The organism is Demequina rhizosphaerae (assembly GCF_000971255.1).
GTDB lineage: Bacteria > Actinomycetota > Actinomycetes > Actinomycetales > Demequinaceae > Demequina > Demequina rhizosphaerae.
The window spans coordinates 221314-444597 of the sequence record NZ_BBMC01000002.1; the positions used below are offsets into that span (position 1 = coordinate 221314).

The following is a 223284-nucleotide window of genomic DNA, read 5'->3' on the forward strand; positions in this document are numbered from 1 at the left end:
GAGCGAACGGGCGGTGGTGATCTCGCCCTGGAGCCCGAACATCACGGTGAGGTTGGACGCCGTCACGAGCACGGCGCCCGCGATGCCGACCGCCGGGATCCAGCGCGGCACCGCGCGCAGGCGCCACAGCACCGACGCGAGCACCACGGTGTGGACGCCGACCACGAGGCCCGCGCCCACGAGGAACGTGCCCGAGTAGAGCTCGCGCAGCGCGAGGCCCGCGGCGCCGGCCGCCTCCCCCGCGTCGCGCAGCGCGACCAGGGCGACCACGGCGGTCGCGCCGATGAGGATGACGCCCGCCTCGAGCCCGCGCAGCGCCACGTAGGACAGCGCGCCCACCCGGGCGTGCCGTCGCAGCAACGGGAACAGGAAGAGCCCCGTGCCGAGCGCGGCGACGGCGAGCGCGACGTCGAGCAGCGCGCCGACGAGCTGCGGCGTGCCCGAGCCGGTGCCGGCGAGCCACGCGTCGTCCGTGACCATCGGGCCGTAGAGGACGACGGCGCCGACGGACGTGACGTGGGTGACGAGGTACAGGGCGCCGGCGAGGGCGGCGAGGCGGCGATCGGTGTGCATGGGACTCCCCTTCGAAGCTGCGGTGAACGCGAGGTGTACGGCGTACACCTTCGACGCGTTCACAGTAAGGTGTATGACGTACACCGTCAAGAGGTCACGACGAGGAGATCCCATGCCCGAGCCCGAGCACCCCGGCGGCCGGCGGCCGCGCCTCACCCGCGAGCGCGTGCTCGACGAGGCGGTGGCGCTCGCCGACGAGGCCGGGCTCGACGGGCTGAGCATGCGCACGCTCGCGGACCGGCTGGGCGTCGTGCCGATGGCGCTGTACAAGCACGTCCGCGACAAGGAGGCGCTGCTCGACGGCATGGTCGAGACGGTGCTGGCCGAGGTCCCTCCCCCGCCGGAGGAGCCCGGCGCCGCGTGGAAGGCCGCCGCCCGCGCCCGCGTGCTCGACACGCGCCGCGCCCTGCAGCGCCACCCGTGGGCGTGGCGCGCGCTCGAGACCCGACCCGCCCCCACGCCGGCCATGCTCGACCACATGGAGGCGATGCTGCGGATCCTGCGCAGCGGCGGCGTCTCTCCGCAGCTCACGCACCACGCGATGCACGCGCTCGGCAGCCGCATCTGGGGCTTCACGCAGGAGGTCGGCGCGTCGGGGCCGCCTCCCACGGACCCCGACGAGATCGCCGCCGCGATGGCGGCGATGGCGGCGCGGTGGCCCGCGGTGCTCGAGTCCGCGATGAGCGCGGGCCACGACCCCGACACGACGGTGGGCGCCGGATGCGACGACGACTTCGAGTTCGCGTTCGCGCTCGACCTCATCCTCGACGGCACGGAGCGGCTCGATGAGCGCGGCTGGACCCCCTGGGGAGGCGTCTCCGCAGGTGCGGGGGGCTAGGCTGGCCCCTGTGACCACCGATCCGCGGTTCGCACGGAGCGCCGACTCGCTCGCCGACGCGATCCTCGCGCTCGCCGCCGAGCGCCCGATCGAGCGGGTGACCGTGACCGAGGTGGCGCGCCTCGCCGGCGTGACCCGCGCGACCTTCTACAACCACGCGACCTCCCCCGCCGCGCTGCTGGCCCAGGTGCTCGAGCGCGAGCTCGACGCGATCCGCGGCGACTTCCTCGGCCGGGTCGAGGACGGAGCCGCGGACGTCGAGCAGATCTGGCGCGCCTCGGAGCTCACGCTCGTCGACCACGTGCTCGCGCACCAGGCGGTGTACCGCCAGGGCCTCACCGCGGCCGACGACCCGCGCGGATCCGTGCTCGCCACGCTGCTCGCCAACCACGTCGAGGTCAGCCTCGGCGCCCTCGCCCGCACCCACGGCACGCCGGAGAGCGGCCCCGAGGCGACCCGCGTCGCCATGGCCGCGGCCTTCGTCGGCCAGGGCACCGCGGGCGCGCTGCGCGCGTGGCTCAACACGCCCGCCCCCCACGACCCCGCCGAGGCGGTCGACGCGCTGCTGTCGCTCATCCCGCCGCTGTGGTTCGCGGTCGCGCGCGCCTGAGCACCGCACTCGCCCTACCGCACCCCGTGCAGGAATCCCCCGGGACCTCCGGGTGTTCTCGCTCCCACCGGCACCCGCGATGATGGGACCGGTCACCCCCGTCGAAGGAAGCGCATGACGTCTGCACTGTTCTCACCCCTGCCCCTCCGCGCCGTCGAGGCGCGCAACCGCCTGTGGGTGAGCCCGCTGTGCCAGTACTCGTGCGAGGCGCGGGACGGCATGCCCGACGACTGGCACCTCGTCCACCTCGGCTCTTTCGCCCGCGGCGGCGCGGGCCTCGTCATGACCGAGGCGACCGCCGTGTCGCCCGAGGGCCGCATCTCCCCGTGGGACACCGGCATCTGGGACGACGCGCAGCGCGACGCGTGGGCGCGCATCGTCCGCTTCATCCACGGCCAGGGCGCGCTCGCCGCCGTCCAGCTCGCGCACGCGGGCCGCAAGGCCTCGAGCTACCGCGAGTGGAGCGGCGAGGGCACGGTCCCGGCGAGCGAGGGCGGCTGGACCACGGTGGCCCCGTCCGCGATCGCCTTCGGCGCGTACGAGGCGCCGGTCGCCCTCGACGAGGACGGCATCGCCGCGGTCGTCGACGCGTTCGGCGACGCCGCGCGCCGCTCGCTCGAGGCCGGCTTCGACGTGCTCGAGGTGCACGCCGCGCACGGCTACCTCCTCCACCAGTTCCTGTCGCCGCTGTCCAACACGCGCGAGGACCGCTGGGGCGGCCCCCTCGTCGGCCGGGCGCGCCTGCTGCTGCACGTGGTGCGCCGCGTGCGCGAGGTCGCCGGCCCCGACGTGCCCGTCTTCGTGCGCGTGTCCGCGACCGACTGGCGCGAGCCCGAGGGCTGGACGCTCGACGACACCGTCACCGTCTCCCGGTGGCTGCGCGAGGCGGGCGCGGACCTCGTCGACACCTCCACCGGCGGCCTCGTGCCGGACGCCCGCATCCCCGTGGCGCCCGGCTACCAGGTGCCGCACGCGACCGCGATCCGCGAGCGCTCCGGCATCGCCGCCACCGCGGTGGGCCAGATCGTCGACGCGCGCCAGGCCGAGGCGATCGTCGCATCGGGCCAGGCGGACGCGGTGTTCGTGGGCCGCGAGTTCATGCGCGACCCGCACCTGCCGCTGCGCGCCGCGCACGAGCTGGGCGCGGAGATCGACTACTGGCCGGCGCAGTACCGCCGCGCGGCGTTCAGGAGCCGCCCCGCGCTCGCCGCCGCGGAGTCCTGAGCCGCTACGCGCCGTCGACCGCGCGCGTGGACCCGCGCACGATCAGCTGCGTAGGGATCGGCGTGTCCGACGTGTCGGCGGCGTGCTCCTCGAGCGCGACGAGCACCTTCTGCATGACGAGCCGCCCGAGCGCCTCGAAGTCCTGGCGCACCGTGGTGAGCGGCGGGTAGAGGTAGCCGGCCTCGGGGATGTCGTCGAAGCCCACGACGCTCACGTGCTCGGGCACCCGGAGCCCACGCCCGCGCAGCGCCGACAGCAGGCCGATCGACATCTGGTCGTTCGCGACGAAGATCGCCTGCCCGGGCTCGACGTCGAGCTCGACGCCCAGCCGGTAGCCGCTCGCGGCCGTCCAGTCGCCCACGACGGGCTCGACGACCTCGAGGCGGCGGGCCGCGAGCTCGTCGCGCCAGCCGCGCTCGCGCTCGGCGGCGTCCGGCGCGTCGACCGGACCCGCGATGTGGAGGATCCTCGTGTGGCCCAGCTCCGCGAGGTGCCGCACGGCGGTGCGGGCGCCGCGGTACTGGTCGATCGAGACGATGCGCGGGTCGCGGTGGGGCGTCGAGGCGGCCGCGACCACGGGGATGCCGAGGTCGAGGCCGCGCACGACCTCGAGCGCGGCCATCTGCGCGACGACCACGACGATCGCGTCGACGCGCTGGCGCAGCAGCCCCTCGATGCCCGCGCGCACCACGGCCGCGTCGTTCTCCGGCGCGCTGACCGCGTCGACGCTGTACCGCGCCTCGCGCGCGGCGAGGTTGACGTGCATCGCGATCGCCGCGGGGCCGTGGTCGGTCACCGACGGCGTCAGCAGGCCGATGGTGCGCGTGCGCCGGGTGACGAGGGCGCGCGCGGCCGGCGACGGGCTGTAGTGCAGCTGCGCGATCGCCTTCTCCACGCGCTCCTTGGTCGCGGGGCGCACGTTCGGCATGCCGTTGAGCACGCGCGACACCGTCTGGTGGGACACGCCCGCGAGCCGCGCGACGTCGAAGATGTTCGCGGCTTTCGCGCCCTTGTCCTCCGGCATGCCTACTCGCCGTCCTCGTCGGGCTGCGCGACGAGCGCGAGCAGGGCGTCCGCGGACAGGGCCCCGGCGGGCGCGGTGCGAACGATGCGGCCGTCGCGGACCACGGCGACGCGGTCGCCCACCCGCAGCACCTCCTCGAGCTCGGCGGAGATGAAGATCACCGACATGCCGTTGTCCGCGAGCTCGCCCACGAGGTTCTGGATCTCGACCTTCGCGCCGACGTCGATGCCGCGCGTGGGCTCGTCGAGCACGAGCACCCGGGGCGACAGCGCCAGCAGCCGCGCGAGCAGCACCTTCTGCTGGTTGCCTCCGGAGAGCGTTCCGGCGGGCCGGTCGAGGTCGGCGGGGCGGATGTCGAGCGCCTCGACCCAGCTCGCGGCCAGCTCGCGGCGGCGGGCGACGGGCAGTTGCCGCAGCACGCCGCGCTCGGCCTGGAGCGCGAGCGTGATGTTGTCGAGCACGCTGAGCTCCGCGACGATGCCGTCGCGGCGGCGGTCCTCGGACGAGTAGACGACGCCGAGGGACATCGCGCGGCGCGGCGAGTCGAGGTGGACCCCGGCGCCCTCGATACGGATGATGCCCGCGTGCGGCCGGTTCACGCCGGTGAGGGCGCGCGCGAGCGAGGTGCGCCCGGAGCCGAGCAGGCCCGCGACGCCGAGCACCTCGCCCTCGCCGAGGTCCACGTCGGCGTCGGCGATGCCGTGCGCGGCCGTCACCCCGCGCGCCTCGAGCACGACGGCCGCCTCGGGCGCCGCATCGTCCGTGTGCTCGCGCTCCTTGAGGTCGGCCATGTCGCGGCCGAGCATCTTCTGGACGAGGTCGATGCGGAGCAGCTCGGTGGTGAGGTACTCCCCCACGAACGCGCCGTCGCGCAGCACGGTGACGCGGTCGCAGATCTCGTAGACCTGGTCGAGGAAGTGGGACACGAAGAGGATCGCGACGCCGCGCGACCTGAGGTCGCGGATGACGCGGAACAGCTCGGCGACCTCGTCGAGGTCGAGGCTCGACGTCGGCTCGTCGAGGACGAGGATCCGCACGTCGGTGGAGATCGCGCGGGCGATCGCGACGAGCTGCTGGACCGCGACGGAGTGCTGGCCGAGCATCGACGCGGGGTCGATGTCGAGGCCCAGGTCGAGCAGGATCTCCCGCGCCCGGGCCTGCATGAGGCGCACGCTGATGACGCCGGCGCGGCGGGGCTCGCGCCCGAGGCAGATGTTCTCCGCCACCGACAGGTTGGGCAGCACCTCGATCTCCTGGTACACGGTGCTGATGCCGACGGCCTGGGCCTCGTGCGGGCTCGCGAAGGCGACGTGGTCGCCCTCGAGCCGCAGCTCTCCCGCGTCGAGCGGCAGCGCGCCCGTGATGGCCTTGATCAGGGTCGACTTGCCGGCGCCGTTCTCCCCCATGAGCGAGTGCACCTCGCCGGGGAACAGCCGGAAGTCGACGCGGTCCAGCGCGGCATCGGCACCGAAGCGCACCGTCGCGCCGGTGAGCTCCAGCAACGGCCGCACCTCGTCCACCGCCCCATTATCAGGGCAGGGACGAGGTGCAACGGTCGACGCGGCTGGCAGACCGCTAACGTCGACCCTCCGACCGGGCCACGATGGCCCTCTGCACCACGATGAAGAGCAGCAGCAGCGCGCCCACGATGATCTGCATCCAGGACTGCTCCGCGCCCATGAACGAGATGATCGTCTTGATCGTGCCGTACACGAACACGCCGATCATCGAGCCGATCACGTAGCCGCGCCCGCCCGTGAGGATCGTGCCGCCGATGACGACCGCGGCGATCGCATCGAGCTCCGTGCCGATGCCGTTGCGCGGGTAGCCGGCGCCCGAGTACGCGGTGAGCACGAGCCCCGCGAGGCCGCCGCAGAGGCCGCTGATGACGTACACGCCCACCTTCGCGCGCGCCACCTTGAGGCCCATGAGGCGCGCGGACTGCTCGCTGCCGCCGATCGCGTAGACCGTGCGCCCGAAGCGGGTGAGGTGCAGCACGAACGCGGCGATCGCGACCGTGCCGAGCGCGATGAGACCGGTCGGGGTGATGTACCAGTCGCCGAGGCGGATGCGCGTCGACTGGAGCCACAGCAGCGAGCTCTCCTCCACCTTGATCGAGGACAGGCTGACCACGTACGCGAGCCCGCGCCCGAGGAACAGGCCCGCGAGCGACGCGATGAACGGCTGCACGTCGAAGTACTGGACGAGGATGCCGATCATGAGGCCGATCGCGGCGCCGCCGAGGAGCATCGCGGGCACCGCGACGACGGCGGGCACGCCGTCCGCGAGCAGCTTCGCGCCGAGGATGCCCGAGAACGCCATGACCGAGCCGACCGAGAGGTCGATGCCGCCCGTGAGGATCACGAACGTCATGCCGACCGCGAGGACGAGCAGGTAGGCGTTGTCGAGCAGCAGCGCGGAGATGTTGCGCGGCGTGATGAAGTCGCCGCGCAGGAAGATCTCCGCCCCGACGAACAGCAGCAGCAGGATGCCCACGGCCGCGAACGTCGGCATCATGCCGCCGTGACGGCTGAGGAACGTCTGGAGGAACGAGGGACCGGAGGCACGCTCCTGGATCCGGGTCGCCATCGCGGTCATCGCGTCACCTCGGCCTTCTGCTTGTCCTCGACCGGCGGCTCGACCGCCGCCGCCTTGGGCTGCCTCGACCGGGACATCCTCCCGATCGCGTTCCTGATCCGCGGCGACTGCACCACCACCACGACCACCACGACGATCGCGAAGAACACCGGGCTCTGCGCGGACGGGACGCCGAGGAAGAGGATGGTCGAGTCGAGCGTCTGGATGATGAGCACGCCGATGACCGTGCCCGCGATCGAGAACTTGCCGCCGTTGAGCGACGTGCCACCCAGCACGACCGCGAGGATCGCGTAGAGCTCGATGAACACGCCGGCGGCGTTCGCGTCGGCGGCGCGGATGTTCGACGCGTAGAGGATGCCCGCGAGGCCCGCGAGCGTGCCGCTGACGATGTACGCGCCCCAGATGATGCCGCGCGAGCGCACGCCCGCGAGGCGGCTCGCCTCGGGGTTGATGCCGACCGCCTCGGTGAGCACGCCCAGCGCGGTGCGGCGCTCGACGAGCCCGATCACGGTGATCGCGGCGACCGAGATGAAGAACGCGAACGGCAGCACGAACAGGTACCCGGTGGCGATGAACGAGAACGGCTCCGAGTTGACCGTGGTGATGAACCCGCCGGTGATGAGCAGCGCGACGCCTCGCCCGGCGAGCATGAGCACGAGCGTCGCGATGATCGGTTGTATCCCGAGCACCGACACCAGGAAGCCGTTCCACACGCCCAGCACGAGCGAGACGAGCAGCGCCGCGACCACCGCGATCAGCACCACGCCGAGGTTGCCCGCGTCGCCGGAGTTGTCGATGATCGTGAGCGCGACGGCGCCCGAGACGGCCATGATCGCGCCGACCGAGAGGTCGATGCCGCGCGTCGCGATGACGATCGTCATGCCGAGCGCGACGAGCATGAGCGGCGCGCTGTCGCGCAGGATCGTGATGATCGCGCCGAAGAGCTCGCCGTCGCGCACCCTGAACTTGATGAAGTTGGGGCGGGCGATCGAGTTGACCGCGATGAGCGTCAGCAGCGCCACGACCGGCCAGAACAGCCGGTGCCTCCAGATGGACCTCATGCCGCGCTCCCTTCGCCGGCGTTGGCGATGTAGTCGATGAGCCCGTCGAGATCGACCTGGGTGGAGTCGAGCTCGCCGATCTTCCTGCGGTCGCGCATCACCGCGACGCGCTGCGCCAATCGAAGCACCTCCTCCAGCTCGGAGGAGATGAAGATGACGGAGAGTCCCTGAGACGACAGCTCGGAGACCTTCTTCTGGATGTCGGCCTTGGCGCCGACGTCGATGCCGCGCGTGGGCTCGTCGAGGATCAGCAGCTGGGGCGCGGTGGCGAGCCAGCGGGCGAGCAGCACCTTCTGCTGGTTGCCGCCGGACAGGTTGCCGACGAGCGCCTGAGGGTTGGCCGGGCGGACGCCCAGCGCCTCGATGTACTCCGCGACGACGGCGTCCTGGTCCTTCTTGGGGACCTTGCGCACCCAGCCCTGCCGCGCCTGCATGCCGAGCACGATGTTCTCCGCGACGGTGAGGTCCGCGACCACGCCCTCCGCGCGCCGGTTCTCCGACGAGAAGGAGATCCGCTGGTCGATCGCATGGCGCGGCGAGTGCACCTTCGCATGCGCGCCCTGGACCTCGACCTGACCCGCGTCGGGGCGGTCCGCGCCGTACAGCAGGCGCACCAGCTCGGTGCGGCCGGACCCGAGCAGCCCGGCGATGCCGACGACCTCGCCCTCGTAGACCTCGAGGTCCGCGGGCTCGAGGACGCCGCGCTTGCCGAGGCCCTCGGCCCGCACGACCGGGGTGCCCGAGCGGTCGATCGCGCGGTGCGAGGACTTCTCCAGCGTGGCGAGGTCCTCGAGCTCGCGACCGATCATCTTGGTCACCAGCGCGTCGCGCGGCAGCTCCTCGATGAGGTGCTCGCCCACGAGCGTGCCGTTGCGCAGCACCGTGATGCGGTCCGAGATCTCGTAGACCTGGTCGAGGAAGTGGGACACGAAGAGGATCGCGACGCCCTTGGACCGCAGGTCGCGGATCACCTCGAAGAGCTGCTCGACCTCGCCGCGGTCCAGGCTGGACGTCGGCTCGTCGAGGATGAGCACCTTGGCCTCGAGGACCATCGCCCGGATGATCGCGACCAGCTGCTGGATCGCGATGGAGTGGCTCGACAGCATCGAGCGCGGGTCGATGGCGAGGCCGAGGCTCTCCATGTGCCGCGCCGCCTCCTTCTGGGTGGCGCGCCAGTCGATCCCGCCGCCGCGGCGGGGCTCGTGGCCGAGCATGACGTTCTCGCCGACCGTGAGGTTGGCGCAGAGGTTGACCTCCTGGTACACCGTCGAGATGCCGGCCTCCTGGGCGTCGGCCGCGGTGTGGAAGGTGCGCCGCTCCCCGGCCACCGCGATGGTGCCGGAGTCGATCGCGTAGACGCCCGTGAGCGCCTTGATGAGGGTGGACTTGCCGGCGCCGTTCTCCCCCATGAGGGAGTGGACCTCGCCGGGCCGGAGGGTGAAGTCGACGTTGTCGAGGGCGAGCACGCCGGGGAAGCGGATGGTGATTCCGCGCATCTCGACGATCGGGGGGACCTCGGTGTCCGCAGGCATGGTGGGCAGCTTTCTGGCTCGGGTTGTCGCGGGGGCCCGTCCGGGGAGCCGGCTGGCGCCGGCCCCCCGAACGGTGTCCCTGCCCTGCAAGGTCGTGATCGCTGGGATCAGTACTTGCGGTCCGGCAGCGCCTCCTCGGCCGCCGCCTGGTCGAACGCGAGGTCCTCGACGTACTGCACGGCCTCCACGTCCTCGCCGTTGACCACGCCGGTCACGGCCGCGGCGACGAGGTCGCCGAGCAGCGGGTTGCACTCGACGATGTAGTTGATCTTGCCGTCGACGAGGGCCTGCATGCCGTCGTGGACCGCGTCGATCGAGATGATCTTGATGTCCTCGCCCGGCACCGCGCCGGCCGCCTCGATCGCCTCGATGGCGCCGAGCGCCATGTCGTCGTTGTGCGCGTAGACGAGGTCGATGCCGTCGACGCCGTAGTTCTGGATGAAGCCCTCCATCACGGACTTGCCGCCGTCACGCGTGAAGTCGCCGGTCTGCGAGTCGATCTTGGTGATCATCGTGCCCTCGATCGCCGAGTCGAAGCCCGTCGCGCGGTCGTTGGCGGGCGCGGAGCCCGTGGTGCCCTCGAGCACGACCATGTTGGTCTCGGTGTCGCCGAACTCCGCCGCGGCCCACTCGCCCGCGGTGACGCCCTCCTGCTCGAAGTCGAGGCCGATCCAGGCCGCGTAGAGGTCCTCCGACGCGGAGACCGTGCGGTCCTCGAGGATCACGGGGATCCCGGCGTCCGACGCCTCCTGGAGGACGTCGTCCCAGCCGTCCTCGACGATCGGCGCGATCACGATCGCGTCGACGCCCTGGTTGATGAACGAGCGCACCGCCGCGATCTGCGCGGCCGTGTCGTTGTCCGCGGCGTTGAAGACGAGCTCGAAGCCGTTCTCCGAGGAGAACGCGGTCTTCATGGACTCGGTGTTCGCGGAGCGCCAGCCGGACTCCGAGCCGGTCTGCGCGAAGCCGACCGTGATGACGTCGCCGCCACCGCCGCCGTCCGCTGCGTCGCTCGACCCGGCATCCGAGTCGGACGAGCACGCGGTGAGCGCCATGGCTGCGGCGCCCGCGATCGCGATGGTGGAAAGAAAACGCTTCTTCATTCTCAGAACCTCCCTGTTCTGGTCCGGCGTCCTTGCCGGTTCTCGAGCGCGTTGCCCCCGGAGCCCCGCGAAGGACCCCGTGCTTTGGATATTAGCGCTCACAATGTGAACCCTCACAAGTGCGCAACGGTCACGTTTCTGTAACAGCGGCACGCTGATGGTCGCGCTCTCAGGCCGGGACGCGCCCCGCCGGATGTGAATGCTCACTCTGCCGGGGTGAACGCGACGGGCCCGCGCATCGTCGCCTGGAGGGACGATGCGCGGGCCCGGTGGAGGCGAGCGGCTCAGCCGCGCGCGGGCGCCCGCCGCAGCACGAGCCAGCCGACGGCCGCGAACGCGAGGCTCACGGGCAGCGTCCACGCCATCACCACCGCGAGCGGGTTCGCGGTGAAGAAGTCCACCGTGGCACCCCAGCCCGCGTCGAGCAGCCACCACACGAGCGCGACGACCGCGAGCGCGAGGGCGCCGAAGTACAGGTAGAGGCCGTTGGCCCGCCACCGCACGAACAGCGCGCCGACGAGGCAGCCCATCGTGGTGAAGAGCAGGTAGAGCGCGACGTAGTGGAACGCGACCACCGCGAACGGCTCGTCGTAGAGGTACGCGGGTGCGTAGAAGGAGCCGTTCATGCCCCAGCCGTCGGTGGCGCGCTCGAGCAGCGCGAGCAGCCCGAGCCCGACGCCGTAGACCACGGCCATCATCGCGAAGAACGCGACGGTGCCGAGGTAGTAGTCGCGCCGCGTCGAGGAGAAGCCGAGCGCGAAGCGGAAGCCCGCGTTCATCGCCTGGATCGCGATGATCATCATGTAGATGACCAGCCAGCTCACTCCCCCGGCGTAGCGGAACGCGTCCTCCTCGATCCCCGGCCCGGCGTAGTGGCTGATGATCGCCCAGATCGACCACGTGAGCGCGTGGATCGAGACGAGCACGATCCACGGCAGGATCACGGACGGCCACGGGTTCGCGACGTGCAGGCGCACGACGTTCCACACGCGGCGCCCGGCGGGCACGAGGGCCTCGGGACGGACGGGGGCGGCGACGGCGGCCATCACGCCACCTCCTCACGGTGGGATGCGCCGCCGGTGCGGCGCACGATGAGCTGCTGGAGCGAGACCGGCGTCACCTCGAGGCCGGACGATGCGGCGCGCGCCTTGTCGTCGGCGCCGAGGCCGGCGACGGTCGCCGACGCGATCCCGCCGATGTGCTCGCGGGCGAGCACGTCGCGACCCGCGACGAAGGCCTCGACGTCGGCGGCGCGGCCGACCAGCGTCGAGGCGGAGCCGCGCAGCTCCTCGGTGTCCGCGTCGATCTCGATGCGACCCTCGTGGATGACGAGGACGTGGTCGAGGAGGTCGGCGGCCTCGTCGATGAGGTGGGTCGACAGGAGGATGGTGCGCGGGTGCGCGGCGTAGTCCTCGAGCAGCCGGTCGTAGAAGATGTGGCGCGCGACCGCGTCGAGGCCCGCGTAGGGCTCGTCGAGGAGCGTGAGCTCCGCGCGGGACGCGATCCCGACGATCGCGCCGATCGCCGAGCGCTGCCCGCGCGACATCTTCTTCACCATGCGGTTCACCGGCACCCCGAAGTCCTCGACGAGGCGCTCGGCGAGCGCCGCGTCGAAGTGCGGGAAGAAGTGCGGGGCCATCGCGAGCACGTGGCGGCCGCGGTACGCGTCCGGGTAGCTCTGCGACTCCTTGATGAAGCACACGCGGGTGAGCGCGCGGGCGTTCTCGACCGGGTCCTCGCCGAGCACGCGGACCGTCCCGGCGCTCGCGAAGTCCTGGCCCGTGACGAGGTTCATCAGCGTGGTCTTGCCCGCGCCGTTGCGGCCGAGCAGGCCGCAGACGGACCCCTCCTCGACCGCGAAGCTGACGTCGTCGACGGCGTGCACGTCGCCGAACCGGCGGCTGAGGCCCTGGGCCTCGATGATGGCTGTCACTCCCCCGCCTCCTTCCTGATCATGTCCGCGAGCTGCGCGGGCGTGAGCCCGAGCGTCGCGGCCCTCGCGACGAGCGGTCGGACGTGCTCGTCGCGGAACGTCTCGCGGCGCGCGGCGAGCAGCCGCGCCCGCGCCCCCTCGGATACGAACATCCCGATCCCCCGCCTCTTGTAGAGGGTGCCGTCGTCGACCAGGCGGTTGACGCCCTTGAGGGCGGTCGCCGGGTTGATCCGGTGGAAGGCCGCGAGCTCGTTGATCGACGGCACCTGCGACTCCTCCGGCAGCGAGCCGTCGAGGATCCGCGCCTCGAGCTGCTCCGCGATCTGCTGGAAGATCGGCCGGCCGTCGTCCACGCGCCCTCCCGGTTGTCTGGTTAGTTACTTCACTAACTAACCAATCATGCACGCGGTGCGCTGTCAAGCCCTCGGTCGGCGCCCGTCGGTAAGGTGAAGGCCATGACCGACACCCCCCTGGTCTGGATCGACTGCGAGATGACCGGACTCGACGTGGGCGCGGACGCGCTCGTCGAGGTCGCCTGCCTCGTGACGGACTCCGACCTCAACATCCTCGGCGACGGCGTGTCCGTCGTGATCAAGCCGTCCGACGAGGCGCTCGCCGGCATGAGCGACTTCGTGCGCAACATGCACGTCGAGTCGGGCCTGCTGCCCGAGCTCGAGCACGGCACCACGATGGAGGACGCGCAGGAGCAGGTGCTCGCGTACATCCGCGCGCACGTGCCGGTGGCGGGCAAGTCGCCCCTCGCCGGCAACACCGTCGGCATGGACCGGATGTTCCTCGACCGCGACATGCCGCAGGTGATCGAGCACCTCCACTACCGCGTCGTCGACGTCAGCTCGCTCAAGGAGCTCGTGCGCCGCTGGTACCCGCGCGTGTTCTTCCAGGCCCCGGCGAAGACCGGCGGCCACCGCGCGCTCGGCGACATCCGCGACTCCATCACCGAGCTCCGGTACTACCGCGAGACCATCCTCGTGCCGCTCCCCGGGCCCGACTCGGACGACGCGAAGGCCGCCGCGCAGCGCGTGACGCCGGACGCGTCAACCGCCGCTCCGTAGACCCGGTATACTCTTCCGTGGCCCTCTTCGCGAGGGCCGATGGTGGCTATAGCTCAGCTGGTAGAGCACCGCGTTGTGGTCGCGGGGGCCGCGGGTTCAAGTCCCGTTAGCCACCCCATCACGAAGCCCCCGGCGTCCTGGACGCCGGGGGCTTCGACGTTCCCGCGCGGTCTATCCTTGCGGGGGCGCCGCCGAGCGGCGCAATCTGAGGAGGTCCCATGTTCGCAGCCCTGACCGGCGCCGGCCTGTCCGCCGCCGCGGGACTCAACGCGTTCATCCCGCTCGTCATGGTCGGGCTGTTCGCGCGCTTCACCGACTTCATCGTGCTGCCGGACCAGCTCGACTGGCTCCAGTCGTGGCCCGCGATCATCATCGGCCTCCTGCTGCTCGCCGCCGAGCTCGTCCTCGACAAGATCCCCGGCGTCGACCACATCAACGACCTCCTCCAGTCGCTCGTGCGCCCGCTCGTCGGCGGCGTCATCTTCGCGGCCACCGCCGCGGCCCAGGTGATCGACCAGAGCAACTTCTGGCAGGAGAACCCGCTCGTCGCGGGCATCGTCGGCGCGATCATCTCCGCCGGCGTCCACACCGCGAAGTCCGCGTCGCGCCCGTCGGTCAACGCCGCGACGGCCGGCACCGGCGCGCCGGTCGCGTCGTTCGCGGAGGACGCGACCGCGGTCGCGCTCAGCCTCATCGCGATCTTCGTGCCGATCCTCGTCGTGGTCGTCCTCATCGCGATGGGCGCGGTCTTCTACCGGGTCGTCACCACCGGCCGCCGCCGCCGGCGCCGCCGCGCACTGCTCGAGGCCGAGGAGCGCGCCGAACGCGAGGAACGCGCGGCCGCCGGCATCAAGACGCCGTGGTGGCGCGGCCGCTGGCGCTGACCCCTCCCCCGCCGCCGCATCGTCCCGCCGGACGATGCGCGCGCTCAGGCCGCTGGCGCCTCGCCGAAGTCCGCGAGGAAGTCCGCGACGAAGTCGTTCGCCGGGCTCCCGGTGACCTCCTCGGGCGTGCCGAGCTGCTCGAGCACCCCGCCGCGTGACAGCACCGCGATGCGGTCCGCGAGCAGCACCGCCTCGCGCATGTCGTGCGTCACCATGACGACCGTGAGGTCCAGCTCGCGCTGCAGCGCCTGGAACTCCCGCTGGAGGCGGCGGCGGCCCTGCGGGTCGACCGCGCCGAACGGCTCGTCCATGAGCATCACCGGCGGCCGCGCCGCGAGCGCGCGGGCCACGCCGACGCGCTGACGCTCGCCACCCGACAGCTCGTGCGGGTAGCGCGGGCCGTACGTGTCCGCCTGGAGCCCCACGAGGTCGAGGAGCTCGGCCACCCGCGCGGCGGTGCGGGCCTTGTCCCACTTGAGCAGCGCCGGCACGGTCGCAACGTTCTGCGCGACGGTGCGGTGCGGGAACAGCCCGACGTGCTGGATGACGTAGCCGATGCCGCGGCGCAGCTCGACGGGGTCCTGGCCCATCACGTCCGTGCCGCCCACGAGGATGCGGCCGGAGCTGGGCTCGACGAGCCGGTTGATCATGCGCAGCGTCGTCGACTTGCCGCAGCCCGAGGGGCCCACGAGGGCGAGCACCTCCCCGGCGCGCGCCTCGAGGTCGAGGGAGTCGACCGCGACGGTGCCGTCGGGGTAGACCTTGCGCACGGCCTCGAGCACGATCCCGCTGGTGTCCATCGGTCCACCGTAGCGCGGGCCCCGCCCGGGTCCAGGGACGACGTGTACCGTCGAGGGGTGGACAATCCCTGGCTGTCGCTCGACTACCTGCGTCGCAGCGGCGACGAGGTCTGGGAGCAGTTCGTCATCCACACCACGCTCACGCTCGAGGCGATCCTCATCGCGGCGGCGATCGCGCTGCCCCTGGCGGTGCTCGTGCGCCGCTCCCCGCGGCTGTCCGGCCCCATCCTCGGCGTCACCGGCGTGCTCTACACGGTGCCGTCGTTCGCGCTGTTCGCGCTCCTCGCGCCGTTCACGGGGATCGGCCGCACCACGGTCCTCATCGGCCTCGTCGCGTACGCGCTGCTCGTGCTCGTGCGCAACACGGTCGTGGGGCTGCAGGGCGTCGACCCGGACATCGTCGACGCGGCACGCGGGCTGGGCTACACGCGCATGCGCATGCTCCTCACCGTCGAGCTGCCCAACGCGCTGCCCAGCATCATCGCGGGCCTGCGGATCGCCACGGTGTCCACGGTCGCCCTCGTGACGGTGGGCGTCGTCGTCGGCTACGGCGGGCTCGGCCAGCTGATGTTCCGCGGCATGCAGTCCAACTACCGCGCGCAGATCGCGACCAGCTCGCTGCTGTGCCTCGCGCTCGCGCTCGCGCTCGACCTCGCGCTCGTGCTGCTGGGGTGGTGGGCGATGCCGTGGACGCGGGGCACCCGGCGGCGGTCGCGCCGGGCGCGCGGCGCGGCCCGCACCGCGGAGGCCGCCGCATGAGCACCGTCGGCGACGCGTGGACCTACCTCACCACCCCGGAGAGCTGGGTGGGGGCCAACGGGATCTTCGGCACCAACTTCGACGGGTCGCTGCGCTTCCAGCAGGACTCGATCATCGCGCTGACGATCGAGCACATCTACATGTCGTTCGCGGCTGTCGGGATCGCCGCGGCGCTCGCGCTGCCGCTCGGGCTGTGGCTGGGGCACGTGCGGCGCGGCGGCGGCGTCACCACGGTGGTCTCCAACGTGTCGCGCGCGATGCCCACGCTCGCGCTGCTCACGCTGTTCGCGGCGTCCGCGATCGGCTTCGGGAACCGCGCCGTCATCATCGCGGCGGCGATCTTCGCGTTCCCGCCCATCCTCACCAACACGTTCACCGGGATGTCGGGCGTCGACGCCGACGTCCGCGAGGCGGCCTTCGGCCAGGGCATGACGCGGCTGCAGGTCGCGCTCAAGGTGGAGCTGCCGCTCGCGCTGCCGCTCATCGCGGCGGGGCTGCGCACCTCGGCCACGCAGACGGTCGCCACCGTGCCGCTCGCCGCGCTCGTCGCGGGCGGCGGCCTCGGCGTCATCATCAACTCCGGGCTCGCCACCCAGCGCTACGGCCAGGTGCTCGCCGGCGGCATCCTCGTGGCCGCGGTGTGCCTCGGCATCGACTGGCTGCTGGGCCGCGCGCAGCGCTCCGTCACCCCCGCCCCGCTGCGCCGCGTCGCGGTCGCCGCGGCCTGACCCGCGCATCGTCCACCCATCCGCCCGCGCGCATGCGCCGAACGGTGAATACCCTGGAAACCGGGCCGCGCGGGAACAACGCGTCCGGATGGAAGGTTGCGGCCTAGGACTGCCCTACCCGAGGAGTGACATGCGAACGAGAAACCCACTGATCGTCGCGGCCGCCGCCGGCACGCTGCTGCTGGCCGGATGCGCGTCGGGCGGCTCGGAGACCGAGTCGTCGGGCTCCGCGTCCGAGGGCGGCGCCATGGCGCAGGAGTGCCAGCCCGTCCCGGGCGACGCGCTCACCGTGCTCGCCGACGACCTCATGCTGCAGAACGCCGACAACGTCATCCCCGCCGTCAACGCCGACGCCGCGACCCCCGAGCTGCTCGCGGGCCTCGACGCGGTCTCCGCGGTGCTCACCACGGACGACCTCATCCAGCTCAACAAGGCGGTCGACATCGACCGCCAGACGTCCCAGGAGGCGGCGACGCAGTACGTCGCCGACAACGGCATCGAGGCGCCCGAGCAGGGGTCCGGCAGCATCGTGATCGGCGCCGCGAACTTCTCGGAGAACATCACCGTGGCCGAGATCTACTCCGCCGTGCTGGCCTCCGCGGGCTTCGACACCGAGGTGCGCACCATCGGCAGCCGCGAGACCTACCTGCCGGCGCTCGAGAAGGGCGACATCCAGGTGGTGCCGGAGTACGCGGCGACCGTGACGGAGTTCCTCAACCTCGACCAGAACGGCGCGGACGCCGAGGCGGTCGCCTCGGGCGACGTCGACGCGACCGTGTCGGCGCTCGAGCCGCTCGCCGAGACGGCGGGCCTCGTGTTCGGCGAGCCCTCGGCGGCGCAGGACCAGAACGCGTTCGCGGTGACGCAGGACTTCGCCGACCAGTACGGCGTCACGTCGCTCACCGAGCTCGCGGAGACCTGCGGCACGATCTCGCTCGGCGGTCCGCCGGAGTGCCCGGAGCGGCCGTTCTGCCAGATCGGCCTCGAGGAGGAGTACGGGCTCGAGGTCTCGCAGTTCGACTCGCTCGACGCGGGCGGCCCGCTCACCAAGAACGCCCTGCGTCAGGGCCAGGTCATGGTCGGCCTCGTGTTCAGCTCGGACGGCGAGCTGGGCTGAGCCCGCCCCCACCCACGACGAAGGCCCGGCCCCCTCGGGGGACCGGGCCTTCGTCTGAGGGTCGTCAGGCCGCGGCGCGCAGCTGGTGCACGGCGGGTCGCACGAAGTACTCGGCCGCCTGGCGGCGCGTGGCGTCCGCGGGCGACATGCCCGCGTCGACCCAGCGGATCCAGTCGACGATGCGCTCGGCGGAGCCGCGCAGGTCGAAGGCGTGCTGCCAGCCGAGCATCTCCGACGCCTTGGAGCCGTCGAGCCAGAGGAGCTTGTCCTCCGGGAAGGCGCAGGCCTCGCATGCGGGGCTGATGAGCGACGGCTCGCCCCACGCGCGGGCCAGCTCGAACACCATCTCGCCGGCGGTGAAGCCGGAGCTCGGCGGCGCGAAGTTGAGCGCGTCGACGGTGCGCTCCTCGGCCGCGATCAGGCGGGTGCCGGCGAGGACGAAGCCCGCCACCACGTCGAGGACGTGCTGGAACGGGCGGACCGCGAGCGGGTCACGGACGGCGAACACGCGCTCGTCCTCGAAGGCGCGGATGCAGTTCGGCACGAGCCGGTCGGCGTCGTCGCCGCCGCCGATCACGTTGCCGAGCCGCACCGACGTGGCGCGGTACGGGGCGCCGTCGAGGCGCGTGAGGTCGGTGAACTCGCGGAACAGGATCTCCGCGATGGTCTTGGAGGCCGAGTACGGGCTGCAGCCACCCAGCGGGCTGTCCTCGGTGAGCTTGCTGTCGCCCGGCTTCATCGGCACGTAGCACTTGTCCGACGTCACGTGGACGAGCGCCGGGATCATGCCGAGGCGGGCGGCCTCGAGCACGTTGAGCGAGCCGCGCAGGTTCACGTCGAACGTGAGGTGCGGGTCCTCGAAGCCGCGACACAGGAGCGCCTGCGCCGCCAGGTGGTAGACGAGGTCCGGGCGGTGCTCGTCGATGACCGAGAAGAGCTTCTCGCGGTCACGCACGTCCGCCTCGTACTGCCGGGTGCAGACGTCTCCCAGCCACTCGGCGCGAGCGGCCGAGGAGGGATCGTCGTTGATCGAGTATCCGATCACGTTGGCGCCGAGATGCTCGAGCACCGTAGTGAGCCACGCGCCGATGAAGCCGCTGTGGCCCGTGACCAGCACGGTCTTGCCGGCGAAATCCGGCATGCCCTCAGCCCGCTCAGCCATGTCCATCACGTTCCCCCCGTATTGTGATCCCCCCTGGACGGTTCGCGACGTCGTTCCCCCAGCCCCTCGGCAGGGGAGGACGATGTCCTCACCCGGTGGGTTCGAGGGGCTCCGCCCGACCGATCGGTCCGGCTTTGTCCCTTTTGCCCACGTTCTTACTTTTAGCGCACGGATGGGCGATTCGCCAGTGCTGATTGCGGCGGTTTGTGCGATTCGCACGGTTCTTGCGCGGCGATTCGGAGCGTGGAACCGGGCGTTAGCGGCGGGTTCGCCGCACGAACGGTGCGCGACACGGACGTTGTGAGAGATGCGGAATTCCCGGTCCGCGCGGGCCGGGTCGGCGGGGCGGACGGCGGCGTCGGCGGCCTCGGCGGCGGCGTCGGCGGCCTCGGCGGCGGCGTCGGCGGTCCCGTCAGCCGGCGGGGCGCTCCCCCTCGACCGGCACCATGGGCCGGTTCTCATAGAAGGTCTGCAGCACCACGGTCGTGCGCGTGGTGACGTTGACGGCCTGCCTGATGTCGCGGATCAACGCCTCGAGATCGGGCGGCGTGCCGACGCGCACGAAGAGCATGTAGCTGGCGTCGCCGGCGATCGAGTGGCACGCCTCGACCGCGTCGAGGTGCTCGACGAGGCGGGGGACGTCGTCGACCTGCGCGGGGTCGAGCGGGGTGATCTCGATGAACGCGGAGAGCGGCCTGCCCACCGCCTCCGGGCTGACGAGCGCCATGTACCCGGCGATGACGCCGCTCGCCTCGAGCCGGCGCAGGCGGGCCTGGACGGCGGACGTCGACAGCCCCACCTGCGAGGCGAGCTGCGCGAGAGTGGCGCGGGCATCGCGCGACACCTCCGCCACGAGACGCGCGTCGACCGGATCCTGCATGACAGGGACGCTACCGCATGCGTGCCGCGATCCGTGCGGACGTCGCCGCCCGGAACCGGCAGAATCCTTGACCCGCGCATCGTCCGGTGAAAGACTTCCTGTTCTACGCATCGTGCGCAGGAAATGTTCCACTCAGCGTCGAGGGAGGTCCCCATGTCCCTGTCCGCCGGCACCGCGCAGCCCGTCATCGGCGAGCCCGAGGTCGTCGAGGACGTGCGCCACGTGGAGACGAGCGCCGCCTGGCTCCGGCTGAAGGAGGCCGCGACGGCCCTGCAGACGCTGCAGATCAAGAACGGCTCCGTGCCGGAGGCCTCCGACCACGCCGCCGCGCGGGCGCACGTCGACGCGATCGTGAGCTCCATCCGCGCGCTCGCGCCGCTGTTCCCGCACGACTCCGCGTACCTCGAGGCGCTCCCCCGCGACTTCGCCCGCTGGGTCGACGGGGGCTTCGGCGTGCCCGACTTCCTCGACTCCCTGGTCGCGTTCCAGCCGCAGCGTCATCGCGTCGACGGCACGCGCCACCTGGTGGTGTTCCCGATGTACACGCAGAACGGCTCGTCGAGCCGTCACGTCGAGGCGCTCCTGGCGGAGGCGATCTGGCCCGAATTCGTCGCCGCGCTCGAGGCCGCGGACTACGGCAACGCGCTGTTCGTCTCGCTGCGCCTCATCGACTTCACGCCCGGCTACGACACGAACTCGGCGGTGCTGTTCCCCGAGACGGTCGCGATGCGCGAGATCCCGCAGTTCACCTGGGGCGCGATCTTCCAGGACCGCGAGGCCGCGCGCTACCGTCGCGTCGTGGCGGCCGCCGCCGACATCACCAAGCTGGAGCTGCCCGCCGACGCCGCCGAGATGCTCGAGGACCAGGGGCTGGCCGAGCGCACCTTCGTCATGTGGGACCTCATCCACGACCGGACCCACATGCGCGGCGACCTGCCGTTCGACCCGTTCATGATCAAGCAGCGGATGCCGTTCTTCCTCTACACGCTCGAGGAGCTGCGGTGCGACCTCACGGCCTTCCGCGAGTCCGTCGGGATCCAGCGGCGGCTCGACGCCCGCACCGCCGCGGGCGAGGAGCTGTCCGAGGTCGAGCTGGTCACCCGCAGGCACGCGCGGCTCGTCCAGTACGCGGTGCTGTTCGACCGCATCTTCCGGTTCCCGATCACCGGCTCGCGGGTGCGCAACTACGACGGCCTCGGCGGGCAGCTGCTGTTCGCGTGGCTGCACCGCAAGCACGTCCTGGAGTGGCGGGACGTCGAGCTGAGCGTCGACTGGGACCGGGTCGCCGATGCGGTGATCGAGCTGAGCGACGCGATCAACGAGCTCTACTGGGAGTCGATCGACCGGCCGAAGACGGCGCACTGGCTGAAGGCGTACGCGCTCGTCTCGAGCGTCGTCACCCCCAACCCGGCATCGGTGTGGGCCGAGGGCCTGCCGCGCGAGGTGCTGGCGGGCCCCCCGAAGGGGTACACGGACCTCGTCATGGACGACGAGTTCCCGCTGTCGATGTTCTTCGAGGCGCTCGACAAGAAGATGAGGGGCGTCATCGAGTCGACGGCCGGCATCCGGTCGACGGCCGCGTGACCGCGGGAGGCGTCGCGGGGCGGACGGTGCTGGTCGCGGGGGCGACCAGCGCCGTCGGCCACGCCGCGGTGCGCGCGCTCACGGCCGCGGGCGCACGGGTGATCGCGGCGGGACGTTCCGCCGAGCGGCTGGGCCCGCTGGCCGCGCTCGGGGCCCGGACCGAGGTGGTCGACCTCGCCGACGAGGCTGCCGTCGAGTCGCTCGCCCGGCGGCTTCATGCCGACGGGGTCGCGGTCGACGGCGTGCTGCACCTGGTCGGCGGATGGCGCGGCGGGGGCGGGCTGGCGGGGCAGACCGAGGCGGACCACCGGTTCCTCGAGACGTCGTTCACGGCGCTGCGGCTCGTGTCGCGGGCGTTCTTCGACGACCTCGCCCGCTCCCCCGCGGGACGGCTCGCGATCGTCTCGTCGACGGCGGTGGAGCGGCCGCTCGCGGGCGGGGCGAGCTACGCGGCGGTCAAGGCGGCGAGCGAGGCCTGGGTCCGGGCGGTGGCGCACGGCTTCGAGAAGCACGCCCGCGACGCGGGCTCGGCGCCGAGGGCGGCGGCGGTCGTGTTCCGCGTGAAGACCCTCGCGGGGCTCGAGGAGGCCGTGGCGGACGCGTTCACCGGGCTGTGGGACGTGGGGGCCGAGGTCGACGGCTCGATCGTCGAGATCCGCGCCGACCAGGGGTGAGACGGCCCGGGAGGCGGTCCGTGGACCGCGCTCGATGCCCCCGATCGGCCCCGGAGAACGCGAAAGGCCCGGTCCTCATGGACCGGGCCTTCGCACTCCGTACGCCCCCAGGGACTCGAACCCTGAACCCGCTGATTAAGAGTCAGCTGCTCTGCCAATTGAGCTAGAGGCGCATCGCGCGCTATCGCGGCGCGAGAGACAACAATACAGGACTCTCCACGCAATGTGAAATCGGCACCCAGGGGCGACCGGGTGTCCGAGGCCCCCGTTACCGTGGACCCATGAGCGACACCCGTCTGAGCGTGGGCGACACCGCCCCGGAGTTCACCGCCCCCACCGACACCGGCACCTTCCGCCTCGCCGACCTGCGCGGCAAGAAGGTGATCCTCTACTTCTACCCCGCCGCGATGACGCCCGGCTGCACCACGGAGGCGTGCGACTTCCGCGACTCGCTCGACGCGCTGAACGCCGCCGGCTACGAGGTCGTCGGCGTCTCCAAGGACTCCCCGGCCAAGCTCGCCACGTTCCGCGAGAAGGAGGGCCTCACCTTCACGCTCGTGTCGGACGAGGACCTCGCGATCCAGAACCTGTACGCCGCGTGGGGCATCAAGAAGCTCTACGGCAAGGAGGTCGAGGGATCGATCCGCTCGACCGTCGTGGTGGACGAGGACGGCAAGGTCGCGCTCGCGCAGTACAACGTCAAGGCGACGGGCCACGTCGCGAAGCTGCGCCGCGATCTCAAGCTGGACTGACCGCGTCCCGCAGGCCACCCCACCCGGCCTGCCCCTGCGCGCACCCCGCACGACGCCATCACGGGGAGCCGTGCGACGGTTTCCGGAGGTTCGCGGCTCCCCAGGGGAACCGGGCGACGTCCGGCGCCCGTATCCTTGACCGCGCGCGCGAGTGGCGGAATTGGCAGACGCGCTGGATTTAGGTTCCAGTGCCTTCGGGCGTGGGGGTTCAAGTCCCCCCTCGCGCACCTCGACCCCGCATCGGCCCGGCCGGTGCGGGGTCTTCCGCATCCGCGCTGGTCGCCGCCACAATGGCGCCGTGACCCACGACCTCCTCACGCTCGCCGCGGCGGGCTTCGTCGCGGGTCTCGCGGTCGCGATGCCGCTGGGCGCGGTGGGGCTGCTCATCCTGCGCGAGTCGATGGTGCAGGGCCTGCGCTCGGGCCTCGCCGCGGCCGCCGGCGTCGCCTCCGTCGACCTCGTGTACTGCGCGGTGGCGGTGGGCGTGGGCGCGTACTTCGTGGACGCCCTCCAGCCGTGGATGACGACCATCGGGGTCGTCTCCGGCGTCGTCATCATCGGCGTGGGCGCGGTGCTGCTGCGCGGCGCGCTGCGTCCGGTGGTCGTGGACGCGGGCGAGCCCGTGACGGGCAGGCCGTGGCGCATCTACGCGCGCTTCGTCGGGCTCACCGCCCTCAACCCCGCCACCGTCGTCTACTTCCTCGCGCTCGCCGCGGTCGTCACCACCGTCACGACCGCCGCCTACGGACCCGCGGTCTTCGTGGTCGCGGCAGGTCTCGCGTCGCTGCTGTGGCAGGCGGGCCTGGCGATCGTCGGTGCCGTGATCGGCGCGCGGGTGTCGCCGCGCATCGTGCGGGCGCTCGGCATCGTCGCCGCGGGCGCGGTCATCGCGCTCGGCATCGCGGCGATCGTGGCTGCCGTCTCGACCTGACCCGGGTCCGACCGGCACACCGCGACGGCGCCGCGACCGCGCCGGCGTACGGATCCGGCCTCGCGCGCATCGTCCCTGCTCGCTCGGGCCCATCCGGGCCCGATACGCCGGCTGCGGCGGGAGACCGCCCACCCCCGGACACGACGAAGGCCCGGCCCTCCCGAGGGAGAACCGGGCCCGCGTGCGTGAAGGCTTAGTGCTGCGAGGCCTCGTGCTCGGCGATCTTCGTGCGGACCTCGTCCATGTCGAGGCCCTCGACCGCGTCGACGAGCTGCTGCAGGGCCGGGCCGGGCAGCGCGCCGGCCTGGTTGAAGACCATGATGCCGTCGCGGAAGGCCATCAGGGTCGGGATCGCGGTGACGCCGTACTTGATGCCGAGCTCCTGCTGAGCCTCGGTGTCGACCTTGGCGTGCACGATCTCCGGCTTGGCCTCCGACGACTGCTCGAAGATGGGCGCGAAGCGCTTGCAGGGGCCGCACCAGTCCGCCCAGAAGTCGACGAGGACGATGCCGTCCTTGCTCACGGTCTCATCGAAGGTCTCGGTGGTCAGGTCGATCGTTGCCATGGGTTCCTCTCTTCGGCGTATACCCCGGGGGGTATCCTACCATTCCCCTCAGTGCGGTGTTTCGATATCCAGGTTGTCACGTCTCGGCGCGGTTGTGGGACCACGCGCGGCCAGGAGGTAGAAAAGACTCATGACCGACATGGCCGAGCTACCCGACGAGCCGACCGGATGGCTCTCCGACCGAGAGCTGCACCACGTCCGTGCACAGCTCCCGATGCTGTACGTGAACGTGATCCCCGTCCGGATTAATCCCATGGGAGAGATCACCGAGGTAGGACTGCTGTTGCGTGCCTACGACGGCGTGATCTCCCGCGCCATCGTGGCGGGCCGCGTGCTCTACCACGAGCGCCTCCGCGACGCGATCGTGCGCAACCTCGAGAAGGACCTGGGACTCGGCGCGATGCCGCAGGTGCCCGTGTCGCCGGTGCCCGTCGCGGTCGCCGAGTACTTCCCCACCAAGGGCGTCACGCCGTTCCACGACTCGCGCCAGCACGCGACCGCGCTCGTCTACGTGGTCCCCGTCGAGGGCCACTGCGAGCCGCAGCAGGACGCGCTCGACCTCACGTGGCTGTCGCCCGAGGAGGCGGCGAGCGACGACGTCGCTGGCGAGATGGCCGGCGGCCAGCACGTGCTGCTGCGCCAGGCGCTCGCGCACTGCGGCGCGCTCAGCTGAGGGCCTCCCCCAGCTCCTCCCACCACGCGAGCCGGGTCGCGCGCCCGTCGTAGGACGCGCGGCCCTGGTTGCGGCCGCTGGGGCTGGGCAGCACGAACACCCGCGCGCCCGCGAAGGTCCAGTCCTGCGCGCCCAGGCCCGGGCGCGGGAGCCCTAGCCACCGCGCGGCCTGCGTGCCCGCCTCCTTCGAGGTGAAGGCGATCCAGGCGGGACGATGCGCGTCCACCCTCGCGGCGAGCGCGGGCAAGTCGTACGGCAGGCCGCGATCGTGGCTCTGCGCCATGGTCTTCACCAGGTCGGTGAGGCCGATCCCGAACTCGGTGACCCGCGCATCGTCCTGCGCTGTGAGCGCCACGGGGACGATGCGCGCCCGGGTCAGGTACTCCCAGAACCGGTTGCCGGGGCCGGCGTAGTAGTGGCCGCGCGCCGCCGACGCGAGGCCGGGCGCGGTGCCGCAGAACACGGCCCGCAGGCCGGGCGCCAGGTGGTCGGGCAGCACGGGAGTACCCGATGTCCCGGGGGAGGCGGCGGACCGCTGAGTGGAGTGCTCAGCGTCCCGGCCGCCCGCGGCGGGCATGTCAGGCCCCGAGCACCGCCGCCACGTGCGGCGCGAGCTCGCGGAACGCGCGGCCGCGGTGCGAGATCTCGTTCTTGCGGGCGGGGTCCAGCTCCGCGTTGGTGACGGACTCGCCCTCGGCGACGAAGATCGGGTCGTAGCCGAAGCCCGCCTCGCCCGCGGGCTCGCGCGTGAGGCGGCCGGGCATGCGCCCGATCACCACGAGCTCGCCGCCGTCCGGGGTGACGAGCGCGGCGGCGCACACGAAGGCCGCGCCGCGGTGCTCGTCGGGGATGTCGGCCATCTGCGCAAGCAGGAGCTCGAGGTTCTCGCGGTCCGCGCCGTGACGGCCGGACCACAGCGCCGAGAAGATGCCGGGCGCGCCGCCCATGACGTCGACGGCGATGCCGGAGTCGTCGGCGATCGCGGGCAGGCCGGTCGCCCTCGCGAGCGCGTGGGCCTTGATGAGCGCGTTCTGCTCGAACGTCACCCCGTCCTCGACGGGCGACGGCGCGCCGAGCTCGCCGGCGGAGGCCACGTCCTCGCGCGCCAGGCCGGGGACCGCCGGGGCGAGGATGCCCCAGATCTCCCCGACCTTGTGCGCGTTGTGGGTCGCGATCGCGAGGCGTGCCACGGTCAGTCCTGCGCCGGCTCGAGCGCGAGCGCCTGCAGCACCGCGAGGTCCGCGTTGCCCTGGGTCGCGAGCGCGAGCAGCGCGTCGAGCTCGTCCTTGGAGAACGGCGCGCCCTCGGCGGTGCCCTGCACCTCGACGAAGCCGCCCTCGCCCGTCATCACGACGTTCATGTCGGTCTCCGCGCGCACGTCCTCGACGTACGGCAGGTCGAGCATCGGGGTGCCGTCGATGATGCCGACGGACACGGCGGAGACGGAGCCCGTGAGCGGTCGCGCGCCGGGCTTGATCGCGCCGTGCTTGCGGCCCCACTCGATGGCGTCCGCGAGCGCCACGTACGCGCCGGTGATCGCGGCGGTGCGGGTGCCGCCGTCGGCGTCGAGCACGTCGCAGTCGAGCACGATGGTGTTCTCGCCGAGCGCCTTGACGTCGATGATCGCGCGCAGCGAGCGGCCGATGAGGCGGCTGATCTCGTGCGTGCGGCCGCCGATCTTGCCGCGGACGGACTCGCGGTCGTTGCGCGTGTTGGTGGCGCGCGGGAGCATCGCGTACTCGGCGGTGACCCAGCCCTCGCCGGAGCCCTTCTTCCAGCGCGGCACGCCCTCGGTGAAGGACGCCGAGCACAGCACGCGCGTCCCGCCGAACGTGACGAGGCACGAGCCCTCGGCGTTGCGCTGGAAGCCCCGCTCGAAGGAGATGGGGCGGAGCTGGTCGGGGGTGCGGCCGTCGGCGCGAGTCACAGTCATGGGGACGAGCCTATCCGCGCACGCCGGGCGTCTCTCCACGCGGGCGAGGCACTCCCCCACCGGCGCGCGGGCGTGTCGGCGGCGAGTCGCGTCCGCGCAACCCGGAACGCGGGGCCACGGACGGGCCTGCGTGGAGAGGTCCCCGGGGAGCCGCTAAAGGACCACGGTGCGGCCCGGGACCGCGAGCGAGACCGGTGCCCCGTACGCGACCGCCGCGAGCTCGAGCGTGGGCGCAGGGTCCACCCACGACGCCACGTGCGTCACCACGAGCTCGCCCACCCCGGCGTCGCGCGCGAGCGTGCCCGCCTGCGTGCCGTTCATGTGCACGCCCTCGGGGTTGACGCGCGAGTGCGCCCAGCCGGCCTCCGCCAGCAGCACGTCGCAGTCGCGCGCGAGCGCGAGCACCTCGTCGCAGCGGTCGGTGTCGCCCGTGAAGACGAGCACCGCCTCGTCGTTCGCCGCGGACGGGCCGGCCACGCGGACCGCGTTCGCCGGGACGGGATGCCAGGCGCGCGCGAAGGTGAGCGTGAACGGGCCGACCTCGACCGCATCGTCCGCCTCGACGGGCATGAACGCGAAGGGCTCGAGGTCCGTGCGGTCGCCGCCGCCGGCGATCTCGAGGATGCGGTCATCGAGGCCGGCCGGGCCGTACAGCGGCAGCGGCGGCAGCCCCGCGTCCTTGGCGGGGCCGTAGCGGCGCAGGACCGACAGCGCGGCGAGGTCGGCGCAGTGGTCGGGGTGGCCGTGGGAGACGACGACGGCGTCGACGCGCGCGGGGTCGCAATGGCGCTGGAGCGGGCCGATCGCGCCCGAGCCGAGGTCGAGGACGATGCGCCACGTGCGGCCGTCGGCGTCCTCCGCCTCGACGAGGTAGCAGGAGGCGGGCGACTCGGGCCCGGCGGTGGAGCCGGCCGAGCCGACGACGGTGAGCCTCATGAGGCCGCTCCTACGGTGGGAAGGGGTTCGACCTGCGTCACAACGGGGCCGAGGAAGCGCTGCGCGAGGGCCTCGAAGCGGTCGCGCGGGCCGGTGGCGTAGAACCGGTGGGTGGGCGGCGCGGACGCCGAGGTCTCGAGCCCGTTGGCGGCGAGCACGCGGTACACGTCGAGCGCGGTCTCGGACGCCGAGTCCACGAGGGTGACGTCGGGGCCCATGACGTAGCCGATCGCGCCTGCGAGCAGCGGGTAGTGCGTGCAGCCGAGGATGAGCGTGTCGACGCCGGCCTCCTGGAGGGGCTCGAGGTACTCGTGGGCGACGCGCAGGACCTCGGGGCCGGAGGTCTCCCCCGCCTCGACGAGCTCGACGAAGCGCGGGCACGCCTGGCTGGTCACCTGGATGTCCGGCGCGGCGGCAAGGGCGTCCTCGTACGCGCCGGACGTCACGGTCGCGCGCGTGCCGATGACGCCCACGTGGCGCGTGCGCGACAGCGAGGCGGCGCGGCGGGCGGCCGGGATGATGACCTCGACGACCGGGACGCCGCGCTCCTTGGAGAAGCGCTCGCGCGCGTCGCGCAGGACCGCGGCGGAGGCGGTGTTGCACGCGATGACCAGGGTCTTGACCCCGTCCGCGACGAGCGCGTCCATGATGTCGAGCGCGTGGCGCCGGACGTCCGCGATGGGCAGCGGCCCGTAGGGGCCGTGGGCGGTGTCGCCCACGTAGTGCACGGACTCGTGCGGCATGGTGTCCATGATCGCGCGGGCGACGGTGAGGCCGCCCACGCCCGAGTCGAACACGCCGATCGGCGCGTCGTTCATCGACTTCCTCCTAGCGTGAGCGACACCAGGGACTCCTGGAGCCACGTGAGCGCGTCGTAGACCATGCCGAGCCACAGCCGCTCGGGGTCGATCCCCACCTCGGCGGGCGACGCCTGCTCGAGCGCCGCACTCGCGCGCGCGATCTCCTCGTGGAGCGTCTCGGCGTCCTCGTCGCGCTCGAGGCCGAGCCGGGATGCGAGGACGAGGCGGACGTCGGTGAGGGCGGCCGCGGTGGCCATGACGTCCTCGGCGGGCACCACCCACTCGCCGCCGTCGGCGCTCAACTCGTCCCAGATGCGGCGCAGCCGCGCGAGCTTGGACGCGCGCAGGTCGTCCTGGGTGAGGCGGCGGAACTCCTCGGCGACCTCGCGGTCCTCGGGCGCGGCGTTGGGCAGCAGGCGCAGCAGCGCCGGGTCGTCGGGCTCCGCCGGGGAGTCCGCGAGCGCGTCCAGGAAGGCGAGCGCCTCGGCGAGGTCCTCGCGATGCGGCAGACCCGAATGGCGCTCGGCGCCGAAGTCCTCGCCGCCGAGCAGCAGGCCGACGTCCGCGACGATGCGGGCGATCACGAGCCGCTCGTCCTCGTCGAGGGCGGCGACGGCGGCGCCGTCCCGCTCCGCGAATCCCCTCACCTGGCGCTCCGCTCGAGCGTGGCCCAGAGCCCGTAGGAGTGCATCGCCTGCACGTGCACCTCCATCTGCTCGCGGCTGCCCGCGCTCAGGATCGAGCGGCCGTTCTCGTGGACCTCGCGCATCCGCGCCTCGGCCTCGTGGCGGGGCAGGTGGAAGTACTCCTGGAACACCCGCGTGACGTAGCTCATGAGGTTGACGGGATCGTTCCACACGATCGTCACCCAGGGATCACGCGCACGCGTGCCCACGCCCGCCTGCGCGTCGAGCTGCTCCCGGGTCCCCATGGCTCAAGGGTAAGGCCGGGACCGGCCGGAACGGCGTTACTCGCCGTCGTCGTCCGAGCCGAACGCGGCGTCGAGGATCTCCTTGCACGCCGGGCACACCGGGAAGCGGTTCGGGTCGCGCCCGGGGACCCACACCTTGCCGCACAGCGCGATGACGGGCTCGCCCGACATCGCCGACTCGAGGATCTTCTCCTTCTTGACGTAGTGCGCGAAGCGCTCGGCGTCGCCGGGCTCCACCAGCTCCTTGGTGTCGGTCCGCTCGATCGTCGCGGTGCCGCCCTGGGGCTGCGTCATCGGCTCAAGGGTCTCGCTCATGCGGACCATGGTACGCGCGCCGCCCGCGCCCGGACATGCCCCCGGGGACGATGCGGCGGGTGGCTCAGGCGACGGCGGCGAGCAGGCGTCCCGACCGGCGGTCGTAGAGCGCGCCCGCGAGGCGCAGCGCGCCGATGTAGCCGCCGATGCCGGACACGAGGCCCGCCGCGCACGCGAGCCACCCCCATGCCGGCGCGAGAGTGAGCGAGAGCACGAACGGGATCACCACGAACGGCACGAGCCCCATCGCGACGAGCGAGGAGGCCAGCTGCGCGGCGAGGCCCGCGCCCACCGCCCCGACCTCGGCACCGAACGGGCTGGCGCCCGGCGCGGGCGCGCGGTACGGGAGCAGCACCGCGCTCACCGCCGCGACGGCGAGGCTGAGGCCGAGCACGCCGACGCACGCACCGAGCAGCCCCGGCGCGTCCTGCCAGCGGCCCGTCCACAGCACGGTGCCGGCGGCGGCGGCGAGCACCACCGGCAGCGCCCACCCGGCGGCCGCCGCGAGGCGCCCGCCCATGACCTCGCGGCCGAGCCGCCCGGACACCACGTCGAGCCACAGCCCCGTCGAGTCGAAGGCGACGTCGTTGTGCCGCCCCCACCCGATGGTCGCGGCGAGCATGAGCGGCACCACGTAGGCCCAGCGGCGGTCGAGGTCGAACACCGGCATGACGAGCGCGAAGAAGAAGGCCGGCAGCAGCAGCACGCCCGCGAGCGAGGCCAGGTAGCGCGGGTCCGACGTCCACGCCCGCGCGAGCCTCGCGTGGACCGCGGCCGAGGCCGGGTCGCGCGGCGTCGCGAGCGTGCGGGTCGGGTCGAGCACGCGGTCGTGGTGACGCCGGGCCCCGCCGCCGCGCCCGAGCGGGGCGACCAGGCTGCGCGCGACGTTCTGCTGCCACACGGCGAGCAGCGCGAGCGCCCAGCCCGCCTGGACCGCGAGCCGCCAGGCGGCGCCGAGCCAGTCGCCGTCGGCCGCCGCGCGCGGCGCCGCGGCCCCGGCCCCAAGCGGCGAGTCCGCGAGGCGGCTCAGCAGGATCTCGACGTCCTCGCCCACCACGGCCGTGAGCCCGTCGCGGAAGAGCACGAGCGCGACCGGCGCGATCGCGGCGAGCCCCACGACCATCGCGGTCGCGGTCGCGAGCTTGGCGCGGCGCGAGGACAGCAGGCGGGCGGCCCAGGCCGCGCTCACGCGCGCGCCCATCACCATCGACGCGAGCATGAGCGCGAGGCCCACGAGCGCGACGAGCAGCACGCCGGCGCCCTCGCCGCGCCACGACAGCCCGAGGATCGCGAGCAGCAGCGCGAAGAAGAGCGCGGGCAGCGTGAGGAAGGCCGCGACGACGAGGCCCGGCATGATCGTGCGGGCGGGGATCCCGAGCGAGCGGAAGCGCGCCGGCTCGAGGGTGTCGTCGAGGCCGGACACCACGAGCGGCACCGTCGCCCAGCCCAGCGAGAGGACCGCGGTGAGCGCGACCAGCGCATCGGCCCGCAGGCCGGCGTCCTGGCCCGCGAGCGCCGCCTGCGCGATGAGCACGGTGGGCAGCATCGCGAGCGCCCACAGCAGCCCGAGCCCCAGCACGACGGCGCGCCACCAGTCGCGCCGCAGCAGGTGGCGCGTGGTGCGCAGGCGGATGCCTACGACTGTCGCAACCACGTGAGCTCCCGCTGGTCGCGGACGTCCCCGACGAGCGCGACGAAGCGCTCCTCGAGGTCCCCTCCCCCGCGCACGTCGCCCAGCGGGCCGGCGTCGAGCACGCGGCCGGCGCCGACGACGGCGACGTGGTCGCACAGCCGCTCGACGAGCGCCATGACGTGCGAGGACATCACCACGGTGCCGCCGGACTCGACGAAGGCCGCGAGGATGCGCCGGATCGCGCCCGCGGAGACCGGGTCGACGGCCTCGAAGGGCTCGTCGAGCACGAGCACGCGGGGCGCGTGGACGAGCGCGCACGCGAGCCCGACCTTCTTGGTCATGCCCGCCGAGTAGTCCATGACGAGCACCGAGCCGGCGTCCTCGAGGTCGAGCGCGGCCAGCAGGTCGTCGCGGCGGGCGCGCACGGTGTCGCGGTCGAGACCGCGCAGGCGGCCGGCGTACGAGATGAGCTCGGCGCCCGTGAGCCGGTCGAACGTGTGGAGCCCGTCGGGCAGCACGCCGAGCAGCGGCTTGGCCGCCTCGGGCGCGGACCACAGGTCGACGCCCAGCACCGCGACCGAGCCCGCGTCGGGCTCGAGCAGCCCGGTCGCCATCGACAGGGTGGTGGTCTTGCCGGCGCCGTTGGGCCCCACGACGCCGTAGAAGGACCCCGCCGGGATGTCGAGGTCGACGCGGTCGACCGCCAGCGTGGAGCCGAAGCGCTTGGTGAGCCCTCGCAGGGCCAGCGCGGGGACGGTGGTCACCCCGTCAGCGTATCGCCGTGCTTCCAGGCGCGTTGCCTGAGCGGTGACGCGGCGGCGGCGGCAGGGGCGGGAATGCCGGCCGATGCAATATAGTTAACGCTACAACCAAAGTGGCCACGAACGACGCGAGGAGAGCGCATGAGCCCGTCACAGCAGGACCGGATCGCGGCGGACACCCGGATGGGACCCGTCGAGCTGCGGGTCGACGACCTGGGCACGATGCTCGCGTACTACCGGGACGTCCTCGCGCTCGAGCAGATCCGCGTCGACGGCGACCGGCACGTGCTGGGCCGCGGCGGCGTCGCGACCGTGGTCCTCACCCCCACCCGCGGCCTGCCGCGCTTCGACCGCCGCGGCGCGGGCCTGTTCCACACCGCTGTGCTGTTCGACTCGCGCGAGGGCCTCGCCGCCGCGGTGCTGCGCGTCGCCCAGGCCGCGCCCGGCTCGTACACCGGCGCCGCCGACCACCTCGTGAGCGAGGCGTTCTACTTCGACGACCCCGAGGGCAACGGCGTCGAGCTCTACTTCGACCGCCCGCGCACCGCGTGGGCGCGCGACGCCGCCGGGCGCCCCCTCATGGGCACCGAGCACCTCGACGTCAACGGCTTCCTCCGCACGCACCTCACCGAGGAGGAGGCGAAGGCGCCGGCCGTCGCCGCGAGCGTGGGCCACGTCCACCTCCAGGTGGGCGACATCCCTACCGCCAAGGACTTCTACGTGGGCACGCTCGGCTTCGACGAGGTGCTCGACATGGGCTCGGCGCTCTTCGTGTCGGCCGGCGGGTACCACCACCACGTCGGGCTCAACACGTGGAACTCGCGCGGTGCGGGCCCGCGCGCCGCCTCGCTCGGGCTCGGGACCATGGACATCGTGCTGCCGACGGCGGACGACCTGGGCGCGCTCCGCGAGCGCCTCGCCCACCGCGGCACGCCGGTCGAGGACGACGGCCGGACGGTCGCCGTGCGGGACCCGTGGGGCTCCGAGATCCGCATGACCGTCGGCGGCTGACACGCGCCGCAGACATCGTCATCCCTGCTTGACCGTCGATCGGGCGCGCCCCCGTGACACCTAACCTACGGTCGCGTAGGGTGGCGGCATCGACGGCACGGTCGCCCGTGCTCGACTCGGCTGAGAAGTCCCCGCACGAGCCCTGGAGACCCATGACAGACGCGCCGCGCCTGCCCGCATCGTTCCCCCTCAACCGCATGACCTCGTCGTTCGCCGAGCTGTCCGCGACCATCCGCGACACCGGGCTCATGCGCCGCGCATACGGCTTCTACGCCGGCTTCGGGGCCGCGCTCGCGCTCGCGCTCGGCGGCCTCGTCACGGGCTTCGTGCTGCTCGGCGACTCGTGGTTCCAGCTGCTCATCGCGGCCGGCCTCGGCATCGTGCTCACGCAGGTCGCGTTCCTCGGGCACGAGGCGTCGCACCGGACCGTGCTCGCGTCCGGCCCCGCGAACGACCGCCTCGGCCGGTTCCTCTCCACGCTCGTGGTGGGCATCAGCCACCAGTGGTGGATGACCAAGCACACGCGCCACCACGGCAACCCCAACCGCGTCGGCAAGGACCCCGACATCGAGCGCGACACCATCTCCTTCCTCGAGGACGATGCGGCGCGCGCCCGCGGTCCGCTGCGCTGGATCACGCGGCGCCAGGGCTGGCTGTTCTTCCCGCTGCTCACGCTCGAGGGGCTCAACCTCCACTACCGCTCGATCGCGTCGCTCATCACGGGCGGCACGCGCCGCCAGCGGTGGACGGAGCTGCCCGCGATCGCGCTGCACTTCGGGCTCTACCTCGTGCCGGTCTTCCTGGTCCTGCCGCTCGGCATGGCGTTCGCGTTCGTGGGCGTGCAGATGGCGGTGTTCGGCGTGTACATGGGCGCCTCGTTCGCGCCCAACCACAAGGGCATGGCGATCGTCGGCCGCGACGAGCGCCTGGACTTCCTGTCGAAGCAGGTCCTCACCAGCCGCAACATCCGCGGCGGGTGGGCGATGTCGATCCTCATGGGCGGGCTCAACTTCCAGATCGAGCACCACCTGTTCCCGTCGATGGCGCGGCCGCACCTGGGCCGCGCGCGGGAGATCGTGCGCGAGCACTGCGCGACGCTCGGGATCCCCTACACGGAGACCACGCTGCTCGAGTCCTACGGGATCGTGATCGCGTACCTCAACCGCGTGGGGCTCGCGGCGCGCGACCCGTTCGACTGCCCCGAGCGCGTCGCGATGGGGCGCTGACCGGGAGCGGTCAGCGGCTGGACGCGGAGGCGAAGTCGGCCTCCGCGTTGGCGACCACGGGCTCGGGCTCCTCGACGAGGGCCTCGGCGCCCGCCGCATCGGCCCGGGAGAACCTGCCGGCGACGTAGGCGTACGCGAAGCCGATGACGATCGCGCCGCCCACGAGGTTGCCCAGGCCCACGAAGGTCATGTTGGTGGCGAAGTCGCCCCACGTCACGTCGCCGCCGCTCAGCAGGCCGATCGCGAACGTGGTCATGTTCGCCACGACGTGCTCGAAGCCGGAGGCGATGAAGGCGAGCACGCCCCAGAAGATGATGACGGCCTTGGCGACCTCGTTCTTGAGGCGCGCGGCGGCCCAGATCGCGACGCAGACGAGGACGTTGCACATGACGCCGCGCCAGAACAGCTCGGCGGGCGTGTGCGCGATCTTGCCGGCGAGCGTGTCGACGGCGAACTCCCCCGCCGGCCCGTGCCCGAGGATGCCGGTCTGGATGATCACCCAGGCGAACGCGAAGGCGCCGAGCATGTTGGCGAAGAAGATCCCCAGCAGCACCCCGCCGGCGCGGAGCCACGAGATGGTGCGCCGCACGGCGCCGAGCGGGAGGATCATCATCGCGCTCGTCGCGAGCTCCGAGCCCGCGAAGACGACGATGGTGAGCGCCGCGGCGAAGACGCTGCCCGCGACGAGCTTCTCGAACGGGTTGCCGTCGACGTGCAGCGGGCCCGCGGCCGACCACATGAGGACGTCTCCGATGCCGATCCACATGCCGGCGAGCATCGCGGACACCACGAGCCGCAGCGGGGTGCGCGACAGCGTCGCCTTGGCGTGCGCGGCCTTCGCGTGGACGTCGACGGTTTCGGGGAGAGTCAGCACGCGTCCACGGTAAGCGCGGCATCGGCGTCGGAGCAGGTACGGAGGTCCCGGCGCGCGCCTATCCGGCGGTGAGCACCAGCATGCCGGTGTAGGCGATCCACGCCGTCAGCAGCACGCCGCCCTCGAGGCGGCTGATGCGGCCGTGGTCGCCGGGGCGGTACGCCATGAGCAGCAGCGCGCCGGTCATCGCGAGCATGACCGGCAGGTCGCGGGTGACGGCCTCCTGGTCGACCGCCATGGGCGCGATGAGGGCCGCGAGGCCGACGACGGCGAGCGTGTTGAAGATGTTCGAGCCGATGACGTTGCCGAGCACGAGCTCGGTCTCCCGCCGTCGGGCGGCCGCGACCGCGGCGGCGAGCTCGGGTGCCGAGGTTCCGATCGCGACGATGGTGAGGCCGATGACGAGGTCGGACCAGCCGAGGCGCTCCGCGATCCCGACGGCGCCCCACACGAGCACGCGCGACGCGGCGAGGAGCAGGACGATGCCGCCGATGGTCCACCCCCACGCGGCGCGGCGCGTCATGCCGGCGCGCTCCTCGCGTGCCTCCCGCTCCTCGACCTCGATGGCGAGCTCCTCCTCCGGCTCGCCCGGGCGGCGGCGCGCGGCGCCGATCGACCACGCGAGCTGCGCCCCCAGCACGAGCAGGAGCACCACGGCGTCGAGGCGCGAGATGCTCCCGTCGAGCATCGTCAGCCCCAGCACGAGCGAGACGCCGAGGAGCATCGGCAGCTCGCGGCTGAGGACGCCGCGATGCACGATCACCGGGATGATGAGCGCCGTCGTGCCGAGGATGAGCCCGATGTTGGCGATGTTCGAGCCCATGGCGTTGCCGAGCGCGATCTCGGGGTTGCCGCCGGCCGCGGCGAAGGCCGAGACGGCGAGCTCGGGGGCGGAGGTGCCGAAGCCGACGACGAGCATGCCGACGAGCAGCGGCGCCATGCCGAGGTGGATCGCGACCGCGGAGGCGCCGGCGACGAAGCGGTCCGCGCTCCAGGCGAGTGCGGCGAGACCCAGGAGGGTCGCGAGGATCGCCGCCGTCATGGTCCGAGCCTAGTGAGGGCCGGCGGCCCCGATGCCGGCGCCGCGCGTCAGAGCCATCCCTTGCGGACCGCGGCGACCCCCAGCTGGAGCCGCGTCTCCACGTCGGCGCGGTCCATGAGCTCGCGCACGCGCCGCTGGACGGTCCGCAGCGACACCCCGGTCCGGCTCGCGATCGAGCCGTCGGTGAGCCCCAGCTCGAGCAGCGCGAGGACCTCGCGTTCGTGGAGTGCAACTTCCTCGTGCGCAACCCGACGGTGGCCGACGTGCCGACGCCGCAGACGAAGTACAAGGGCGTGACGCTGGACCAGGTCCTCGCGACCTTCGCCGGCTGACGCATCACCTCACGGAGGGGGTCGGGGCTCACGCCCCGGCCCCCTTCGGCGTTCGTCACCCCGTCGCGCAAGGCACCCCTCAAACCTGCTGTCACCCCTGCTAAAGTGCCCACATGCACCCGAGAGCAGCGCGGCGCGCAGCGGTTGCCGTGGCGGTCCTCGCGCTCGCCGGGTGCGCCGTCGCCGACCAGGGGGCCGCGACTCCGCACCTCCCGGACGGCGTGACCGCCTCCGAGTCCGCGGTGATCGAGGGGCCGCTCGTGTCGGAGGAGTCCTGGGGGCACCAGTGCTTCTCGGTCGCGACGGAGGATGGACCGGCAGCGCTCATCGCGGGCCACCTCGCATCGTCATGGCCCAACGGCAACCATCTGATGGGCCCCGCTCCCGACGGGCCCATCGCGATCGCTCGCGACGAGCACGTCGAGCTCGCCGGGGAGTGGGTCTCGGGCGAGGACTACGACGAGATGCGCGGCCGCTGCCCCGACAAGGACGAGTACTTCGCGATCGCCAGGGTCGTCTCGATCGACGGCGAGCCGGTCGAGGACGGGTAGCCCGGGCGCGCGAAAGCCCCCGGCGCCGCGAGGGCGTCGAGGGCTTTCGCCAACCGTGGAGATGCCGGGAATCGAACCCGGGTCCGCATGTCCAAACCGAAGTCTTCTCCGGGCGCAGCCTGAAGAAGGTTTTCTCGGCCCCTCACCCACCATCAGGCAGGTGGTGAGCGGGCCCAGTCATCTAAGAGTCCCGCAGCCCCCGGTGACGAAGGGCTGAAGCAAGTTCCCTAGTCGACGCCAGGATCCGGGTCGGGAACACCCCCGGGCTGACGGACTTCATGGCGCTCGCTTAGGCAGCGAGGGCGAAGTCGGTGCGCTTGGAATCGGCACCTATTGGTTTGCAGGGGTCGTTAACGAGATAACCCTGCGTTCTCGGCCCGCTTCCCTTCGGAAGTAAACACACGTCGAAACCGATCATCCCCTGTGCAGTTATGACACCAGTCTACCGGGACGACCGACACCGCCCAAGACCCGGGCGGCGGGCACCCTAGAGCTCCAGCCGCACCGCGGTCTCGAGCGCGACCTCGATGGACGCATGCCAGCCGTCCTTGAGCGCGGCGTTCTTCTCCGAGTACAGGCTCGCGCCCGCGACCAGGTTCGACGAGCACGCGCAGATCATGCCCGCCCGCAGGCCCCGCAGCCGTGCGACCACGTACATCGCGGAGCTCTCCATCTCCACGTTGAGGATCCCCATCCGCGACAGCTCGGCGATCCACTCCGGACCCTCGGCGTAGAACGCGTCGTCGGTCGCGTTGATCCCGGAGAACAGACCGCGACCGGTGCCCTCCACCAGCTCCTCGGCCACCTCGCGGAGCGACGATGCGATGGTGAGGTCGGGCACCGCGGGGAAGCCCGGGTGCACATACGCGGCCGTCGTGCCGTCGTTGCGCAGCGATCCCTCCGACACGAGCAGGTCGCCGGGCTCGATCCCGGGCTGCAGCGCCGCGCTCGAGCCCACCCGGATGAAGGACGTGACGCCCACCCGCGCGAGCTCCTCGACCGCGATGGCGGTCGACGGGCAGCCCATGCCGGTGGAGGTCGCGGTGATGAGCCGGCCCTTGTAGTACCCGGTCATGGTGCGGTGCTCGCGGCGGTGGGCGACCTCGGTGACGTCGGTGAGGTGCTCGGCGATCATGGGCACGCGGAACGGGTCGCCCGGCAGGAGGGCGACGGTGCCGACCTCCCCCGGCGCGAGGCCCACGTGGTACTGGCGGGCATCGATCCCCGCGGTGGACTTGTCGACGATGGTGGGCTCGGACATGAGCGGTCTCCGGCGCAGGACCCGAGGAGCGGGGCCCGCCCCTAGCGGAGGGCCTGCGTGCGGCCGATGCTAGCCCGCGGGTGTTTCGGGGGCGTTGCCCGCGCGCACCGAGGGGAAGCCGGCGACGATGCGCCAGATCCAGGTCGCCGCATCGTCCGCCCGCGGGCGGTCGGCCATGGTGAGCCACTCCCCGATGACGCCGAGCACGAGTCCCGTGATGCCGGCGGCGACCACGTCGACCGGGACGGAGCGCGGCACGATCGGCTCGGCCGCCGGCGCGAGGTCGCGGATCGCGTCGCGCGCGTTGGCCCGCAGCCGGGACAGCACCGCGCCGTAGCCGGGCTCGGTGAAGACGCGCGCGTAGAGGTCGGCGTTCTGCTCGATGTGGCGGAGGAAGACCACGAGGGCCTCCGGCGGCTCGTCGGAGCCGAACTCGATGGACTCGAGGCTCGCGCCGGCCTCCTCCGCGAAGAGGTCGAGCGCATCCGCGAGCAGCGTCTCCTTGTCGGAGTAGTGCTGGTAGAACGTGCTCCGGTTGACGCCGGCACGCGCCGCGATGTCGCTCACCGACACCTCGTCGACGCCGCGCTCGCGCGCGAGCGCGAAGAGCGCCTCCTGCAGGCGTCTCCGGGTCTTGACGATGCGTGCGTCCACGCGGCGATTGTGGCACCTCGGCACCCGGTTCACCAAGCGATAACCAACATCTGTCGTACAACTCGCCGAATTGTCCTACACTGGCCGAAGGCCCAGCCGTCCGTCCCGGAGCACCCGCCCGCGCGACCGTCGGCCGGCCCCGGCATCGTCGCCAGTCCCCCTCCTGGACCCCATGAGAAAGGCTCCCCTGTGGCCCACCTCCTCTACCGCATCGGCCGCGCGTCGGCCATGCGGCCGATCGTCGCGATCATCGCGTGGCTCCTCGCCCTCGGTGTCGCCGGCGGCGGCTTCGTCGCGTTCGGCGGAACCCTGACCGACAGCTTCTCCATCCCCGGGCTCGAGACCGAGAAGGTCACCGACCAGCTCAAGGAGGAGATCCCCGAGCTCGCGGGCGGCTCCGCCCGCGCGGTCTTCCAGACCGAGGACGGCTCGGAGTTCACCGCCGAGCAGATCCAGGGCGTCAAGGACGCGCTGGCCGCCGCCGAGGAGGTCGGCTCCGTCACCGGCTTCGTCGACCCGTTCGACACCCAGCAGCAGCTCGAGGAGCAGACGGCGCAGCTCGAGGCCGCGCCGCAGCAGATCGAGGACGGTCGCGCGCAGATCGCTGCCGGCCAGGAGCAGCTCGACGCGGGTCAGGCGCAGCTCGACGCCGCCCGCGAGCAGCTCGAGGCGAACCAGGCGCAGCTCGACGCCGCCATCGAGGCGGCCAAGCAGGACGCCACGTACCTGCTCGCGCAGCAGGAGTTCATCGACCAGCAGGCGCAGCTCGACGCGGCGTCGGCCCAGCTGGACGAGCAGCAGCAGCAGATCGACGCGCAGCAGACCCAGCTCGACGAGGGCCTCGTGGAGCTCGAGGAGCAGGCCGCGCAGCTCGAGCTCGGCGCGCAGCTCGCGGACGCGACGTCGGACATCCGCAGCGTCTCCGAGGACGGCACCACCGCGCTCGGCATCATCCAGTTCGACGCGAGCGTCTACGAGGTCGTGCAGGAGGACAAGGACGAGGTCATCGCGCTCGTGAGCGCGGCCGTCCCCGCCGGCGTCACCGTGAACTTCTCCGCCGACATCGCCACGAGCGTCGAGGGCGTCCTGGGCGTCGGCGAGGTCGTCGGCGTGCTGCTCGCGTTCGTCGTCCTCATGGTGATGATGCGCGCGATCTGGCCGGCCCTCATGCCGATCATCACCTCGGTGCTCGGCGTCGGCGTCGGCGTCGCCACCGCGCTGGCGTTCTCGGGCGTGGTCGAGATGTCCTCGGTCACCCCGATCCTCGGCGTCATGCTCGCGCTCGCCGTGGGCATCGACTACTCGCTGTTCATCGTCAACCGCCACCGCGAGCAGTACAAGCGCGGCATGCAGCTGCACGAGTCGATCGGCCTCGCCAACGGCACGTCCGGCAACGCGGTCGTCTTCGCCGGCTCGACCGTCATCGTGGCGCTGCTCGCGCTCAACATCACGGGCATCCCGTTCCTCGGCATCATGGGCACCGTCGGCGCGTTCTGCGTCGGCATCGCGGTGCTCGTGGCGGTGACCCTCACCCCGGCCGTCCTCGGCCTCATCGGCCACCGCGTGCTCGGGAAGAAGGCACGCGCCACGATCGGCGCGCCCGAGCACGCCGAGGCCCCGGTCGAGCCGATGCGCACCGGCCGCGCGCTGCTGCGCCTCACCGCCGCCGTGGTCGGCCTGCTCATCCTCGCGATCCCCGCGATGTCGATGCGCCTGGGCCTGCCGGACGGCACCCAGGAGCCCACCGACTCGACCCAGTACATCGCGTACAAGACTGTCGACGAGAAGTTCGGCGAGGGCGTCAACGGCACGCTCCTCGTCACCGCGGACCTGCCCGAGGCGGTCGTGGACGAGGACCTCCTCGCTGCCCAGGTCGACATCGCCAACGAGCTCATGGCCAACGACGACGTCTCCGCGGTCGCGCCGGCGGGCTCGTCGGAGGACAACGGCTTCCTCGCCTTCCAGGTGATCCCGAACGAGGGCCCGTCGAGCGAGTCGACCGTCGCGCTGGTCGAGGACCTGCGCGCGCTGTCCCCGCTCGAGGACGGCACCGTCATCGGCGTCGCGGGCGAGGCCAGCGGCAACATCGACGTCTCGCGGAAGCTCGACGAGGCGCTGCCGCTCTACCTCGCGATCGTGGTGGGTCTGTCGATCATCATCCTGATCGTGGTGTTCCGCTCGCTGCTGGTGCCGCTCATCGCGACGCTCGGCTTCGTCCTGTCGCTGTTCGCGGCGTTCGGCGCCGTCACCGCGGTGTTCCAGTGGGGCTGGCTCGGCTCGCTCTTCGGCGTCCACGACCCGGGCCCGGTGCTGAGCTTCCTGCCCATCCTCTTCACGGGCATCCTGTTCGGCCTCGCGATGGACTACCAGCTGTTCCTCACGACCGGCATGCGGGAGGCGTACGTGCACGGCATGGACGCCCGCCGCTCGGTGGTCTCGGGCCTTCGTCACGGCCGCGCGGTCGTGACGGCCGCCGCGATCATCATGATCTCGGTCTTCGGCGGCTTCGTGTTCTCGCACATCGCGATGATCCGCCCGATGGGCTTCGGCCTCGCGATGGGAGTCCTCTTCGACGCCTTCGTGGTCCGCATGGTCATCGTGCCGGCGATCATGCACCTGGTCGGCGAGAAGGCCTGGTGGCTGCCCGGATGGCTCGACCGGATCCTCCCGAACGTCGACGTCGAGGGCGCGGCGCTCGAGCGCGAGCACCCCGTGCCTCACGCCGAGGAGACCGCGGGCTCCGTGGACGACGCGGACGACGCGGAGGCCGCCAGGGCCTGACGCCCGCCGCACGATCGAGGCCCGCATCCCCTCCGGGGGGTGCGGGCCTCGCTCGTTCCAGGGATTGCCGATGACGCTGGTGCGGCATGTAGACGGATGACCCGCGCTTGACGGCCACATCCGTCACGCCGGCTCACCTGCGTCACATCCGTCATCGGGAGTCTCGGCGACGGGTCACCAGCCTCCGCCGCCACCGCCTCCTCCGCCGCCGCCGGAGAAGCCGCCCCCGCCGCCGAAGCCCGAGCCGCCGGACGAGCCCGGGGTCGGGGCGCTCATGGCCGCGCCCGCGAGGGACGCGAACTCGTCCATGCGGTGGCCGAATCCGGCGGCGTGCATCCAGAACATGCCGTAGGCGGCGCCGCGGTACCAGGTCGGCTCCGCGAGCCGCACGCCCTGGGCCGCGAGCTCCTCGAACTTCCTGGCCCACTGCTCCGTCACCCCGAACGCGATCGCGTACGGGAGATAGCGGCTGAAGATGTCCTGCCCCTCCTCGAAGCGCAGCTGGTTCGCCTCCGCCTTGTCGAGGTAGAGCTCGAAGCCGCGGGTCTGCGCGAGGACGCGGGAGCCCTCCGCGGTGCGCGCGGGCGCGACCGCGGTGGTGGCGAGCACCACCAGCCCGAGCACCACGATCGCGAGCGGGATCAGCGCCACCGACGTGCCGAGCATCACGGCGGCGAGGGTCGCGAAGCCGCCGCCGACCAGCAGCGCGATGCCGCCGCCGGCCCACGCACCACGGGCGTGGGAGGGGTTGCCGCGGAACCAGCCGTGGTTCGTGACGTTGCGGTAGAGCTGCTTCTGCACGGCCGCCATGTCGGCGTGGAAGGTGGTCTTGAGCTCGCTCAGCGTGACGCTGTCGCGGCCCTCGAAGACCGCGTCGAAGAGCATCTGCTCGTACGGGTAGAAGCCCGCGTCGGCCTCGCGCTGCTTGACGAAGCGGTAGTCCTTCTCCCCCGCCTCCTCGACCACGAGGTAGCCGCGCACCGCGAGGTCGACGATCGTCGCGGTGACGTCGCGGGTGTCCGCCTTCTCGTCGATGAGCGTCCCGAGCTGTCCTGGCCGCAGGCCGTCCGGCGGCGCGAAGGCCACCGCCACGGGCGCGCGCTTGTCGCGGCGCCGCACCGCGGCCTCCTCCCCCGAGGACGGGCCGACGCCGGGCGTGAAGTCCGCGTACTCGACGTCGGCCCCCGCACCGCGGATGCGCCGCACGAGGAGCGCGAGCCCGCCGAGCAGGAGCGCGAGGAAGGCGCCCACGGTCCAACCGTTGAGGCGGAACGCGTGCGCGAGGTCGTTGCTCTCGGTGACGATGATCTCGGAGCTCGTGGCACCCGGCGGGTAGAGGACGTCCACGGTGAACGGCTCGCCGGGCTCGAGGGACGACTGGGTGAAGACGGCCTCGGCGCCGTCGACCGTCGCCCGGTCGCACGCGGCGTCGGCGCCGGACGGTCCCGCGAAGCACTGCGCCTCGACGACGTCGGCGGGGCCGGTGACGGTCACGGTCGCGTCGCGCACCGGGGTCTCCCACGCGTCGCCGATCGCGTTCCAGTAGAACTCGACGCCCGTGATGCCGCTGTCCGTCTCCCCGGGCAGCGTCTCGTTCATCACGTGGTGGACCGTGTACTCGAGCACGTAGGTCTGCACGCCGTCGACGTCGCCGATGCTCTCGTCGCCCACGCGGACCACGAGCCAGTCGTCGCCCTCGTCGAGGTACACGTTCGCCGGGGCGCCGCTCGGCGACGAGGCGCTCACGTCGGTGATGTCATAGACGCGGTCGAAGGAGTCGTCGTAGCCCTGGCGGATCGGCAGCGTCCAGTACGGCCCGTGGCCGGGGTCGTTCCCGAAGTTGAAGTCGATCTCGACGCTCACGCGCGCCGAGCCGTCCTCCTGGAGGTCGTACGTCGCGTCCCAGCGCTCGACGCTGCGGCCGTCGTCGGACGCCGCGGCATGCGCGGCCGCGGGCGTGAGCGCCGCTACCAGGGTGATCAGCAGGGACAGGACGATGCGGACCATGGCCCCATCATGCCCGCTCGCCGGGGTCCGGGGTGCGCCCCGCGCCCGCGCGACGCGCGCATCGTCCCCGCGTCAGCGGTTGATGTTGCGCTGGACGCCCAGCGACCGCTCGGCCTCGCGCCGGTCCTGCTTCTCGCGCAGCGCCTGCCGCTTGTCGTGCTGCTTCTTGCCTCGCGCGACGCCGATCTCGAGCTTCGCGCGGCCGTCGAGGAAGTACAGGCGCAGGGGCACGATCGTGTAGCCCTTCTCGCGCGTGCGCTGCAGGAGGTCGTCGATCTCGTGCCCGTGCAGCAGGAGCTTGCGCTTGCGGCGCGGAGCGTGGTTGGTCCACGTGCCCTGCGAGTACTCGGGGATGTGGATGTTCTCCGCCCAGGCCTCGCCGCCGTCGATGTAGATGTAGCCGTCGCCGATGACCGCGCGGCCCTGGCGCAGCGACTTCACCTCGGTACCGGTGAGCACGATGCCGGCCTCGAGCACGTCGTCGATGAAGAAGTCGTGACGCGCGGCGCGGTTGGTCGCGACCACCTTGATGCCCTTCTCGGCCATCGCTCACCTCCTCGCGCGTGTCCGGCCCTGCGCCCGGTCCCGGGCGCGACGCACCAGTCTAGCGGCCCCGTCTACCCCACCAGGGTCATGGGGTCGACGGTGTTGCCGTTGACGTAGACCTCGAAGTGGAGGTGGCAGGCCGCGGACGTGCCGGTGTTGCCCGCGTAGCCGACGAGCTGGCCCTTGGTGACGTACTGGCCGGAGCCGACCGCGAAGCTCGTGAGGTGGTTGTAGCTGCTCATGAGCGACTTGCCGCCCACGTAGCCGTGGTCGATGAGCACCGAGTTGCCCAGGCCGAGGCGGTAGGTCGCCCACTGCACGCGTCCCTCGCGGGCGGCGTAGATGGGCGTGCCGCAGTAGGCGCGCATGTCCGTGCCGGCGTGGAGGCGCCAGTAGTGGAGGATCGGGTGGAAGCGCATGCCGTAGCTCGAGGTGATGTAGTGGCTGGGCGCGGGCCACCCGAGGGCGCCCTTGACCAGCCCGCTCGAGGATCCCGAGCTCGAGCCGCTCGAGCCGGAGCTCGACCCGGAGCCGCCGTTGTTCTTGGCGGCCTCCTCGGCGGCCTTGCGCGCCGCCTCCGCGGCGGCCTTGCGCTTGGCCTCCTCCTCGGCGAGCTTCTTCTTGACGAGGCTCTTGATCTCGTCGCGGACGGCCTCCTGCTTCGCCGCGATCTGGCGCTGCCGCTTGAGCTCCTCCTTCTTCTGCGCCTCGAGCTCGGCCTTGATGGCCTTCTGCTTCTTCACGAGGGCGTCGAGGGCGGCCTTCTTCTCCGCGGCCTTGGCGCGCAGCTTCTTGGTCTTGACGACGAGCGCGTCGGCCTCGGCCTTGAGCTCCACGATGTACTCGCGGACGGCCTCCTGGCGCGCGCCCCGGTTGCGGTTGACCGCCGCGATCTCCTCGACGTCGGCCAGCGCGTTCGTCTGCACGCGGGACGCGTTGTGCTCCTCGGCGAACTTGTCGACGAACTCCTGGGAGGTGCTCGCGCCGAAGACCAGGCTGAGCGCCTCGTCGTCGCCGACCCCCTGGTACTGCGCGCGGGCGAGCGCGGCCACGATGTCCTCGAGCTCGTCGATGCGTGCCTCGTCCGCGAGGATCTGCTCGGTGATGGCCGCGTCCTGCGCCTCGGCGGCGGCGAGCTTGTCGGCCACGAGCTTCTGCTGGACGATCGCCTGCGCGACTGCCTCCTTGGCCTCGTCGAGCGCGGCCTGCGCGGCCGGCAGCTTGGCCTCGGTCTCGCGCAGGCGACGCGCCGCCTTGACGATCGCGGCGCTCGTGTCCTCGAGGGCGGCCTCGAGGTCGTCGAGCTGCTCCTCGTAGGTGTCCTGCTTGTCCTTGGCCCGCTCGATGTCGTCGTCGTAGCTCGACGCCGTCTGGAACCCGCCGACCGCATCGGCGCCCGACACGAGGGTGCCGGTGACGAGCGCGACGAGGAACACCGCGGCGGCGGCGATGAGCGACGGGTGGAGGCGGGCCATCATGCGCGCGTGTACCTCCCGAGCGTCACGACGGAGGCGATCGCGGCGAGGCCGACGGCGATGACGAGCAGCCACGGCGCGACGGACCAGACGTCCTGCGTGCCGATGTACTGGACCCACGTCACGGAGCTGCGCAGCCAGTCGTCGATCATGTAGCGCACGCCGAAGAACAGGCCCGCGACGGCCAGCAGCGCGCCGCCGGTCGCGGCGACCGCGCCCTCGAGCATGAACGGCATCTGGATGAGCGAGCGCGACGAGCCCACCATGCGCATGATCTGCGTCTCGCGGCGACGGCTGAGCGCGCTCAGCCTGATGGTCGTGGTGATGAGCAGCATCGCGGCGAGCAGCATGACGGCCGCGAGGGCCGCCGCCACCACGGTCGCGGCGTTGAGGAAGCGGAACAGCTCGGAGAAGATCTCGCGCTGGTCGCGCACGACGTCGACGCCGGGCAGGCCCTCGGTCGCGTCGGCGACCACCTGGTACTGCTCGGGATCCGCGAGCTTGACGCGGAAGCTGGGCTGCATCTGGTCCGCGGTGAGCGAGGACCAGATGCCGTCCTCGTCGTTGGCGACGAACTTGTCGTAGGCCTGCTCGCGGGACTCGTAGTAGACCTCCTGGACGAGGTCCTTGAGCGCCCCGTCCTCGAGCACGGCCCGGATCGCGTCCTCCTGGGCCACGGTGACGGCGCCCTCGGCGCACTGCTCGTTGCGGGAGCTCTCGGGGCACAGGAAGATCGAGATCTCGACCTTGCCGTACCAGTCGTCCTTGAGCTGGTCGATCTGCATCTGCGTGAGCGCGGCGGCGCCCACGAACATGAGCGACACGAACGTCACCAGCACGACGGACAGCGCCATCGTGCTGTTGCGCCGGAGGCCGTTGACGACCTCCCCGAGGATGAACCGGAGCCTCACACGCGCTCCAGCCCGTAGACGCCGCGGTCCTGGTCGCGGACCAGCTGGCCGCCGCGCAGCTCGATGACGCGCTTGCGCATCTGGTCGACGATCTCGTCGTCGTGCGTGGCCATGAGCACGGTGGTGCCGGTGCGGTTGATGCGGTCGAGCAGGCGCATGATGCCCACCGAGGTGCCGGGGTCGAGGTTTCCGGTCGGCTCGTCGCACAGCAGGATCGGCGGGTGGTTGACGAACGCGCGCGCGATCGCGACGCGCTGCTGCTCGCCGCCCGACAGCTCGTGCGGGAAGCGCTTCTCCTTGCCCGACAGCCCGACGAGCTCGAGCATCTCGGGCACGGTCGACTGGATGTGGTGGCGGCTCTTGCCGATCACCTGGAGCGCGAACGCGACGTTCTGGTAGACGGTCTTGTTCGGCAGCAGGCGGAAGTCCTGGAACACCGCGCCGATCTCGCGGCGCAGGTGCGGCACGCGCCACGCGGAGAGCTTGTTGAGGTGGCGGCCCGCCACGTACACGTCGCCCCCGGTGGGGCGCTCCTCGCGCAGGATGAGCTTGAGGAACGTCGACTTGCCGGAGCCGGACGAGCCCACGAGGAACACGAAGTCGCCGCGCTCGATCTCCACGGAGACGGAGTCGAGCGCGGGACGGGCGCCCCGCTTGTAGACCTTGGTGGCGTTGTCGAGTCGAATCATGAGTTGCGCGGGCGCGAGGGGTAGGACCCGCACCACGTCAGCATCGTAGGAACGCGCTCCCAGGCCTCCCGGGAGGCGCGCCGCTCCGGGCGTGTCCTGTACGTCACACGCCAAAGATACGCAAAGCGCCAACTATCCCGCGCACCGTCCCGCGCCCAGCCACGTCTACCCCTCCACGCAGGTGAGGCGCTCCCCCACACGCACACCCCGATGTGAACGGGAACATGCCTGGAAAGGTGGCCGATGCGGCGCGCCCGCGTGGAGAGGTCCCCGGGGTCACTCCTCGTTCTGGGAGGAGCGGCGCCAGCGGATGCCGGCGTCGATGAAGCCGTCGAGGTCGCCGTCGAAGACGATCTGCGGGTTGCCGACCTCGTAGCCGGTGCGCAGGTCCTTGACGAGCTGCTGGCCGTAGAGGAAGTACGAGCGCATCTGGTCGCCCCAGCTCGCCTTGATGTCGCCGGCCAGCTCCTTCTTCTGGGCGGCCTCCTCCTCCTTCTTGAGGAGCAGCAGGCGCGACTGGAGGACGCGCATGGCGGCGGCGCGGTTCTGGATCTGCGACTTCTCGTCCTGCATCGACACGACGATGCCGGTCGGGAGGTGGGTGAGGCGCACCGCGGAGTCGGTGGTGTTGACCGACTGGCCGCCGGGGCCGGACGAGCGGAACACGTCGACCTTGATCTCGGACTCGGGGACCTCGATGTGGTCGGTCGACTCGATCTGCGGGATCACCTCGACCGCGGCGAACGACGTCTGGCGCTTGTCGGCCGAGCCGAACGGGCTGATGCGCGCGAGGCGGTGCGTGCCGGCCTCGACGGACAGCGTGCCGAACGCGTACGGCGCGTTGAGCTCGAAGGTCGCGGACTTGATGCCGGCGCCCTCCGCGTACGAGGTGTCGAGCACCTTGGTCTGGTAGCCGTGGCGCTCGGCCCAGCGCAGGTACATGCGCAGCAGCATCTCGGCGAAGTCGGTGGCGTCGTCGCCGCCCGCGCCCGAGCGGATGGTGACGACCGCGTTGCGCTCGTCCCACTCCCCCGTCATGAGGGTGCGGATCTCGAGCGCGGCGAGGTCCTTCTTGATGCCCTCGAGGTCGGCCTCGGCCTCGGCGAGGGTGTCCCCGTCCTCGCCCTCGGTGCCGAGCTCGACGAGCACCTCGAGGTCGTCGATGCGCGAGCCCATGCGCGCGACGCGCTCGAGCTCGGCGTTCGCCTGGCTCAGCTGGCTGGTGACGGCCTGCGCGTTCTCCTGGTCGTCCCAGAGGTCGGGCGCGGCCGCCTGCTCCTCGAGCTCGGCGATGCGCGCCTTGAGCTTGGTCGGGTCGGTCACCGCCTCGATCTGGGAGAAGGTCGAGCGGAGCTCCTGGATCTCGGTCGCGAAGTCGGTGGCCACGAGCGTCAAGTCTAGTGGCGCGCGTGCGGGACCTCGCCCGCTGGCGTCTCAGCCGCCGGTGACGGACTCGACGGCGTCCTTGACGTCGTCGATCTTCTGCTTCGCGTCGTCGACCTTCTCCTTGGCGTCCTCGACGCCCTGCTGGATCTCGTCGGCGCGCTCCTCGGCCTGCTCCTTGAGGTCGTTCGCCTTCTCGATCGCGTCGTTGACGCCCGCGGTGGCGTCCTCGATCGCCTCGCGGGGGTCCGCGTCGCCGCAGCCCGACAGCAGGGCCGCGAGCGCGGCGGCGGTGACGGCGGTGCGGACGATGCGCGGGTTCATGGCGACCATCATGGCAAAGCCGCGCGGGTGGTCCGGCCAGGCGGCGCATCGTACCCCGCCGCGCCGACTTCGGGGATTCCGGGTGGAAAGCCGCTCCATTCCGCCCGGAATCCTCGAAGTTGCGCACTTGGCGGCGGGCAGGCGGCGGGCGGGCGGCGGACAGGGGGCGGCGGGAAAGGGGCGGGCAAGGGGCGGGTAGGCAGCGGGCAGGCGGCGGGGCCGTGGGGGCCCGGGAGACGGCACAGGGCCCCGGCACCAGATCGGTGCCGGGGCCCTGAGGGAGGGACTTCCGGGGCGATCAGCCCCAGGAGCCAGCTTGGGTCAGGCCTTCTTCGCAGCGGCCTTCTTCGCGGGGGCCTTCTTGGCGTCCGCGACGATGGCCTCGGCCTTGCGGTTCGCCTTCACCTCGTCCCAGGTGATGCCGTAGTACGCGGCCTCCATCATCACCTTCATGTCCTCGAGGATGGGAAGGCGCGGGTTGGCGGGGGCGCACTGGTCCGCGTAGGCGTTCATCGCGAGGGTGTCGAGCGAGGCCATGAACTCCGCCTCGTCCACACCGAGCTCCTTGAACGAGCGCTCGACGCCGCACGCCGTGCGCAAATCCTCGACGGCCTTCGCGTAGGACTCGACGCCCTCCTCGGGGGTCGAGGCCGGGAGACCGAGGTGCTTCGCGATCTCCTGGTAGCGCTCCGGCGCGACGTAGGACTCGGCCTTGGGCCACGAGGCCGGCTTGGTCGGGACCTTGCCGTTGTAGCGGATCACGTGGGGCAGGTACACCGAGTTGGTGCGGCCGTGCGCGATGTGGAAGGTGGAGCCGGTCACGTGCGACATGGCGTGCACCAGGCCCAGGAAGGCGTTGGCGAAGGCCATGCCCGCGATGGTCGCGGCGTTGTGCATCTTCTCGCGGGCCTTGACCGCCTGGCCGCCCTCCTGCACCGACTGGGGCAGGTACTCGAAGACCATCTTGATGGCCTGCAGGCAGAGGCCGTCGGTGTAGTCGTTCGCGTAGACCGAGACGAAGGCCTCGGTGGCGTGGGTCAGGGCGTCGAGACCGGAGTCCGCGGCGACGCGCGACGGGAGGTTCGCGGTGAGGACCGGGTCCACGATCGCGACGGTCGGCGTGAGCGCGTAGTCGGCGAGCGGGTACTTGCGGCCGCTCTCCGGGTCGGAGATCACGGCGAACGGCGTCACCTCGGAGCCGGTGCCCGACGTGGTCGGGATGCAGACCAGCTTGGCGAGCTCGCCCAGCTTCGGGAACTGGAAGGCGCGCTTGCGGACGTCGAAGAACTTCTCCTTGAGGTCCGCGAAGTCGATCTGCGGGTGCTCGTAGAGCAGCCACATGACCTTCGCGGCGTCCATCGGCGAGCCGCCGCCGACCGCGATGATCGTGTCGGGCTTGAAGGCGCGGAGGGTCTCGGCGCCCTTGCGGACGGTCGCGACGCTCGGCTCGGGCTCGACGTTGTCGATGATCTGCACGGAGACCGGGTTCTCGCGACGGTTGAGGACGTCGAGGACCTTGTCGACGATGCCGATGCGGGTCATGGTCGCGTCGGTGACGATGGTGACGCGGTTGACGCCGTTCATGTCGTGCAGGTACTGGATCGCGTTCGGCTCGAAGTAGGTCTTCGCCGGCACCTTGAACCACTGCATGTTGTTGTTCCTCCGGCCGATGCGCTTGACGTTGATCAGGTTCACCGCGGTGACGTTGTTCGACACCGAGTTGTGGCCGTAGGAGCCGCAGCCGAGGGTGAGCGAGGGCATGAAGGCGTTGTAGATGTCGCCGATGCCGCCGTGGCTCGAGGGCGAGTTCACGATGACGCGGATCGCCTTGACGCGCTTGCCGAAGTCCTTGATGAGGGCGTCGTCGGTCGCGTGGATCGCGGCCGAGTGGCCGAGGCCGTGGAACTCGACCATGCGCTCGGCGTAGTCGAGGCCCTGCTCGGTGGAGTCGGCCTTGAGGACGGCGAGGACCGGGCACAGCTTCTCGCGGGTGAGCGGCTCGCTCTCGCCGACGGTCGAGACCTCGGCGAGGATGATCGAGGTCTCCTCCGGGACGGAGAAGCCGGCCTGCTCGGCGATCCACTGCGGCGACTTGCCCACCACGTTGGGGTTGAGCTTCGCACCGGCGCAGTTCTGGCCCGACGCGGTGACGCCGAAGATGAACTCCTCGAGCATCTCCTTCTCGGCCGGGGTGACCTTGTAGGCGTGGAGGCGGTCGAAGAGCGACAGCGCCTTGTCGTAGATCTCGGCGTCGAGGATGACGGCCTGCTCCGAGGCGCACACCATGCCGTTGTCGAAGGCCTTCGAGATGACGAGGTCGTTGATCGAGCGCTCGAGCACGGCCGACTTGTGCACGTAGGCGGGGACGTTGCCCGCGCCGACGCCGAGGGCCGGCTTGCCGCAGCTGTACGCCGCCTTCACCATGGCGTTGCCGCCGGTGGCGAGGATGAGCGCGACGCCGTCGTGGTTCATCAGCAGGTTGGTGGCCTCGAGCGACGGGGTCTCGACCCACTGGATGCAGTTCTCGGGGGCGCCGGCAGCGATGGCCGCGTCGCGCACGATCTTGGCGGCGGCGACGGACGACTTCTGCGCGCTCGGGTGGAACGCGAAGATGATCGGGTTGCGGGTCTTGAGCGCGATGAGCGACTTGAAGATCGCGGTCGAGGTCGGGTTGGTCACGGGGGTCACGCCGGCGACGACGCCGACGGGCTCCGCGATCTCGGTGATGCCCTTGATCGGGTCCTCGTGGATGATGCCGACGGTCTTCATCGGCGCCATCGAGTGGGTGACGTGCTCGCAAGCGAAGATGTTCTTGACGGCCTTGTCCTCGAACACGCCGCGGCCGGTCTCCTGGACCGCGAGGACGGCGAGCTCGCCGTGCTGGTTCAGGGCGGCCACGGAGGCCTTCTTCACCAGGAGGTTGACGTCGTCCTGCGTGAACACGGCGTAGGCGTCGAGCGCCTCCTGCGCGTTCGCGACGAGCTGGTCGATAGAGGCGGCCACGTCGGTGGCCTGCGCCTTCTCCGGGACGATGGTGGTCATCTTGATCTGGCTCCTATGACTTGGGTGCCGGCCCCCTCCGGGCCTCGATCCCCATGACCATCACGGTAGGCGTCGCGGTCCCGGATCTCGCGGGGCAGAGGTCCCGGGGACTATGGGCCCACTACCAGGCATTTTATACCCTGCGGGGTATGGCGACCAGGGGTTTTCGGCCGCTTCGCGGGGGACGATGCGGCGGTTCCGACGCCCGGGAAATGCCACCGGGAACGCTTGCCGGGCGCCCGCAGGCGCGCTCCGCGCGGGCTCGCGACACGCGTGGACGACACGCCGATGCCGCACCCCGCGCGCCGTGCCCGAAAGTCCGGGACCATAGGCCCCGGCGGGACCCCCGTCGCCCGGTGCCAGACTGTGGGCATACGCCAGGGGGTATCCGTCGCCACCGAGGAGGCAGCCATGACCGCGCAGAACGCCGACGCATCGTCCACCGCCGCATCGTCCGCTCCCGCGCCCCCCGCGCGCAGCCTTGCCCACCTGCCGGTGGGCGTCTTCGCCATCGTCATGGGCATCGGCGGCACCGCCGTCGCGTGGTTCCGCGCGGGCGAGGCCTTCGATTTCGCGCTGCCGGTCGACGACGCGCTCGCGTGGATCGGGCTCGCCGTGCTCGCGGCCGCGATCGTGGCGTACGGCGCGAAGGTCGTGCGCCACCCGAAGGCCGCGCTCGCGGAGTGGGGGCACCCGGTCAAGGCGGCGTTCGTCGCGACGATCGCGGTGTCGATGATGGTGCTCGCGATCGCGTTCCTGCCGATCTCCGAGGCGGTGTCGGCCGCGCTGTGGTGGCCGGGCGCGGTGCTGCAGTTCGTCATCACGGTGCTGGTGATGCGCACGTGGATCGCGGACGCGCGCGTCCAGTCCGTGCACGTCCACCCGGCGTGGTTCATCCCGGTCGTGGGCAACCTCGTGGCGCCGCTCGCCGGGGTCGCGCACGCGCCCGCGGAGATCACCTGGTACTTCTACGGCGTCGGCGCGGTGTTCTGGCTGGGCCTGCTGCCCGTGGTCCTCAACCGCCTCTTCGTCGAGGGCGTGATGCCGTGGCGCCTCGCCCCCACCCTGGCGATCCTGGTCGCGCCGCCGGCGGTGGCGTCGCTGTCGTGGGTGCGCCTGGGCGGCTCGTGGGACGACCCGCTGGCGATGATGCTGCTCGGCGTCGTGATCTTCCAGCTCGCGCTGCTCGCGGCGCAGTCGGCCTACCTGCGCAAGGTGCCCTTCGCGGTGAGCGCGTGGGCCTACACGTTCCCCCTCGCCGCGTCCGCGTCGGCGCTGCTCGCGGCGTACGAGAGCGGCGCGACGGACTTCGCGGCCTGGGTGGGCGTCGCGGCGCTCGCGGCGGCGACGCTGCTCGTGCTCGGGCTGGGGTGGCGCACCGCGGTCGCGGTCGCGCGCGGCGAGCTGCTGGCAGCCGAGGGCTGAGACGCGAAGCGCCCGCGACGCGGACGTCGCGGGCGCTGTCCGTCGGCTGCAGCGGCGGGAGCCGCCGCGAGCGCGCGGCGCGGTGGGTCAGCCGGTGACGACGTCGCCCGTCCAGGCGCCGATGCCGCCCTCGAGGCCCACGGTGTGCTCGACGCCGGCGCCGGTCATGAGGTCGATCGCGGTGCGCGAGCGGTTGCCCGAGCGGCAGTAGACGGCGTAGTCGGCCTCGGGGTCGAGCGCCGCGACCTGCGACTCGAAGTCGGCGCCCGAGACGTCGATGTTGACGGCGCCCGGCAGGTGGCCCTCGGCGTACTCGGCGGGGGTGCGGACGTCGACGATGGTGACGCCGTCCTCCGCGGCGGCGACCGCGAAGGAGGCGGCGGACACGTGCGAGCCGTCGAAGGCCACGGTCTCGGCGACCTCGGCGGCGGGGGCGTCCTCGCCAGTCGAGCAGGCGGAGATCGCGGGGACGAGGGCGAGAAGGGCGCCGGCGAAGGCGCCGCGGACGATGCGTCGGTTCATGGCGGACACTATACCCCAGGGGGTATCCCTGATCGAAGTACGGAGGCGCCCGGACGCCACGACGCCCGGCGCGCGCCCGAGGAGAGACGTCTCGGGGGCGCGCCGGGCGTGGCGGGTCAGATGACGCGGATGAGCTTCTTGTTGACGAACTCGTCCGCCGCGAGCAGGCCCATCTCGCGCGAGGTGCCGGAGCGCTTCACGCCGCCGAAGGGCAGCTCGGGGCTGTCCGCGAGCACGCAGTTGACGTAGACCATGCCGGCCTCGATGGCGTCGGCGACGCGCTCGGCCTGGTCCGGGTCGGTCGTGTAGACGTACGAGCCGAGGCCGTACGCGGTGTCATTGGCCAGCGCGATCGCCTCCTCCTCGCTCGTCACCTTGTAGACGGCGGCCGCGGGGCCGAAGAGCTCCTCGCGGTACACGTCCATGTCGGAGGTGACGCCGGTGAGCACCGTCGGGTAGTAGAAGGCGCCGTCGCGCTTGCCCCCCACGTGCAGGTGCGCGCCCTGCTCGACGGCCTTGTCGACCTGCGCCTCGAGGCGCTCCGCCGCGGCGAGCGAGGACAGCGGGCCCAGGACGGTGTCCTCGGCGAACGGGTCGCCCACGGTGCACGCGGTCATCGCGGTGGTGAACTTCTCGAGGAACTCGTCGTACAGCGAGTCGATGACGATGAAGCGCTTGGGGGCGTTGCAGGACTGGCCCGTGTTGTCCATGCGGGCCTCGACCGCGCCCTCGACCACGGCGTCCATGTCGTCCGTCGACAGCACGATGAACGGGTCCGAGCCACCGAGCTCGAGCGCCACCTTCTTGAGGTGGAAGCCGGCGAGCGAGGCGACGGCGGAGCCGGCTCGCTCGGAGCCGGTGACGGAGACGCCCGCGATGCGGCGGTCCGCGATCATGTCCGCGGCCTGCTCGTTCGACGCGTACGCGTTGACGTAGACGCCCTCGGGGAAGCCGGCGTCGCGGTAGATCTGCTCGATCGCGGCGGCCGACTCGGGGCACTGCGGCGCGTGCTTGAGGACGATGGTGTTGCCCACCACGATGTTCGGCGCGGCGAAGCGTGCCACCTGGTAGTAGGGGAAGTTCCACGGCATGATGCCGAGCAGCGCGCCCAGCGGGCTGCGGCGGATCACCGCGGTGCCCTCGCCGAGGATGTCGATCGGGGTGTCGCCCGTGACCTTCTCCGCGTTGTCCGCGTAGAACTCGGTGATGTCGGCGGCGAAGTCGACCTCGCCCAGGGCCGCCTCGAGCGGCTTGCCCATCTCGCGGACGATGATCGCGGCGAGCTCGTCGCGGCGCTCGCGGTGCAGCTCGGCGACGCGGCGGACGAGCGCGGCACGCTCCTCGACCGTCGAGGACCGCGACCACCCCCGGTAGGCGCCGTCGGCCAGGGCGAGGGCGTCCTGGACCTCGGCGTCGGTCATGGTCGGGTAGTCCGCCAGGCGCTCGCCCGTGGCCGGATTCACTACTGCGTAGCCGCTCATGTCTCTCCTTCGGTGGGGTGGGTGGGAACGCCGCGCTCAGTCGTGCGGGATCAGCGTGTACTTGGTCGACAGGTACTCGTGGATGCCCTCGGCACCGCCCTCGCGGCCGATGCCGGACTGCTTGACGCCGCCGAACGGCGCCGCAGCGTTGGAGACCACGCCGGCGTTGAGCCCCATCATCCCGGTGTCGAGCCGGTCGATGAGGCGGTGGCCGCGGGCGAGGTCACGGGTGTAGGCGTACGAGACGAGCCCGTACTCGGTCGAGTTCGCGAGGGCGATGGCCTCGTCCTCGGTCTCGAAGGTGGCGATCGCGAGCACGGGGCCGAAGATCTCCGTGCGGAGGATCTCGGAGCCGGGCGCGACGCCGGTGACGACCGTGGGCTCGACGAACGTTCCCGGGCCGTCGACGGCCCTGCCGCCGGTGGCGACGGAGGCGCCCCGCGCCACCGCATCGTCCACGAGCGAGAGCGAGGTCTCGACGGCACGGTCGTCGATGAGCGGGCCGATCGCCACGCCGTCCTCGGTGCCGCGGCCCACCTTCATGGCCGCGACGCGGTCGGTGACGCGGCGCGCGAACTCGTCGGCGACGGACGCGTGGACGATGAAGCGGTTGGCCGCGGTGCAGGCCTGGCCGATGTTGCGGAACTTCGCCATGAGCGCGCCCTCGACGGCCTTGTCCAGGTCCGCGTCCTCGAACACGAGGAAGGGCGCGTTGCCGCCGAGCTCCATCGACACCCGCAGCACGCCGTCGGCGGCCTGCTTCATGAGCGCGCGGCCCACCTCGGTCGAGCCGGTGAAGGACAGCTTGCGCAGGCGCGGGTCCGCGAGGATCGGGGCGGTGACGCCGCGCGACGAGGTGGTCGTGATGACGTTGACCACGCCGGCAGGCACGCCCGCCTCCTCGAGCACGCTCGCGAGCAGCAGCGTGGTGAGCGGGGTGAGGGCCGCGGGCTTGACGACGACCGTGCAGCCGGCCGCGAGCGCGGGCGCGATCTTGCGGGTCGCCATGGCGAGCGGGAAGTTCCACGGGGTGATGAGGTAGCTCGGCCCCACGGGGCGCTGCGAGACCACCATGCGGCCCGTGCCCTCGGGGTTGTCGCCGTAGCGGCCGGTGATGCGCACGGCCTCCTCGGAGAACCAGCGCAGGAACTCGTTGCCGTACGCGACCTCGCCGCGCGCCTCCGCGAGCGGCTTGCCCATCTCGAGCGTCATGAGCAGCGCGAAGTCCTCGGTGCGCTCGCGCACCAGGTCGAACGCGCGGCGGAGGATGTCGGAGCGCTTGCGCGGCGCCGTCGCGGCCCACGCGTCCTGCGCGGCGACGGCCGCGTCCAGGGCGCGCTGCGCATCGTCCGGCGTCGCGTCGGCGATGCTCGCGAGCACGTCGCCCGTCGACGGGTCGTGGACGTCGAAGGTGGCGCCGGACGATGCGGCGGTCCACTCTCCCCCGATGTACAGGGCGGACGGGACGGAGTCGAGCAGCGCGCGCTCGGCGGCGGCGGTCATGCGGCCACCTCCGCGGCGAGCGCGGCCGCGACGACGTCGAGGCCCTCGTGCAGGAGGTCGTCGCCAATGCTGAGCGGCGGCAGGAAGCGGAGCACGTTGCCGTACGTGCCGCACGTGAGGACGACGACGCCCTCGGCGATGCAGCGCTTGGCGACCGCGCCGGCGAGCGCGGGCGCGGGCGCCTTCGTCGCGGGGTCGACGAGCTCGATCGCGACCATCGCGCCCAGGCCGCGGACGTCGCCCACGCGCGGGTCCTCGGACTGGAGTGCGCGCAGGCGGCCCAGGAGGATCTCACCGAGCTCGGCGGCGCGCTCGACGAGGCCGTCGTTCTCGAACACGTCGATGCTCGCGAGCGCCGCGGCGCAGGCGATCGGGTTGCCGCCATACGTGCCGCCGAGGCCGCCCACGTGCGCGGCGTCCATGATCTCGGCGCGGCCCGTGACGGCCGCGAGCGGGAGGCCGCCCGCGATGCCCTTGGCCGTGGTGACCATGTCCGGGACGATGCCGAAGTGCTCGGACGCGAACATCGCGCCGGTGCGGGCGAAGCCGGACTGCACCTCGTCCGCGATGAGCACGACGCCGTGGGCGGTGCACCACTCAGCGATCGCCGGCAGGAAGCCCTCGGCGGGGACGATGAAGCCGCCCTCGCCCTGGATCGGCTCGATGATGACGGCCGCGAGGTTGTCCGCGCCCACCTGCTTCTCGATGACCGAGAGCGCCTTGGCGGCGGCCTCGGCGCCGGTGAGGCCGTCGCGGAACGGGTACGACATCGGCGCGCGGTAGACCTCGGAGGCGAAGGGCCCGAAGCCGCTCTTGTACGGCATCGACTTCGCGGTGAGCGCCATCGTGAGGTTGGTGCGGCCGTGGTACGCGTGGTCGAACGCCACGACGGCCTGGCGGCCGGTCGCCTTGCGCGCGATCTTCACGGCGTTCTCGACGGCCTCGGCGCCCGAGTTGAACAGCGCCGACTTCTTGAGGTGGTCGCCCGGCGTGAGGCGGTTGAGAGCCTCCGCGACGGCCACGTAGCCCTCGTAGGGCGACACCATGAAGCACGTGTGGGTGAACGATGCGGCCTGGCGCTGGACGGCCTCGACCACCTTGGGGTGCGCGTTGCCCACGCTGGTGACGGCGATGCCGGAGCCGAGGTCGATGAGCGAGTTGCCGTCGGCGTCCACGACGACGCCGCCGCCCGCGGCGACCGCGGCGATCGGCGCGGTGTGGCCCACGCCGGCAGCCACGGCGGCGGCCTTGCGCTCGAGCAGCTCCTGCGAGCGCGGTCCGGGGATCGCGGTGACGAGGCGACGCTCCTGGGCCAGGCTGGGCCCTCCGGTGGGGGCGGCGGCGCCTGCCGCCGCGGGCACGCCGTCGGCGGCGGTGTCGAGGGTGGTCATGGGCCGACGCTAGGCCCGGCCGCGGCGGCCCGGCACTCGCCGTCGCGTACAACCTCTTGCGGAGCACTGTCCACGGTGGCAGGCTCCCGTCATGGCCTCTCCCACCATCCGGGCGCTGCTCGCACGCCCCGAGCTGAAGCTCCGGCTCGCGACCCCCGAGGACGCCGTCGCGCCCGGCGCGCTCGACGCCACCGTGCGGTGGGTGCACAGCTCCGACCTCGCCGATCCCACGCCCTTCCTCGCGGGCGGCATGGTGCTGCTCACCACGGGCACGCAGTTCCGCGACGCGGGCGACGACCCGAAGCCGTACGCGGCGTACGTGCGCCGGCTCGCGCGCTCGGGGATGCTCGGGCTCGGCTTCGGCACCGAGGTGGCGCGCGAGGGCGTGCCCGAGCCGCTGCTCGAGGCCTGCCTCGCGGCGCACCTGCCGCTGTGGGAGGTGCCGTACGACACCCCGTTCATCGCGCTCGCCCGGGCCAACGCGGAGGCGCTCGCCGCGGTCGCGTACGAGCGCCGCACGTGGGCGCTCGAGGCGCAGCGCGCGGTCGCGGTCGCGGCGCTGCGGCCCGACGGGCTGCGGCCCATGCTCGCGGAGCTGTCGCGCCGGCTGGGGACGTGGGTGGGGCTGGTCGACGCCGCCTCGCTGCTGCACGAGCACCCCGGCGGCGGCATCGACGCCGCGACCGTCGCGGCGCTCCAGCGGCACGCCGGCGACCTGCTCGTGCGCGGCGTGCAGGCGACCGCCGGCGTGACGGTCGACGACCGCGCCTTCCATCTCCAGACGCTCGGCCAGCGCGGGCGGCTGCGCGCCGTGCTGGCGATCGAGGCCGAGGAGCTCGACGAGCAGCATCGCGCGGTCGTGACCACGGTGGTCGCGATGGCCGCGCTCGCGCTCGAGCAGCGCCAGGACCTCGAGCAGGCGCGCGACGCGCTCGCCGCCGGCGTGCTCGCGGCGCTCGTGCGCGGGGACGTGGCCTTCGCCGGGGACGTCGCGCGGGCGTCGGGCGCGCCGCTGCCCTCCTCCCCCGTCGTCGTGGCGGTGGCGGACGAGCGGCTGGCCGCGGTCGGGGGCGTCGGCCGCTGGCTCGACACGCGCGGCGTGCCGCTGCTGCGCGCGCAGCAGGGCGGCGACCTCGCCATGGTGCTCGAGGAGGCGGACGCGCCGCTGATCGACGAGCTCGTGCTGCGCCACGGCGGCGCCGCCGGCGTCTCCGAGCCCGTCGCGCTCGACTCCGTCGCGGGCGGGCTCGCTCAGGCGCGCACCGCACGCGAGCGGCGCACGGCCCCGGTCACGCGCTTCGCGGACCTGCCCGGCGCCGGGGTGCTGTCGCTGCTCGACGCCCCCGAGGCGCGGACCGTGGCGCGGGCGGCGCTCGAGCCGCTCGCGCGGCACGACGCCGAGCACGGCACCGAACTCGTCGCGACCGTGGCGGCGTGGTTCGTCGCGGACTGCGCGCACGATGCGGCGGCGCGGGCGCTGGGCGTGCACCGGCACACGGTGCGGGCGCGGCTCGCGGCCGCGCAGGAGCTGCTGGGCCAGGACCTCGCCACCGTGGCGGGGCGCGCCCAGGTGTGGGCGGCGCTGCGCGCGGCGGGGCTGCTCGCCTGAGGCGCCCGCCACACATCGTCCCGTCCGACGCCGGCCGCGTCCTGCGAGGTGCTCAGCGCTCGAAGACGACCGGATCGGGCGCTGAGCACCTCGCAGCGTGCACGGGGCGCCACCGACGGGGCGCTCACGCGATGAGGGCGTCGACCTCGCTCAGCGCCTGGTCGATCACCGCGAGGCCGCGGCGCAGCTCCTCCTCGGTGATGACGAGCGGGGGCGCGACGTGCGTGCGGTTGAAGTGCACGAAGGGCCACACGCCGGAGTCCTTGCAGGCCTTCGCGAACACGCCCATGGGGGCGGCGTCCGGGCCCGACGCGTTGAACGGCACGAGCGGCTCGCGCGTCTCCTTGTCGCGCACGAGCTCGATCGCCCAGAACAGGCCGGTGCCGCGCACCTCGCCCACGCACGGGTGGGACTCGACCCAGCCCTCGAGGATCGGGCGCACCACGCGCTCGCCGAGATCCTTGACCCGCTCGAGGATCCCGTCGCGGCGGAACACCTCGAACGTCGCGACGCCCGGGGCGCACGCGAGCGGGTGGCCCGAGTACGTGAGCCCGCCGGGGAAGGCACGCTCGTCGAAGGCCGCCGCGATCTGCCGCGAGATGACGACCCCGCCCAGCGGCACGTAGCCCGAGTTGACGCCCTTGGCGAAGGTGACGAGGTCCGGCGTGACGCCGTGCGCCTGGAACGCGAACCACTCGCCGGTGCGGCCGAAGCCCACCATGACCTCGTCCGCGATGTAGAGGATGCCGTGGCGGTCGCACAGCTCGCGCACGCCGGCGAGGTAGCCCGGGGGCGGCACGAGCACGCCGTTGGTGCCCACGACGGTCTCGATGACGATCGCGCCGATGGTCGAGGCGCCCTCGAGCACGATGGTCTGCTCGAGGTGCTCGAGCGCGCGGCGGGTCTCCTCCGCCTCGGTCTCGGCGTGGAAGGCCGAGCGATAGAGGTAGGGCCCGAAGAAGTGGACCACGGAGCCGTCGGCGGGCTCGTTGGGCCAGCGGCGCGGGTCGCCCGTGAGCGAGATCGCGGTGCTGGTGTTGCCGTGGTAGCTGCGGTACATCGCGAGCACCTTGCGCTTGCCCGTGACGAGCCGCGCGAGGCGCACCGCGTTCTCGATCGCGTCCGCGCCGCCGTTGGTGAAGAACACGTGGGAGAAGCTCTCCCCCGCGACGTCGGTGATGAGGCGCGCGAGCTCGCCGCGCACGTCGTTGGCGAAGGACGGCTGGATCGTGGCGAGGCTGCGGGCCTGCTTCTCGATGGCCTCGACCAGGTCCGGGTGCTGGTGGCCGAGGTTGAGGTTCACCAGCTGCGAGCCGAAGTCGAGGTAGCGGTTGCCCGCGTAGTCCCAGAACTCGGAGCCCGCGCCGCCGGCGACCGGCAGCGGGTCGATGAGCCCCTGCGCGCTCCACGAGTGGAAGACGTGCGCGCGGTCGTCGGCGCGCACGCGCGCCTCGGCGCCGGTCATCGCGTCGTTGTCGATGGTCATGGCTCTCCTCTCGGTGCTGCTGCTCAGTGGTTGCTCGGGAAGCCGAGGTCGATCTGCGACTCGCTGGCGTCGGGCCAGCGGGTGGTGACCACCTTGGACCGCGTGTAGAAGTGGATGGACTCGGGGCCGTAGATGTGCGAGTCGCCGAACAGCGAGCTCTTCCAGCCGCCGAACGAGTACGCGCCGATCGGCACCGGCAGCGGCACGTTGACGCCCACCATGCCGACCTCGATGTCCATCTCGAACGCGCGGGCGGTGCCGCCGTCGCGGGTGAAGATCGCGGTGCCGTTGGCGAACGCGTTGGCGTTGACCAGCGCGACCGCATCGTCGTACGAGGACGCCCGCACCACGGACAGCACGGGGCCGAAGATCTCGTCCTCGTACACCTTCATACCAGGCTTGACGTGGTCGACGAGGCTCGTGCCGACGAAGAACCCGTCGCCCTCGAACTCCTGCGTGGTGCCGTCGACCACGACGGTCGCGCCCTCGGCCTCGGCGCCGGTGACGTACGAGGCGACCCGGTCGCGGTGCTCGCGCGTGATGAGCGGGCCCATCTCCGAGGCGGGATCCGTGCCGTCGCCGATGGTGAGCGTCGCCATGCGCTCGGCGACCTTGGCGACGAGCGCGTCGGCGGTCTCCTCGCCCACCGGCACGAGGACGGAGATCGCCATGCAGCGCTCGCCCGCGGAGCCGTACGCAGCCGAGACGGCGGCGTCGGCCGCGGCGTCGAGGTCCGCGTCGGGCATGACGATCATGTGGTTCTTCGCGCCGCCGAGCGCCTGGACGCGCTTGCCGTTCGCGGTGCCGCGCTCGTAGATGGCGCGGGCCACCGGGGTCGAGCCGACGAAGGACACGGCGCGCACGTCGGGCGAGTCGAGGATGGTGTCGACCGCGACCTTGTCGCCGTGGACCACGTTGAGGACGCCCGCGGGCAGGCCGGCCTCCTCGAACAGGGACGCGAGGAACAGCGAGGCGGACGGGTCCTTCTCGCTGGGCTTGAGCACCACGGTGTTGCCGCACGCGATCGCGGACGCGGCCATCCACAGCGGCACCATCACCGGGAAGTTGAACGGGGTGATGCAGCCGACGACGCCCACCGGCTGCTTGGTCGAGTGCACGTCGACGCCGCGCGCGACCTGCTCGGAGTGCTCGCCCTTGAGGTGGTGGACCAGGCCGGCGGCGAACTCGACGTTCTCGATGCCGCGGCTGATCTCGCCCTTCGCGTCCGACAGCACCTTGCCGTGCTCGCGCGTGATGATCGCGGCGAGCTCGTCCTGGCGCTCGACCAGCAGGTGGCGCAGGCGGAAGAACACGTCCGCGCGCCTCACCAGGCCGGTCGCGCGCCAGCCCGGCAGGGCGGCCTTCGCGGCGGCGATCGCGCCCTCGGTCTCGGTGGCCGAGGCGTAGGCGACCTCGCCCACGACCTCGCCCGTGGCGGGGTTCCAGACCTGGCCGGTGCGCTCTCCCGCGCCGGCCTCGGCGCCGGCGACGTGGTGACGGATCAGGCTCACGGCTCTCCTCTCGACACGCGTCGGACACTCTGCCCGACGCGGGGGTGGTGCGATGAGGTTCAGATTCACACATACGATGTGCCGATGGACCCCTCCGAACGTCGCGATCTGGCCGCCAGCCCGACACATCGTCCGGCCGGCGCCGCGCTCGCCGCGCTGCCCACCGTGGCGGAGCTCCTCGAGGAGCCCGCGTTCCGCGCGGGCCTGCCCGAGGTCGTCGTCGGCGGGCCGGCGCTCGAGGCGCCCGTGCGCTGGGTCCACACCTCGGAGCGCGCCGACATCGCGCGCATGCTCGAGGGCAGCGAGCTGCTGCTCTCCATGGGCACGGCCTGGCCCGGGGACGATGCGGCGCTCACCCTCTTCGTCGAGAGCCTCGCTGAGGCGGGGATCGCCGCGCTCGCCCTCGAGCTCGGCACGCGCTACGCGGCCCCGCCGCCCGCGGTGGTCGACGCGGCCCGCCGCCACGGGCTCGCGCTCGTCCTGCTCCACCGCGAGACGCGCTTCGTGGCCCTCACCGAGGCCGGCCACCACCGCATCATCGCGGGCCAGATGGCCGCGCTGCGCGCGCGCGACGAGGTGCGCGAGGTGTTCACGTCGCTCGCGCTGCGCGGCGCGCCCGCCGACCACGTGGTGCGCGAGCTCGCGCGGGCGCTCGGCGCGCCGGTGGTGCTCGAGAGCCTCGCGCACGAGGCGCTCATCGCGGAGATCCCGACCGGCGCGGAGCTGGCGGTGCTCGGCGACTGGGAGCGGCGCTCGCGCGCGGCGCACCGCGAGCCGCGCGACGACGAGGGCTGGCTCGTGGTCCCCGTGGACGCGCGCGGCAAGCGCTGGGGCTCGCTGGTCGCGCTGCCCGGGCCCGCGCACCCCGCGGGGCGCGCGAACGTGCTCGGCCAGGGCGCGATCGCGCTCGCGCTCGGCCGCCTGTCGGACGGCGGCCGCGACGAGTGGGCGACGCTCGCGCGGCGCCACGTGCTCGACCCGCTGCTCGCGGGACGGTTCGCGACCCGCGAGGCGATGGCCGCGCGGCTCGAGGCCGCCGGCGTGCCCGTGGCGGACCGGCTGCTCTACGGGATCGCGCTGCGCGGCGGCGAGCCGTCGCCGACGGAGATCGAGGCCTGGGCGCTCGGGATCGGCGGACGCGCGCGGGCGCTCGCCACGACCGGCCGGACCGGCGGCCCGCTCACCGTCGTGCTGCTGTCGATGCCCGCGCATCGTCCCCTCGACGACGCCGCCACCGCCGCGCTCCAGCGCGCGCTGCGCGACTCCGCGCGCGTGGCCGTCACGGTCGGCCACGAGGCGCACGAGGTCGACGCCGCCACGCTGTCGCTGCACGAGGCGATCGACAACGCGGGCGAGGCCGCCGCGGGCACCGTGCTGTGGGTCGACCGCCGCCCGCTCGCGCGGCTGCTCAGCGGCCTGCGCGACGACCACCGCCTGCTCGACCACGGCGAGCGCGTGCTCTCCCCCATCGTCGAGCACGACCAGCGCACCGGCGGCGACCTCCAGCGCGTGCTGCGGGCGGCTCTCGGCCATCCGGGCAACCGCACCGCGGCGGCGCGCGCGGCGCACCTGTCGCGGTCGGTGTTCTACCAGCGGCTCGAGCTCATCGAGGGGCTGCTGGGCGTGGACCTCGAGGACGGCGAGACGCAGACCGCGCTGCACATCGCGCTGCTGTCGCGGCCCGGCGCGCGGGACTGACGCGCCGCGGGACTACCCCGCGACGTAGACCTTCCGGATCGTCTCCGTGACGGTCCAGCGGGTGCTCATGCCCTCGGTCAGCCACACGAGCGAGCCGGGGCCGATCTCCGCGGTCGGCAGCGCCGGGTCGAGGTACTCGACGGTCGCGCGGCCCGACAGCACGACGAACACCTCGTCGGCCTCGATGTCCGTCGCGACGCCGGGGGTCATCTCCCACACGCCGACCTCGACCTCGCCGACCTCGGCGAGCGCCGCCGCGCCGGCGACCGGGGCGCCGTCCTCGACCATGTCGGCCGGCACGGCCTCGGTCTCGAGCGGGAGCGTGTGCAGGTCGACGGGGAGCCCGGGCTGGAGGTTCATGAGTCGAACCCTAGGCCCAGACGGTCGAGCGTGCGCAGCAGCAGGTTCCGGCGCCCCTCGCGGTGGTCGGCGCGGTCGAGCGACCAGCGCGTCGCGTTGATGCCGAGGCTCGCGAGCGGCTCGGGCGGGAACGGCAGCGGACGCTCGCGCACCATCCGCAGCCGCGTGCGCTCCGTCTCCTCGCCGGACAGCAGGTCGAGCATGACGTTGGCGCCGAAGCGCGTCGCGCCGACCCCGAGCCCCGTGAAGCCGAGCGAGTAGGCGACGTCGCCGTCGCGTGCGGCGCCGAAGAACGCGCAGAAGCGGGTGCTCGTGTCGATCGCGCCGGCCCAGCGGTGGGTGACGGTCGTGCCCTCGAGCTGCGGGAAGGTGGTGAGCAGGTGGCTCGCCAGCTTCTCGTAGGACTCGCGACGGTCCTGGTACGCGCCCTTGACCTTGCCGCCCGCGTGGTAGATCGCGTCGTAGCCGCCGAACAGCAGGCGGTCGTCCGCGGTGAGCCGGTAGTAGTGGAACTGGTTGCCCAGGTCCGCGACGCCCTGGCGGCCCTCCCAGCCGAGGTCCGCGAGCTCGGTGGCGGTGAGCGGCTCGGTCATGAGCGAGTAGTCGTAGACCGGGACGGTCATGAGGCGGTTGCGCTTGAGCAGCGACGGGAACACGTTGGTCGCGAGCGCGACCTTGCCGCCACGGACCACGCCGTCGCGCGTGCGCACCACCGGCCCGTCCTCGAGCGCGACCACCGCGGACTGCTCGAAGATCTGGACGCCCAGCTCCTCGGCGACGCGGGCGAGCTCGCGCGCGAGCTTGGCGGGGTGGACGAGCGCGGTGTCGTCGGGGCTGAGCTGGCCCGCGAGGTACGTCGGCGAGTTGACCAGCGCGCGGGTCGCGTCGGCGTCGAGGAAGCCGTCCTCGCCCTCGAGCCACTCCACCTGGTGCGGCTCGACCGCGACCGCGAGCGCGCCCGTGCGCTGGAAGTCGACGTCCATGCCGTAGCGCGCGACGGTGGCCTCGATCTCGTCGAGGTTCTCCATCCCCAGCCGGTCGAGCTCGTCGATCTCCTCGGGCCAGCGCGACGCGCCGTTCTCGCGGCCGTGCGTGAGGCTCGCCTCGCAGAAGCCGCCGTTGCGGCCCGAGGCCGCCCACCCGATCCGGCGTCCCTCGAGCAGGATCACCGAGCGCTCGGGGTCGCGCTCCTTGGCCATCACCGCGGTCCACAGCCCGCTGTAGCCGCCGCCGACGATCACCAGGTCCGCCCGGTGGCTGCCCGTGAGCGCCGGGCGCTCGGGGCCGGGCGCATCGTCCGTCCAGAAGGGGCTGAGGGAGGAGCCCTCGAGCATGGCGGCGATGGACGATGCGGCGGCGGGCTGTCGCTCGAAGACCGTGGTGGCCACGGGTATCACTCCTGACGGTGGTGTGCTTGAGCGGCATCGAACCCCAGGTGCGGCGGGGTGCGCAAGGGCCTTGGTCCCGGTCGCGGCGCGTTCGGACAGGGCGGCCGTCGGCGCGAAGGCGCGCGACGCATCGTCCGGCCGCCGTCATGGAGTTGGCACGCGGCCTGGGCTATCGTCGGTGGTGCACTCCCCGGGTGTGCGACCGCCAGCGCCAGGCCGGCGGCCGGTCGCCAACCTCACCTCATGAAGATGCCCGTCGCCAGGCCGGTCGGGTGGAGGAGTCATGCCCGTCACTCTCGACCGCGCCCGGATCGCCCAGCTGATCGAGGAGCAGACCGCGCTGCTGAACGAGCGCACCACCAAGTCCAAGGCCATGTACGGCCACGCCTCGGAGCACCTCTCCGGCGGCGTCGCGTCCAGCTACCAGGGCCGCGACCCGTGGCCCATCTACATCGAGTCGGGCGCGGGCGACCGCATCACGGACGTCGACGGCAACGAGTACTACGACTTCCACAACGGCTTCGGCTCGATGGTCCAGGGGCACGCGCACCCCGCGATCGGCGAGGCGCTAGCGAAGCGCTACCCGCTCGGCACGCACTTCGCCGCGGCCACCGAGGACGTCATCGACGTCGCCGACGAGCTCGCCCGCCGGTGGGGCCTGCCCAAGTGGCGCTTCACCAACTCGGGCTCCGAGTCGACCATGGACGCGATCCGCATCGCGCGTGCCTACACCGGCCGCGACACGGTGATGAAGATCTTCGGCTCGTACCACGGCCACCACGACACGGTCATGGTGTCGATCGGCGTCGAGTACGACAAGATCGGCGACCGCGAGAACTACGCGTCGCTGGCCTACGGCGCGGGCATCCCGCAGGCGACCGTCGACATGACCGTCGCGGTGCCGTTCAACGACGCGGGGGCCATGGAGCGCCGCATCGAGCGTCTCGCGGAGGAGGGCCGCCTCCCCGCGTGCGTGATCATGGAGGCCGCCATGATGAACCTCGGCGTCGTGCTGCCGGAGCCCGGCTACCTGGAGGCCGTGCGCGAGATCACCGCGAAGCACGGCATCGTGCTGATCTTCGACGAGGTCAAGACCGGCCTCGCGATCGCCCCGGGCGGCGCGACGGAGAAGTTCGGCGTGACGCCGGACCTGGTGACGCTGGCGAAGGTGCTGGGCGGCGGCCTGCCGTCGGGCGCGATCGGCGGCTCCGAGGAGGTCATGTCGGTCGTCGAGAGCGGCAAGGTCTACCAGGTTGGCACCTACAACGGGAACCCGCTGTCGATGGCCGCCGCGAAGGCGTCGCTGCTCGAGGTGCTCACGCCCGAGTCCTACGTGCGGCTCGGCGAGCTCAACGACCGCATCGTCGCCGGCTGCCAGGCCGTCATCGAGAAGTACGACCTGCCCGGCTACGCCGTGGGCATCGGCTCGAAGGGCTGCGTGACGTTCTCGACCGAGAAGATCACGGACTACGAGGGCTTCAAGAACGCGCAGGACGCCGAGCTGTGCGACCTCGCGTGGCTGTGGAACATGAACCACGGCATCTTCATGACGCCGGGCCGCGAGGAGGAGTGGACGCTCTCCGTCGTCCACTCCGACGCCGCGATCGACGCGTACGTCGACACGTTCGACAAGCTCGCGGCGGCGCTGACCGCGTAGCCGCTGCGCTGTGACGACGAAGGCCGGGGCCCCGCGGGGACCCGGCCTTCGTCGCCTTACATCACATTGATGCCGCGCATCGCAAACTGCTCCTTGACGCGCTCGACGAGCGCGGCGTCCGGCGGCTGCGTGTCCTCGAGCAGGTACGGCTCCCCGGACAGCTCCCACTTCTCGCGGCCGAGCTGGTGGAACGGCAGCACCTCGAGGCGCTCCACGCCGTCCAGGGTGGCGACGAAGTCGGCGATCGCGTCGACGTTGTCCACGCCGTCGGTGAGCCCCGGGACCAGCACGAAGCGGATCCACATCTTCTTGCCCAGGCCGGACAGCCGGCGCGCGAAGTCGAGCGTGGGCTGCAGCGGACGGCCGGTGACGCGCTTGTACACGTCCGGCAGCCCCGCCTTGATGTCGAGGAGCACGAGGTCGACGTAGTTGAGGTCGTCGTCGGTGAGGCGCGCCCCCAGCAGCCCCGCGGTGTCGAGCGCCGTCGAGATGTCGAGGTCCTTGCAGCGGCGGAAGATGTTCATCACGAACTTCGCCTGCAGCAGCGGCTCGCCGCCGGAGATGGTGAGCCCTCCCCCCGTGACCTTCATGATCCGCGCGTAGCGGGTGACGCGCTCCATCACCTCGTCGACGGTGTGGCGGACGCCGTCGCGCATGCGCCACGTGTCGGGGTTCTGGCAGTACTGGCAGCGCATCCCGCAGCCCGACAGGAACAGGGTCATGCGCGTGCCGGGGCCGTCCGCGCCGGTGACGAGGTCCCACGAGTGGACCGAGCCCGTCTGGAAGTCGCGGATCTCCTCGGACGCGGCCATCTCCCGGTCGGCCACCTCCATGGGCGGCGACGCGAGCAGCGGGACGGGTACGGGATTGTCAGGCATGACGGGGACCTCCTGCCTCCGATACTAGAAGCGGCGCCCCGCCCCGGTGACCGGGACGGGGCGCCGCTGGTGTCTGTCTGCGGAGACGGGCTACAGCCCGGCGTGGAACGTGCGGGAGAGCACGTCGAGCTGCTGCTCGCGGGTCAGACGGACGAAGTTCACGGCGTAGCCGGACACGCGGATGGTGAGCTGCGGGTACTTCTCCGGGTTCTCCATCGCGTCCTCGAGGACGTCGCGGTTGAGGACGTTGATGTTGACGTGGAAGCCCTGCGACACGTTGTACGCGTCGAGGATGCCCACGAGGTTCTTCACCTGGTCCTCACGGGTGCGACCGAGGCCCGAGGGCACGATCGACGTGGTCAGCGAGATGCCGTCCTGCGCCTCCGCGTAGGGCAGCTTCGCGACGGAGAGGGCCGAGGCCATCACGCCGTGCACGTCGCGGCCGTTCATCGGGTTGGCGCCCGGCGCGAAGGGCTCGCCCGAGCGGCGGCCGTCCGGGGTGTTGCCGGTGTGCTTGCCGTAGACGACGTTCGAGGTGATCGTCAGGACCGACTGGGTGTGCACCGCGTTGCGGTACGTCGGCTGCTGGCGGACCTTCTCCATGAATCGGCCCACGAGGTCCACGGCGATGTCGTCGACGCGGTCGTCGTCGTTGCCGTAGCAGGGGAACTCGCCCTCGACCTCGTAGTCGACCGCAAGGCCGGACTCGTCGCGCACGGGGCGGACCGTGGCGTACTTGATGGCCGACAGCGAGTCCGCCGCGACCGACAGGCCGGCGATGCCGCAGGCCAGGGTGCGGAGGATGGTGCGGTCGTGCAGCGCCATCTCGATGCGCTCGTAGGCGTACTTGTCGTGCATGTAGTGGATGCAGTTGAGCGCGTCCACGTAGGTCTCGGCGAGCCAGTCGAGCAGCTTGTCGTAGGCCTCCATGACCGAGTCGAAGTCGAGGACCTCGTCGGTGAGCGGGGCGGACACCGGCGCGACCTGCTTGCCGGAGATCTCGTCGCGGCCGCCGTTGATCGCGTACAGCAGCGACTTGGCGAGGTTGACGCGGGCGCCGAAGAACTGCATCTGCTTGCCGACCTCCATGGCGGAGACGCAGCAGGCGATCGCGGAGTCGTCACCGCACACGGGGCGGATGAGCTCGTCCGACTCGTACTGGATGGCCGAGGTGTCGATCGAGACCTTCGCGCAGAAGTCCTTGAAGCCCTGCGGGAGCTTGTCGGACCAGAACACCGTCAGGTTCGGCTCGGGGGCCGGGCCGAGGTTGTACAGCGTCTGCAGGTAGCGGAACGAGGTGCGGGTCACCAGCGGGCGACCGTCCTGGCCGATGCCGCCGATGGTCTCGGTGACCCACGTCGGGTCGCCGGAGAACAGGGCGTCGTACTCGGGGGTGCGGAGGAAGCGGACGATGCGCAGCTTGATGACGAAGTCGTCGATGATCTCCTGCGCGGTCTCCTCGGTGAGGGTGCCCTCGGCGATGTCGCGCTCGATGAAGACGTCGATGAAGGTCGAGGTGCGGCCCAGCGACATGGCGGCGCCGTTCTGCTCCTTGACCGCGGCCAGGTAGCCGAAGTACAGCCACTGGACGGCCTCGCGAGCGTTGGCGGCGGGCTTCGAGATGTCGAAGCCGTACGAGGCCGCCATCTGCTTGAGCTCCTTGAGCGCCTTGATCTGCTCGGAGTTCTCCTCGCGGTCGCGGATGATGTCCTCGGTCGAGCGCTCCATGTCGAGCTCCATGCGCTCGAGCTTCTTGCCCTCGATCAGGGCGTCGACGCCGTACAGCGCGACGCGACGGTAGTCGCCGATGATGCGGCCGCGGCCGTAGGCGTCGGGCAGGCCGGTGACGATGTGCGAGGAGCGGGCCGCGCGGACGTTCGGCGGGTACGCGTCGAAGACGCCGTCGTTGTGGGTCTTGCGGTACTTGGAGAAGATCTCCTCGAGCTCGGGCTTGACCGGGTAGCCGTAGGTCTCGAGCTCCTTGACCACCATGCGCCAGCCGCCGAACGGCATGATCGCGCGCTTGAGCGGGGCGTCGGTCTGGAGGCCGACGATGATCTCGTTGTCCTCGTCGATGTAGCCCGGGCCGTGCGCCGTGATCAGCGCGGGGGTCTCCCAGTCGACGTCGTAGACGCCCTTCTCGCGCTCCTCGGGGAACATCGCCGAGAGCTTGTCCCAGACGCCCGTGGTGCGCGCGGTGGGGCCGGCGAGGAACGAGTCGTCACCCTCGTACGGGGTGTAGTTGGCCTGGATGAAGTCGCGGACGTTGACCGCGTCGCACCAGTCGCCGGTGGTGAAGCCACGCCACGCGTGGGCGCGGGGGTCGCCCGCGTCGTCCTGGATCGTGGTGTTGTCGACGGCTTCAGTGGTCATGGCCTAGTACTCCCTCTCCCTGTTGGAAGGCCCTTGTGGGGCCGATGCGTGGGGCTCGCTCCTGCCGGGATGGCGGTGTGTGGCGCCTCGTGGTTCACGTTACGGGCGGGGGCATTAGTTCGCATGGGACCAAGTTCCCGCGGACCTTCTACCCCGCTACGGGGCCGCGCGTGCGGATGATGTCGCGCTCAGATCCACGGTACCCGGCAACCACGTCGCGCCGAAGAGGACGGGCGTCCGCAGCGCCAGCGTCACCTCCGCGGTGGTGCCGTCGGGGGACGATGCGGCGACCAGCGCCGCGCCGGCGAGGCCCTCGCGTCGGGCCGACTCGGCGAGCTGCGCGCGGGCCTCGGCCTCGACTGCGACCGGGTCGAGGCGGACGACGCCACCGCGGTAGTAGGCGTCGAGGTCGATCGCGTCGGCGGCCGCGAGCGCGACCTCGTCCGCCGCGTGCGCGAGGCGGGACCGCTGGAGCTGCACGTGCGTGACGGCGGCGACGGTGACGATCGCGGCGAGCAGCACCGCCGCGAGCCCGATGGTGAGGACGGTGACCGAGCCCTCGTCCCCCGCCGGCCGCCTCACGGCGCGTACCCGTCGACCGGGCTCGACGCGGTCGACTCGAGAGTGACGCGAGCGGGCAGCGCCGCTCGCAGGAGCGCGGGCACGCCCGGCAGGGGCACGTCGACCGCGACGCTCGCCGTCACCGTCGTGCCCGCGGCGAGGCAGGCGCCCTCGCAGCCGAGCTCGACGCGTGCGCCCGACGCGAGCCCGAAGTCCTCCACCGCGATCGCGACCGCGGCGTCGGCGGTCGCGCGGGCGGACGTCAGCGCCGCCTCCGCGTCGGCGCCGGCGTCGAGCGCGTCGAGCCCCGCGACGACGGCGCCGCGGGCGGCCGAGTACGCCGCGGCCTCGGCCGCGTAGGCGCCCGCCTGCACCCGCGACACGGCGACGACGAGGTAGACGATCGGCAGCAGCAGCACGAGGGTGAGCGCCACGAGCTCGACCGTCGCGGCGCCGCGGTCCGCGGAGAGGTCACGACGCATCGGCACCCTCCAGCAGCGCGCGCCCGCTCGCCTCGATCTCCCCGGTCGCCCACAGCATCGCCGGCGCGGCGCCGCTCAGCGTGACGCGCACCGCCGCCCGCCCGCCGACGTCCTCGCGCGCGACCGCCACCTCCGCGCCCAGTCCGAGCGCCGCCTCGGCGCAGCCGGCCGCCCGGGCCGCTCCCGCATCGTCCCCCTGGCGCGCGACCGCGGCCACGCGCGCGCCCTCGGCGGCGCACGCGGTGAGCGTGCTGCGGACGTGCGCCGCGAGCGCGAGCTGGAGCACACCGAGCGCCACCGCGACGACGAGCACCCCGACGAGCACGAGCTCGACGACCGCGGAGCCCTCGTCAGCCGCCCGTGACGGAGTCAAGGGCGGTGAGGAACATGTCGCCGAGCGCGGGCCCGGCGAGCGCCCAGATCGTGGCGACGAGCCCGGCCGTCATCAAGGTGATGAGCACCCAGCCCGGCACGTCGCCGCGGTCGTCCCGCAGCCCTTCCTTCCATCCCTCCATGGGATCCCCCTTCTCCTAGATCCCGAGCCGCAAGGCGACCAGCCCGGGATACAGAGCGAACAGCACGGTGACCGGCAGGATGAGCAGCACCACCGGCACGAGCATCGCGATCTCGCGCTTGCCACCCTCCTCGAGCAGCGCCTGGCGCGAGCGGTCGCGGACGTCGGTCGCCTGCGCGTGGAGCACCTCCGCGAGGGGCGTGCCGCGCTCGAGCGCCGTGACGATGGCGTCGCAGAACGCGGTGACCCCGCCGTCGCCCACCCGCGCGGCCAGGCGGTCGAGCGAGGCGCCCACGCTGCGTCCCGCCCGGATCTCCGCGAGCGCGGTGCGCAGCTCGTCGCCGAGGGGTCCGGGCGACAGCGCCGCGACCCGGTCGAGCGCTGCCGGCACGGACTCGCCCGCGACCACCGCGAGGGCGAGCATCTCGGCGGCCGCGGGCAGCTCCGCCCGGACCCGGGCGGCACGGGCGGCGGCCCGGCGAGCGAGCAGCGCGTCGGGCGCGAGCGCCCCCAGGACCGCGGCGCACGCGGCGATCACCAGCGCGACCCCGGGGCCGGTGCCCCGCGCCGTGCCGAGCAGCAGCCCGAGCGCCAGGCCGCCGGCGAGCCCGGCCGCCCCGGCCGCGAGCGAGTGGGCCCGGTGGCGCGCGACCGTCGTGGCGGAGCCCGCGCGGGCGAGGCGGCGCTCGAGCTCGTCGGTGGGCGCGCCCCAGCGGGCGGCGAGCCGTACGACGTCGTCCGCGACGGGAGCGACGATGCGCGCGAGCGGCGACCGGGCCGGGGGCGCGGCCCCGGAGCCGCGCAAGCGCGGCGCCAGCCGGCGCTCGAGCGAGAACCGGCGCGCGTGCGCCCACGACCACACGAGGCCGAGCCCCGCGGCGAGGCAGACGCACAGCACGGCGGTCATCGCAGCACCCTCTCCTCGCTCGGCAGCCGCCCGAGCGTCTGCATGAGCCGGTACGCGCCGAGGCACGCGGCGGCGCCGCCGAGCAGCACGGCGACGCCCGCGGCGGTGTCGAAGGCCGCGAGCCCGCCGGGACGCGTCGCGAGCAGCGCGAGCAGCAGCCACGGCGCCGCGACGGCGAGGCGGGCCGCGTTGACGGTCCAGGACTGGCGGGCCTCGAGCTCGCCCCGGACCCGCGCATCGTCCCGCAGGAAGCGCGCGAGCGAGCGCAGCACCGCGCCGACCTCGGTGCCGCCCACATCGCGGGCGAGGCGCACGGCCTCGACGATGCGGTCGGCGACCGGGTCGGCGAGGCGCCGCTTCAGCGCGTCGAGCGAGGGCCCGAAGGCGCCCGACGCGCGGTAGTCCTCGGCGAAGGACGCGAACGCGGGGCGCAGCGGCGCGGGGCCGCGGTCGCCGAGCGCCGCGAGCGCCTCCGGCAGCGCGAGTCCCGCGCGGATGCCGGAGGCGAGCGTGTCCACCGCCTCGGGCCACGCCTCGCGCAGGAGCGTCCTGCGGCGGCGCGCCCGTGCGGTGACGGTCGCGACGGGGGCGTACGCGGCCGCGCACGCCACGATCCCCGCGACCGCGAGAGAGCCCGTGAGGGACCACGCGAGCACGAGCGAGACGAGCCCCAGACCGGCCGCGGACGCCCCGAACACGCCCGCCGTCACGCCGTGGACACCCGCCTGGACCAGCCGGTCCTCGAAGGCCGCGACGCGCGAGCGCCGGGCCTGAGCGCGCGGCGGGGTCTCCCACCACGCGAGCCACACGAGCAGCAGACCCGTCCCCAGCACCAGACCGAGCACGGCGTCCACGTCAGGCCGCCAGGATCTCGGCGAGCGGCACGCCGCGGCCCGCGAAGCGCTCGGCGTGCGGAGGGAAGCCCGTGCCGCGGACGAGCACGCCGTCGCGGGTCGCGAAGATCTCGGACAGCTCGAAGACGCCGGACTCGACGCGGCCGGAGACGCCCACGATCTCCCGCACGCGCCGCGCCCCGTCGGCCTCGAGCCCGACGTGCACGACGAGGTCGACCGCGGACGCGACCGCCGGCACGACGAAGCGGTCGGACACGTTGTCGCCCGCGAGCAGCGGCAGCGTGCACATCTTCGCGAGCGCGTCGCGGGCCGAGTTCGCGTGGATCGTGCACAGCCCGGGCAGGCCTGCGTTGAGCGCGATGAGGAGGTCGAGCGCCTCGGCCTCGCGCACCTCCCCCACGACGATGCGGTCGGGCCGCATGCGCAGCGCCTCCTTGACGAGGCGGCGCAGCGTGATCTCGCCGGTGCCCTCGAGGGACGGCTGGCGGCACTGCAGGGCGACCACGTCCCGCAGCGGCAGGGCGAGCTCGAAGACCTCCTCGCACGTGATCACGCGCTCGCGCGCCGGGATCGCGCCCGCGAGCGCGCCGAGGGTGGTGGTCTTGCCGGCCTGCGTCCCGCCCGACACGAGGACCGTGAGCCCCGCGCGCACCGCGGCGGCGAGGAAGCGGGCGGCGGCCGGCGTGAGCGTGCCGAGCGCGACAAGGTCGTCGACGTCGTGCGCGCGGGCGATGTACTTGCGGATGTTGACCGCCCAGTGGCGCCGCGTCACGTCCGGGATCGCGACGTGGAGGCGCTCCCCGCCCGGCAGCGCGGCGTCGACGAACGGCGAGCTCAGGTCGAGCCGGCGGCCGGCGACCGCGAGCATCCGCTCGACCAGCCGTCGCACGTCGTCCGCGGTCAGGAGGATGCTGGTGAGCTCGCTCGTCCCGCCGCGCGCGACGTAGACCTCGTGGGGCGCGTTGACCCAGATCTCCTCGACTGTCGGGTCGTCGAGCAGCGGCTGCAGCGGACCGAGGCCGGCGACCGCGTCCGTGACCGCCCGCACGAGCGCGTCGCGGTCCGGCACCGGCGCACGACCGTCGAGCAGCTCGCGCTCGTCCCACGCGTCGATGGCGGCGCCCACGAGCGACTCGACCGCGCGCGCATCCCGCGCCGGGTCCACGCCCGTGTCGCGGATGCGGGCGCGCACGTCGTCCTCGATGTGCGCGCGCACGTCGCCCCCCATGGCTCCCCCCATGGCGGCGACGCTAGCGTGAAACGGACAAAAAGGACAAGGGCCTGTGGACAAGAAAAGCGCTGGCAGGACCGCGGATGGACGATGCGCCGGGGGCCGACGTGCCTACCCTGGTCTCATGTGCGGCCGCTACGCCAACTTCCTCACCGAGCAGGAGCTCGTCGACGCCTTCGAGATCGCCGTGATCGCGGACGACGCGCGCCTCGCCCCGCGCTACAACATCGGCCCGATGCAGGACACGTCGATCGTGGTGGCGCGCAAGGAGGAGGGCCGCTCGCTCGAGCTCGCGAAGTGGGGCCTCGTGCCGTCGTGGGCGAAGGACCCCGCGATCGGCTCGCGCATGTTCAACGCGCGCTCCGAGACCGTCGCGGAGAAGCCGTCCTTCCGCTCCGCCTTCGCCAAGCGGCGCTGCCTAGTCCCGGCCTCGGGCTACTTCGAGTGGACCACCGTCGACGGCGTGAAGACCCCCTACTTCATCCACACCGAGGACGGCTCGCCGCTCGCCTTCGCGGGCCTGTTCGAGTTCTGGCGCGAGAAGGCGCTCGGGGACGATGCGCCGTGGCTGGCGACGTGCTCGATCGTCACCACCGCGTCGCGCGGGGACATGCAGGAGATCCACGACCGCCAGCCGGTCATGCTCCTCAAGGACGAGGCCGACACGTGGCTCGACCACGAGTCGAGCAAGGACGACCTGTTCGCCGCGATCGCGTCGCCCGAGCCGGCGCTCGTGTGGCACGAGGTGGACCGGGCGGTCGGCAACATCCGCAACCAGGGCGAGGAGCTCGTCGCTCCCCTCTAGCACCGCTGTGCGGGGTCCCATCGGCGCGACCTTAGAATTGGGCGTCAGCAGAGCGACCAGGGAGCGCAGTGATCAGGATCGGGATCGTCGAGGACGACGCCGCGTACCGCGACACGCTCATGCAGCACCTCGCCCGCTACGCGGAGGAGCACGCGCTCGAGCTCGACGTCCGCGACTTCCCGGACGGCAAGGCCGCCGTCCAGGACTACCGCCCGCAGTACGACATCCTGTTCCTCGACGTCGAGATGCCGGGCATGGACGGCTTCGAGGCCGCGCACCGGATCCGCGAGGTCGACTCCGACGTCATCATCATCTTCGTCACCAACATGGGCCAGTTCGCCATCCGCGGCTACGAGGTCGACGCGCTCAGCTACCTGCTCAAGCCCGTGCCGTACTTCGCCTTCGCCCAGGAGCTCACGCGCTCGCTCGCGCGCCTGCGCAAGCGCGAGACGCGCAGCGTGGTCATCACCGTCAACAACGCCGTGGTGCGGCTCGACCCCGCGGACATCGTCTACGTCGAGTCCGTCAAGCACCGCATCACGGTGCACGGCCTCGACCGCGAGTACACGTTCTCGGGCACCCTCAAGGCGCTCGAGGACGAGCTCGCGGACCAGGGCTTCTTCCGCTCCAACAACTGCTACCTCGTCAACCTCCGTCACGTGCGCAAGGTGGAGCAGGGCGTGAGCGTCATGGTCGGCGGCGATGCCCTCCAGGTGAGCCGCCCCCGCAAGAAGGCCTTCCTCGAGGCGCTCGCCGCGCACATGGACGGTCAGCGCGCGTGATCGAGGACGCCCTCCAGGACATCCCCCGTGCGGTGACCGCGATCGCGGAATGGGGCGCGTGCGTCCTCTACATCTCGCTCGTGCCGCGGCGCATCTCGGGCCTCGCGCTCGGCGTCACCCTCGCCGCGGGCCTCGTCGTCATCATGGGCGTCCAGGAACTCGCGGGCACGCTGCCGCTGGGCCTGTGGTCGCTCGGCATGGTCCTCGCGGCCGTCTCGATGTGGGGGCTCATCCGCGCGTGCGCCGAGGTCGACGGCAAGAGCGCGGCGGACCTGCTCGCCCGCGCGTTCGTGCTCGCGGAGCTGGTCGCGTCCCTCGCGTGGCAGCTCGACCAGCACTTCTTCGGCGGGTACACGTGGACGCTCGCGCGCTTCGCGCTCATCGCCGCGGTCCCCGCGGCCGTGTTCACGGCTGTGTGGTTCGCGGAGCGCCGCAACTTCCCGCCCGGGCTGCGCATCGCGGTCGACGGGCGCATCCTCGCGTCGACCCTGTCGATCGCGGTCGTGACCTTCCTGCTCTCCAACCTCAGCTTCGTCAGCGCGGACACGCCCTTCAGCGGTCGCGACGGACGCGAGATCTTCTACATCCGCACGCTCGTCGACCTCGCCGGCTTCATCGCGCTGTACGCGATGCGCAGCCAGCGCCTCCAGCTCCAGCGCGCGGTCGAGGTGCAGTCGATGAACTCGCTCCTGCACCACCAGCACCAGCAGTACCTGCGCTCGCGCCACGAGCGCGAGGCCGTCAACGCCCGGTACCACGACATGAAGCACTACATCGCGGCGATCCGCGACGAGTCCGACTCGTCGGTCCGCTCCGGGATGGTCGACCAGCTGGAGGCGTCGCTGCGCGGCTACGGCGCGACCGCGGTCGACACCGGCAACGGCGTGGTCGACACCGTGCTCGCCAGCAAGACCGCCGAGGCGGAGCTGCAGGGCATCACGGTGACGAGCGTGGTCGACGGCTCCGTGGTGGACTTCATGGAGGTCATGGACATCGTCACGGTGTTCGGCAACGCGCTCGACAACGCGATCGAGGCGACCGCGCGCGTGCCCGACCCCGACCGCCGGCTCGTGCGCGTCGCCGTCTACAGCCAGGGTCACTTCGCGATCCTGCGCTTCGAGAACTGGTTCGGCCGCGACCTGGTGCTGTACGACGGCCTCCCGGCGACCACCAAGGACGACGCCCAGCACCACGGCTACGGCCTCAAGAACATCCGCCAGGCGGCCGAGCGGTACGACGGCTCGATGACCGTCGAGACGACGGACGGCTGGTTCGTGCTCCGCATGCTCGTGCCGATCCCCAACTGAGGCGCGCCGCCGCGCGCCCACCGGCGCATCGTCCCCGCCCGGGTCAGGCCAGCTCGGGCGCGTTGTCCGCCATGGCGAGCGCGGACGCGATCGCCATGTGCATGTCGAGGTACTGGTACGTGCCCAGCCGACCGCCGAAGAGCACGCCCGCCTCGCGCTCGGCGAGGGCCCGGTACGCGTCGAGGCGCTCCCGGTCGGCGGGGGTGTTGATCGGGTAGTACGGCTCGTCGCCGGGCCCCGCGAAGCGCGAGCGCTCGTGCGCGAGCACGGTCCGGTCGGCCGGGTAGTCGCGCTCGGGATGGAAGTGCCGGAACTCGATGGTGCGCGTGTACGGGGTGTCCGCGTCGGCGTAGTTCATCACCGGGCAGCCCTGGTGGTCGCCCTCGTGGCGCACCTCCCAGTCGAAGTCGATGGTGCGCCAGCCGAGCGCTCCCTCGGCGTCCCCGAAGTAGCGGTCGAGCGGACCCGTGTAGACGACGGGCACGCGGCCCGCGGTCGACGCCTTCGACACGTCGGAGGCCGGGTCGAGGTAGTCCACCCCGAGCCGCACCTCGATGTTCGGGTGGTCCACCATGCGCTCGAACCACGCCGTGTAGCCGTCGACGGGCAGCCCCTCGAAGCGGTCGTTGAAGTAGCGGTTGTCGTACGTGTAGCGCACGGGCAGGCGGCTGATGATCGACGCGGGCAGGTCGCGCGGGTCGGTCTGCCACTGCTTGGCCGTGTAGTCGCGGATGAACGCCTCGTACAGCGGCCGGCCGATGAGCCGCACGCCCTTCTCGTCGAGGTTCGCCGGCTCGCGCTCCCCCAGCTCGGCCGCCTGCTCGGCGATGAGCGCGCGCGCCTCGGCGGGGCTCATCGCGGCGCGGAAGAACTGGTTGATCGTGCCCAGGTTGATGGGCATGGGGAACACCTCGCCGCGGTGCGTGGTGTAGACGCGGTGCACGTACGGCGTGAAGGCCGTGAAGCGGTTGACGTACTCCCAGACCCGCTCGTTCGACGTGTGGAAGAGGTGAGCGCCGTAGCGGTGCACCTCGATCCCGGTCGCGGGGTCCGGCGCCGAGTACGCGTTGCCGCCGATGTGGTCGCGACGGTCCACCACGAGCACGCGGCGCCCGCGCGCGGCCATGCGCTCCGCGACGGTGAGGCCGAACAGGCCGGCGCCGACGATGACGAGGTCGGTCATACGGGAATCGTAGGCCGGGCGAGGAGACCCCCGCGGCGCCTCAGTTGAGCGCGAGCGCCCACGAGGCGCCCCGGTACGCGGCCACGGTCGCCTTCCTGCCGGGCCTGCCGGGCAGGTGGACGATGCGGCCGAGCGCGCCGCGCTTGAGCCGGCGGTAGACGTCGGGGTCGTCGTAGCGCAGCTCGCGCCACAGCTCGACCTTGCGCGCGAAGTCCTCGTCCCTGCCCGACCGCAGCAGCATCGTCGAGGAGATCACGCACACCACCTGGAGGTGGTGGAGCAGGTACCGGTACAGCGCCGGCGGCACCTCGTAGGGGCTCACCTCGACGTCCATGAGCAGCCGGTTGACCTTGAGCTGCTGGTCGATGCGGCGGATCATCACCGCCTCGTTGACCGACTGGTCGGGACGGCCGATGTAGTACCGGTAGAGGTCCACGTCGAGGTAGTACATCGACTCGACGTGCAGCAGCGGCTGGTAGACGTACAGGTTGTCGACGTAGAAGGTGTGCTCCGGCAGGCGCAGCCCCGACTCGCGCAGCAGCTCGGTGCGGTACACGAGCGAGTGCATCATGAGGTACTGGCCGGTGCGGAAGCGGCCGACCTCGTCCCACCCGAACGTGCGGCCCTGCGGCAGCACGTTGCGGTACCGGACGGCCCGCTTGTAGCGCCGCCCGACCTTCTCGTAGACGAAGTTGCTCAGCACCAGGTCGATCGGGTCGCCGTCGGCGAGGAAGCCGCGCAGCGTGTCGAGCAGCGCCCGGAGGGCGTCGGCGTCGACCCAGTCGTCCGCGTCCACCACCTTGAGGTAGCGGCCGCGGGCGACGTCGATCCCCACGTTGATGGTCGAGCCGTGCCCGCCGTTGGCCTTGTGGATCGCGCGCACGACGCCGGGGTGGTCCGCCTCGTAGCGGTCCGCGAGGGCGGCGGTGCCGTCGGTCGAGCCGTCGTCCACGATGAGGATCTCGACGTCGCTGGCGCCCACGAGGAGCGAGTCGACGCAGCGCTCGAGCCAGCCCTCAGCGTTGTAGGCGGGCACGACCACCGTCAGGGTGGGGTGCATCGCGGCTCCTTATCCGTCCCGGCTGTCGTCGCGCGCCGGCTCGGCGCCCGCGCGCTCGGAGACCGTCGCTGCCACCGGCGCGGTGCCGGGCTCGCCGTCAGAGGAGGACACGATACCCGAATTGTCCTCAGATGCCGTAATTGCCTCGTCCTCGGGGACGCGCTTGAAGATGATCTTGAAGATCGGGAAGAACACCCAGAACGAGATCGCCGAGTTGATGATCATCGTGAGGACGTCGGCCATGGTCTCGCCGGTGGAGCCCCAGCCGAGGGTGTCGATGAAGAAGTCGTACACGGGGGCCTTGTAGAAGCCCTGCGCGGCGGCGGCGATGAACGTGATCGCGACGTACGCGATGAAGTACCACATGGCGGCGCGCCACGCCGAGGTGTTCGACTTGAAGGTGACGTTGCGCTGCAGGAAGAAGTTGATGATCTGCGCGATCGCCAGCGTGATCTGCACCGAGAGGAAGTAGGCGAGGCCGCCGCCGCCCTCGGGCAGCGCGCCGGCCGCGTAGTCGAACATGTAGTACTGCGAGCCGTCCACGTTCGACCCGACCGGCAGCACCTGGAAGTCGACGTTGATGAGGTTGGTCGTGTCGAGCCACGCGCGCAGCAGCGGCATGAGCGCGAGCTGGAGCGCGGTCACCGCGTTCGAGAACACGAAGAACATGAGGAACTGGGCGGTGCCGGGGCGGCGCTCCTCGAAGCGGCGCCACATGCGGACGATCGGTGCGAACATCGTTGGTCTCTCCAGGTGCAGGGGGGTCAGGCGCTGACGCGCTCGGGGGTGGCGGCGGAGGCGGCGGCGAGCTGGGCCTCGAGCTCGCGGCTCGCGCGCCTGTTGCGCCCGAAGCCCGAGATCAGGCCGCCGAGGCCGCGCAGGTGCCTGCCGTTGACGAGGGTGACGATCGAGCCGACCATCTCCTGGCTCACGGCGCCGTTGGTCATCTTGCCGATCGCGCGGAACGGCATGTTGTAGAGGAAGTACAGGTTGAGGTCGGGCTTGCCCTTGCGCTCGGCGCGGGCGATGAGCGACCGGAGCACGGACGCCGCGAGGCGCGCGAGCGGGCTGGGCGCCTGGTGCATGGCGAGCAGCGGGTCGTTGGGCCCGAGCGCGCGGCGCTCGGTCGTGACCGCGGGGATCGGGTGGCCGAGCAGCTGCGCGAACTCCGCGTCGGACACCTGGGCGACCTGGCCCGAGTAGTACGCCGGCAGCTCCGCGACGCCGTCCATCGTGGCGGTCTCCCCCGCCACCTCCACGGTGCCCTCGCCGCGGATGTCCTCGACGGAGGCGCCGACCCCGACCCAGTACCGGCCGGCCTCGACGGCCCACGCGCCGCGGCTCGCGCTGTAGTGGCGGAACGTGTACTCGTCGAACGGCACGGTGACCGTGACGCTGGCGCCCGGCTCGAGCGCGACCTTGCGGAAACCCTTGAGCTCGCGCACGGGGCGGTGCACGCCGGTCGACGAGCGGCCCACGTAGACCTGCGCGACCTCGGCGCCGGCGACGGCGCCCGTGTTCGTCACCGTGAACGTGATGCCGGCGTCGTCCACCGCGACGTCCGAGTACTCGAACGTCGTGTAGCTGAGGCCGTAGCCGAACGGGAAGAGCGAGGGCGCGTGCGCGGTGAGGTAGTAGCGATAGCCGACGTACAGGCCCTCGCGGTACTCGGCCGTCTCGGCGCGGCCCGGGTAGTACGCGTGGCTGGGGTTGTCCTCGAGGTGGAGCGGGTACGTCTCGGCGAGGCGGCCCGACGGGTTCACCTCGCCCGTGAGGACGGCGACCGTCGCCTCGGCGCCCGCCTGGCCGCCGAGGTAGCCGTGCAGGACCGCGCGGGCGTCGTCGATCCAGGGCATCTCCACCACGGATCCGGCGGACAGCACCACGACGATGCGGTCGGTCGCCTGACGGAGGCGGTTGAGCAGCACCACCTGGTTGTGCGGCAGCTCGAGGTGGGTGCGGTCGTTGCCCTCGGACTCGCTCGTCTCGTCGAGGCCCAGGTACAGCAGCACCACGTCGGCGTCGCGCGCCGCCGCGACGGCCTCGGTCGCGAGCGCCTCGTCCTCGCCGCCGGTGCGGCGGAAGCCCTGCGCGTAGGTCACGAGGTCGAGCGACGATGCGGTGATCGCCTCGACCGCGGACGAGAGGCGCGTCGGGTTGACGAGCGACGAGCCGGCGCCCTGGTAGCGGGGCGTCTCCGCGAAGTCGCCGATGACGGCGATGCGGGTGCCCGAGGCGAGCGGGAGGAGGTCGTCGTCGTTCTTGAGCAGCACGTGGCTCGCCTCGGCGACCCGGCGCGCGAGCGCGTGGTGCGCCTCGACGTCGACGGCGCGGGCGAGCGAGGGGTCGATCCGCTCGACGAGCACTCGGATCTCCGCGACGCGGACGTCGAGCTGCTCCTCGGTGAGGTCCCCGGCGGCGACCGCGTCGAGCAGCTGGCGCGCCGAGTCGAGGCCGGGCGACGGCATCTCGAGGGTGCCGCCCGCCTTGACCGCCTGGACGGCGTCGTTCGAGCCGCCCCAGTCGGAGACGACGGCCCCGTCGAAGCCCCACTCGTCGCGCAGGATGTCCTGCAGGAGGTGGGTGCTCTCGTGGGCGTACTCGCCGTTGACCTTGTTGTACGAGGACATGATGGCCTTCGGCGCGGCCTCGCGCACCACCATCTCGAACGCGGTGAGGTAGATCTCGCGGAGCGTGCGCTCGTCGACCACGGAGTCGCTCGCCATGCGGCGGTGCTCCTGGCTGTTGGCGGCGAAGTGCTTGGGGCACGCGGACACGCCCTGCGACTGGATGCCGCGCACGTAGGCGCCGGCGAGCTTGCCCGACAGGTACGGGTCCTCGGAGAAGTACTCGAAGTTGCGGCCGCACAGCGGCGAGCGCTTGATGTTGAGGCCGGGGCCGAGCACGACGTCGACGTCGAGGGCGGCCGCCTCCGCGCCGAGGGCCTCGCCCACCTGCATCGCGAGGTCGAGGTCCCACGAGTTGGCCACGGTCGCCGCGGTCGGGAAGCACGTCGCCTTGGCGGACGCGTTGATCCCGAGGTGGTCGCCCGAGCCCAGCTGCTTGCGGATGCCGTGCGGGCCGTCCGACAGGTTGAGGGCGCGGATGCCGGCACGCTCGATGGCGCGGGTCTCCCAGACGCTGGCGCCGCTGAGCAGCGCGGCCTTCTCGAGGAGGCTGAGCTCGTCGGTCATCGTGTCGCTTCCTTTCTGGTCCGCTCGCGGCTGCCGTACCCCGGCGACGTTGTCCGGGGGCCGAGCGATGTCGGGAGCGTTCGTGGGCCGGATATCTGCGCTGTCGCCGTTGACGACGGTCCGGGCTCCACGGAGAGTTCGGTGAGTCAATTAAGCCCGAGCGGCAAGGGCCCCGGTGACCGCGATGCACAACCTGCTCAACCGGTCGCACGTTCTGTCGCCGCCCGTGCCGCCTGCCTGGCAGATGCCCGATTCGTACCGGTACGCGGGGTGCGCTCCTACGCGCGCCGACGGGGCGGCGGGCCTGCGCGTGGCAGGTCCGCCGCCCCGTCGTGGAGCGTCGCCGGATCAGGCGTTGACGAGCACGTCCGAGTCGACCTTCTCGGACGTCGAGGCACGGTGACGGCGCACGCGGCGCACCACCATGAACACGCCGCCCAGGACCAGGAGGCCCACCGCGACCGTCGAGACGATCTGGATGTAGACCCACGTGGGCGGGGTGTAGGCCACCGTCGCGCCCGGCGCGAGGCCGTCCATCGCGTTGGAGTTCGCGACCGTGTACAGGATGTTGTGGGTCGCGTTGCGGATGTCGGTCACGGCCTTGGCGGACGTCGTGTCGCCGAAGGACTTCGACGGCTGGAACGTCAGCGTGAGGTCGGTGCCCGCCGAGATCCCCTGGTTGGGGTTCATGTACGGGTACAGGTTGAAGTCCGAGATCACGAAGCCCTCGAAGCCCCACTCGGTGCGCAGCACGTCGGTGAGGAGCGCCTCCGAGCCGCCGGCCCAGGTGGAGCCGATGCGGTTGAAGGAGCTCATCACGCCGCCGAGGCCGATGGTGGCCTGCGCCGTGGTGCCCTCGTCGTCGGCGATGTAGGTCACGTCCATCGAGACGTCCTTGACGGCCATCTCGAAGGGCTTGAGGTAGACCTCGCGGATCGCCTGCTCGGTCGCCCAGGTGGCCACGCCGTTGTTGACGCGGTTGGTCTCCTGCTCGTTGAGCGCGAAGTGCTTGACCGTGACGTACACGCCCTTGGTCGCGACACCGTTGGCCACCGAGGTCGCCATCGCGCCGGACAGGAGCGGGTCCTCCGAGTAGTACTCGAAGTTGCGGCCCGCGAACGGCGAGCGGTGCATGTTCATCGCCGGCGCGTACCAGCCGTTGATGCCCTTCTGCAGCGCCTCGTTGCCGAGCATCGTGCCCATGGCGTTGCCGAGCTCGACGTCCCACGTCTGGGCGATGAGCACCTCGGACGGGTAGGCGACGCCGTTGATCGACGAGTTGATGAAGGACGAGAAGCCGGCCGGGCCGTCGGGCTCGAGCGTCTGGGGCTTGCCGATCGAGCCGATGGGCGCGGTCTGGTACGCGCCGTTGAGCAGCACGTCGGTCATCTCGCCCACGGTCAGCGAGTCGAGCAGCTCGTCCCACTGCGGGTCGTCCTTGGCGAGGCCTCGCAGGTCGATGAGCGCGAGGTCCGAGTCGGCGCCGGTCGTGGGCTTGTCGCCCTCGAAGCCGGCGGCCGCGGCGTCGTAGTCCCACGCCTCGAAGCCCTCGACGATCGCGTCGGAGGCGACCATCTGCTCGGCGGTGGGGGCCGTCGGGAAGGTGCCAGCGAAGTCCGCACGCGAGAAGACCGGGATCTTGCCGGCCTCGCCCGTGGTGGTGAAGTTCGCGGAGACGTCGTCGAACTGGTTGGTCACCGCGGCCGCGTCGGACGCACGGTGGTCGTCGCCGGCGTAGACCACGTCGGAGTCCACCGTGTAGACGAAGGGTTCGGTGCCCTCGGCCACGGTGTGCGAGTCGGTCTGCACGGTGATCTCGTAGTCGCCGGCCTCGAGCACGTACGCGGCGTTCTCGAGGTAGTCGTAGGACGCCATGTCCTCGACCGCGAGCTCGATGGTGACGGACTCCGAGGCACCCGGCTCGATCACGCCGGTCTTGGCGAAGCCGCCCAGAACCACCTCGGACTTCTCGATGCCGCCCGCGGTGTAGGGGGCGGAGTAGTACAGCTCCACCACGTCGCGGCCCGCGACGTCGCCGGTGTTGGTGACGTCGACCGTCACCGCGATGGTGCCGTCGACGGCGCCCGCCTCGGTGCCGGCGACCTCCCACGCGAAGTCGGTGTAGCTGAGGCCGTAGCCGAACGGGTACACCACCGCGTCGTCGTAGTCGATGAAGCCCTCGGCGGCCGCGGTCTCGTAGTACCGGTAGCCGAAGTAGATGCCCTCGGCGTGGTTGACGAACGGCGCGTCGGACGTGACGGTCGCGTTCGAGGTCGCGGACTCGGTCGCGGAGACCGGGTAGGACGCCTCGATGTTGTCGTAGACGAAGCTGCCGAAGTTGTTCCAGGTCGGGTCGGCGGTGAAGTCCGCGGCCCACGTGTCGACCGTGCGGCCCGACGGGTTGACGTCACCGGCGAGGATCGAGCCGAGGGCGTTGAAGCCGGTCGCGCCGGGCGAGCCGGCGAGGAGGATCGCGTCGATCTCGGGGTCGTCCTGCAGGGAGCCGAGCTCCATCGTGGTGGAGGCGTTGACCACGACCACGACCTTGTCGAAGCTGTCCTTGGCGAGGGCGATCGTCGCCTTCTCGTCCTGGTTGAGCTCGAGCTGGTGCTCGCCCTCCTGGGCGCGCGGGTCCACGTTCTCGGGGTTCGCGATGTCGAGCATGTCCTGCGCGAGGTCGCCGCCCTCGCCGCCCGGACGGCCGATCACGACGATCGCGGCGTCGTCGTAGTCGCCGAAGGTCGCCGACTGGGCCTCGTAGCCGTCGATCTGCATCTCGCCGATCGTGTAGGTCGAGGACATCGGCAGGTCCATCTCGATGTGGCCGCGCTTGTTCTCCTCGGCGTAAGCCGAGATCGCGTCGTAGACCGGCGCGTTGATCGAGAAGCCGGCGTTCTCGAGGCCCGCGCGCACGTCGACCGCGGAGTTGGTGTCGACCGAGCCGGAGCCCGAGCCGCCGAACACCGGGTCGGCGGCCGCGCGGCCCAGGAGGGTCACGGCCGAGCCCGAGCCCAGCGGCAGCGCGCCGTCCTCGTTCTTCGCCAGGACGATGCCGCCCGCGGCGATGTCCTCGACGAGGTCCTTGGCGGCGGCGTCGACCTCGTCCATGTCGGCGAAGTCGGACTCGTAGTACGAGGTGTCCCAATCCGCGGACTCGTCGGAGTTCGTGAACGTGTAGGTGCCCGAGCCGAGCTGCGATGCGACCCAGCCGCCCGCGATGACGAGCGCCATGTTCGCGACGATGGTCAGCGCGGTCACGAGCGCGAGCACGGGTAGCCAGATGGACAGGTACTTCTTGTTGGACATCCGCTTCCTTGCGGGTGCGGCGTCCTTGCGCGGACGGGCGTTCACTGCGTGTCTCCTTCAGAAATGTGGATCGGTCGGACGTCGGACGCGTTCTCCGTCGTCCGTGCCAGCACGTGCGAGCGGCGCTTCGCGCCGTCGCTCGCCACCACCGCTGGCGTGGGGCGTCGAGCCTGCGCGGGGACGATGCGCCCGCCCGGTCGCGAGATCGGACCGGGCGGGCGCCCCGCCGGAGGCGGGACGTCTCGCGAGGCTCTCTGCCGAGTTACTCGGTGACCTCGGTGATGGTGCCGTCCTGGTCGATCTGCCAGGTCTGGCCGGTGGCGGCCGAGTCCGCCTCGATGACGAACTTGTCGCCGTCGACGTTCACGGTGCCGGTCACGCGCGACGCGGCGTCGGTCGCGACGAACGGCATCACCATGAGGCCGTACTTGACGGTCGGCGCGTCGACGTCGCTGGCCAGCATGACCTGGGCCCACTCGTCGTCGGCGAGCGCGTCGAGGACGGCCTGGCGCGCGGTCTCGAGGTCGGTCGCGACGTCGACGGTCGACTGCTCCTCGGCGGCGACCTCGGACGAGGACCCCGTGTCGCTCGAGCACGCGGTCAGACCGAAGGTGCCGGTGGCGGCGATGAGGAATGCGAGGCCGGTGGCCTTCACCTTCTTGTTCAGCATGTCTGTTCCTTACTCATGTGTCTGTCGAGCCGCGGCGTTCTCCCGCGGTCGGGTCGCCCACCGTACCCGGATCGAGCGGGTGCTCTGCCGGACCTTCGGGGGCCGGGATGTGGCCGACGGCGTGCCGCCGGCCACATCCCTGGGGTGGTGCTGCTTAGGAGATGACTCCCGAGTAGTTGAGGCCGAAGCCGTAGTCGTACGCGTTGCCGTTGGCGTCGGTGTAGGGCGTCATGTCCTTCGCGACGTCCTCGAACTGCGCCTCGACGGTGTCCATGTCGGCCGGGAACTGGATCGGCAGACGGCCCGAGGGCTCGTACTGACCCATCGCGACGTCGAACAGCGCCTGGTCCGAGGTGCCGAAGCTGACGAGGATCGCGTCCGAGTCCGCCTCGAACTCGGCCGGGATGGTCGGGTTGATCGCCTTGAGGGCGGTGATCACCGGGATGTCCTTGCCGCTCTTCTCGACGGCCTTGACCGCACGCTCGAAGGCGTCGAGGTCGGCCTCGTTCGTGATGAACGCGGTGTTGCCGAAGTAGGAGCGGTTCTCCACGGTGCCGTCCTCGAGGATGTTGCCACCGATCGAGGTCTTGCGGACGTTGTCGCCGTCCGCGACGTACTCGCGGTACTGCAGCGACAGCGGGGTCCACGTCCGGGTGCCGTCCTCCGCGACCGTGAGGCCCGCGTTGGTGAAGGTGCCACCCGAGTTCGGGCTGTCCATGCCGACGATGACGAGGTCGACGTCGGAGAGGTCCGGAGCGGTGTACTTGACGACCTGGCCCTCGTCGTCGAGCTCGACCTCGTCGGTGACGACGGCGCCGAAGAGCTCGGCGGCGACGTCGAGGTCCATGGTCGGGCCCTGCGAGTACGCCGCCGGGCCGAACGCGCTGGCGATGCCGATGTCGTACGACTGCGGGATGTAGACGGTCTTGTCCGACCAGTCCGTGCCCTCGGCGACGACGCCGTCGTTCTTCAGCATGACGACCGAGGCGAGCTGCGCCTCGTAGCCGGCCGTGACCTTGTCGTCCGAGGCGAGGACCGCCGAGGACGCCTCGGGGTCGAGGAACGAGTCCTCGTAGAGGCCGGTCTGGAACATCATGTTGAGGATGCGGGTGCCCGACAGCTGGAAGCGGGTCTCCGCGTCCATGTCGAGCTCGCCGGCCTCGAACATCTCCTGCCAGAGCTCGGCGCCCTCGAGGATGAAGGTCGCGTCGTTGACGCCGCCGAACATGTCGTGGCCGGTGCCGAGCACCTCGACGTAGCGCTCGGCGGGGGTCAGGTCCTCCGCGCCCCACGCCATGCCGAAGAAGACACCCTCGTCGTTGGCGCCGCTCATGACGCCCCAGTCGGTGACGACGACGCCCTCGTACGAGAGGTCGGCGCGCAGGATCTCCATGCGGCCCGTGTCGTACGCGGTGCCGGTGCGGTCCTCGAACAGCGGGTCGCCGTTCTCGTCGAGCGCGATCGAGTACGCGGTCATGACGGCCGCCGAGTCGAGCGCCGCGGAGAACACGGAGACGTGCTCCTCGAGGTTGTCACCCGGGTACACGCCGTACTTGCCGGACTCGGTGTGCGCCTCGCGGCCGCCCTCGCCCGGACCGTCGCCGGCCCAGTGCTTGATCATCGCGTTGACGGACTCGGAGCCCCACGCGGCCTCGCCGTCGGAGCCCTGGAAGCCGTCGACGTACGCCGCCGTCAGCTCGCCCGACTGCGCGGAGTCCTCGCCGAAGGTGCCGCCGACGCGGCTCCAGCGGGGCTCGGTCGCGAGGTCGACCTGCGGGCTGAGCGCGGTGGTGATGCCCAGCGCGCGGTACTCGGCCGAGGCCATCTCGCCGAAGTTCTTGGTGTGCTCGGCGTCGAAGGTGGCCGCGAGGCCCAGGTTCGACGGCCAGCGCGAGATGTCCGCGCCGTCCGCGTTGTAGCCGCCGGAGCCGGCGGTCGAGCGCGGGTCCGAGGCGAAGTTGACGGGGACGTACGGGGTGTCCTCGGTGGCGAGCGACTCGGCGAACGCCTGCATCTCGTTGACCCACGGCACGGTGGTGGCCGCGTCCGAGCCGGCGGCGTTGAGCACCGCGCGGAGGTTCGAGTCGGACAGGTACTCCTTCTGCGCGTCGGTGAGGCCGTCCGCGGGGGAGCGCTCGTGCGAGCTGAAGAGCATGAGGCCGGCGATCTGCTCGATCGACATCTGCGAGGCGAGGTCCTGCGCGCGCTCGGTCGAGTCGACGCGCCAGTCCTCCCACGTGTCGAGCTCGCCGTTGCCGTTCATGTCCTTGAACGCGACCGTAGCGCCGTCGACCGTCTCCTCGAGCAGCGTCACGCCGCTCTCGGCGCCGTAGCTGAGGTCGGGGGCGTCGCCCGGGTTGTCCACGACGACGAAGGTCGTCGTGCCGTCGGTCACCTCGCTGGTCGCGTACGCGGACGCGTCACCGGACACGTCCGGGCTGGCGTCGTTGGTGGTGGAGCCGGTGCATCCGGCCAGCGTGGCGGCAAGGCCCACACCCGCGAAGGCGAGCGCTCCCCTGCCACGGAGCGACCGCATCGCGGTCCCTCCCACCGTCTTCGTTGACTTCATCGCTGTCTCCTCATCAGTGTGCTGATCGCGCGCATCGATGCCGGCCCCGAGGAACTTCGTTGTTCGAACTTCGTCGTCTTCGGGGGTCGCCGGGCACGTGCGTGCTGAACGAGAGTCAATCAGCGGGCGTCGGGGCCCCTGGCCGGTCCGCACAACCTGTCGCCCCAGGCGCACAACCTGCGCCCCCGAGGGGGCGTCGTGACCGTTCCGTTATCGATTCACGACGTCGTCGGACCAGGCGTGACGCCTGGTCTCAGCCGCGGCGGACGCGGACGTCGCCCGCCATCACCACGCGCTCGTCGCCCGAGACGGTGCGCACCACGAGCGCGCCCGCCTCCGTGAGCGCGACGGCGCGGCCCGCGACGGGCGGGCCCCCGGGCACGTCGACGGCGACGTCCCAGCCCAGCGTCGCGGTGACCTGCTCGACGGCCGCGCGCGGGTGGTCGCCGCCCGCGTCCCACAGCGCCACGGCGCCGGCGAGCTCGGCCGCGAGCGCCCGCAGCAGCGTCACGCGGTCGAGCGAGGTCGCGCCCAGCGACGCGAGCGAGGCCGCGTGCGGCACCGGCAGCTCGGCCGACGCCTGCGAGACGTTGATGCCGATGCCGGCGACGATCGCGTCCTGCCCCGGCACGGTCTCGCACAGGACGCCGACGGCCTTGCGCCACCGTCCCCAGCCGGGGATCTCGCGCGCGCCGGCCTCGACCACCACGTCGTTGGGCCACTTGAGCCACGCGCCGACGCCCACGCGGCGCAGCGCGCGCACGGTCGCCAGGCCCACGACGAGCGGCGCCCAGCCGTAGTCCTCGCGCGCGACGTGCTGCGGACGGAGCAGGAACGATGCGGTGAGCGCGGCCCCCTGCGGCGTCACCCAGGCGCGGCCCGCGCGGCCGCGGCCCGCGGTCTGGTGGTCCGCGACGATCGCCGACAGGTGAGGCCACGCGTCCGGCTCGGCCCCCGCCACGGACAGCAGGCGGGTGTTGGTCGAGGGCGACGACGGCACCACGACCAGACGCGACAGGGTGCCGGGCACGAGGTCCGCGAGCGCGGCCTCGGTGAGCGGGCGGCGCGATCGGGCGACGTCGTCGGCTCCTGGCGTGGTCACCGGGCTAGGCTATCGGGCAGTCATGACCCCAAGGAGAACCGTGTCACCCATGAGGCCGACGAAGTCCACCGCGTCCGCGCTGGACGACCTGCGCAAGAAGGTCGACGCCGCCGTCACCGCCCCCGAGGCGACCGCGCAGGAGAAGCAGCACGCGCGCGGCAAGAAGACCGCCCGCGAGCGCATCGACCAGCTGCTGGACGAGGGGTCCTTCACCGAGCTCGACCGCCTCGCGCGGCACCGCTCCCGCAACTTCGGCCTCGACCGCAACCGCCCCTACGGCGACGGCGTGGTCACCGGCTACGGCACCATCGACGGCCGCCAGGTCGCCGTCTACTCCCAGGACTTCACGGTCTTCGGCGGGTCGCTCGGCGAGGTGCACGGCCAGAAGATCGCCAAGATCCAGGACTTCGCGCTGCGCACGGGCGTGCCGCTCATCGGCATCTCCGACGGCGGCGGCGCGCGCATCCAGGAGGGCGTCGCGGCGCTCACCCAGTTCGCGGAGATCTTCCGCCGCAACGTCGCGGCCTCGGGCGTGATCCCGCAGATCTCGATCATCCTCGGCCCGTCCGCGGGCGGCGCGGTCTACTCCCCCGCCCTCACCGACTTCATCGTGATGGCCGACGGCACCTCGCAGATGTTCATCACCGGCCCGGACGTCATCAAGTCCGTCACCGGCGAGAACGTCACGTTCGAGGAGCTCGGCGGCGGCCAGGCGCACAACGTGAAGTCCGGCGTCGCGCACTACCTCGCGCAGGACGAGGACGACGCGATCGAGTACGTCCAGCACCTGCTCCAGTTCCTGCCGCAGAACAACCTCACGGACACGCCCGCGTGGGAGGCGGAGGCGGACCTCGAGGTCACGGACGAGGACCTCGCGCTCGACACGCTGGTCCCCGACAGCGACAACCAGCCGTACGACATGACGACCCTCATCGAGGCGATCGTCGACGAGGGCGAGTTCCTCGAGGTGCAGCCGCTGTTCGCGCCCAACGTCGTGGTCGGCTTCGGCCACGTCGAGGGCCACTCGGTCGGCATCGTCGCGAACCAGCCCATGCAGATGGCCGGCACGCTCGACATCAACGCGTCGGAGAAGGCCGCCCGCTTCGTGCGCACGTGCGACTCCTTCAACATCCCGATCATCACGCTCGTCGACGTGCCCGGCTTCCTGCCGGGCGTGAGCCAGGAGCACCAGGGCATCATCCGCCGCGGCGCCAAGCTCATCTACGCGTACGCCGAGGCGACCGTCCCGCTCGTCACCGTGATCACGCGCAAGGCCTACGGCGGCGCGTACATCGTCATGGCCTCCAAGCAGCTCGGCGCGGACGTCAACCTCGCGTGGCCCACGGCGCAGATCGCGGTCATGGGCGCCGGCGGCGCCGTCAACATCCTCCACCGCCGCACGCTCGCCGACGTCGAGTCGAAGGGCGGCGACGTCGAGGCCGAGCGCCAGGCGCTCGTCGAGGACTACGAGGACCGCATCGTCAACCCGTACGACGCGGCCGACCGCGGCTACGTCGACGCGGTGATCGAGCCGTCCGAGACCCGTGCCGAGATCGTCAAGGCGCTGCGGGCGCTGCGCACCAAGCGCGCCGCCCTGCCGCCCAAGAAGCACGGGAACATCCCGCTGTGACCGAGGACGCGCTCGGCGCGGCGGCCGGCCTCAAGGTGGTGCGCGGCACCCCCGACGAGGCCGAGCTCGCCGCGCTCGTCGCCGCGGCGGCCGCGATGGCCTCCGCGGCGGGGGACGATGCGGAGGAGCCCGGCAGCCCGCGCTCGGCCTGGATGGACCGGTCGCGCACGCTGCGCGGCTACCGCGGCCCGCTCCCCCTCGCGCGCGGCGACGCGGCCTGGCGCCACTCGCTGCGATGAGGCGTCTCCTCCCGCTCGCCCTCGCGGGCCTCGCGGCTCCGCAGGCCTACGCCCGCGCATCGTCCCTGCACGACCGCCACCCGGCCGATTCCGACGCGTTCCGACCGGCCGATGCGGCGCTCGTGCTCGGCGCGCGCGTGTGGCCGGACGGCCGCCCGTCGCGCTTCCTGCGCCAGCGCGTCGAGGCGGGCGCGGCGCTCTACCACCGCGGGCTCGTGCCGCTGCTCGTGCTCACCGGCGCCGCGCACAACCGCGAGGGCCTCGACGAGACCGAGGCGATGGAGCGCACCGCCCTCGAGCTCGGGGTGCCGGCCGATGCGCTGGTCCGCGACGGCTCGGGCCACGACACCCGCGCGTCGGCCCGCAACGCGCGCGACCGGCTGGGGCTCGGCAGCGTCGTCGTGTGCACCCAGGAGTTCCATGTGCCGCGCGCGATGTGGCTGTGCCGCAGCGTCGGGCTCGACACCCAGGGCGCCTACCCGCCGGTGCTCGCCCGCCAGCACACCGCGATCGGGTACGTGCGCGAGCTGCCCGCCACGTGGAAGGCCGCGCTCGAGATCGCGCGGGACGCGATCGCGCCGCACGACGCCCCGCGCTGACGTCCACCCCTCGCGCGCGCGGCCGGCGCGCGCGACCATGGAGCCATGAGCTCGCAGTGGTCGATCGCGTCGGAGGACTCGTTCCTGTCGATCGCGAGCCGCGGCTCGACCTTCTCGATCCTGTCCGTGGGCAGCGTCGCGTCGATCGGCTCGATCGGGTCCGCGTTCTCCGCGTTCAGCATCGCCAGCACCGCGTCGATCGGCTCTGCGATGTCCTTCGCGTCGCGCGGGTCCGTCATGGCGTCGCGCGCGGCGGGCGACGTCATGGGCCGGCACCGGCCGGGGCCGCCCGGGCGGTGGGTGCTCGCTCAGGCGGCGCTCATCGGCGGGCTCGCCGCGCTGGCGGTCGCCGGCGCGCGCCGGACCCGCACCCGCGCATAACAGGCAATTAGGCAAGGCTCGCCTCACCGAATTACCATCGTTGCGTGCTGCTCGACTCCCTCTCCACCGGCGCCGTGGTCCGTGTGCGCGCCATCAGCGCCGAGGCGCCCATCGCGCTGCGCCTGCGGGAGATGGGCCTGAGGCCGGGCACCCGCATCCGCATCGCCGGCCGCGCCGCCTCGGGCGCTCGCGTCGTGGCGATCTCCGGCGCCCGCATCGCGGTCGACCGCCAGACCTCGGGGCTCATCGAGGTCGAGCCCGCATGACCGCCACCACCCGCACCGCCTCGGTCCTGCTCGTCGGCAACCCGAACGTGGGCAAGTCGACGCTGTTCAACCACCTCACGGGCGCGCGCCAGCGCGTGGTCAACGCGCCGGGCACCACGATCGGCCTCGCCGAGGGCACGTGGCGCGCCGGCGACGTCGACGTCACGCTCATCGACCTGCCCGGGACGTACTCCCTCATCGCGCGTTCGCCCGACGAGCAGGTGGCCGCCGACGCGGTCGCCGACACGGAGCACGACCTCGCGGTGGTCGTGCTCGACGCGACCGCGCTCAGCCGCTCGCTCTACGTCCTGGGCCAGGTGGCCCGCGCGGGCCGTCCCGTGGTCGCCGCGCTCACGATGACCGACCTCGCCGAGGCACGCGGGCTGCGTCCCGACCACGACGCGCTCGCGCAGTCGCTCGGCGTGCCCGTCGTCGAGGTCAACGGCCGCACCGGCGCAGCCGCGGCGATGCTCGCCGGCACCGTCGAGGAGGCGCTTCTCACCCGCCCGCGGGTGTCCGGCATCGTGCCGCGCCCGCCGGACCGCGAGCTCGGCGACGAGCTCGCGCACGCGCAGCAGATCTTCGACTGGATCGAGGCCGTCACCGACGCGGCCCTGTCGCCCGAGGAGCCGCGCGAGACGTTCTCCGACCGCATCGACCGGGTGCTGCTCAACCCGTGGGCGGGAGTGCCGGTCTTCCTCGCCGTCATCTGGGCGGTGTTCCAGCTCACGACCGCCGTGGCCGCGCCGCTCATGGACGGCGCGGCGGCCCTCGTCGACGGCCCGGTCACGGGCGCCGCGACGTGGGTCCTCGAGGCCGTGCACGCGCCGGCGTGGCTCGAGTCCTTCGCGATCGGCGGGATCATCGCCGGCGTGGGCGCGGTCGTGTCCTTCATCCCGCTCATGGCGATCATGTTCGCGTCGGTGACGATCCTCGAGTCCAGCGGCTACCTCGCGCGCGTCGCCGTGGTCGCCGACCGCGCGATGCGCGCGGTCGGCCTCGACGGGCGCGCGATGCTCCCGCTGATCGTGGGCTTCGGCTGCAACGTGCCCGCGCTGTCCGCGACCGCGGTCCTGCCCCACGCGCGGCAGAGGCTGCTCACCGGGCTCATGGTGCCGCTCACCACCTGCACCGCGCGCCTCACCGTGTACCTGCTCCTCGCGCAGACGTTCTTCCCGGGCAACGCCGGCACGGTGGTGTTCGGGATGTACCTCGTGTCGATCGCGCTCGTCGTGCTCTTCGGGCTCGCCGCCCGGCGCACCGCGCTGCGCGACGTGCGGCCCGAGCCGCTCATCATCGCGCTGCCCGACTACCAGTGGCCCCACCTGCGCACGCTGGGCCTGGGCGTGTGGACCCGCGTCGTGTCGTTCGTCCGCAAGGCCGGCTCCGTCATCATGGTCGCCGTCGCCGTGCTGTGGGTGCTCCAGGCCATCCCGGTGCGCGGCGGCCACGACCTCGCCGACGTCCCCGTGCAGGACTCGGTGTACGGCGCCACCGCGACGGCGATCGCGCCCGCGCTGGCGCCGATGGGCCTCGACGACTGGCACATCGCGGCGTCCCTGGTCTCGGGCGTCGCGGCCAAGGAGGTCACGGTGGGCGCGCTCGCGCAGTCGTACGCGCTCGAGGACCCGGGCTCGGGCTCGACCGAGACCCTCGGCGCCCAGGTGCGCGCCACGGTCGAGGAGACCTCGGGCGGCGCGGCGGGGGCCGCGGGCCTCGCGTTCATGATCTTCGTGCTGGCCTACCTGCCGTGCCTCGCGACGCTCGCGGAGCAGCGCCGGCTCTACGGGTGGCGATGGACCGCGGGGGCCGCCGGCGCGCAGCTCGTCATGGCGTACGTGCTCGCGACCGCGGTGTTCCAGGTGGGGAGGCTGCTGTGACCGGCGTCTTCGGCGCGGTGATGGAGCGTCTCGCGGCGGGCGACAGCCCGCGCGCGGCGGCCCGCGCGCTGGGCATCCCGCTCGACCTCGCCGAGACCGTCGCCGCCGAGGGCGAGCGCTTCGGCCTCGTCATCCGCGCGGGTGCGGCCTGCGGCACGTGCGTGCCCGGCGACTCCCCGGCGTGCGCCGGCTGCCCGATCGCGCGCTGAGGGGGCTCAGACCTCGGCGCGCGCCGTGTCGAGCCCCGCGAGCATGGCGTCGAGCAGCTCCCGGGCCTGCCTGAGCTGCGCGTCGTCGAGCGCCTCGAGCTGGCGGCGCCGCTGCGCCCGCGCGTCTCCCACCACCTCGCCCGCGAGCTCGCGGCCCGTGGCGGTGAGGGTGAGCCGACGGATGCGGCGGTCGACCGGATCCTCGTGGCGCTCGAACAGACCGCGCTGCACCATGCGCTGCACGATGCCGGTCGCGACGGACGGATGCACGCCCACCGCGTCCGCGAGGTCCGTGGTGGTGCAGCCGTCCTCGGCGTACAGGATCACCAGCGCGCGGAACTGATGGAGCGTGAGGCCCAGGCTGGCCACCGTCTCCGCCGTGCGCGGCACCGATCTCCGGAGGAAGACGACCATCGCGTCGGTCGCCGCCTCCAACAGCTCTTCGCGCTCGCCCATCATGTCCCCCCATCCGGCAAATGTTCACGCAATCCTCACTATAGCCACGTTATTCAGGCGATTTGCCGCGCCCGTCCGCGCGTGGCGGGCGCTCGGCGACCCCGCATCGGCGCCCGTGCGCGCTCCCCGCTAGGCTCGCCGCATGCCGGTCCCCCTCGTCCTCGCCTCGCAGTCGCCCGCCCGCCTCTCGACGCTCCGCTCGGCGGGCGTCGAGCCGCGCGTCATCGTGAGCGAGGTCGACGAGGACGCCGCCCTCGAGGCGGCCCGCATCGAGCACGAGGCGGCAGGCTGGGGTCCGCTCGAGCCGGACGATGCGGTGCTCGTCCTCGCGCGCGCCAAGGCCGTGACGGTGGCCGGGCTCCACGAGACCGAGGCCATCGTGCTGGGCTGCGACTCGATGCTCGAGCTGGACGGCCAGATCCTGGGCAAGCCGGCCGATGCCGCGGACGCGGTCGTCCGCTGGCGCGCGATGCGCGGCCGCACCGGTGTCCTCCACACCGGCCACTGGCTGGTGGACGACCGCGAGGCCGGCACGGGCGGGACGCTCGGCGCGACCTCCTCGACGGTCGTGCGCTTCGCGCACCTCAGCGACGCCGAGATCGACGCGTACGTCGCCACCGGCGAGCCGCTGCGCGTCGCCGGCGCGTTCACCGTGGACGGCCTCGGCGGCCCGTACGTCGAGGCGATCGAGGGCGACTACCACGGCGTCGTCGGCGTGAGCCTGCCGCTGCTGCGCGGCCTGCTCGGCGAGCTCGACGTCGCCTTCCACGAGCTCCGGGGCTGAGCCGCATCCGGCGAACCCCCTGACATGCGCCCGCATCGGGGCTAACGTCGAGGGATGGGCGCGGGGGTGGGCCCGGGCCGGACCCGGGTGCGCGCAGGGGAGGCGTGGCGCCGGCTGACGGCGGCACGCTGGCGGGTCGCGCGCGACACGCTCGACGGCAACCGCGCCGCGGCCGGCGTGATGCTCGCGCTCAACGTGCTCCTGGGACTGCTGCCCGCGGTGTTCATCATCGCGATGTCCGTGCTGGTCGGGCGCGTGCCGGCGGCGATCGAGACGGGGCTCGGGACGGCCGCGTGGGATGCGCTCGGCGCCGCCTTCGCGGTCGCAGGCGCCGCCCTGCTGACGATGCAGGCGCTCTCCCCGGTCGAGCAGGCGCTGTTCTCCGTGGTGAGGCAGAGCGTCGACGCGACGATGCGCGATCGCCTGATGGAGCGGACGCTCGCCGCGTCGGGCATGGCGGCCATGGAGGACCAGCGCGTGCTCGACGCGCTCGCGCGGGCGACGTCCGACCTCGACAAGGAGGACGAGGGCCCGGGCGCCGGAGCGGCCGCGTCGATCGCGGTGGTGCGCAACTGGACCGCGCTGCTGTCGATGGCGACGCTCGCCGGCGTGGCAGCCGGCTGGTGGGCGGGCGCGGGCGTGGCCCTCGTCGCCGGCGCGCTGCGCTGGCGGCAGCGACGCCAGATGCGGGTCGCGGAGGCCGCGTTCACGGCCGCCGCGCGCGACCTGCGCAGCTGGGAGTACTTCCGGGACCTCTCCACGGGGGCGGCGGTCGCCAAGGAGACGCGCGTGTTCGGGCTCACCTCGTGGCTGGCCGACCGCACGAGCGCGTTCTACGCCGCCTACACGGTCCCCCTGCAGCGCATCTACGAGGACACGCAGCGGCGCGAGGCGTTCGCGGCGCTGGCCTCCGGCATCGCGATCCTCGGCACGGTCGCGGCCGTCGTCGGCGCGCAGGCCGCCGCGGGCGCGCTCAGCCTGACCGCGTTCGCGCTGTTCCTCCAGGCCACCGCGGCCGCCATCCCGCTCGGCGACTTCTGGGGCCGCCCGGACATCGGCTCCCAGTCGGGCCTGCGGCACCACCGGGCGATCACCGATCTCGACGACGCCCTCGCCGCGCACCGGGCACCCGCCGCAACGGAGCCCACGACGGCGCTCGCGCCCGACGCGCCCTCGCGCTCGCTCGACCTGGTGGGCCTCCGCTTCCGCTACCCGGGGTCCGCGGAGCTGGTCCTCGACGGCCTCGACCTCACCCTGCAGGCCGGACGGACCACGGCGATCGTCGGCGTCAACGGGGCGGGCAAGACCACCCTCGTCAAGCTCCTCGGACGACTCTACGAGCCCACGGCCGGCCGCATCGAGGTCGACGGGGTCGACGTCTCGACCGTGGACGTCGCGGCGTGGCGCCGGCACCTGTCCGTCGTGTTCCAGGACTTCCTGCGCTACGAGCTGACCATGCGCGAGAACATCGCTGCCGGCTTCCCGGAGGCGCCGGTGGACGATGCGGTGGTCGCGCAGGTGGCGCACGAGGCGGGCGTCCTCGACGCCCTGCGGGAGCGCGGGCTCGGCCTCGACACGCCGCTCGCGCGCTCCTACACCGGCGGGACCGACCTCTCGGGCGGGCAGTGGCAGCGGATCGCGATCGCCCGGTCGCTGTACGCGCTGCACCACGGCGCCCGGGTGCTCATCCTCGACGAGCCGACGTCCGCCCTCGACGTGAGGGCCGAGGCCCGGTTCTTCGACCGGTTCGTCGACCTCACGCGCGGCGCGACCACCGTGCTGATCTCCCATCGCTTCTCCTCGGTGCGGCGCGCCGACGACATCGTCGTGCTGGACCGCGGGCGCGTCCGGGAGCGCGGCTCGCACGGGACGCTCGTGGCGGCCGGCGGGGAGTACGCCCGGCTCTTCGGCCTGCAGGCCGCGCGCTTCCGCGCCGGGCTCGACGCCGAGGGCGCGCCACGGCCGACGGAGGGGGACCGATGAGGGAGCTCGTGACCGGCATTGCGCGGCTCGCGGCCGTCGCGTACCGCGCGCGCCCCGGGCGGCTCGTGCTGGTCATCACCCTCGCCATCGTCCGCGCGATCTCGGGACCGGGCGCCGCGATCGCCGCGGGTGCGGCGACCGACGCCGCCGTCGCGGGCGACGGGACGCGCGCCGCCTGGGCGGGGGCCCTGCTCGTCGCCTCCGGGGTCACCTATGCGGTGCTCGGCCAGATCAACTTCCTCATGGGGCTCGACCTGTCGCGGAGCGTCTTCGAGCGGCTGCAGCACGGCGTCATCGAGGTGACGAACGGCTCGGACGGGATCGCGCACCACGAGCGCCCCGACTACGCGGATCGGCTGCGCGTGCTCACCACCGACCTGGAGTTCTTCCAGTACTTCGCCATGGAGCACGTGTTCTCCTCGGTGCGGGTCGTCGTCGGCGGCGCCGTGGCGCTCGCCGCGCTGACGGCCGTGTCGCCGTGGCTGCTGCTGCTTCCCCTCGCAGGGGCGCTGCCCGTGTGGGCGGGCCGGCGTGCCGAGAGCGTCATGGGGCGCGCCCGCGAGCGGGCCGCGCAGGACGCCAGGCGCGCCACCCACCTGCTCGGCCTCGCCACGGCCCCCGGACCGGCGAAGGAGATCCGCCTCACCCGGATGGGGGCGCGGATCCGCGAGCTCCACGCGAGCTCGTACCGCCGCGCGAGCTCCACCGTGGTGCGCGGCGAGCTCGCCTCGGGCACGCTGCAGGGCCTGGCGCTGCTGCTCTTCGGCGCCGCGTTCATCGGCTCGGCCCTGTTCGTGGTGCGCAGCGCGGTCGCGGGCGACGCGAGCGTCGGCGACGTGGTCCTAGTCATCACCCTGGCCTCGCAGATCGTGGCGCAGCTCGCGGAGGCGCAGTTCCTCGCGAACTCGCTGCAGCGGATCGCCGCCTTCATGGAGCGGCTCGAGTGGGCGCGCTCGCTCGTCGCCTCCCGTCCGATCGAAGCACCGCTGGCGGCGCCGGAGTCGCTCGCCGACGGCATCAGGTTCACCGACGTGCGGTTCGCCTACCCCGGGACGGACGCGCCGGTGCTCGACGGCGTCGACCTCCACCTGCCCGCCGGCGGCGTGGTCGCGATCGTCGGCGAGAACGGCGCGGGCAAGAGCACGCTCGTCAAGCTCCTGTGCCGTTTCTACGAGCCCACGCACGGCGCGGTGCGGGTCGACGGGACGGATCTCGCGCGCATCCCGGTCCCCGAGTGGCGCTCGCGGCTCACCGCCGGGTTCCAGGACTTCTGCCGCCTCGAGACGACCGCACGCCACACGGTGGGGCTCGGGGATCTCGACCGCCGCGACGACGACGACGCCGTGCTCGCGGCGCTCGAGCGCGCCGAGTCGACGGTGATCCTCGATCGCCTGCCCGACGGCCTCGACACCCACGTGGGCAAGTCCTACACCGAGGGCACCGAGCTGTCGGGAGGCCAGTGGCAGAAGCTCGCGCTCGGGCGGGCGATGATGCGCGACGCCCCGCTCGTCATGCTGCTCGACGAGCCCACCTCCGCCCTCGACGCCGAGGCCGAGCACCGGCTCTTCGAGCGCTACGCGGCCTCGGCCTCACGGGTGGCCGCGCGCACGGGCGCCATCACCGTGCTCGTGTCCCATCGCTTCTCCACCGTGCGGATGGCGGACCTCATCCTCGTCGTCGACGGGGGACGGATCCGCGAGGCCGGCTCGCACGAGGAGCTCATGCGCGTGCCCGGCGGGCTCTACGCCGAGCTGTTCGCGCTGCAGGCCTCCCAGTACTCCTGAGAGCGCGCACCCACCCGCCCGTTTGTAGAGGCGACACAACCTACGACCCCGTAGCCGCGCATCGTCCCGCGTTTCCTTGTCGACACCCCACAAACGGCGGGGGGCGCGCTTAGAGCCGCGCACAGACTTAGGTCCCGGGACCCCGACGCGCCGGGGGGTGCCCGGAACCCCGCGCTACGGTTTCGGGGTGACTGCCTTCTCCTCCGTGCTCATCGCGAACCGTGGCGAGATCGCCGTCCGCATCATCCGCGCCTGCGCGGACGCGGGCCTGCGATCCGTGGCGGTGTACGCGGACCCGGACCGCGACGCCCCGCACGTGTCCCTCGCCGACGAGGCGTACGCGCTCGGCGGCGCCACCGCTCGCGAGACGTACCTCGACATCGCGAAGATCGTCGACGCCGCGCGCCGCTCGGGCGCCGAGGCGGTCCACCCCGGCTACGGCTTCCTGGCCGAGAACTCCGACTTCGCCCGCGCGGTCATCGACGCGGGCCTCACGTGGATCGGCCCCTCCCCCGAGGCGATCGACGGCCTGGGCGACAAGGTGAGCGCGCGCCACATCGCGCAGCGCGCCGGCGCCCCGCTCGTGCCGGGCACCCCGGACCCGGTCGAGACGGCCGACGAGGTCGTCGCGTTCGCGCGGGAGCACGGCCTCCCCGTCGCGATCAAGGCCGCCTTCGGCGGCGGCGGCCGCGGCCTCAAGGTCGCCCGCACGCTCGAGGAGATCCCCGAGCTGTTCGACTCCGCCACCCGCGAGGCCGTCGCGGCCTTCGGGCGCGGCGAGTGCTTCGTCGAACGCTTCCTCGACAAGCCGCGCCACGTCGAGACCCAGTGCATCGCCGACGCGTTCGGCAACGTCCGCGTGGTCTCCACGCGCGACTGCTCGCTCCAGCGCCGCCACCAGAAGCTCGTCGAGGAGGCCCCCGCGCCGTACCTCACGGACGAGCAGAACGCGCGCCTCGTCGAGGCCTCCGAGGCGATCCTCAAGGAGGCCGGCTACCAGGGCGCGGGCACGTGCGAGTTCCTCGTGGGCTCGGACGGCACCATCAGCTTCCTCGAGGTCAACACGCGCCTCCAGGTCGAGCACCCCGTGACCGAGGAGGTCACGGGCGTCGACCTCGTCCTCGAGCAGTTCCGCATCGCGGCGGGCGGCTCGATCGAGCACCTCCACCCGGAGACCCGCGGCCACTCGATCGAGTTCCGCATCAACGGCGAGGACCCGGCGCAGAACTTCATGCCGGCGCCGGGTCGCCTCACCACGCTGCGCTTCCCGTCCGGGCCCGGCGTCCGCGTCGACGCGGGCGTCGCCGAGGGCGACACCGTGTCCGGCAACTTCGACTCGATGATCGCCAAGGTCATCGTCACCGGCGCGACCCGCGACCAGGCGATCGCGCGTGCCCGGCGCGCGCTCGCCGAGATGACCGTCGAGGGCATCCCGACCGTCCTGCCGTTCCACCGCGCGGTGCTCGACGCCCCCGAGTTCACCGCGATCGACGGCTTCTCCGTCTACACGACGTGGATCGAGTCCGAGTTCGCCGACACCATCGCCGGCTTCGCGCCGTCCTCGCCCGCGGCGGACGATGCGGAGGCGGCGACCACCGAGCGCGTCATCGTCGAGGTCGGCGGCAAGCGCCTCGAGGTGGTCCTGCCCGCGTCGCTCGCCCAGGCGGGCCGCGCGAACGCCCGCAAGGCCGGGCGGCGGCCGATGCGCCGGTCCGGCAACGGCGCCGCGCGCGCCGGAGGCAGCGGCACCACGCTCGCCTCGCCCATGCAGGGCACGATCGTCAAGGTCGCCGTCGAGGAGGGCGCGGCCGTCGCCGAGGGCGACCTCGTCGTCGTGCTCGAGGCGATGAAGATGGAGCAGCCCCTCACCGCGCACCGCGCGGGCGTCGTGCGCTCGCTCGCCGCGGGCGTGGGCGTGGGCGTCTCCGCGGGCACCGTCATCTGCGACATCGTCGACGTCGAGGTCACGGCCGAGGGCTGACCCGCCCCACCCCGGCGCCTTTCGACCCGCCCGCCGGACCCGCGCATCGTCCACCTGCCAGGGACTTCGCTGCGCCCGACGCGAATTACGCAACAGGCACGTTCTCTATATTTGACACGGCTCGCGGGGTGCCAATACGCTCACGTCAGCACGGGTAAGGCCTGCCTTACCGTCCCCGACCGGAAGGCTCCGCCATGCTCGCGAACTACCTCATCGGCCTGCGTGAGGGCCTCGAGGCCGCGCTCGTCGTGAGCATCCTCGTCGCGTACCTCGTCCGCACCGAGCGGCGCGGGCTGCTGCGCCAGGTGTGGTTCGGCGTCGGCATCGCCGCGGGCATCTCGATCGGCGTCGGCGCGATCCTCACGCTCGGCCCCCAGGGCCTGAGCTTCGAGGCGCAGGAGGCGATAGGCGGAGGCCTCTCGATCGTCGCCGTGGGCCTCATCACCTGGATGATCTTCTGGATGGGCAAGACCGCCCGCCACCTCAAGGGCCACCTCGAGAACGCGCTCGAGAACGCGATCGCCGTCGGCAAGGGCGCCGTCGTCGCGATGGCGCTGCTCGCCGTGGGCCGCGAGGGCCTCGAGACCGCGCTGTTCCTGTGGGCCGGCATCACGTCGGCCGGCTCGACCTGGGTGCCGATCGTCGGCGCATCGCTCGGCATCGCCACCGCGATCGGCCTCGGCTTCCTCATGTACAAGGGCGCCGTCAGGGTCAACCTCCGCGTGTTCTTCCAGTGGACCGGCGTGTTCCTCATCCTCGTCGCGGGCGGCGTGCTCGCGTACGGCGTCCACGACCTCCAGGAGGCGGGCATCCTGCCGGGCCTCCACACCCTCGCGTTCGACATCTCGGGCGCCGTGCCGGCCGGCTCGATCCACGGCACGCTCCTCAAGGGCATCTTCAACATCTCGCCGCAGACGACGGTCCTCGAGGCCGTCGCGTGGGTCGCCTACGTGGTGCCCGTCATGTGGCTCTTCGTGCGCATGGCGTTCCGCTCCGGACCGCCGCGCCCCCAGCCCGCGCCGGCCGCCTCGCGCGACCTCGCCGCCGCCGGCGCCTGACACCCGTCCCACTCCCCGATCACCACGACAGGTAAGGAAACCCATGCCTCGCCCTGCCCTCGCACGCCCGCTCGCCGCGTCCGGCGCCGTCCTCGCGGCCCTCGCGCTGAGCGCGTGCGTCCCCAACGCGTCCGCCGACGACGAGACCATCGCCGTCGACTCGACCGCCGACGCGTGCGACGTCGCGACCACGGAGGCGCCGTCCGGCACCGTCGTGTTCGACGTGACCAACTCCGGCGACGACGTCACCGAGTTCTACCTGCTGGCCTCGGACGGCCTGCGCATCATCTCCGAGATCGAGAACGTGGGCCCGGGCATCACCCGCCAGCTCGTCGTGCAGGTCCCCGCGGGCGACTACATCACCGCGTGCAAGCCCGGCATGACCGGCGACGGCATCCAGGCCGCCTTCACCGTCACCGACTCGGGCGACGACGTGTTCTCCGGCGACAACGCCGAGCGCCTCGCCGCCGCCGGCGAGCAGTACCTCCTCTACGTCCGCGACCAGATCCAGACCCTCGAGGACAAGACCGCCGCGTTCCTCGCCGCCTACACCGCGGGCGACGACGACGAGGCCCGTGCCCTCTACGCCGACGCGCGCGTCCACTGGGAGCGCATCGAGCCCGTCGCCGAGTCCTTCGGCGACCTCGACCCGATGATGGACGCCCGCGAGGCGGACCTCGCCGAGGGCGAGGAGTGGACCGGCTGGCACCGCATCGAGAAGAACCTGTGGCCGCCGGCCGAGGGCTACGACCTCACCGACGCCGAGAAGCAGGAGCTCGCCGACAAGCTCGCCGCCGACACCGCCGAGCTCGCCTCGCGCGTCGCCGCCGAGGACTTCACCATCGACGCCTTCCAGGTCGGCAACGGCGCGAAGGAGCTGCTCGACGAGGTCGCCGCCGGCAAGATCACCGGCGAGGAGGAGATCTGGTCGCACACCGACCTGTGGGACTTCCAGGCCAACGTCGACGGCGCCGCGGTCGCGTTCGGCGTCCTCCGCGACGTCACGCTCGAGTCCGACCCCGACCTGGTCGAGGAGCTCGACTCGCGCTTCGCCGAGCTCAACGAGCTGCTCGCGCAGTACGGCTCGATCGAGGACGGCTTCGTGCTCTACACCGACCTCACCGAGGACCAGATCGTCGAGCTCGCGCGCTCGGTCGACGCCCTCGGCGAGCCGCTCTCGCGCCTCACGGCCGCGGCGGTCCTCTAGGGTTCCCCGCATGACCGAGCAGGACCGCACGGACGCCCCCGCCCCCTCCACCGAGGAGGGCGGGGGCGCTCCCGCGCGCGCGGACGATGCGCCGGGCGCCGGCGACGAGCAGCGCTCGGGCGTCTCGCGCCGCGCGGTGCTGGGCACGGCCGGCGCCGTCGCGGGAGCCGCGGCCCTCACCGCCGGCGGCTTCGCCGCCGGTCGCGCGACCGCCTCGAACCTCCAGCACAACGCGTACGACTTCTTCGGCGCCCACCAGAGCGGCATCGTCACGCCGCAGCAGGACCGCCTCCACTTCGCGGCCTTCGACATCACCACCGACTCCAAGGCGCGCGTGGTCTCGCTGCTGCGCCGCTGGTCCGAGGCCGCCGCGCGCCTCATGACCGGCTCGGAGCTCGGCTCGGGCGCCGCGGGCGGCGCGTACGCCGCCCCGCCGGACGACACGGGCGAGGCGCTCGGCCTGCCCGCCTCCGGCCTCACCATCACCTTCGGCTTCGGCCCCGGGCTGTTCGACGACCGCTTCGGCCTCGCGGACAGGCGCCCCGCGCAGCTCATCGACCTGCCCCGGTTCTCGGGCGACACGCTCGACGAGCAGTTCACCGGCGGCGACCTGTGCATCCAGGCCTGCGCCGACGACCCGCAGGTCGCCGTCCACGCGATCCGCAACCTCTCGCGCCTGGCCTTCGGCGACGCCGCGATCCGCTGGTCGCAGCTGGGCTTCGGGCGCACGTCCTCGACCACGCGCGCGCAGCAGACGCCCCGCAACTTCATGGGCTTCAAGGACGGCACCGCCAACCTGCGCGCGGAGGACACCGACCTCGTCGACCGCTGGGTGTGGGCCGACGCCGCCGACGGGCAGGCCTGGATGGCCGGCGGCTCGTACCTCGTCGCTCGCCGCATCCGCATCCTCGCGGAGATCTGGGACCGGACGTCGCTCCAGCAGCAGGAGCAGGACGTGGGCCGCACCAAGGGCTCCGGCGCCCCCCTGTCCGGCGGCTCGGAGTTCACCGAGCCCGACTTCACCGTGACCGGCCGCGACGGGGAGCCGCTGATCCGGCCCACCTCGCACGTGGCGCTCGCGCACCCGTCGGCCCACGGCGGCGCGATGATGATGCGCCGCGGCTACAACTTCACCGACGGCGCGGACGCGCTGGGCCGCCTCGACGCGGGCCTGTTCTTCCTTGCGTACGTGCGCGACCCCGCGACCCAGTTCGTGCCCGTCCAGAACGCGCTGTCGAGCTCGGACGTCATGACGATCGAGTACCTCCGCACCACCGGCTCCGCGCTGTTCGCCGTCCCGCCGGGCCTGCCGGCGGGCTCGGTGCTCGGCTCGGACGGCGCCTACGTGGGCCAGGAGCTGTTCGCCTGACCGATCAGCCCTTGCGGGGGTCCTCCATGCGGTGGAGGCGGCGCGCCGCCTCCGCGATCGTGCCCGTCAGCGACGGGTAGACGGTGAAGGCGTCCGCGACATCGTCGACGGTGAGGTGGTGCGCGACGGCCACGGACAGCGGGAAGATGTGCTCTCCCGCGCGCGGCGCGACGATGACCGCCCCGAACACCTGGCCGGTGACCGTGTGGCCGAAGACCTTGACGAAGCCCTCGTCGATGCCGAGCATCTTCGCCCGCGGGTTGCGCACGAGGTCCAGCCTCGACACCTCGTAGAACAGGCCGCGCTCCTTGAGCTCGGCCTCGCTCGCGCCCACGGACGCGATCTCCGGGACCGTGAAGACGTTGGAGGCGACGAGGCCCAGGTCGAGCGGCGTGACCGCGTCGCCCAGCGCGTGCGCCATCGCGATGCGCCCCTGCGTCGCGGCGACGGAGGCGAGCGGCAGCACGCCGGTGCAGTCGCCCGCCGCGTAGACGCCGCGCGCGGTGGTGCGGCTCACACGGTCGACGCGGATGAGGCCGCGGTCGTCGAGCTCGACGCCGGCCTCCTCGAGCCCGATGCCCTCGGTGTTGGGCACCGAGCCGACCGCCATGAGGGCGTGCGAGCCGTCGAGCACGGTGCCGTCCTCGAGCGTGACGCGGACGCCGTCGCCCGTGCACTCGACGGAGGCGGCGCGCCCGCCCACGAGGTGCATGCCGCGGTCGCGGAACACCTGCGTGAGGTGCGCCGACGCGTCGGGGTCCTCGCGCGCGAGCACGCGGTCCTTCGACGCGACGAGCGTGACCTCGGAGCCGAGCAGCCGGTACGCGCCCGCGAACTCCGCGCCGGTGACGCCCGAGCCCACCACGATGAGGTGCGCGGGCAGCTCGTCGAGGTCGTACAGCTGGGTCCACGTGAGGATGCGCTCGCCGTCGGGCTCGCAGCCGGGCACCACGCGCGGCCGCGCGCCCACGGCGAGCAGCACCGCGTCGGCCTCGAGGCGATCGTCGCCCGCCACCACGGCGTGCGGCCCGTCGAGGCGGGCCTCGCCCGTGAGGACGCGGACGCCGTTGCGCTCGAGCCGGGCGCCGATGTCGCCGGACTGCTTCCGCACGAGCGCCTTGACGCGCGCGTTGACCTGCGCCATGTCGACGGTGAGGTCGCTCGCGATCTCGTCGCCGTCGTGGCGACGGATGCCGAGCTCGGACGCGCGCCCGGCGATGGTGAGCCACTCCGCTGTGGCGATGACGGTCTTCGAGGGGACGACGTCGGTGAGGACGGCATTGCCGCCGAGGCCGTGACGCTCGACGAGCGTCACCTCCGCCCCGGCCTTGACGGCCACCAGGGCCGCCTCGTAGCCGCCCGGACCGCCGCCGACGATGACGACGCGAGGGGACATGGCCCCATTCAACCGCACGCGGGCCGATGCGCCGGTCGCGACGCATCGTCCCCGGTCACGGGCGGCTTGGGACGCCGCGCATCGTCCCCGCTCCCGCCCTGCCCGCGGCGGGCGCGCGGGCTAGGCTCGACGCATGACTTCTGCCACCCAGTTCGCCGCGGAGGCCGCGGCCACCCTCGCCGCCGCGACCGGCGTCGACCACCACGACATCGCCCTCGTCCTCGGCTCCGGCTGGGGCGGCGCGGCCGACCTCATCGGCGAGGAGGTCGCGCGGATCGACGCCACCGACGTGCCCGGCTTCGACGCGCACGTCGTGCCCGGCCACCATCCCGTGTTCCGCTCGCTCGTGACCCCGAACGGCAAGCGGGTGCTCGTGCTGGGCGCGCGCCAGCACTTCTACCAGGTGCGCGACGCGGCCAAGGTCGCGCACGCGATCCGCATGTCCGCCGCCGCGGGCTGCACGCAGCTGGTGCTGACGAACGGCTGCGGCTCGACCCGTCCCGACGTGGGCCCGGGCTCGGTGGTGCTGCTCGAGGACCACATCAACTTCACGGGCGCGACCCCGCTCGAGGGCGCGACGTTCGTCGACATGAGCCAGGTGTACTCGCCGCGGCTGCGGGACATCGCGCGCGGCATCGACGGCGAGCTCGTCGACGGCATCTACATCCAGTTCACGGGCCCCCAGTACGAGACGCCCGCGGAGGTGCGGATGGCCGCGACGCTCGGCGCGAACCTCGTGGGCATGTCGACCGTGCTCGAGGCGATCGCGGCGCGCGAGGCCGGCATGGAGATCCTCGGCCTGTCGCTCGTCACCAACCTCGCCGCCGGCATCGGCGGCGACACGCTCGACCACCAGGAGGTGCTCGACGCGGGCCGCGAGGCGGGGCCCCGCATCTCCGCGCTGCTCGCCGCCATCGTGAGGGAGATGTGATGGAGGAGCTGCTGGCCCGGGCCGAGGCCTGGATCGAGGACGACCCGGACGACGTCACCCGCGAGGAGCTCACGCGCGTGCTCGAGGCCGCGGTGGGCGGCGACGCGGAGGCGCTCGAGGACCTCGAGGACCGCTTCGCGGGCTTCCTCGAGTTCGGCACCGCGGGCCTGCGCGGACGCATCGGTGCGGGCCCCAACCGCATGAACCGCGCGGTCGTCATCCGCGCGGCGGCGGGGCTCGCGAAGTACCTCACCGACGCGCTCGCGGAGCTCGGCGTGGACGGGCCCGCGCGGGTCGCGATCGGCTACGACGCGCGCCACGGCTCGCACGACTTCGCGATCGACACGGCCGCCGTGATGACCGCGGCCGGCCACGAGGCGCTGCTGCTGCCCCGCACCCTGCCCACGCCGGTGCTCGCCTTCGCCACCCGCCTCCTCGACGCCGATGCGGGCGTCATGGTGACCGCGTCGCACAACCCGCCGCAGGACAACGGCTACAAGGTCTACCTGGGCGGACGCGTCGTCACCGACGAGGGCCAGGGCGCGCAGATCGTGCCGCCCTACGACGCGGAGATCGCCGCGCGCATCGCCGCGGTCCCTGCCGTCGCCGCGGTGCCGCGCTCGTCCGAGGGCTGGCGCGTGCTGGGCGAGGGCGTGGTCGACGACTACGTCGACCAGGTCGCCGCCCTCGGGGGCGACGTCGAGCCGGTCGCCGCGCGCCGGGCCGCCACCCGCATCGTCCTCACCCCGCTGCACGGCGTGGGCGGCGAGACCGTCGAGCGCGTGCTGCGCGCCGCCGGCTTCACCGACGTGCACACGGTGGCCGAGCAGGCCGAGCCGGACCCCGACTTCCCCACCGTCGACTTCCCCAACCCCGAGGAGAAGGGCGCGATCGACCTCGCGCTGGCGCTGGCGGGGTCCGTGGGCGCCGACGTCGTCATCGCCAACGACCCCGACGCGGACCGCTGCGCGGTCGCCACGATGGTCGACGGCGCGTGGACGATGCTCCACGGCGACGTGGTCGGCTCGCTGCTGGGCGAGCGGATCGCCTCGCGCACGGCGGCCGGCTCGCACGTCCTCGCCAACTCGATCGTGTCCTCGCAGCAGCTGGGCGCGATCGCGGAGGCGCACGGGCTGGGCCACGCCAACACGCTCACCGGCTTCAAGTGGATCGGCCGGACGCCGCGCATGGTGTTCGGCTACGAGGAGGCGCTCGGCTACTGCGTCGCGCCGGACCTGGTCCGCGACAAGGACGGCGTCTCCGCGGCGCTGCTCATGGCCGACTTCGTGTCCGAGCTCAAGGCCGCCGGACGCACGCTCGCCGACGCGATCGACGACCTCGCGCGCGCCTACGGCGTCTACCTGACGTCGCAGGTCTCGGCGCGGTACGCGGACCTCGCGGAGATCCCGGCGACGATGTCGCGGCTCATGTCCGCCCCGCCGGCCACGCTCGCCGGCTCGCCCGTCGTGGCGACCGACGACATGTCGGAGGGCTTCCGCGGGCTGCCGGGTACCACGGGCTTGCACCTCGCGGCGGAGTCGGGCGCGCGCGTGATCGTGCGCCCCTCCGGCACCGAGCCGAAGGTCAAGGCGTACCTCGAGGTGATCGTGCCCGTCGAGGGCGACGACGTCGCGGGGGCCAAGGCCGCCGCCGCCACCACGATGGAGCTGCTCCGCGCGGACGTCACGGCGGCGCTGGGAATCTAGGGCCGCGCACCGGCGAGGCCGCGCCGCGGCGTCGGGGGCGAGCGCGGTGGGTCAGTAGGACCCGGTCGCCTCCGCGCCGTCGAGCACGGCCGCCGTGCCGGACAGGCCGAGGCGGGTCGCGCCGGCCTCGATCATGGCCACGGCCGCGTCCCAGGTCCGGATGCCTCCGGAGGCCTTGACGCCGAGGCGCCCGCCCACCGTCTCGGCCATGAGCTTTACGGCCTCGACGGACGCGCCGCCCGCGGGGTGGAATCCGGTCGAGGTCTTGACGAAGTCGGCGCCCGCGGCCTCGGACGCCCGGCACGCGCCCACGATCGCCTCGTCGGTCAGCGCGGCGGACTCGATGATGACCTTGAGGATCTTCCCGTCCGGCACGGCGGCGCGCACGGCCGCGACGTCCGCCTGCACGGCGTCGAAGTCGCCCGCGAGCGCGGCGGCGATGTCGATCACCATGTCGACCTCGTCGGCGCCCTGCTCGATCGACAGCGCGGCCTCGGCGGCCTTGATGGACGACTGGTGCTTGCCCGACGGGAAGCCGCACACGGTCGCGACGGCGAGCCCCTCGGGGGTGGTCACGGGCAGCATCGACGGCGACACGCACACGGAGAACACGCCGAGATCGGCGCCCTCCGCGATGAGCGCCTCGACGTCCGCGGGGGTGGCCTCGGGCTTGAGGAGGGTGTGGTCGACGTAGCGGGCCAGCTCGGCACGGGTGAGAGTCATGGGACCAGCCTAGGACGCGCGCGGGTTTGCCACCCGCCGGGGGGCGTGAGACCCTCGGGCCAGAGCCCGATCCGCGGCTCCCGGACGAGGGTGACGTACCCGGCCTTGCGACAAGACGTCACACGGGAGCACGCCATGTCATGGATCATCCTCGTCCTGTCCGGGATCCTCGAGGCCGTCTGGGCGACCGCGCTCGGCCGCAGCGAGGGCTTCACCCGCCTCGGGCCCACCGTCGTCTTCGGGGTCGCGCTCGCCGCGAGCATGGGCGGCCTCGCGTACGCGATGCGGGGCCTGCCTGTCGGCACGGCCTACGCGGTGTGGGTCGGCATCGGCGCCGCGCTGACGGTCGGCTACGCGATGGCCACGGGCGCCGAGAGCGCAAGCCTGTTGCGCATCGTCCTCATCCTCGGCATCGTCGGCTGCGTCGTGGGCCTCAAGCTCGCGCACTGAGGCCCACGACGGCCGGCGTCACAGGTCGATGCCGTAGCCCTCGATCACGAGCTCGGCGAGGTCCGCCTTCTCGTCGTAGGGCAGGAACGCACCCCACGCGGCGGCGAGGGTCGCCTCGAACAGGTCCTCCTTGGTCCAGCCCACCTCGGCCAGCGCCGCGAACTCCGACGACATCGTCACGCCCGACACCAGGCGGTTGTCGGTGTTGACGGTGACCGCGAAGCCCAGGTTCCGCAGCTCGTGCATGGGGTGGTCCGCGATGGACGATGCGGCGGCCGTCTGGACGTTCGAGGTCGGGCAGCACTCGAGCGGGATCTGCATGTCGAGCGCGTGCTGCGCGATGACGCCGAGGACGAGCTCCTCGCCGCCGAAGCCGTCGATGTCCTCGTGGATGCGCACGCCATGGCCGACGCGGCGGGCCGAGCCCAGGCCGATGGCCTCGCCCACCGAGGCGGCGCCGTCGGCCTCGCCCGCGTGGATGGTGACGGGCATGTGGTGCTCGCGCAGCAGCTGGAAGGCCTCGCGGTGGTTCGCGGCCGGGAAGCCGAGCTCCGGGCCCGCGATGTCGAAGCCCACGCAGCACGTTCCACGGTTGTCGAGCGCGAGCTGCGCGATCTCGAGCGAGCGGTCGAGGTGGCGCATCGCGTCGAGGATCGCGGTCGCGCGGATCGCGAAGCCCGCCTCGAGCGCGGCGGAGACGCCCTCCTCGATGCCGGCCTGGACGGCCTCGACGACCTCCTGGAGCGACAGCCCGCCGGAGACGTGCTGCTCGGGCGCGTAGCGCAGCTCGGCGTAGATGACGCCGTCCGCGGCGAGGTCGAGCACGGCCTCGCGCGCGACGCGGGTGAGGTTGGCGGCGGTCTGCATGACCGCGGTGGTGTGGGCGAAGGCCTCGAGATAGCGCACCAGGTCGCCGGAGTTCGCGTTCGTCGCGAAGATCTCCGCGAGCTCGGCCGGGTCGGTCGACGGCAGCTCGTGCCCGATCTCGCCGGCGAGCTCGATGAGCGTCGCGGGACGGAGGCCACCGTCGAGGTGGTCGTGGAGCACGACCTTGGGCAGGGCGAGGATGTCCTCGGTGCTGAGAGTCATGAGGCCAGGCTAGCCGCGCGATGCGGGCCGCGCGTCACGAGCGCCGCGGCACCGGCAGCACCAGCCACGCGGCGCGCGACCAGTGCCCGAGGGCGGGCAGCCGGCCCGCGTCGGGCCGCAGGTCGGCGTCGGCGAGGGGCAGCACCGCGCCCGCGCTCGGCTCGTAGACGCGGAAGCCGTCGCCGGTGTCCGCGACGAGCAGCACGACGTGCCGCGGGATCACGGAGTCGAGCCCGAGCGACGAGTCGCCCGCCGTGAACATCGGCACCGGGATGCCGTCGCCGAGCGCGCGCCGCGCGTGCGCGAGCAGCGGTGCGAGCGCCTCCGGCGACGAGTCGTCGACCAGCGAGCCGCGGAAGAGCAGGCCCGCGAAGCGCGTCGAGTCGTCGACCTTCCACGGGGGTGTCCCGAGCGAGCGCGGCCACGCGACGGGCCCGACCGCCGAGGCGGTCGTCTGCGCGTGGATGACCCGCTGCAGCGCGTGCCAGCGCTCCTCGATCGTGAGGGTCTCGAAGCCCTCGGCCTCGGCGTGGAGCGCCTCGGACGGCTCGTACCCGGCCAGCGCGCGGCCGGTCGCGATCCACAGCGCGACGAACGGGTCGCCGACCATGAGCATGACGGCCATCGTCGCGGCGCCGCACGTCGTCTGGTCCACCTGGCGCGCGCGGACGCCGCCCCACTCGAGCGCGCCGGTCGACTCGCCCTGCGGATGGGCGACGATGCGCCGCGTCTCCTCCCCCAGCCCGTCCCACGCGGCGGCGAGCGCCGCGACGGCGGGGATGGGCGCCCCGGAGGCGACCGCGCGGTGCAGGACCGGCGCATCGTCCGCCATCTGGTCGCGTGAAACCTCGAGCGCCTTGGCGTCGGCGGCGGAGGCGCGGTCGACGGCGCGCTGGAAGGCGCGCTCGAACAGCCCCTCGAGGGCGGCGACGTCCTCGGGCGGGCGCCGCTCGGACAGCCCGAGCAGGCCCGCCGCGCGGGCCGCCACGGCGGTGAGCGTCCAGGCCATCTAGCGGGTGTGCGCGCCGACGGCGTCGAGGATGATGCTGCGCTCGACCGACCCGCCCGGGGTGATGTCGAGCGTGCCGTCGCCGCCGCAGGCCTCGGCCAGCGCGGCCAGGCCGCGGGGCATGCGGTCCTCGGTCTCCGTGTGGAGGGTCATGACGACGTCCCCGGCGCGCACCTCGTCGCCGACGACCTTGTGCAGGTACACGCCCGCGGACGCCTGCACGGGGTCCTCCTTGCGCGCGCGGCCGGCGCCCAGGCGCCACGCCGCGACGCCGACGCCCATGGCGTCCATGCGGGTGATGACGCCGTCGCGGTCGGCGCGCACCTCCTCGACGTGCGGCGCGTCCGGCATCGGCGCGTCCGGGTCGCCGCCCTGCGCGGCGATCATGCGCCGCCACGCGTCCATCGCGCGGCCGTCCTTGAGCGCATCGGCCGGGTCGACGTCGGTGACGCCCGCGCCGGCGAGCATCTCGCGCGCGAGGGCGAGCGTGAGCTCGACGACGTCGTCGGGGCCGCCGCCCGCGAGCACGTCGACGGACTCGGTGACCTCGAGGCCGTTGCCGATGCCGCGGCCCAGCGGGGTCGACATGTCCGTGAGCAGCGCGGAGGTCACCACGCCCGCGTCGGTGCCCAGGTCGACCATGGTGCGCGCGAGCTCGAGCGCCTGGTCGAGGTCCTTCATGAACGCGCCGGTGCCGACCTTGACGTCGAGCACGAGCACGCCCGTGCCCTCGGCGATCTTCTTGCTCATGATGGACGAGGCGATGAGCGGGATGGCCTCGACCGTCCCGGTGACGTCGCGCAGCGCGTAGAGCTTCTTGTCCGCGGGGGCGAGGCCCGAGCCGGCCGCGCAGATGACCGCGCCGACGTCCTCGAGCTGCGCCAGCATCTCCTCGTTCGAGAGCGCGGCGCGCCAGCCGGGGATCGACTCGAGCTTGTCGAGGGTGCCGCCCGTGTGGCCGAGGCCGCGCCCGGACAGTTGCGGCACCGCGACGCCGCACGCCGCGACGAGCGGGGCGAGCGGCAGCGTGATCTTGTCGCCCACGCCGCCGGTGGAGTGCTTGTCCGCGGTGGGGCGGGACAGCGACGAGAAGTCGAGCCGCTCCCCCGTGTCGATCATCGCCTGGGTCCAGCGCGCGATCTCGGCGCGGCTCATGCCGCGCTGGAGGATCGCCATCGCGAGCGAGCTCATCTGCTCGTCCGCGACCGCGCCGCGCGTGTAGGCGTCGACCACCCAGTCGATCTGGTCGTCGGTCAGGGTGCCGCCGTCCCGCTTGACGCGGATGACGTCGACGGCGTCGTGGCGCTCGGCCATCAGCCCTCCTCGAGGTGCTGGGGCCCGAAGGCCCACGGAAGAAGATCGTCCAGGGTGAGGGTGCCCTCGGGCCCGTCGATGAGCAGGGCGGGGCCGCCGAACTCGTACAGCAGCTGCCGGCAGCGGCCGCACGGCTGGAGCGGCGCGCCCGCCGCGTCGACGCACGCGAACGCGACGAGGCGCCTGCCCAGGGCGTCCGTGTGCAGCTTCGACACGAGCGCGCACTCGGCGCACAGCGTGAGCCCGTAGCTGGCGTTCTCGACGTTGGCGCCGGTCACCACCTGCCCGGTGTCGGTGAGCGCCGCGGCGCCCACCCGGTACTTCGAGTAGGGCACGTAGGCCCGCTCGCTCGCCTCGCGCGCCTTGGCGCGGAGGAGCTCCCAGTCGACGTCGGTCATCGTCCTACTTCTTGTAGGGGATGCCCTCGGAGGCCGGCGGGCGGGCGTGACCCACGAGGCCGGCGACGGCGAAGATGGTCGCGAGGTACGGGGTCATGGCGAGGAACTGCGACGGGATCGGGGAGCCGATCGCGCCCAGCTGCACGCGCAGCGCGTCCGCGAAGCCGAAGAGCAGCGCCGCGGCGAGCGCGCCGCGCGGGCTCCACCGGCCGAGGATCATCGCGGCCAGCGCGATATAGCCCTTGCCGGCCGTCATCTCCTTGCCGAACGCGAGGCCCGACGCGACCGTGAAGAACGCGCCGCCGAGGCCGGCGACCGCGCCGCCCAGCACAGTGTTGCGGATGCGGGTGCGGTTGACCTGGATGCCCACGGTGTCCGCGGCCTTGGGGTGCTCGCCGACGGCGCGCACGCGCAGGCCCCAGCGGGACTTGAAGAGCATGATCTGCAGCACCGCGACGGCGACGTACAGGATGTAGACCAGCAGGTTCTGGTTGAAGAGCACCGGGCCGAGGACCGGGATCTTCGACAGCAGCGGGATCGGCAGCTTCTCGAGGCCGATCGGCTGGTTGAGCGACGGGTCGTCGCTCATCAGCGTGCTGAAGAAGAAGCCGGTGAGGCCGACGACAAGCATGTTGAGCACCACGCCGACGACGATCTGGTTGACCCAGTACTTGGTGGCGAAGATCGCCAGCAGCAGGCCGACCAGGGCGCCCGCGACGGGCGCCGCGATGAGGCCCGCGTACGCGTTGCCGGCCATCGAGCCGATGAGCGCCGCGAGGAAGGCGCCGGCGAGCAGCTGGCCCTCGATCGCGATGTTGATGATGCCGGAGCGCTCGCAGAGCGTGCCGGCGAGGGCGCCGAAGACGAGCGGCACGGCGAGGAAAAGCGAGCTGGTGAGCAGGCCGGTCAGCTGGATGCTGGTGGCCTCGCGGCCGGCGCCCGCCCACGTGAGCAGCGCGCCCATGATCGCCATGCCGTAGACGATGGGCAGCCAGATCCCGACCTTGCGACGCTGGTTCGCGCGGTACGCGACCCAGCCGGCGAGCGCGAGGCCGACGAGCGACAGCAGGATCGCCGCGAGCTCCGACGGCACCGTGAGGCTCGGCAGCTGGATGAAGTCCGTCTTGCGCGCGATCACGAACCTCGTGGTCGAGCCGGCCGGCGTGCCGAAGCCGAAGAAGATCAGCGACAGCAGCGCGATCACGCCGAGGGCGATCGCGGCGCCCCACTTCTTGGGCGGGATGGGGGCACCCGACACCGGGGCGGCGGGGGCGTCGGCGACGGTCGCGGTCATGCCGCCACCTCCTTCTCGTGGGCGGGGGCGGGCAACCGGAACATTGCGCGGACCAGGGGCGGCGCCGCGATGAACAGCACGATGAGCGCCTGGATCACGACGACGATGTCGACCGGGAGGCCGGCGTTGACCTGGAGCGACGGGCCGGAGGCCTGGAGGCCGCCGAACAGGATCGCGGCGAGCACGATGCCGAGCGGCCGGGAGCGGCCGAGCAGCGCGACCGTGATCGCGTCGAAGCCGAGCGTTCCCGCGACCGCATCCGTGAGGAACTTCTGGGTGCCGAGCACCGGAGCGGAGCCCGCGAGGCCCGCGAGACCACCGGCGATCACCATCGTGATGATCGTCGCGGTGCCGATGTTCATGCCCGCCGTGCGCGCCGCGCTCGGGTTGGCGCCCACGGCGCGCAGGCGGAAGCCGAGGGTCGAGCGCTCCATCAGCCACCACGCGCCCCACGCGCACGCGAGCGCGAGAAGGAAGCCGAGGTGCAGGTTGAACTGCACCCCGAGGATCTTCGGGTACTGCGCCGTCTCGGCGACGAAAGGCGAGATGGGGTTGTCGCTGCCCTCGCGCTGGAAGGCATCGAGCGACAGCAGCCATGCCACGAGGTACAGCGCGACGTAGTTGAGCATGATCGTGACGATCACCTCGTGCGCGCCGCGCTTGGCCTTGAGGATGCCGGGGATGAAGCCCCACAGGGCGCCGCCGACCGCGCAGCCGATCACGGCGAGCAGCAGGTGGAGGCCGGCGGGGAGGCTGAACGCGAAGCCGATGTAGGCCCCGAAGGTGGCGCCCATGAGCAGCTGGCCCTGGGCACCGATGTTGAACAGGCCCGCGCGGAAGCCGATGCCGAGGCCGAGACCCGCGAAGATCAGGGGCGTCGCCATGGTGAGCGTCTGGGTGAGCGGCTTGATGACGCCCGCGAAGGACGAGGCCTCGAGGTTGAGGACGGCGCCGTTGAACATCGAGGAGTACGCGGATCCGAGGGCGTCGCCGATCGCGGAGAAGGTGTCGCCCGGACGCGAGAAGAAGTACGCGGCGGACTCGCGGACCGCCTCGTCCGCGAAGATGATGAGCACGCCGCCGATGATCATCGACGCGACGATCGCCATGAAGACGACCATGGACGAGCTCTCGACGATCTCCCTCAGCGCGCGGCGCCAGCGGTCCTCCGGCGGGGCACCCTCGTCGGGCCGGTCCTCGGTGGTCTGGCTGTCGGCGCTCACGCCGCCTCCTCCTCGTCGTGGGCGCCGGCCATCATGAGGCCGAGCGTGTCGCGGTCGGTGTCCGGCGGCACGATGCCGACGATCCGGCCGTGGTACATGACCGCGATGCGGTCGGCGAGCGCGACCACCTCGTCGAGCTCGGCGCTCACGATGATGACGGCGGCGCCGGAGTCGCGCTCGGCGACGATGCGCTTGTGGACGAACTCGATCGACCCGACGTCCAGGCCGCGGGTCGGGTTCGAGGCGATGAGCAGCTTGAGCGGGCGGGACAGCTCGCGCGCGAGCACCACCTTCTGCTGGTTGCCGCCCGACAGCGAGCCGGTGGTCTGGTCGATGCCGGTCGCGCGGACGTCGAACTGCTCGACGTGCTTGCGCGCCTCGTCGGCGATCACCTTGGGCTGCAGGGCACCGCCCTTGGCGTAGGGGGCCTTGTCGTGCACGTCGAGGATGAGGTTGTTCGCGATCGTCATGCTCGCGACGATGCCGTCCTCGGTGCGGTCCTCCGGGACGAAGCCGATGCCGGAGTGCAGCACCTCCTTGATCGTGCGGCCGGTGATGACCTCGCCGTCGAGCGTGGCGTTGCCCGCGTCGGTCGGCACCACGCCGAGGAGCGCCTCCGTGAGCTCGGTCTGGCCGTTGCCCTGGACGCCGGCGATCGCGAGGATCTCGCCCGCCTTGACCTCGAAGGAGACGTCGTCGAGCTGGACGATGCCCGCGGCGTCGACCACGGTGAGGCCGTCGACCTCGAGCATCGTCTCGCCGGGCTTCGCGGGCTCCTTGTCCACGCGCATCGTGACGGCGCGGCCGACCATGAGCGAGGCGAGCTCCTCCTGCGAGGCCGTCGGCTCGGCGGTGCCCACGACCTTGCCGCGACGGATCACGGTGATCGTGTCGGCGACGGCCTGCACCTCGCGGAGCTTGTGGGTGATGAGCACGACGGCCGTGCCGGCGTCGCGGAGGTCCTTGACGATGCCGAGCAGCTCGTCGGTCTCCTGGGGCGTGAGCACGGCGGTGGGCTCGTCCAGGATCAGCAGCGACGCGTCGCGCGACAGCGCCTTGATGATCTCGACCCGCTGCTGCGCGCCCACCGGGAGGTCCTCGATGACGGCGTCGGGGTCGACGTTGAAGTTGAAGCGCTCGGAGATCTCGCGGACCTTCGCGCGGGCCGCCTCGACGTCGAGGAGCTTCGCGGGTCCGCGCACGTCCTCGTGGCCGAGCATCACGTTCTCGGCGACGGTGAACGGGTGCACGAGCATGAAGTGCTGGTGCACCATGCCGATGCCGGCCGCCATGGCATCGCCCGGGCCGTCGAAGACGACCGGCTCGTCGTCGAGCAGCACCTCGCCCTCGTCGGCGTCGTACAGGCCGAACAGCACGTTCATGAGCGTCGACTTGCCGGCGCCGTTCTCGCCCAGGAGGGCGTGGACGGTTCCGGGCTCGACCACGAGGTCGATCCGGTCGTTCGCGGTGAAGTCTCCGAAGCGCTTGGTGATACCGCGGAGCTCGAGTTTCACAGGGGTCCTCCCACGTCTTTGCCCGGACTCAACCGAGCCTACTAGCGGAGACGGCAAGGGGCGCGCCACAGGCCAGGCCCGTGGCGCGCCCCCGCGCTGGTGGTTCTTTAGGAGAGGTCGACCGAGATCGAGCCGTCGATGATGCCGGCCTTGATCGTGTCGAGCTCGGTGAGGACCGCGTCGGACACGGTGCCCTCGGCGAAGTCCGCGACGCCCACGCCCTCGTTCTCGAGCGTGCCGACGTAGGGCTCGGTCGAGAAGCCCGCGTCGATGGTCTCGGAGATCGTGTCGAAGACCGAGTTGCCGATGTTCTTCAGCACCGAGGTGAAGATGATGTCGGCGTAGTCGGTGGTGAGGGTCCAGTCGGAGTCCACACCGATCAGCCACGCGTCACCGGCGGACTCGACAGCGGCCGCGGCGCCGAGGCCCACGGGGCCCGCGACGGGCATGACGATGTCGGCGCCCTGGTCCAGGAACGTCTCGGTGACGTTCTTGCCCTTGGCCTGGTCGGAGAAGTCACCGGTGAACTGGCCGTCGGTGCCGTCCCAGCCGAGGACCTTGACGTCGGCCGAGTTGGTGTCGTTGTAGTAGTTCGCGCCGGCGAGGTAGCCGTCCATGAAGATGGTGACCGACGGGATGTTCATGCCGCCGAAGGTCGAGATGGTGCCGCCGGTCACGCTGGACGCGGCGTAGCCCGCGAGGAACGAGGCCTCGTCGGTCTCGAAGGTGATCGGCTTGATGTTCGGGGCGTCGATCTCGCCGTCGAAGTCGTTGTCCGCGAGGTCGTCGATGATCGCGAAGTGGACGTCCGGGTTCGCGAGCGCCGCGTCCACGGTCGCCTGCGAGAGCAGGAAGCCGACGGTGATGATGAGGTCGCAGCCGGCGGCGACCTGGGCCTCGATGTTCGGGCCGAAGTCGGCCTCGGTGGAGGACTCGGCCGAGGCGATCTCGATGCCGAGCTCCGACTCCGCGCGGGTCAGGCCCTCGTAGCCGGACTGGTTGAACGACTGGTCGTCGAAGCCGCCCGAGTCGGAGACCATGCAGGCCTTGAAGTCGACGGTCTCGGCGGGGGCGCCGGTGTCGGCGGTGGCCGACGAGGAGGTCTCCTCCTCGGGGGCGGACGCACAGGCGGCCAGGGCGAGCGCCGAGATCGCGGCGACCGCACCCACACGGATGGTGTTCTTCATCAGGTGTCTTCCCTTAGCTGTCATGCCCGGCTGCCACCGGGCGGGAGTAGTACGGGGTCATCGTACGGGCGTCTATGTTACGAACGGTCGCCTGCACGTTGCGCCTTCGCAACGATTCCGTGATGTTTCAGGACTCGGCGAGCGCCGCGGCGGCGTCCTTCACGCGCTGCGCGGCGGATCGCACGGTCACGAGGATGGCCTCGTCGGACTCGACCACCACCGCATCGTCCACGCCCACGACGACGACCGGCTTGGTGCCGCCCACGACGAGGGGGCCGCGCGCGGCGACGGTCGCGACCGGGAGGTCGCGGCCGATGGCCACGGTGCCGTCCTCGGCGCCCGAGAGCTCGGCGAGCGAGTCGAAGTCGCCGACGTCGTGCCACTCGAACGCGCCGGGGACCACGGCGACGCCGCCGGCCGCGGCGACGGGCTCCGCGATCGCGTGGTCGATCGCGATCTTGGTGAGCGTGGGCCACACGCGGGCGAGGACCTCGGCGCGCTCGGGCCCGTCCCACGCCTCGGCGATCTCGCGGACGCCCGCGGCGAGGGTCGGCTGCAGGCGGTCGAGGTGGCCGAGCAGCACGTCGGTGCGCATCACGAACATGCCCGCGTTCCAGGCGTAGCCGCCGCGCGCGAGCATGCCTGCGGCAGTCTCGGCGTCGGGCTTCTCGGTGAAGGCGGCGACCTCGCGGGCCTCGCCCGACAGCGGGGCGCCCATCTCGATGTAGCCGAAGGCGGTGGACGGCTCGGTCGGCTCGATGCCGATGACGACGACCTTGCCGTCGCGGGCGACGCGGGCCGCCTCGCGCACGGTGGCGCGGAACGCGTCGCCGTCGGGGATGAGGTGGTCCGCCGCGAACGAGGCCATCACGGCCGCTCCCCAGCGCTTCTCGATGAGCGCGGCCGCGAGCGCGATGGCGGCCATCGAGTCGCGCGGGCTGGGCTCGGTGACGAGGTTGGCGGCCGGCACGTCGGGCACCTGGGCGGCGACCGCATCGGCGTGCCGCTCGCCCGTCACGATCATCACGCGCTCCGACAGGGGGCTCACGCGCGCGACCGTCTCCTGGATGAGCGTCGCTCCGGTGCCGAGCAGGTCGAGCAGGAACTTGGGCCGGTGGGGCTGCGACAGCGGCCACAGGCGGGACCCCACTCCGCCCGCGGGGATCACGGTGATCAGATCGTCTACGAGATCGGACACGATTCGCGCGTTGGTGTTCTCAGCCCTCATGGCGACCACACTAGGATGGCCGTCAAGCCCGGAGAAGTGCTGTGAGGAGACCCGTGTCACCGACGACGTTGTACCGAGGCCACGAGGGCATGTGGATGTGGGTGGTCCACCGTGTCACCGGCGTGGCCATCTTCTTCTTCCTGCTCGTCCACGTCCTGGACACCTCGCTCGTGCGGGTGTCCCCCGAGGCGTACAACGAGGTCATCGGGAGCTACAAGACGCCGCTGTACGGGCTCGTCGAGGCCGGCCTCGTCGCCGCGATCCTGCTGCACGCCTTCAACGGCATCCGCATCATCGCCGTCGACCGGTCGACGTGGGCCCTGCGCCACCAGCGCCAGCTCGTGTGGGCCGTGTGGATCGCGTTCGCGGTGCTCATGGTGCCGTTCCTGTGGCGCCACCTCGGCCACGTCTTCGGAGGTGCGTGATGACCGCGCAGTCCCCCACGCGCCCGCCGCGCGTCCCGTCCGGCCGCACCCGCCACAACGCCGAGAAGTGGTCGTGGGTGTTCATGCGCGTCACCGGCCCGGTGCTGCTCGTCCTCATCCTCACCCACCTCTTCATCAACCTCATGACGGGCGACGGCATCAGCCAGATCGACTTCGCCTTCGTGGCCGGCAAGTGGGCGTCGCCGCTGTGGCAGGTCTGGGACCTCGTCATGCTCGTGCTCGCGCTGCTGCACGGCGGCAACGGCATGCGCCTGCTCGTCAACGACTACGCGCAGCGCCCGTGGCTGCGGAAGGTGCTCCACGGGGCGCTCGGCGTCGCGGTGATCGGCATCATCGTGCTCGGCTCGCTCGTGATCTTCACCTTCGACGCGTGCCCGGTCGACGCCGACCCGTCCCTGCTCCCCAGCTTCTGTGAGGATGTCCGATGACCCACCACGAGTACGACGTCGTCATCGTCGGCGCCGGCGGCGCCGGCATGCGCGCGGCCCTCGAGAGCTCGCAGCGCGCGCGAACCGCCGTCCTCACGAAGCTCTACCCGACCCGCTCCCACACCGGCGCGGCGCAGGGCGGCATGGCCGCGGCGCTCGCCAACGTCGAGGACGACAGCGCCGAGTGGCACGTCTTCGACACCATCAAGGGCGGCGACTACCTGGTCGACCAGGACGCGGCGGAGATCCTCTGCCACGAGGCGATCGACGCGGTGCTCGACCTCGAGAAGATGGGCCTGCCCTTCAACCGCACGCCCGACGGCAAGGTGGACCAGCGCCGCTTCGGTGGCCACACGCGCAACCACGGCGAGGCCGCGGTGCGTCGCGCCTGCTACTCCGCGGACCGCACGGGCCACATGATCCTGCAGACGCTGTACCAGCAGTGCATCAAGCAGGAGGTCGAGTTCTTCAACGAGTACTACGTGCTCGACCTCATCCTCGACCAGGACCCGCAGGCCGCGGCGCCGGGCGAGGAGGTCGCGGTCGCGGGCGTGGTCGCGCTCGAGCTGTCGACCGGCGACATCCACACGTTCCGCGCCAAGTCGGTCGTGTTCGCGACCGGCGGCGCCGGCAAGGTCTTCAAGACCACCTCGAACGCGCACACCCTCACGGGCGACGGCATGGGCATCGCCCTCAACGCCGGCCTCCCGCTCGAGGACATGGAGTTCTTCCAGTTCCACCCGACGGGCCTCGCGGGCCTGGGCATCCTGCTGTCCGAGGCCGCGCGCGGCGAGGGCGGCATCCTGCGCAACTCCGAAGGCGAGCGCTTCATGGAGCGCTACGCGCCCACCATCAAGGACCTCGCGCCCCGCGACATGGTCGCCCGCGCGATGGCCAACGAGGTGCGCGAGGGCCGCGGCGCGGGTCCCCACAAGGACTACGTGCTGCTCGACCTCACCCACCTCGAGCCGGCCCACATCGACGAGAAGCTGCCGGACATCACCGAGTTCGCGCGCACCTACCTGGGCGTCGAGCCCTACACCGAGCCGGTGCCCGTCTACCCCACGGCGCACTACGCGATGGGCGGCATCCCCACCACCGTCCGCGGCGAGGTGCTGCGCAACAACACGGACACCGTCAAGGGCCTCTACGCCGCCGGCGAGTGCGCGTGCGTGTCCGTGCACGGCGCCAACCGCCTGGGCACCAACTCGCTGCTCGACATCAACGTGTTCGGCCGCCGCGCCGGCATCGCGGCCGCCGAGTACGCGGCCGGCCTCGACGAGGCGCCCGTCCTGCGGGACGATGCGGCGGCCCGGGTCGAGGCCGTCGTCACCCGCCTCCTCGCGACGGTGGGCGGCACCGGCACGGAGCGCGTGGCCGACGTCCGCAAGGCCCTCCAGGAGACGATGGACCGCAACGTCCAGGTGTTCCGCGACGCGACCTCGCTCGAGGAGGCCCAGCGCGTGGTCGCCGAGCTCAAGGAGCGGTTCAAGGACGTCGCGATCCACGACCGCGGACGGCGCTTCAACACCGACCTCCTCGAGGCCGTCGAGCTGGGCTTCCTGCTCGAGATCGCCGAGGTGGTGGTCGCGGGGGCGCTCGCACGCGAGGAGTCGCGCGGCGGCCACTACCGCGAGGACTTCCCCACGCGCGACGATGAGAACTTCATGCACCACACGATGGCGTACGCGACCGAGGACGGCGTGCGGCTCGACACCAAGCCCGTGGTGGTGACCAAGTACCAGCCGATGGAGAGGAAGTACTGACATGACGGCGACCGCCGAGTCCCCCGCTGTCGGCGAGGTCAAGGCCATGCAGGTCACGCTGCGCATCCTCCGCACCAACCCGGAGGGCACGGCCGATCACAAGCCGGGCGAGTCGTACTGGCAGGAGTTCCAGGTCGAGGCGCACGCGACCGACCGCGTGCTCGACGCGCTCCACAAGATCAAGTGGGAGCAGGACGGCTCGCTCGCGTTCCGCCGCTCGTGCGCGCACGGCGTGTGCGGCTCCGACGCGATGCGCATCAACGCGCGCAACCGCCTCGCGTGCAAGACGCTGCTCAAGGACCTCAACCCGGCGAAGCCGATCATCGTCGAGCCCATCAAGGGCCTGCCGGTCGAGAAGGACCTCATCGTCGACATGGAGCCGTTCTTCGCGTCGTACCGCGAGATCATGCCGTTCCTCGTCACCACCGGGAACGCCCCCGCCCGCGAGCGCCTCCAGTCCCCCGAGGACCGCCAGCGCTTCGACGACACGACCAAGTGCATCCTGTGCGCCGCCTGCACCACCAGCTGCCCGGTGTTCTGGACCGACGGCCAGTACTTCGGCCCGCAGGCGATCGTGGGCGCCCACCGCTTCATCTTCGACTCGCGCGACGAGGGCCAGTGGGACCGCCTCGAGATCCTCAACGACAAGGCCGGCGTGTGGAAGTGCCGCACGGCGTTCAACTGCACCGAGGCCTGCCCGCGCGGCATCGAGGTGACCAAGGCGATCTCCGAGGTCAAGAAGGTGCTCACCACCGGCGAGATCTAGGGGCTCCTCGCCCCGCCCCCGCCTGCCCTCACGCAACCGGCGTACCGGACCGACCTCGACCTCCGGCACCAGGCACGATGCGCGCGAGCCCGGCGGCGTACGCCGGTTGCGTCCGGGAGGAGCACGGGAGGACGCTCAGTCCTCGGCGGCCTCCGGGTTGCGCACCATGGCGCGGGCCGTCGACACCGGAGTGCCCAGCCGGCGGCGCCCCGAGACCACCACCGTCGCCGGCTCGAGGCTCTCGGTGTGGATCTGGCCCTCGTGATGCTCGCGGTGATGCGCGCCGAGCCACGCGGCGCACATGAGGATGATCCGGTTGACGTAGTCGACGAACACCATGAGCGTGATGATCGCCGCGAACGGCGCGAGCACGGGGCTGTCGACCGCACCCTGCACTACCAGGGACACTCCTAGCCGCAGCACCCCGATCGCGAGCGCGGCGAGCAGGATGACCCAGAACACGCGCCACGACATGCGCGCGCCGCCGAGCAGCAGGAGCACCAGCGCGACGTACAGCATGTCCGCGACCACGCCCGCGAAGTAGCCGATCAGGCGGATCTCCCAGGCAGGCACCTCGAGCCCGACCGCATCGGCGATGGTGCGCGCGGCGCTCGATGCGACCACCTGGATGGTCACGCCGACCAGCGCGATGAGCAGCAGCGCGAACAGCGCCGCGAAGTCCCGCACCTTGCCGAGCACCGGCGACGCGACCTCGGAGCCGAGCATCGTACGCGTCGAGGTGCGCAGCCCCCGGATGAAGCGCGTCGCGCTGTTGATGAGGATGAGGAAAGAGACCACACCGATGATCCCCGCGACCGAGGTGGCGCTCCCCGACCCGAGGTCGTCGGGCTGGATGATGCCGTTCTGACCGTCCTCGGCGATCAGCCCGGGCACGGCCTCCGCGAGATAGTCCACCAGCGACGAGCGCAGCTCCTCGTTCCCTGCGAGGAACACGGTCGCCAGGGTGGTGGCCACCACCAGTCCCGCGGCGACCGAGGCCAACGTGAAGTAGGCGATGCCCGACGCGAGCACGCTGCCGTTCTGGACGGAGAAGCGCTTGGCTCCCCTGCCCCAGGACGAGCCGTCCCACCATTCCTTGAGCCGCTTGCCGCGCGTCACCGCCTCGTTGGCCTTGGCCTTGAGGTCGGCGTCGGTCGACATGGGGCTCCTTCCCTGGTCAGAGGGTCAGCGGTGCATCGGAGGCAGCAGTCCCAGTCTGTCGTAAATGCGGTCGAGCGTCGCCTGGGCGATCGCCGAGGCCTTGGCGGCGCCGTCGGCGAGCACCGCGTCCAGCTTGTCGGGCGACTCGATCCAGTCCATCGCGGCATCGTGGAACGGCGTGAGGTAGTCGACGACCACCTCGGCGAGGTCGACCTTGAGGTGGCCGTACATCTTCCCCTGGTACTCCGCGACCAGCGTCTCGACCGACCTGCCCGTGAGCGCCGAGTAGATGGTGAGGAGGTTCGACACGCCCGCCTTCGCCTCGCGGTCGAAGGCGATGACGGTGTCGGAGTCCGTGGTCGCCGACCTGATGTTCTTCGCGACCTTCTTCGGGTCGTCGAGCATCTCGATGATGCCCTTGGGGTTGCCCGTCGACTTCGACATCTTCTTCGTGGGGTCGACGAGGTCGTAGATCTTCGCCGTCTCCTTGACGATGTGCGGCTCCGGCACCACGACCGTGCCCTCGCCCATGCGCGTGTTGAGGCGCTCGGCGAGGTTGCGGGACAGCTCGAGGTGCTGGCGCTGGTCCTCGCCCACCGGCACGACGTCCGTGTCGTACAGCAGGATGTCCGCGGCCATGAGGATCGGATACGTGAACAGGCCCACGTTCGCGCCGGACTCGCCCGTCTTCTGGGCCTTGTCCTTGAACTGGGTCATGCGCGACGCCTCGCCCATGCCCGTGAACGTCGACAGCACCCACGCGAGCTCCGCGTGCTGCGGCACGTGCGACTGCACGAAGCACAGCGACCGCTCGGGGTCGACGCCGGCCGCGAGGTACTGGGCCGCGGTGCGGCGCGTGCGCGCCCGCAGCAGCGCGGGGTCCGGGCCCGTGGTGAGCGCGTGGAGGTCGACGACGGAGTAGATCGCGTCGTGCGTGTCCTGGAGCTTCACCCACTCGACGAGCGCGCCCAGGTAGTTGCCGAGGTGCAGGGAGTCGGAGGTGGGCTGCATGCCCGAGAACACACGAGTCATGCGGCCATTCTTCCAAACAACCGGGAGTGCCCCGGACGCCCGGCGGCGGGACGATGCGTCAGGTGGCCTCGGTGTCGAACGGCGCCTGGCCGGGGGGCGCCTCGGTGACGCGGCGAGCCGACGCCGCCGAGGGCGGCGTCGGCTCGTTGAGCGCGTCGCGGACGATGCGACGGGGGTCGTACTGGCGCGGGTCGAGCTGCTGCCAGTCGACCTCGTCCCCGACCTCGCTCTTCAGGGTGGCCTTGCCCTCCTGGAGCATGTCGCGTCCGCGCACGACGAGGTTCCGCAGCTGCTTCGCGTACTCCGGCATCCTCTCGGGGCCGATCACCACGACGGCGACCAGCACGAGGATGAGGAGCTCCCCGCCGTTGATGTCGAACATGGACCCTATTCTGACGGGTCCGGGAAGAGCTGGCCGCCACCGCCGCCCTGACCGCCCTGGTCCTCCTCGCCGCTGTCCTGGTAGGTGACGTCGGTGTTGGGCACGAGCGTGACCGAGATGTCCTGCGTGTCCCCGTCGCGATCGACGGTGAGCACCACCGTGTCGTCGGAGGCCTTGGCGCGGATCGCGACGATCAGCTCCTCGCTGCGGGTGATGACGCGGCCGTCGATCGCGGTGATGACGTCGCCGGGCTCGATGCCGGCCTCGGCGGCGGGACCGCCGGCCGCGACGGCGTTGGTCGTGTCGGCGACCTTGACGCCCTCGCCGGTGTACGTCGAGTCGAGCATGACGCCGACGACGGGGTAGGTCGCCTCGCCGGTCGCGATGATCTCCTCGGCAGTGCGGCGCGCCTGGTTCGACGTGATCGCGAAGCCCAGGCCCACCGAGCCCGCCTCGGAGGACGACGTGCCGAGCGACGCGATGGCCGAGTTGATGCCGATGACCTCGCCGGCGGAGTTGATGAGCGGGCCGCCCGAGTTGCCGGGGTTGATCGCCGCGTCCGTCTGGATCGCGTCGATGAACGCGGTCGAGGACGTGTCGCCCGCGGTCACCGGGCGGTGCAGCGCGGAGACGATGCCCGTGGTCACCGTGGACTCGAGGCCCAGCGGCGAGCCGACGGCGATGACGTCGTCCCCGACGACGAGCTCGTCGGAGTCGCCCAGCACGAGCGGCGTGAGGCCGTCCTTGTCGATCTTCACGACCGCGAGGTCGTAGTCGGCGGTCGCGCCGACGACGGCGCCGTCGTACTCGGTGCCGTCGCTCATCACGACGGTGACGGTGTCGTTGTCCGAGCCCTCGACCACGCGGTTGTTGGTGAGCAGGTAGCCGTCCTCGCGAATGACGAAGCCGGAGCCCTCGGCGGCCTCCTGGCCGTTCTGGATGTTCTCGATCGACACCACGGACGGCATCACCGCGGACGCGATGGCCGCGACGGTGTTCTCGTCGGTGCGCGCGATCGTCGACGAGCTGCTCGTCGGCAGCGTCGAGCCGGTGGTGGACGAGGACGTCGACGCGGCCGCGGTGTCGTCGCCGGTGAGGGAGTCGTAGGCCCACGCACCGCCGAGGCCGCCGCCGAGGCCGAGCACGAGCGCGCCGGCGGCGATCGCCGCGACGGTCGAGCGGCGCAGGCGGCCGGGCTGGGGCGCGGCGGCCGCGACCGGGACGTCGGCCGGCGGCTCCGCGGGGGGCATGAACTCCTGGGTTTCGCCGGCGGCAGGCTGCGGCGAGATCGCCGGGGGCAGCTCGACGGTGTCGTTCGTGGCCGGCGCGGACTCGTGGACGCGGACGGTGGAGACCTCGGTGTCGGTGGCAGTCGTCTCGCCGTGCGAGCCGGACTCGTCGCGCGGAGGCGCGAAGGGGTTGTCGTTCATGAGGGTTCTCTTCCCTGGGGGCTAGTGGCCGGTGAGCGCGTCGACGAAGACGCCCAGGCCGGTCATGACTTGGTCGACGGGCCCGGGCTCGTCGTCCTGCGGGAACGCGGCCGCGACCTCCTCGAGCGTGTCGAGGGCGCAGCTGCACGAGAGCGCGACGACGACTCCGCCCGCCTGCCAGGCGAGACGGCTCGGGGAGGTGGAGACCACATAGGCGTCGAGGCCTCCCGCCTCGACCCGCGGCAGCGCGGCCACGCGGTCGTAGCGGAGGCGGCCCTGCTGCTCCAGCACGAGCACGGGCTCGGCGTCGGTGAGCAGGGTGTAGACGAGGACGCGGGAGCCGCTGGCGGCCTCGCGCACCGTCCCCTCGACAGGGATGAATCCAGTCGACTGCCAATCCGGCTGGATCCAGTCGCCGGACAGCCCACCCTCGCGGAGCGTGGAGGAGTCCATCCGGACGATGCTCTGCCCGGCGGTGTCCGCCTGGGCCGAGAGGCCTGGGTCGACGTCCTCGGGGGCGCCGGCGACGTACGCGGCGCCGATGACGGCGACAAGGATCAGGGTGAGGGACAGCGTGAGCACCGCGGGGCGCCGGTCGCGCCCGCGCGCGGCGCGCGCCCGCTGACGGGTCTCCTGCTGCGCGATCTCGGCCATGCGGTCGCGGTCGAGGAGCTGCTCGGTGAAGCGCAGGTCGATGCCGGCCTCGGAGGAATGCAGGGCCTCGCGCGCGGCACGCAGCTCGCGCCAGCGCGCGTCGCACTCGGCGCACCCCTCGAGATGGGCCATCGCCTCGGCGGCCGCCTCCGACGAGAGGCGGTGGTCGAGCAGATCGTGGATCCGATCCCCGAGGTGGCGTCCCGTCACGTGCCACCTCGCACGGGCGCACGATGCGCGAGGGACTCGCGGAGACGGGCGCGCGCACGCGACAGGCGGGACCGGACGGTGCCCATCTTGATGCCGAGCGTGACCGCGATCTCCTCGTACGAGAGGCCCTCGATGTCGCTCAGCACCACGGCGGCGCGGTACTCGGGAGGCAGGTCGGCGAGCGCGGCGATGATGTCGTCGCCCAGGTTCGACATGTCGAACGCGTCCTCGGGCTGACCCGAGCGCTCGTGACGGTCGAAGCTGTCGGACGTCGCGACCGCCGCGTCGTCGTCGGCCATGAAGTCGAAGCGGATGCGCTTCTTGCGGCGCATGCGGTCGAGGAAGAGGTTGGTGGTGATGCGGTGGAGCCAGCCCTCGAACGTGCCCGGCTTGTACTGCGACAGCGAGTTGAACACGCGCACGAAGACGTCCTGCGTGAGGTCCTCGGCGTCGTGCTGGTTGCCGGTGAGGTGGTACGCGAGGCGGTACACGCGAGCGGAGTGGTTGGCGACGATGCTCTCCCACGTGAGCTCGGGCGCCTCGGCAGGGACGACCTCGGTGGCAGGGACGGCGGTCTCCGTCATCGTGCTCCCTCCTCGATCACATCCGGTTCAACGGGCTCCGATGCCCTCATGTTCCCACGCGAGTCTGAGAGTTCGCTGGGACGTCCCGATAGGCTGACCCCCGTGAGGGAGGCGCGATGAGCATCGAGGCAGCGAACTGGGCGTACGCGGAGGACTTCGTCGAGGAGGACCGCGTCATCCTGGAGGCGCGCGACGTCGCCGACCAGCTCGGCTGCGTGCCGGTGCTGCCGGGCGCCGCGCGTGCGATCGAGGTGCTCGCGCGGGCGATGCGCGCCACGTCCGCCGTCGAGATCGGCACCGGCGCCGGGGTCTCGCTCACGTATCTCCTGCGCGGCATGGCGCCCGCGGGCGTCGTCACCACGATCGACATGGAGCCCGAGCACCACAAGGCCGCGCGACGCACCGTCGCGGCGGCGGGCTTCGCTCCCGAGCGGGCGCGCATGATCACGGGCCGCGCGCTCGACGTGCTGCCGCGCCTCACGGACGGCGGCTACGACATCGTCCTCATCGACGCGCAGAAGACCGAGTACCCCGCGTACCTCGAGCATGCGCTGCGGCTGCTGCGCTCGGGCGGGCTGCTGCTCCTCGACAACGCGCTGTGGCACGGCCGCGTGCCGGACCCGGCGCAGCGCGACAAGGACACCACGGCGGTGCGGGAGACCCTCAAGGCGGTGCGCGAGGACGAGAGCCTCACGCTCGCGCTGCTGACCGGCGGCGACGGGCTGCTGGCCGCCGTCAAGGCCTGAAGCCGCGCATCGTCCTCGCGGGACGATGCGCGGGGCGGGGGCTACTGGAGCGCCGAGTGGAGCGCGTCGCCGAGCTCCTTGACCTCGTCCGCGCTGATCTCGACCACGAGACGACCGCCGCCCTCGAGCGGGACACGCATGACGTAGCTGCGACCCTCCTTCACGACCTCCATGGGGCCGTCACCGGTGCGGGGCTTCATTGCAGCCATCGTGTGGATCTCCTCGGGTGGATCGAACGCCGCCCTCCGCGGCGTTGCCCCTGATTCTACTGCGCGCGCGGGAGCGTTCCCAAATCCCTCCGATCCGGGGGACAAGGCGTCACGCGGAGCCGTCCTCCCCGCGGTGACGCGCGGTCGCGAGCCTCACGGCGGTGGCCGGGTCGTCCGTGACGTGGATGAGGTCGAGGTCGTGGGGCGAGATCTTCCCGTCGGCGGCGACCGTGTCGCGCAGCCACCCGAGCAGCGGCCCCCAGTACGCCTCCCCGAACAGCACGATCGGGAAGCGGCGCACGGTGCGGGTCTGCACCAGCGTGAGGCACTCGAACAGCTCGTCGAGCGTGCCGAAGCCGCCCGGGAGAGCGATGAAGCCCTGCGCGTACTTGACGAACATCGTCTTGCGGACGAAGAAGTAGCGGAAGTTGATGCCGAGGTTGATGTGCTCGTTCATCGACTGCTCGAACGGCAGCTCGATGCCGAGCCCGACCGACGTGCCTCCCGCCTCGACGGCGCCGAGGTTGGCGGCCTCCATGCAGCCCGGGCCGCCGCCCGTGATGACCGCGTAGCCGGCCTCGACCAGGAGGCGCCCCACCTCGACGCCCGCCTCGTACTCGGGGGACCCGGGAGCCGAGCGCGCGGACCCGTAGACCGTGATCGCGGGGCCGAGCTCCGCGAGCGCGCCGAAGCCCTCGACGAACTCGGACTGGATGCGGAGCACGCGCCACGGGTCGCCGTGCAGCCAGTCGGCGCGGTGCTGCTCGTCGAGCAGCCGCTCGCCTGTGGAGGTCGTGGGGACGTTGCGGCCGCGCAGCACCACGGGGCCCTTGCGGTACTCCTTCATGGTCCCTCCTCAGGACGTGAGCCACGCCTCCAGGCCGGCGCGGCAGTGGCGGATGTCGGCCACGGGGCAGCGCTCGTCGTCGGCGTGCGCGAGCTCGGGGTCGCCCGGGCCGTAGTTGACCGCGGGGATGCCGAGCTCGCCGAAGCGCGCGACGTCCGTCCAGCCCTGCTTCGCGCGCGGCGCGGCCACGCCCGTCGCGGCGACCGAGGCGGCGAACGATGCGGCGAGCGGGGCGTCGAGGCCGGGCCGGGCGGCGCCGGACAGGTCGGTGTAGACGAGGTCGTAGTCGTCGAGCCCGGCCGACGCGACGAGCCCCTCGAGGCGCGCCTGGGCGTCCTCGAGGCTCCACGAGGGCGCGAAGCGGTAGTTCACGGTGACGACGCAGGAGTCGGGGATGACGTTGCCCGCGACGCCGCCGGAGATGCCCACCGCGTTGATCCCCTCGCGGTAGTCGAGCCCGTCGACGGTGATCGTCTCCGCGTCGTACGCCGCGAGCGCGGCGAGCAGCGGGGCCGCGCGGTGCACCGCGTTGACGCCCTTCCAGGCCCGCGCGCTGTGCGCGGCGCGGCCGTGGATGCGGACCTCGGCGCGCATCGTCCCGTTGCACCCGCCCTCGATGACGCCCTGCGTGGGCTCGCACAGCACCGCGAAGTCGCCCGCGACCAGGTCGGGACGCTCGCGCGCGACGCGGCCCAGGCCGTTGCGGTCCGCCTCGACCTCCTCCTGGTCGTAGAACACCCAGGTGACGTCGCGCGTGGGCGCGTCGAGGGCGGCGGCGAGCGACAGCTGCACCGCGACGCCGGCCTTCATGTCGACCGAGCCGCGCCCCACGAGGTCGCCCTCGGGCGACCACTCCCCCGGCACGTTGCCCTTGATCGGCACGGTGTCGAGGTGCCCGGCGATGACGACCCGCTCGTCGCAACCGAGGTGCGTGCGCGCGACGATCGCGTTGCCGAGGCGGATCACCTCGAGGTGCGCGAGCGGGACGAGGGCGGCCTCCACGGCGTCCGCGATGCGGTCCTCGTTGCCGCTCACCGAGGGGATGTCCACCAGGGCCTTGGCGAGCTCTTCGACGGGGGCCGCGAGGTCGAGGTGCGTCATGGGGCCACCCTATCCACGTACCCTTGGAGCCATGACTCGACCCGCCTTCGGCTTCGGCCTCGCGACCATCGACAACAACGGCACCGTGCTCGACACGTGGTACCCGGCGCCCGCGCTCGGCGAGCCCAAGGCGCGCGACGCGGCCTCCGCGCAGCTCAAGGCCGCGGAGCGCACGGACGACCTGCGCGACGTCGAGATCCGCGTCGTGAAGACCGTGATCGACCTCGACGAGGCGCCCGCCTCCGTCGAGGACGCGTACCTGCGCCTCCACCTGCTCAGCCACCGCATCGTGCAGCCGCACGGCCTCAACCTCGAGGGCCTCTTCGGCGTCCTCACCAACGCGGTGTGGACCTCGGACGGCCCGTGCGCGATCGAGGGCTTCGAGCAGGTGCGCCTGCGCTACCGCGCGTTCGGCAAGCACCTCACCGTGCACGGCATCGACAAGTTCCCGCGCATGGTCGACTACGTGGTCCCCTCCGGCGTGCGCATCGCCGACGCGGACCGCGTGCGCCTGGGCGCGCACCTCGCCGAGGGCACGACCGTCATGCACGAGGGCTTCTGCAACTTCAACGCCGGCACGCTCGGCCACTCGATGGTCGAGGGCCGCATCTCCGCGGGCGTGGTCGTCGGCGACGGCTCGGACGTGGGCGGCGGCGCCTCGATCATGGGCACGCTGTCCGGAGGCGGCAAGCACATCATCTCGATCGGCGAGCGCTCGCTGCTCGGCGCGAACTCGGGCCTCGGCATCCCGCTCGGCGACGACTGCATCGTCGAGGCGGGCCTCTACGTCACCGCCGGCTCCAAGGTGCTGCTCGTCGGCCAGACGGACGACGACGGCAACCCCGTCGTCGTGAAGGCGCGCGAGCTCGCGGGCCAGGACGGCATCCTGTTCCGCCGCAACTCCCAGTCGGGCGCGCTCGAGGCGGTGCAGCGCCAGGGCAAGGGCATCGAGCTCAACGCCGCGCTGCACGCCAACTGACGTGAGCCGGCGGCGCACCGTCGCCGCCGTCACGGTGCTCGTCGTCGCCGGCGGCGCCGCGGTCTACGGCTCGTACCTCTTCAGCGAGCGGAACGCGCCGACCACGGCGTCGGGACGATGCACGGCGAGCCTGGGGGACGGCGCGTCGACCCTCACGGCCGAGCAGGCGGGCAACGCCGCGCTCATCGCCGCGGCCTCGGCGCGCCTCGGCCTGCCGGCGCGCGGCGCGACCATCGGCATCGCCACCGCGATGCAGGAGTCGTCGCTCGTCAACATCGACTACGGCGACCGGGACTCGATCGGCCTGTTCCAGCAGCGCCCGTCGCAGGGCTGGGGCACGGTCGCGGAGATCATGGACCCCTACTACTCGACCGACACGTTCTACCGGGCCCTGGTGAAGGTCGACGGCTGGCAGGACATGGCGGTCACGGTCGCGGCGCAGACCGTGCAGCGGTCGGCGTTCCCGGACGCGTACGCGAACCGCGAGGCGGCGGCCCGGCTCTGGGCGTCGGCGCTGCGGGGGCACTCGGGCAGCCTCGCGGTCGACTGCGACGTCGAGGCGGGCCCGGGGACGACCGCGGCGGCCCTCGTCCGCCGGCTCGACGCGGACTTCGGCGACGGCGCGTACGAGGTGCGCCGGCTCGCCGCCACGGAGGACGCGATCTGGCTCGACGTCATGCCCGCCGGCGGCGACGAGTCCCAGCGGGACGCGGTCGCGGCGTGGCTGGTCGCGGTCGCGGGCGCGGAGTCCGTCGAGGCCGTCGTCAACGGCGCCGCGGGGTGGGAGCGCGGCGTGGGCGCGAGCAAGGTCCGGGCGCCGGCCGACGTGGTCGGCGTCGCCGTGCAACTGCTGCCGCGCGCGGAGGCCTAGGGAGCCTGCGGGCCCTCGCCCTGTCCCTTGAGCTTGCGGTACTCGCGCTCGACGCGGTCCTCGCTCACCTTGCCGGCGCCGGGCAGGAACGCCGCCGCCGCGGTGAATGCGAGCGCGATGCCCATGCCGAGCATCGGCCAGGCGGGCCAGAAGTAGCCGCCGCCGTTCATCCACCAGATCAGGGTGAACATGCTCCACAGCACCACGCACACGACCAGGAACCAGTAGAAGCCGTTGCGCGCCTCGACGCGTCGCTTGGCCTCGCGCCGCAGCGCGTCGTCGTCCATCGTCATCTCGTGCCCCCTGTCGTCGTCCGATGAGGGCGGGACGCCGGCGAGGACGACCCGGTCCTCACCCCCACGATAACGACGTCAGGCGTCGGTGCGCTGGTCGAGCGGCACGTAGTCGCGCGTGATCTCGCCCGTGTAGATCTGGCGCGGGCGGCCGATCTTGGTGCGCGGGTCGGCCAGCATCTCGCGGTAGTGCGCGATCCAGCCGGGCATGCGGCCGAGCGCGAACAGCGGCGTGAACATCGGCGTGGGGAAGCCCATCGCCGAATACAGCAGGCCCGTGTAGAAGTCGACGTTCGGGTACAGCTTGCGCTCGATGAAGTACTCGTCGGACAGCGCGATCTCCTCGAGGCGCTGCGCCATCTCGAACGTCTCGTCGCTGCCGCCGAGCTGCGTGAGGAGCTCGTCCGCGAGCTTCTTCACGACCGCGCCGCGCGGGTCGTACGACTTGTAGACGCGGTGGCCGAAGCCCATGAGGCGCGCGCCCTCGGCCTTGTCCTTGACCTTCGCGACGAACTGCTCGACCGAGTCGCCCGACTCCTTGATCTGGTCGAACATGCGCAGCGCGGCCTCGTTGGCACCGCCGTGGAGCGGTCCGGACAGCGCTCCCACGCCCGCCGCGACCGATGCGTAGATGTTCGCGTGCGAGGAGCCGACGATGCGCACGGTCGACGTCGAGCAGTTCTGCTCGTGGTCGGCGTGGAGGATGAGCAGCACGTCGACCGCGCGGCGGACCGCGGGATCGATGTCGATCTCGCCGGACTCGGGCGAGAACGCGATGCGCATGAACTCGTCGACGTAGTGGCCGCCGCGGCGGGGCTCGATGAGGTCGCCGCCGCCGGCACGGCGCTGGAGGTACGCGATCACGGTCGCGCTCTTCGCGAGCATGAGGACCGTCGCGAGCTCGATCTGCTCGGGGTCGCGGCCCACCGACTCGGGGTAGAACGTGCTGAGCGCGCTGATCGCACCCGAGAGCACGGCCATGGGGTGCGCGTCGCGGGGGAAGGCCCCGAGGAACGCCTTGATGCCCTCGTGCACGTGCATGTGGCGCGACACGCGGTTGTTGAGCGCGGTGAGCTGGTCCGTGGTGGGCAGCTCGCCGTGGATGAGGAGGTACGCGACCTCGAGGAACGTCGACTGCTCGGCGAGCTGCTCGATCGGGTAGCCCCGGTAGCGCAGGATGCCGTTGTCGCCGTCGATGTAGGTGATCGAGCTCTCGCAGGAGGCGGTGTTCATGAAGCCCGGGTCGACGGTGACGAGCCCGGTGTCGCGCATGAGCGTGGCGACGGACATGCCGTCGTTGCCGATGGTCGACCGCTCCAGGGGGAGCTCCCTGGTGGTGCCGTCGACCGTCAGCCTTGCGTCCGCCACTTGCGCCATGTTCTCCCCTTCGAAACCCATGTGCCGTCGCCCAACATTTGAGCGCCGGTTTACTCGCGTTTTGCGAGCCTACTAGATGCCGCAGAGACTCCGGAATCGCTCGCGGTGAGGGCGATGCGCACGTGTCGGCGTGCCGCCTCGCCGTAGAACGCGCCCGGAGCCGCCAGTATGCCCCGTTCTGCGAGGTAATCAAGGGTCAGCCAGCAATCCTCGTCGCGGGTGGCCCACAGGTAGAGGCCCGCCTCGGAGCGGTCGACACGGAATCCGGCCGATTGGACGGCCGGCAGCAGCGCGGCGCGTCGCGCGCGGTAGCGCTCCTTCTGCTCCGCCACGTGGGCGTCGTCGCGCAGCGCCGCGACCATCGCCGCCTGGACGGGGGCGGGCACGATGAGGCCCGCGTGCTTGCGCACCTCGAGCAGCGGCGCGATCACCGCGGGGTCGCCCGCGACGAACGCCGCCCGGTACCCGGCGAGGTTGGACTGCTTCGACAGCGAGTAGACGGCGAGCACGCCCTCGTGGGAGCCGCCGCACACCTGGGGGTCGAGGATCGACGGCACGGGCGCGCCGGTCCACGACAGCTCCGCGTAGCACTCGTCCGAGGCGACGAGCGCCCCGATCTCGCGCGCCGCGGCGACCACCTCCGCGAGGTGCGCGGCGTCCGCGACCGCCCCGGTGGGGTTCGACGGCGAGTTCACCCACACGAGCCGCACGGCGGGGTTGCCGCGCCACGCGTCGACGTCGTCCGCCGCGAGCGGGGTCGCGCCCGCGAGCCGCGCGCCCACGTCGTAGGTGGGGTACGCGGCGCGCGGGTGCACGACGACGTCGCCCTCCCCGAGCCCGAGGTACGCGGGCAGGGTCGCGACGAGCTCCTTCGAGCCCACGGTCGGCAGCACCGCCATGGGGTCCACGCCGGGCGCCCCGCGCCGGCGCGCGAACCAGTCCGCGACGGCCTCGCGCAGCGCGGCCGTGCCGTGCGTGGTCGGGTAGCCGGGCGCGTCGGCGGCGGCCGCGAGCGCGTCGCGGATCACCGCCGGCGTGGGGTCGACGGGCGTGCCGACGGACAGGTCGACCAGGCCGTCAGGGTGCGCCGCGGCCCGCGCCTTGTAGGGCGCGAGGGAGTCCCACGGGAAGTCGGGCAGCGAGCGAGGGCTGAGGCCCATGCCCGGTTCAGCCGTTCTGCGGGGCGAGCGACTTGATGAGGTCGTGGTCGTGCTCGATCAGACCCATCTTCGCGGCGCCCCCGGGCGACCCGATCTCCGAGAAGAACTCGACGTTGGCGTTGTAGTACTCCGCCCACTTGTCGGGCACGTCGTCCTCGTAGTAGATCGCCTCGACCGGGCAGACCGGCTCGCAGGCGCCGCAGTCGACGCACTCGTCGGGGTGGATGTAGAGCATGCGCTCACCCTCGTAGATGCAGTCGACGGGACACTCGTCGATGCACGCCTTGTCCTTGACGTCGACACACGGCAGGGCGATGACGTAGGTCACTGCGTCTCCTCAACCTCGGCTCTACGGGGGGTCGCGCTCATCATACCGCCGGGCAAGGGCGCCCCCGCCAGGTCCGCCGGGGGCCCGCGGGGGGCGCATCGTCCCCGCTAGTTCGTGCAGGTGACGCCGTTGTCGGGCTGGTAGGTCCAGGTGTACGACGACTCGTCGACGAGGTCGCCGTCGAGGTACACCTCGCGCCGGTTCGTGATGGTGAAGCCGGGGTTGCCCATGGGGGTATCGAGGCAGCTGGCGCGGTCGGACTCGACCTTCTTGGGCTGCACGAAGTTGGTCTTGTCCGACGCGTACGTCTTGACGTCGTAGTACGGCGTGGACCAGATGTCGACGTGGAGGCGGCCGCCGGTCACGTACGAGCTCATGACGAGCGCGTACGGGGTGTTGTTCTTGAACCGCAGGTCGAGCGAGCCGACGAAGATGGTCGCCTCGCGGCCGGCCGGATAGCGGGTGAACCACTTGGTGTGCGGGCGGTGCTCGACGTCCTCGAGGCCCGCGAAGTACGCGGCGTTGTAGACCGTGGTCGCCATCTGCGACAGCCCGCCGCCGATGCCGTTGGTGAGGTAGCCGTCGACGATGATGTGGGCCGCCTGGTAGCCGCCCGCCTCCGTGATGGGCGCGAGCGAGTCGAGCAGCGAGAACGTCTCGTCGGGCTTCACCACCACGCCCGTGACCTTCTCGGCGCCGCGCACGAGGTTCTGGGTGCGGACCGGCTCGTCGGTGAGCGGGGTGTCGAAGGACGCGACCTTCGTCTTGAAGTCCTTGACGCCGAGGTCGCCGCTCGTCACGGTCGCCTTGGTGTTCCGGTACGGCAGCTCGCCCGCGCGCTCGGCGCTCCCGGCGGCGGCGACGACCGCCTCGCCGAGGGCGTCGCCGTCGATCGCGCGGCCCGGCTGCGACTTCGTGGTCTTGAGCTGGTGGCTGCTGGTGAAGGAGAACGATGCGGACGTGGGGGCGCTCACGAGGCCCGGGTCGGCGGACTCGAGCTCGGCGGCCAGCGACGGGCCGTCGATCACGAGCGTGAGCTCGCCGTCGACGTCCTCGACCGAGCCGAAGCGGGTGAGCTGCTCCGCGGTGACGGTCGCGTCCCCGTTCTCGCCGGCCATGTCGACGTCGCCCGCGAGCACCTCGGAGTTGAGCTCCGACACGAAGGCGTCGGCGTCCTCGGTGGTGATGGCCGCGGCCTTGAGGTCCGTGACCACCGGGTAGGTGTCGACCGGCCACGCCTCGCCGAGGCCCTCCGCGGTCGCCTCCGCGTCGACCGCGACGCCGTCCACGGCCTCGACGGACCGCGCGCCGGTGCCGGTGATCTCGACGGCGGCGTCCTGGCCGTCGACCTCGAGCTCCTCGCGGGTGCCGTCGATCGCCTCCGCGAGCGTGTCCTGGTCGACGACGGTGACGAGCTCGACCTCGCGCTCCGCGCCGGTGAAGGAGCGGAGGATGTCGAACGGCGCGAGGCTGAAGCGCAGCAGCTGGTCGACGGTGGCGCCCGCACCGGCGAGGAGGCCGGAGTCCTTGGGCACGATCTCCGCCTCGGCGTCCTCGGTGGTGAGGACGACGGGGGCGTTGTTGAGGTCCTTGACGGTGGGCTGGAGCGCCTCGACAGCCTCGTCTCGCGTCATCCCGCCGAGGTCGACGCCCTGCACCGTGGTGCCGGCGGCGACCCGCCCGGATGCGTAGACCGCGGCGGCGAAGTAGCCGCCGACCAGCGCGATCAGCACGAACACGAACGCCCATCGTCCCCAGTGCACGCGACGCCTCTCCTCGGTCTCGGCGACCTCGTCGGTCGCGACGGCCTGCTCGGGCTCCGCGGCAGGCACCGCGGCCGGGACGGGCTCCATGACGGCGGTGGCCTCGGTGTCGGGCTCGGGCGCCGGCGCGTCGTCCGTCACGGGCGGCAGCACCGCGGTCGCCTCCGGGTCCGCCTCGGGCTCGGGCTCCTCCGGCGGCTCCGCGAGGAAGGCCGGGACCTGCTCGGTGGCGTCGTCGTCGGCGACCTCGGCCTCCGGTGCCTCGTCCTCGGGGGCCTCCGCCGCATCGTCCTCCGTGTCCGCGGGCGCGTCGTCGCCGTCGAGGTCTGCGTCGATCTCGGTCTGGGCCTCGTCGAGGTCGTCCTCCCGGTCCTCCGGCCGCTCGTCCCGCGGGTCGGTCACGACACAGCCGCCTTCGCGTCGCCGAGCACGCGGCGGGGCACGAGCGCGACGGCGCCGATCACCACCGCGCCGCCGTAGACCCACGTGAGGCTGACGGCGTCGTTGGGGATGAGCAGCGACCCGCCGGGGCCCTCCTGCGCGAGCATCACCGTGAGCACCGCCCACGCGGTGCCGAAGATGGCGAGGCCGGCGAAGCCGAGCCAGGCCCGCGAGAACACGCTCGCGGTGGCCACCATGACGAGGCACACGATCACCCCGGCCCACCCGTAGGCGCGGTGCGAACCCGCGCCCACGAGGGCCACGATCGCGCCGATGAGCGCGATGACGAGGGAGGACCAGACGATGCGAGCCATGCCTGCCATGGTAGGCGTCGCGTCAGGCGTTCTGGCGCTTCGCGCGCGACGCGGCGCGTGCCCTCTCGGTGCCGTCGAGGATGACCTTGCGGATGCGCACCTTCTCCGGCGTCACCTCGACGCACTCGTCCTCGCGCGCGAACTCGAGGGACTCCTCGAGGGTGAGGCGGCGCGGCGGGGCCAGGCGCTCGAGCTCCTCCGCCGTCGACGAGCGGATGTTGTTGAGCTTCTTCTCCTTGGTGATGTTGACGTCCATGTCCTCGTTGCGCGAGTTCTCGCCGATGACCATGCCCTCGTAGGTGTCCTCGGTGGGGCCCACGAAGAAGGTGCCGCGGTCCTGGAGCGCCATGAGCGCGTTCGACGTGACCGCGCCGGCGCGGTCCGCGACGAGCGAGCCGTTGGTGCGGTACTCGATGAGGCCGGTCCACGGCTCGTAGCCGTGCGCGATGGACGACGCGATGCCGGTGCCGCGCGTGTCGGTGAGGAACTGGCTGCGGAAGCCGATGAGGCCGCGCGCCGGGACGATGAACTCCATGCGGACCCAGCCGGTGCCGTGGTTCGACATCGACTCCATGCGGCCCTTGCGGGACGCGAGGAGCTGGGTGACGGCGCCGAGGTGCTCCTCGGGCACGTCGATGGTCATGTGCTCCATCGGCTCGTGGAGCTTGCCGTCGATCTCCTTGGTGACCACCTGCGGCTTGCCGACGGTGAGCTCGTAGCCCTCGCGGCGCATCTGCTCGACGAGGATCGCGAGCGCGAGCTCGCCGCGGCCCTGGACCTCCCACGAGTCGGGGCGCTCGGTGGGGAGCACGCGGATCGACACGTTGCCGATGAGCTCCTTGTCGAGGCGGTCCTTGACCTGGCGCGCGGTGACCTTCGCGCCCTTGACGCGGCCGGCGAGCGGGGACGTGTTGATGCCGATGGTCATCGAGATGGCCGGGTCGTCGACCGTGATGAGCGGCAGCGGGCGCGGGTCCTCGACGTCCGTGAGGGTCTCGCCGATGGTGATCTCCTCGATGCCGGCGACGGCGACGATGTCGCCCGCCTTGGCGGACTCGGCGGGCACGCGCTCGAGGCCCTTGGTCTCGAGCAGCTCGGTGATCTTCACGGGCTTGAGCGAGCCGTCCTTGCGAGCCCACGCGACCTGCTGGCCCTTGCGGATCTCGCCGTTGAAGACGCGCAGCAGCGCGAGGCGGCCGAGGAACGGCGACGCGTCGAGGTTGGTGACGTGCGCCTGGAGGGGGTGGCCCTCCTCGTACTCGGGGGCGGGGATGCGCTCCATGATGACCTTGAACAGCGGCTCGACGCTGTCGCCGTCGGGCAGGGTGCCGTCCGCGGGCTGCGTGAGCGACGCGATGCCGTTCTTCGCGGACGCGTAGACGACGGGCACCTCGAGGAGGGCGTCGACGTCGAGGTCCGGCACCTCGTCGTGGAGGTCGGACGCAAGGCCGAGCAGCAGGTCGTGGGTCTCGTCGACGACCTCGGAGATGCGCGAGTCCGGACGGTCGACCTTGTTGACGACGATGATGACGGGCAGGTGCGCCGCGAGCGCCTTGCGCATGACGAAGCGGGTCTGCGGCAGCGGGCCCTCGGAGGCGTCCACGAGCAGCACGACGCCGTCGACCATGGACAGGCCGCGCTCGACCTCGCCGCCGAAGTCGGCGTGGCCGGGGGTGTCGATGACGTTGATGGTCACGCCCTCGGGGCCGGCGGCCTCGCCGGTGTACCGGATCGCGGTGTTCTTCGCGAGGATCGTGATGCCCTTCTCGCGCTCGAGGTCGCCGGAGTCCATGGCGCGGTCCTCGACGTGGGCGTGGTCGCCGTAGGCGCCTCCCTGGACGAGCATCGCGTCGACGAGGGTGGTCTTGCCATGGTCGACGTGGGCGACGATGGCGACGTTGCGCAGATCGGAGCGCAGGGGCATGCGGGAACTCGTTTCCAATTGAAGGGGTGCTCGGTCCGACATGGACCGCCGGTTCATTCTACGGGGCGCGACGCGTCGATTCCCAATGACGCTTGCGACTGATGTGACGGCGCCCGGAAGGAAGGCGCCGCCGGCGCCGCCTCACCGGTGCACAGGAGTCACATCTGTCATTGGGAATCGTCCGCGTGGGCGTCGAGGAAGGCGTAGAGCTCCCGGTCGTCGATCCCGGGGTAGGTGCCGCGCGGCAGCGGGGAGAAGATGTGCGCGTGGACGCGGGCGCTCGCCCACGCCCGGCCCGCCCACCGGGAGGCCTCCTCCGCGTCGGGCCGGCGGCAGCAGCTGAGGTCGGGGCACCGCGACACCTCGTGGTTCTGGGTCTCGCGGCCGCGGAACCACTTCGAGTCCGAGTACGGGACGCCGATGGTGATCGAGAACTCCTCGGCCTCCGTCGCGCCGGTCTGCGTCGCCTCGAAGAACGTGCCGGCGGGCGTGTCCGTGTACTGGAAGTACTCCGTCGTGCGCGTCGAGCGGGCGAACGCGCGCCGCGCGCTCCAGTGGCGGCACACGATCTGCCCCTCGGTCGCGCCGGTCACGTCGACGGGCAGCGGCAGCCCGTCGTTCTCGTACGCGCGCACCACCGCGCCGTCGCCGGCCGCGCGCAGGAAGTGGAGGCGCATCCCGAGGTGCACGGTCGCGAGGTTGGAGAAGCGCAGCGCCGCGGCCTCGTGGGTGACGCCGAACGCGTCGCGGAAGTCCTCGATCGCGATGTCCCGCTCGCGCTTGGCGCGCTCGAGGAACGCGACGGCGGGCTCCTCGGGCATGAGGCACGCGGCCGCGTAGTAGGACGCGTCCTGGCGCTGACGGAGGAAGTCCGCGTAGCTCGTGGGCTCGCCGTGGCCGAGCCGGATGTGCGCCATGGCCTGCAGCGCGAGCGAGCGCAGGCCGTGCCCGCCGGGGATCGAGGCCGGCGGGATGTAGATGCGCCCGTTCTCGAGGTCGAGCACGCAGCGCGCGGAGTGCGGGAGGTCGTCGGCGTGGACGATCTTGAGCCCGAGCCGCGCGGCCATGAGGCTCACGGTCCGGTGGGTGAGCGCGCCGCCGGCGTGCCCGACGGCGGCGACGTCCTCGGTCGCGAGCGACTCGATCGCGGGCACGTGGTTGTCGAGCGACTGCATCCGCAGCCGCTGGCGCGTGTTGGCGCGGCGCGCCTCCTCGGGCGTGGCGATCGCCTGGCGCGCCCGCCGGTCCAGCTCGCGGTGGAGGCCCACGAGGGTGCGGAGCACGTCGTCGGGCATGCCGCGGGTCGGCCGCAGCTCGGGCAGGCCCAGCTCGCGGTACGCGGACCCCTCCTGCGCGTGCTCGAGCTCGATCTCGAGCGCGGCCCGCGGGCTGGGCGGCGCGGCGTCGAGGAGGTCCGCGACGGTCACGCCGAGCCGCTCGGCGAGCGAGGACAGGAGCGTGAGCCGCGGCTCGCGCCGCCCGTTCTCGATGAGCGACAGCTGGCTGGGCGCGACGTCGACGTCGCGGCCCAGCTGCTCGAGCGTGAGACCCGCCTCGGTGCGGAAGTGCCGCACGCGGCGGCCGAGCGTGGAGAGATCCGGCATGGAATTCACGCTACGTGAAGATTCGGCAAATTTCACGCCCCAAAGTGCGGCAGAAGGGCTTGCAGGGCCCGTAGCGTCGAAAGCACGCGGAGTAATTCACCAATCGACAGCCGCAAGGGAGCAGCCATGGCGATCATCGAGCAGCCGCTGCGCGACACGCGCACCTCGACCGGAGCGGGCCACCCGGAGGGGGCCGACCCGAGCATCGTCTCGTGGGTGGAGCGCCTCGCCCTCCACGCGACGCCGGACGAGGTCGTGTGGTGCGACGGCTCGAAGCCCGAGCGCGCACGGCTGATCCGCCAGATGGTCGACGCGGGCACCCTCGAGGAGCTCGACCCGGAGCTGCGCCCCGGCAGCTACCTCGCGCGCTCCGACCCCGACGACGTCGCCCGCGTCGAGTCCCGCACGTTCATCTGCTCCGTCAAGGAGGAGGACGCCGGCCCCACCAACCACTGGGTGCCGCCGGCGGCGATGCGCGAGACCCTCCACGGGCTGTTCCGCGGCGCCATGCGCGGCCGCACGATGTACGTGATGCCGTTCGCGATGGGCCCCGTCGGCGGCCCGCTCACCCGCTACGGCGTCCAGGTCACGGACTCGCCCTACGTCGTGGTGAGCATGGGCACGATGACCCGCATGGGCGCCGACGCGCTCGCGCAGATCGGCCCCGACACCGAGTGGGTGCGGTGCGCGCACACGGTCGGCGCGCCGCTCGCCCCCGGCCAGGCGGACGTGCCGTGGCCGTGCAACAAGACCAAGTACATCTCGCACTTCCCGGAGTCGCGCGAGGTGTGGTCGTACGGCTCGGCGTACGGCGGCAACGCGATCCTCGCGAAGAAGGCCTTCGCGCTGCGCATCGCGAGCGCGATCGGCCAGGACGAGGGCTGGCTCGCGGCGCACATGCTGCTGCTCAAGGTGACCAACCCGCGCGGCCGCGTCTTCCACGTCGCCGCCGCGTTCCCGAGCGCGTGCGGCAAGACGAACTTCGCGATGCTGCAGCCCACGATCCCCGGCTGGACGGTCGAGACGCTGGGCGACGACATCGCGTGGCTCGCCCCCGGACCCGACGGCCGCCTGCGCGCCATCAACCCCGAGGCCGGCTTCTTCGGCGTCGCTCCCGGCACCGGCCGCGGTACCAACCCGGTCGCGATGGACACGCTCACGCACGACGTGGTCTTCACCAACGTCGCCCGCACCGACGAGGGCGACGTGTGGTGGGAGGGCATGACGGACGAGACGCCCGCGCACCTCACCGACTGGCTCGGCCAGGACTGGACCCCCGCATCGTCCACCCCGGCCGCGCACCCGAACTCGCGCTTCACGGTCTCCGCCGCGCAGTGCCCGACGATCTCGGACGACTGGGACGACCCGGCCGGCGTCGTGGTCGACGCGGTGATCTTCGGCGGCCGCCGCGCCACCAACGTCCCGCTGGTCGCGCAGGCGCGCGACTGGGAGCACGGCATGCTCATGGGCGCGACGCTCGCGTCCGAGCGCACGGCCGCGGCCGAGGGCACGGTGGGCGAGCTGCGCCGCGACCCGTTCGCGATGCTGCCGTTCTGCGGCGTCCACATGGCCGACCACTGGAAGCACTGGCTCGAGGTGGGCGCGAAGGCGGACGCCGCGGGCGGCGCGCCGGCGGTCTTCCAGGTGAACTGGTTCCGCAAGGGCGCCGACGGCCGCTTCCTGTGGCCGGGCTTCGGCGAGAACATCCACGCGCTGGCCTGGATGCTCGACCGCATCGAGGGCCGCGCCGAGGGCGCCGAGAGCCCGTTCGGGCTCATCCCGGCGGAGGGCGAGATCGACCACGCCGCCGCGGGCGTGGACGATGCGACGTGGGCCGAGCTCTTCGGCCTCGACAAGGCGGCGCTCGCCGCGGAGGCCGACGACGCGCAGGCGTTCCTCGACTCGTACGGCGACAAGGTGCCGGAGCCGATCCGCGAGGGTCTGACCCGGATGCGCGCCGACATCGACGAGCTGTAGGACGGGGGGAGGGCCGAGGCCGGATGCTCATCAGACATCCGGCCTCGACTCGTGCACGGGCGCGTAGGAGGAGGCGCCGCGTGCAGGCCTGAGCGCTAGAGGGTCGCGCGCACGGGCTCGTCGGTCCCGTCCGCGCCCGTGGCCTCCGAGATCTCCGCGATCTCCGCGATCTCGGCGATGTCCGCGGCGACGTCGAGCAGGGCGCCCGGGTCCTCCGGGACCACGTCGGTGCCGGGGAGCGCGGGCTCGGGGACGACGGCCAGCGCGGGCTCGTCGGGCTCGCCCAGCTTGACGAGGATGACGCCCGCGAGCACGAGCACCGCTCCCCCGATCTGGACCGGGGCGGGCGCCTGGCCCACGAGCAGCCACGCGAACAGCGCGGCGGCAAGCACCTCGGTGAGGGCGACGAACGAGCCGAGGCGCGCGCCGAGGCGGCGGGTCGCGGCGATGCCGACCACGTAGGCGACCGCGGAGGTCACGATGCCGAGCAGCGCGACGGCGGCCCACCACGGCAGGGCGACCGGGACCAGGTGGACGGTCGCGGTGCTGAACGCCAGCGGCAGCACGCCCGTCGCGGCGGCGACGCCGAGGATCACGGCGGCGACCATGAGGCCGCCCCACGCGAGCGTCACGGGCGGCAGGCCCGTCGAGTTCGAGCTCGAGATGACGAAGTAGACGGACGCGCCGATCATCGCGCCGAGCGCCCAGCCGATGCCGACGATGCTCACGTGGCCGCCGCCGACGAGGTCGAGCAGCAGCACCATGCCCGACATCGCGACCACGGCGCCGAGCAGCGTGAGCCGGCCCGGCTTGTGGCCGCGGGTGGCCCACAGGTACCCGACGACGACGATCGGCGACATGTACTCGATGAGCAGCGCGACGCCCACGTCGAGGTGGCCGACCGCGAAGAAGTAGAAGAGCTGCGCGCCCGCGACCGCGAACGCGCCGTAGGCGACCACGGTGCCCGCGGCGCGCGCGAGCAGGCGCCAGCGTCCGCGCAGCGCGATGAGCGCCGGGACGGTGAGCACGACCGCGGCGATCGCGACGCGCACGAGCGTGGCCGCGCCCGCGGTCCAGCCCGCATCCATGAGGCCGCGGGCCAGGCTGCCGGAGAGTCCGAAGGAGGCGGCGGACGCCAGCGCGAGGACGAGGCCCTGCACGCGGTTCACGCGCGCGGCGTCATGAGTCAACGTGGTCATGGCTCATGACTCTAAGGTGCCGTTTGGTAATGTGTCAAAATGACGTTCGCCAATGACACCGCAGAGGCGCTCGAGTCGGGCGTCTTCCTGTCCAACTCCGAGCTCGAGCCCGACACCCTCACCACGTTCGACGAGCTCGTCGAGTTCTTCGACCGCTTCGGCTACACCGGCCGGCGCCCGGTCGCGGAGGACCTCGAGGCCGTCCGCGCGATCCGCGCGCCGCTGCGCCGGCTGTTCCTGTCGAGCAGGGACGATGCGGTGCCGCAGATCAACGCGATCCTCGCCGAGCAGGAGGCCGTCCCCCAGCTGGTGCGCCACGGCGACAGCGACTGGCACATCCACGCGACGTCGGAGGACCGCCCGCTGGACGAGCGCATCCTCGTGGAGACCGCGATGGCGATGACGGACGTGGTGCGCGACGACGAGATGCAGCGGTTCTCGCGCTGCGCGATGGAGGACTGCGAGGGGGTCGTGCTCGACCTCAGCCGCAACCGCTCCCGCAAGTACTGCACCGTGACGTGCACCAACCGGGCCGCGCAGGCGGCGTTCCGCGCGCGCCAGTCCGAGGACTGACGTCCGAGGGTCGTCCGCGGATGCCGTGGGACGATGGGGTCATGCAGACCTACCGCGCCCGCTCGTCCGCGCTCTGGGGATGGCTGGCCATCGCGATCGGCGTGGTCGTCGCCGTCGTCCACGTCGCGAACGTCGGCTTCGGGTACGCGCACGGCGGCCTGGGCCTCGGCGCGGCGCTCGCGCTGTTCGGCTGGGCGGCGTTCCTGCGCCCCCACGTCGCCGCGGGCGAGGGCCGCGTGGAGTTCCACAACGTCACGCAGGTCGCGACGGTGCCGTTCGCCCGGCTTTCCGACCTCGGCACCCGCTGGAGCCTCGAGGCGGTGGGCGACGACGGCCGCACGGTGGGCGCGTTCGCGGCGCCCGCGCCGGGAGCCGCCGCCTCGAAGAGGCACGAGCGCGCGGCTGAGGGCGGCTCGATCGACAAGGCCGAGTACGCGCGCGCCGGCGACGTTCCCGGCACGCCGTCGGGCGATGCCGCCGCACTCGTGCACGATGCGTGGGACGAGTGGCGGGCCGCGGGCGGCGAGGCCGGCGGCGAGGGCGCCTCGATCACCCGCACGCCGGACTGGATCGGCCTCGTGGCCGTCGTGGCGGGCACCGCCCTCGCGATCTGGGGCCTGCTCTTCTAGGTCCCCGGCCGGCCGTCAGCCGCGGTAGGCGGTCGCCTCGATCTCGATCCTCATCGCGGGGTCGATGAGCGCGCACTGCTGCATCGTCGCGGCGGGACGCACGTCGCCGAACCAGCGCCGCAGGACGGGCCAGCAGGCCTCGAAGTCGGCGGCGTCGGGCAGCAGGTAGCGCACGCGCACCACGTCGGCCATGGCGAACCCGCCCTCCTCGAGCGCACCCGCGATGGTGGCGAGCGCCGCGTCCGCCTGCTCGGCGACGTCGTCGCTGGCCGTGCTCGTGGTGCCGGACACGAAGGCCCAGTCGCCCTGGACCACCGCGCGCGAGTACGCGACGCGCTCCTCCCAGGGGCCGCCGGAGGAGATCAGCTGTCGGGTCATCCCGCGATGCTACGCGCACCAGGCGTAACGTCGTGACCGGGGGTGGGAGCCTTGGAACGCTGGAGCATGCGCACGCGGGTCGCCTGGTGGGTCGCCGTGGCCTGGGGGGCCCTGCTGCCCGTGCTCGCGCTCGTCCTGCCGGTCGGCACCGAGGCGACCCTGGGGGCCGACGGCGTCGAGACGATGCGCCGCGTCACGCTCGCGCAGATCGAGGGCGCCTCGGGCGTGCTCACGGTCGCCGTGCCGCTCGCGCTCGCCGTGCTCGTCGGCGCGGCGATGTCGTCCGAGGGGCGGTGGGGCCTGCCGACCGCGTGGACGCTCTTCGGGCTGCTCGCGGCGGCGAACCTCCTCGCGATGATGTCGGTCGGCGTCCTCGTGGTGCCGCTCACCGCCGCGCTGCTGGTCGCGCTCGTCGGCCGGACGAACGACGGACCCCGCGCCCGCGCATCGTCCGGCGGGGACGTCAGCCCGCGACCCTTGCCCTGAAGGCGTGGGTGACGTACGGCATGGCGGCCTCGCCGCCGTCGGCGAGGCCCGCGGTGCGCGCGATGAGCGCGTCGAGCGCGGTGTCGATGTCCCGCTTCAGCGCGTCGGGGCCGGTGATGTAGTTGCTGCGCGAGCGCACGAGCGCGTGCAGCGACGATGCGGTGAAGGGGCGGGTCCACGCGCTCTCGTAGGTCTCGAGCGGGCCGAACGGTGCCGCCACGCGCGGACCGCCGTCCACGAGGAGCAGCTCCGCGGTCGAGTGCCCGATCACCCTGCCGAGCGTGGCGACCCACGGGTCGCGCTCGTCGCGGATGTTCCACACCAGCCCGAGCACGCCGCCGGGGGTGAGCACGCGGGCGATCTCGGCGCTGGCCGCCTCGACGTCGACCCAGTGCCACGCCTGGCCGAGCACCACCGCGCCCACGCTCGCGTCGGGCAGCGGGATCTCCTCGGCCCGGCCGCGCAGCACCCGTGCGCGCGGGACGTGCGCCTCGAGGGTCGCGAGCATGACGGGGTCGGGGTCCACCGCGACGACGTCGCGACCGGCGTGGAGCACCGCCGCGGTCAGCTTGCCGGTGCCCGCGCCGAGGTCCAGGACGCGCCCCTCGACGCCCTCGAGCATCCAGGTCACCGCATCGTCCGGGTAGCCCGGACGACCGCGCGCGTAGTCGGCGGCGGCACGCCCGAAACTGGTCGACCGGTCGGTCACGGGACCACGCTACCGGCGGGCCTCACGTCCGCACCATGCGGATGGCGGGGATCGGGTGGCCGCTCACGGTGTGGGTGTCCTCCGCGCCGTCGGGGACGAAGCCATGCTTGGCGTAGAAGGCGATCGCCCGCGCGTTGTTGCGCCACACCCAGAGGTAGGCCGGTCCGTGACCCACCGCCTCCGCGAGGAGCCGCGCCGCCTCGCCCGTCCCGTGGTGGCGCGCGAGCACGTACAGCCCCTCGAGCTCGCGCGGGGCGGGCCCTCCCTCGTCCGGGCGGTCGCCGGCGCTGGCGAAGCCGACGACCTCTCCCCCGGCGACGGCGACGTGGATGGTCGAGCGCCCCTCGTCGAGGATCGCCTGCCAGCGGGCGGTGCGCGCGTCGAGGTCGAGGCCCGCGAGCACGTCCGCGGGCAGCACGGGGCCGTAGGTCTCGCGCCAGGACTGCAGGTGCACGTGGGCGATCGCCGGCGCATCGTCCACGGTCGCGCGGCGGACGAGCGTGGCGGTCATGGGCGCCACCCTAGCGAGGGCGCCCGGCTCGCGCGCGAGTCCTCGTCGGCTCCATGGCGGAAACGAGCCCGCGCGTGGCGCGAGGCGTCGGCTCAGGCCTTCTTCACCACGGAGGACTTGAGCTGCATGGCGCCGAACCCCGGCACCGTGCAGTCGATGTCGTGGTCGCCCACCCCGTCGACAAGCCGGATGCCGCGAACCTTCGTGCCCACCTTGATCGGCTGCGAGGACCCCTTGACCTTGAGGTCCTTGATCACGGTCACGGTGTCGCCATCCGCGAGGACGTTGCCCACCGCGTCCTTGACCACGCGCGGCGCGTAGGCGCCGGCGCCCGCCGCATCGTCCACCGCCTCGGCCGACCACTCGTGCCCGCACATCGGGCACACGAGCAGCGCGCCGTCCTCGTACGCGTACTCGCTGGCGCACTCCGGGCACGGGGGCAGTCCGTCGCTCATGTGTCGAGCGTAGGCTCCCGTGGCCGCCGCCGCGCGGCCGGCCGCGCGTGCGAGGGCTCCGCGTCCGTACGATGCTCTGCGTGCCCCTCGCCCCTCGCCACGCGGCCGCCTGATGCCGCGGTCGCCGCTGCCGCAGCGCCACGGCCTCGACGCGGCGTGGGTGCGCACGCCCGGCACCGGACCCGACGGCGCGGCGGGATGGGGGACGATGCGGGAGTTCCTCCTCGACCGTCTGCCCGCCGCCGCGGAGGTCGACCGGATGCTCGGCGCGGGCGAGTTCGTGGACCAGCGGGGACGCCCCTGGACGGGCGACGAGGCCTACCGGCCCCACACCTTCGTGTGGTTCCACCGCCCGCTCGCACCGGAGGTCGCGGTGCCCTTCCCGCTCGGAATCCTGGACCGGACCGACAACCTCGTGGTCGTCGACAAGCCTCACTTCCTGGCGACCATGCCGCGAGGCTCGCACGTCCGGGAGACGGCCCTCGTCAAGCTGCGGCTGGCGCTGGACCTGCCCGAGCTCGCCCCCGCGCATCGGCTGGACCGGCTCACCGCCGGCGTGCTGGTGTTCACGACGCACCGCGGCTGCCGCGGCGCGTACGCGGGGGTCTTCCAGTCGCGCCGGGTGGTGAAGACGTACGAGGCGCTGGCACCGTTCGACCCCGCGCTCGCGTTCCCCCGGCACCTGGTCGGCCGCATCGACAAGCCGCGCGGGAGCCTCCAGGCCGCCGTGGTGCCCGGCGAGCCGAACGCGGAGACGCTCGTCGAGCTGGTCGAGGTGCGCGGGAGCCACGCCCGCTACCGGCTCACCCCTGTCACGGGCAGGACGCACCAGCTGCGCGTGCAGATGGCCGACGCGGGGATGCCGCTGGTGGGCGACACCCTCTATCCGGACGTCCTGGACGTCGACCCCGCCGACTTCACCGCTCCCCTGCAGCTCGTCGCGCGACGGTTGCGTTTCACCGACCCGATCGACGACGTCGAGCGGGACTATGCGAGCGACCGCCCGCTGGCGTGGCCCGCCGATGTCAGACGTTGAACCTGAACTCGACCGCGTTCCGTAGCCGATCAACGTGTGCGAGCGCGAGGCTCATGCGACCTGGAGCGGCGTGATCGCGGCGATCTGCGCGGCCATCCGGTCCTCGGCAAGCTCGAGGTCGTAGTGCGCCTGGAGGTTGAGCCAGAACTGCGGATCGATACCGAAGTACCGGCCCAGTCGAAGCGCCGTGTCGGCGGTGATGGCGCGCTTGCCGTGAACGATCTCGTTGATGCGTCGCGGAGGCACGCCGATCGCCACCGCGAGCTTGTTCTGGGTGATCTCGAAGCCCTTGATGAAATCCTCCATCAGCACCTCGCCAGGGTGGATGGGAGCCCACTTCTCAGTGGTAGTCGACGAGTTCGACATCCTCCGCGCCTCCTTCTCTCCAGGTGAAACAGATCCTCCACCGGTCATTGACGCGGACACTGTGCTGGCCCGCGCGATCGCCCTTCAACAACTCGAGACGATTGCCAGGCGGAACCCGCAGCGAGTCGAGGAATCGAGCCGCGTGGATCTGGGCGAGCTTGCGGATGGCCGCCTTCTGCACGCGCGGATCGATCGACGGCACCTTCTCCCGCTGCAACAGACGCTCGGTGTTCTTGTCACCGAACGATCTGACCACACGAGCATCGTATAACGCTGAGCGTTAATAACGCTAGACGTTAAACCTGAACTCCACCGCGTTCCGTAGCCGAAGACCGTTGAGCAGGCGCGGCCCGCGACCCGACACGACCCTCGCGGGCGCTCGCCTGCTACATGGGTGGACGTTGGCAGAGTAACGGCTTGACACCGCGCCGACTGACTTTGCGCGAGTATGAGCCCATGGTTGAGGTGGTGTTGATGTGCGGCCCTGCGGGTTCGGGAAAGTCGGTGCATGCGCGCCGGCTGGCGGCACGGGGACACGTTCTTCTCTCCGTTGACGCTATGGCGTGGCAACTCGGACACCGCGAGCATCCGCTTGCGAAAGAAGCGCGCGCGGAAGTTCACACGAACCTACGGCAGCACCTGGCCTCCCACGTCAGGAGAGGCGAGTCGGTCGTGGTGGATTCTTCGTTCTGGTCACGAGCCTCGCGAGATGAGTACCGACTGTTCTTGGCGGCCTTCGGCATCGAACCCGTCGTTCACTACGTCGAGACGCCGCGCGAAGTGATGCTCGGTCGCCTGACGCGCCGAGGCAACAATGGGCCTGACGACATCTCGGTGTCCGAGCGCGTGGCCCGCGCCTTCATCGACCATTTCGAGATCCCTTCGGAAGACGAGGGCCCACTGGTACGCATCGCCGGGGAGTAGGCCCTCGGCACGGCCAACGGCGGCGCACTGACCCCGCCTTACGCGAAGACGAGGATCAGCGAAGAGTCACCGGACCCTCGCCGAACTTCTCAGCCCCGACGCGAGCTAGACATTGAACCTGAACTCGACCGCGTTCCGTAGCCGAATCACCTCTGCGCCTCGACCACGAGCGCACAGGCCTCGACGATCCGCCCGCCCGCCGCAATCGCTTCCCGAACATCGTCGCGGGTCGCCTCCGGGCGGGCATCCTCCGGATACTCGGTGCTGTTGCGGATCTGGCGCATCCAGTCGAACTCGGCGATCGCGTTCGCCGCGGCCGGCATCAGCGCGCCCGCGGCCAGGCCCGTGTTGCGGTGCGCGCCTCCCACTGGTCGCACGCGCAGCCCGTAGACGGCCAGTACCGCCACCAGCGCCTTGCGGGTCCCGTAATACGCAGCGGTGAACGCCATGGCCACGTCGTCGGTTCCAGCCAACGTCTCTGCCGTCACGAGGTGGCGTTGAGCCGTAGCGATCACCGCCCGCGCGTGGTCGAGATTCACTGCGACTCGTTCGAGCCGCCGGGAGGCGAGCATGCGCACGATCTCCTCAGGGAGCTCAGCCATGCGCACCGCCCCTCAGCAGATCGACCATGGGGCGGCCCTTCACCGTTGCGAGGAAAGGCGTCGGCTCAGCCGCCTCCCACTCCTCGCGCGCGACACGAGAAACGTTGACGTCCACACCGATCCGGGCGGAGGCCACAGAGGCCACATCGGCGAGAGCCCTCCGTGACGCCGTACCGACAACCAGAACATCGATGTCGCGCGGGAACTCCCCCGCCTCGCCCTCTCGCCGCGCAGCCCACGAGCCATACACGAACGCGGCCTCGACGCCATCGATGCCAGCGAGGAGTTCGCGCAGCACCGGCACAGGACCATATGTCGCGGCGATCAGGTCTCGCATGAGCGAGAAGAGCGGGTGCTCTGCATTCGCGCGAACCATCCGGTTGCGCCCGACGGTGCGGTCGCGAAGCACGCCGGCCTCGACGAGGCGGCCGATCTCCTTGTGCACCACGCCCGGCCCAGCGCCCGTCAGACGACCGAGCTCGGCGAGCGAGAACTCCTCGTCGGCACGACCGAGCGTCTCCGCGAGCAACGCACCGGAGACGTCCGACCTCACGAAAGGCGTGAGTACCGACGGAAGTGTCTTCACAAAACGTGACGATATCTTCTCGTTAAGAGAAGAGTCAAGGGCGGGTGTCAGACGTTGAAGCGGAACTCCACCGCGTTCCGTAGCCGAACAACCTCACCGCAGACTTCAGACCTCTGACGCCGGGCCACCCTCGACTTGCTGGCGCAGCGCCTCGGCCAGCGGTGGGAGATGGTTCTCCACCACATCCCGGATGACATCAAGGTCGACCCCGAAGTACTGGTGGACGAGGATGTTCCGGAAGCCGCGGATCTGGGGCCAGGCGATCTCGGGGTGCGCATCGATCACCTCAGGCGTCAGGTGGTTCGCCGCCTCGCCGATGATCTGGAGGTTCCGCTCGATCGCATCCTCGGCCATGTCGACGAAGTCGACAGCTCCCGCATCGAGGAGGGCGACGTAGCGACGGCACCGCTCGATCGCCTCGAGGATGTCCGCGATCCGTCGCTCGACGCTTTGCGTCACAGGGCGACCGAGTCCTCGACGGCCGTCTCCGAGACGGGCCTCTTGAGCAGCTGCTCCGGGAACACATCGATGTCGTCACGGCCGAACAGCGCCCGCACCTCCTCGAGGAGACCGGAGGCGCGCATGAAGACGTTGCCGTCCGCGGGGTCCATGTCCACGAGGATGTCGATGTCACTGCCCGCGTACGCCGTTCCACGCGCGACGGAGCCGAACAGTCGCGGACGGGTCGCTCCGTAGCGCGCCAGCAGCGCGTCGAACTCCTCGCGACGCGCGTCGATGAGCCCGCGCAGCGCGAGCGTCTCGGGCGTCACGTCGACCTCGGACATATGCCCAGGATAACGAGGCCCACCCAGACGGGCGAGGACGCTACTCCTGGCCGCCCGAGGTTGAACCGGAACTACACATTGAACCTGAACTCGACCACGTTCCGTAGCCGAACAACCTCTTGAGATGGAGACCCCTGTGGCACCGCCGCCTGGGTCCTAGGCCGTCCAATGGCAACCCTTGTGGGAAGATCCGAGCAGTTGCGCAGCACGCCTCGTGGCCAAGGTCTAGCTGATGATGCAGGATCTGTTCCGTGCCTCGCCTCGATAGCCGCATCCTTGACGTTGCTTCTCCGGTTTCGTGGACAGACTTGCGGTTGATCGGATCGGGAGTGCAGATCGTTCAGTTCCAGAGCGCGTTGACCAAGCGCGACTACCGCCGCCTCGCAGAAGCGCTGCGCCGGCACCCCGAAGTACGGCTCCGTGCGTACGGCTCGTACGACGGGTCGATCACCAACCTGGACTTCCTTGAGCACTTCCCCGAGCTTCGGCGGTTCAGCGCGGACGCGCTCTACCACTCGCTGACGAACATCGAAGGGCTCCGCTTCCTACCCGACGATGTCGAGTCGCTCACCATCGGCCAGACGAAGAAGCGGCTGTCCGTGGCCCCTTTGCATCGGTTCAAGAACCTCACGCACCTCTACCTCGAGGGTCAGACGAAGGACATCGATGTCATCAGTGAGCTTCAGACGTTGCAGAGCCTGACGCTCCGGTCCATCACCCTGCCCGGACTGTCGATGCTGCACCCGCTGCATAACCTTCGGGCGCTCGACCTCAAACTCGGCGGCACGAAGGACCTGTCCGAGCTTCCGAATGTGGGGAGGCTCGAGTACCTCGAACTGTGGATGGTGAAGGGCTTGTCCGACCTGTCGCCCGTCGCGGATCTGGCATCGCTCGACTATCTGTTCCTGCAGTCGCTACGGCAAGTCGACACGCTGCCGCCGATGAACAGACTCACCGCACTCACGCGGGTCTGGCTAGAGACCATGAAGGGCTTGACGGACCTGTCGCCTCTCCGCGACGCTCCACAGTTGCGCCAGTTGGCGCTCATCGAGATGCCACACCTCGCGCCCGACGCCGTGAAGCCCCTCATCGGCCACCCGACGCTCACAACGCTTCGAGCGGGACTCGGAAGCAAGCGGAAGAACGACGCCGTAGCTGAGCTGCTTCCACTCGCGTCTGACGGAGACTGGCGCGAGCCCGTGCGACTCTAACTAGCCCTGGTCACTTGCAGGGTGTGGCACGTCTCATGCTGACCTCAGCGCCGTGTCATGCGAAGTGAACGTTCAGCCGTGTGAGGTTGAACGGGAACTACACATTGAACCTGAACTCCACCACGTCGCCGTCCTGCATGACGTAGTCCTTGCCCTCCATGCGAACCTTGCCGCGCGCCTTGGCCTCGGACTGCGAGCCGGCGTCCATGAGGTCGTGGAAGTGGACCACCTCGGCCTTGATGAAGCCGCGCTCGAAGTCCGTGTGGATGACTCCGGCGGCCTGCGGCGCGGTCCAGCCCTTGTGGATGGTCCACGCACGGGCCTCCTTGGGGCCGGCGGTGAGGTACGTCTGCAGGCCGAGCGTGTCGAAGCCGATGCGCGCGAGCTGGTCCAGGCCGGACTCGTCCTGGCCGTTCGCCTCGAGCATCTCGCGGGCCTCCTCCTCGGAGAGGTCGACCAGCTCGGACTCGAACTTCGCGTCCATGAAGATCGCCTTCGCCGGCGCGACGCTCGACTCGAGCTGCGCGCGCAGGTCCTCGTTCGCGAGGCCGTCCTCGTCGAGGTTGAAGACGTAGATGAACGGCTTCGCGGTGAGGAGGTTGAGCTCCTTGAGGTCCGCGAGGTCGAGGCCCTCGATGGCCGCGTCGGCGCTCAGCGTCTTGCCGCCCTCGAGGATCTCCTTGGCGGCCTGCACGGCGGCGAGGAAGGACGGCGACGCCTTCTTGGCGCGCACCTCCTTCTCGAGGCGCGGGATGACCTTCTCGACGGTCTGCAGGTCCGCGAGGATCAGCTCGGTGGTGATGGTCTCGATGTCGGAGGCCGCGTCGACCTTGCCGTCGACGTGGATGACGTCGGGGTCCTCGAAGGCGCGGGTGACCTGGCAGATCGCGTCGGCCTCGCGGATGTTCGCGAGGAACGCGTTGCCCAGGCCCTCGCCCTCGGACGCACCCTTGACGATGCCCGCGATGTCGACGAACGACACGGTCGCGGGGACCTCGCGCTCGGAGCCGTACAGCTCGGCCAGCCGGCCGAGCCGCTCGTCCGGCAGCGGGACCACGCCGACGTTGGGCTCGATGGTCGCGAACGGGTAGTTCGCGGCGAGCACCTCGGCGCGGGTGAGGGCGTTGAACAGGGTCGACTTGCCGACGTTCGGGAGTCCGACGATTCCGATGGTGAGTGCCACGGGCGACCATTCTACCGGCGGGACGCCCCGGCGCCCGCCGGGACGATGCCCGGGCGCCCCGGGCGCGACGGGTGACCGCCGCATCGTCCCGGCCTACGCTGAGGCATGAGCTTCGACGAGCTGTTCAACCCGGGCCTCACGCACACGCGCGAGCAGAAGGACTGGGACAAGATCCGGCCCGCCACCGAGGTGGTGGGCGAGGCACCGCCGCGGGACGATGCGGTGGCGGGGCTTGAGATCCCCGCGCCGGACGAGCTGGAGCCGTTCGAGTAGGGCCGGGCCGCGACGCACGAAGGCCCCGGTCCTCCCTCGCGGGGAGAGCCGGGGCCTTGCGCTGTCGCTCGGGCTACGCGCCGAGCGGGATGTTCGCGCCGGGGATGGCGTCGAGCAGCTTCTGCGTGTACTCGGTCTGGGCGTTGGAGAAGATCTCCTCCACCTTGCCGTGCTCCACGATCTTGCCCCGCTCCATCACGGCCACGTCGTCCGCGACGACGCGCACGACCGCGAGGTCGTGGGTGATGAAGAGGTACGTGAGGCCGAGCTCCTCCTGCAGGTCCGCGAGGAGCTGCAGGATCTGGGCCTGGACCAGCACGTCGAGGGCGGAGACCGCCTCGTCGAGGATGACCACGTCGGGCTTGAGCGCGAGGGCGCGCGCGATCGCGATGCGCTGGCGCTGGCCGCCCGAGAGCTCGTTCGGGTAGCGCGACAGCACGGTGCGCGGGAGCGCCACCTCGTCGATGACCTCGTTGACGCGGTTCTCGCGCTCCTTGCGGTCACCGATCTTGTGGACGTCCAGCGGCTCCTGGATGATCGAGCCGATCGACCGCATCGGGTCGAGCGAGCCGTACGGGTCCTGGAACACCGGCTGCATGCGGCGGCGATGCGCGAGCATCTCCTCGCGGTTGAGCGCGGTCGCGTCCTTGCCGCCGATGAGGATCTCGCCCTCGGTGGCGGTCTCGAGGCCGAGCACCATCTTGGCGACGGTCGACTTGCCGGAGCCCGACTCGCCGACGAGCGCCATCGTGGTGCCGCGCGGCACCTGGAAGTTGACCTTGTCGACCGCGGTGAACGGCTCCGAGCGGAAGCTGCCGCGACGGATCGAGAAGACCTTCGTCAGGTCCTTGACCTCGATCGCCGGGGTGCCGGCGTGGTCCGCCTGCTCGACGACCTCGTGGCGGTGCGCCGAGGCGGCCGCCAGGTCGATCTCGTCGCCCTGCGGGGCCTCCACCGCGGACACCTTCGACGACTTCAGGCGCTGCGACGCGAGGCTCGGGGCCGCCGCGATGAGGCGCTTGGTGTACGGGTGCTGCGGGTTCTGGAGCAGGTCGAGGCTCGGACCGGCCTCCACGATCTTGCCCTGGTACATCACGATGACCTTGGACGCGCGCTCGGCGGCGAGGCCCAGGTCGTGCGTGATGAGGAGCAGCGCCGTGTTCTTCTCACGCGTGAGCGACTCGAGGTGGTCGAGGATCACGCGCTGCACGGTGACGTCGAGCGCCGAGGTGGGCTCGTCCGCGATGAGCAGCTTGGGGTCCGCGGCCAGGCCGATGCCGATGAGCACGCGCTGGCGCATGCCGCCGGAGAACTGGTGCGGGAACTGCTTCATGCGGCGCTCCGCGTCGGCCAGACCGGCCTCCTGGAGCACCTCGATGGCGCGCTTGTCCGCGTCCTTCTTGTTCTTGGCCATGTTGTTGGCCAGAACCGCCTCGCGGACCTGGAAGCCGACCGACCACACGGGGTTGAGGTTCGACATCGGGTCCTGCGGGACGTAGCCGATCTCGCGGCCGCGGATGCGGACGATCTCCTGCTTGCTCGCCTTGGTGAGGTCCTTGCCGCCGAAGACGACCTGGCCGCCGGTGATGCGCCCGTTGCTCGGGAGCAGGTCGATGATGCCGGTGGCGGTGGTCGACTTGCCGGAGCCGGACTCGCCGACGATCGCGACGGTCTCGCCCGGGAAGATGTCGAACGAGACGCCCTTCACCGCCTGGACGAAGCCGTTGCCGGTCTGGAAGCCGATCTCGAGGTCCTTGATGGAGACGAGGGGCTCAGCGGTATCGGTCACGGGGGTGGTCTCCTGGGTCATCCGCGGGCCCTCGCCTTCGGGTCGAGGGCGTCGCGCACGAGCTCGCCGAGGGTGATGAAGGCGAGGACGGTCACGGTGAGGAAGATCGACGGCCAGATGAGCGTCATCGGCGCCGTGCGGAGGCTGGTCTGCGCGGCGCTGATGTCGTTACCCCACGACATCACGGTCGTGGGCAGGCCCACGCCGAGGAAGCTCAGCGTCGCCTCCGCGACGATCGCGCCACCCAGCGACAGCGTCAGGTAGACGATGACGGGGGTGATCGAGTTCGGCAGCACGTGCGAGACGAGCGTGCTGAAGCGCGTGCGACCCGTGGCGATGGACGCCATGACGAAGTCGCCCGACTTCACGCGCAGGATCTCGGAGCGCAGGATGCGTGCGAGCGATGCCCACGCGAAGCCACCGATCGCGAACGCGAGGGTCCACACCGAGCGGTAGTCCGCGAGCACCGACATCACGACGACGGCCGCGAGGATGTAGGGGATCGAGAAGAAGATGTCGCCCAGGCGCGAGAGCACCGAGTCGACCCAGCCGCCGTAGAAGCCGGCGAGGGCGCCCATGATGACGCCGACGACGCCGGAGATGGCGGTCGCGAGCAGGCCGACCGCGAGCGAGGTGCGCGCGCCCCACACCACGCGGGCGTAGACGTCGCAGCCCTGGCGGGTGAAGCCCATCGGGTGGCCCTCGGTGGGGCCGCCGTTCGAGTTCGCCAGCTGGCAGTTGTCGGTGGGCGAGACGCTCGTGAACAGCGTGGGGAACAGCGCCATGAGGACGATGATCAGCACGGTGACGAGCGAGACGTAGAAGAGGGGCCGGCGACGCAGCGAACGCCACGCGTCGGACCACAGGTTCGACGGCTTCTCGTTGAGCTTGACCTTGTCGACCTCGGCCATCTCGTTCTCGTCGAACGGAGCGACGTAGTGCTCGGGCTTAGGCATAGCGGATCCTCGGGTCGAGAACGGCGTACAGGAGGTCGACCAGGATGTTGATGACCACGTAGGCGAGCACCATGACGGTCACGAAGCTGACGACCGTGGGGCCCTCGCCTCGGATGATCGCCTGGTACAGCGTGTTGCCGACGCCGGGAACGTTGAAGATGCCCTCGGTGACCGTCGCGCCGACCATCAGCACGCCGAAGTTGGCGGCGGAGTTGGTGACGACGGGGATGAGGGAGTTGCGCAGCACGTGCACCGGGATGACGCGGCGGCCCGGGAGGCCCTTCGCGTACGCGGTGCGCACGAAGTCGCGGCTGCGCGTGTCGATGACGGTGCCGCGCATGAGGCGCATCGACGTGGTGAAGAGGCTCAGCGCGAGCACCACGGCGGGCAGCCACATGTTCGAGATGCTCGTATCCGAGCCGACCGTCGGCGATGCCCAGCCCCACTTGATCGCGACGAAGTACTGCGCGAGGAAGCCGAGCACGAAGATCGGCACCGAGAGCATGACGAGGCCGATGACCAGGGTCACGTTGTCGAACAGCTTGCCCTTGCGCAGACCGGCGAAGAGGCCGAGGACCACAGCGAGCGAGAACTCGAGCGCGATGGCCATCGCGGCGAGCTTCAGCGTCACGGGGAACGTGCGGGCGAGGACCTCGCCGACGCTCTGACCCGAGAACGTGGTCCCGAGGTTCCCGCTGAAGAGGTCCTTCATGTAGAGGCCGTACTGCACGAGGAACGGCTGGTCCAGGTGGTACTGGGCCGCCAGCGCGTCGTACGTCGCCTGGTTCGGGGTCTTGTCACCGAACATCGCCAGGATGGGGTCGCCCGGCATGGCGAAGACCATGAAGTAGATGAGGAAGGTGGTGCCGATCACGACCGGGACCGCCTGGAGGAGGCGGCGGACCACATACATCAGCATGGGCGCGCTCCTCGGATGTGCTTCGTCTGGAACATATGGTGTCCGATTCTACTGTGCGTGCCGCATGCGTCCGCACCCAAGGGCGACGATAGCCCGCGCACGTCCTCCCCGTCCGGGGAGTGGACGTCGCGCGGGCGGCTATGCCTTGGCGGACGCACGATGGCCCGCCCCGCGCGATGCGGGGCGGGCCACCGAGGCGACTTACTTCTTGGTGATCTCGTAGAAGAGGGGCACCGAGTGCCAGTCGAACTGGACGTTGTCCACGGTCTCGGCGTAGCCGCCGGTCACGTTGGAGTACCAGAGCGGGATGGCCGGCAGGTCCACGAACAGGACCTCCTGGGCCTCCTGGAACTTGGCCGCGGCCTCGGCCGGGTCAAGGGAGGTGCGGCCCTCGTCGATCAGCGTGTCGAACGCCTCCGACGAGTAGTCGCCGTCGTTCGAGCCGGCGCCGGTGTAGTAGATCGGGCCGAGGAAGTTCTCGAGCGACGGGTAGTCCGCCTGCCAGCCGGTACGGAAGGCCGTGCCGATGGTGCGGTTGGTGATGTCGGTACGGAAGTCGGCGAAGGTCGCGTACGCGTTGCCGGTCGCCTCGATGCCGAGCGTGTTCTTGATCGAGTTGGTGACAGCCTCGACCCAGGTCTGGTGACCACCGTCGGAGTTGTAACCGATCTCGAAGGTGCCGTCCCACGCGGAGATCTCGTCGGCCTCGGCCCACAGCTTGGCGGCCTCCTCCGGGTTGTACTCGAGGACCTCGGCGCCGGCGAGCGAGTCCGACCAGCCGTCGATGACGGGCGAGGTGAAGTCCGAGGCGGGGGTGCGGGTGCCCTGGAAGATCACGTCGGTGATCTCCTCGCGGTTGATCGCCATCGAGATGGCGGCGCGACGGAGCTTGCCCTCCTCGCCCGAGAAGTGCTCGAGCTCCTGCGGGATGGTGAAGGACTGGAAGATCGCGGCGGGCTGGTTGACCGCGCGGTCGCCGAGGTCGCTCTCGTAGGAGGCCATGGCCGAGTCCGGGATGCCGTCGATCACGTCGACGTTGTTCGCGAGGAGGTCCGCGTAGGCGGCGTCCTGCGACGCGTAGAAGATGATCTGGAGGCCGTCGTTCTGGACCTCGCGCTCACCGGCGTACGAGTCGTTGATCGAGAGGTCGATCTGGACGTCGTGCTGCCAGTCGCCAGCGTCCGCGAGCGTGTAGATGCCGTTGCCGACGGGGGCGGCGCCGAAGGCGTCCGGGTCCTCGAAGAACGAGTCGGGCAGCGGGTAGAAGGCCGAGTAGCCCAGCGAGAGCGGGAACTCGGCGTTCGGCGCGGAGAGCGTGATGGTGAAGGTCAGGTCGTCGATGACCTCGAGGCCCGACATCTCCGGGACCGACTCGTCCCAGCTGAAGCCGTCGATCTGCTCGAAGAAGTACGAGTTGAGCGCGGTCTCCGAGTTGGCGAGGTCGGCGCCCCAGTTCCACGCGTCCACGAAGTTGTGGGCCTGGACGGGCGTGCCGTCGGTGAAGGTCCAGCCGTCCTTGAGCTTGACGGTGAAGGTCTGCGAGTCCTCGGTCTCGATCGACTCGGCGACCTCGTTGTGGGCAGCACCCGTGGCGTCGTAGTAGACCAGACCCGCGAAGAGCGCGTCGATGATCTTGCCGCCGCCGGTCTCGTTGGTCGCGACCGGGATGAGCGGGTTCTGCGGCTCGGAGCCGTTGGTCTTGATGATGGCGTCGCCGGTCGAGCCGCCGTCGGCCGCGGCCGACGTGTCGGTCTCGGAGCCGTTCGACGAGCAGCCGACGAGGACGAGCGCGGACGCCGAAGCGACCGCCGCAGCCCCGAGCACGGACTTGCTGATCTTCACTGTTCCTCCTACTGGTGCCCGCCGGACGACGGGCTTGGATAGGCGCCGGTCCGGGGTGTCGGAGCGACGACTGGGATGCACGCTGATGACGTGCAACCCCAGAAGGCTAAACAGCGCGGAGTTAACGGATTGTTTCCGAAGCCGTACCTTCTCCGTTTTGTGACCAAACAGTAATCACCCGTCTCACGATGTGGGACACGTGTGAGGTGCGTCACGCGGCCAAGGTCCCGAAACCGGGGGTTCCGCGGCGATGTCGGACCCCGGTGAGACCGTTGTGATCATGGTCACGTTTCTGCTCTCGGTCCTCTCTCTCGTCGTCGGCGCGGCCCTCGGCGCCCTCGTCGCCACCCGGCGGGCGCACGCCGCGGCGTCCCGGGACGCCGCCCGCCTGCGCGAGGAGCGCGACGCGTTGCGCCAGGAGTTCCGCGCGCTGAGCGGGGAGGCGCTGCGGGCGAGCCAGGCGCAGTTCCTCGACCTCGCGCACGAGCGCCTCAAGCGCTCCGAGCAGGAGGGCGGCGCGGCGCTGCTGCGCCGCGAGCAGGCGATCCGCGAGATGGTCGAGCCGCTCGCCCGCACGCTCGAGACGATGCGCGAGCAGACCACGCAGGCCGATCGCGCCCGGGCGGCGGGCCACGCCGCGCTGTCCGAGCAGGTCCGCCACATGCTCGAGGCCTCCGAGCGGGTGGGCCGCAAGGCGGACGACTTCGTCAACACGCTGCGCCGCTCCGACGTGCGCGGCAACTGGGGCGAGGTGCAGCTGCGCCGCGTCGTCGAGCTCGCGGGCATGCTCCCCCATGTCGACTTCACCGAGCAGGACGTCGTCAAGGACGGCGAGGGCCGCAATCTGCGCCCCGACATGACCGTCCGCCTCGCGGGCGGGCGCACCATCGTCGTCGACTCCAAGGTCGCGCTGGTGGGCCTGCTCGAGGCCTTCGAGGCGGAGGACGATGCGGTGCGCGCCGAGCGCCTCCAGGCGCACGCGCGCCACGTGCGCCGCCACATCGACGACCTCAGCTCGAAGCGCTACTGGGACCAGTTCGCCTCGGCGCCCGAGTTCGTCGTGATGTTCGTGCCCTCGGAGGCCTTCTACCAGGCGGCGGTCGAGCAGGACTCGTCTCTCCAGGAGTACGCGTACGTCAAGGGCGTGGTCATCGCGACGCCCACCACGCTGGTCGCGATGCTGCGCACGGTCGCGCACGCGTGGAAGGAGGACGCCCTCGCGCGCGACGCGCAGCAGGTGCTCGCGCTCGGGAAGGAGCTGTACGAGCGGCTGTCGACCATGGCCGGCCACCTCTCCAAGGTCGGCCGGGCCATCGACCAGGCGGGCAAGGCCTACAACTCGACGGTCGCCTCGCTCGAGTCCCGCGTGCTCGTGAGCGCGCGGCGCTTCGGCGACATGCAGCACCTGTCGGCCGAGATGCCCGCCGTCGAGCAGGCGGAGACGGACATCAGGGTGCTCGCGGCGCCGGAGCTCGTCGACGCGGAGCTGCACGAGGCGGGCGTCGAGCAGCCCTAGCCCCCGTCAGCGGCGGCCAGGCGTCAGGCGCGCAGGGCGCGCTCGGCCTCCTTGACCTTGAGGTCGGCGCGGATCTCGCGCGGGAGCGAGAACATGAGGTCCTCGGTCGCCGTGCGGACCTCCTCGACCGTCTCGAAGCCGCGGCCGGCGAGGTCGTCGAGCACGTCGCGCACGAGGATCTCCGGCACGGACGCGCCCGAGGTCACGCCCACGGTGGAGACGCCGTCGAACCACTCGTCGCGGATCTCGGCGGCGCGGTCGACGCGATACGCCGTCGTGGCTCCCGCCTGCAGCGCGACCTCGACCAGGCGCACCGAGTTCGACGAGTTCGCGGACCCGACGACGACGACGAGGTCGCAGTCCGGGGCCAGCTTCTTCACCGCAACCTGGCGGTTCTGGGTGGCGTAGCAGATGTCGTCGCTCGGCGGGTCCTGCAGCGCGGGGAAGCGCTCGCGCAGGCGGCGCACCGTCTCCATCGTCTCGTCGACCGACAGCGTGGTCTGCGACAGCCACACGACGTTCTCGGGGTCGGGGACCTCGAGGCCGTCGACGTCGTCCGGGGAGTTCACGACGATCGTGTGCTCGGGCGCCTCGCCCGCGGTGCCCTCGACCTCCTCGTGGCCGGTGTGGCCGATGAGGAGGATGGTGCGCTCGTCGCGGGCGAAGCGGATCGCCTCCTTGTGCACCTTCGTGACGAGCGGGCAGGTCGCGTCGATCGTCAGCAGGTTGCGCTGGTCCGCGGCCTCGCGCACCGCCGGCGAGACGCCGTGGGCGGAGAAGACGACGCGCGCCCCCTCGGGAACCTCGTCCGTCTCGTCGACGAACACCGCGCCCCGGTCCGAGAGGGTCTCGACCACATACTTGTTGTGGACGATCTCCTTGCGCACGTAGATGGGCGCGCCGTGGAGCTCGAGGGCCTTCTCGACCGCGATGACCGCGCGGTCGACGCCCGCGCAGTAGCCTCGCGGCGCGGCCAGCAGGACGCGCTTGGTGGTGGTGTCGGGCATGGCCTCCATCCTACGTGGCAGGCTGGGCCGCGTGACCGAGACCCCTGCCTCCCACACGCTTCCCGCCACCGCCGGCGAGACGTCCGCCGAGCGCCCGTGGCCGGTCCGCCACCTCTCCCCCAAGATCGGCGACTTCGTGTCGCGGCTGCCCGCGGTGTGGGTCGAGGGCCAGGTGCTCAACGTCAAGCGGTGGCGCCACCTCGTCTTCCTCACGCTGCGCGACACCGACGAGAACATGTCGCTCAGCGCGACGCTCCCGGCGCGCGAGGCAGACGCGCTCGGCGTCGACCTCGTGGACGGCACGCGGGTCGTCATCCACGCGAAGCCCGAGTGGTGGACGCGGTCCGGCTCGCTGCAGATGGCCGGCCGCGAGGTGCGCCAGGTGGGCCTTGGCGACCTGCTCGCGCGGCTCGAGGCGCTCAGGGAGGCGCTCGCCCGCGAGGGCCTGTTCGATCTCGACCGCAAGCTGCCGCTGCCCTTCATCCCGCGGGTGGTCGGCCTCGTGTGCGCCACGCAGGGCGACGCCGAGCACGACGTCGTCGAGAACGCGACGCGACGCTGGCCGGGGGTCGCCTTCGCGATCCGCCGCGTCACGGTGCAGGGGCCGCGCGCGGTGCCCGAGACCACCGCCGCGATCCGCGTGCTCGACGAGGCACCCGAGGTGGACGTCATCGTGGTCGCGCGCGGCGGCGGCTCCTTCGAGGACCTGCTGCCGTTCAGCGACGAGGCGCTCGTGCGCGCCGCCGCGGCCTGCGAGACGCCGCTCGTCAGCGCGATCGGGCACGAGAAGGACTCCCCGCTGCTCGACCTCGTGGCCGACTACCGGGCCTCGACGCCCACCGACGCCGGCAAGCGCATCGTGCCCGACGCAGCCGCCGAGGCGCAGGGCATCGCGCGGTCGCGCCTGTCCATGGCCGCCGCGGTCGAGCGGGCGGTCGCGCGCGAGTCGGCCGGGCTCGCGGCTCTCCGCTCGCGTCCCGTGCTGGCACGCCCCGAGGCGATGCTCGCGCCCTATGCGGACGCGGTGGCGCGCCTGCGCGAGCGCAGCGGCGGCGCCGTGGCCGCGCGGATCGACCGCGCGGCGGCGGCGACCCGCGAGCTCACCGCATCGCTGCGCGCGCTCAGCCCGCTCAGCACCCTCGAGCGCGGCTTCGCCGTGGTGCGGGACGCCTCGGGCACGGTCGTGCGCGACGCCGCGGACGTGCATGCGGGCGACGTGCTGCGCGTGCGGCTCGCGCGCGGCGAGGTCGAGGCGGTCGCGCGCGGCTGACGCGCGGCCGGCTCAGCGCTTGTTGCCGAGCAGGACGTCGAGCGCGTCGGCGCGGGCCGAGGGGCTCGGCGCCGCGGGGCGCGGCGTGCGCTCGACGGGCGCGTCCACCGTGGCGAACGACGGCACCTCGTCCTCGCCCGCCGGCAGGACCGGGGCCGGGAGCGCCGACGGCGCCCACGTGCCGGCCTTGACGGCCGCGATGCGGGCGCGCGCGGCCTTCGCGTACTCCTTGTGCAGCTGGCGGCCGAGCCGCGCGATGAGCGCGTCGGGCACCGCCGGGTTGTCGATGAGCGCGTAGACGACGTCGACGTTGCGGTCCTTCGCGAGGTCCTCGCGCACCTCGATCGGGATGGACTCGCGGCGGTTGCGGGCGAGCCCGATGCGCACGTCGGCCGACCGGTCCTCGGCGAGCCGCAGCAGCGTCATGAGGGGCGTGCCGGCGTGCTCGGCCACCGCGGCCCGCACCTTGACCTCGGGCGAGCGCGCGAGCGTCTGGAGCTCGCCGTCGGTGATCCCGGCCCTGATGACCTTCTGCACGCTCTGGCGTGCGGTCTGCTGCGCGCTGCTGTCGCTGAACATGTCCACCTCATCGTGTCGTTCGAGTCGTGCCCTATGAGAGCGCCCTGGTACAGGGGTATGACGCAGTTCTCGGCAGATCGCCGCTCGGGCTTGAGCACGCGCGGGTACCGTAGCGGTCATGAGCGATGCAGCCGAGCCCGTCGACCGCCCCGTGGAGTCCCTGTCCTACGAGGAGGCGCGCGACGAGCTGATCGCCATCGTCGCCAAGCTCGAGACGGGCAGCGCGACCCTCGACCAGTCGCTCGGGCTGTGGGAGCGCGGCGAGGCCCTCGCCGCCCGCTGCCAGGCCCTGCTCGACGGCGCGTACGAGCGCATCGCCGAGGCGCGCGAGGACGATGCGGCGGACGCCGGCGTCGTCGGCGTGGTCGCCGAGGACGACGAGGACGAGCGATGAGCGATCACGTCCTCGTCATCGGCGAGGCGCTCGTCGACGTCGTGGTCGGGCCCGACGGCACCGAGGCGCACCCGGGCGGCTCGCCCGCGAACGTCGCGCTCGGGCTCGCCCGCCTGGGCCGCGACGTGGACCTCCTCACCCGCCTCGGCCTCGACCCCAACGGCGTCCTGGTCGCGGACCACCTCCAGGACGACGGCGTGCGGCTCGTGCCCGGCTCGGCGGGCGCCGGGCCCACCTCGGTCGCGACCGCGACGCTCGACGCCGGCGGCGCCGCGACGTACGAGTTCGACATCGTGTGGGAGCTCGCCGACGGCGTGCGCCTGCGCAACGCCCCGCTCGCGGTGCACACCGGCTCGATCGCGGCGGTGATGGCGCCCGGCGCCGCCCAGGTGCTCACGCTCGTGCGCGCGCTGCGCTTCAACTCCACGGTCACGTACGACCCCAACGTGCGCCCGTCGCTCATGGGATCGCCCGACGAGGCGCGGCCCGCGGTCGAGCGGATGGTGGGGCTCGCGGACGTGGTCAAGGCCTCGGACGAGGACCTGGCGTGGCTCCACCCCGGCCGCGAGGTCGACGACGTCGCGCGGGAGTGGGCCGGCATGGGCCCCGCGCTCGTGGTGGTGACGCGCGGCGGCGAGGGCGCGACCGCCTTCACGCACGACGGCCGCGAGATCCACGCCGAGGCGCCCGCGGTCGCCGTCGCGGACACGGTCGGCGCCGGGGACTCCTTCATGTCCGGCCTCATCGACGGGCTGTGGGGCGCGGGCCTGCTCGGCCGCGCGAACCGCGAGGCGCTGCGCGCGGTCTCGGACGAGGCGGTCGCGGCGATCCTGCGGCCGTGCACCCGGATCGCCGCGATCACGGTGTCGCGCCCCGGCGCGAACCCGCCCACCCGCGCGGAGCTCGACGCCGGCTGACCGGCGGGCGCGCATCGTCCCTGCGACGCCGTGCCACACTGGGCGCCATGACAACGGAGTTCCGCATCGAGCACGACACCATGGGCGAGGTCCGGGTCCCCGCCGACGCCCTCTACCGCGCGCAGACCCAGCGCGCCGTCGAGAACTTCCCGATCTCGGGCACCACGCTCGAGCGCCGGCACATCGAGGCGCTCGCCCGCGTGAAGAAGGCCGCGGCCCGCGCGAACGCGGAGCTCGGGGTGCTCGAGCAGGACGTCGCCGACGCGATCGTCGTGGCCGCCGACGCCGTCGCCTCCGGCGCGCACGACGCCCACTTCCCGGTCGACGTCTTCCAGACCGGCTCCGGCACGTCGTCGAACATGAACACCAACGAGGTCATCGCGACGCTGGCGACCCGCGGCCTGGGCCGCGACGTGCACCCCAACGACCACGTCAACGCGTCGCAGTCGTCGAACGACGTGTTCCCCACCTCGGTCCACGTGGCCGCGACCGCGTCGCTCGTGGGCGACCTCATCCCGGCGCTCGAGCACCTCGCGACCTCGCTCGAGGCCAAGGCCGAGGAGTTCGCGGACGTCTTCAAGTCGGGCCGCACGCACCTCATGGACGCGACGCCCGTCACGCTGGGCCAGGAGTTCTCGGGCTACGCCGCCGCAGTCCGCTACGGCGTCGAGCGCCTCATGGTCGCGCTGCCGCGCGTCGCCGAGGTGCCGCTGGGCGGCACCGCCGTCGGCACGGGCATCAACACGCCCGAGGGCTTCCCGCAGCGCGTCATCGCGCTGCTCGCCGAGGACACCGGCCTGCCCATCACCGAGGCCCGCAACCACTTCGAGGCGCAGTCGGCCCGCGACGGCCTGGTCGAGGTCTCCGGAGCGCTGCGCACCATCGCGGTGTCGCTCACCAAGCTCTGCAACGACCTCCGCTGGATGGGCTCGGGCCCCAACACCGGCCTGGGCGAGATCCAGCTGCCCGACCTGCAGCCGGGCTCGTCGATCATGCCGGGCAAGGTCAACCCCGTCGTCCCCGAGGCGGTGCTGATGGTGTGCGCCCGCGTCGTGGGGAACGATGCGACGGTCGCCTGGGCCGGCGCGTCCGGGGCCTTCGAGCTCAACGTGCAGATCCCGGTGATGGCGCTCGGCACGCTCGAGTCGACGCGCCTGCTCGCGAACTCGGTCCGCGTGCTCGCGGACCGCACCGTGGACGGCATCGTCGCCAACGTCGACCGCGCGCGGCGCCTCGCGGAGGCGTCGCCGTCGATCGTGACGCCGCTCAACCGCGTCATCGGCTACGAGAACGCCGCGAAGATCGCGAAGCACTCGGTCAAGGCCGGGCTCACGGTGCGCGAGGCGACCATCGACCTCGGCTTCGTCGAGCGCGGCGAGATCACCGAGGCGCAGCTCGACGAGCTGCTCGACGTGACGACGATGGTGGGCCGCCGCTAGCACCCGTGGGCATCGCCTAGAATCGTCGGGTTCACGATCGCACCGCCGCGGGACGGCGGGCGCGGGAACAGCGTGCTGCCGCCCCGGGTTCCCCTCCCTGGAGGTGTCCTCATGTCACGCACCCGTATCGCCATCCTCGGCGGAGGCTATGTCGGCCTCTACACCGCCCTCACGCTCATGCGGAAGGCCAAGGACAAGGTCGACATCACGGTGATCGACCAGCGCCCGTACATGACGTACGCGCCGTTCCTGCCCGAGGTGGGCGCCGCCTCGATCGCCCCGCGCAACGCCGTCGTGCCGCTGCGCCGCGAGCTCGAGGGCGCGCGCATCCTCCAGGGCAAGATCGGGTCGATCAACCACACCGACCGCAAGGTCGTCGCCACCACGGACCTCGGCGAGGAGCTCGAGGTCGAGTACGACGAGGTCGTCGTCGCGCTCGGCGCCGTCTCGCGCACCCTCCCGATCCCCGGCCTCGCCGACTTCGGCATCGGGTTCAAGTACGTCGAGGAGGCCATCGCGCTGCGCAACCGCGTCCTCGGCCGCATCGCGCGCGCCGCGACCACCGACGACGCCGAGCTCCGCCGCAAGCTGCTCACCTTCGTGTTCGTGGGCGGCGGCTTCGCGGGCGTCGAGGCGTTCTCCGAGACCGAGGACATGGCGAAGGCGTCGCTGCGCTACTACCCCGAGCTGTCGGCCGAGGACTTCAACTTCGTCATGGTCGAGGCCGCGCCGCGCATCCTCCCCGAGATGGGCCCCGAGATGGGCGCCTACACGGTCGCGGAGCTCGAGGAGCGCGGCATGCGCGTCCTGCTCGAGACGCGCCTCGAGAGCTGCGTCGACGGCCACGTCGAGCTGTCCAACGGCGAGACCTTCGAGGCCGACACCGTGGTGTGGACCGCGGGTGTCAAGCCCTCCCCCGTCATCCAGTCCTCGGACCTGCCGCTCGGCCCGCGCGGGCACGTCAACACCGCGGCGACCCTGCAGGTGATCGACGAGCACGGCATCCCGATCGGCGGCGCGTGGGCCGCGGGCGACTGCGCCCAGGTCCCCAACCTCGTCGAGGGCGAGGGCGACTGGTGCGCCCCGTCCGCGCAGCACGCGGTGCGCCAGGCCAAGCACCTGGGCGACAACATCGCGCGCCACCTCGACGGCATCCCGCTCGAGCAGTACAAGCACAAGCACCTCGGCGTGGTGGCCTCGCTCGGCCTCGGCAAGGGCGTGGCGACGACCATGGGCTTCAAGCTGCGCGGCTGGCCGGCGTGGGTGATGCACCGCACGTACCACCTGCTCGCGATCCCGACCTTCAACCGCAAGGCACGCGTGGCGCTCGACTGGACCGCCGCGATGTTCTTCCGCCGCGACCTCGTGTCGATGGGCCGCATCCAGGACCCGCGTCGCGCCTTCGAGGAGGCCGCGCGCGGCTAGCCTTCGCGCCGCGACAGACGACGACGGGCCCCGGGGAGATCCCCGGGGCCCGTCGCTCGTTCCCGCCGGTCGTCCCGGATCCGGCGGGCACGTCCTACGCCGCGGACACCTCGCGGCACAGCTCCTCGACCACGCACGCGGCCTGCGCGTCGCGCGCCGCGGCGTCGAGGGCGTCCGCGTCGAGCACATCCGACGTCACCTGGACCACGCTCACGTCGAGCAGCAGGTCCTCGCGCACGACGGCGTGGGCCTTGTCGGGCCAATCGGAGCGCTCGCGCAGGCACGCGGCGGTCTCCTGCGCGCTCAGGCGGGTCGCGAACAGGCGCGACTCCCCGCACGTGAGCATGCCGGCCTCGTAGATCCCGCCGACGAAGTCGACCGAGTCGACCTGCGGCTCGCATCCGTCGACCCACGCGGCCATGAGGCGGCGGAAGCCGTCGATGCACATCGACCCCGCCGGGTGCTCGCCGATGACGACCGCGGCGCCGTGGGACGTGCCGAGACGGACCTGCGTGTGGGGCGCGGCGGCGGCGATCGCCGCGACGTCGGTGAGGGCCTCGCGGGTGAGGGTCATGGGGCGTCTCCAGGTGGGGCTGGGGCGGTCCGCGACCGCCCGGTGGGTGCCACTGTAGGGGCACCCACGCCATTAACGCAACACGCCCGTTGCGTTATCCCTCGCGACGGTCCGCACGGATATCGGCGTGACACGCCGACGCCGCACCGCCCCACGGAGGGACGATGCGGCGTGTCGGTGCGAGATCCGTGCCCGCTGTCGGGACGCGGGGGTCAGCAGGAGGCGATGGTCGCCTTCGCGGCGCGGCCGAGGCAGCAGTCCGTGGGGCACACGTCCTGCCACGGGCCGAGGTCCGTGAGGGCCTCGCGCTCGCGCGGCGTCCCGCCGGGCGCGACGTGGCGCTCCTCGACGAGGTCGATGAGGCCCGCGACGTACTGCGGGTCGACGCCCACGGTCGGCACGCGCACCGGCACGATGCCGCGCTCCTCGCAGGACTCGACGGCCTCGTTGTCGAGGTCCCAGGCGACCTCCATGTGGTCGGACACGAAGCCGATGGGCGAGATGACGAGGCCCTTGACCGCATCGTCCAGCTTCTCGATGGCGTCGTTGATGTCCGGCTCGAGCCACGGGATCTCGGGCGAGCCCGAGCGCGACTGGAAGACGAGCGACCACGGCACGTCGGGGAACTCGTCCGCGACGCGGTCCATGACGAGCGCCGCGACCGCGCGCTGCTGCGCGACGTACCAGCCGCCGCCGGCGTACCACTCGTTCTCGCCGCCGGTGGGGACCTCCTCGCCCGAGGGCAGCGCCTCGCGCGGGCCCGACACGTCGGCCGCGGCCGTCGGGATCGAGTGCGTCGCGAACATCACGTGGGCGCCCTCGAGGAGGCCCTGCTCGCGGAGCGTCGCGAGGCCGCCGCGCACCGCGTCGACGTTGGGGTTCACGAAACCGGGGTGGTCGAAGTACTGGCGCACCTTGTCGAGCTCGAGCTCGCCCTCGAGGCCGGTCTCCGCCAGCGCGGTCGCGAGGTCCTCACGGTACGCGCGGCACCCCGAGTAGCTCGAGAACGAGGTCGTCACCAGCACGAGCACCTTGCGGTGGCCGTCGGCGTGCAGCTCCTTGAGCGCGTCCGCGAAGTACGGCGCCCAGAAGCGGTTGCCCCAGTAGACGGGCAGGCCCAGGCCGCGCTGCTCGATCTCGGCCTCGAGGGCCGCCTTGAGCTCGCGGTTCTGGTCGTTGATGGGGCTGATGCCGCCGAAGTGGCGGTAGTGGTGGGCGACCTCCTCGAGGCGCTCGTCGGGGATCCCGCGGCCGCGGGTGACGTTGCGCAGGTACGGGATGACGTCGTCCTGACCCTCGGGTCCGCCGAAGCCGGCGAGGAGGATCGCGTCGTAGGTGGTGGCCGGCACCGTGCGGGACGATGCGGCGAGCGGGGGAAGCGTCATGAGGCGAGGACCTCCACGGCCTCGGCGGTCGTCACGCGACGACCGGTGTAGAACGGAAGCTCCTCGCGCACGTGGCGCCGGGCCTCGGTGTAGCGCAGCTCGCGCATCATGTCGACGAGGTCGGTGACCTCGTCGGCCTCCATCGGGAGCAGCCACTCGTAGTCGCCGAGCGCGAAGGCCGCCACGGTGTTCGCGATGACGCCCTTGAACGCGGCGCCCTTGATGCCGTGGTCGCGGAGCATCTGCGAGCGCTCCTCCTCGGGCAGGAGGTACCACTCGTACGAGCGCACGAACGGGTAGACGGTGAGCCAGTCGCGCGGGCGCTCGCCGCGCAGGAAGCCCGGCACGTGACGCTTGTTGAACTCGGCGTCGCGGTGGACGCCGGCGGCGGACCACGTGAGCGTGGTCTCGGCGAGCAGCTCGGTCGCGCGCAGCTCGCGCAGCGCGAGCTGGAGGTCCTCGAGCACGGGGCCGTGCAGCCACAGCATCACGGTGCCGTCGGCGCGCAGGCCGGACACGTCGTAGAGGCCGCGCAGCGTGACGTCGTGGTCGGCCATCTCGGCCACCGCGGCGTCGAAGTGCTCCACGACCTCGGCGAGCTCCTCGTCGGGTGCGTGGAGCATGCCGTCGAGGACGGCGAACAGGGTGAAGCCTGAGGGGTTCTCGGTCATGCGCACCATCTTCCGATGGATTCGGCCCGCATGAGAAATCGCTAGGACCTAGGTCCCGGGCGTCTCGGCGCCCACGATCGCGGCCAGCCCGGACAGCCCGGCGGCCACGCCGACGAGCTCGAGCGCGGGCAACGGCCGCGTGTCGCGGACCCGGGCGGGCGAGGCGTCGGGCCACTCCACCAGGCGGGACGCGCGCACGCGCGAGTCGGGGAGGTCGACGCCGAGCAGCCGGATGGCGTCCGGCAGCGCGTGCGCGAGCAGGTCCTCGCCCGGCTCGCCGAGCGCGTACGAGAGCCTCACGACGTGCCTGCCCCCGGCCGCGTCGCGCAGCCACGGCCACTTCGCGGTCGCGTGCGTGAGCGCCTTCGCGCGCGTGACGCCGCCGATCGCGAGCACGCCGGTGCCGCGGGGGGCCGCGTCGAGCTCGGGGGCGTCGAGCACCAGCGTCGCGAGCGCGACGCGCCTCTCGGAGGGCGGCGTCGGCAGCTCCCGCACCAGACGATGCGCCACCGCCTGGGGCACCGCGAGCACCAGGGTGTCGACGACGAGGGTGCCGCCGCCGGCGCGCACGCGCCAGGACCCGTCGACCCGCTCCACCTCGTCCGCCGCGGTGCCGACCACGAGGCGCACGCCCGCCTCGCGCGCGGAGTCCGCGAGCGCCGCGGTGAGGCGCCACATGCCGCCGCGGATGCCCATGACCGCGGAGCCCGCGGGCGCGAGGCGGCGGCGCCGGCGCGCGAGCTCGAGAAGGCTGCCCGCGTCGCGCAGCTGCTGCGGCAGGCTCGGGTCGATCGCGGCGAGCGGGAGCTCGTCGAGCGGGCGCGAGTACACGCCCTGGAGCACGGGCGCGACGAGGAGGTCGGCGACCGGGTCGCCCAGCCGCGCGCGGACGAGGGACCCGACCGTCGCATCGTCCGGCACCTCGCCCAGCGCGCGCGAGCGCTCGAGCGCGGCGTCCGCCGCGGCGCCCCAGCCGATGACCCGCCGCACGTCGTGCAGCAGCGGCCGGGTGGGGATGCCGAGCCAGCCGGTGGAGGGCAGCGGGTACGCGCGGTCGGGGGCGACCACCCAGGCGGGCGCGCGCGTCGGGGCGACGATGTCGGCGCCGAGCCCCAGCGAGCGGGCGAGGCCCTCGACCGCGGGGGTGCGGGTCGCGAAGGACTCCGCACCGGCGTCGAGCGTGAGCCCGTCGACCTCGACCGGGCTGACCCGGCCGCCCCAGCCGTCGCCGGCCTCGAGCACCGTGACGACGGCGCCGCGGCGCGCGTGGCGGCGCGCGGCGAGCAGACCCGAGACCCCGCCGCCGACGACGAGGACGCGCTCAGCCACGCGTGTGGACGAGGTCGACGATGCGCTGGAGCTGGTCGGGGTCGGTCTCGGGCGGGACGCCGTGGCCGAGGTTGACGACGTGGCCGGGCGCCTCGGCGCCGCGGGCGAGCACGTCGAGGACGTGCGACTCGAGCACGTCCGTGGGGGCGCCCAGGCGTGCCGGGTCGATGTTGCCCTGGAGCGGGTACGCCCCGCCGAGCACGCGCGAGGCCTCGTCGAGCGGCAGCCGGTAGTCGACGCCCATGACCGTGGCGCCGGCGTCCGCCATGGGGCGCAGCAGGTGCGAGCCGTGCGCGGCGAAGTGGATGCGAGGCACCGGGAGGTCCTCGACCGCGGCGAGGGCCGCCGCGGATCCCGGCTGGCAGTGCGCCTCGTAGTCGGCGGCGGCGAGCGAGCCGGCCCACGAGTCGAACAGCTGCACCGCGGAGGCGCCCGCGAGCACCTGGGCGCGGAGGAAGAGGCCCGCCGCGCGCGAGGTCCACGCGGTGAGCGCGTCCCACACCTCGGGCGACTCGACCATGAGGCGGCGCGCGCCCAGGTGGTCGCGCGAGGGGCGGCCCTCCACCATGTAGGCCGCGAGCGTGAACGGCGCGCCCGCGAAGCCGATGAGCGGGGTGCCGCCGAGCCCCTCGACCGTGAGGCGGACCGCCTCGCGGATGGGCTCGAGGCCGAGGTCGAACGCGCCGCCGTCGCCGGCCTCGCCCAGCGCGGGCAGCGCCTCGACGTCCGCCATGGTGCGGATGGGGCGGTCGAACACGGGACCCACGCCGGCCGCGATCTCCACGTCCACGCCGGCCACCTTCATCGGCACGACGATGTCGGAGAAGAAGATGCCGGCGTCGACTCCGTAGCGGCGCACGGGCTGCAGAGTGATCTCGGCCGCGAGCGCGGGCGTGAGGCAGGACTCGAGCATCGTGGTGCCGCGGCGCGCCTCGAGGTACTCGGGCAGCGAGCGGCCCGCCTGGCGCATGAACCACACGGGACGATGCGACGGGCGCTCACCCCTCAGCGCGGCGAGGAGCGGGGCGTCGGCGACGCGGCCGTCGACGAGGGGATGGGTGTCGGGCAGGGAAGGCACGCCCTCAATTCTGCCCTCTCACGCGCGCGTGTCAGAATTGAGGGCGTGTCTCTGATGTCCCTTGTCGCCTCGCACCGCAATCGTGACCTCGCCGTGCTCGAGCAGCTCCAGGTCGGCGCCGACGCGCTGGCCGCCGAGCTGATCGCCGCCGGCGGCTCCGTGACGGGAGCCGTCGTGCTCCCCACGTGCAACCGCTTCGAGGTGTACGTCGAGACCGACGACCCGGCCGCGGCCCGCCGCGAGGTCGTCGACGCGATCGCGCGCGCGAGCTCGCTCGAGCCGTCCACCATCGAGGGCGCGATGTCGCCATACGAGGACGACGACGCGATCCATCACCTCCTGTCCGTCACCTCGGGCCTCGAGTCGATGGTCGTGGGCGAGCGCGAGATCAGCGGCCAGGTGCGCCGCGCCCACCTCGAGGCGCAGCGCCGGCACCAGCTCACGCCGCGCCTCGACCGCCTCTTCCAGTCCGCGCTGCGCACGTCGCGCGTGGTCGCCTCGTCCACCGGCCTGGGCACCTCCGGCCGCTCGGTCGTGTCGGTCGCGCTCGACCTCGCGGACGAGAGCGTCCGCTGGGACGGCGCGCGCGTGCTCATCATCGGCACCGGCGCGCTCGCCGAGACCGCGGTGGGCACGCTGCACGGCCGCGGCGCGAACGTCGACGCCGTCTTCTCGCCCTCGGGCCGCGCGCAGGAGTTCGCGCTGCGCCACGGGATCGACGCGGTCGAGCTCGACGGCCTCGAACTCGCGGTCCGCGAGGCGGACGTGGTGTTCGCATGCTCGGGCGGCGAGTCCGTGGTGCTCACGCCCGCGCTCGTCGCGTCGGCGCGCCACGGCCTCGAGGACCCGGTCACCCTCATCGACCTCGCGCTGCACCGCGACATCGCCCCGGGCGTCGGCGACCTCCGCGGCGTCACGGTCATCGGCCTCGACGACGTGGGCGCGCACGCTCCCGGCGAGTCCATCGGCGCGATCGACGCGGCCCGCTCGATCGTGGCCCACGCCGTCGCGCGCTTCGGCGACGGCGAGAACGCCCGCTCGCTCGACCCGGCCGTCGTCGCGCTCCGCGAGCATGTCTTCGGGCTGCTCGAGCGCGAGGTGGCCCGCATCCGCCCCGCCGCGGGCGCGCCGCAGGACGCGATCGACCGGGCGGACGACGTGGAGCAGGCGCTGCGCCGCTTCGCCAAGACGCTCCTCCACACCCCGACCGTGCGGGCGCGCGAGCACGCGCAGGCCGGCGAGGCCACGCAGTACCTCGAGGCCATCCGCGCGCTCTACGGCATCGATGTCGCGGTGCCCGACGACGCGTGCCCTGCGCCCGAGATCGACGCGGAGGCCGGTCCGCACGAGTGATCGCGGCGCGCATTTAGCGCACAGCCGCGTTTCCAAATACCCCTCGGATGGGCTAGGTTAGGCAGGCCTTACCCACGCGCCCCGACGCGCGGCCCACCGACCCCGAGGAGTGCGATGCGCAAGCGTGCCGTCGTCGCGGTCCTGTGCCTCGTCGCGCTCGTCGGGGCCGTCGCGCTGTCGCTCGCGGTCGGCGCGAAGCAGATCGACCTCGGCACCATCTGGAACTCCCTGGCGGCGTACGACCCCGAGGACCCGCTCCAGCGGATCGTCCGCGAGTCGCGCTGGTCGCGCACGCTCATCGGCATCCTCGCCGGCTCCGCGCTCGGCGTCGCGGGCGCACTCATGCAGTCGCTCACGCGCAACCCGTTCGCGGATCCCGGCCTGCTCGGCATCAACGCGGGCGCCTCGCTCGCCGTCGTGCTCGGGCTCACCACCGGCCTCGCGACGGGCTTCGCGACCCAGGTGCCGCTCGCGTTCGTGGGCGCGGGCCTCGCCGCGGTCCTCGTGTACGCGATCGGCGCGCGCGGCGCCGCGGCCGGCGCACCCGTGCGCCTCGCCCTCGCGGGCGTCGCGCTCACGGCGCTCATCAGCTCCGTCACCTACGCGGTCCTCATGGTCGACGACGCCACGCTCGACCAGTACCGGCTCTGGGTCGCTGGCTCCCTCACCGGCCGCCAGTCCGAGGACGTCACCGCGCTCGTGCCCCTCGTCGTGATCGCGATCGCGGCCGCGCTCGTCGCGTCGCGCCAGCTCGAGGCCGTCGCGCTCGGCGAGGACGCCGCACGCGCGCTCGGCGTCCGCATCGGCGCGATCCGCACCGTCATCATCGTCCTCGTCACGCTGCTCGCGGCCGCCGCCACCGCCGCGGCCGGCCCCATCGTGTTCGTCGGCCTCGCGGTGCCGCACCTCGCGCGCGCGCTCGTGGGTGCCTCGCTGCCGTGGCTCGTCGTGGTGAGCGCGCTCGGCGGCGCCGCTCTGGTGCTCGTGTGCGACGTGATCGGCCGCGTCATCGCGCCCCCGGGCGAGATCGGCGTCGGCATCACCACCGCCTTCATCGGCGGCCTCATCTTCGCGCTCATGTCGCGGCGCATGAAGGTGGTGGAGCTGTGAGGATCCTCCGCATCGGCCCGCTGGGCATCACCACGCACCGCCGCACCTTCGCCGTGGGCCTCGCCCTGCTCGCCGCGCTCGCCGCGCTGTTCGTGTTCGCGCTCATGCAGGGCCAGTCCGGCATCTCCGTGCTCGACTCGCTCAAGGCCGTCGTCGGCATCCCCGTGGGAGCCCCGGCGGACTTCATCGTCGGCCAGGTGCGCGCGCCGCGCGCCCTCACGGCGGTGCTCGTGGGCGCCATGCTCGGCGTCTCGGGCGCGGTGCTCCAGTCGCTCACCCGCAACCCGCTCGCGTCGCCCGACTTCATCGGCATCAGCATGGGCGCCGGCACGGGTGCGGTGCTCACGATCTGGCTCGTGAGCGCGACCTCGCTGTGGATCACGGCTGCCGGCGCGGTCGTCGGCGCGCTCACCACCGCGGCCCTCATCCTCGCGCTGTCGTGGCGCCGCGGCATCGTCCCGCTGCGCCTCATCCTCGCGGGCATCGGCATGGGCTTCGTCGTCCAGGCCATCACGCAGTACGCGCTCACCCGCATGGACGTGCACGACGCCGGCAACGCGCTCGGCTGGCTCGTCGGCTCGGTGACCGGGCGCACGTGGACGCACGTCACCGTCGCGGTCACGGTGCTCGCGGTCCTGCTGCCGGTGATCCTGTGGCACGCGCGGTCGTTGCGCACCCTCGAGATGGGGGACGATGCGGCGCGCGCGCTGGGCATCCCCGTGGGCGTCGCGCGCTCGGTGCTCGCGGTGTGCTCGGTGCTGCTCGCGGCGGGCGCCGTCGCCGTGACGGGACCCATCGGCTTCATCGCCCTCGTAGCGCCGGCGCTCGCGCTGCGCGCCACCCGCAGCGCCGGCGTCACGCTCCTGCCGTCCGCGCTCATGGGCGCGCTGCTGCTGCTCGCCGCGGACCAGCTGTCGCAGCTGATGCCCGCCACCCTTCAGTTCCCCGTCGGCGTCTTCACCGCCGCCGTGGGCGCGCCGTACCTGCTGTGGCTCGTGTGGCGCGCGTCCCGAGGAGGTCCGTCATGACCAGGCTCCAGACCCAGCATGCCGTCATCGGCTACGGCGGCACGCCCATCGTCCGCGGCGTCGACGTCGACATCCCGGACGGCAGGATCACGGCGATCGTCGGCCCCAACGGCTGCGGCAAGTCCACGCTCCTGCGCGCGCTCGTCCGCCTGCTCACCCCCACCTCGGGCACCGTCCTGCTCGACGGCGAGGACATCCACCGGGTCCCCACCCGCGAGGTCGCGCGACGGGTGGGCCTCCTCCCCCAGTCCCCCATCGCCCCCGCCGGCATCACCGTCAAGGAGCTCGTCGCGCGCGGCCGCACCCCGCACCAGAAGGTGCTGCGCCCGTGGAGCGCGGCGGACGAGACCGCGGTGATGTCCGCGCTGCACTCGACCGCGCTCACCGACATCCAGGACGCGGTGGTCGACGAGCTGTCCGGCGGCCAGCGCCAGCGCGCGTGGATCGCCATGACGCTCGCGCAGGACACGCCCCTGATGATCCTCGACGAGCCCACCACCTACCTCGACATCGCGCACCAGTACGACGTCATGGACCTCCTCCACCGGCTCAACACGCGCCAGGAGCGCACCATCGTCATGGTCGTCCACGACCTCCACCAGGCCGCGCGCTACGCGCACCACGTCATCGCGATGCGCGACGGCGAGGTCGCCGCGGCCGGCGCCCCGGGCGACGTCTTCACCGAGGAGCTCATCCGCGACGTCTTCTCCCTCGAGGCGCGGGTCCTCGCCGACCCCGTCACGGGCACCCCGATGGTGGTGCCCGCGCACGGACCCGGAGGCGCGCGATGACCGCGCCCCGCGCCGCCCACCCCAGCCGTCCCACCGGGCCGCACCGCGACGCGCGGTCGGCCGCCCCCCACGTTCATCCCCACGAAAGGACCAGCATGTTCACCACCACCACGAAGCGCCGCGCCGGCGCGATCGGCATGGCCGCGGCCGCGGCGCTCGCCCTCACCGCGTGCGCGTCGGGCACCTCCGAGGAGACCGAGGCGGACGCGTCCGCGACCCCCGCCGCCGAGGAGACCTCGACGGCCTTCCCGGTCACGCTCGACACCGCGATGGGCGAGGTCACCGTCGAGTCCGAGCCCCAGCGCGTCGTCACGCTCGGCTCGCACGAGCACGAGTACCTCTACGCGCTCGGCGTCGCCCCCGTCGCCGTGCCCGTGAGCTGGCAGGGCTACGACAACGGCACCGGCCCGTGGGCCGAGGAGGACCGCGTCGCGGCCGGCGCGGAGCCCGAGCTCTTCGAGCCCGGCACCACGACCTACGACGCCGAGCTCATCGCCTCGTTCGAGCCCGACCTCATCGTCGCCACCTACCCCAACCACACCATGACCCAGGAGGAGTACGACCTCCTCTCGGGCATCGCGCCCGTGGTGACCCGCCCGGCCACCGGCTCCGACGGCGTCGAGACCGTCGAGTGGGGCGTCACCCTCGCCGACGAGCTCACGCTCCTCGCCGAGGCCACCGGCACCACCGACGAGGCCGAGGCCATCATCGAGGAGATCGACGCGGCCTTCGCCGAGGTCCGCGACGCGCACCCCGAGTGGGACGGCAAGACCTCGCAGGTCGGCGGCTTCTACGAGGGCCAGGCCTTCGTCTACGCCGCGTCGGACACCCGCAACCAGTTCCTCGCGAACGTGGGCCTCGACGTCGCCTCGATCGAGGGCACCGACTCCGCGTGGATGCAGATCAGCGCCGAGCAGCTCGACGTGCTGACCGACCTCGACTCGATCGTGTGGCAGGTCGCGACCACGCCCGACGCGCGGGACGAGCTCCAGGCGCTGCCGCTGTACGACTCGCTGGGCCTCACCGACAAGGGCGGCAGCATCTGGCTGAGCGACCCGGTCCTCGAGGGCGCGTTCTTCGCCAACTCCCCCTCGTCGATCATGTACGCGATCGACGCCTTCGTGCCGATGCTCGAGCAGGCGCTCGACGGCGACCCGGCCACCGAGGTCGTGGAGTTCTCCTCCGAGGGCTGACCCCTCGCGCAGGCTCCGAGGCCCCGCTCACCGCGCAGGTGGGCGGGGCCTCGTCGCGTCCGCGCGCGGCGCGAGCCCGCGCATCGTCCACGCGAACACGCTCATCCACCCCAGTGCGAGCCACATCCCCAGCCGTTGGAGAAGCCCGTCCGCCTCCGGCAGCAGCCCGGCCGCGACCACGGGACCCGAGGCGAGGCTCGCGAGCCCGATCCCGAACGACCAGCCCGCCCACCGCCGACGCAGCCGCCCGTCCACCGCCGCGACCCGCGCCGTCACCATCGCCGCCGCGGGCAGGCCGATCGCGCCCGGCGCGCTGAACCAGCCGTGCAGCCGGCCCGTGACGGTCGTGTCCACGCATCCCGCGTCGCACGGCAGGAACCCGACCACCACCATCCCCGCCCCCGCCACCACGATCAGCGCGACCGCGACCGTCGCCGCCGCCCCGGCGAACGTCGCACGGTACGCCGCCGCGAACGCGAGGATCCCGAGCCCGAGCACGACGAAGCCGCCGAGGTTCATCGCCCAGCGCACGGGCGAGTCGACCGCGCCCAGCTCGCTCTGCGTGTCCCGGACCGGGTCGTAGCCGTCCCACGCGGCGCCGAGCGCGAGGGTCAGCGCGACGAACGCCACCGGCGCCGCGGCCGCGACCGCGGCGAGCCCGCGCCTCGCGCCCTCGTCCATCCTCCCAGTGTGTCCCGGACGCGACGATGCCCGCCGCCGCGAGCGGGGGCGGGCATCGTCGCGGCGGCTGCTAGAGGTCGAGCCGCTCGAGCATGTCGGTGACGAGCGCCGCCACCGCCGAACGCTCGGAGCGCTCGAGCGTCACGTGAGCGAACAGCGGGTGGCCCTTGAGCGCCTCGATGACCGCCGCGATGCCGTCGTGACGTCCCACGCGCAGGTTGTCGCGCTGCGCGACGTCGTGCGTGAGGACCACGCGCGACTGCTGGCCGATGCGGGACAGCATCGTGAGGAGCACGTTGCGCTCGAGCGACTGCGCCTCGTCGACGATCACGAACGCGTCGTGCAGCGAGCGGCCGCGGATGTGCGTGAGCGGCAGCACCTCGAGCATGCCGCGCGCCATCACCTCCTCGAGCACCTCGCTGGAGACCATCGCGCCGAGCGTGTCGAACACGGCCTGCGCCCACGGGTTCATCTTCTCGGCCGCGTCGCCGGGCAGGTAGCCCAGGTCCTGGCCGCCCACCGCGTAGAGGGGTCGGAACACCATGATCTTCTTGTGCAGCCGGCGCTCCATCACCGCCTCGAGGCCCGCGCACAGGGCGAGGGCGCTCTTGCCGGTGCCGGCGCGGCCGCCCATCGACACGATGCCGACGGACTCGTCGAGCAGCAGGTCGATCGCGATGCGCTGCTCGGCCGAGCGGCCGTGCACCCCGAAGACCTCCTGGTCGCCGCGGACCAGCCGCACGGCGCCGTCCTCGGTCACGCGGCCGAGCGCGCTCCCCCGGGCTCCATGGATGACGAGGCCCGTGTGGACCGGCAGCGAGCTGAGGTCCTCGCCGCACAACGCGGGGTCCGGCGTGGACAGCGACTCGTGCTCCCACAGGGACGCCATCTGCTCGTCGGAGATCTGGATCTCCCGCATGCCGGTCCAGCCGGACTCGACCGCGAGCTCCGCGCGGTACTCCTCCGCCTCGATGCCCAGGGCCGAGGCCTTGACACGCATCGGCAGGTCCTTGGAGACGACCGTGACCGCGTGGCCCTCGGCCGCGAGGTTCGCCGCGACCGCGAGGATGCGGGTATCGTTGTCGCCCAGGCGGAAGCCCGACGGCAGCACCTCGGTGTCCGTGTGGTTGAGCTCGACCCGCAGGGTGCCGCCCGTGGCGTTGACCGCGACCGGCTCGTCCAGCTTGCCGTGGCTCACGCGGATCTCGTCGAGCATGCGCAGCGCCGAGCGCGCGAAGTAGCCCAGCTCCGGGTGATGCCGTTTCGCCTCGAGCTCCGTGATGACGACCACGGGCAGGACCACCGCGTGCTCCGCGAACCGCTTGAGCGCACGCGGATCGGAGAGGAGCACCGACGTGTCCAGCACGAACGTGCGGACTGCCGTCTCAGCGGCGGCGTCGGTCTCGGTGGCGGGGACGGTGCTAGGCGAGGTGGTCAACAGGGCTCCCAGCGTTAAGGCCGCAGGGCGCCTATCGCCCTGTCGGCGATTGGCTAACTTCGCATCCCGGCGATGCGTCGTCGTAGTGCTACCACGAGGCCGACGCTACGCCGATATCCGCCCCCGCTGGGAGACACGCCGCGAAGAGTTCACACAGATGTAACTTGCAACCCGCGCTCGGGCGTGTCCGATTCGTGAGGGCGCGCGCGATCTGCCTGCGAGGACGGCCCCCGCCCCTCCCGAGGACCGCTCCACGCGTCCGAGGCGCCCCTCCACACGGATCACGGCGTGTCGCGAGCGACACGCCGATGGGACACCCCGGCGAGCCGGACCGCGCACGGGCGTGCGTGGAGAGGCACCCGCCGCTCAGCGCCCGAGCCGGCGCTCGCGCTGCGAGAAGTCGCGCAGCGCGCGGAGGAAGTCGATGCGCCGGAAGTCGGGCCAGTAGGCCTCGCAGAAGTAGAACTCCGAGTGCGCGCTCTGCCACAGCAGGAAGCCGCCGAGCCGCTGCTCCCCGGACGTGCGGATGACGAGGTCGGGGTCCGGCTGGCCCTTGGTGTAGAGGTGCTCGGCGATGTGCTCCACCGAGAAGCTCTCCGCGACCTCCTCGAGCGAGTGGCCGGCGTCCACGCCCGCGCGCAGGAAGCTGCGCACGGCCTCGGCGATCTCGTGGCGGCCGCCGTAGCCGACCGCGACGTTGACGTGCAGCCCGGTCGCGTCGAGCGTGCGGTCGACGGCCGCGGAGATCCGCGCGGCGGTGTCGGGGGGCAGCAGCGACGCGTCGCCCACGTGCCGCAGGCGCCACCGGCCGTCGTCCGCGAGCCGCTCGATAGCGGTCGCGATGATCTCGAGCAGCGGCGCGAGCTCCTGCGGGTCGCGCAGCAGGTTGTCGGTCGACAGCATCCACAGCGTCACCACCTCGACGCCGGCGTCCTGCGACCACTCGAGCACCTCGGTGATCTTGTCGGCGCCGCGCTGGTGCCCGTGCGAGGCGGAGGCGCCCGTCTGACGCGCCCAGCGGCGGTTGCCGTCGAGGATCACGCCGATGTGCCGCGGCGGCTTCGCGGTCCGCTTGAGGGTGCGCGCCAGCTGCTTCTCGTACGTGCCGTACAGCAGCGAGCTGAGAGCCATCGACGTCCGTTCCTTCTTCCAGGCATGCGGTGCGTCAACCGTACTCCCGCCCCGTAACCTACGGTATCGTAGGTTCATGGCTGAGAACCTCCCCGTGCCTGGTAAGCCGCTCCTGCGCGGCTGGCTGCACCTCGGCGCCGCGCCGCTCGCGCTGGTCGCCGGCCTGATCCTCACCGCCATCGCGCCCACGCTCGCCGGACGCATCTCCTTCGCGATCTTCACGCTGACCGCGGTGATGCTGTTCGGGACCTCGGCGGTCTACCACCGCGGCGACTGGTCCGACACGACGCGAGGCGTGCTGCGCCGCATGGATCACGCGAACATCTTCCTCATCATCGCGGGCACGTACACGCCGCTCACGGTGCTGCTGCTCGAGCCGCCGACGAGCGTGTGGGTGCTCGCGGTCGTGTGGGGCGGCGCGCTCCTGGGCCTGCTCTTCCGCGTGATCTGGCTGGGCGCGCCGCGCTGGATGTACGTGCCCATCTACGTCGCGCTCGGCTGGGTCGCGATCGGCTTCATCGGGCCGTTCTACGAGGCCGGCGGTGCCGCCGTGGTGACGCTCGTCATCGTGGGCGGCCTCTGCTACACGGTGGGCGCGATCATCTACGGCACGAAGTGGCCCCGTGGATCCCAGAAGTACTTCGGGTTCCACGAGATCTTCCACGCGCTAACGATCGCCGGGTTCACCTGTCACTTCATCGCCGCCTCCATCGCGGCCTTCGCCGTCGCCTGACGATGCCTCGTCCGCCGCATCGTCCGGGGACGATGCGGCGGCCTGCGCCTCGCGCTCGGCCGCCTCGCGCGCGGCCTGGGCGCGCACCTTGCGCAGGTGCCGGCTGAGCGACAGGAAGAGCAGCACGCCGGCACCGACCAGCGCGAACGTGACGACGAAGGCAAGGAAGCCCGGGCCGCCGGTGAAGTCTGAAGCCATGTCCACCTCTCTGACCGGACTATCCTGCCTCATCATGAGCACCCCCGAGTCCGAGCAGGACGAGCACTCGTCCGGAGCGCTGCCGCGCCTCACCCCGCGCCAGTGGATCCTCGTCGCCGCGGGCCTCGCCGCGCTCGTGGGCGCGGTCGCCTGGTACGCGCTCGTCGCCGCGCACGAGCCGGTCCGGTGGAAGGACGTCGGCTTCTCCGTCGCCTCGGCCACCGAGGTGACCGTGACGTACGACGTCTACCTCTACGACGAGGTCGACGTCGACTGCGCGCTGCGCGCGCTCAACCCGCGTTTCACGGAGGTGGGCGTCGCGACCCAGCGGGTCGCCTACGCGGACGGCGCGCAGCAGCGCCTCACCACCGCGATCACCACCACCGAGGAGGCCACGACCGCGCAGGTCCAGTACTGCGTGCCGGTCGGCTGACCGTGTGACCCGCTCCACGGGACTTGGGCCCGTGGCAGGGCCCTTGGTATCGTGGCTCACCTTGTCATACGAGGAGGCGACCACCGTGACCGAGACCACCGGGACCTGGCTGACCCAGGAGGCGTACGACCGCCTGCAGGCGGAGTACGACGAGCTGGTGAACGTCAAGCGCGCCGAGATCGTCAAGGAGATCGACGAGCGTCGCCAGGAGGGCGACCTCAAGGAGAACGGCGGCTACCACGCGGCCCGCGACGAGCAGGCCAAGATGGAGGCCCGCATCGAGGAGCTCCGCCACAAGCTCGCGAACGCGCACGTCGGCGAGATCGCCTTCTCCGGCACCATCGACGCCGGCACCGTCGTGACCGCCGAGGTCATGGGCCGCGAGATGAAGTTCCTCGTGGGCTCCCGCGAGATCGCCGAGGGCACCGACCTCGACGTGTTCAGCGCGCAGTCGCCGCTCGGCGCCGCGCTCATCGGCCGCACGACCGGCGAGGAGACGTCGTACGTCGCCCCCAACGGCAAGGAGATCACCGTCAAGGTGCTCCACGCGGAGCCCTTCGGCGGCTAGACCCGCTCGAGCAGCACGACCGCCTCGTAGTGGGCGGTGTGCGGGAACATGTCGAGCAGCCGCCCGCGCACGGGCCTGAGCGTCGGCATCGCGGCGAGGTCGCGCGCGAGCGTGACGGCGTTGCAGCTGGAGTACACGACGGTCCCCACGCCCGAGGACTCGAGCCAGCCCGCGAGCTCCGGCCCGATCCCCCGCCGCGGCGGGTTGACGATGACGGCATCGGGCACGAGCTCCTGCTCGCGCGCCCACGCGGTCGCGTCCGCGGCGACGAAGAGCGCGTCGTCCGCCCCGGCCCGGCCGGCGCGCGCCAGCTCCTCGGCGCTGGTCCGCGCGCTCTCGACCGCCTGCTCGCTCGACTCGACGCCGACCACGGCGCGCCCGTGCGCGAGGCAGTGCAGCGCGAAGCCGCCCACGCCGCAGTAGAGGTCCCAGACCACCCCGGGCGCCGCATCGTCCACCCAGCCGGCCACCTGCGCGTAGAGCTCACGCGCGATCGCGGTGTTGGTCTGGAAGAAGCTCTGCGGGCGCAGGTGCAGCACCACGTCGCCCATCTCCATCGCGAGCGACCCGCGCTCGGTCAGCACGATCTCGCGCTCGCCCTCGAGCACCGCCTTGTGCTCGGGCAGCACGTTGACCGTGAGCACCGCGAGGGACGGCAGCTCCTCGAGGAGCCACGGGAGGTGCTTGCGGATGCGCGCGAGCGCCTCGGTCGAGCGCATGACGAGGCGCGCCATGAGCTCCCCGTTCGGCGCGAGCGTGACGATGACGTGCTTGAGCTCGCCGCGACGCGCGGGGACGTCGTACGGCTCGAGCCGCGCGACGTGGACGAACCGCGCCAGCACGGGGAACGATGCGGCGAGCGCCTCCGGGTACAGCGGGCAGTCGCGCAGGTCGACGCCGCGGCCCCGGGCGTCGAGGATGCCGATCGTCGGCTCGTCCATCGTGCCGCCGACGACCATCTTCGCCTTGGTGCGGAAGCCCTGCTCGGCGCTCAGCAGCGCGGGCTCCCAGACGATGCCGTCCGCGCGCGCGCCGATCGCCTCCCGGACGAGCCGCTCGAGCCCGTCCTGCTTGGTCGCGACCTGGGCGGCGTGCGGCACGGGGATGAGGGTGCACGACCGGCACGTGTCCGAGTCGTAGTAGGCGCACTGCACGCCTTGGAGTCTAGGCGGAGGGGTCGTCGGTGTGGTCGTCGTCGTGCGGGCGGCGGCGGATGCGGATCTCGCCGGTCTTCGCCATGAGCGTCTTGATCGCCTCGCGTGGATGCTCGGTGAGGATCTGCCCGGTGTCGGGCGGCTCCTCCTCGCTCATCTGGCTGTGGAGCGAGCGGGCGAAGGCGTAGAAGAAGGACACGATCGGGACCGCGATCACGGCGCCGACGAGGCCCAGGAGCAGCGTGCCGGTCGCGACCGAGAGCAGGATCACCAGCGGGTGCAGCGACGCCGCCTTGCCGAACAGCCACGGATAGAGGACGTTGCCCTCGATCTGCTGCACCGCGAGCACGATCGCGAGCATGATGAGCGCCTTGGTGGCCCCGCCGTCGACCAGCGCGACCGCGACCGCGATCGCGCCCGAGATGGTGGCGCCGAAGAGCGGGATGAAGGACAGCAGGAAGACGAAGATCGCGATGGGCAGCGCGAGCGGCAGCCCGAGGATCCACGCGCCGAGGCCGATGCCGACCGCGTCGATGAACGCGACGAACACGCTCGTCTCGGTGTAGCGCCGCAGCGTGAGCCACGCGCTCATGCCCGCGCGGTCCATGCGCTCGCCGCGGCGCGTGGGCTGGAGGTTGACGAACCACAGCCACAGCTTGCGGCCGTCCTTCATGAAGAAGAACAGCGAGAACAGCGCGACGATCGAGCCGGCGAACAGCGAGCCGATGGTGCCCGTGACGGAGAAGGCGCCGGTGGCGACGCCCCACGCGTTGTCCTGGACCGTCTGGGTGACGTTGTTGAGGCCATCGTCGATCTGCTGGCGCGACAGATGGATGGGGCCGTCGACCAGCCAGTCGAGGAACTGGTTGAAGCCCTTGACGGCGGCCTGCTGGAGGTCGTCGAATCCCGCCACGATCGAGGAGCCCGCCGCGACGGCGAGGCCGAGCACCACGGTGACGAGCGCGAGGATCGCGAGCGCGGCGCCCGCGGTGCGCGGCACGCCCCACTTCTCGAGCCGCCCCACCAGCTGCTCGAGGGGCGCGGCGATGAGCAGGGCGATGATGATCGGCAGCACCACCGAGGCGAGCGTGGTGAAGCCCGTGAAGAAGACGTAGATGACGATGCCGACCACGATGAGCCGCCACGACCACGCCGCCGACACCCGCAGCCACACGGGGACGTTCTCGGCGACGACGTCCGTGGGGCCGGCGTCGCGCTCGGAGGTGCCCTCAGGGGCCGAAGGAGGCATGACGCGAGCCTAGCGCGAGCATCGTCCCGTCCCGGGAGGCGGTCGCCCGGTCTACGATGGCGGGTCGCCCCGGCCGGAACAGAACCGGGGCGGGGCACGTTGGCCAACGGGGAAGGGAGCGCCGATGCTCGGACTCGACAAGACCACCATGATCACGCCCGACGAGGCCCTCAAGGGCCGCGACGCGGAGATGCAGATCGCCGACCGCCACGTGGTGCTCGGCACGCCGCTCAAGGGACCCTGGCCCGAGGGCCACGAGGTGCTGTACGTCGCCATGGGCTGCTTCTGGGGTGCGGAGCGCATCTTCTGGCAGACGCCCGGGGTGTACTCGACCGCGGTCGGCTACATGGGCGGCTGGACGCGCAACCCGAACTACCAGGAGACCTGCACGTCCCTCACGGGCCACACCGAGACCGTCCAGGTGGTCTTCGACCCGTCGCAGGTGACGGTCGAGGAGCTGCTCGCGGCGTTCTGGGAGAACCACGACCCGACCACGCCCAACCGTCAGGGCGGCGACATCGGCACGCAGTACCGCAGCGCGATCTTCGCGACCACGGACGCGCAGCTCGAGGCCGCACGCGCCTCGGTCGAGCGCTACCAGGCGCGGCTCACGGAGCAGGGCTTCGGCGCCATCACGACCCAGGTCGCGCGCGCGGCCGATGCGGGCGACGGCGCGTTCTACTACGCGGAGGACTACCACCAGGGCTACCTCCACAAGAACCCCGACGGGTACTGCAACCACGGCTTCTGCCAGGTCAGCTACGCGTAGCGCGACCCCGGACACGACGAAGGCCCCCTCCGAGGAGGGGGCCTTCGTGACGTCCGCTAGTCGCGGCTCGAGGCGAAGATCGCGATGAGGCGCAGGAACTCGATGTAGAGCCACACGAGGGTGACGATGAGGCCGAAGGCCGCGGTCCACTCGAGCGCCTTGGGCTGGCCGCTCTTGACGCCGTTCTCGATGAAGTCGAAGTCGCCGATGAGCGAGATGCACGCGAGCAGGATCGCGATCGCGCCGATCGCGAGGCCCAGCGGGAACGTGAAGCCGCCGATGGTGATCTCGTTGCTGTAGAGGCCGAAGCCCTGCGCGCTGTCGCTGAAGATCAGGTAGCCGATGTTGACCAGGCCGAACACGAGGTAGGACACCGCGCCGACCATGAAGATCTTCTGCAGCTTCTTCGTGTAGCGCACCTTGCCCGAGCGGAACAGCGCGAGGCACACGAGGAACGTGATCGCGGTCGCGACGAGCGCCTGGAGGCCCGCGCCGGGGACGTTGAAGCTCTGCTCGATGCCGACCGTGATCGCGCCGAGGAAGAAGCCCTCGGCGACGCCGTAGAGGCCGACGACGACCGGGTTGGCACCGGTGCGCTGGAAGGTCGCGACCATCGCGAGCACGAACGCGACGAGGCCCGCGCCGAGCGCCATCATGTAGGCGATCGCGGACTGGCCGGCGACGACGTACCCGACCGCGCCCGTGGCGATGACCAGGAGGCCCAGACCGGTGGTCTTGTTGATGACGCCCGAGTAGGACATCCGCTCCTCGACCACGTAGCCCGGGGTGCCGGCCGGCGCCTGGTACTGGCGCTCGAGGTCGGCTGCCGTCGGCTGCGCGAGCAGGGGGTCGGCCTTGAACTCCTTGGCGTTGCTGAACACCGGACTTGCCACGTTTCCTCCTTGGTGGGCGACCGCTCCAGTCTAAACGGCGGCCGGGCGGCCCCGACCAGAGGGGTCGCTCACCCAACGTCCCAGGCTTCTCCCGTGTTGCACGAACCCCCGGCGCGGCGCTCCGTCACCGCGGCGGGACGATGCGCGCGCCCGGTTCTGTTGTTTTCTGTTGCTTTGTTTTTGGTTCTGTGTTTTGATGTGGGAATCCGGCCTCCGGATCCAGACAAGGGAGTCACATGTACGCGACGGAGCGACAGCAGCGCATCCTGGCGGAGGCGCGCGCCGCGGGCCGTGTCGAGGTCGCCTCGCTCGCCGAGGCCCTCGCCGTCACCCCGGAGACCATCCGCCGCGACCTCACCGCCCTCGAGCAGCGCGGCTCCCTGCGCCGCGTGCACGGCGGCGCCATCCCCGTCGAGCGCCTCGAGGCCGAGCCCACGCTCGCCTCCCGCTCCGCGACCCGCATGGACGTCAAGCGCCGCATCGCCGAGCGCGTCCTCGAGGAGATCCCCGCGGGCGGCACGGTCCTGCTCGACGCGGGCTCCACGACCCAGGCGCTCGTCGACCTCCTCCCGGTGGACACGGACCTCACCGTCATCACCAACTCGATCCCGGCGGCGGCCTCGCTCGCCGGCCGCCCGGGCATCACGCTGTACATCCTGGGCGGCCGCGTCCGCGGCGTCACGGCCGCCGCGGTCGGCGAGTGGGCCGCCGCGGCCCTCGCGGGGGTCGTCGTCGACGTCGCCGTGATCGGCACCAACGGCATCTCGGCCGCCCGCGGCCTCACCACGCCCGACCAGGCGGAGGCCGAGGCCAAGCGCGCCATGGTCGCCGCCGCCCGCCGCGTCGTGGTCGCCACCGACTCCTCCAAGGCCGGCGACGACCACCTCCACCGCTTCGCCGACCTCGCCGAGGTCGACCTCGTGGTGACCGACATCGACCTCGCGGACGACGTGGCCGAGGAGCTGCGCGCCGCCGGACCCGAGGTGGTGACCGCATGATCGTCACGCTCACGCCCAACCCCAGCGTCGACCGCGCCATCACGGTGGACGCCCTCCTCCGCGGCGAGGTGCACCGCGCGTCCGACGTGCGCGTCGACGCCGGCGGCAAGGGCGTCAACGTCGCCCGCGCCGTCACCGCGCAGGGCGGCTCCGCGATCGCCGTCCTCCCTGTCGGCGGCCCCGAGGGCCGCCTGCTCGAGGAGCTGCTCGACGCCGCCGGCGTGCCGCGCCGCTCGGTGCCGATCGCCGGCGCCGCGCGCATGAACATCTCCGTGCTCGAGCCGGACGGCACCACGACCAAGCTCAACGAGCCCGGCCCCACGCTGGACGCCGAGGAGGTCGAGGCGCTCCTCGCCGAGACGACCGCGAGCGCGACGGACGCCGCGTGGATCGTCGGCTGCGGCAGCCTGCCCCCCGGCGCGCCCGAGGACCTCTACGCGCAGCTGGTCGCCCGCGCCCGCGCCGCCGGCGCCCGCGTCGCGATCGACAGCTCGGGCGCCCCGTTCGCCGCGGCGGTCGCGGCCTCCCCCGACCTCATCAAGCCCAACCACGAGGAGCTCGCCGAGCTCGTCGGCCACGACCTCCCCACCCTGGGCGATGTCCGCGCCGCCGCCACGGAGCTGGTCTCCGGCGGCATCGCCACCGTCGCCGTGAGCCTCGGCGGAGACGGAGCCCTGCTCGTCACCGCCGACGAGGCGCTGCACGCACGCGCCACCATCACCGCCGCCGTCTCCACCGTCGGAGCCGGCGACTGCATGCTGGCGGGCCTGCTCCACGGGCTCTCCCGCTCCCTGCCCGCCTCCGACTCCCTCGCCGAGGGGGTCGCCTGGGGCGCCGCGGCCGTCACCCTCCCCGGCAGCCGCGTCCCCTCCCGCGCGGATCTCCACGGCATCCCCGTGGACCTCTCGCACACCCCGCCCGCCGCACTGGCGCTGGGTCAGCGCTGACCCCGAAAGGAACACCCCATGTCACTGATCAATGAGCAGCAGGTCGTGCTCGAGCTGGGCGCGACCGACCGCCACGACGCCACGCGGGCGTTGGCGGAGACCCTGGTCGCGACCGGCCGCTGCACGGACCTCGAGGTGTTCCTCGGCGACGTGCGCAAGCGCGAGGAGACGATGGCGACCGGCCTGCCGGGCGGCATCGCGATCCCCCACGCGCGCAGCGCCGGCATCGCCGAGCCGACCCTCGCCTTCGGCCGCAGCGCCGACGGCATCGACTGGGGCGCCAAGGACGGCCCCGCGGACATCGTGTTCCTCATCGCCGCCCCGGAGGGCGCGTCCGAGGCGCACATGAAGGTGCTGCCCAAGCTCGCCAAGGCGCTGATGAAGAAGGAGTTCACCGGCGCGCTGCGCGCGGCCACCACCGAGGCCGAGGTCGTCGCGATCGTCGAGGCGGAGGTCGGCGACGTCGCCGTCGCACCCGCGCCGACGCCCGCCCCGGCCGCCGCCGCGGCTCCCGCGCCCGAGCCGGAGCCCGCGCCCGCCGCCGAGGCGCCCGCCGCATCGTCCGGCCTCACGCTCGTGGGCGTGACCTCGTGCCCGACCGGCATCGCCCACACCTACATGGCGGCCGAGGCGCTCGAGCGCGCCGCCAAGGAGGCGGGCCACACGATGGTGGTCGAGACGCAGGGCTCGGCCGGCGCCACCCCGCTCTCGGCCGAGCAGATCGCGGCCGCGGACGCGGTGATCTTCGCCCACGACGTCGAGGTGCGGAACGCCGAGCGCTTCGCGGGCAAGCCCATCGTCGACGTCGGCGTGAAGAAGGCGATCTCCGACGGCCCCGCGCTCGTGTCCCAGGCCGCCGCGAAGGCGTCCGAGTGGCGCACCAACCCCGACGCGGCCGTCGCCGCCGCCCCCGCCGCCGGATCGGCCGGCCTGTCCAGCAAGGTGGACAAGAAGGCCGGGATCGGCACCCAGATCCGCCAGTGGCTGATGACGGGCGTGAGCTACATGATCCCGTTCGTCGCGGCGGGCGGCATCCTCATCGCGCTGTCCTTCATGCTCGCGCAGATCGCGCTGGGCGAGAACGGCGCGATCGAGATCGTGAACTACAACCTCACGTCGGACGACGCCTACAACATCGCGCAGAACTTCGACGTCCTGTCGCTCACGAGCTGGGCGGCGCTGCTCTTCGTCATCGGAGGCGCGGCGTTCGGGTTCCTCGTGCCGATCCTGTCCGGCTTCATCGCCTTCGCGATCGCCGACCGGCCCGGACTGGTGCCCGGCATCGTCGGCGGCTCGATCGCCGCGACCATGGGCGCCGGCTTCCTCGGCGGCATCGTCACCGGCATCCTCGGCGGCCTCAGCGCCAAGTGGATCGCGAGCTGGAAGGTCCACAAGGGCGTCCGCGGCGTCATGCCCGTCGTCGTGATCCCGCTGCTGTCGAGCCTCATCACGATGGGCCTGTTCATCACGCTGCTCGGCAGCCCGATCAAGGCCCTGTCCGACGGCCTCAACGACTGGCTCACCAGCCTCCAGGGCGGCTCGGCCTTCGTGCTCGGCCTCGTGCTCGGCGCGATGATGGGCTTCGACCTCGGCGGGCCGGTCAACAAGGTCGCGTACTTCTTCGGCACCGCGGGTCTCGCGGCCGCCGGCACCGCGACCGACGCCCCGGCGCTCACGATCATGGCGGCCATCATGGCCGCGGGCATGGTCGCTCCGCTGGCCATGGCCCTCGCCACCACGCTGCGCCCTAAGCTCTTCTCGGAGCCCGAGCGCGAGAACGGCAAGGCCGCCTGGCTGCTGGGCGCCTCGTTCATCTCGGAGGGCGCGATCCCGTTCGCGGCCGCCGACCCGGTGCGCGTCATCGCGTCCTCGGTCGCCGGCTCGGCCCTCACCGGCGGCCTCGTCATGGTCTTCGGCGTCACGCTCCGCGCCCCGCACGGCGGCATCTGGGTGCTCCCCCTCATGGGCGGGTTCCTGTGGTTCCTCGTGGCGCTCGCGGCTGGCGTCGCGCTCATGACGAGCATCGTGCTCGTGCTGAAGTCGCGCGACAAGAAGCTCGAGACCGTCGACGCGGTCGCCACCGTCTGACCCCCTACCTCTGTACCGAAGGAGTACCGCAATGGCACAGCGCACCGTCACCATCGCATCGTCCGTGGGGCTGCACGCCCGCCCCGCCGCCCTCTTCGTCGAGGCGGCCCAGGGCACGGGCCTCGACGTCGAGATCGGCCGCACCGGCGAGGACGCGGTGGATGCCACGAGCATCCTCGGCGTCATGGCCCTCGGCGCGAAGCACGGCGAGGAGGTGGTCCTCACCGCCGACGGCGACGGTGCGGATGCCGCCCTCGAGTCCCTGGTCGCGCTCCTCTCCCGCGACCTGGACGCCGAGGAGGGCTGACATGTCCGGCGACACCCGTCACGGCGTGGGCGTCAGCCCCGGGACGGCGGTCGGGCCGGTGGTGCAGGTCGCACCGCCGGTCCGGCCCCCGGCCGACGAGCCGGCCCCGACGGACGCGGGCGCGGCCACCGACCAGGTGCTCGAGGCGCTCGCGGCGGTCGCCGCCGATCTCGACGCCCGGGCCGAGGCGGCCGACGCGCACGCCCAGCCCATCATCAAGGCCACCGCGATGATCGCCCGCGACAAGGGCCTCGCGAAGGCGGCCGGCAAGCTCGTCGGCGCGGGCGCCGGCCCCGCGCACGCGATCGCCGCGGCCGTCGAGGAGTACGCGGCGCAGTTCGAGGCGCTCGGCGGCTACTTCGCGGAGCGCGTCACCGACCTCAAGGACGTGGGCAACCGCGCCATCGCGGTGGTGCTCGGCGTCCCCGCGCCCGGTGTGCCCGCGCTGTCCGAGCCGTCGGTCATCGTGGCCGACGACCTCGCCCCCGCCGAGACCGCCGCGCTCGACCGCTCGCGCGTGGTCGCGATCGTCACGGCCGCCGGCGGCCGCACCTCGCACACCGCGATCCTCGCGGCGCAGATGGGCATCCCCGCGGTGGTCCAGGTGCAGGGCGCGACCCACATCCCCGCGGGCACCCGCGTCGCCGTCGACGGCGACGCTGGCGAGGTGACGCTCGACCCGGACATGGCCCTCATCGAGGCGCAGCGTGAGCGCCGCGAGCGCCGCGCGGCCGCGCTCGCCGGCGTCGCGGGCCCCGGCACCACGAGCGACGGCCACGCCGTCGCGCTGCTCGCCAACATCGGCGGGGTGGACGATGCGGTGGCCGCGGGCGCCCAGGACCTCGAGGGCGTCGGGCTGTTCCGCACGGAGTTCGTCTACCTGTCCGCGCACGCGATGCCGTCGGTCGAGGACCAGGCCGAGATCTACCGCCAGGTCCTCGCGCCCTTCCCGGGCCGGCGCGTGGTGGTGCGCACCCTCGACGCGGGCGCGGACAAGCCGCTGGCGTTCGCGGACCTGGGCGAGGAGGAGAACCCAGCGCTCGGGCGGCGCGGGCTGCGCCTGTGCCAGGCCAGGCCGGAGCTCATCGACTCGCAGCTCGAGGCGCTGGCCCTGGCCGCGCAGGACACCGGCGCGGACGTGCGCGTCATGGCGCCGATGGTCGCGACCGCCGAGGAGGCCGCGTGGTTCGCGTCCCGGGTGGCCGCCGCCGGGCTGCCGAAGTCGGGCGTGATGATCGAGGTGCCCGCCGCGGCCCTGCGGTCACGGCACGTGCTGGCCGAGGTGGACTTCGGCTCGCTCGGCACCAACGACCTCGCGCAGTACACGATGGCCACCGACCGCATGGCCGGGGAGCTGTCCGACCTGCTCGACCCGTGGCAGCCCGCGGTGCTCGACGTGGTCGCGGCCGCGTGCGACGGCGGGACGGCGACGGGCAAGCCGGTGGGTGTGTGCGGCGAGTCCGCGGGCGACCCGCTGCTCGCGCTCGTGCTCGCCGGGCTCGGGGTGTCGAGCCTGTCGATGGCGCCGTCCAAGGTGCCGGCGGTCAAGCTCGCGCTGTCGCTGCACACGATCGACGAGTGCCGCGCCCTCGCGGAGCTCGCCCGGGCCGCGCGCGGCGCGGTCGACGCGCGCGAGGCCGTCCGCGCCGCCGCCAGCGAGGAGCTCACCGCGATCCTCTAGCGGCCCCCGACCCTCCGCCCCGGCGCGACCTCCCCGCCGGGGCGGAGCCGCGTCCGGAGCGCGCCAGGACCCTCCGTCCCTGGCACGGCGTGCCGCCCGCCCGTACACTGGGAGCCGCTTCCCTGCTTCAACGGACCGAAGGAGGCCCGTCGTTGCACCGGACCCCCCCGCTTCTCGAGGACCTGTCCGTCGAGATCACCGCGCGTGACACGCCCGCGCTCGTCGCCCTCGCGGCCGACCTGCCCGCCGGCACCCGCGTGAGCGTCACGCACCTCGGCACCGAGGGCGCCGCCGAGCGCCGAGAGGCCGCCGCCGCGGCCGCCCGCGCCGAGCTCGTGCCGGTCCCCCACCTCGCCGCGCGCCGCTTCGCCTCGGAGTCGGAGCTGCGCGCCACGCTCGAGGGCCTGAGGGCGCACGAGGCGCACGAGCGGCTCTTCGTCGTGGGCGGGGACCCGCGCACGCCCGCGGGCCCGTACGCGTCCGCGCTCGACCTCATCCGGTCGGGCGTGCTGGCCGAGGCCGGCGTCGCCGAGGTGGGCCTCACCGGGTACCCCGAGGGCCACCCCGCGATCTCCGACGACGTGCTGTGGGCCGAGCTGGGCGCCAAGGCCGCGGCGCTGACCGAGCAGGGCCTCGCCGGCTCGCTCACCACCCAGTTCTCGTTCGACGTCGACGCGGTGGTCGCGTGGATCGAGCGCGTGCGCGCCCTCGGCATCACGCTGCCGATCCGCGTGGGCGTGCCCGGGCCCGCCGGCGTGCGCCGCCTCGTGGCCTTCGCGCGCCGCTGCGGCGTGGGCACGAGCGCGGGCATCGCGCGCAAGTACGGCTTCTCGCTCGCCTCGCTGGTCGGGACCGCCGGCCCCGACCGGTTCGTGGAGGAGCTCGGCTCGCGCCTGGACGAGCGCCACGGCGAGGTCCGGCTGCACCTCTTCACGTTCGGCACGCTCGATGCGACGATCGCCTGGGCGCGCGAGGCCCGCGCGGCCGCGGTGCCCGCCGAGCGTCCCTAGCCCCCCTAGGCGCCGGCCGCCTCGTCCATCGCCCGGATGAGGCGCGATCGCCCTGGGAGGTCCTCAGTGGCCGCATCGTTCGAGAACGGGCGCTGAGCACCTCGCAGCGCGCATGGCGCGGTGCGCGGTGCGCGGTGCGCGGGGCTCGGCTCAGCCCAGCGGCCGCGTGCGGATCGCGGTGTCGAGCGACGTGCCGTTGAGCTCGAGGTAGAGGTGGCCCTCGGTGACCGACACCGTGAGCGTGTTGCGCCGCGCCAGCCGCGCCGCCGCATCGTCCACGAAGCCGGGGTCGAAGCTGCGCAGCACGATCTCCTCGCGGCGGTGGATGCGCTTGCCCTCCCAGCGGGCCATCAGCTTGGCCGGGTCACGGTGCGTGTAGACGGCGGTGCGGTCGGCGAGGCGGCTGCCGTGGTGGAGCCGGTCGGCCTCGGGGGCGCCCACCTCGATCCACGCGGTGATGCGGCCCGTGAGGTCGCGCACGAGCACCGCGGGCTCGTCGGTCGTGGAGATGCCCTCGCCGAACGCGATCCCCTCCTCGTGCTCGAGGCAGTACGCGAGGACGCGCGTCATGAGGAACGCGTCGGTCTCGGAGGGGTGCCGCGCGGCGCGCAGCGACAGGTCCTCGTAGACGCCGCGGTCGACGTCCGCGAGGGTGATCTCGAAGGTGTGGATCGTCGCGCCGGCAGCCATGGCGCACCAGCGTAGAGGCTCCGGTGCCCCCGGCGGGGTTCGAACCCGCACTGGGCCGGGTTTAAGCCGGCTGCCTCTGCCAGTTGGGCTACGGGGGCTGCGGGACGATGCGGCGGCTCAGCCCCGCTCGGCCGCCGAGAAGGCGATGCCGTCGAGGATGTCGTGCTCGCTCGTCACGACGTGCGGTAACGCGCCGCCGGCCTCGACCACCGCGGAGCGCACGCGCGTCATCACGGTGCGCCACACGAGCGCGCCCGCGCCGATGACGTCGACGCGTCCCGGGTGCATGAAGCCCAGCGCGGAGCGCTCGGCGCGCGAGGACGCGAGCAGCTCGTCGCACGCGCGGATCGCGTCGTCGATGGGGACGACGGCGCCGTTGATGGCGTCGCGGTCGTACTCCGGCAGGCCCAGCGCGTGCGCCGTCGCGGTCGTGATGGTGCCGGCGAGGCCCACGAGGGTGCGGGTGCGCTCGACGGGCACGCCCGCGAAGGCCATGTCGATCGCGTCGTGCACGTCGGCCTCGGCCGCCGCGACCTGCTCCTCCGAGGGCGGGTCGCCCTCGAGGTGGCGCTCGGTCATGCGGACGCAGCCGACGTCCATCGAGTGCGCGGCGTCGGGGCGGGTGGTCCCGAGCACGACCTCGGTCGAGCCGCCGCCCAGGTCCACCACGAGGAAGGGTCCGTCGTGCGCCGCGTCGAGGGCGCCGGTCGCGCCGCGGAAGGACAGCGCGGCCTCCTCGGCGCCGGAGATCACCTCGGGCACCACGCCCAGGCGGTCCTGGATCCCGGAGAGGAACACCTCGCGGTTGCGGGCGTCGCGGGTCGCGGACGTCGCGACGAAGCGGATCGCCTCGACGCCGTGCTCGCGGCACTGCGCGGCGTAGTCGTCGGTCGCGGCGAACGTGCGCTCGAGCGCCTCCGCGGCGAACTCCCCCGTCCGGTCCACGCCCTGACCCAGGCGCACCACGGTCATGGTGCGGACCACGTCCGTGAGGGAGCCCGACTCGAGGTCGATGTCGGCGATGAGCAGGCGGATCGAGTTCGTCCCGCAGTCGATGGCGGCTACACGCATGGGGTCAGACTAGTCAGACGTCGACGGCGCACGTGCAGCGGTCCGGGCTGAACGAGTCCGCGATGAGCGCGAGCGCCTCGTCCCCGAGCGGGTTGACGCCCGGGCCGGCCGCGAGCGCGTGGCCCACGAGCACGTGGAGGCACTTCACGCGGTCGGGCATGCCGCCCGCGGAGATGCCGTGGATCTCGGGCACGTCGCCCAGCGCGTAGCGCTCCTCGAGGTAGCGCTCGTGGGCGGCGCGGTACGCCGCGGCCAGCTCCTCGTCCTCGCCCAGGCGCGCCTGCATCTCCTTCATCACGCCGTTGGCCTCGAGCGTCGACACGGCGGCGACCGCGTCGGGGTGCGTGAGGTAGTACTGCGTGGGGAACGGCGTGCCGTCGGGCAGGCGCGGCGAGGTGTGCACCACGGTCGGGTTGCCGCACACGCAGCGCGCGGCGATGGCGACGATGCCGCGGGGCTCGCGCCCGAGCTGGGCGGCCAGGACGGCGACGTCGCGCTCGGTGGCAGGGGTGTCGTTCACCCCGCGAGTCTAGTCGGCGGCGCCGGACGCCGCCGCGGTCTTGGCCTTCTTGCCGCCCACCTTGGCGTCGCCCGCGGTCTCCACGGAGTCCCACAGGCGGGTGTACCAGGTGCCGGACTCGTCGATCTCGGCCGGGTCCTCCGCGGCGGGCGAGCCCTCGGCCGCGCCCTCGACGGTCTCGGGGTCGATGACCCGGTACGGCGTCTCGCCCGGGAACACGTACGCGAGCCGCTCGCGCGCCTGCGCGACCACGAACGCCGGGTCGTCCCAGCGCTTCACCTCGGCCGTGAGGTCGTCGACGGACTCCTGGGCCGCGACGGCCTCGGCGCGCAGCGAGGCGAGCTCCTCCTGCTGGCGGAAGTACGCGCGCAGCGACGGCAGCACGACGGCGGCCGCGAGCACCACGACGCCGATGATGACGACGAGCCGCCACGACAGCGCGCTCACCCACGAGCCCCGCGCCTTGGCGGGCTCGATGCGGTTGCGCGGCGGCGTCTGGCGCCCGGGACCCGACGGACCGCCCGGGCGGCTCGCGGCCCGACCCTTGGGGATCCGCACGCCGCCGGTGGCGGCCGTGCCGCGCCGACGCGAGGCGGGACGCGGACGGGGCGTCGCCGTCGGGGCGGGCGTGGGGGTGGACGATGCGGGGGCCGGCTTCGCCGCGGCGCGCGAGGCGGCCGCGCGGGCGCGCACGGTGCCGGCGCCGGCTGCGGCGGACGAGGCGGCAGCGGTCGCGCCGGACCGCAGACGGACGAGCATCCGCCGGCCCGAGCGCGGCGCGGAGGTCGCGGCGACCGGCGGCGCGGCGGTGGTCGGGCGCGCGGCACCGGGCACGTTCGGGCGGCGCTCGCCGGTCGGACGCGCCGAGGACCGCGGCGCGGGCGCCGGGGTCCCCTCGCTCTCGGCCCAGGCGCGCGCGAAGGCGCCGGGCCTGCGAGGGCGCGTCGGATCGGTCACGCCGCCATTGTCCAGGGCGGAGACCCCCGTCCCGGACCGCGTGGGCAGCGAGTCGCGGGATTCGGCCTCCCCGCAGACGCGGAACGGGCGCGCCTCCCGAGGGAGACGCGCCCGTCCTAAGCCTGCGCTGCGGCTTACTTGTAGCTGCGCGGGAAGGCCGACTTGCCGGCGTACTTGGCGGCGTCGTCCAGCTCCTCCTCGATGCGGAGCAGCTGGTTGTACTTGTTGATGCGCTCGCCACGGGCGGGAGCACCGGTCTTGATCTGGCCGGAGTTGTACGCGACGGCCAGGTCGGCGATCGTGACGTCCTCGGTCTCGCCCGAACGGTGCGAGACCATCGCGGCGAAGCCGGCGCGCTGCGCCATCTCCACGGCGTCCGAGGTCTCGGACAGCGAGCCGATCTGGTTGAGCTTGACGAGGAGGGCGTTGGCCGCGGCCTCGTCGATGCCGCGCTTGAGGCGGACCGGGTTGGTGACGAACAGGTCGTCGCCGACGATCTGGGTCTTGTCGCCGACCTTCTCGACCAGGCCGCTCCAGGAGGCCCACTCGTCCTCGGACAGCGGGTCCTCGATGGAGACCAGCGGGTAGTCGTTGACGAGGCCCTCGTAGAAGGCGATCATCTCGTCGGGCGTCTTGACGCCGCCCTCCCACTGGTAGCCGCCGTCCTTGAAGAACTCGGTCGCGGCGACGTCGAGCGCGAGCGCGACGTCCTCACCGGGCTTGAAGCCGGCCTTCTCGATCGCGACGAGGATCAGGTCGAGCGCGTCGCGGTTCGACGGGAGGTTCGGCGCGAAGCCGCCCTCGTCGCCCAGACCGGTCGCCAGGCCACGCTCCTTGAGCACCGACTTGAGCGAGTGGTAGACCTCGGCACCGGTGCGGAGCGCCTCACGGAAGGTGGGGGCGCCGACCGGGGCGATCATGAACTCCTGGATGTCGACGTTCGAGTCCGCGTGCGAGCCGCCGTTGAGGATGTTCATCATCGGGACGGGCAGGACGTGGGCGTTCGGGCCGCCCACGTAGCGGAACAGGGCGATGTCGGCCGAGTCGGCCGCCGCCTTGGCGACCGCGAGGGACACGCCGAGGATCGCGTTCGCGCCCAGCTTGCCCTTGTTGTCGGTGCCGTCCAGGTCGATCATGATCTGGTCGATGATGCGCTGCTCGGTGGCGTCGAGGCCCACGATCTCGGGGGCGATCTCGTCGATGACCGCGTCCACGGCCTGCTCGACGCCCTTGCCCAGGTAACGGCCCTTGTCGCCGTCGCGGCGCTCGACAGCCTCGAACGCGCCGGTCGACGCGCCCGACGGGACGGCTGCACGCGCGAACGTGCCGTCCTCCAGGGCGACCTCGACCTCGACGGTGGGGTTGCCGCGCGAGTCAAGGATCTCGCGGGCGCCGACGGCCTCAATGCTGGCCATGATGCTCCTTCGCTTGGATGGATGAACCTCTTGGGAGTCTAACGATGCGCGCAGGTGCGCGCTCAGCGACGTTCGTCCTAGCCGGATGAACCTTCGGTGTCGTCGCGTCCGGCCTGCTCCGCGGCGCGGGCGGCCCGCTCGACGCGGCGGGTGGCCGCGCGCAGCTCGGTCTCGGCGTCGAGCCCCTCGACCCGCGCGCGCCTCACCAGGGCGAGCAGCGCGTCGCCCACGCCCTCGTCGCCCGCGGCGTCCGCCGCATCGTCCGCCAGCCCGGCGCGCTCGGCGCGGCCGAGGACCTTCTGGGCGCGGGCGAGGGCCCCGAGCGAGGCGGGGATGCCGTCCATCACGGACTCGCGACCGGAGGTCTCCGCCTTGATGCGGTCCCAGCGGCGCAGGTGCTCGTCCATGGTGCCCGCGTCCTCGTCGCCGAAGACGTGCGGGTGGCGGGCGATCAGCTTGTCGGCGCACGCATCCGCGACGTCGTCGAGGCCGAACGGCTCGTCCGGGTGCTCCTGAGCGACGCGCGCGTGGAAGACCACCTGGAGCAGCACGTCGCCGAGCTCCTCGCGCAGGTGGGCCCGGGAGCCGGACTCGATGGCCTCGACGAGCTCGTGGGCCTCCTCGAGGGCGTAGGGCGCGAGCGACTCGTGGGTCTGCTCGGCGTCCCAGGCGCATCCCCCGGGGGAGCGGAGGCGATCCATCACCTCCACCAGACGGTCGATCCCGTCGGTCATTCGCCGCCTTCGGTGACGGCCCAGTCGGCGCTCGTGGACTCGAAGCCGGAGACGTCGAGGAAGGCCGTGAAGGAGTAGTTGCCGAGCCCGGCGACCTCGGCGTTGCCGACCGCGGCCTGCGCGGAGGCGACGAGCGCGTCCGCGGACAGCGCGCCCAGGCGGGGCGAGATCGCGACGTCCTCGGGCAGCGAGTCGACCGCGTCGCGCAGGATCGTGCCGTTGGTGTCGGCGTAGGTCGCGACGTAGAGGGCGAGCACGTTCTCGGTGGACTCGACCACCGCGTCGCTCGGCTCCGGGTTCTCGACGCCGGCGAACTCGAGCCACGCCTCGGCGAACGTGCGCGCGACGCCCTCGTTGATGACCGCGTCGTTGCTCGCGGCGACCTCGAGGAGGCCCGGGCCCAGCAGGGTCGCGGTCGCGATCGCCCGGCGGCCCGGCATGATCGCGCCGTCGCTGTCGGCCTCCCACGCGGCGGCGACGGCGTCGAGGTCGGCCGTCGTGACCGTCTCCCCCTCGCTCTGGAGCGCGACGCCCGGGGCGGCGGGCTGGCCGGGGACGGCGCAGCCGGCGAGGAGAAGGGACGATGCGGCGAGGACGGCGAGGCGTCGGCGGAACGTCATGCCCGTCATCCTAATGTGGCTCAACCGAGCGCCGGCGCACGGGTCGCCTGGAGCACGGTCCGCACCCAGTCGAGGACCTCGAGCCCCTCGACGGGCTTGCCGCCGATGCGCGCGGTCATCGGCGCGGGCACGAGGACCTGCCGCACCGCGGGCTTGATGAGCGTGCCCGGGAACAGGCGCGTCATGCGCATCGCCGCGGAGTCCGGCAGCTCGAGCGGGCTGAAGCGGATGTACTTGCCCTGCGCGACCACGTCGTGGATGCCGACCGCCCTCAGCTCGAGGCGCAGGCGCGCGACCGCGAGCAGGTTCGTCACCGGCTCGGGCGGCGTGCCGTAGCGGTCGTCGAGCTCCTCCTCGATCGCGTCGAGCACGTCGTCCGCGTCCGCGTCGGCGATCTTGCGGTACGCCTCGAGGCGCAGCCGCTCGTGCTCGATGTAGGAGGTGGGGATGTGCGCGTCGATCGGCAGGTCGACGGTCATGGGCGCGCGCTCCTCGACCTCCTCGCCGCGGAATCCGGCGACCGCCTCGCCCACCATGCGGATGTAGAGGTCGAAGCCGACGCCCTCGATGTGGCCGGACTGCTCCGCGCCGAGCAGGTTGCCCGCGCCGCGGATCTCGAGATCCTTCATCGCGACGGCCATGCCCGAGCCGAGGTCGGTGTTGGCGGCGATCGTCTGGAGGCGGTCGTGCGCGGTCTCCGTGAGGGTGCGCTCCGGCGGGTAGAGGAAGTAGGCGTAGGCGCGCTCTCGTCCGCGGCCCACGCGCCCGCGCAGCTGGTGGAGCTGGGACAGGCCGAAGGTGTCGGCGCGCTCGACGATGAGGGTGTTGGCGTTCGAGATGTCGAGGCCGGTCTCGACGATCGTGGTGCACACGAGCACGTCGTACTTCTTGTCGTAGTAGTCGACGATGACCTGCTCGAGCTGCTTCTCGCTCATCTGGCCGTGCGCGACCGCGACGCGCGCCTCCGGCACGAGCTCGCTGATCTTGAGCGCCGCCCGGGTGATGGTCTTGACGGAGTTGTGGATGTAGAAGACCTGGCCGTCACGGAGCAGCTCGCGGCGGATCGCGGCGATCACCTGCGCGTCCTCGTGCGGGCCCACGTACGTGAGGATCGGGTGGCGCTCCTCGGGCGGGGTCGCGAGGGTCGACATCTCGCGGATGCCGGTGACGGCCATCTCGAGCGTGCGCGGGATCGGGGTCGCGGACATCGCGAGGACGTCGACGTCGGTGCGCAGGGCCTTGAGCGTCTCCTTGTGCTCGACGCCGAAGCGCTGCTCCTCGTCGATGATGATGAGCCCGAGGTTCTTGAAGCGGACCGAGCCGGTGATGAGGCGGTGCGTGCCGACCACGAGGTCGATCTCGCCCGAGCCCAGCTGGTCGATGACCTCCTTGGCCTCCTTGTCCGTCTGGAAGCGCGACAGCGCCGCGACCTTGACGGGGAACTGCGCGAAGCGCTCGGAGAACGTGTCGACGTGCTGCTTCACCAGCAGCGTGGTCGGGCACAGGATCGCGACCTGGCTGCCGTCCTGGATGGCCTTGAACGCGGCGCGCACCGCGATCTCGGTCTTGCCGAAGCCGACGTCGCCGCACACGAGGCGGTCCATCGGCACGGCCTTCTCCATGTCGGCCTTGACCTCGTCGATGGTGGAGAGCTGGTCGGGCGTCTCGACGTACGCGAAGGACTCCTCGAGCTCGCGCTGCCACGGGGTGTCCGGGCCGAACTCGCGGCCCTTCGTCGCCATGCGCGCGCTGTAGAGGCGGATGAGCTCCGCCGCGATCTCCTTGACCGCCTTGCGCGCCTTGCCCTTGGTCTTCGACCAGTCGGCGCCGCCCATCTTGTTGACGCTCGGCGCCTCGCCGCCCACGTACTTGGTGATGAGGTCGAGCTGGTCCGTGGGGACCGAGAGGCGGTCCGCGGGGCCGCCGCGCTTGGAGGCGGCATACTCGATCACCAGGTACTCGCGCTCGACGCCGCGCACGGTGCGCTTGGTGAGCTCGACGAAGCGGCCGACGCCGTGGGTCTCGTGCACCACGAAGTCGCCGGGGCGCAGCTGGAGCGGGTCCACCGCGGTGCGGCGGCGGCTCGGGACCTTGACCTTGGGGCCCGCGGCGGAGGCGGAGCGGCCGGTGAGGTCGCTCTCGTGCAGCACGAGCAGCCGCGCGTCGGGCACCTGGAAGCCGCGGGCGTCGACGCCCGCGAGGACGGCGACGACCCCGGGGTCCGCATCGTCCGCGTGCGCGGCGACGCGCGCCGGGATCGACCGCTCCCCGCACTGCTCGACGATGCGGTGCGCGCTGCCGGTGCCCGCCGCGGCGATGACGACGCGCCAGCCCTCGGCGAGGCGCGCGCGGACGAGGTCGAGCACCGCCGCGAGGCGGCCGCGGAAGTCCTCGATCTCGCCGATGCCGGGCACCTCGGCCGCCGCGGTGCCGAACGGGCCGATCGCGGTCCAGCCGAGCCCGCGCTCCGCCGCGGAGACGTCGACGTCCTCGAGCGACAGGAAGCCGCCCTGCGCCTCGATGGGCGAGTCCGCGCCGGCCGCGGCGCTCACCCATGCGGCCTGGAGGAACTCCTGCGCGGTGTGCTGGAGGTCCTCGGCGCGGCGGGCGAGCCGCTCGGGCTCGAGCGCGACGATGCGCGTGCCGGCCGGGAGCACGTCCGTCACCGGGGTGAGGCGCGTGAGGAGCACGGGGATGAGCGACTCCATTCCCTCGACCGCGTGGCCGTCGGCGATGCGCGCGAGCATGTCGCCGGCGGCGGGGATCTGCTCGGCGAGCGCCTGGGCGCGGGCGCGGACGTCCTCGGTGAGCAGCAGCTCGCGGCACGGCGGCGCCCACAGCCGGCCGACGGACTCGAGCGAGCGCTGGTCGGCGACGGAGAAGAAGCGCAGCGACTCGACCTCGTCGCCGAAGAACTCGACGCGGATCGGGTGCGGGTCGGTGGGCGGGAACACGTCGACGATGCCGCCGCGGACCGCGAACTCGCCGCGGCGCTCGACCATGTCGACGCGCGTGTAGGCGGCGGCCGCGAGCGCCTCGGTGAGGGCGGTGAGGTCGTGCTCGTCGCCCTTCCTGACGAGGACGGGCTGGAGGTCCGCGAGCCCGGGCACGAGGGGCTGGAGCATCGCGCGCAGCGGGGCGACCACGACGCGCGGGACGGGCAGGCCGGACTCCTCGCTCGCCTCGGCCGGGTGGACGAGGCGGCGCAGCGTCGCGAGGCGGCGGGCGACCGTGTCGGAGCGCGGGCTGAGCCGCTCGTGCGGGAGCGTCTCCCAGCTGGGGAACGTGGTGACCTCGGCCGGGTCGAGGTACGCGGTGAGCGCGCGGGCGAGCTGCTCGGCGTCGCCGCCGGTGGCGGCGATGGCGACGATCGGGGCGTCGTCGGTGAGCGCGGCGCGGGCGATGAGCGGCGCGGCGGCGGCGCCGGGCGCCTGGATCGCGGTGACGTGGCCCAGGCGTGCGTCGGCCCATTCTCCGAGCAGGGGTGCGAGCGGCTGAGCGGTCACGTGAGGCCTCCAGGGCATGACGAACGACCGGGAAATCCGGCGCAAGCATCATAGGCACGGGGTGCGACCTCCCATCATCGCGCGCGAAATGGGACATTCTGCCGATAAAGTACAGAGGTTGACATCGCCTCGAGGGGGAGCCATGAGCGCCGACCGTCACACGCGTGCAGTGCTGCCGATCCCGGACCGTCCCGCGCACGGTCTCACCACGTTCGATGCCAAGGATCCGGACACCGCCTATCCGCCCATCGCACCGCTCATGCCACCGGAGGGCGCACCCAACGTGCTGATCGTCCTCCTCGACGACGTCGGGTTCGGCGCCGCGAGCGCGTTCGGCGGGCCGTGCGAGACCCCGGTCGCGGAGCGGCTCGCCGCCGGTGGCCTCCGCTACAACCGGTTCCACACCACCGCGCTGTGCGCGCCGACCCGCCAAGCGCTGCTGACCGGGCGCAACCACCACTCGGTCGGCATGGGCAGCATCACCGAGACCGCGACGTCGGCGCCGGGCCAGAGCTCGCTGCGCCCCAACACCAAGGCGCCCCTCCCGATGACGCTCAAGCTGAACGGGTACTCGACCGCGCAGTTCGGCAAGTGTCACGAGGTGCCGGTCTGGCAGTCCTCGCCGATGGGCCCCTTCGACGCGTGGCCCTCCGGAGGCGGCGGGTTCGAGACCTTCTACGGCTTCATCGGCGGCGAGAACAACCAGTGGGACCCCGCGCTCTACAACGGCACGACGCCGGTCGATCCCCCGGCGACCGCCGAGGAGGGCTACCACCTCACCGAGGACCTCGCCGACCGGGCCATCGCCTGGATCCGCGCACAGAAGTCGCTCATGCCCGATCGCCCGTTCTTCGCGTACCTCGCGCCCGGTGCGACCCACGCGCCGCACCACGTGCCGCAGGAGTGGGCGGACCGGTACCGCGGGCGGTTCGCCGACGGCTGGGACGTGCAGCGCGAGCGCACGTTCGCGCGCCAGAAGGAGCTCGGGGTGGTGCCGGCGGACGCCCAGCTGACCCCGCGCCACGACGAGATCCCGGCCTGGGATGACATGCCGGAGGAGCTCAAGCCCGTGCTCGAGCGCGAGATGGAGGTGTACGCGGGATTCCTGGAGCACACAGACTTCCACGTGGGCCGCGTCGTCGACGCCATCGCCGACCTCGGCATCCTCGACGACACGCTGATCTACTACATCCTCGGCGACAACGGAGCCTCCGCGGAGGGCACCCTCAACGGCGCGTTCAACGAGATGGCGAACTTCAACGGCATGGCGGGACTCGAGACCCCGGAGTTCATGCGGTCGAAGATGGACGAGTTCGGCTCACCGAGCTCGTACAACCACTACGCGGTCGGGTGGGCGTGGGCGATGAACTCGCCGCTGCAGTGGACCAAGCAGGTCGCGTCGCACTGGGGCGGCACCCGCAACGGCGCGGTCGTGCACTGGCCCGCACGGATCCACGACAAGGGCGGCCTGCGGACCCAGTTCACGCACTGCATCGACATCGCACCGACGATCCTCGAGGTCGCCGGGCTGCCCGAGCCGACCTCGGTCAACGGCGTGCTGCAGTCGCCGATGGAGGGGACGAGCATGGTCTACACCTTCGACGGCCCCGACGCCGCCGAGAGGCACGACCTGCAGTACTTCGAGATGTTCGGCAACCGCGGGATCTACTTCAAGGGGTGGAGCGCAGTCACGAAGCACCGCACGCCGTGGGAGCTGGTGGGAGGGAACGTCCCCGAGCTCGACGACGACGTCTGGGAGCTCTACAACGGCTCCGCAGACTGGAGCCAGGCGAACAACCTCGCCTCCGAGCATCCCGACAAGCTCCGCCAGCTCCAGCGGCTCTGGCTGATCGAGGCGACCAAGTACAACGCGATCCCGATCGACGACCGGACGGGCGAGCGGCTCAACGCGGAGCTCGCGGGTCGGCCGACGCTCGTGCATGGCAGCTCGCAGCTGCTGTACGCCGGCATGGGCCGCCTCTCGGAGAACAGCGTCGTCAGCATCAAGAACAAGTCCTTCGCCGTCACCGCGGAGGTGGAGGTCCCCGAGGACGGCGCGGCCGGAGTGATCATCGCGCAGGGCGGCCGCTTCGGGGGCTGGACGCTCTATGCCCACGACGGCCGCGCGACGTTCGTCTACAACGTGCTGGGTATCCACCACTTCACGACCGCCGCCGAGCCTCCGATCCCGTCGGGCAGGCATCAGGTGCGCATGGAGTTCGCCTACGACGGGGGTGGGCTCGGCAAGGGCGGCACGGTCACGCTCTACTACGACGGCGAGGCGGTGGGCTCGGGCCGTGTCGAGGCGACGCAGGCCATCATCTTCTCGGCCGACGAGACGACCGACGTCGGCTACGAGTCCGGGACCACGGTATCGCCCGACTACACGGCCGAGACCAGCCGGTTCCGGGGGAAGGTCGTGTGGGTGCAGATCGACCTCGGCACCGACGACCACGACCACTTCATCTCACCCGAGGAGCGCCTGCGGATCGCGGTCTCGCGGCAGTAGTCAGCCGGCGACGCTCCGCGCGCACCTGAAACCGAGGTGGGACATGCCGGCGTCCTCCGCCTGCGGGGATCGCGCCGCAGGCCGGAACCGCAGGCAGTAGTCGGGCGAGCACAGGTACGAGCCGCCCTTGATCACCCGCCGCAGCGGACCCGTCGGCCCAGGGCCGCCGGGTCCCGTCGCGAGCAGGTCGTGCCGCCCCTCCCTCTCGACGCCGCCACGCTCCGGAAGGATGTGGCGCGGCGCGTACGCGCTCGAGGTCCACTCCCAGACGTTGCCGATCATGTCGTACAGCCCGTAGCCGTTGGGCGGGTACGAGCCGACCGGCGCGGCATCGCCCACGCCGCGGTTGTCGTAGGGGAACCGGCCGATCCAGGTGTTGGCCTGCGGGACCCCGCCCGGGTACGGCTCGTCTCCCCACGCGAAGTCCGCGCCGTCGATCCCGCCGCGCGCGGCGTACTCGTGCTCCGCCTCGGTCGGCAGCCTCAGCCCCGCCCATGCCGCATAGGCCACTGCGTCCGCGTAGGCGACGTGCACCACCGGATGACTGGGCCGTCCCTCGACGGACGAGCCCGGCCCTCCCGGCTGTCTCCAGCACGCGCCGGGAACCCAGCGCCACCACTGCCGCCAGTCCCGGAGGTCGACCGGGCCCGCCGTCGGGGTGAAGACCATCGCGCCGGGCACGAGGTCGTCGGGGTCCGCTCCCGGGAACTCCGCGGGATCGAGCGCGCGCTCCGCCACGGTGACGTACGCGGTGTCGTCCACGAAGCGCGCGAACTGCCCGTTCGTCACCGCGTAGCGATCGATCCAGAACGCCTCGACCTCTCGGACGTGGGCGGGGCCCTCGTCGGGGTAGAAGCGGTCGCTGCCCATGCGGAATCGGGCCGCCTCGAGGCGCACCATGTCATGCGACGGATCACCGTGATGCTGCATCGTCACCCCCCGGACGCCCGGCGATGCCTCCATGGTGCCGCGAGAGACCGCGCCGGCACTCCTAGACTTTGCCCCATGATCGACCCCCGCGCGACCGCGGAGCGCATCCTCCGCCGCTTCGCCCGCGAGACCAACCTCCTCATCGCCGGACGGCCGGTGCGCGTGAGCGCCGAGGCCGAGGACGCCGACACCGCGATCGCCGTCGCCGGCATGGCCCGCGCGCTCGGCGCGATCCTCGTCGAGGACGACGCGACCGGCCCCGACGTGCTCGACATCGACGTCCGCGGGGACGATGCGGCGCTCGCCCTGGGCGGTCGCCCGCTGGGCTCGCGCGGCGACGCCGCCGGCCGCCTGGACTTCGCGCGCACCAAGATGCCCGTCTCGACGGCGCTCGCCGCCGAGCTCGCGGAGGCGGGCACCGTCCGCGGCCTGCGCATCGGCGTGTCGATGACGCTCGAGCCCAAGACCGCGAACCTCGCGCTGCTCCTCAAGGACGCCGGCGCGGAGGTCGCGGTCTACGCGCACCCCGACGAGACCGACCCCGAGGTCGCGGCGGCGCTGCGCGCGCGCGGCGTGCCGGTCGACGCGGACCCGGACCTGTCCGGCGAGGACGAGCGTGCCGCGGCCCTCGCGTGGCTCGAGCGCGGCTTCGACGTGGTGGTCGACGACGGCTCGCACCTCGTGCGCCTCGCCCACGAGGCCGCGCCGCACCTCGTCGAGCGGTGGATCGGCGTCACCGAGGAGACCACCTCGGGCCTCACGCCGCTACGCCTCATGGCGGCGCAGGACGCGCTCCGCACGCCGGTGGTCGCGGTCAACGACGCTGCCACCAAGACCGGCTTCGACAACCGCTACGGCACCGGGCAGAGCTGCGTGTTCGCGATCGCGGACCTCATCGAGCACGCCGACGCGACCGTGCGCGACCTCCCGGTGCTGGTCATCGGGTACGGCCCGGTGGGCGTGGGCGTCGCGGCGCACCTGCGCGCGCTCGGCGCGCACGTGGTCGTGGCGGAGATCGACCCGCTGCGCGCACTGCTCGCCGTCCACGACGGCTACGAGGTGGGACGCGCCGAGGACCTCGCGCAGGGCGCGCTCGTCATCTCCTGCACCGGGGTCGCCGACACGGTGACGCGTGAACTGCTCGCGCTCGGCACGATCGTCGCCGTCGCCGGCGGGGTCCCGGGCGAGGTGGACCTCGATGAAGCGTCGCTCGCGCCCGTGGTGGTGGCGGGGGCGCCGATCCCCCACCTCGACATCGACGCCGAGCGCGGCACGCTGATCCTCGACCGCGGCGGATGCATCAACGTGACCGCCGCGGAGGGCAACCCGATCGAGATCATGGACCTGTCCTTCGCGACCCAGCTCGCGGCGGTCCGCCACCTGGTCGAGACCCGCCCCGGCGTGGGCGTCCACCCGCTCGCCGACGAGGCCGTGGCCCACGTCGCGGAGGTCGCCGCGGCCTCCCGGGGCCTCGCGCTCGACCCCGCCGCCGCATCGTCCCCCGCGGACGCGGACTGGCGGTCGCGCCGCTACCGGGGGGCGCGATGACCGCCGTCACGCTGTATTCCGCCGCGCTGGTCGTGCCGGTGACCGCGCCGCCCATCGTGGACGGCGCCATCGCCGTCCGCGACGGCCGCATCCTCCACGTGGGCGAGCGCCGCTGGGTCGCGGGCTCGCTCGCCGAGCGCGGCCTCGACGCCCACCACGTGCACTGGCCCGGCGTCCTCATGCCGGGCCTCGTCAACGCGCACACGCACCTCCAGTACACGGGCATGGCCGAGGTGGGCCGAGGCAGCTACCAGGGCTTCCGCGACTGGGTCGCGGCCTTCAACCCGGTCTACGCGCGGCCCCACGACTGGGCGCTGGACTCCGCCGCGGGCGCGCGCCAGATGCTCGAGGCCGGCACCACCGCGGTCGCGGACATCGTCACCGACCTCGAGGCGATGCGCGCCCTCCACGACGCGGGTCTGCACGGCATCACGTACTGGGAGGTCATCGACTGGACCAACGAGGAGTGGGTCGAGCGGGGCCGCGCGCAGGTGGAGGCGGCGCTCGACGCGCTGCCGTCGCCGCCCGGCACCGGGCTGTCCCCGCACGCGCCCTACTCGCTCGAGATCGCGCCGCTGCTGGAGATCCCCGACATCGTCCGCGAGCGCGGCAGCCGCATCCACATCCACCTGGGCGAGTCCGCGATCGAGCGCGAGTTCGCGCACGCGTCGACCGAACCGTGGCAGCTGCGCGGGCTGGCCTCGCTCCACGAGCTGCGGCAGGCCGGGTACGGCACCTCCGCGACGGACTACGTCGACCACCTCGGTGTGCTCGGCCCGGACTGCCACATCGCGCACGGCGTCTACATGACGGAGAAGGACCGCGCGATCCTGCGCGCCCGCGGCACGTCCGTGGCGCTGTGCCCGCGCTCGAACGCGGTGATCGGCCTCGACGAGCCCCCGGTCGCGGCGTACCTCGAGGAGGGCAGCCCGATCGCGGTGGGCACGGACTCTCTGTCGAGCGCGCCCAGCCTCGACCTCATGGACGACGTCGCCGAGCTCCACCGCATCGCCCGCGCGCAGGGTTATGCGAAGGACGACCTCGCCGAGCGGCTGCTGTCGGCGGCCACCCTCGGCGGCGCGCACGCGATGGGCCTCGACGTCGGCCCCGAGCGGACCGGGTACCTCGCGGTGGGCGCCCGCGCCGACCTCGCGTTCTTCGACATCCCCGTCACCGACGTCGCCGAGACCGTCACGACCCTCGTCACGGCCGGCGCCGGGCGCGCCGCCGCGACCGTCGTGTCGGGCCAGGTCCGCGTCGCCCGCCCCTCGTTCACCGAGCACACCGGAGTCACCTCATGACCGACGCCCCCGCGACGCCCGCGACCGCGCGCCTGCTGGATCTCGAGCCGCACCCCGAGGGCGGCTGGTTCCGGCGCACCTACACGTCGTCGACGCCGGTCGAGACCCCCGGCGGCACGCGCCCCGCGGCCACGTGCATCCACTACCTCCTCACCCCGGGCGAGGAGAGCGCGTGGCACGTGGTCACGTCCGACGAGCTGTGGCTGTGGCACGGCCCGGGCACGCTCGAGCTGCGGCTCGGCGGCGAGGGCGAGGCGCCGGACGATGCGCCGGTCACCGTGACTCTCGGCCCGGACCGGGCCGCGGGCCAGGCCGCGCAGTGCCTCGTGCCCGCGGGCACATGGCAGGCGGCGTCGCTCGGCGGCGACGAGGAGGTCCTCGTCAGCTGCATGGTGTCGCCGGGCTTCTCGTTCGCCGACTGGCGGCTCGCGTAGGGGCGCTCCGCCGCGCCGCGCGACCCCGCGATACCCCTCGGACGACCGTCTCGCCTGGTGAGACGGGGTGCCGGGGGTGCGCCGCTACACTGTGGCCTCACGGCCATCGTCGGCCGTTCTCTGAACCCCCTCTTTCTTCTTCCAAGGAGCAACCATGACCAGCACACGTGTGCGCGCCGGCCTGATCGCGACGACCGCCCTCTCCGCGCTGATGATGGCGGGCTGCTCCTCCTCGGACACCGAGGCCGAGACCAGCGCCTCCGCGTCGACCTCCCCCGAGGCGAGCGAGACCGCGGTCGCGCTCGAGACCCTCACCGAGGGCAAGCTCACCATCGCGACCGGCGAGCCCGCCTACGAGCCGTGGGTCGTCAACGACGACCCGGAGTCGGGCGAGGGCTTCGAGGCCGCCGTCGCGTACGCGGTCGCCGAGCAGATGGGCTTCGCGGCCGAGGACGTCGTGTGGGTCCGCTCGAGCTTCGACTCGGCCATCGCGCCCGGTGCGAAGGACTGGGACATGAACATCCAGCAGTTCTCGATCACCGAGGAGCGCAAGAACGCGGTCGACTTCTCCTCGCCGTACTACACGACCACGCAGGCGGTCGTGACGGTGGAGGGTTCCGCCGCTGCGGACGCGACCTCGGTCGCGGACCTCGCGGACCTCACGGTCGGCGTGCCCTCCGGCACCACCTCGTACACCGTCGCCGCCGAGGTGCTGGGCGACCAGAACCTCGCGGTCTTCAACTCCTCCGAGGACACCGTCCTCGCGCTCAACTCGGGTCAGATCGATGCGTTCGTCATCGACCTTCCCTCGGCGTTCTACCTCGCGGCCGTCGAGCTCGACGGCGGCAAGATTCTCGGCCAGTTCGAGGACGCCACCGGCGGCGACGAGTTCGGCTTCGTCCTGCCCAAGGGCTCGGCGCTCACCGCGGCCGTGACCGAGGCCGTCGACGCGCTCACCGAGGACGGCACGCTCGCCGCGATCGAGACCGAGTGGCTGTCGGACGCGGTCGACGTCCCGGTCCTCAAGTAACCCGACGCCGAGATAGACGAGAGATGACGGACCGAGCGGCGGAGAGCGCGGCGGGCGCGGCGGAGGCCTGGGCTCCCAGCGAGCTCGAGCTGGAGCGCCGCCTCACCCGCAAGCGCGCCTCCCGCCGCTCGGTCCTCATCGCGCTGGTCTCGACGGTCGTCTTCGCGGCCGTCGCGGGCTGGCTCGTCCTCAGCTCGCCCGGCTGGGCGGACGTCCAGCAGGCGTTCTTCAACCCCGAGATCGCCAAGGACTCGTTCCCCAAGATCCTCGAGGGCCTCTGGCTCAACATCCGGGTGCTGTTCTTCGCGACCATCGCGGTCGCGGTGGTCGCCACCCTGCTCGCGGTGATGCGGTCGCTGCGCGGTCCCGTGTGGTTCCCGCTGCGCGCCCTCGCCACCGGCTACACGGACCTCTTCCGCGGCCTGCCGGTGCTCATCGTGCTCTACCTCGTGGGCTTCGGCATCCCCGCCCTCAACCCCGAGAACCGGATCTCCGTCGCGGTGCTCGGCACCGTCGGCATCACGCTGTGCTACTCGGCCTACGTCGCCGAGGTGCTGCGCGCCGGCATGGAGGCCGTGCACCCGTCGCAGCGCATCGCCGCCCGCTCGCTGGGCCTGTCGCACGCCAAGACGCTGCGCCTCGTGGTGATCCCGCAGGCGCTGCGCAAGGTGGTGCCGGCGCTCATGAACGACTTCGTGTCGATGCAGAAGGACGTGGGCCTCATCTCCGTCCTCGGCGCGGTCGACGCGGTGCGCGCCGCGCAGATCGCGACCGCGAGCACCTACAACTTCACCCCCTACGTGGTGGCCGGTCTGCTCTTCGTCGCGATGAGCTTCCCGATGATCCGCCTCACCGACCACGTCTCGGCCCGCATGGCCGCGCGCGAGCAGCAGGGAGGCACGGTGTGAGCGTCCTCGAGCTGCACGACGTCCACAAGCTCTTCGGCGACAACCACGTCCTCAAGGGAGTCGACCTCGCGGTCGACGAGCACGAGGTCGTCGTCGTCATCGGCGCCTCCGGCTCCGGCAAGTCGACCCTCATGAGGACCATCAACCTCATCGAGCGCGTCGACGACGGCCGGATCCTGCTGAACGGCGACGACATCACCGACCCCGACGTGGACGTTGACAAGGTGCGCGCCCGCATCGGCGTGGTCTTCCAGCACTTCAACCTGTTCCCGCACATGCGGGTGATCGACAACGTCACGCTCGCGGCCCGCAAGGTCCACGGCACCGCGGCGGACGTCGCGCGCGACCGCGCGGTGGGGCTGCTCGAGAAGTTCGGCCTCGGCGAGAAGGTCGAGGACTACCCCGACCGCCTGTCGGGCGGCCAGCAGCAGCGCGTCGCGATCGTCCGCGCGATCATGACCGAGCCCGAGCTGCTCCTGCTCGACGAGATCACCTCGGCCCTCGACCCCATGCTCGTCGGCGAGGTGCTCGACCTGGTCCGCGACCTCAAGGCGCAGGGCTCGACCATGCTCATGGCGACGCACGAGATGTCCTTCGCGCGCTCGGTCGCCGACCGCATCGTCTTCATGCACGGCGGCCGTCCCCTCGAGGTGGGCACGCCGGAGCAGATCTTCGGCGACCCGCAGCGTCCCGAGACGCGCGAGTTCCTCGCCCGCATCACGCACCGCTGAGCGACGGGTCTCACGCCGGTCCGGCGCGGCTTGCCGCGACCAGGTCGGCCTGATCGAACCTGATGCGTGCCTGATAGCCGGGTCGGGGTCGCTGGTCGGGGTCGATCGAGGCGGGCGGGATGAACTCGGGGCTGCCCTGGCGGAACCTGATGGCCCACCCGTCCCGATGGATCCAGTGGTGGCAGGTGACGCACAGCATGATGCCGTTGTCGAGGTCGGTCCTGCCGCCGTCGACCCAGTAGCGGATGTGGTGGACGTCGCAGTGGCTGGGCGGCGCGCCGCACCACGCGCAACCCCGGTCGCGCTGCGCGATCGCCCGCCGCTGAGCAGCCGTGAACAGGCGCTCCGCGTACCCGTGGTCGAGGACCTCGCCCCGTGTGCCCAGCACGGTGGGGATGAGTTCCGCGTCCGCGGCGTACCAGCGCAGCAGGCTGCCGGGCATCGGACGCCTGATCCCGTCGATCTCCCCGTAGCCGTGGCCGGTCTGGAGGTCGGCGAGCGAGATGCGGATGTTGACGGTGGTCTTGACGGCGTCGTGGGGCTGGCGGCACCCGTTCGCGTGCCGCCCGAGCCAGCCCAGCCCGTCCGCACGCATCTGACCCGGAGTCGGCGGATCCTCGCCGCCGTCCTCGCGTGCCTCACGGAACTGCTTCTTCATGTACCCGTCGAGCGCGGCCAACAGAGGTGCGGCGGTCAGCGGGTCGAGCATCGCGGTGAGGCGGACCATGCCGTTGGCCTCCTCGCGCACGCTCGCCAGCCGGGCGCGGTACAGCTCCTCGTACTGCTCCTCGCCTACCGGGGGCGGCGTCAGGCCCGCCTCGAGCTGCGCGACCAACGACCGGACGGTCTTGAGCGGCGAGATCACCGCCTTGTCGACGGCCATCTTCTCCACCCGTGTCAGGGACACCTGCCCCAACGGGGTGGCCCGCACCGCATCGTCCACCGGCAGGCCGTCCATGTCACGCGCGTCCGGATGCAGCATCAACACCTCACGCAGCAGCACGAACTTATCCGCGCTCAGCCGGCCCTCCCTCGCCTCATACGCGAGATGAGGCAGCACCGACGCACCACCCGGCGCATCGTCCGGGCCGCCGTACAAAGCGGTGCCCATGACGCGCAGCCGCTCGGCCTCGGCCACCGTGCCGCCGGTCTCGGACGCGATCAGCTGATCGACCCCCCGGAACCCCTGCCGGCTCGCGATCCCCGCACGCCCCGGACCGGACCGCACGGCGAGCCTGGCGGCCATCTGCGCGACCACCAGATCGGTCTCGCGCCGCCGACCGACCGCCTCCCGCATGAGCGCCACCGCGTCCCACTCAGGCAGCCCGCCTGAAGCCTCGACACGCGCGCGGAGCCCGTCGAGCGGATCGGCGACGGTCGTCTCGGCCATGTGACAAGTCCACCATCCAGGTCAGACAACGAACCCGACAAACCGGACAGTTGTCCACAGGCGGTGAGGGCCGGGACCAGGCGGGACGGGCTAGTCGATCTCCCCGTCCGCGTCGACCACCGCGGGAAGCGAGGCCGTCACGACCGAGCCGTCCGAGCGCATCGTGCCGTGGAACGCGGAGGCGTCGGGCGCACCCGGCAGGCGCGGCCCCTGACCGTCGAGCGGCACGGTGACGTCCTCGCCGCGCAGCACGCTCACCCGCTCGCCGCGCACCATCACGGTGAGGCCCTGCCCCTCCTCGACGGTGAAGGCGATCTCCTCGGGCCGCAGCGTCACGCACAGGCGTGTCCCGCGCTGCGTGAGGCGGAACCGCATCTCGGGCCACGCCTCGGGCAGGCGCGGATCGAAGGACAGCACGCCGCCGTAGTCGCGCATGCCGCCGAAGCCGTGCACGAGCGCCGACCACACGCCGCCGGCCGAGGCGACGTGGACGCCGTCGGCGGTGTTGGCGTGCAGGTTCGCGATGTCGACGAACAGCCCGTCCCAGAAGTAGCGCAGCGCGAGCTCGTGGTAGCCGACCTCGGCCGCCATGATCGACTGCACCACGCCCGACAGCGTCGAGTCGCCGGTGGTGATGGGGTCGTAGTAGTCGAAGTCGGCCTTCTTCTCCTCCGAGGAGAACTGGTCCCCCTGGAGGAACAGCGCGAGCACGACGTCCGCCTGCTTGAGCACCTGGAAGCGGTAGATCACCAGCGGGTGGAAGTGCAGGAGCAGCGGCCGCTGCTCGGGCGGCGTGTTCTCGAGGTCCCACAGCTCGCGCTCGTGGAACAGCGCGTCCTGCGGGTGGATGCCGAGGTCCTCGTCCCACAGGATCGCCATGGACTCCGCGGCGGACTCCCACTCGATCACCTCGGCGTCCTCGAGGCCCAGCCGCGCGACCATCTTGCGGTACTGGTCGGGCCACATCGAGGCGAGCTTGCGCACCGCCGCCGCCGCGGCGCGCAGGTTGAAGCGCGCCATGACGTTCGTGTAGAGGTTGTCGTTCACCACGGTCGTGTACTCGTCCGGGCCGGTGACGCCGTGGATGCGGAAGCTCGACCCGTCGCCCTTGATGTTGCGCCAGAAGCCCAGGTCCGCCCACATGCGCGCGGTCTGCACGAGGATGTCGATGCCCTCGCGCGCGAGGAACTCGTCGTCGCCGGTGGCCTTGACGTACTTGTCGATCGCGAAGGAGATGTCGGCGTCGATGTGGTACTGCGCGGTGCCGGCCGCGTAGTACGCGGAGGCCTCCTCGCCGTTGATGGTCCGCCACGGGAACAGGGCGCCGTGCTGCGCGAGCTCGCTGGCCCGTTCGATCGCCTTCGGCAGCATGCGGAAGCGGTAGCGCAGCGCGTTCCGCGCGATGCCGGGCGACGTGTAGACGAAGAAGGGCACCACGTAGATCTCGGTGTCCCAGAAGTAGTGGCCGCTGTAGCCGGACCCGGTCACGCCCTTCGCGGCCACGCCCTGGCCGTCGCCGCGCGCGGCCGCCTGTGCGAGCTGGAAGAGGTTCCAGCGGATCGCCTGCTGCACGCGGTCGTCGCCGTCGACCTCGACGTCCGAGCGCTTCCAGAAGTCCCCGAGCCACTCCTCCTGGTCCGCGAACTGCTTCTCGACGGTCTCGTTGCGCACGCGCGACAGCGTGCGGTGGCAGCGGTCGCCGAGCTCGCGCGCGGGCACCATCCGGGACGTGTGATACGTCACGACCTTGGTGAGGCTGAACGTGCGCCCCGGCTGCGCGTGGAAGCGGAACACCTGCTTCGCGTAGTCGGGCTGGATCTCGGTCTCGGCCTGCACCTCGCCGTCGAAGTCGTAC

General features: G+C 72.2%; 215 protein-coding genes, 4 tRNA genes, 1 other RNA gene and 1 riboswitch (2 of these 221 cut by a window edge). Of the genes, 86 read left to right on the forward strand and 134 right to left on the reverse strand.

What is annotated here, in order from left to right; genetic code table 11:
* On the reverse strand, positions 1-573 hold the 5' portion of the coding sequence (locus AOM07_RS01135; protein WP_062310511.1) for a DUF4386 domain-containing protein. Its footprint begins 120 nt before the window's first position; only the first 573 of its 693 coding nucleotides appear in the window; the start codon lies at positions 571-573; its stop codon lies beyond the left edge, outside the window.
* A 112-nt stretch (positions 574-685) separates the two neighbouring features.
* Here AOM07_RS01135 and AOM07_RS01140 point away from each other — a divergent pair, with 112 nt between their 5' ends.
* The 3 genes from AOM07_RS01140 to AOM07_RS01150 all read left to right on the forward strand — a co-directional run bounded on the left by AOM07_RS01140 (position 686) and on the right by AOM07_RS01150 (position 3245).
* Positions 686-1411, forward strand: coding sequence for a TetR/AcrR family transcriptional regulator (locus tag AOM07_RS01140; protein ID WP_062310514.1), 726 nt, complete (start codon positions 686-688; stop codon positions 1409-1411).
* A gap of 10 nt (positions 1412-1421) precedes the next feature.
* Positions 1422-2021, forward strand: coding sequence for a TetR/AcrR family transcriptional regulator (locus AOM07_RS01145; RefSeq protein WP_062310517.1), 600 nt, complete (start codon positions 1422-1424; stop codon positions 2019-2021).
* Between the two features lie 114 nt (positions 2022-2135).
* A complete protein-coding gene (locus tag AOM07_RS01150; RefSeq protein WP_062310520.1) occupies positions 2136-3245 on the forward strand; it encodes an NADH:flavin oxidoreductase/NADH oxidase in 1110 nt (369 codons plus the stop codon).
* Positions 3246-3249: 4 nt separating this feature from the next.
* On the opposite strand, the gene AOM07_RS01155 is transcribed toward AOM07_RS01150, so the two are convergent.
* From AOM07_RS01155 to AOM07_RS01195, 9 genes are all read right to left on the reverse strand, one after another.
* The gene (locus AOM07_RS01155) at positions 3250-4269 is read right to left on the reverse strand and encodes a LacI family DNA-binding transcriptional regulator (protein WP_062310522.1); all 1020 of its coding nucleotides are present in this window, start codon (positions 4267-4269) and stop codon (positions 3250-3252) included.
* Between the two features lie 2 nt (positions 4270-4271).
* A complete protein-coding gene (locus AOM07_RS01160; protein WP_062310525.1) occupies positions 4272-5789 on the reverse strand; it encodes a sugar ABC transporter ATP-binding protein in 1518 nt (505 codons plus the stop codon).
* A gap of 55 nt (positions 5790-5844) precedes the next feature.
* Positions 5845-6867, reverse strand: coding sequence for an ABC transporter permease subunit (locus AOM07_RS01165; protein ID WP_062310527.1), 1023 nt, complete (start codon positions 6865-6867; stop codon positions 5845-5847).
* A complete protein-coding gene (locus AOM07_RS01170; protein ID WP_062310529.1) occupies positions 6864-7928 on the reverse strand; it encodes an ABC transporter permease in 1065 nt (354 codons plus the stop codon). The genes AOM07_RS01165 and AOM07_RS01170 overlap by 4 nt, the downstream gene beginning before the upstream one ends.
* Entirely contained in the window at positions 7925-9460 is a 1536-nt protein-coding gene (locus AOM07_RS01175) for a sugar ABC transporter ATP-binding protein (RefSeq protein WP_062310534.1), read from the reverse strand. The genes AOM07_RS01170 and AOM07_RS01175 overlap by 4 nt, the downstream gene beginning before the upstream one ends.
* A 107-nt stretch (positions 9461-9567) precedes the next feature.
* A complete protein-coding gene (locus AOM07_RS01180; RefSeq protein WP_062310538.1) occupies positions 9568-10563 on the reverse strand; it encodes an ABC transporter substrate-binding protein in 996 nt (331 codons plus the stop codon).
* Between the two features lie 284 nt (positions 10564-10847).
* The gene (locus tag AOM07_RS01185; protein ID WP_062310540.1) at positions 10848-11609 is read right to left on the reverse strand and encodes a hypothetical protein; all 762 of its coding nucleotides are present in this window, start codon (positions 11607-11609) and stop codon (positions 10848-10850) included.
* Complete coding sequence (locus AOM07_RS01190; protein WP_062310543.1) at positions 11609-12496, reverse strand: ABC transporter ATP-binding protein; 888 nt, start codon at positions 12494-12496, stop codon at positions 11609-11611. The genes AOM07_RS01185 and AOM07_RS01190 overlap by 1 nt, the downstream gene beginning before the upstream one ends.
* A complete protein-coding gene (locus tag AOM07_RS01195) occupies positions 12493-12849 on the reverse strand; it encodes a GntR family transcriptional regulator (protein ID WP_062310546.1) in 357 nt (118 codons plus the stop codon). The genes AOM07_RS01190 and AOM07_RS01195 overlap by 4 nt, the downstream gene beginning before the upstream one ends.
* A gap of 102 nt (positions 12850-12951) precedes the next feature.
* Between AOM07_RS01195 and orn the strand changes: the two genes are divergently transcribed.
* From orn to AOM07_RS01210, 3 genes are all read left to right on the forward strand, one after another.
* Positions 12952-13569: an oligoribonuclease gene (gene orn / locus AOM07_RS01200; protein ID WP_062310549.1), complete on the forward strand. Its 618-nt coding sequence runs from the start codon at positions 12952-12954 to the stop codon at positions 13567-13569.
* A 42-nt stretch (positions 13570-13611) separates the two neighbouring features.
* Positions 13612-13687 (forward strand) — tRNA-His (locus tag AOM07_RS01205).
* A gap of 100 nt (positions 13688-13787) precedes the next feature.
* The gene (locus tag AOM07_RS01210; protein ID WP_082227357.1) at positions 13788-14453 is read left to right on the forward strand and encodes a DUF4126 domain-containing protein; all 666 of its coding nucleotides are present in this window, start codon (positions 13788-13790) and stop codon (positions 14451-14453) included.
* A 44-nt stretch (positions 14454-14497) separates the two neighbouring features.
* Here AOM07_RS01210 and AOM07_RS01215 read toward each other — a convergent pair whose 3' ends face one another.
* Positions 14498-15253 carry an ABC transporter ATP-binding protein gene (locus AOM07_RS01215; RefSeq protein ID WP_062310552.1) on the reverse strand — a complete coding sequence of 252 codons (756 nt, stop codon included), beginning with the start codon at positions 15251-15253 and terminating at the stop codon, positions 14498-14500.
* Positions 15254-15310: 57 nt separating this feature from the next.
* On the opposite strand from AOM07_RS01215, the gene AOM07_RS01220 reads away from it, so the two are divergent.
* The 3 genes from AOM07_RS01220 to AOM07_RS01230 all read left to right on the forward strand — a co-directional run bounded on the left by AOM07_RS01220 (position 15311) and on the right by AOM07_RS01230 (position 17857).
* Positions 15311-16012 carry an ABC transporter permease gene (locus AOM07_RS01220; RefSeq protein ID WP_156171736.1) on the forward strand — a complete coding sequence of 234 codons (702 nt, stop codon included), beginning with the start codon at positions 15311-15313 and terminating at the stop codon, positions 16010-16012.
* A complete protein-coding gene (locus tag AOM07_RS01225) occupies positions 16009-16740 on the forward strand; it encodes an ABC transporter permease (protein ID WP_082101445.1) in 732 nt (243 codons plus the stop codon). Before AOM07_RS01220 ends, AOM07_RS01225 begins: the two co-directional genes overlap by 4 nt.
* 130 nt (positions 16741-16870) lie before the next feature.
* Positions 16871-17857, forward strand: coding sequence for a glycine betaine ABC transporter substrate-binding protein (locus AOM07_RS01230; protein WP_062310558.1), 987 nt, complete (start codon positions 16871-16873; stop codon positions 17855-17857).
* A gap of 64 nt (positions 17858-17921) precedes the next feature.
* On the opposite strand, the gene AOM07_RS01235 is transcribed toward AOM07_RS01230, so the two are convergent.
* Complete coding sequence (locus AOM07_RS01235; RefSeq protein ID WP_169748105.1) at positions 17922-19019, reverse strand: NAD-dependent epimerase/dehydratase family protein; 1098 nt, start codon at positions 19017-19019, stop codon at positions 17922-17924.
* Positions 19020-19431: 412 nt separating this feature from the next.
* Positions 19432-19899, reverse strand: a complete 468-nt coding sequence (locus tag AOM07_RS01240; RefSeq protein WP_062310564.1) for an Lrp/AsnC family transcriptional regulator — start codon at positions 19897-19899, stop codon at positions 19432-19434.
* A gap of 153 nt (positions 19900-20052) precedes the next feature.
* Here AOM07_RS01240 and AOM07_RS01245 point away from each other — a divergent pair, with 153 nt between their 5' ends.
* Positions 20053-21483 carry a DUF6421 family protein gene (locus AOM07_RS01245; RefSeq protein ID WP_062310569.1) on the forward strand — a complete coding sequence of 477 codons (1431 nt, stop codon included), beginning with the start codon at positions 20053-20055 and terminating at the stop codon, positions 21481-21483.
* Positions 21480-22157, forward strand: a complete 678-nt coding sequence (locus AOM07_RS01250; RefSeq protein WP_062310574.1) for an SDR family NAD(P)-dependent oxidoreductase — start codon at positions 21480-21482, stop codon at positions 22155-22157. Before AOM07_RS01245 ends, AOM07_RS01250 begins: the two co-directional genes overlap by 4 nt.
* A 100-nt stretch (positions 22158-22257) precedes the next feature.
* Here AOM07_RS01250 and AOM07_RS01255 read toward each other — a convergent pair.
* Positions 22258-22330 (reverse strand) — tRNA-Lys (locus AOM07_RS01255).
* Positions 22331-22438: 108 nt separating this feature from the next.
* Here AOM07_RS01255 and bcp point away from each other — a divergent pair.
* The 3 genes from bcp to AOM07_RS01270 all read left to right on the forward strand — a co-directional run bounded on the left by bcp (position 22439) and on the right by AOM07_RS01270 (position 23840).
* A complete protein-coding gene (gene bcp / locus AOM07_RS01260) occupies positions 22439-22909 on the forward strand; it encodes a thioredoxin-dependent thiol peroxidase (protein WP_062310577.1) in 471 nt (156 codons plus the stop codon).
* Positions 22910-23054: 145 nt separating this feature from the next.
* Positions 23055-23136 (forward strand) — tRNA-Leu (locus AOM07_RS01265).
* Positions 23137-23207: 71 nt separating this feature from the next.
* Positions 23208-23840 carry a LysE family transporter gene (locus AOM07_RS01270; RefSeq protein ID WP_062310580.1) on the forward strand — a complete coding sequence of 211 codons (633 nt, stop codon included), beginning with the start codon at positions 23208-23210 and terminating at the stop codon, positions 23838-23840.
* Positions 23841-24033: 193 nt separating this feature from the next.
* On the opposite strand, the gene trxA is transcribed toward AOM07_RS01270, so the two are convergent.
* Positions 24034-24405 carry a thioredoxin gene (gene trxA, locus AOM07_RS01275; RefSeq protein ID WP_062310584.1) on the reverse strand — a complete coding sequence of 124 codons (372 nt, stop codon included), beginning with the start codon at positions 24403-24405 and terminating at the stop codon, positions 24034-24036.
* 130 nt (positions 24406-24535) lie between these two features.
* On the opposite strand from trxA, the gene AOM07_RS01280 reads away from it, so the two are divergent.
* On the forward strand, positions 24536-25078 hold the full coding sequence (locus tag AOM07_RS01280; RefSeq protein WP_156165269.1) for a DUF4916 domain-containing protein: 543 nt from the start codon (positions 24536-24538) through the stop codon (positions 25076-25078).
* On the opposite strand, the gene AOM07_RS01285 is transcribed toward AOM07_RS01280, so the two are convergent.
* From AOM07_RS01285 to AOM07_RS01330, 10 genes are all read right to left on the reverse strand, one after another.
* Positions 25071-25577 carry a mismatch-specific DNA-glycosylase gene (locus tag AOM07_RS01285; protein WP_062310588.1) on the reverse strand — a complete coding sequence of 169 codons (507 nt, stop codon included), beginning with the start codon at positions 25575-25577 and terminating at the stop codon, positions 25071-25073. The two genes, AOM07_RS01280 and AOM07_RS01285, sit on opposite strands and share 8 nt — an antisense overlap.
* A gap of 79 nt (positions 25578-25656) precedes the next feature.
* Positions 25657-26274, reverse strand: coding sequence for an RdgB/HAM1 family non-canonical purine NTP pyrophosphatase (gene rdgB, locus AOM07_RS01290; RefSeq protein WP_062311437.1), 618 nt, complete (start codon positions 26272-26274; stop codon positions 25657-25659).
* Entirely contained in the window at positions 26271-27011 is a 741-nt protein-coding gene (rph, locus tag AOM07_RS01295; protein WP_062310591.1) for a ribonuclease PH, read from the reverse strand. Before rph ends, rdgB begins: the two co-directional genes overlap by 4 nt.
* A gap of 153 nt (positions 27012-27164) precedes the next feature.
* A complete protein-coding gene (locus tag AOM07_RS01300) occupies positions 27165-27947 on the reverse strand; it encodes an MBL fold metallo-hydrolase (RefSeq protein ID WP_062310595.1) in 783 nt (260 codons plus the stop codon).
* Positions 27944-28765, reverse strand: coding sequence for a glutamate racemase (murI, locus tag AOM07_RS01305; protein WP_062310598.1), 822 nt, complete (start codon positions 28763-28765; stop codon positions 27944-27946). The genes AOM07_RS01300 and murI overlap by 4 nt, the downstream gene beginning before the upstream one ends.
* Entirely contained in the window at positions 28762-29394 is a 633-nt protein-coding gene (locus AOM07_RS01310) for a DUF2017 family protein (RefSeq protein ID WP_062310601.1), read from the reverse strand. Before AOM07_RS01310 ends, murI begins: the two co-directional genes overlap by 4 nt.
* The gene (clpS, locus tag AOM07_RS01315; RefSeq protein ID WP_062310604.1) at positions 29391-29678 is read right to left on the reverse strand and encodes an ATP-dependent Clp protease adapter ClpS; all 288 of its coding nucleotides are present in this window, start codon (positions 29676-29678) and stop codon (positions 29391-29393) included. Before clpS ends, AOM07_RS01310 begins: the two co-directional genes overlap by 4 nt.
* Before the next feature lie 36 nt (positions 29679-29714).
* Positions 29715-29972 (reverse strand): DUF3039 domain-containing protein, encoded by a 258-nt coding sequence (locus tag AOM07_RS01320; protein ID WP_228374366.1) that lies wholly within the window; start codon positions 29970-29972, stop codon positions 29715-29717.
* Positions 29973-30057: 85 nt separating this feature from the next.
* Positions 30058-31647, reverse strand: coding sequence for a hypothetical protein (locus AOM07_RS01325; protein WP_062310610.1), 1590 nt, complete (start codon positions 31645-31647; stop codon positions 30058-30060).
* Positions 31629-32390 (reverse strand): ABC transporter ATP-binding protein, encoded by a 762-nt coding sequence (locus AOM07_RS01330; RefSeq protein ID WP_062310613.1) that lies wholly within the window; start codon positions 32388-32390, stop codon positions 31629-31631. The genes AOM07_RS01325 and AOM07_RS01330 overlap by 19 nt, the downstream gene beginning before the upstream one ends.
* A 138-nt stretch (positions 32391-32528) precedes the next feature.
* Between AOM07_RS01330 and AOM07_RS01335 the strand changes: the two genes are divergently transcribed.
* Both AOM07_RS01335 and AOM07_RS01340 read left to right on the forward strand, forming a co-directional pair.
* Positions 32529-33398: a VOC family protein gene (locus tag AOM07_RS01335; protein ID WP_062310616.1), complete on the forward strand. Its 870-nt coding sequence runs from the start codon at positions 32529-32531 to the stop codon at positions 33396-33398.
* Positions 33399-33595: 197 nt separating this feature from the next.
* Positions 33596-34624, forward strand: a complete 1029-nt coding sequence (locus tag AOM07_RS01340; RefSeq protein ID WP_084830078.1) for a fatty acid desaturase family protein — start codon at positions 33596-33598, stop codon at positions 34622-34624.
* A 10-nt stretch (positions 34625-34634) separates the two neighbouring features.
* Here AOM07_RS01340 and AOM07_RS01345 read toward each other — a convergent pair whose 3' ends face one another.
* Positions 34635-35498: a formate/nitrite transporter family protein gene (locus tag AOM07_RS01345; RefSeq protein WP_084830008.1), complete on the reverse strand. Its 864-nt coding sequence runs from the start codon at positions 35496-35498 to the stop codon at positions 34635-34637.
* A 58-nt stretch (positions 35499-35556) separates the two neighbouring features.
* A complete protein-coding gene (locus AOM07_RS01350; protein ID WP_062310622.1) occupies positions 35557-36540 on the reverse strand; it encodes a calcium/sodium antiporter in 984 nt (327 codons plus the stop codon).
* A 445-nt stretch (positions 36541-36985) separates the two neighbouring features.
* On the opposite strand from AOM07_RS01350, the gene AOM07_RS01355 reads away from it, so the two are divergent.
* Entirely contained in the window at positions 36986-37423 is a 438-nt protein-coding gene (locus tag AOM07_RS01355) for a hypothetical protein (RefSeq protein ID WP_156171737.1), read from the forward strand.
* A gap of 53 nt (positions 37424-37476) precedes the next feature.
* Here AOM07_RS01355 and ssrA read toward each other — a convergent pair.
* The 3 genes from ssrA to AOM07_RS01370 form a co-directional block, all read right to left on the reverse strand.
* Positions 37477-37845, reverse strand: a transfer-messenger RNA (tmRNA) gene (gene ssrA / locus AOM07_RS01360).
* A 65-nt stretch (positions 37846-37910) separates the two neighbouring features.
* Positions 37911-38684 (reverse strand): nucleoside phosphorylase, encoded by a 774-nt coding sequence (locus AOM07_RS01365; RefSeq protein ID WP_062310628.1) that lies wholly within the window; start codon positions 38682-38684, stop codon positions 37911-37913.
* 69 nt (positions 38685-38753) lie between these two features.
* A complete protein-coding gene (locus tag AOM07_RS01370; RefSeq protein WP_062310631.1) occupies positions 38754-39338 on the reverse strand; it encodes a TetR/AcrR family transcriptional regulator in 585 nt (194 codons plus the stop codon).
* 189 nt (positions 39339-39527) lie between these two features.
* On the opposite strand from AOM07_RS01370, the gene AOM07_RS01375 reads away from it, so the two are divergent.
* Positions 39528-42119, forward strand: coding sequence for an MMPL family transporter (locus AOM07_RS01375; RefSeq protein WP_062310634.1), 2592 nt, complete (start codon positions 39528-39530; stop codon positions 42117-42119).
* 174 nt (positions 42120-42293) lie between these two features.
* On the opposite strand, the gene AOM07_RS01380 is transcribed toward AOM07_RS01375, so the two are convergent.
* The 8 genes from AOM07_RS01380 to adhE all read right to left on the reverse strand — a co-directional run bounded on the left by AOM07_RS01380 (position 42294) and on the right by adhE (position 52496).
* Positions 42294-44126, reverse strand: coding sequence for a DUF2207 domain-containing protein (locus AOM07_RS01380; protein ID WP_062310639.1), 1833 nt, complete (start codon positions 44124-44126; stop codon positions 42294-42296).
* Positions 44127-44198: 72 nt separating this feature from the next.
* Positions 44199-44672, reverse strand: coding sequence for an SsrA-binding protein SmpB (gene smpB, locus AOM07_RS01385; protein ID WP_062310643.1), 474 nt, complete (start codon positions 44670-44672; stop codon positions 44199-44201).
* A 71-nt stretch (positions 44673-44743) separates the two neighbouring features.
* On the reverse strand, positions 44744-46147 hold the full coding sequence (locus tag AOM07_RS01390) for a M23 family metallopeptidase (protein WP_062310646.1): 1404 nt from the start codon (positions 46145-46147) through the stop codon (positions 44744-44746).
* Positions 46147-47058 carry a permease-like cell division protein FtsX gene (gene ftsX / locus AOM07_RS01395; RefSeq protein WP_062310649.1) on the reverse strand — a complete coding sequence of 304 codons (912 nt, stop codon included), beginning with the start codon at positions 47056-47058 and terminating at the stop codon, positions 46147-46149. Before ftsX ends, AOM07_RS01390 begins: the two co-directional genes overlap by 1 nt.
* On the reverse strand, positions 47055-47747 hold the full coding sequence (ftsE, locus tag AOM07_RS01400; protein ID WP_062296920.1) for a cell division ATP-binding protein FtsE: 693 nt from the start codon (positions 47745-47747) through the stop codon (positions 47055-47057). Before ftsE ends, ftsX begins: the two co-directional genes overlap by 4 nt.
* 276 nt (positions 47748-48023) lie before the next feature.
* Complete coding sequence (gene prfB, locus AOM07_RS01405) at positions 48024-49133, reverse strand: peptide chain release factor 2 (protein ID WP_062311438.1); 1110 nt, start codon at positions 49131-49133, stop codon at positions 48024-48026.
* 48 nt (positions 49134-49181) lie between these two features.
* Complete coding sequence (locus AOM07_RS01410; RefSeq protein ID WP_062310652.1) at positions 49182-49454, reverse strand: hypothetical protein; 273 nt, start codon at positions 49452-49454, stop codon at positions 49182-49184.
* Positions 49455-49775: 321 nt separating this feature from the next.
* Entirely contained in the window at positions 49776-52496 is a 2721-nt protein-coding gene (gene adhE / locus AOM07_RS01415) for a bifunctional acetaldehyde-CoA/alcohol dehydrogenase (RefSeq protein WP_084830010.1), read from the reverse strand.
* A gap of 411 nt (positions 52497-52907) precedes the next feature.
* Here adhE and AOM07_RS01420 point away from each other — a divergent pair, with 411 nt between their 5' ends.
* Complete coding sequence (locus AOM07_RS01420; RefSeq protein ID WP_062310656.1) at positions 52908-53921, forward strand: SLAC1 anion channel family protein; 1014 nt, start codon at positions 52908-52910, stop codon at positions 53919-53921.
* 87 nt (positions 53922-54008) lie between these two features.
* On the opposite strand, the gene AOM07_RS01425 is transcribed toward AOM07_RS01420, so the two are convergent.
* The 4 genes from AOM07_RS01425 to gabT form a co-directional block, all read right to left on the reverse strand.
* Positions 54009-54443 carry a rhodanese-like domain-containing protein gene (locus AOM07_RS01425; protein WP_062310659.1) on the reverse strand — a complete coding sequence of 145 codons (435 nt, stop codon included), beginning with the start codon at positions 54441-54443 and terminating at the stop codon, positions 54009-54011.
* Positions 54444-54559: 116 nt separating this feature from the next.
* Positions 54560-55924, reverse strand: a complete 1365-nt coding sequence (locus tag AOM07_RS01430; protein WP_062310661.1) for an NAD-dependent succinate-semialdehyde dehydrogenase — start codon at positions 55922-55924, stop codon at positions 54560-54562.
* Positions 55925-55960: 36 nt separating this feature from the next.
* Positions 55961-57427 (reverse strand): NAD-dependent succinate-semialdehyde dehydrogenase, encoded by a 1467-nt coding sequence (locus tag AOM07_RS01435; RefSeq protein WP_062310664.1) that lies wholly within the window; start codon positions 57425-57427, stop codon positions 55961-55963.
* Positions 57424-58818 (reverse strand): 4-aminobutyrate--2-oxoglutarate transaminase, encoded by a 1395-nt coding sequence (gene gabT, locus AOM07_RS01440; RefSeq protein WP_062310667.1) that lies wholly within the window; start codon positions 58816-58818, stop codon positions 57424-57426. Before gabT ends, AOM07_RS01435 begins: the two co-directional genes overlap by 4 nt.
* 91 nt (positions 58819-58909) lie before the next feature.
* Here gabT and AOM07_RS01445 point away from each other — a divergent pair, with 91 nt between their 5' ends.
* Positions 58910-60427, forward strand: coding sequence for a PucR family transcriptional regulator (locus AOM07_RS01445; protein WP_062310670.1), 1518 nt, complete (start codon positions 58910-58912; stop codon positions 60425-60427).
* A gap of 124 nt (positions 60428-60551) precedes the next feature.
* On the opposite strand, the gene AOM07_RS01450 is transcribed toward AOM07_RS01445, so the two are convergent.
* Together AOM07_RS01450 and AOM07_RS01455 are read right to left on the reverse strand one after the other, a co-directional pair.
* Positions 60552-61913: an aspartate aminotransferase family protein gene (locus AOM07_RS01450; RefSeq protein ID WP_062310673.1), complete on the reverse strand. Its 1362-nt coding sequence runs from the start codon at positions 61911-61913 to the stop codon at positions 60552-60554.
* A gap of 23 nt (positions 61914-61936) precedes the next feature.
* Positions 61937-63424 carry a CoA-acylating methylmalonate-semialdehyde dehydrogenase gene (locus tag AOM07_RS01455; RefSeq protein ID WP_062310676.1) on the reverse strand — a complete coding sequence of 496 codons (1488 nt, stop codon included), beginning with the start codon at positions 63422-63424 and terminating at the stop codon, positions 61937-61939.
* An 84-nt stretch (positions 63425-63508) separates the two neighbouring features.
* Between AOM07_RS01455 and AOM07_RS01460 the strand changes: the two genes are divergently transcribed.
* Positions 63509-65122, forward strand: coding sequence for a PucR family transcriptional regulator (locus tag AOM07_RS01460; RefSeq protein WP_084830012.1), 1614 nt, complete (start codon positions 63509-63511; stop codon positions 65120-65122).
* Positions 65123-65134: 12 nt separating this feature from the next.
* Here AOM07_RS01460 and AOM07_RS01465 read toward each other — a convergent pair whose 3' ends face one another.
* Both AOM07_RS01465 and AOM07_RS01470 read right to left on the reverse strand, forming a co-directional pair.
* Positions 65135-65482, reverse strand: a complete 348-nt coding sequence (locus tag AOM07_RS01465) for a cupin domain-containing protein (RefSeq protein ID WP_062310679.1) — start codon at positions 65480-65482, stop codon at positions 65135-65137.
* Positions 65479-66870, reverse strand: a complete 1392-nt coding sequence (locus AOM07_RS01470) for an NAD(P)/FAD-dependent oxidoreductase (RefSeq protein WP_062310681.1) — start codon at positions 66868-66870, stop codon at positions 65479-65481. Before AOM07_RS01470 ends, AOM07_RS01465 begins: the two co-directional genes overlap by 4 nt.
* A 283-nt stretch (positions 66871-67153) precedes the next feature.
* On the opposite strand from AOM07_RS01470, the gene AOM07_RS01475 reads away from it, so the two are divergent.
* On the forward strand, positions 67154-68527 hold the full coding sequence (locus AOM07_RS01475; RefSeq protein ID WP_062310683.1) for an aspartate aminotransferase family protein: 1374 nt from the start codon (positions 67154-67156) through the stop codon (positions 68525-68527).
* Between the two features lie 56 nt (positions 68528-68583).
* Here the strand turns inward: AOM07_RS01475 and pflA are convergent, their stop codons facing one another.
* The 9 genes from pflA to AOM07_RS01515 form a co-directional block, all read right to left on the reverse strand.
* Entirely contained in the window at positions 68584-69405 is an 822-nt protein-coding gene (gene pflA / locus AOM07_RS01480; RefSeq protein ID WP_062310685.1) for a pyruvate formate-lyase-activating protein, read from the reverse strand.
* Positions 69406-69495: 90 nt separating this feature from the next.
* Positions 69496-71778, reverse strand: a complete 2283-nt coding sequence (pflB, locus tag AOM07_RS01485; RefSeq protein ID WP_062310688.1) for a formate C-acetyltransferase — start codon at positions 71776-71778, stop codon at positions 69496-69498.
* 156 nt (positions 71779-71934) lie between these two features.
* The gene (locus tag AOM07_RS01490) at positions 71935-72360 is read right to left on the reverse strand and encodes a pilus assembly protein TadG-related protein (protein WP_062310690.1); all 426 of its coding nucleotides are present in this window, start codon (positions 72358-72360) and stop codon (positions 71935-71937) included.
* Positions 72357-72821, reverse strand: a complete 465-nt coding sequence (locus AOM07_RS14880; protein ID WP_062310692.1) for a hypothetical protein — start codon at positions 72819-72821, stop codon at positions 72357-72359. The genes AOM07_RS01490 and AOM07_RS14880 overlap by 4 nt, the downstream gene beginning before the upstream one ends.
* Positions 72811-73194, reverse strand: a complete 384-nt coding sequence (locus tag AOM07_RS01500) for a TadE/TadG family type IV pilus assembly protein (protein WP_084830014.1) — start codon at positions 73192-73194, stop codon at positions 72811-72813. The genes AOM07_RS14880 and AOM07_RS01500 overlap by 11 nt, the downstream gene beginning before the upstream one ends.
* Positions 73172-73336 carry a hypothetical protein gene (locus tag AOM07_RS14885; RefSeq protein WP_169748106.1) on the reverse strand — a complete coding sequence of 55 codons (165 nt, stop codon included), beginning with the start codon at positions 73334-73336 and terminating at the stop codon, positions 73172-73174. The genes AOM07_RS01500 and AOM07_RS14885 overlap by 23 nt, the downstream gene beginning before the upstream one ends.
* A gap of 15 nt (positions 73337-73351) precedes the next feature.
* A complete protein-coding gene (locus AOM07_RS01505; protein WP_062310697.1) occupies positions 73352-74242 on the reverse strand; it encodes a type II secretion system F family protein in 891 nt (296 codons plus the stop codon).
* On the reverse strand, positions 74239-75096 hold the full coding sequence (locus tag AOM07_RS01510) for a type II secretion system F family protein (protein ID WP_062310700.1): 858 nt from the start codon (positions 75094-75096) through the stop codon (positions 74239-74241). The genes AOM07_RS01505 and AOM07_RS01510 overlap by 4 nt, the downstream gene beginning before the upstream one ends.
* Position 75097: 1 nt before the next feature.
* Positions 75098-76336, reverse strand: coding sequence for a TadA family conjugal transfer-associated ATPase (locus AOM07_RS01515; RefSeq protein ID WP_228374343.1), 1239 nt, complete (start codon positions 76334-76336; stop codon positions 75098-75100).
* A 115-nt stretch (positions 76337-76451) separates the two neighbouring features.
* Here AOM07_RS01515 and AOM07_RS01520 point away from each other — a divergent pair, with 115 nt between their 5' ends.
* From AOM07_RS01520 to AOM07_RS01530, 3 genes are all read left to right on the forward strand, one after another.
* Positions 76452-77132, forward strand: coding sequence for an SOS response-associated peptidase (locus tag AOM07_RS01520; protein ID WP_062310704.1), 681 nt, complete (start codon positions 76452-76454; stop codon positions 77130-77132).
* A gap of 68 nt (positions 77133-77200) precedes the next feature.
* Positions 77201-77914, forward strand: coding sequence for a LytR/AlgR family response regulator transcription factor (locus tag AOM07_RS01525; RefSeq protein ID WP_062310706.1), 714 nt, complete (start codon positions 77201-77203; stop codon positions 77912-77914).
* Positions 77911-79221 carry an ATP-binding protein gene (locus tag AOM07_RS01530; RefSeq protein ID WP_062310708.1) on the forward strand — a complete coding sequence of 437 codons (1311 nt, stop codon included), beginning with the start codon at positions 77911-77913 and terminating at the stop codon, positions 79219-79221. The genes AOM07_RS01525 and AOM07_RS01530 overlap by 4 nt, the downstream gene beginning before the upstream one ends.
* A gap of 43 nt (positions 79222-79264) precedes the next feature.
* Here AOM07_RS01530 and glf read toward each other — a convergent pair whose 3' ends face one another.
* The 8 genes from glf to AOM07_RS01570 all read right to left on the reverse strand — a co-directional run bounded on the left by glf (position 79265) and on the right by AOM07_RS01570 (position 92305).
* On the reverse strand, positions 79265-80404 hold the full coding sequence (gene glf, locus AOM07_RS01535) for a UDP-galactopyranose mutase (RefSeq protein ID WP_062310711.1): 1140 nt from the start codon (positions 80402-80404) through the stop codon (positions 79265-79267).
* Positions 80405-80444: 40 nt separating this feature from the next.
* Positions 80445-81464, reverse strand: a complete 1020-nt coding sequence (locus tag AOM07_RS01540; RefSeq protein ID WP_062310714.1) for a glycosyltransferase family 2 protein — start codon at positions 81462-81464, stop codon at positions 80445-80447.
* Positions 81465-81473: 9 nt separating this feature from the next.
* On the reverse strand, positions 81474-82202 hold the full coding sequence (locus AOM07_RS01545) for a GtrA domain-containing protein (protein WP_084830015.1): 729 nt from the start codon (positions 82200-82202) through the stop codon (positions 81474-81476).
* Between the two features lie 26 nt (positions 82203-82228).
* Positions 82229-84658 carry a glycoside hydrolase family 3 C-terminal domain-containing protein gene (locus tag AOM07_RS01550; protein WP_062310716.1) on the reverse strand — a complete coding sequence of 810 codons (2430 nt, stop codon included), beginning with the start codon at positions 84656-84658 and terminating at the stop codon, positions 82229-82231.
* Positions 84659-85006: 348 nt separating this feature from the next.
* Positions 85007-88009, reverse strand: a complete 3003-nt coding sequence (locus tag AOM07_RS01555) for a glycoside hydrolase family 3 N-terminal domain-containing protein (protein ID WP_062310719.1) — start codon at positions 88007-88009, stop codon at positions 85007-85009.
* Between the two features lie 217 nt (positions 88010-88226).
* The gene (locus AOM07_RS01560) at positions 88227-88634 is read right to left on the reverse strand and encodes a hypothetical protein (RefSeq protein WP_062310722.1); all 408 of its coding nucleotides are present in this window, start codon (positions 88632-88634) and stop codon (positions 88227-88229) included.
* Between the two features lie 154 nt (positions 88635-88788).
* Positions 88789-91203 carry a glycoside hydrolase family 3 N-terminal domain-containing protein gene (locus AOM07_RS01565; RefSeq protein ID WP_062310725.1) on the reverse strand — a complete coding sequence of 805 codons (2415 nt, stop codon included), beginning with the start codon at positions 91201-91203 and terminating at the stop codon, positions 88789-88791.
* A 253-nt stretch (positions 91204-91456) separates the two neighbouring features.
* Positions 91457-92305 (reverse strand): biotin--[acetyl-CoA-carboxylase] ligase, encoded by an 849-nt coding sequence (locus tag AOM07_RS01570; RefSeq protein ID WP_082227342.1) that lies wholly within the window; start codon positions 92303-92305, stop codon positions 91457-91459.
* 49 nt (positions 92306-92354) lie between these two features.
* On the opposite strand from AOM07_RS01570, the gene AOM07_RS01575 reads away from it, so the two are divergent.
* From AOM07_RS01575 to AOM07_RS01605, 7 genes are read left to right on the forward strand one after another with little or no spacing between them, the layout of a single operon-like run.
* The gene (locus AOM07_RS01575) at positions 92355-93935 is read left to right on the forward strand and encodes an acyl-CoA carboxylase subunit beta (RefSeq protein ID WP_062310727.1); all 1581 of its coding nucleotides are present in this window, start codon (positions 92355-92357) and stop codon (positions 93933-93935) included.
* The gene (locus AOM07_RS01580; protein ID WP_062310729.1) at positions 93932-94174 is read left to right on the forward strand and encodes an acyl-CoA carboxylase epsilon subunit; all 243 of its coding nucleotides are present in this window, start codon (positions 93932-93934) and stop codon (positions 94172-94174) included. The genes AOM07_RS01575 and AOM07_RS01580 overlap by 4 nt, the downstream gene beginning before the upstream one ends.
* A complete protein-coding gene (locus AOM07_RS01585) occupies positions 94171-94773 on the forward strand; it encodes a SanA/YdcF family protein (protein ID WP_062310732.1) in 603 nt (200 codons plus the stop codon). The genes AOM07_RS01580 and AOM07_RS01585 overlap by 4 nt, the downstream gene beginning before the upstream one ends.
* Before the next feature lie 45 nt (positions 94774-94818).
* Complete coding sequence (locus AOM07_RS14360) at positions 94819-95154, forward strand: hypothetical protein (RefSeq protein WP_156171739.1); 336 nt, start codon at positions 94819-94821, stop codon at positions 95152-95154.
* 44 nt (positions 95155-95198) lie between these two features.
* The gene (locus tag AOM07_RS01595; protein ID WP_228374344.1) at positions 95199-95420 is read left to right on the forward strand and encodes a FeoA family protein; all 222 of its coding nucleotides are present in this window, start codon (positions 95199-95201) and stop codon (positions 95418-95420) included.
* The gene (feoB, locus tag AOM07_RS01600; RefSeq protein WP_062310734.1) at positions 95417-97300 is read left to right on the forward strand and encodes a ferrous iron transporter B; all 1884 of its coding nucleotides are present in this window, start codon (positions 95417-95419) and stop codon (positions 97298-97300) included. The genes AOM07_RS01595 and feoB overlap by 4 nt, the downstream gene beginning before the upstream one ends.
* Positions 97297-97509, forward strand: a complete 213-nt coding sequence (locus AOM07_RS01605) for a hypothetical protein (RefSeq protein ID WP_062296760.1) — start codon at positions 97297-97299, stop codon at positions 97507-97509. Before feoB ends, AOM07_RS01605 begins: the two co-directional genes overlap by 4 nt.
* A 6-nt stretch (positions 97510-97515) precedes the next feature.
* On the opposite strand, the gene AOM07_RS01610 is transcribed toward AOM07_RS01605, so the two are convergent.
* The gene (locus AOM07_RS01610) at positions 97516-97965 is read right to left on the reverse strand and encodes a MarR family winged helix-turn-helix transcriptional regulator (RefSeq protein ID WP_169748107.1); all 450 of its coding nucleotides are present in this window, start codon (positions 97963-97965) and stop codon (positions 97516-97518) included.
* A gap of 142 nt (positions 97966-98107) precedes the next feature.
* On the opposite strand from AOM07_RS01610, the gene AOM07_RS01615 reads away from it, so the two are divergent.
* The 7 genes from AOM07_RS01615 (at position 98108) to efeB (ending at position 108131) form a co-directional block, all read left to right on the forward strand.
* A complete protein-coding gene (locus tag AOM07_RS01615) occupies positions 98108-98749 on the forward strand; it encodes a Maf family protein (RefSeq protein WP_062310738.1) in 642 nt (213 codons plus the stop codon).
* Between the two features lie 54 nt (positions 98750-98803).
* Positions 98804-100732, forward strand: a complete 1929-nt coding sequence (locus tag AOM07_RS01620; RefSeq protein WP_062310740.1) for an ABC transporter ATP-binding protein — start codon at positions 98804-98806, stop codon at positions 100730-100732.
* Positions 100729-102516 (forward strand): ABC transporter ATP-binding protein, encoded by a 1788-nt coding sequence (locus tag AOM07_RS01625; RefSeq protein ID WP_062310742.1) that lies wholly within the window; start codon positions 100729-100731, stop codon positions 102514-102516. The genes AOM07_RS01620 and AOM07_RS01625 overlap by 4 nt, the downstream gene beginning before the upstream one ends.
* A 187-nt stretch (positions 102517-102703) precedes the next feature.
* Entirely contained in the window at positions 102704-104497 is a 1794-nt protein-coding gene (locus AOM07_RS01630; protein WP_156171740.1) for an acetyl/propionyl/methylcrotonyl-CoA carboxylase subunit alpha, read from the forward strand.
* Positions 104498-104691: 194 nt separating this feature from the next.
* Positions 104692-105555, forward strand: coding sequence for an iron uptake transporter permease EfeU (gene efeU, locus AOM07_RS01635; RefSeq protein ID WP_062310744.1), 864 nt, complete (start codon positions 104692-104694; stop codon positions 105553-105555).
* A 43-nt stretch (positions 105556-105598) separates the two neighbouring features.
* Complete coding sequence (gene efeO / locus AOM07_RS01640) at positions 105599-106762, forward strand: iron uptake system protein EfeO (RefSeq protein ID WP_062310747.1); 1164 nt, start codon at positions 105599-105601, stop codon at positions 106760-106762.
* Positions 106763-106772: 10 nt separating this feature from the next.
* Positions 106773-108131 (forward strand): iron uptake transporter deferrochelatase/peroxidase subunit, encoded by a 1359-nt coding sequence (efeB, locus tag AOM07_RS01645; protein WP_062310749.1) that lies wholly within the window; start codon positions 106773-106775, stop codon positions 108129-108131.
* 4 nt (positions 108132-108135) lie between these two features.
* On the opposite strand, the gene AOM07_RS01650 is transcribed toward efeB, so the two are convergent.
* Complete coding sequence (locus tag AOM07_RS01650; RefSeq protein WP_062310751.1) at positions 108136-109527, reverse strand: NAD(P)H-quinone dehydrogenase; 1392 nt, start codon at positions 109525-109527, stop codon at positions 108136-108138.
* 133 nt (positions 109528-109660) lie between these two features.
* Here AOM07_RS01650 and AOM07_RS01655 point away from each other — a divergent pair, with 133 nt between their 5' ends.
* Together AOM07_RS01655 and AOM07_RS01660 are read left to right on the forward strand one after the other, a co-directional pair.
* Positions 109661-110458, forward strand: a complete 798-nt coding sequence (locus AOM07_RS01655) for a purine-nucleoside phosphorylase (RefSeq protein WP_062310753.1) — start codon at positions 109661-109663, stop codon at positions 110456-110458.
* Entirely contained in the window at positions 110458-112164 is a 1707-nt protein-coding gene (locus AOM07_RS01660) for a phospho-sugar mutase (protein WP_062310756.1), read from the forward strand. Before AOM07_RS01655 ends, AOM07_RS01660 begins: the two co-directional genes overlap by 1 nt.
* A 51-nt stretch (positions 112165-112215) precedes the next feature.
* On the opposite strand, the gene deoC is transcribed toward AOM07_RS01660, so the two are convergent.
* Positions 112216-112887 carry a deoxyribose-phosphate aldolase gene (gene deoC, locus AOM07_RS01665; RefSeq protein ID WP_062310758.1) on the reverse strand — a complete coding sequence of 224 codons (672 nt, stop codon included), beginning with the start codon at positions 112885-112887 and terminating at the stop codon, positions 112216-112218.
* Positions 112888-112946: 59 nt separating this feature from the next.
* Positions 112947-113012, forward strand: a riboswitch (guanidine-III (ykkC-III) riboswitch).
* 10 nt (positions 113013-113022) lie between these two features.
* Between deoC and AOM07_RS01670 the strand changes: the two genes are divergently transcribed.
* Positions 113023-113337 (forward strand): DMT family transporter, encoded by a 315-nt coding sequence (locus tag AOM07_RS01670; protein ID WP_062310760.1) that lies wholly within the window; start codon positions 113023-113025, stop codon positions 113335-113337.
* An 18-nt stretch (positions 113338-113355) separates the two neighbouring features.
* On the opposite strand, the gene AOM07_RS01675 is transcribed toward AOM07_RS01670, so the two are convergent.
* The 9 genes from AOM07_RS01675 to AOM07_RS01715 all read right to left on the reverse strand — a co-directional run bounded on the left by AOM07_RS01675 (position 113356) and on the right by AOM07_RS01715 (position 123563).
* Entirely contained in the window at positions 113356-114426 is a 1071-nt protein-coding gene (locus AOM07_RS01675) for an adenosine deaminase (RefSeq protein ID WP_062310762.1), read from the reverse strand.
* Positions 114427-114460: 34 nt separating this feature from the next.
* The gene (locus AOM07_RS01680; RefSeq protein WP_062310764.1) at positions 114461-115435 is read right to left on the reverse strand and encodes a hypothetical protein; all 975 of its coding nucleotides are present in this window, start codon (positions 115433-115435) and stop codon (positions 114461-114463) included.
* Positions 115436-116749 (reverse strand): thymidine phosphorylase, encoded by a 1314-nt coding sequence (locus AOM07_RS01685; RefSeq protein WP_062310767.1) that lies wholly within the window; start codon positions 116747-116749, stop codon positions 115436-115438.
* The gene (locus AOM07_RS01690; RefSeq protein ID WP_062310769.1) at positions 116749-117147 is read right to left on the reverse strand and encodes a cytidine deaminase; all 399 of its coding nucleotides are present in this window, start codon (positions 117145-117147) and stop codon (positions 116749-116751) included. The genes AOM07_RS01685 and AOM07_RS01690 overlap by 1 nt, the downstream gene beginning before the upstream one ends.
* Positions 117148-117151: 4 nt before the next feature.
* Complete coding sequence (locus AOM07_RS01695) at positions 117152-118441, reverse strand: ABC transporter permease (protein ID WP_062310771.1); 1290 nt, start codon at positions 118439-118441, stop codon at positions 117152-117154.
* On the reverse strand, positions 118438-119664 hold the full coding sequence (locus tag AOM07_RS01700) for an ABC transporter permease (protein WP_062310773.1): 1227 nt from the start codon (positions 119662-119664) through the stop codon (positions 118438-118440). The genes AOM07_RS01695 and AOM07_RS01700 overlap by 4 nt, the downstream gene beginning before the upstream one ends.
* Positions 119661-121178: an ABC transporter ATP-binding protein gene (locus AOM07_RS01705; protein WP_062310775.1), complete on the reverse strand. Its 1518-nt coding sequence runs from the start codon at positions 121176-121178 to the stop codon at positions 119661-119663. Before AOM07_RS01705 ends, AOM07_RS01700 begins: the two co-directional genes overlap by 4 nt.
* Before the next feature lie 107 nt (positions 121179-121285).
* Positions 121286-122365, reverse strand: a complete 1080-nt coding sequence (locus tag AOM07_RS01710; RefSeq protein ID WP_062310776.1) for a BMP family lipoprotein — start codon at positions 122363-122365, stop codon at positions 121286-121288.
* A gap of 127 nt (positions 122366-122492) precedes the next feature.
* Positions 122493-123563: a mannose-1-phosphate guanylyltransferase gene (locus tag AOM07_RS01715; protein ID WP_369401191.1), complete on the reverse strand. Its 1071-nt coding sequence runs from the start codon at positions 123561-123563 to the stop codon at positions 122493-122495.
* Between the two features lie 119 nt (positions 123564-123682).
* Here AOM07_RS01715 and sdhC point away from each other — a divergent pair, with 119 nt between their 5' ends.
* The 4 genes from sdhC to AOM07_RS01735 are packed head-to-tail and all read left to right on the forward strand — an operon-like array spanning position 123683 to position 126999.
* Positions 123683-124018: a succinate dehydrogenase, cytochrome b556 subunit gene (gene sdhC / locus AOM07_RS01720; RefSeq protein WP_062310780.1), complete on the forward strand. Its 336-nt coding sequence runs from the start codon at positions 123683-123685 to the stop codon at positions 124016-124018.
* Complete coding sequence (locus tag AOM07_RS01725) at positions 124018-124467, forward strand: succinate dehydrogenase hydrophobic membrane anchor subunit (protein ID WP_062310782.1); 450 nt, start codon at positions 124018-124020, stop codon at positions 124465-124467. The genes sdhC and AOM07_RS01725 overlap by 1 nt, the downstream gene beginning before the upstream one ends.
* Positions 124464-126233, forward strand: coding sequence for a succinate dehydrogenase flavoprotein subunit (gene sdhA / locus AOM07_RS01730; protein WP_062310784.1), 1770 nt, complete (start codon positions 124464-124466; stop codon positions 126231-126233). The genes AOM07_RS01725 and sdhA overlap by 4 nt, the downstream gene beginning before the upstream one ends.
* 1 nt (position 126234) lies before the next feature.
* Entirely contained in the window at positions 126235-126999 is a 765-nt protein-coding gene (locus tag AOM07_RS01735; protein WP_062310786.1) for a succinate dehydrogenase iron-sulfur subunit, read from the forward strand.
* 135 nt (positions 127000-127134) lie between these two features.
* Here the strand turns inward: AOM07_RS01735 and AOM07_RS01740 are convergent, their stop codons facing one another.
* Genes AOM07_RS01740 through sigE form a run of 6 tightly spaced genes read right to left on the reverse strand, consistent with a single transcriptional unit; the run spans position 127135 to position 132452 of the window.
* On the reverse strand, positions 127135-128160 hold the full coding sequence (locus AOM07_RS01740; RefSeq protein WP_062310788.1) for a YihY/virulence factor BrkB family protein: 1026 nt from the start codon (positions 128158-128160) through the stop codon (positions 127135-127137).
* A gap of 24 nt (positions 128161-128184) precedes the next feature.
* Positions 128185-129192 (reverse strand): tryptophan--tRNA ligase, encoded by a 1008-nt coding sequence (gene trpS, locus AOM07_RS01745; protein WP_062310790.1) that lies wholly within the window; start codon positions 129190-129192, stop codon positions 128185-128187.
* A gap of 58 nt (positions 129193-129250) precedes the next feature.
* Positions 129251-129574: a twin-arginine translocase TatA/TatE family subunit gene (locus tag AOM07_RS01750; protein WP_062310792.1), complete on the reverse strand. Its 324-nt coding sequence runs from the start codon at positions 129572-129574 to the stop codon at positions 129251-129253.
* A 5-nt stretch (positions 129575-129579) separates the two neighbouring features.
* On the reverse strand, positions 129580-131004 hold the full coding sequence (locus tag AOM07_RS01755) for a S1C family serine protease (protein ID WP_062310794.1): 1425 nt from the start codon (positions 131002-131004) through the stop codon (positions 129580-129582).
* A 21-nt stretch (positions 131005-131025) separates the two neighbouring features.
* Positions 131026-131868 (reverse strand): anti-sigma factor family protein, encoded by an 843-nt coding sequence (locus AOM07_RS01760; RefSeq protein ID WP_062310796.1) that lies wholly within the window; start codon positions 131866-131868, stop codon positions 131026-131028.
* Complete coding sequence (gene sigE / locus AOM07_RS01765; protein WP_062310798.1) at positions 131865-132452, reverse strand: RNA polymerase sigma factor SigE; 588 nt, start codon at positions 132450-132452, stop codon at positions 131865-131867. Before sigE ends, AOM07_RS01760 begins: the two co-directional genes overlap by 4 nt.
* A 116-nt stretch (positions 132453-132568) precedes the next feature.
* Between sigE and AOM07_RS01770 the strand changes: the two genes are divergently transcribed.
* Complete coding sequence (locus AOM07_RS01770; protein WP_062310800.1) at positions 132569-133198, forward strand: O-methyltransferase; 630 nt, start codon at positions 132569-132571, stop codon at positions 133196-133198.
* A 41-nt stretch (positions 133199-133239) separates the two neighbouring features.
* Here AOM07_RS01770 and AOM07_RS14365 read toward each other — a convergent pair whose 3' ends face one another.
* The 3 genes from AOM07_RS14365 to dapE all read right to left on the reverse strand — a co-directional run bounded on the left by AOM07_RS14365 (position 133240) and on the right by dapE (position 135355).
* Positions 133240-133407 carry a DUF3117 domain-containing protein gene (locus tag AOM07_RS14365; RefSeq protein WP_082099596.1) on the reverse strand — a complete coding sequence of 56 codons (168 nt, stop codon included), beginning with the start codon at positions 133405-133407 and terminating at the stop codon, positions 133240-133242.
* Positions 133408-133516: 109 nt separating this feature from the next.
* Entirely contained in the window at positions 133517-134254 is a 738-nt protein-coding gene (locus AOM07_RS01775; RefSeq protein WP_062310802.1) for an LOG family protein, read from the reverse strand.
* A gap of 9 nt (positions 134255-134263) precedes the next feature.
* On the reverse strand, positions 134264-135355 hold the full coding sequence (dapE, locus tag AOM07_RS01780; RefSeq protein WP_062310804.1) for a succinyl-diaminopimelate desuccinylase: 1092 nt from the start codon (positions 135353-135355) through the stop codon (positions 134264-134266).
* Positions 135356-135386: 31 nt separating this feature from the next.
* Here dapE and dapD point away from each other — a divergent pair, with 31 nt between their 5' ends.
* A complete protein-coding gene (dapD, locus tag AOM07_RS01785) occupies positions 135387-136334 on the forward strand; it encodes a 2,3,4,5-tetrahydropyridine-2,6-dicarboxylate N-succinyltransferase (protein WP_062310807.1) in 948 nt (315 codons plus the stop codon).
* A 1-nt stretch (position 136335) separates the two neighbouring features.
* On the forward strand, positions 136336-137205 hold the full coding sequence (locus AOM07_RS01790; protein ID WP_062310809.1) for a hypothetical protein: 870 nt from the start codon (positions 136336-136338) through the stop codon (positions 137203-137205).
* Here AOM07_RS01790 and AOM07_RS01795 read toward each other — a convergent pair.
* The 8 genes from AOM07_RS01795 to AOM07_RS01830 all read right to left on the reverse strand — a co-directional run bounded on the left by AOM07_RS01795 (position 137202) and on the right by AOM07_RS01830 (position 146409).
* Positions 137202-137498: a 2TM domain-containing protein gene (locus AOM07_RS01795; protein WP_082101423.1), complete on the reverse strand. Its 297-nt coding sequence runs from the start codon at positions 137496-137498 to the stop codon at positions 137202-137204. The two genes, AOM07_RS01790 and AOM07_RS01795, sit on opposite strands and share 4 nt — an antisense overlap.
* A gap of 78 nt (positions 137499-137576) precedes the next feature.
* Positions 137577-138875 (reverse strand): citrate synthase, encoded by a 1299-nt coding sequence (locus AOM07_RS01800; RefSeq protein ID WP_062310812.1) that lies wholly within the window; start codon positions 138873-138875, stop codon positions 137577-137579.
* Positions 138876-138925: 50 nt separating this feature from the next.
* Positions 138926-140035, reverse strand: coding sequence for a succinyldiaminopimelate transaminase (dapC, locus tag AOM07_RS01805; RefSeq protein ID WP_062310814.1), 1110 nt, complete (start codon positions 140033-140035; stop codon positions 138926-138928).
* Between the two features lie 7 nt (positions 140036-140042).
* Positions 140043-140363: a ferredoxin gene (gene fdxA, locus AOM07_RS01810; RefSeq protein WP_042215085.1), complete on the reverse strand. Its 321-nt coding sequence runs from the start codon at positions 140361-140363 to the stop codon at positions 140043-140045.
* Positions 140364-140470: 107 nt separating this feature from the next.
* Complete coding sequence (locus AOM07_RS01815; protein ID WP_062310816.1) at positions 140471-142528, reverse strand: VanW family protein; 2058 nt, start codon at positions 142526-142528, stop codon at positions 140471-140473.
* Entirely contained in the window at positions 142525-142881 is a 357-nt protein-coding gene (locus tag AOM07_RS01820) for a hypothetical protein (RefSeq protein ID WP_156165274.1), read from the reverse strand. The genes AOM07_RS01815 and AOM07_RS01820 overlap by 4 nt, the downstream gene beginning before the upstream one ends.
* 22 nt (positions 142882-142903) lie before the next feature.
* Entirely contained in the window at positions 142904-144805 is a 1902-nt protein-coding gene (gene typA / locus AOM07_RS01825; RefSeq protein ID WP_062310820.1) for a translational GTPase TypA, read from the reverse strand.
* A 167-nt stretch (positions 144806-144972) separates the two neighbouring features.
* The gene (locus AOM07_RS01830; protein ID WP_062310822.1) at positions 144973-146409 is read right to left on the reverse strand and encodes a helix-turn-helix domain-containing protein; all 1437 of its coding nucleotides are present in this window, start codon (positions 146407-146409) and stop codon (positions 144973-144975) included.
* 126 nt (positions 146410-146535) lie between these two features.
* Between AOM07_RS01830 and AOM07_RS01835 the strand changes: the two genes are divergently transcribed.
* A complete protein-coding gene (locus AOM07_RS01835; protein ID WP_062310824.1) occupies positions 146536-148386 on the forward strand; it encodes a phosphoenolpyruvate carboxykinase (GTP) in 1851 nt (616 codons plus the stop codon).
* Positions 148387-148481: 95 nt separating this feature from the next.
* Here AOM07_RS01835 and AOM07_RS01840 read toward each other — a convergent pair whose 3' ends face one another.
* Entirely contained in the window at positions 148482-149585 is a 1104-nt protein-coding gene (locus AOM07_RS01840) for an EamA family transporter (RefSeq protein WP_084830017.1), read from the reverse strand.
* A 39-nt stretch (positions 149586-149624) separates the two neighbouring features.
* On the opposite strand from AOM07_RS01840, the gene AOM07_RS01845 reads away from it, so the two are divergent.
* Both AOM07_RS01845 and AOM07_RS01850 read left to right on the forward strand, forming a co-directional pair.
* Positions 149625-150158, forward strand: coding sequence for a CGNR zinc finger domain-containing protein (locus AOM07_RS01845; RefSeq protein WP_062310826.1), 534 nt, complete (start codon positions 149625-149627; stop codon positions 150156-150158).
* Between the two features lie 41 nt (positions 150159-150199).
* Positions 150200-150787, forward strand: a complete 588-nt coding sequence (locus AOM07_RS01850; RefSeq protein ID WP_062310828.1) for a hypothetical protein — start codon at positions 150200-150202, stop codon at positions 150785-150787.
* Positions 150788-150802: 15 nt separating this feature from the next.
* Here the strand turns inward: AOM07_RS01850 and AOM07_RS01855 are convergent, their stop codons facing one another.
* Positions 150803-151165 carry a RidA family protein gene (locus AOM07_RS01855; RefSeq protein ID WP_062310831.1) on the reverse strand — a complete coding sequence of 121 codons (363 nt, stop codon included), beginning with the start codon at positions 151163-151165 and terminating at the stop codon, positions 150803-150805.
* A 66-nt stretch (positions 151166-151231) separates the two neighbouring features.
* Between AOM07_RS01855 and AOM07_RS01860 the strand changes: the two genes are divergently transcribed.
* Positions 151232-151651, forward strand: a complete 420-nt coding sequence (locus AOM07_RS01860; RefSeq protein ID WP_062310833.1) for a hypothetical protein — start codon at positions 151232-151234, stop codon at positions 151649-151651.
* On the opposite strand, the gene AOM07_RS01865 is transcribed toward AOM07_RS01860, so the two are convergent.
* The 3 genes from AOM07_RS01865 to AOM07_RS01875 all read right to left on the reverse strand — a co-directional run bounded on the left by AOM07_RS01865 (position 151629) and on the right by AOM07_RS01875 (position 153326).
* Positions 151629-152360, reverse strand: coding sequence for a class I SAM-dependent methyltransferase (locus AOM07_RS01865; protein WP_062310835.1), 732 nt, complete (start codon positions 152358-152360; stop codon positions 151629-151631). The two genes, AOM07_RS01860 and AOM07_RS01865, sit on opposite strands and share 23 nt — an antisense overlap.
* A gap of 22 nt (positions 152361-152382) precedes the next feature.
* Positions 152383-152871 (reverse strand): GNAT family N-acetyltransferase, encoded by a 489-nt coding sequence (locus AOM07_RS01870; RefSeq protein ID WP_062310837.1) that lies wholly within the window; start codon positions 152869-152871, stop codon positions 152383-152385.
* 92 nt (positions 152872-152963) lie between these two features.
* Positions 152964-153326 carry a zinc ribbon domain-containing protein YjdM gene (locus tag AOM07_RS01875; RefSeq protein WP_062310839.1) on the reverse strand — a complete coding sequence of 121 codons (363 nt, stop codon included), beginning with the start codon at positions 153324-153326 and terminating at the stop codon, positions 152964-152966.
* 112 nt (positions 153327-153438) lie between these two features.
* On the opposite strand from AOM07_RS01875, the gene AOM07_RS01880 reads away from it, so the two are divergent.
* On the forward strand, positions 153439-154362 hold the full coding sequence (locus tag AOM07_RS01880; protein WP_062310841.1) for a pseudouridine synthase: 924 nt from the start codon (positions 153439-153441) through the stop codon (positions 154360-154362).
* Positions 154363-154413: 51 nt separating this feature from the next.
* On the opposite strand, the gene AOM07_RS01885 is transcribed toward AOM07_RS01880, so the two are convergent.
* Together AOM07_RS01885 and AOM07_RS01890 are read right to left on the reverse strand one after the other, a co-directional pair.
* Positions 154414-154728: a HigA family addiction module antitoxin gene (locus AOM07_RS01885; RefSeq protein WP_062310844.1), complete on the reverse strand. Its 315-nt coding sequence runs from the start codon at positions 154726-154728 to the stop codon at positions 154414-154416.
* Positions 154703-154984 (reverse strand): type II toxin-antitoxin system RelE/ParE family toxin, encoded by a 282-nt coding sequence (locus AOM07_RS01890; protein ID WP_062310846.1) that lies wholly within the window; start codon positions 154982-154984, stop codon positions 154703-154705. The genes AOM07_RS01885 and AOM07_RS01890 overlap by 26 nt, the downstream gene beginning before the upstream one ends.
* 200 nt (positions 154985-155184) lie before the next feature.
* On the opposite strand from AOM07_RS01890, the gene AOM07_RS01895 reads away from it, so the two are divergent.
* Positions 155185-155652 (forward strand): P-loop nucleotide/nucleoside kinase family protein, encoded by a 468-nt coding sequence (locus tag AOM07_RS01895; protein ID WP_228374346.1) that lies wholly within the window; start codon positions 155185-155187, stop codon positions 155650-155652.
* A 146-nt stretch (positions 155653-155798) separates the two neighbouring features.
* On the opposite strand, the gene AOM07_RS01900 is transcribed toward AOM07_RS01895, so the two are convergent.
* The 4 genes from AOM07_RS01900 to AOM07_RS01915 form a co-directional block, all read right to left on the reverse strand.
* A complete protein-coding gene (locus AOM07_RS01900; protein WP_156171741.1) occupies positions 155799-156254 on the reverse strand; it encodes a HEPN domain-containing protein in 456 nt (151 codons plus the stop codon).
* Entirely contained in the window at positions 156247-156840 is a 594-nt protein-coding gene (locus AOM07_RS01905) for a hypothetical protein (RefSeq protein WP_062310850.1), read from the reverse strand. Before AOM07_RS01905 ends, AOM07_RS01900 begins: the two co-directional genes overlap by 8 nt.
* Before the next feature lie 105 nt (positions 156841-156945).
* On the reverse strand, positions 156946-157299 hold the full coding sequence (locus AOM07_RS01910; protein ID WP_062310852.1) for a HepT-like ribonuclease domain-containing protein: 354 nt from the start codon (positions 157297-157299) through the stop codon (positions 156946-156948).
* The gene (locus tag AOM07_RS01915; protein ID WP_062310854.1) at positions 157296-157625 is read right to left on the reverse strand and encodes a nucleotidyltransferase family protein; all 330 of its coding nucleotides are present in this window, start codon (positions 157623-157625) and stop codon (positions 157296-157298) included. Before AOM07_RS01915 ends, AOM07_RS01910 begins: the two co-directional genes overlap by 4 nt.
* A 251-nt stretch (positions 157626-157876) precedes the next feature.
* Between AOM07_RS01915 and AOM07_RS01920 the strand changes: the two genes are divergently transcribed.
* Complete coding sequence (locus tag AOM07_RS01920; RefSeq protein WP_156171742.1) at positions 157877-158836, forward strand: leucine-rich repeat domain-containing protein; 960 nt, start codon at positions 157877-157879, stop codon at positions 158834-158836.
* 97 nt (positions 158837-158933) lie between these two features.
* Here AOM07_RS01920 and ychF read toward each other — a convergent pair whose 3' ends face one another.
* A complete protein-coding gene (gene ychF, locus AOM07_RS01925; RefSeq protein WP_062310858.1) occupies positions 158934-160019 on the reverse strand; it encodes a redox-regulated ATPase YchF in 1086 nt (361 codons plus the stop codon).
* A gap of 105 nt (positions 160020-160124) precedes the next feature.
* Between ychF and AOM07_RS14590 the strand changes: the two genes are divergently transcribed.
* Entirely contained in the window at positions 160125-160292 is a 168-nt protein-coding gene (locus AOM07_RS14590) for a hypothetical protein (RefSeq protein ID WP_156171743.1), read from the forward strand.
* A 73-nt stretch (positions 160293-160365) separates the two neighbouring features.
* Here the strand turns inward: AOM07_RS14590 and AOM07_RS01930 are convergent, their stop codons facing one another.
* The 4 genes from AOM07_RS01930 to AOM07_RS01945 all read right to left on the reverse strand — a co-directional run bounded on the left by AOM07_RS01930 (position 160366) and on the right by AOM07_RS01945 (position 165798).
* Positions 160366-162102, reverse strand: coding sequence for a dipeptide ABC transporter ATP-binding protein (locus AOM07_RS01930; RefSeq protein WP_062310860.1), 1737 nt, complete (start codon positions 162100-162102; stop codon positions 160366-160368).
* Positions 162099-163037: an ABC transporter permease gene (locus tag AOM07_RS01935; RefSeq protein WP_062310862.1), complete on the reverse strand. Its 939-nt coding sequence runs from the start codon at positions 163035-163037 to the stop codon at positions 162099-162101. The genes AOM07_RS01930 and AOM07_RS01935 overlap by 4 nt, the downstream gene beginning before the upstream one ends.
* Entirely contained in the window at positions 163030-163956 is a 927-nt protein-coding gene (locus tag AOM07_RS01940; protein ID WP_062310864.1) for an ABC transporter permease, read from the reverse strand. Before AOM07_RS01940 ends, AOM07_RS01935 begins: the two co-directional genes overlap by 8 nt.
* Positions 163957-164157: 201 nt before the next feature.
* The gene (locus AOM07_RS01945) at positions 164158-165798 is read right to left on the reverse strand and encodes a peptide ABC transporter substrate-binding protein (RefSeq protein WP_062310866.1); all 1641 of its coding nucleotides are present in this window, start codon (positions 165796-165798) and stop codon (positions 164158-164160) included.
* Positions 165799-166078: 280 nt separating this feature from the next.
* On the opposite strand from AOM07_RS01945, the gene AOM07_RS01950 reads away from it, so the two are divergent.
* Positions 166079-167314 carry a DNA recombination protein RmuC gene (locus AOM07_RS01950; protein ID WP_169748108.1) on the forward strand — a complete coding sequence of 412 codons (1236 nt, stop codon included), beginning with the start codon at positions 166079-166081 and terminating at the stop codon, positions 167312-167314.
* Positions 167315-167337: 23 nt separating this feature from the next.
* On the opposite strand, the gene AOM07_RS01955 is transcribed toward AOM07_RS01950, so the two are convergent.
* Positions 167338-168330, reverse strand: a complete 993-nt coding sequence (locus tag AOM07_RS01955) for a 4-hydroxy-3-methylbut-2-enyl diphosphate reductase (RefSeq protein WP_062310870.1) — start codon at positions 168328-168330, stop codon at positions 167338-167340.
* A 22-nt stretch (positions 168331-168352) separates the two neighbouring features.
* Between AOM07_RS01955 and xseA the strand changes: the two genes are divergently transcribed.
* Positions 168353-169591, forward strand: a complete 1239-nt coding sequence (gene xseA / locus AOM07_RS01960; RefSeq protein ID WP_228374348.1) for an exodeoxyribonuclease VII large subunit — start codon at positions 168353-168355, stop codon at positions 169589-169591.
* Positions 169592-169603: 12 nt separating this feature from the next.
* Here xseA and AOM07_RS01965 read toward each other — a convergent pair whose 3' ends face one another.
* Complete coding sequence (locus AOM07_RS01965) at positions 169604-170170, reverse strand: hypothetical protein (protein ID WP_062310872.1); 567 nt, start codon at positions 170168-170170, stop codon at positions 169604-169606.
* Positions 170171-170288: 118 nt separating this feature from the next.
* On the opposite strand from AOM07_RS01965, the gene AOM07_RS01970 reads away from it, so the two are divergent.
* From AOM07_RS01970 to AOM07_RS01985, 4 genes are all read left to right on the forward strand, one after another.
* Positions 170289-170564 (forward strand): exodeoxyribonuclease VII small subunit, encoded by a 276-nt coding sequence (locus AOM07_RS01970; RefSeq protein ID WP_062310876.1) that lies wholly within the window; start codon positions 170289-170291, stop codon positions 170562-170564.
* Positions 170561-171481, forward strand: a complete 921-nt coding sequence (locus AOM07_RS01975) for a carbohydrate kinase family protein (protein ID WP_062310877.1) — start codon at positions 170561-170563, stop codon at positions 171479-171481. Before AOM07_RS01970 ends, AOM07_RS01975 begins: the two co-directional genes overlap by 4 nt.
* Before the next feature lie 47 nt (positions 171482-171528).
* Entirely contained in the window at positions 171529-172920 is a 1392-nt protein-coding gene (locus AOM07_RS01980; RefSeq protein ID WP_062310880.1) for a class II fumarate hydratase, read from the forward strand.
* Positions 172921-173031: 111 nt separating this feature from the next.
* Entirely contained in the window at positions 173032-174345 is a 1314-nt protein-coding gene (locus AOM07_RS01985) for an NAD(P)/FAD-dependent oxidoreductase (protein ID WP_062310882.1), read from the forward strand.
* Positions 174346-174439: 94 nt separating this feature from the next.
* Here the strand turns inward: AOM07_RS01985 and AOM07_RS01990 are convergent, their stop codons facing one another.
* The 5 genes from AOM07_RS01990 to hemE all read right to left on the reverse strand — a co-directional run bounded on the left by AOM07_RS01990 (position 174440) and on the right by hemE (position 179382).
* On the reverse strand, positions 174440-174919 hold the full coding sequence (locus AOM07_RS01990; protein ID WP_062310884.1) for a hypothetical protein: 480 nt from the start codon (positions 174917-174919) through the stop codon (positions 174440-174442).
* A 212-nt stretch (positions 174920-175131) separates the two neighbouring features.
* On the reverse strand, positions 175132-176304 hold the full coding sequence (locus AOM07_RS01995) for a ferrochelatase (RefSeq protein ID WP_062310886.1): 1173 nt from the start codon (positions 176302-176304) through the stop codon (positions 175132-175134).
* The gene (hemQ, locus tag AOM07_RS02000; RefSeq protein WP_156165280.1) at positions 176301-176975 is read right to left on the reverse strand and encodes a hydrogen peroxide-dependent heme synthase; all 675 of its coding nucleotides are present in this window, start codon (positions 176973-176975) and stop codon (positions 176301-176303) included. Before hemQ ends, AOM07_RS01995 begins: the two co-directional genes overlap by 4 nt.
* 48 nt (positions 176976-177023) lie before the next feature.
* Complete coding sequence (locus AOM07_RS02005; protein WP_062310890.1) at positions 177024-178304, reverse strand: protoporphyrinogen/coproporphyrinogen oxidase; 1281 nt, start codon at positions 178302-178304, stop codon at positions 177024-177026.
* Positions 178297-179382 carry a uroporphyrinogen decarboxylase gene (gene hemE, locus AOM07_RS02010; protein WP_228374349.1) on the reverse strand — a complete coding sequence of 362 codons (1086 nt, stop codon included), beginning with the start codon at positions 179380-179382 and terminating at the stop codon, positions 178297-178299. Before hemE ends, AOM07_RS02005 begins: the two co-directional genes overlap by 8 nt.
* A gap of 54 nt (positions 179383-179436) precedes the next feature.
* On the opposite strand from hemE, the gene AOM07_RS02015 reads away from it, so the two are divergent.
* The 5 genes from AOM07_RS02015 (at position 179437) to AOM07_RS02035 (ending at position 184857) form a co-directional block, all read left to right on the forward strand.
* The gene (locus AOM07_RS02015) at positions 179437-180735 is read left to right on the forward strand and encodes a glutamyl-tRNA reductase (RefSeq protein WP_228374368.1); all 1299 of its coding nucleotides are present in this window, start codon (positions 179437-179439) and stop codon (positions 180733-180735) included.
* A gap of 114 nt (positions 180736-180849) precedes the next feature.
* Complete coding sequence (locus tag AOM07_RS02020) at positions 180850-181845, forward strand: FecCD family ABC transporter permease (protein ID WP_062310896.1); 996 nt, start codon at positions 180850-180852, stop codon at positions 181843-181845.
* On the forward strand, positions 181842-182873 hold the full coding sequence (locus AOM07_RS02025) for a FecCD family ABC transporter permease (RefSeq protein WP_062310898.1): 1032 nt from the start codon (positions 181842-181844) through the stop codon (positions 182871-182873). The genes AOM07_RS02020 and AOM07_RS02025 overlap by 4 nt, the downstream gene beginning before the upstream one ends.
* Positions 182870-183664, forward strand: a complete 795-nt coding sequence (locus tag AOM07_RS02030; RefSeq protein WP_062310900.1) for an ABC transporter ATP-binding protein — start codon at positions 182870-182872, stop codon at positions 183662-183664. Before AOM07_RS02025 ends, AOM07_RS02030 begins: the two co-directional genes overlap by 4 nt.
* Positions 183665-183759: 95 nt before the next feature.
* A complete protein-coding gene (locus AOM07_RS02035) occupies positions 183760-184857 on the forward strand; it encodes an ABC transporter substrate-binding protein (protein WP_062310902.1) in 1098 nt (365 codons plus the stop codon).
* 27 nt (positions 184858-184884) lie between these two features.
* On the opposite strand, the gene AOM07_RS02040 is transcribed toward AOM07_RS02035, so the two are convergent.
* The 3 genes from AOM07_RS02040 to AOM07_RS02050 form a co-directional block, all read right to left on the reverse strand.
* A complete protein-coding gene (locus AOM07_RS02040; protein ID WP_062310904.1) occupies positions 184885-185538 on the reverse strand; it encodes a DUF998 domain-containing protein in 654 nt (217 codons plus the stop codon).
* A 70-nt stretch (positions 185539-185608) separates the two neighbouring features.
* The gene (phoH2, locus tag AOM07_RS02045) at positions 185609-186904 is read right to left on the reverse strand and encodes an RNA 5'-3' helicase PhoH2 (RefSeq protein ID WP_228374369.1); all 1296 of its coding nucleotides are present in this window, start codon (positions 186902-186904) and stop codon (positions 185609-185611) included.
* Between the two features lie 438 nt (positions 186905-187342).
* Entirely contained in the window at positions 187343-188107 is a 765-nt protein-coding gene (locus tag AOM07_RS02050; protein WP_062310908.1) for an isoprenyl transferase, read from the reverse strand.
* A 76-nt stretch (positions 188108-188183) separates the two neighbouring features.
* Here AOM07_RS02050 and trhA point away from each other — a divergent pair, with 76 nt between their 5' ends.
* Complete coding sequence (gene trhA, locus AOM07_RS02055) at positions 188184-188840, forward strand: PAQR family membrane homeostasis protein TrhA (protein WP_062296597.1); 657 nt, start codon at positions 188184-188186, stop codon at positions 188838-188840.
* Here the strand turns inward: trhA and AOM07_RS14595 are convergent.
* On the reverse strand, positions 188775-189038 hold the full coding sequence (locus AOM07_RS14595; protein ID WP_156171744.1) for a hypothetical protein: 264 nt from the start codon (positions 189036-189038) through the stop codon (positions 188775-188777). The genes trhA and AOM07_RS14595 overlap by 66 nt on opposite strands.
* A 34-nt stretch (positions 189039-189072) precedes the next feature.
* Between AOM07_RS14595 and AOM07_RS02060 the strand changes: the two genes are divergently transcribed.
* Together AOM07_RS02060 and greA are read left to right on the forward strand one after the other, a co-directional pair.
* Entirely contained in the window at positions 189073-189471 is a 399-nt protein-coding gene (locus AOM07_RS02060; RefSeq protein WP_169748109.1) for a DUF4307 domain-containing protein, read from the forward strand.
* A gap of 85 nt (positions 189472-189556) precedes the next feature.
* Positions 189557-190039 (forward strand): transcription elongation factor GreA, encoded by a 483-nt coding sequence (greA, locus tag AOM07_RS02065; protein WP_062310916.1) that lies wholly within the window; start codon positions 189557-189559, stop codon positions 190037-190039.
* Here greA and rlmC read toward each other — a convergent pair.
* Entirely contained in the window at positions 190036-191193 is a 1158-nt protein-coding gene (gene rlmC, locus AOM07_RS02070; RefSeq protein ID WP_062310918.1) for a 23S rRNA (uracil(747)-C(5))-methyltransferase RlmC, read from the reverse strand. The genes greA and rlmC overlap by 4 nt on opposite strands.
* Positions 191194-191203: 10 nt before the next feature.
* Positions 191204-192442, reverse strand: coding sequence for an AI-2E family transporter (locus AOM07_RS02075; protein WP_062310921.1), 1239 nt, complete (start codon positions 192440-192442; stop codon positions 191204-191206).
* Positions 192443-192566: 124 nt separating this feature from the next.
* Here AOM07_RS02075 and msrA point away from each other — a divergent pair, with 124 nt between their 5' ends.
* Entirely contained in the window at positions 192567-193211 is a 645-nt protein-coding gene (gene msrA, locus AOM07_RS02080; RefSeq protein ID WP_062310923.1) for a peptide-methionine (S)-S-oxide reductase MsrA, read from the forward strand.
* A 56-nt stretch (positions 193212-193267) separates the two neighbouring features.
* Here msrA and AOM07_RS02085 read toward each other — a convergent pair whose 3' ends face one another.
* The gene (locus AOM07_RS02085) at positions 193268-194104 is read right to left on the reverse strand and encodes a Bax inhibitor-1/YccA family protein (RefSeq protein WP_084830020.1); all 837 of its coding nucleotides are present in this window, start codon (positions 194102-194104) and stop codon (positions 193268-193270) included.
* Between the two features lie 236 nt (positions 194105-194340).
* On the opposite strand from AOM07_RS02085, the gene AOM07_RS02090 reads away from it, so the two are divergent.
* The 6 genes from AOM07_RS02090 (at position 194341) to AOM07_RS02115 (ending at position 201135) form a co-directional block, all read left to right on the forward strand.
* Positions 194341-195102, forward strand: a complete 762-nt coding sequence (locus tag AOM07_RS02090; protein WP_062310927.1) for a DeoR/GlpR family DNA-binding transcription regulator — start codon at positions 194341-194343, stop codon at positions 195100-195102.
* Positions 195099-196049: a 1-phosphofructokinase gene (pfkB, locus tag AOM07_RS02095; protein WP_062310930.1), complete on the forward strand. Its 951-nt coding sequence runs from the start codon at positions 195099-195101 to the stop codon at positions 196047-196049. Before AOM07_RS02090 ends, pfkB begins: the two co-directional genes overlap by 4 nt.
* An 18-nt stretch (positions 196050-196067) precedes the next feature.
* Positions 196068-198137 carry a PTS fructose transporter subunit IIABC gene (locus AOM07_RS02100; RefSeq protein ID WP_062310933.1) on the forward strand — a complete coding sequence of 690 codons (2070 nt, stop codon included), beginning with the start codon at positions 196068-196070 and terminating at the stop codon, positions 198135-198137.
* Positions 198138-198168: 31 nt separating this feature from the next.
* Entirely contained in the window at positions 198169-198444 is a 276-nt protein-coding gene (locus AOM07_RS02105; RefSeq protein WP_062310935.1) for an HPr family phosphocarrier protein, read from the forward strand.
* A 1-nt stretch (position 198445) separates the two neighbouring features.
* Positions 198446-200125 carry a phosphoenolpyruvate--protein phosphotransferase gene (gene ptsP / locus AOM07_RS02110; RefSeq protein WP_062310938.1) on the forward strand — a complete coding sequence of 560 codons (1680 nt, stop codon included), beginning with the start codon at positions 198446-198448 and terminating at the stop codon, positions 200123-200125.
* Between the two features lie 152 nt (positions 200126-200277).
* Positions 200278-201135: a methylenetetrahydrofolate reductase gene (locus tag AOM07_RS02115; RefSeq protein ID WP_062310940.1), complete on the forward strand. Its 858-nt coding sequence runs from the start codon at positions 200278-200280 to the stop codon at positions 201133-201135.
* A gap of 150 nt (positions 201136-201285) precedes the next feature.
* Here the strand turns inward: AOM07_RS02115 and AOM07_RS02120 are convergent, their stop codons facing one another.
* From AOM07_RS02120 to mfd, 9 genes are all read right to left on the reverse strand, one after another.
* Entirely contained in the window at positions 201286-201825 is a 540-nt protein-coding gene (locus AOM07_RS02120; protein WP_062310943.1) for a YaeQ family protein, read from the reverse strand.
* A gap of 24 nt (positions 201826-201849) precedes the next feature.
* A tRNA-Leu gene (locus AOM07_RS02125) sits at positions 201850-201923 on the reverse strand.
* Between the two features lie 19 nt (positions 201924-201942).
* Entirely contained in the window at positions 201943-202896 is a 954-nt protein-coding gene (locus tag AOM07_RS02130) for a Ppx/GppA phosphatase family protein (protein ID WP_062310946.1), read from the reverse strand.
* A 13-nt stretch (positions 202897-202909) separates the two neighbouring features.
* Complete coding sequence (locus AOM07_RS02135) at positions 202910-203416, reverse strand: DUF501 domain-containing protein (RefSeq protein WP_062310948.1); 507 nt, start codon at positions 203414-203416, stop codon at positions 202910-202912.
* Positions 203417-203425: 9 nt separating this feature from the next.
* Positions 203426-204373 (reverse strand): FtsB family cell division protein, encoded by a 948-nt coding sequence (locus AOM07_RS15065; protein ID WP_062310950.1) that lies wholly within the window; start codon positions 204371-204373, stop codon positions 203426-203428.
* A gap of 134 nt (positions 204374-204507) precedes the next feature.
* The gene (gene eno / locus AOM07_RS02145; protein ID WP_062310952.1) at positions 204508-205788 is read right to left on the reverse strand and encodes a phosphopyruvate hydratase; all 1281 of its coding nucleotides are present in this window, start codon (positions 205786-205788) and stop codon (positions 204508-204510) included.
* 77 nt (positions 205789-205865) lie between these two features.
* Positions 205866-206522, reverse strand: a complete 657-nt coding sequence (locus AOM07_RS02150; protein WP_062310955.1) for a nucleoside triphosphate pyrophosphohydrolase — start codon at positions 206520-206522, stop codon at positions 205866-205868.
* Positions 206519-207142, reverse strand: a complete 624-nt coding sequence (locus AOM07_RS02155; RefSeq protein ID WP_062310957.1) for a hypothetical protein — start codon at positions 207140-207142, stop codon at positions 206519-206521. Before AOM07_RS02155 ends, AOM07_RS02150 begins: the two co-directional genes overlap by 4 nt.
* 20 nt (positions 207143-207162) lie before the next feature.
* Entirely contained in the window at positions 207163-210666 is a 3504-nt protein-coding gene (mfd, locus tag AOM07_RS02160) for a transcription-repair coupling factor (protein WP_084830021.1), read from the reverse strand.
* Positions 210667-210790: 124 nt separating this feature from the next.
* Between mfd and AOM07_RS02165 the strand changes: the two genes are divergently transcribed.
* Positions 210791-213157 carry an arylsulfatase gene (locus tag AOM07_RS02165; protein WP_062310961.1) on the forward strand — a complete coding sequence of 789 codons (2367 nt, stop codon included), beginning with the start codon at positions 210791-210793 and terminating at the stop codon, positions 213155-213157.
* On the opposite strand, the gene AOM07_RS02170 is transcribed toward AOM07_RS02165, so the two are convergent.
* A complete protein-coding gene (locus AOM07_RS02170) occupies positions 213158-214057 on the reverse strand; it encodes a formylglycine-generating enzyme family protein (RefSeq protein ID WP_084830022.1) in 900 nt (299 codons plus the stop codon).
* 105 nt (positions 214058-214162) lie between these two features.
* Here AOM07_RS02170 and AOM07_RS02175 point away from each other — a divergent pair, with 105 nt between their 5' ends.
* From AOM07_RS02175 to AOM07_RS02200, 6 genes are all read left to right on the forward strand, one after another.
* Positions 214163-215635, forward strand: a complete 1473-nt coding sequence (locus AOM07_RS02175; RefSeq protein WP_062310963.1) for an adenosylhomocysteinase — start codon at positions 214163-214165, stop codon at positions 215633-215635.
* Complete coding sequence (locus AOM07_RS02180; protein ID WP_062310966.1) at positions 215632-216936, forward strand: amidohydrolase family protein; 1305 nt, start codon at positions 215632-215634, stop codon at positions 216934-216936. Before AOM07_RS02175 ends, AOM07_RS02180 begins: the two co-directional genes overlap by 4 nt.
* Complete coding sequence (locus AOM07_RS02185) at positions 216933-217370, forward strand: cupin domain-containing protein (RefSeq protein ID WP_062310968.1); 438 nt, start codon at positions 216933-216935, stop codon at positions 217368-217370. Before AOM07_RS02180 ends, AOM07_RS02185 begins: the two co-directional genes overlap by 4 nt.
* A 154-nt stretch (positions 217371-217524) precedes the next feature.
* Positions 217525-218400, forward strand: a complete 876-nt coding sequence (locus AOM07_RS02190) for an ABC transporter substrate-binding protein (protein WP_062310970.1) — start codon at positions 217525-217527, stop codon at positions 218398-218400.
* Positions 218401-218423: 23 nt separating this feature from the next.
* Positions 218424-219308: an amino acid ABC transporter permease gene (locus AOM07_RS02195; protein ID WP_062310972.1), complete on the forward strand. Its 885-nt coding sequence runs from the start codon at positions 218424-218426 to the stop codon at positions 219306-219308.
* Positions 219305-220039 carry an amino acid ABC transporter ATP-binding protein gene (locus tag AOM07_RS02200; protein ID WP_062310974.1) on the forward strand — a complete coding sequence of 245 codons (735 nt, stop codon included), beginning with the start codon at positions 219305-219307 and terminating at the stop codon, positions 220037-220039. The genes AOM07_RS02195 and AOM07_RS02200 overlap by 4 nt, the downstream gene beginning before the upstream one ends.
* Before the next feature lie 10 nt (positions 220040-220049).
* On the opposite strand, the gene AOM07_RS02205 is transcribed toward AOM07_RS02200, so the two are convergent.
* Positions 220050-221429: an HNH endonuclease gene (locus AOM07_RS02205; protein ID WP_062310976.1), complete on the reverse strand. Its 1380-nt coding sequence runs from the start codon at positions 221427-221429 to the stop codon at positions 220050-220052.
* A gap of 90 nt (positions 221430-221519) precedes the next feature.
* On the reverse strand, positions 221520-223284 hold the 3' portion of the coding sequence (locus AOM07_RS02210; RefSeq protein WP_062310978.1) for a glycoside hydrolase family 65 protein. The gene runs 755 nt beyond the window's last position; only the last 1765 of its 2520 coding nucleotides appear in the window; its start codon lies off the right edge, out of view; its stop codon occupies positions 221520-221522.

What these genes read in the sequence shown, in the direction of transcription:
- AOM07_RS01560 (WP_062310722.1), bottom strand. Translation starts at nt 88,634, where the DNA reads ATGCTGAACAAGAAGGTGAAGGCCACCGGCCTCGCATTCCTCATCGCC.
- AOM07_RS01210 (WP_082227357.1), top strand. Translation starts at nt 13,788, where the DNA reads ATGTTCGCAGCCCTGACCGGCGCCGGCCTGTCCGCCGCCGCGGGACTC.
- AOM07_RS01335 (WP_062310616.1), top strand. Translation starts at nt 32,529, where the DNA reads ATGAGCCCGTCACAGCAGGACCGGATCGCGGCGGACACCCGGATGGGA.
- AOM07_RS01775 (WP_062310802.1), bottom strand. Translation starts at nt 134,254, where the DNA reads ATGAAGGAGTACCGCAAGGGCCCCGTGGTGCTGCGCGGCCGCAACGTC.
- typA (WP_062310820.1), bottom strand. Translation starts at nt 144,805, where the DNA reads ATGCCCCTGCGCTCCGATCTGCGCAACGTCGCCATCGTCGCCCACGTC.
- AOM07_RS02120 (WP_062310943.1), bottom strand. Translation starts at nt 201,825, where the DNA reads ATGGCTGCCGGCGCGACGATCCACACCTTCGAGATCACCCTCGCGGAC.
- bcp (WP_062310577.1), top strand. Translation starts at nt 22,439, where the DNA reads ATGAGCGACACCCGTCTGAGCGTGGGCGACACCGCCCCGGAGTTCACC.
- AOM07_RS01800 (WP_062310812.1), bottom strand. Translation starts at nt 138,875, where the DNA reads ATGGCGCAAGTGGCGGACGCAAGGCTGACGGTCGACGGCACCACCAGG.
- AOM07_RS01280 (WP_156165269.1), top strand. Translation starts at nt 24,536, where the DNA reads ATGACCGACATGGCCGAGCTACCCGACGAGCCGACCGGATGGCTCTCC.
- AOM07_RS01390 (WP_062310646.1), bottom strand. Translation starts at nt 46,147, where the DNA reads ATGGCCCGCCTCCACCCGTCGCTCATCGCCGCCGCCGCGGTGTTCCTC.
- AOM07_RS01855 (WP_062310831.1), bottom strand. Translation starts at nt 151,165, where the DNA reads ATGACCCGACAGCTGATCTCCTCCGGCGGCCCCTGGGAGGAGCGCGTC.
- AOM07_RS01185 (WP_062310540.1), bottom strand. Translation starts at nt 11,609, where the DNA reads ATGGCCGCCGTCGCCGCCCCCGTCCGTCCCGAGGCCCTCGTGCCCGCC.
- AOM07_RS01915 (WP_062310854.1), bottom strand. Translation starts at nt 157,625, where the DNA reads ATGTCCGAGGTCGACGTGACGCCCGAGACGCTCGCGCTGCGCGGGCTC.
- AOM07_RS01550 (WP_062310716.1), bottom strand. Translation starts at nt 84,658, where the DNA reads ATGACCGACGAGCTCAGCCTCCTCGAGAAGGCCGCGCTGCTCAGCGGC.
- AOM07_RS01240 (WP_062310564.1), bottom strand. Translation starts at nt 19,899, where the DNA reads ATGCAGGATCCGGTCGACGCGCGTCTCGTGGCGGAGGTGTCGCGCGAT.
- AOM07_RS01725 (WP_062310782.1), top strand. Translation starts at nt 124,018, where the DNA reads ATGACCGCGCAGTCCCCCACGCGCCCGCCGCGCGTCCCGTCCGGCCGC.
- orn (WP_062310549.1), top strand. Translation starts at nt 12,952, where the DNA reads ATGACCGACACCCCCCTGGTCTGGATCGACTGCGAGATGACCGGACTC.
- AOM07_RS01150 (WP_062310520.1), top strand. Translation starts at nt 2,136, where the DNA reads ATGACGTCTGCACTGTTCTCACCCCTGCCCCTCCGCGCCGTCGAGGCG.
- AOM07_RS01520 (WP_062310704.1), top strand. Translation starts at nt 76,452, where the DNA reads ATGTGCGGCCGCTACGCCAACTTCCTCACCGAGCAGGAGCTCGTCGAC.
- AOM07_RS02020 (WP_062310896.1), top strand. Translation starts at nt 180,850, where the DNA reads ATGCGCAAGCGTGCCGTCGTCGCGGTCCTGTGCCTCGTCGCGCTCGTC.
- AOM07_RS01540 (WP_062310714.1), bottom strand. Translation starts at nt 81,464, where the DNA reads ATGCACCCCACCCTGACGGTGGTCGTGCCCGCCTACAACGCTGAGGGC.
- AOM07_RS02105 (WP_062310935.1), top strand. Translation starts at nt 198,169, where the DNA reads ATGGCACAGCGCACCGTCACCATCGCATCGTCCGTGGGGCTGCACGCC.
- AOM07_RS02165 (WP_062310961.1), top strand. Translation starts at nt 210,791, where the DNA reads ATGAGCGCCGACCGTCACACGCGTGCAGTGCTGCCGATCCCGGACCGT.
- trhA (WP_062296597.1), top strand. Translation starts at nt 188,184, where the DNA reads ATGGCTGAGAACCTCCCCGTGCCTGGTAAGCCGCTCCTGCGCGGCTGG.
- AOM07_RS02155 (WP_062310957.1), bottom strand. Translation starts at nt 207,142, where the DNA reads ATGACGTTCCGCCGACGCCTCGCCGTCCTCGCCGCATCGTCCCTTCTC.
- AOM07_RS01695 (WP_062310771.1), bottom strand. Translation starts at nt 118,441, where the DNA reads ATGACCGCGACCGTCGCCGACGCCCCCGCCGCCCCGGTGTCGGGTGCC.
- AOM07_RS01675 (WP_062310762.1), bottom strand. Translation starts at nt 114,426, where the DNA reads ATGACTCTCAGCACCGAGGACATCCTCGCCCTGCCCAAGGTCGTGCTC.
- AOM07_RS01340 (WP_084830078.1), top strand. Translation starts at nt 33,596, where the DNA reads ATGACCTCGTCGTTCGCCGAGCTGTCCGCGACCATCCGCGACACCGGG.
- AOM07_RS01870 (WP_062310837.1), bottom strand. Translation starts at nt 152,871, where the DNA reads ATGACCGCCACGCTCGTCCGCCGCGCGACCGTGGACGATGCGCCGGCG.
- AOM07_RS01350 (WP_062310622.1), bottom strand. Translation starts at nt 36,540, where the DNA reads ATGACGGCGGCGATCCTCGCGACCCTCCTGGGTCTCGCCGCACTCGCC.
- sdhC (WP_062310780.1), top strand. Translation starts at nt 123,683, where the DNA reads ATGTGGATGTGGGTGGTCCACCGTGTCACCGGCGTGGCCATCTTCTTC.
- AOM07_RS01735 (WP_062310786.1), top strand. Translation starts at nt 126,235, where the DNA reads ATGACGGCGACCGCCGAGTCCCCCGCTGTCGGCGAGGTCAAGGCCATG.
- AOM07_RS01165 (WP_062310527.1), bottom strand. Translation starts at nt 6,867, where the DNA reads ATGACCGCGATGGCGACCCGGATCCAGGAGCGTGCCTCCGGTCCCTCG.
- AOM07_RS01300 (WP_062310595.1), bottom strand. Translation starts at nt 27,947, where the DNA reads ATGAGGCTCACCGTCGTCGGCTCGGCCGGCTCCACCGCCGGGCCCGAG.
- ptsP (WP_062310938.1), top strand. Translation starts at nt 198,446, where the DNA reads ATGTCCGGCGACACCCGTCACGGCGTGGGCGTCAGCCCCGGGACGGCG.
- AOM07_RS01515 (WP_228374343.1), bottom strand. Translation starts at nt 76,336, where the DNA reads ATGGGGGGAGCCATGGGGGGCGACGTGCGCGCGCACATCGAGGACGAC.
- AOM07_RS01465 (WP_062310679.1), bottom strand. Translation starts at nt 65,482, where the DNA reads ATGAACCTCCAGCCCGGGCTCCCCGTCGACCTGCACACGCTCCCGCTC.
- AOM07_RS02035 (WP_062310902.1), top strand. Translation starts at nt 183,760, where the DNA reads ATGTTCACCACCACCACGAAGCGCCGCGCCGGCGCGATCGGCATGGCC.
- AOM07_RS01245 (WP_062310569.1), top strand. Translation starts at nt 20,053, where the DNA reads ATGTCCCTGTCCGCCGGCACCGCGCAGCCCGTCATCGGCGAGCCCGAG.
- AOM07_RS01985 (WP_062310882.1), top strand. Translation starts at nt 173,032, where the DNA reads ATGTCACGCACCCGTATCGCCATCCTCGGCGGAGGCTATGTCGGCCTC.
- AOM07_RS01685 (WP_062310767.1), bottom strand. Translation starts at nt 116,749, where the DNA reads ATGGCCGAGCGCCACGACGCCGTCGACGTCATCCGCGTCAAGCGGGAC.
- trpS (WP_062310790.1), bottom strand. Translation starts at nt 129,192, where the DNA reads ATGACTCGTGTGTTCTCGGGCATGCAGCCCACCTCCGACTCCCTGCAC.
- AOM07_RS01930 (WP_062310860.1), bottom strand. Translation starts at nt 162,102, where the DNA reads ATGACCCAGGAGACCACCCCCGTGACCGATACCGCTGAGCCCCTCGTC.
- adhE (WP_084830010.1), bottom strand. Translation starts at nt 52,496, where the DNA reads ATGACCACCATCGTCCCGGAGAAGGCGCAGGCCACCGACGTGGCCGCC.
- AOM07_RS01420 (WP_062310656.1), top strand. Translation starts at nt 52,908, where the DNA reads ATGACCGCGCAGAACGCCGACGCATCGTCCACCGCCGCATCGTCCGCT.
- AOM07_RS01410 (WP_062310652.1), bottom strand. Translation starts at nt 49,454, where the DNA reads ATGAACCCGCGCATCGTCCGCACCGCCGTCACCGCCGCCGCGCTCGCG.
- feoB (WP_062310734.1), top strand. Translation starts at nt 95,417, where the DNA reads ATGACCGCCACCACCCGCACCGCCTCGGTCCTGCTCGTCGGCAACCCG.
- trxA (WP_062310584.1), bottom strand. Translation starts at nt 24,405, where the DNA reads ATGGCAACGATCGACCTGACCACCGAGACCTTCGATGAGACCGTGAGC.
- AOM07_RS02150 (WP_062310955.1), bottom strand. Translation starts at nt 206,522, where the DNA reads ATGACCGACGGGATCGACCGTCTGGTGGAGGTGATGGATCGCCTCCGC.
- AOM07_RS01575 (WP_062310727.1), top strand. Translation starts at nt 92,355, where the DNA reads ATGAGGCCGACGAAGTCCACCGCGTCCGCGCTGGACGACCTGCGCAAG.
- AOM07_RS01625 (WP_062310742.1), top strand. Translation starts at nt 100,729, where the DNA reads ATGAGGGAGCTCGTGACCGGCATTGCGCGGCTCGCGGCCGTCGCGTAC.
- pfkB (WP_062310930.1), top strand. Translation starts at nt 195,099, where the DNA reads ATGATCGTCACGCTCACGCCCAACCCCAGCGTCGACCGCGCCATCACG.
- AOM07_RS01900 (WP_156171741.1), bottom strand. Translation starts at nt 156,254, where the DNA reads ATGGCTGAGCTCCCTGAGGAGATCGTGCGCATGCTCGCCTCCCGGCGG.
- AOM07_RS01565 (WP_062310725.1), bottom strand. Translation starts at nt 91,203, where the DNA reads ATGAAGTCAACGAAGACGGTGGGAGGGACCGCGATGCGGTCGCTCCGT.
- AOM07_RS14365 (WP_082099596.1), bottom strand. Translation starts at nt 133,407, where the DNA reads ATGGCTGCAATGAAGCCCCGCACCGGTGACGGCCCCATGGAGGTCGTG.
- AOM07_RS01955 (WP_062310870.1), bottom strand. Translation starts at nt 168,330, where the DNA reads ATGGAGGCCATGCCCGACACCACCACCAAGCGCGTCCTGCTGGCCGCG.
- AOM07_RS01225 (WP_082101445.1), top strand. Translation starts at nt 16,009, where the DNA reads ATGAGCACCGTCGGCGACGCGTGGACCTACCTCACCACCCCGGAGAGC.
- AOM07_RS01155 (WP_062310522.1), bottom strand. Translation starts at nt 4,269, where the DNA reads ATGCCGGAGGACAAGGGCGCGAAAGCCGCGAACATCTTCGACGTCGCG.
- AOM07_RS01770 (WP_062310800.1), top strand. Translation starts at nt 132,569, where the DNA reads ATGAGCATCGAGGCAGCGAACTGGGCGTACGCGGAGGACTTCGTCGAG.
- AOM07_RS01610 (WP_169748107.1), bottom strand. Translation starts at nt 97,965, where the DNA reads ATGGGCGAGCGCGAAGAGCTGTTGGAGGCGGCGACCGACGCGATGGTC.
- AOM07_RS01215 (WP_062310552.1), bottom strand. Translation starts at nt 15,253, where the DNA reads ATGGACACCAGCGGGATCGTGCTCGAGGCCGTGCGCAAGGTCTACCCC.
- AOM07_RS01320 (WP_228374366.1), bottom strand. Translation starts at nt 29,972, where the DNA reads ATGACGCAGCCCCAGGGCGGCACCGCGACGATCGAGCGGACCGACACC.
- AOM07_RS01755 (WP_062310794.1), bottom strand. Translation starts at nt 131,004, where the DNA reads ATGAACGACAACCCCTTCGCGCCTCCGCGCGACGAGTCCGGCTCGCAC.
- hemQ (WP_156165280.1), bottom strand. Translation starts at nt 176,975, where the DNA reads ATGACCGAGAACCCCTCAGGCTTCACCCTGTTCGCCGTCCTCGACGGC.
- murI (WP_062310598.1), bottom strand. Translation starts at nt 28,765, where the DNA reads ATGAACGACGCGCCGATCGGCGTGTTCGACTCGGGCGTGGGCGGCCTC.
- AOM07_RS01545 (WP_084830015.1), bottom strand. Translation starts at nt 82,202, where the DNA reads ATGTTCGCACCGATCGTCCGCATGTGGCGCCGCTTCGAGGAGCGCCGC.
- dapC (WP_062310814.1), bottom strand. Translation starts at nt 140,035, where the DNA reads ATGGGCCTCAGCCCTCGCTCGCTGCCCGACTTCCCGTGGGACTCCCTC.
- AOM07_RS01940 (WP_062310864.1), bottom strand. Translation starts at nt 163,956, where the DNA reads ATGCTGATGTATGTGGTCCGCCGCCTCCTCCAGGCGGTCCCGGTCGTG.
- clpS (WP_062310604.1), bottom strand. Translation starts at nt 29,678, where the DNA reads ATGGGGACCCGGGAGCAGCTCGACGCGCAGGCGGGCGTGGGCACGCGT.
- AOM07_RS01425 (WP_062310659.1), bottom strand. Translation starts at nt 54,443, where the DNA reads ATGAACCGACGCATCGTCCGCGGCGCCTTCGCCGGCGCCCTTCTCGCC.
- AOM07_RS02060 (WP_169748109.1), top strand. Translation starts at nt 189,073, where the DNA reads ATGAGCACCCCCGAGTCCGAGCAGGACGAGCACTCGTCCGGAGCGCTG.
- AOM07_RS02050 (WP_062310908.1), bottom strand. Translation starts at nt 188,107, where the DNA reads ATGGCTCTCAGCTCGCTGCTGTACGGCACGTACGAGAAGCAGCTGGCG.
- AOM07_RS01990 (WP_062310884.1), bottom strand. Translation starts at nt 174,919, where the DNA reads ATGACCCTCACCCGCGAGGCCCTCACCGACGTCGCGGCGATCGCCGCC.
- deoC (WP_062310758.1), bottom strand. Translation starts at nt 112,887, where the DNA reads ATGACTCTCACCCGTGCCGAGCTGGCCCGCTACGTCGACCACACCCTC.
- AOM07_RS01995 (WP_062310886.1), bottom strand. Translation starts at nt 176,304, where the DNA reads ATGACGCTTCCCCCGCTCGCCGCATCGTCCCGCACGGTGCCGGCCACC.
- AOM07_RS01460 (WP_084830012.1), top strand. Translation starts at nt 63,509, where the DNA reads ATGGACCCCTCCGAACGTCGCGATCTGGCCGCCAGCCCGACACATCGT.
- AOM07_RS01895 (WP_228374346.1), top strand. Translation starts at nt 155,185, where the DNA reads ATGGTTGAGGTGGTGTTGATGTGCGGCCCTGCGGGTTCGGGAAAGTCG.
- gabT (WP_062310667.1), bottom strand. Translation starts at nt 58,818, where the DNA reads ATGACCACCCTCGACACCGCCGCCGACGGCGTGCCCGCGGCGGCAGGC.
- AOM07_RS14885 (WP_169748106.1), bottom strand. Translation starts at nt 73,336, where the DNA reads ATGGAGGGATGGAAGGAAGGGCTGCGGGACGACCGCGGCGACGTGCCG.
- AOM07_RS01365 (WP_062310628.1), bottom strand. Translation starts at nt 38,684, where the DNA reads ATGTCCGAGCCCACCATCGTCGACAAGTCCACCGCGGGGATCGATGCC.
- AOM07_RS01450 (WP_062310673.1), bottom strand. Translation starts at nt 61,913, where the DNA reads ATGACCATCGACAACGACGCGATGACCGGCGCCGAGGCGCGCGTGCGC.
- pflB (WP_062310688.1), bottom strand. Translation starts at nt 71,778, where the DNA reads ATGACCACTGAAGCCGTCGACAACACCACGATCCAGGACGACGCGGGC.
- AOM07_RS01230 (WP_062310558.1), top strand. Translation starts at nt 16,871, where the DNA reads ATGCGAACGAGAAACCCACTGATCGTCGCGGCCGCCGCCGGCACGCTG.
- AOM07_RS02030 (WP_062310900.1), top strand. Translation starts at nt 182,870, where the DNA reads ATGACCAGGCTCCAGACCCAGCATGCCGTCATCGGCTACGGCGGCACG.
- AOM07_RS01430 (WP_062310661.1), bottom strand. Translation starts at nt 55,924, where the DNA reads ATGAGCGGCTACGCAGTAGTGAATCCGGCCACGGGCGAGCGCCTGGCG.
- AOM07_RS02015 (WP_228374368.1), top strand. Translation starts at nt 179,437, where the DNA reads ATGTCCCTTGTCGCCTCGCACCGCAATCGTGACCTCGCCGTGCTCGAG.
- AOM07_RS02190 (WP_062310970.1), top strand. Translation starts at nt 217,525, where the DNA reads ATGACCAGCACACGTGTGCGCGCCGGCCTGATCGCGACGACCGCCCTC.
- AOM07_RS01445 (WP_062310670.1), top strand. Translation starts at nt 58,910, where the DNA reads ATGGCCTCTCCCACCATCCGGGCGCTGCTCGCACGCCCCGAGCTGAAG.
- mfd (WP_084830021.1), bottom strand. Translation starts at nt 210,666, where the DNA reads ATGCCCTGGAGGCCTCACGTGACCGCTCAGCCGCTCGCACCCCTGCTC.
- dapD (WP_062310807.1), top strand. Translation starts at nt 135,387, where the DNA reads ATGACTCGACCCGCCTTCGGCTTCGGCCTCGCGACCATCGACAACAAC.
- AOM07_RS01680 (WP_062310764.1), bottom strand. Translation starts at nt 115,435, where the DNA reads ATGGCCTGGACGCTCACCGCCGTGGCGGCCCGCGCGGCGGGCCTGCTC.
- AOM07_RS01175 (WP_062310534.1), bottom strand. Translation starts at nt 9,460, where the DNA reads ATGCCTGCGGACACCGAGGTCCCCCCGATCGTCGAGATGCGCGGAATC.
- AOM07_RS01475 (WP_062310683.1), top strand. Translation starts at nt 67,154, where the DNA reads ATGCCCGTCACTCTCGACCGCGCCCGGATCGCCCAGCTGATCGAGGAG.
- pflA (WP_062310685.1), bottom strand. Translation starts at nt 69,405, where the DNA reads ATGCCTGACAATCCCGTACCCGTCCCGCTGCTCGCGTCGCCGCCCATG.
- AOM07_RS01140 (WP_062310514.1), top strand. Translation starts at nt 686, where the DNA reads ATGCCCGAGCCCGAGCACCCCGGCGGCCGGCGGCCGCGCCTCACCCGC.
- AOM07_RS01380 (WP_062310639.1), bottom strand. Translation starts at nt 44,126, where the DNA reads ATGGTCCGCATCGTCCTGTCCCTGCTGATCACCCTGGTAGCGGCGCTC.
- sigE (WP_062310798.1), bottom strand. Translation starts at nt 132,452, where the DNA reads ATGACGGAGACCGCCGTCCCTGCCACCGAGGTCGTCCCTGCCGAGGCG.
- AOM07_RS01840 (WP_084830017.1), bottom strand. Translation starts at nt 149,585, where the DNA reads ATGACCACGTTGACTCATGACGCCGCGCGCGTGAACCGCGTGCAGGGC.
- AOM07_RS01835 (WP_062310824.1), top strand. Translation starts at nt 146,536, where the DNA reads ATGGCGATCATCGAGCAGCCGCTGCGCGACACGCGCACCTCGACCGGA.
- AOM07_RS02185 (WP_062310968.1), top strand. Translation starts at nt 216,933, where the DNA reads ATGACCGACGCCCCCGCGACGCCCGCGACCGCGCGCCTGCTGGATCTC.
- AOM07_RS14595 (WP_156171744.1), bottom strand. Translation starts at nt 189,038, where the DNA reads ATGGCTTCAGACTTCACCGGCGGCCCGGGCTTCCTTGCCTTCGTCGTC.
- AOM07_RS02130 (WP_062310946.1), bottom strand. Translation starts at nt 202,896, where the DNA reads ATGCGTGTAGCCGCCATCGACTGCGGGACGAACTCGATCCGCCTGCTC.
- AOM07_RS01795 (WP_082101423.1), bottom strand. Translation starts at nt 137,498, where the DNA reads ATGACGATGGACGACGACGCGCTGCGGCGCGAGGCCAAGCGACGCGTC.
- ftsE (WP_062296920.1), bottom strand. Translation starts at nt 47,747, where the DNA reads ATGATTCGACTCGACAACGCCACCAAGGTCTACAAGCGGGGCGCCCGT.
- AOM07_RS02180 (WP_062310966.1), top strand. Translation starts at nt 215,632, where the DNA reads ATGACCGCCGTCACGCTGTATTCCGCCGCGCTGGTCGTGCCGGTGACC.
- AOM07_RS14360 (WP_156171739.1), top strand. Translation starts at nt 94,819, where the DNA reads ATGAGCTCGCAGTGGTCGATCGCGTCGGAGGACTCGTTCCTGTCGATC.
- AOM07_RS02090 (WP_062310927.1), top strand. Translation starts at nt 194,341, where the DNA reads ATGTACGCGACGGAGCGACAGCAGCGCATCCTGGCGGAGGCGCGCGCC.
- sdhA (WP_062310784.1), top strand. Translation starts at nt 124,464, where the DNA reads ATGACCCACCACGAGTACGACGTCGTCATCGTCGGCGCCGGCGGCGCC.
- AOM07_RS01655 (WP_062310753.1), top strand. Translation starts at nt 109,661, where the DNA reads ATGACTTCTGCCACCCAGTTCGCCGCGGAGGCCGCGGCCACCCTCGCC.
- AOM07_RS01170 (WP_062310529.1), bottom strand. Translation starts at nt 7,928, where the DNA reads ATGAGGTCCATCTGGAGGCACCGGCTGTTCTGGCCGGTCGTGGCGCTG.
- AOM07_RS02075 (WP_062310921.1), bottom strand. Translation starts at nt 192,442, where the DNA reads ATGCCTCCTTCGGCCCCTGAGGGCACCTCCGAGCGCGACGCCGGCCCC.
- AOM07_RS01650 (WP_062310751.1), bottom strand. Translation starts at nt 109,527, where the DNA reads ATGTCCCCTCGCGTCGTCATCGTCGGCGGCGGTCCGGGCGGCTACGAG.
- AOM07_RS01180 (WP_062310538.1), bottom strand. Translation starts at nt 10,563, where the DNA reads ATGAAGAAGCGTTTTCTTTCCACCATCGCGATCGCGGGCGCCGCAGCC.
- AOM07_RS01615 (WP_062310738.1), top strand. Translation starts at nt 98,108, where the DNA reads ATGCCGGTCCCCCTCGTCCTCGCCTCGCAGTCGCCCGCCCGCCTCTCG.
- AOM07_RS01710 (WP_062310776.1), bottom strand. Translation starts at nt 122,365, where the DNA reads ATGAAGAACACCATCCGTGTGGGTGCGGTCGCCGCGATCTCGGCGCTC.
- AOM07_RS02100 (WP_062310933.1), top strand. Translation starts at nt 196,068, where the DNA reads ATGTCACTGATCAATGAGCAGCAGGTCGTGCTCGAGCTGGGCGCGACC.
- efeU (WP_062310744.1), top strand. Translation starts at nt 104,692, where the DNA reads ATGCTCGCGAACTACCTCATCGGCCTGCGTGAGGGCCTCGAGGCCGCG.
- AOM07_RS01875 (WP_062310839.1), bottom strand. Translation starts at nt 153,326, where the DNA reads ATGAGCGACGGACTGCCCCCGTGCCCGGAGTGCGCCAGCGAGTACGCG.
- AOM07_RS02040 (WP_062310904.1), bottom strand. Translation starts at nt 185,538, where the DNA reads ATGGACGAGGGCGCGAGGCGCGGGCTCGCCGCGGTCGCGGCCGCGGCG.
- rph (WP_062310591.1), bottom strand. Translation starts at nt 27,011, where the DNA reads ATGACTGTGACTCGCGCCGACGGCCGCACCCCCGACCAGCTCCGCCCC.
- AOM07_RS01690 (WP_062310769.1), bottom strand. Translation starts at nt 117,147, where the DNA reads ATGACCGACGTCGACTGGGAGCTCCTCCGCGCCAAGGCGCGCGAGGCG.
- dapE (WP_062310804.1), bottom strand. Translation starts at nt 135,355, where the DNA reads ATGACGCACCTCGACCTCGCGGCCCCCGTCGAAGAGCTCGCCAAGGCC.
- AOM07_RS01750 (WP_062310792.1), bottom strand. Translation starts at nt 129,574, where the DNA reads ATGTTCGACATCAACGGCGGGGAGCTCCTCATCCTCGTGCTGGTCGCC.
- msrA (WP_062310923.1), top strand. Translation starts at nt 192,567, where the DNA reads ATGCTCGGACTCGACAAGACCACCATGATCACGCCCGACGAGGCCCTC.
- AOM07_RS02175 (WP_062310963.1), top strand. Translation starts at nt 214,163, where the DNA reads ATGATCGACCCCCGCGCGACCGCGGAGCGCATCCTCCGCCGCTTCGCC.
- AOM07_RS01845 (WP_062310826.1), top strand. Translation starts at nt 149,625, where the DNA reads ATGACGTTCGCCAATGACACCGCAGAGGCGCTCGAGTCGGGCGTCTTC.
- efeO (WP_062310747.1), top strand. Translation starts at nt 105,599, where the DNA reads ATGCCTCGCCCTGCCCTCGCACGCCCGCTCGCCGCGTCCGGCGCCGTC.
- AOM07_RS02170 (WP_084830022.1), bottom strand. Translation starts at nt 214,057, where the DNA reads ATGGTGCGCCTCGAGGCGGCCCGATTCCGCATGGGCAGCGACCGCTTC.
- AOM07_RS14880 (WP_062310692.1), bottom strand. Translation starts at nt 72,821, where the DNA reads ATGCGTCGTGACCTCTCCGCGGACCGCGGCGCCGCGACGGTCGAGCTC.
- AOM07_RS01670 (WP_062310760.1), top strand. Translation starts at nt 113,023, where the DNA reads ATGTCATGGATCATCCTCGTCCTGTCCGGGATCCTCGAGGCCGTCTGG.
- AOM07_RS02195 (WP_062310972.1), top strand. Translation starts at nt 218,424, where the DNA reads ATGACGGACCGAGCGGCGGAGAGCGCGGCGGGCGCGGCGGAGGCCTGG.
- AOM07_RS01885 (WP_062310844.1), bottom strand. Translation starts at nt 154,728, where the DNA reads ATGTCGAACTCGTCGACTACCACTGAGAAGTGGGCTCCCATCCACCCT.
- AOM07_RS01970 (WP_062310876.1), top strand. Translation starts at nt 170,289, where the DNA reads ATGAGCGATGCAGCCGAGCCCGTCGACCGCCCCGTGGAGTCCCTGTCC.
- AOM07_RS01505 (WP_062310697.1), bottom strand. Translation starts at nt 74,242, where the DNA reads ATGACCGCCGTGCTGTGCGTCTGCCTCGCCGCGGGGCTCGGCCTCGTG.
- AOM07_RS01975 (WP_062310877.1), top strand. Translation starts at nt 170,561, where the DNA reads ATGAGCGATCACGTCCTCGTCATCGGCGAGGCGCTCGTCGACGTCGTG.
- AOM07_RS01880 (WP_062310841.1), top strand. Translation starts at nt 153,439, where the DNA reads ATGCCGCGGTCGCCGCTGCCGCAGCGCCACGGCCTCGACGCGGCGTGG.
- AOM07_RS01620 (WP_062310740.1), top strand. Translation starts at nt 98,804, where the DNA reads ATGGGCGCGGGGGTGGGCCCGGGCCGGACCCGGGTGCGCGCAGGGGAG.
- AOM07_RS01740 (WP_062310788.1), bottom strand. Translation starts at nt 128,160, where the DNA reads ATGTCGACCGACGCCGACCTCAAGGCCAAGGCCAACGAGGCGGTGACG.
- AOM07_RS01860 (WP_062310833.1), top strand. Translation starts at nt 151,232, where the DNA reads ATGCGCACGCGGGTCGCCTGGTGGGTCGCCGTGGCCTGGGGGGCCCTG.
- AOM07_RS01965 (WP_062310872.1), bottom strand. Translation starts at nt 170,170, where the DNA reads ATGTTCAGCGACAGCAGCGCGCAGCAGACCGCACGCCAGAGCGTGCAG.
- AOM07_RS01980 (WP_062310880.1), top strand. Translation starts at nt 171,529, where the DNA reads ATGACAACGGAGTTCCGCATCGAGCACGACACCATGGGCGAGGTCCGG.
- AOM07_RS01950 (WP_169748108.1), top strand. Translation starts at nt 166,079, where the DNA reads ATGGTCACGTTTCTGCTCTCGGTCCTCTCTCTCGTCGTCGGCGCGGCC.
- glf (WP_062310711.1), bottom strand. Translation starts at nt 80,404, where the DNA reads ATGACCGACCTCGTCATCGTCGGCGCCGGCCTGTTCGGCCTCACCGTC.
- AOM07_RS01660 (WP_062310756.1), top strand. Translation starts at nt 110,458, where the DNA reads ATGGAGGAGCTGCTGGCCCGGGCCGAGGCCTGGATCGAGGACGACCCG.
- AOM07_RS01435 (WP_062310664.1), bottom strand. Translation starts at nt 57,427, where the DNA reads ATGACCGCCGCCGCCGAGCGCGCGCTGCTCGACTCCGTCCCGTCCGCC.
- AOM07_RS01850 (WP_062310828.1), top strand. Translation starts at nt 150,200, where the DNA reads ATGCAGACCTACCGCGCCCGCTCGTCCGCGCTCTGGGGATGGCTGGCC.
- AOM07_RS01820 (WP_156165274.1), bottom strand. Translation starts at nt 142,881, where the DNA reads ATGGCTCGCATCGTCTGGTCCTCCCTCGTCATCGCGCTCATCGGCGCG.
- efeB (WP_062310749.1), top strand. Translation starts at nt 106,773, where the DNA reads ATGACCGAGCAGGACCGCACGGACGCCCCCGCCCCCTCCACCGAGGAG.
- AOM07_RS14590 (WP_156171743.1), top strand. Translation starts at nt 160,125, where the DNA reads ATGAGCTTCGACGAGCTGTTCAACCCGGGCCTCACGCACACGCGCGAG.
- AOM07_RS01830 (WP_062310822.1), bottom strand. Translation starts at nt 146,409, where the DNA reads ATGCCGGATCTCTCCACGCTCGGCCGCCGCGTGCGGCACTTCCGCACC.
- AOM07_RS01235 (WP_169748105.1), bottom strand. Translation starts at nt 19,019, where the DNA reads ATGGCTGAGCGGGCTGAGGGCATGCCGGATTTCGCCGGCAAGACCGTG.
- AOM07_RS01935 (WP_062310862.1), bottom strand. Translation starts at nt 163,037, where the DNA reads ATGCCTAAGCCCGAGCACTACGTCGCTCCGTTCGACGAGAACGAGATG.
- smpB (WP_062310643.1), bottom strand. Translation starts at nt 44,672, where the DNA reads ATGGCCGAGAAGGGCATCAAGGTGGTCGCGACCAACCGCGCCGCGCGT.
- AOM07_RS01585 (WP_062310732.1), top strand. Translation starts at nt 94,171, where the DNA reads ATGAGGCGTCTCCTCCCGCTCGCCCTCGCGGGCCTCGCGGCTCCGCAG.
- AOM07_RS01355 (WP_156171737.1), top strand. Translation starts at nt 36,986, where the DNA reads ATGCACCCGAGAGCAGCGCGGCGCGCAGCGGTTGCCGTGGCGGTCCTC.
- AOM07_RS02205 (WP_062310976.1), bottom strand. Translation starts at nt 221,429, where the DNA reads ATGGCCGAGACGACCGTCGCCGATCCGCTCGACGGGCTCCGCGCGCGT.
- eno (WP_062310952.1), bottom strand. Translation starts at nt 205,788, where the DNA reads ATGGCCAGCATTGAGGCCGTCGGCGCCCGCGAGATCCTTGACTCGCGC.